Annotated in this window: 185 protein-coding genes, 5 tRNA genes, 3 pseudogenes and 1 riboswitch (1 of these 194 running past the window's edge); of the genes and pseudogenes, 73 read left to right on the forward strand and 120 right to left on the reverse strand. The window is 70.6% G+C overall.

What is annotated here, in order from left to right; translation table 11 throughout:
* Nucleotides 1–203 precede the first annotated feature (203 nt).
* On the forward strand, nt 204–1,652 hold the full coding sequence (locus tag OG698_RS16405) for a cytosine permease (protein ID WP_399972047.1): 1,449 nt from the start codon (nt 204–206) through the stop codon (nt 1,650–1,652).
* A gap of 65 nt (nt 1,653–1,717) precedes the next feature.
* The gene (locus OG698_RS16410; protein ID WP_406103710.1) at nt 1,718–2,698 is read left to right on the forward strand and encodes an LLM class flavin-dependent oxidoreductase; all 981 of its coding nucleotides are present in this window, start codon (nt 1,718–1,720) and stop codon (nt 2,696–2,698) included.
* 40 nt (nt 2,699–2,738) lie between these two features.
* On the opposite strand, the gene OG698_RS16415 is transcribed toward OG698_RS16410, so the two are convergent.
* The 4 genes from OG698_RS16415 to OG698_RS16430 all read right to left on the reverse strand — a co-directional run bounded on the left by OG698_RS16415 (nt 2,739) and on the right by OG698_RS16430 (nt 9,436).
* Complete coding sequence (locus tag OG698_RS16415; RefSeq protein ID WP_406103712.1) at nt 2,739–4,163, reverse strand: sugar porter family MFS transporter; 1,425 nt, start codon at nt 4,161–4,163, stop codon at nt 2,739–2,741.
* A 312-nt stretch (nt 4,164–4,475) separates the two neighbouring features.
* Nucleotides 4,476–8,312: an AAA family ATPase gene (locus OG698_RS16420; protein WP_406103714.1), complete on the reverse strand. Its 3,837-nt coding sequence runs from the start codon at nt 8,310–8,312 to the stop codon at nt 4,476–4,478.
* A gap of 257 nt (nt 8,313–8,569) precedes the next feature.
* Nucleotides 8,570–8,773 carry a hypothetical protein gene (locus OG698_RS16425; RefSeq protein ID WP_116509408.1) on the reverse strand — a complete coding sequence of 68 codons (204 nt, stop codon included), beginning with the start codon at nt 8,771–8,773 and terminating at the stop codon, nt 8,570–8,572.
* 381 nt (nt 8,774–9,154) lie between these two features.
* A complete protein-coding gene (locus OG698_RS16430; protein ID WP_100595047.1) occupies nt 9,155–9,436 on the reverse strand; it encodes an acylphosphatase in 282 nt (93 codons plus the stop codon).
* A 135-nt stretch (nt 9,437–9,571) separates the two neighbouring features.
* Here OG698_RS16430 and OG698_RS16435 point away from each other — a divergent pair, with 135 nt between their 5' ends.
* Both OG698_RS16435 and OG698_RS16440 read left to right on the forward strand, forming a co-directional pair.
* Complete coding sequence (locus tag OG698_RS16435; RefSeq protein ID WP_406111096.1) at nt 9,572–10,657, forward strand: CAP domain-containing protein; 1,086 nt, start codon at nt 9,572–9,574, stop codon at nt 10,655–10,657.
* Nucleotides 10,658–10,742: 85 nt separating this feature from the next.
* Nucleotides 10,743–11,135: a helix-turn-helix domain-containing protein gene (locus tag OG698_RS16440; RefSeq protein ID WP_326773929.1), complete on the forward strand. Its 393-nt coding sequence runs from the start codon at nt 10,743–10,745 to the stop codon at nt 11,133–11,135.
* Here OG698_RS16440 and mutM read toward each other — a convergent pair.
* From mutM to OG698_RS16485, 9 genes are all read right to left on the reverse strand, one after another.
* A complete protein-coding gene (mutM, locus tag OG698_RS16445) occupies nt 11,102–11,968 on the reverse strand; it encodes a bifunctional DNA-formamidopyrimidine glycosylase/DNA-(apurinic or apyrimidinic site) lyase (protein WP_406103717.1) in 867 nt (288 codons plus the stop codon). The genes OG698_RS16440 and mutM overlap by 34 nt on opposite strands.
* Nucleotides 11,969–12,056: 88 nt before the next feature.
* Nucleotides 12,057–12,857 carry a ribonuclease III gene (gene rnc, locus OG698_RS16450; RefSeq protein ID WP_100595043.1) on the reverse strand — a complete coding sequence of 267 codons (801 nt, stop codon included), beginning with the start codon at nt 12,855–12,857 and terminating at the stop codon, nt 12,057–12,059.
* A gap of 19 nt (nt 12,858–12,876) precedes the next feature.
* A complete protein-coding gene (gene rpmF / locus OG698_RS16455) occupies nt 12,877–13,050 on the reverse strand; it encodes a 50S ribosomal protein L32 (protein WP_030361955.1) in 174 nt (57 codons plus the stop codon).
* Nucleotides 13,051–13,052: 2 nt separating this feature from the next.
* On the reverse strand, nt 13,053–13,688 hold the full coding sequence (locus OG698_RS16460) for a DUF177 domain-containing protein (RefSeq protein WP_329581545.1): 636 nt from the start codon (nt 13,686–13,688) through the stop codon (nt 13,053–13,055).
* Between the two features lie 153 nt (nt 13,689–13,841).
* Nucleotides 13,842–14,933, reverse strand: coding sequence for an ATP synthase F0 subunit B (locus OG698_RS16465; RefSeq protein WP_406111098.1), 1,092 nt, complete (start codon nt 14,931–14,933; stop codon nt 13,842–13,844).
* 73 nt (nt 14,934–15,006) lie between these two features.
* The gene (gene coaD / locus OG698_RS16470) at nt 15,007–15,486 is read right to left on the reverse strand and encodes a pantetheine-phosphate adenylyltransferase (RefSeq protein ID WP_199841845.1); all 480 of its coding nucleotides are present in this window, start codon (nt 15,484–15,486) and stop codon (nt 15,007–15,009) included.
* Nucleotides 15,487–15,512: 26 nt separating this feature from the next.
* Complete coding sequence (gene rsmD, locus OG698_RS16475; protein ID WP_326773931.1) at nt 15,513–16,115, reverse strand: 16S rRNA (guanine(966)-N(2))-methyltransferase RsmD; 603 nt, start codon at nt 16,113–16,115, stop codon at nt 15,513–15,515.
* 52 nt (nt 16,116–16,167) lie between these two features.
* Complete coding sequence (gene recG, locus OG698_RS16480) at nt 16,168–18,387, reverse strand: ATP-dependent DNA helicase RecG (protein ID WP_399972033.1); 2,220 nt, start codon at nt 18,385–18,387, stop codon at nt 16,168–16,170.
* Between the two features lie 273 nt (nt 18,388–18,660).
* Nucleotides 18,661–20,331 (reverse strand): DAK2 domain-containing protein, encoded by a 1,671-nt coding sequence (locus OG698_RS16485; protein WP_406103720.1) that lies wholly within the window; start codon nt 20,329–20,331, stop codon nt 18,661–18,663.
* Nucleotides 20,332–20,578: 247 nt separating this feature from the next.
* Between OG698_RS16485 and rpmB the strand changes: the two genes are divergently transcribed.
* From rpmB to OG698_RS16500, 3 genes are all read left to right on the forward strand, one after another.
* Nucleotides 20,579–20,764: a 50S ribosomal protein L28 gene (gene rpmB / locus OG698_RS16490; RefSeq protein ID WP_003951095.1), complete on the forward strand. Its 186-nt coding sequence runs from the start codon at nt 20,579–20,581 to the stop codon at nt 20,762–20,764.
* Between the two features lie 131 nt (nt 20,765–20,895).
* On the forward strand, nt 20,896–23,916 hold the full coding sequence (locus OG698_RS16495) for a BTAD domain-containing putative transcriptional regulator (protein ID WP_406103721.1): 3,021 nt from the start codon (nt 20,896–20,898) through the stop codon (nt 23,914–23,916).
* A 35-nt stretch (nt 23,917–23,951) separates the two neighbouring features.
* On the forward strand, nt 23,952–25,208 hold the full coding sequence (locus tag OG698_RS16500) for an FAD-dependent monooxygenase (protein WP_406103723.1): 1,257 nt from the start codon (nt 23,952–23,954) through the stop codon (nt 25,206–25,208).
* Nucleotides 25,209–25,213: 5 nt separating this feature from the next.
* Here the strand turns inward: OG698_RS16500 and OG698_RS16505 are convergent, their stop codons facing one another.
* Nucleotides 25,214–26,179: a thiamine-phosphate kinase gene (locus OG698_RS16505; RefSeq protein WP_100595034.1), complete on the reverse strand. Its 966-nt coding sequence runs from the start codon at nt 26,177–26,179 to the stop codon at nt 25,214–25,216.
* Nucleotides 26,180–26,403: 224 nt separating this feature from the next.
* Here OG698_RS16505 and OG698_RS16510 point away from each other — a divergent pair, with 224 nt between their 5' ends.
* Entirely contained in the window at nt 26,404–26,637 is a 234-nt protein-coding gene (locus OG698_RS16510) for an Lrp/AsnC family transcriptional regulator (RefSeq protein ID WP_016642988.1), read from the forward strand.
* Nucleotides 26,638–26,657: 20 nt separating this feature from the next.
* Nucleotides 26,658–27,149: a DUF3515 domain-containing protein gene (locus tag OG698_RS16515; protein WP_399972021.1), complete on the forward strand. Its 492-nt coding sequence runs from the start codon at nt 26,658–26,660 to the stop codon at nt 27,147–27,149.
* A gap of 21 nt (nt 27,150–27,170) precedes the next feature.
* Here the strand turns inward: OG698_RS16515 and OG698_RS16520 are convergent, their stop codons facing one another.
* Genes OG698_RS16520 through OG698_RS16530 form a run of 3 tightly spaced genes read right to left on the reverse strand, consistent with a single transcriptional unit; the run spans nt 27,171 to nt 30,192 of the window.
* Complete coding sequence (locus tag OG698_RS16520; protein ID WP_326773938.1) at nt 27,171–28,328, reverse strand: D-alanine--D-alanine ligase family protein; 1,158 nt, start codon at nt 28,326–28,328, stop codon at nt 27,171–27,173.
* A gap of 56 nt (nt 28,329–28,384) precedes the next feature.
* On the reverse strand, nt 28,385–29,395 hold the full coding sequence (locus OG698_RS16525) for an NAD(P)H-dependent glycerol-3-phosphate dehydrogenase (RefSeq protein WP_406103726.1): 1,011 nt from the start codon (nt 29,393–29,395) through the stop codon (nt 28,385–28,387).
* Nucleotides 29,392–30,192, reverse strand: coding sequence for a lysophospholipid acyltransferase family protein (locus OG698_RS16530; protein ID WP_399972015.1), 801 nt, complete (start codon nt 30,190–30,192; stop codon nt 29,392–29,394). The genes OG698_RS16525 and OG698_RS16530 overlap by 4 nt, the downstream gene beginning before the upstream one ends.
* A 165-nt stretch (nt 30,193–30,357) precedes the next feature.
* Between OG698_RS16530 and cofC the strand changes: the two genes are divergently transcribed.
* A complete protein-coding gene (cofC, locus tag OG698_RS16535) occupies nt 30,358–30,993 on the forward strand; it encodes a 2-phospho-L-lactate guanylyltransferase (RefSeq protein WP_406103728.1) in 636 nt (211 codons plus the stop codon).
* Between the two features lie 13 nt (nt 30,994–31,006).
* Nucleotides 31,007–31,210, forward strand: coding sequence for a hypothetical protein (locus OG698_RS16540; protein WP_399972010.1), 204 nt, complete (start codon nt 31,007–31,009; stop codon nt 31,208–31,210).
* A 112-nt stretch (nt 31,211–31,322) separates the two neighbouring features.
* Here the strand turns inward: OG698_RS16540 and OG698_RS16545 are convergent, their stop codons facing one another.
* From OG698_RS16545 to leuC, 4 genes are all read right to left on the reverse strand, one after another.
* Nucleotides 31,323–31,988, reverse strand: coding sequence for an HU family DNA-binding protein (locus OG698_RS16545; protein ID WP_406103730.1), 666 nt, complete (start codon nt 31,986–31,988; stop codon nt 31,323–31,325).
* 138 nt (nt 31,989–32,126) lie between these two features.
* Nucleotides 32,127–32,357 carry a hypothetical protein gene (locus tag OG698_RS16550; protein WP_406103732.1) on the reverse strand — a complete coding sequence of 77 codons (231 nt, stop codon included), beginning with the start codon at nt 32,355–32,357 and terminating at the stop codon, nt 32,127–32,129.
* Nucleotides 32,358–32,626: 269 nt separating this feature from the next.
* Nucleotides 32,627–33,220 (reverse strand): 3-isopropylmalate dehydratase small subunit, encoded by a 594-nt coding sequence (leuD, locus tag OG698_RS16555; RefSeq protein ID WP_100595028.1) that lies wholly within the window; start codon nt 33,218–33,220, stop codon nt 32,627–32,629.
* A 6-nt stretch (nt 33,221–33,226) separates the two neighbouring features.
* Entirely contained in the window at nt 33,227–34,657 is a 1,431-nt protein-coding gene (gene leuC / locus OG698_RS16560) for a 3-isopropylmalate dehydratase large subunit (RefSeq protein WP_406103734.1), read from the reverse strand.
* Nucleotides 34,658–34,842: 185 nt separating this feature from the next.
* Here leuC and ndgR point away from each other — a divergent pair, with 185 nt between their 5' ends.
* Nucleotides 34,843–35,559, forward strand: coding sequence for an IclR family transcriptional regulator NdgR (gene ndgR, locus OG698_RS16565; protein WP_100595026.1), 717 nt, complete (start codon nt 34,843–34,845; stop codon nt 35,557–35,559).
* A gap of 150 nt (nt 35,560–35,709) precedes the next feature.
* Here the strand turns inward: ndgR and OG698_RS16570 are convergent.
* The 9 genes from OG698_RS16570 to OG698_RS16610 form a co-directional block, all read right to left on the reverse strand.
* Nucleotides 35,710–35,782 (reverse strand) — tRNA-Glu (locus tag OG698_RS16570).
* 28 nt (nt 35,783–35,810) lie between these two features.
* Nucleotides 35,811–35,882 (reverse strand) — tRNA-Gln (locus OG698_RS16575).
* Nucleotides 35,883–35,912: 30 nt separating this feature from the next.
* Nucleotides 35,913–35,985, reverse strand: a tRNA-Glu gene (locus tag OG698_RS16580).
* 62 nt (nt 35,986–36,047) lie between these two features.
* A tRNA-Glu gene (locus OG698_RS16585) sits at nt 36,048–36,120 on the reverse strand.
* 41 nt (nt 36,121–36,161) lie between these two features.
* A tRNA-Gln gene (locus OG698_RS16590) sits at nt 36,162–36,233 on the reverse strand.
* A gap of 88 nt (nt 36,234–36,321) precedes the next feature.
* Complete coding sequence (locus tag OG698_RS16595; protein ID WP_406103737.1) at nt 36,322–37,059, reverse strand: HAD family hydrolase; 738 nt, start codon at nt 37,057–37,059, stop codon at nt 36,322–36,324.
* 10 nt (nt 37,060–37,069) lie between these two features.
* Nucleotides 37,070–38,545 carry a glutamate--tRNA ligase gene (gene gltX, locus OG698_RS16600; protein ID WP_406103739.1) on the reverse strand — a complete coding sequence of 492 codons (1,476 nt, stop codon included), beginning with the start codon at nt 38,543–38,545 and terminating at the stop codon, nt 37,070–37,072.
* The gene (locus tag OG698_RS16605; protein WP_100595023.1) at nt 38,538–39,314 is read right to left on the reverse strand and encodes a fumarylacetoacetate hydrolase family protein; all 777 of its coding nucleotides are present in this window, start codon (nt 39,312–39,314) and stop codon (nt 38,538–38,540) included. The genes gltX and OG698_RS16605 overlap by 8 nt, the downstream gene beginning before the upstream one ends.
* Nucleotides 39,315–39,405: 91 nt before the next feature.
* Nucleotides 39,406–39,603, reverse strand: a complete 198-nt coding sequence (locus OG698_RS16610) for a hypothetical protein (protein WP_406103741.1) — start codon at nt 39,601–39,603, stop codon at nt 39,406–39,408.
* A 578-nt stretch (nt 39,604–40,181) separates the two neighbouring features.
* On the opposite strand from OG698_RS16610, the gene OG698_RS16615 reads away from it, so the two are divergent.
* The 8 genes from OG698_RS16615 (at nt 40,182) to OG698_RS16650 (ending at nt 50,843) form a co-directional block, all read left to right on the forward strand.
* Nucleotides 40,182–44,048: a nitrate- and nitrite sensing domain-containing protein gene (locus OG698_RS16615; protein ID WP_406103743.1), complete on the forward strand. Its 3,867-nt coding sequence runs from the start codon at nt 40,182–40,184 to the stop codon at nt 44,046–44,048.
* A gap of 9 nt (nt 44,049–44,057) precedes the next feature.
* Nucleotides 44,058–44,471, forward strand: a complete 414-nt coding sequence (locus tag OG698_RS16620; protein ID WP_067164664.1) for a roadblock/LC7 domain-containing protein — start codon at nt 44,058–44,060, stop codon at nt 44,469–44,471.
* 110 nt (nt 44,472–44,581) lie between these two features.
* On the forward strand, nt 44,582–44,992 hold the full coding sequence (locus OG698_RS16625) for a DUF742 domain-containing protein (protein ID WP_100595020.1): 411 nt from the start codon (nt 44,582–44,584) through the stop codon (nt 44,990–44,992).
* Nucleotides 44,973–45,554: an ATP/GTP-binding protein gene (locus tag OG698_RS16630; RefSeq protein ID WP_100595019.1), complete on the forward strand. Its 582-nt coding sequence runs from the start codon at nt 44,973–44,975 to the stop codon at nt 45,552–45,554. Before OG698_RS16625 ends, OG698_RS16630 begins: the two co-directional genes overlap by 20 nt.
* 367 nt (nt 45,555–45,921) lie before the next feature.
* Nucleotides 45,922–49,167 (forward strand): nitrate- and nitrite sensing domain-containing protein, encoded by a 3,246-nt coding sequence (locus OG698_RS16635; protein WP_406103745.1) that lies wholly within the window; start codon nt 45,922–45,924, stop codon nt 49,165–49,167.
* Between the two features lie 10 nt (nt 49,168–49,177).
* The gene (locus OG698_RS16640) at nt 49,178–49,591 is read left to right on the forward strand and encodes a roadblock/LC7 domain-containing protein (protein WP_100595178.1); all 414 of its coding nucleotides are present in this window, start codon (nt 49,178–49,180) and stop codon (nt 49,589–49,591) included.
* A 93-nt stretch (nt 49,592–49,684) separates the two neighbouring features.
* Complete coding sequence (locus OG698_RS16645; RefSeq protein ID WP_362904747.1) at nt 49,685–50,281, forward strand: DUF742 domain-containing protein; 597 nt, start codon at nt 49,685–49,687, stop codon at nt 50,279–50,281.
* Nucleotides 50,262–50,843: an ATP/GTP-binding protein gene (locus OG698_RS16650; protein WP_054239772.1), complete on the forward strand. Its 582-nt coding sequence runs from the start codon at nt 50,262–50,264 to the stop codon at nt 50,841–50,843. The genes OG698_RS16645 and OG698_RS16650 overlap by 20 nt, the downstream gene beginning before the upstream one ends.
* Nucleotides 50,844–50,954: 111 nt before the next feature.
* Here OG698_RS16650 and OG698_RS16655 read toward each other — a convergent pair whose 3' ends face one another.
* From OG698_RS16655 to OG698_RS16675, 5 genes are all read right to left on the reverse strand, one after another.
* Entirely contained in the window at nt 50,955–51,149 is a 195-nt protein-coding gene (locus OG698_RS16655) for an acyl-CoA carboxylase epsilon subunit (RefSeq protein WP_326773951.1), read from the reverse strand.
* Between the two features lie 22 nt (nt 51,150–51,171).
* Nucleotides 51,172–52,773, reverse strand: a complete 1,602-nt coding sequence (locus OG698_RS16660) for an acyl-CoA carboxylase subunit beta (RefSeq protein ID WP_100595015.1) — start codon at nt 52,771–52,773, stop codon at nt 51,172–51,174.
* A gap of 154 nt (nt 52,774–52,927) precedes the next feature.
* Nucleotides 52,928–55,279 carry a polysaccharide lyase 8 family protein gene (locus tag OG698_RS16665; RefSeq protein WP_406103749.1) on the reverse strand — a complete coding sequence of 784 codons (2,352 nt, stop codon included), beginning with the start codon at nt 55,277–55,279 and terminating at the stop codon, nt 52,928–52,930.
* 92 nt (nt 55,280–55,371) lie between these two features.
* Nucleotides 55,372–59,211 carry an endo-alpha-N-acetylgalactosaminidase family protein gene (locus tag OG698_RS16670; RefSeq protein WP_406103751.1) on the reverse strand — a complete coding sequence of 1,280 codons (3,840 nt, stop codon included), beginning with the start codon at nt 59,209–59,211 and terminating at the stop codon, nt 55,372–55,374.
* A gap of 117 nt (nt 59,212–59,328) precedes the next feature.
* Nucleotides 59,329–59,838 (reverse strand): hypothetical protein, encoded by a 510-nt coding sequence (locus tag OG698_RS16675; RefSeq protein WP_406103753.1) that lies wholly within the window; start codon nt 59,836–59,838, stop codon nt 59,329–59,331.
* A 244-nt stretch (nt 59,839–60,082) separates the two neighbouring features.
* On the opposite strand from OG698_RS16675, the gene OG698_RS16680 reads away from it, so the two are divergent.
* The 4 genes from OG698_RS16680 (at nt 60,083) to OG698_RS16695 (ending at nt 65,276) form a co-directional block, all read left to right on the forward strand.
* Nucleotides 60,083–60,688 (forward strand): YceI family protein, encoded by a 606-nt coding sequence (locus tag OG698_RS16680; protein ID WP_406103755.1) that lies wholly within the window; start codon nt 60,083–60,085, stop codon nt 60,686–60,688.
* Nucleotides 60,689–61,046: 358 nt separating this feature from the next.
* Entirely contained in the window at nt 61,047–62,513 is a 1,467-nt protein-coding gene (locus tag OG698_RS16685; RefSeq protein ID WP_406103757.1) for an APC family permease, read from the forward strand.
* A gap of 76 nt (nt 62,514–62,589) precedes the next feature.
* A complete protein-coding gene (locus tag OG698_RS16690) occupies nt 62,590–63,510 on the forward strand; it encodes a hypothetical protein (RefSeq protein WP_406103759.1) in 921 nt (306 codons plus the stop codon).
* A gap of 122 nt (nt 63,511–63,632) precedes the next feature.
* Nucleotides 63,633–65,276, forward strand: a complete 1,644-nt coding sequence (locus tag OG698_RS16695) for a cytochrome bc complex cytochrome b subunit (RefSeq protein ID WP_406103760.1) — start codon at nt 63,633–63,635, stop codon at nt 65,274–65,276.
* A gap of 15 nt (nt 65,277–65,291) precedes the next feature.
* Here the strand turns inward: OG698_RS16695 and OG698_RS16700 are convergent, their stop codons facing one another.
* The 3 genes from OG698_RS16700 to OG698_RS16710 all read right to left on the reverse strand — a co-directional run bounded on the left by OG698_RS16700 (nt 65,292) and on the right by OG698_RS16710 (nt 70,888).
* Nucleotides 65,292–66,167, reverse strand: a complete 876-nt coding sequence (locus tag OG698_RS16700) for an LLM class flavin-dependent oxidoreductase (protein WP_406103762.1) — start codon at nt 66,165–66,167, stop codon at nt 65,292–65,294.
* A gap of 228 nt (nt 66,168–66,395) precedes the next feature.
* Complete coding sequence (locus tag OG698_RS16705) at nt 66,396–67,769, reverse strand: hypothetical protein (protein ID WP_406103763.1); 1,374 nt, start codon at nt 67,767–67,769, stop codon at nt 66,396–66,398.
* A gap of 92 nt (nt 67,770–67,861) precedes the next feature.
* Nucleotides 67,862–70,888 carry a glycoside hydrolase family 3 protein gene (locus OG698_RS16710; RefSeq protein ID WP_406103765.1) on the reverse strand — a complete coding sequence of 1,009 codons (3,027 nt, stop codon included), beginning with the start codon at nt 70,886–70,888 and terminating at the stop codon, nt 67,862–67,864.
* Nucleotides 70,889–71,167: 279 nt separating this feature from the next.
* Here OG698_RS16710 and OG698_RS16715 point away from each other — a divergent pair.
* Nucleotides 71,168–72,646: pseudogene (locus tag OG698_RS16715) on the forward strand (glycoside hydrolase family 30 protein); the annotation flags it as partial.
* Nucleotides 72,647–72,724: 78 nt separating this feature from the next.
* Here OG698_RS16715 and cimA read toward each other — a convergent pair.
* The 6 genes from cimA to ureA form a co-directional block, all read right to left on the reverse strand.
* Nucleotides 72,725–74,350 carry a citramalate synthase gene (gene cimA, locus OG698_RS16720; RefSeq protein ID WP_100595006.1) on the reverse strand — a complete coding sequence of 542 codons (1,626 nt, stop codon included), beginning with the start codon at nt 74,348–74,350 and terminating at the stop codon, nt 72,725–72,727.
* Between the two features lie 294 nt (nt 74,351–74,644).
* On the reverse strand, nt 74,645–75,961 hold the full coding sequence (locus tag OG698_RS16725) for an MFS transporter (RefSeq protein ID WP_399971977.1): 1,317 nt from the start codon (nt 75,959–75,961) through the stop codon (nt 74,645–74,647).
* Nucleotides 75,962–76,078: 117 nt separating this feature from the next.
* Nucleotides 76,079–76,633, reverse strand: coding sequence for a TetR/AcrR family transcriptional regulator (locus OG698_RS16730; protein WP_100595177.1), 555 nt, complete (start codon nt 76,631–76,633; stop codon nt 76,079–76,081).
* Between the two features lie 76 nt (nt 76,634–76,709).
* Nucleotides 76,710–77,738: an agmatine/peptidylarginine deiminase gene (locus OG698_RS16735; protein WP_406103767.1), complete on the reverse strand. Its 1,029-nt coding sequence runs from the start codon at nt 77,736–77,738 to the stop codon at nt 76,710–76,712.
* Between the two features lie 10 nt (nt 77,739–77,748).
* On the reverse strand, nt 77,749–79,500 hold the full coding sequence (locus OG698_RS16740) for an urease subunit alpha (protein WP_406103769.1): 1,752 nt from the start codon (nt 79,498–79,500) through the stop codon (nt 77,749–77,751).
* A complete protein-coding gene (gene ureA / locus OG698_RS16745; protein ID WP_406103771.1) occupies nt 79,497–80,186 on the reverse strand; it encodes an urease subunit gamma in 690 nt (229 codons plus the stop codon). The genes OG698_RS16740 and ureA overlap by 4 nt, the downstream gene beginning before the upstream one ends.
* Nucleotides 80,187–80,342: 156 nt before the next feature.
* Here ureA and OG698_RS16750 point away from each other — a divergent pair, with 156 nt between their 5' ends.
* Complete coding sequence (locus OG698_RS16750) at nt 80,343–81,794, forward strand: cytosine permease (protein WP_406103773.1); 1,452 nt, start codon at nt 80,343–80,345, stop codon at nt 81,792–81,794.
* A gap of 173 nt (nt 81,795–81,967) precedes the next feature.
* Here the strand turns inward: OG698_RS16750 and OG698_RS16755 are convergent, their stop codons facing one another.
* Together OG698_RS16755 and OG698_RS16760 are read right to left on the reverse strand one after the other, a co-directional pair.
* Entirely contained in the window at nt 81,968–83,056 is a 1,089-nt protein-coding gene (locus OG698_RS16755; RefSeq protein ID WP_406103775.1) for a branched-chain amino acid aminotransferase, read from the reverse strand.
* A gap of 278 nt (nt 83,057–83,334) precedes the next feature.
* Complete coding sequence (locus OG698_RS16760) at nt 83,335–84,384, reverse strand: 3-isopropylmalate dehydrogenase (protein WP_406103776.1); 1,050 nt, start codon at nt 84,382–84,384, stop codon at nt 83,335–83,337.
* Nucleotides 84,385–84,557: 173 nt separating this feature from the next.
* On the opposite strand from OG698_RS16760, the gene OG698_RS16765 reads away from it, so the two are divergent.
* Nucleotides 84,558–86,156 carry a purple acid phosphatase family protein gene (locus OG698_RS16765; protein ID WP_406103778.1) on the forward strand — a complete coding sequence of 533 codons (1,599 nt, stop codon included), beginning with the start codon at nt 84,558–84,560 and terminating at the stop codon, nt 86,154–86,156.
* Between the two features lie 11 nt (nt 86,157–86,167).
* Here the strand turns inward: OG698_RS16765 and OG698_RS16770 are convergent, their stop codons facing one another.
* Together OG698_RS16770 and OG698_RS16775 are read right to left on the reverse strand one after the other, a co-directional pair.
* On the reverse strand, nt 86,168–86,308 hold the full coding sequence (locus OG698_RS16770; RefSeq protein ID WP_399971966.1) for a hypothetical protein: 141 nt from the start codon (nt 86,306–86,308) through the stop codon (nt 86,168–86,170).
* A gap of 253 nt (nt 86,309–86,561) precedes the next feature.
* The gene (locus OG698_RS16775; RefSeq protein ID WP_406103780.1) at nt 86,562–87,098 is read right to left on the reverse strand and encodes a GNAT family N-acetyltransferase; all 537 of its coding nucleotides are present in this window, start codon (nt 87,096–87,098) and stop codon (nt 86,562–86,564) included.
* A gap of 76 nt (nt 87,099–87,174) precedes the next feature.
* On the opposite strand from OG698_RS16775, the gene OG698_RS16780 reads away from it, so the two are divergent.
* From OG698_RS16780 to bla, 4 genes are all read left to right on the forward strand, one after another.
* Nucleotides 87,175–87,996 carry a CDP-alcohol phosphatidyltransferase family protein gene (locus OG698_RS16780; RefSeq protein WP_406103781.1) on the forward strand — a complete coding sequence of 274 codons (822 nt, stop codon included), beginning with the start codon at nt 87,175–87,177 and terminating at the stop codon, nt 87,994–87,996.
* Nucleotides 87,993–88,847 carry a phosphatidate cytidylyltransferase gene (locus tag OG698_RS16785; protein WP_406103783.1) on the forward strand — a complete coding sequence of 285 codons (855 nt, stop codon included), beginning with the start codon at nt 87,993–87,995 and terminating at the stop codon, nt 88,845–88,847. Before OG698_RS16780 ends, OG698_RS16785 begins: the two co-directional genes overlap by 4 nt.
* A complete protein-coding gene (locus OG698_RS16790; RefSeq protein WP_406103785.1) occupies nt 88,844–90,040 on the forward strand; it encodes a lysophospholipid acyltransferase family protein in 1,197 nt (398 codons plus the stop codon). The genes OG698_RS16785 and OG698_RS16790 overlap by 4 nt, the downstream gene beginning before the upstream one ends.
* Before the next feature lie 84 nt (nt 90,041–90,124).
* Nucleotides 90,125–91,027 carry a class A beta-lactamase gene (gene bla / locus OG698_RS16795; RefSeq protein WP_406103787.1) on the forward strand — a complete coding sequence of 301 codons (903 nt, stop codon included), beginning with the start codon at nt 90,125–90,127 and terminating at the stop codon, nt 91,025–91,027.
* An 82-nt stretch (nt 91,028–91,109) separates the two neighbouring features.
* Here the strand turns inward: bla and pruA are convergent, their stop codons facing one another.
* Nucleotides 91,110–92,741, reverse strand: coding sequence for an L-glutamate gamma-semialdehyde dehydrogenase (pruA, locus tag OG698_RS16800; protein WP_100594993.1), 1,632 nt, complete (start codon nt 92,739–92,741; stop codon nt 91,110–91,112).
* A 32-nt stretch (nt 92,742–92,773) separates the two neighbouring features.
* Nucleotides 92,774–93,700 carry a proline dehydrogenase family protein gene (locus tag OG698_RS16805; RefSeq protein WP_399971953.1) on the reverse strand — a complete coding sequence of 309 codons (927 nt, stop codon included), beginning with the start codon at nt 93,698–93,700 and terminating at the stop codon, nt 92,774–92,776.
* Between the two features lie 185 nt (nt 93,701–93,885).
* On the opposite strand from OG698_RS16805, the gene OG698_RS16810 reads away from it, so the two are divergent.
* On the forward strand, nt 93,886–95,103 hold the full coding sequence (locus OG698_RS16810) for a PucR family transcriptional regulator (RefSeq protein ID WP_406103789.1): 1,218 nt from the start codon (nt 93,886–93,888) through the stop codon (nt 95,101–95,103).
* On the opposite strand, the gene OG698_RS16815 is transcribed toward OG698_RS16810, so the two are convergent.
* A complete protein-coding gene (locus OG698_RS16815; protein WP_399971949.1) occupies nt 95,092–95,673 on the reverse strand; it encodes a TetR/AcrR family transcriptional regulator in 582 nt (193 codons plus the stop codon). The genes OG698_RS16810 and OG698_RS16815 overlap by 12 nt on opposite strands.
* A gap of 96 nt (nt 95,674–95,769) precedes the next feature.
* On the opposite strand from OG698_RS16815, the gene OG698_RS16820 reads away from it, so the two are divergent.
* Both OG698_RS16820 and OG698_RS16825 read left to right on the forward strand, forming a co-directional pair.
* On the forward strand, nt 95,770–97,347 hold the full coding sequence (locus OG698_RS16820; protein WP_406103791.1) for an MFS transporter: 1,578 nt from the start codon (nt 95,770–95,772) through the stop codon (nt 97,345–97,347).
* 131 nt (nt 97,348–97,478) lie between these two features.
* The gene (locus tag OG698_RS16825; RefSeq protein ID WP_406103793.1) at nt 97,479–100,484 is read left to right on the forward strand and encodes an AAA family ATPase; all 3,006 of its coding nucleotides are present in this window, start codon (nt 97,479–97,481) and stop codon (nt 100,482–100,484) included.
* A 79-nt stretch (nt 100,485–100,563) separates the two neighbouring features.
* On the opposite strand, the gene serA is transcribed toward OG698_RS16825, so the two are convergent.
* The 6 genes from serA to OG698_RS16855 form a co-directional block, all read right to left on the reverse strand.
* The gene (gene serA / locus OG698_RS16830; RefSeq protein ID WP_406103794.1) at nt 100,564–102,186 is read right to left on the reverse strand and encodes a phosphoglycerate dehydrogenase; all 1,623 of its coding nucleotides are present in this window, start codon (nt 102,184–102,186) and stop codon (nt 100,564–100,566) included.
* Nucleotides 102,187–102,507: 321 nt separating this feature from the next.
* A complete protein-coding gene (gene ilvC, locus OG698_RS16835; protein WP_326773974.1) occupies nt 102,508–103,509 on the reverse strand; it encodes a ketol-acid reductoisomerase in 1,002 nt (333 codons plus the stop codon).
* 110 nt (nt 103,510–103,619) lie between these two features.
* Nucleotides 103,620–104,144, reverse strand: coding sequence for an acetolactate synthase small subunit (ilvN, locus tag OG698_RS16840; protein ID WP_266559769.1), 525 nt, complete (start codon nt 104,142–104,144; stop codon nt 103,620–103,622).
* 29 nt (nt 104,145–104,173) lie between these two features.
* Nucleotides 104,174–106,015, reverse strand: a complete 1,842-nt coding sequence (locus OG698_RS16845) for an acetolactate synthase large subunit (RefSeq protein WP_406103796.1) — start codon at nt 106,013–106,015, stop codon at nt 104,174–104,176.
* A gap of 242 nt (nt 106,016–106,257) precedes the next feature.
* Complete coding sequence (locus OG698_RS16850; protein WP_406111101.1) at nt 106,258–109,011, reverse strand: putative bifunctional diguanylate cyclase/phosphodiesterase; 2,754 nt, start codon at nt 109,009–109,011, stop codon at nt 106,258–106,260.
* 507 nt (nt 109,012–109,518) lie between these two features.
* A complete protein-coding gene (locus OG698_RS16855) occupies nt 109,519–110,469 on the reverse strand; it encodes a 2-hydroxyacid dehydrogenase (RefSeq protein ID WP_399971943.1) in 951 nt (316 codons plus the stop codon).
* Nucleotides 110,470–110,567: 98 nt separating this feature from the next.
* Between OG698_RS16855 and OG698_RS16860 the strand changes: the two genes are divergently transcribed.
* Both OG698_RS16860 and OG698_RS16865 read left to right on the forward strand, forming a co-directional pair.
* The gene (locus OG698_RS16860; protein ID WP_399972391.1) at nt 110,568–111,566 is read left to right on the forward strand and encodes an aldo/keto reductase; all 999 of its coding nucleotides are present in this window, start codon (nt 110,568–110,570) and stop codon (nt 111,564–111,566) included.
* A gap of 182 nt (nt 111,567–111,748) precedes the next feature.
* Entirely contained in the window at nt 111,749–112,927 is a 1,179-nt protein-coding gene (locus OG698_RS16865) for a PQQ-dependent sugar dehydrogenase (protein WP_406103797.1), read from the forward strand.
* 37 nt (nt 112,928–112,964) lie between these two features.
* Here the strand turns inward: OG698_RS16865 and OG698_RS16870 are convergent, their stop codons facing one another.
* From OG698_RS16870 to OG698_RS16885, 4 genes are all read right to left on the reverse strand, one after another.
* Complete coding sequence (locus OG698_RS16870; RefSeq protein ID WP_406111104.1) at nt 112,965–113,291, reverse strand: DUF6191 domain-containing protein; 327 nt, start codon at nt 113,289–113,291, stop codon at nt 112,965–112,967.
* A 73-nt stretch (nt 113,292–113,364) separates the two neighbouring features.
* Complete coding sequence (locus OG698_RS16875) at nt 113,365–116,424, reverse strand: AAA family ATPase (RefSeq protein WP_406103798.1); 3,060 nt, start codon at nt 116,422–116,424, stop codon at nt 113,365–113,367.
* Between the two features lie 158 nt (nt 116,425–116,582).
* Nucleotides 116,583–116,780, reverse strand: a complete 198-nt coding sequence (locus OG698_RS16880; RefSeq protein ID WP_100594979.1) for a hypothetical protein — start codon at nt 116,778–116,780, stop codon at nt 116,583–116,585.
* A 192-nt stretch (nt 116,781–116,972) separates the two neighbouring features.
* The gene (locus tag OG698_RS16885) at nt 116,973–117,587 is read right to left on the reverse strand and encodes a hypothetical protein (protein ID WP_406103800.1); all 615 of its coding nucleotides are present in this window, start codon (nt 117,585–117,587) and stop codon (nt 116,973–116,975) included.
* A 140-nt stretch (nt 117,588–117,727) separates the two neighbouring features.
* On the opposite strand from OG698_RS16885, the gene OG698_RS16890 reads away from it, so the two are divergent.
* From OG698_RS16890 to OG698_RS16900, 3 genes are read left to right on the forward strand one after another with little or no spacing between them, the layout of a single operon-like run.
* Nucleotides 117,728–120,160 carry an FHA domain-containing protein gene (locus tag OG698_RS16890; protein ID WP_406103802.1) on the forward strand — a complete coding sequence of 811 codons (2,433 nt, stop codon included), beginning with the start codon at nt 117,728–117,730 and terminating at the stop codon, nt 120,158–120,160.
* Nucleotides 120,161–120,184: 24 nt separating this feature from the next.
* Nucleotides 120,185–120,985: a hypothetical protein gene (locus tag OG698_RS16895; protein WP_406103804.1), complete on the forward strand. Its 801-nt coding sequence runs from the start codon at nt 120,185–120,187 to the stop codon at nt 120,983–120,985.
* Nucleotides 120,985–122,073 carry a serine/threonine-protein kinase gene (locus OG698_RS16900; RefSeq protein ID WP_406103805.1) on the forward strand — a complete coding sequence of 363 codons (1,089 nt, stop codon included), beginning with the start codon at nt 120,985–120,987 and terminating at the stop codon, nt 122,071–122,073. Before OG698_RS16895 ends, OG698_RS16900 begins: the two co-directional genes overlap by 1 nt.
* Here OG698_RS16900 and OG698_RS16905 read toward each other — a convergent pair.
* Complete coding sequence (locus OG698_RS16905) at nt 121,991–123,286, reverse strand: streptophobe family protein (RefSeq protein ID WP_406103807.1); 1,296 nt, start codon at nt 123,284–123,286, stop codon at nt 121,991–121,993. The two genes, OG698_RS16900 and OG698_RS16905, sit on opposite strands and share 83 nt — an antisense overlap.
* Nucleotides 123,287–123,494: 208 nt before the next feature.
* On the opposite strand from OG698_RS16905, the gene OG698_RS16910 reads away from it, so the two are divergent.
* Nucleotides 123,495–124,745: a DUF6777 domain-containing protein gene (locus OG698_RS16910; RefSeq protein ID WP_406103809.1), complete on the forward strand. Its 1,251-nt coding sequence runs from the start codon at nt 123,495–123,497 to the stop codon at nt 124,743–124,745.
* Here OG698_RS16910 and OG698_RS16915 read toward each other — a convergent pair.
* The 12 genes from OG698_RS16915 to OG698_RS16970 all read right to left on the reverse strand — a co-directional run bounded on the left by OG698_RS16915 (nt 124,742) and on the right by OG698_RS16970 (nt 140,463).
* Nucleotides 124,742–125,314 carry a GNAT family N-acetyltransferase gene (locus OG698_RS16915; protein WP_406103810.1) on the reverse strand — a complete coding sequence of 191 codons (573 nt, stop codon included), beginning with the start codon at nt 125,312–125,314 and terminating at the stop codon, nt 124,742–124,744. The genes OG698_RS16910 and OG698_RS16915 overlap by 4 nt on opposite strands.
* The gene (locus tag OG698_RS16920; protein WP_406103812.1) at nt 125,292–127,565 is read right to left on the reverse strand and encodes an MMPL family transporter; all 2,274 of its coding nucleotides are present in this window, start codon (nt 127,563–127,565) and stop codon (nt 125,292–125,294) included. Before OG698_RS16920 ends, OG698_RS16915 begins: the two co-directional genes overlap by 23 nt.
* A 136-nt stretch (nt 127,566–127,701) precedes the next feature.
* On the reverse strand, nt 127,702–128,955 hold the full coding sequence (locus OG698_RS16925) for an SLC13 family permease (RefSeq protein ID WP_406103814.1): 1,254 nt from the start codon (nt 128,953–128,955) through the stop codon (nt 127,702–127,704).
* A 119-nt stretch (nt 128,956–129,074) separates the two neighbouring features.
* The gene (gatB, locus tag OG698_RS16930) at nt 129,075–130,586 is read right to left on the reverse strand and encodes an Asp-tRNA(Asn)/Glu-tRNA(Gln) amidotransferase subunit GatB (protein ID WP_399971923.1); all 1,512 of its coding nucleotides are present in this window, start codon (nt 130,584–130,586) and stop codon (nt 129,075–129,077) included.
* A 16-nt stretch (nt 130,587–130,602) separates the two neighbouring features.
* A complete protein-coding gene (locus OG698_RS16935) occupies nt 130,603–130,836 on the reverse strand; it encodes a hypothetical protein (protein WP_406111106.1) in 234 nt (77 codons plus the stop codon).
* Nucleotides 130,837–130,841: 5 nt separating this feature from the next.
* Nucleotides 130,842–132,347, reverse strand: coding sequence for an Asp-tRNA(Asn)/Glu-tRNA(Gln) amidotransferase subunit GatA (gene gatA / locus OG698_RS16940; RefSeq protein WP_399972385.1), 1,506 nt, complete (start codon nt 132,345–132,347; stop codon nt 130,842–130,844).
* Complete coding sequence (gatC, locus tag OG698_RS16945; protein WP_016642027.1) at nt 132,347–132,643, reverse strand: Asp-tRNA(Asn)/Glu-tRNA(Gln) amidotransferase subunit GatC; 297 nt, start codon at nt 132,641–132,643, stop codon at nt 132,347–132,349. The genes gatA and gatC overlap by 1 nt, the downstream gene beginning before the upstream one ends.
* A gap of 295 nt (nt 132,644–132,938) precedes the next feature.
* Nucleotides 132,939–135,185 (reverse strand): putative bifunctional diguanylate cyclase/phosphodiesterase, encoded by a 2,247-nt coding sequence (locus OG698_RS16950; RefSeq protein WP_406111109.1) that lies wholly within the window; start codon nt 135,183–135,185, stop codon nt 132,939–132,941.
* A 689-nt stretch (nt 135,186–135,874) separates the two neighbouring features.
* Nucleotides 135,875–138,082: an NAD-dependent DNA ligase LigA gene (ligA, locus tag OG698_RS16955; RefSeq protein ID WP_406103815.1), complete on the reverse strand. Its 2,208-nt coding sequence runs from the start codon at nt 138,080–138,082 to the stop codon at nt 135,875–135,877.
* Nucleotides 138,083–138,123: 41 nt separating this feature from the next.
* A complete protein-coding gene (locus tag OG698_RS16960; protein ID WP_406103816.1) occupies nt 138,124–139,128 on the reverse strand; it encodes a methionine synthase in 1,005 nt (334 codons plus the stop codon).
* A gap of 65 nt (nt 139,129–139,193) precedes the next feature.
* Entirely contained in the window at nt 139,194–139,892 is a 699-nt protein-coding gene (locus tag OG698_RS16965; protein WP_399971918.1) for an SDR family oxidoreductase, read from the reverse strand.
* A gap of 7 nt (nt 139,893–139,899) precedes the next feature.
* On the reverse strand, nt 139,900–140,463 hold the full coding sequence (locus OG698_RS16970; RefSeq protein ID WP_399971916.1) for a TIGR00730 family Rossman fold protein: 564 nt from the start codon (nt 140,461–140,463) through the stop codon (nt 139,900–139,902).
* A 52-nt stretch (nt 140,464–140,515) separates the two neighbouring features.
* Between OG698_RS16970 and OG698_RS16975 the strand changes: the two genes are divergently transcribed.
* Together OG698_RS16975 and OG698_RS16980 are read left to right on the forward strand one after the other, a co-directional pair.
* A complete protein-coding gene (locus OG698_RS16975) occupies nt 140,516–140,839 on the forward strand; it encodes a DUF427 domain-containing protein (protein WP_356285871.1) in 324 nt (107 codons plus the stop codon).
* Between the two features lie 41 nt (nt 140,840–140,880).
* Complete coding sequence (locus tag OG698_RS16980; RefSeq protein WP_406103819.1) at nt 140,881–141,675, forward strand: alpha/beta fold hydrolase; 795 nt, start codon at nt 140,881–140,883, stop codon at nt 141,673–141,675.
* Nucleotides 141,676–141,679: 4 nt separating this feature from the next.
* On the opposite strand, the gene mnmA is transcribed toward OG698_RS16980, so the two are convergent.
* Complete coding sequence (mnmA, locus tag OG698_RS16985) at nt 141,680–142,810, reverse strand: tRNA 2-thiouridine(34) synthase MnmA (RefSeq protein WP_406103821.1); 1,131 nt, start codon at nt 142,808–142,810, stop codon at nt 141,680–141,682.
* Between the two features lie 84 nt (nt 142,811–142,894).
* Here mnmA and OG698_RS16990 point away from each other — a divergent pair, with 84 nt between their 5' ends.
* Nucleotides 142,895–143,599 carry an N-acetylmuramoyl-L-alanine amidase gene (locus tag OG698_RS16990; protein ID WP_406103822.1) on the forward strand — a complete coding sequence of 235 codons (705 nt, stop codon included), beginning with the start codon at nt 142,895–142,897 and terminating at the stop codon, nt 143,597–143,599.
* Nucleotides 143,600–143,636: 37 nt separating this feature from the next.
* Here the strand turns inward: OG698_RS16990 and OG698_RS16995 are convergent, their stop codons facing one another.
* From OG698_RS16995 to OG698_RS17005, 3 genes are all read right to left on the reverse strand, one after another.
* Nucleotides 143,637–144,806: a cysteine desulfurase family protein gene (locus OG698_RS16995; protein WP_406103824.1), complete on the reverse strand. Its 1,170-nt coding sequence runs from the start codon at nt 144,804–144,806 to the stop codon at nt 143,637–143,639.
* A gap of 79 nt (nt 144,807–144,885) precedes the next feature.
* Complete coding sequence (locus OG698_RS17000; RefSeq protein WP_399971909.1) at nt 144,886–145,212, reverse strand: hypothetical protein; 327 nt, start codon at nt 145,210–145,212, stop codon at nt 144,886–144,888.
* A 72-nt stretch (nt 145,213–145,284) separates the two neighbouring features.
* Nucleotides 145,285–145,446, reverse strand: coding sequence for a hypothetical protein (locus OG698_RS17005; RefSeq protein WP_165914619.1), 162 nt, complete (start codon nt 145,444–145,446; stop codon nt 145,285–145,287).
* A 114-nt stretch (nt 145,447–145,560) separates the two neighbouring features.
* Between OG698_RS17005 and OG698_RS17010 the strand changes: the two genes are divergently transcribed.
* Both OG698_RS17010 and OG698_RS17015 read left to right on the forward strand, forming a co-directional pair.
* A complete protein-coding gene (locus OG698_RS17010; RefSeq protein ID WP_326773996.1) occupies nt 145,561–146,178 on the forward strand; it encodes a TetR family transcriptional regulator in 618 nt (205 codons plus the stop codon).
* Nucleotides 146,179–146,257: 79 nt separating this feature from the next.
* Nucleotides 146,258–147,115, forward strand: a complete 858-nt coding sequence (locus OG698_RS17015; protein ID WP_406103827.1) for an alpha/beta fold hydrolase — start codon at nt 146,258–146,260, stop codon at nt 147,113–147,115.
* Nucleotides 147,116–147,192: 77 nt separating this feature from the next.
* On the opposite strand, the pseudogene OG698_RS17020 reads toward OG698_RS17015, so the two are convergent.
* The 12 genes and pseudogenes from OG698_RS17020 to OG698_RS17075 all read right to left on the reverse strand — a co-directional run.
* Nucleotides 147,193–147,453 (reverse strand): annotated as a pseudogene (locus tag OG698_RS17020) (DNA-binding transcriptional regulator); the annotation flags it as partial.
* A 353-nt stretch (nt 147,454–147,806) separates the two neighbouring features.
* On the reverse strand, nt 147,807–148,661 hold the full coding sequence (locus OG698_RS17025; protein ID WP_406103829.1) for a thioesterase family protein: 855 nt from the start codon (nt 148,659–148,661) through the stop codon (nt 147,807–147,809).
* 66 nt (nt 148,662–148,727) lie between these two features.
* On the reverse strand, nt 148,728–149,399 hold the full coding sequence (locus OG698_RS17030) for a trimeric intracellular cation channel family protein (protein WP_399971902.1): 672 nt from the start codon (nt 149,397–149,399) through the stop codon (nt 148,728–148,730).
* 53 nt (nt 149,400–149,452) lie between these two features.
* Nucleotides 149,453–150,898, reverse strand: coding sequence for a M1 family metallopeptidase (locus tag OG698_RS17035; protein WP_406103831.1), 1,446 nt, complete (start codon nt 150,896–150,898; stop codon nt 149,453–149,455).
* A gap of 95 nt (nt 150,899–150,993) precedes the next feature.
* Nucleotides 150,994–152,349: an ABC transporter ATP-binding protein gene (locus OG698_RS17040; RefSeq protein ID WP_406103832.1), complete on the reverse strand. Its 1,356-nt coding sequence runs from the start codon at nt 152,347–152,349 to the stop codon at nt 150,994–150,996.
* Between the two features lie 8 nt (nt 152,350–152,357).
* Nucleotides 152,358–153,458, reverse strand: a complete 1,101-nt coding sequence (locus OG698_RS17045; RefSeq protein WP_406103833.1) for an ABC transporter ATP-binding protein — start codon at nt 153,456–153,458, stop codon at nt 152,358–152,360.
* Nucleotides 153,455–154,462, reverse strand: a complete 1,008-nt coding sequence (locus OG698_RS17050) for an ABC transporter permease (RefSeq protein WP_100598291.1) — start codon at nt 154,460–154,462, stop codon at nt 153,455–153,457. The genes OG698_RS17045 and OG698_RS17050 overlap by 4 nt, the downstream gene beginning before the upstream one ends.
* Nucleotides 154,463–154,534: 72 nt before the next feature.
* Nucleotides 154,535–156,307 (reverse strand): ABC transporter substrate-binding protein, encoded by a 1,773-nt coding sequence (locus tag OG698_RS17055; RefSeq protein ID WP_406103835.1) that lies wholly within the window; start codon nt 156,305–156,307, stop codon nt 154,535–154,537.
* A gap of 36 nt (nt 156,308–156,343) precedes the next feature.
* Nucleotides 156,344–157,342, reverse strand: coding sequence for an ABC transporter permease (locus tag OG698_RS17060; RefSeq protein WP_406103836.1), 999 nt, complete (start codon nt 157,340–157,342; stop codon nt 156,344–156,346).
* Nucleotides 157,343–157,774: 432 nt separating this feature from the next.
* Nucleotides 157,775–158,581, reverse strand: a complete 807-nt coding sequence (locus OG698_RS17065) for an enhanced serine sensitivity protein SseB C-terminal domain-containing protein (protein WP_406103838.1) — start codon at nt 158,579–158,581, stop codon at nt 157,775–157,777.
* A 168-nt stretch (nt 158,582–158,749) separates the two neighbouring features.
* Nucleotides 158,750–159,517 carry an enhanced serine sensitivity protein SseB gene (locus tag OG698_RS17070; protein ID WP_406103840.1) on the reverse strand — a complete coding sequence of 256 codons (768 nt, stop codon included), beginning with the start codon at nt 159,515–159,517 and terminating at the stop codon, nt 158,750–158,752.
* A gap of 106 nt (nt 159,518–159,623) precedes the next feature.
* Nucleotides 159,624–160,241, reverse strand: coding sequence for an AAA family ATPase (locus OG698_RS17075; RefSeq protein ID WP_406111111.1), 618 nt, complete (start codon nt 160,239–160,241; stop codon nt 159,624–159,626).
* 198 nt (nt 160,242–160,439) lie between these two features.
* A riboswitch (glycine riboswitch) is annotated at nt 160,440–160,543 on the forward strand.
* Nucleotides 160,544–160,702: 159 nt separating this feature from the next.
* Between OG698_RS17075 and gcvT the strand changes: the two genes are divergently transcribed.
* The 4 genes from gcvT to OG698_RS17095 all read left to right on the forward strand — a co-directional run bounded on the left by gcvT (nt 160,703) and on the right by OG698_RS17095 (nt 165,113).
* Nucleotides 160,703–161,842: a glycine cleavage system aminomethyltransferase GcvT gene (gcvT, locus tag OG698_RS17080; RefSeq protein ID WP_406103841.1), complete on the forward strand. Its 1,140-nt coding sequence runs from the start codon at nt 160,703–160,705 to the stop codon at nt 161,840–161,842.
* Between the two features lie 92 nt (nt 161,843–161,934).
* Entirely contained in the window at nt 161,935–162,318 is a 384-nt protein-coding gene (gene gcvH, locus OG698_RS17085) for a glycine cleavage system protein GcvH (protein WP_100598297.1), read from the forward strand.
* A gap of 13 nt (nt 162,319–162,331) precedes the next feature.
* Nucleotides 162,332–163,591, forward strand: a complete 1,260-nt coding sequence (glyA, locus tag OG698_RS17090; RefSeq protein WP_399971889.1) for a serine hydroxymethyltransferase — start codon at nt 162,332–162,334, stop codon at nt 163,589–163,591.
* Between the two features lie 151 nt (nt 163,592–163,742).
* A complete protein-coding gene (locus OG698_RS17095) occupies nt 163,743–165,113 on the forward strand; it encodes an L-serine ammonia-lyase (protein WP_326774008.1) in 1,371 nt (456 codons plus the stop codon).
* Between the two features lie 29 nt (nt 165,114–165,142).
* Here the strand turns inward: OG698_RS17095 and OG698_RS17100 are convergent, their stop codons facing one another.
* Nucleotides 165,143–166,132 carry an Ig-like domain-containing protein gene (locus tag OG698_RS17100; RefSeq protein WP_406103843.1) on the reverse strand — a complete coding sequence of 330 codons (990 nt, stop codon included), beginning with the start codon at nt 166,130–166,132 and terminating at the stop codon, nt 165,143–165,145.
* 246 nt (nt 166,133–166,378) lie between these two features.
* Between OG698_RS17100 and OG698_RS17105 the strand changes: the two genes are divergently transcribed.
* Complete coding sequence (locus OG698_RS17105) at nt 166,379–166,930, forward strand: glycoside hydrolase family 25 protein (protein WP_406103845.1); 552 nt, start codon at nt 166,379–166,381, stop codon at nt 166,928–166,930.
* A 22-nt stretch (nt 166,931–166,952) separates the two neighbouring features.
* Here OG698_RS17105 and OG698_RS17110 read toward each other — a convergent pair whose 3' ends face one another.
* Nucleotides 166,953–167,612: an NADPH-dependent F420 reductase gene (locus OG698_RS17110; protein WP_406111113.1), complete on the reverse strand. Its 660-nt coding sequence runs from the start codon at nt 167,610–167,612 to the stop codon at nt 166,953–166,955.
* Nucleotides 167,613–167,727: 115 nt separating this feature from the next.
* Nucleotides 167,728–168,420, reverse strand: coding sequence for a FadR/GntR family transcriptional regulator (locus tag OG698_RS17115; RefSeq protein WP_406111115.1), 693 nt, complete (start codon nt 168,418–168,420; stop codon nt 167,728–167,730).
* Nucleotides 168,421–168,702: 282 nt separating this feature from the next.
* Between OG698_RS17115 and leuA the strand changes: the two genes are divergently transcribed.
* Nucleotides 168,703–170,427, forward strand: a complete 1,725-nt coding sequence (leuA, locus tag OG698_RS17120) for a 2-isopropylmalate synthase (protein WP_406103846.1) — start codon at nt 168,703–168,705, stop codon at nt 170,425–170,427.
* 251 nt (nt 170,428–170,678) lie between these two features.
* On the opposite strand, the gene OG698_RS17125 is transcribed toward leuA, so the two are convergent.
* A complete protein-coding gene (locus OG698_RS17125) occupies nt 170,679–170,894 on the reverse strand; it encodes an EF-hand domain-containing protein (RefSeq protein WP_405478473.1) in 216 nt (71 codons plus the stop codon).
* A 41-nt stretch (nt 170,895–170,935) separates the two neighbouring features.
* A complete protein-coding gene (locus tag OG698_RS17130; RefSeq protein WP_406103848.1) occupies nt 170,936–171,853 on the reverse strand; it encodes a MerR family transcriptional regulator in 918 nt (305 codons plus the stop codon).
* Between the two features lie 58 nt (nt 171,854–171,911).
* Between OG698_RS17130 and OG698_RS17135 the strand changes: the two genes are divergently transcribed.
* Complete coding sequence (locus tag OG698_RS17135; protein ID WP_406103850.1) at nt 171,912–172,562, forward strand: GNAT family N-acetyltransferase; 651 nt, start codon at nt 171,912–171,914, stop codon at nt 172,560–172,562.
* Here OG698_RS17135 and OG698_RS17140 read toward each other — a convergent pair.
* The 6 genes from OG698_RS17140 to OG698_RS17165 all read right to left on the reverse strand — a co-directional run bounded on the left by OG698_RS17140 (nt 172,559) and on the right by OG698_RS17165 (nt 179,172).
* Nucleotides 172,559–173,752, reverse strand: coding sequence for a hypothetical protein (locus OG698_RS17140; RefSeq protein WP_406103851.1), 1,194 nt, complete (start codon nt 173,750–173,752; stop codon nt 172,559–172,561). The two genes, OG698_RS17135 and OG698_RS17140, sit on opposite strands and share 4 nt — an antisense overlap.
* Complete coding sequence (locus OG698_RS17145) at nt 173,749–174,525, reverse strand: polysaccharide deacetylase family protein (RefSeq protein WP_406103853.1); 777 nt, start codon at nt 174,523–174,525, stop codon at nt 173,749–173,751. Before OG698_RS17145 ends, OG698_RS17140 begins: the two co-directional genes overlap by 4 nt.
* A 318-nt stretch (nt 174,526–174,843) precedes the next feature.
* Nucleotides 174,844–175,347, reverse strand: coding sequence for an ATP-binding protein (locus OG698_RS17150; protein ID WP_406103854.1), 504 nt, complete (start codon nt 175,345–175,347; stop codon nt 174,844–174,846).
* 329 nt (nt 175,348–175,676) lie between these two features.
* Nucleotides 175,677–176,444: an enoyl-CoA hydratase-related protein gene (locus OG698_RS17155; protein WP_326774016.1), complete on the reverse strand. Its 768-nt coding sequence runs from the start codon at nt 176,442–176,444 to the stop codon at nt 175,677–175,679.
* A 119-nt stretch (nt 176,445–176,563) separates the two neighbouring features.
* Nucleotides 176,564–177,766, reverse strand: coding sequence for an Ig-like domain-containing protein (locus OG698_RS17160; protein ID WP_399971871.1), 1,203 nt, complete (start codon nt 177,764–177,766; stop codon nt 176,564–176,566).
* A gap of 212 nt (nt 177,767–177,978) precedes the next feature.
* Entirely contained in the window at nt 177,979–179,172 is a 1,194-nt protein-coding gene (locus OG698_RS17165; protein WP_406103855.1) for an Ig-like domain-containing protein, read from the reverse strand.
* 174 nt (nt 179,173–179,346) lie between these two features.
* Here OG698_RS17165 and glgX point away from each other — a divergent pair, with 174 nt between their 5' ends.
* Complete coding sequence (gene glgX / locus OG698_RS17170; RefSeq protein WP_406103856.1) at nt 179,347–181,644, forward strand: glycogen debranching protein GlgX; 2,298 nt, start codon at nt 179,347–179,349, stop codon at nt 181,642–181,644.
* Between the two features lie 4 nt (nt 181,645–181,648).
* On the opposite strand, the gene OG698_RS17175 is transcribed toward glgX, so the two are convergent.
* From OG698_RS17175 to OG698_RS17190, 4 genes are read right to left on the reverse strand one after another with little or no spacing between them, the layout of a single operon-like run.
* Entirely contained in the window at nt 181,649–182,293 is a 645-nt protein-coding gene (locus tag OG698_RS17175; protein WP_329570155.1) for a response regulator transcription factor, read from the reverse strand.
* Entirely contained in the window at nt 182,283–183,569 is a 1,287-nt protein-coding gene (locus OG698_RS17180) for a sensor histidine kinase (RefSeq protein ID WP_406103858.1), read from the reverse strand. Before OG698_RS17180 ends, OG698_RS17175 begins: the two co-directional genes overlap by 11 nt.
* A gap of 37 nt (nt 183,570–183,606) precedes the next feature.
* On the reverse strand, nt 183,607–184,371 hold the full coding sequence (locus OG698_RS17185) for an ABC transporter permease (RefSeq protein WP_406103860.1): 765 nt from the start codon (nt 184,369–184,371) through the stop codon (nt 183,607–183,609).
* Nucleotides 184,368–185,306 carry an ABC transporter ATP-binding protein gene (locus tag OG698_RS17190; RefSeq protein WP_406103862.1) on the reverse strand — a complete coding sequence of 313 codons (939 nt, stop codon included), beginning with the start codon at nt 185,304–185,306 and terminating at the stop codon, nt 184,368–184,370. Before OG698_RS17190 ends, OG698_RS17185 begins: the two co-directional genes overlap by 4 nt.
* A 174-nt stretch (nt 185,307–185,480) precedes the next feature.
* Here OG698_RS17190 and OG698_RS17195 point away from each other — a divergent pair, with 174 nt between their 5' ends.
* From OG698_RS17195 to OG698_RS17210, 4 genes are all read left to right on the forward strand, one after another.
* The gene (locus OG698_RS17195; protein ID WP_406103864.1) at nt 185,481–187,343 is read left to right on the forward strand and encodes an ABC transporter ATP-binding protein; all 1,863 of its coding nucleotides are present in this window, start codon (nt 185,481–185,483) and stop codon (nt 187,341–187,343) included.
* A complete protein-coding gene (locus tag OG698_RS17200) occupies nt 187,340–189,214 on the forward strand; it encodes an ABC transporter ATP-binding protein (protein WP_406103865.1) in 1,875 nt (624 codons plus the stop codon). The genes OG698_RS17195 and OG698_RS17200 overlap by 4 nt, the downstream gene beginning before the upstream one ends.
* Nucleotides 189,215–189,569: 355 nt before the next feature.
* On the forward strand, nt 189,570–191,627 hold the full coding sequence (locus tag OG698_RS17205; RefSeq protein ID WP_406103867.1) for a M4 family metallopeptidase: 2,058 nt from the start codon (nt 189,570–189,572) through the stop codon (nt 191,625–191,627).
* Between the two features lie 292 nt (nt 191,628–191,919).
* Nucleotides 191,920–193,503, forward strand: a complete 1,584-nt coding sequence (locus tag OG698_RS17210; RefSeq protein ID WP_406103869.1) for a M4 family metallopeptidase — start codon at nt 191,920–191,922, stop codon at nt 193,501–193,503.
* 52 nt (nt 193,504–193,555) lie between these two features.
* Here the strand turns inward: OG698_RS17210 and OG698_RS17215 are convergent, their stop codons facing one another.
* From OG698_RS17215 to glgP, 3 genes are all read right to left on the reverse strand, one after another.
* A complete protein-coding gene (locus tag OG698_RS17215) occupies nt 193,556–194,557 on the reverse strand; it encodes a GNAT family N-acetyltransferase (protein WP_406103870.1) in 1,002 nt (333 codons plus the stop codon).
* 67 nt (nt 194,558–194,624) lie between these two features.
* The gene (locus OG698_RS17220) at nt 194,625–195,146 is read right to left on the reverse strand and encodes a GNAT family N-acetyltransferase (protein WP_406103871.1); all 522 of its coding nucleotides are present in this window, start codon (nt 195,144–195,146) and stop codon (nt 194,625–194,627) included.
* 87 nt (nt 195,147–195,233) lie between these two features.
* Nucleotides 195,234–197,852 (reverse strand): alpha-glucan family phosphorylase, encoded by a 2,619-nt coding sequence (gene glgP, locus OG698_RS17225; protein ID WP_406103873.1) that lies wholly within the window; start codon nt 197,850–197,852, stop codon nt 195,234–195,236.
* A gap of 491 nt (nt 197,853–198,343) precedes the next feature.
* Here glgP and OG698_RS17230 point away from each other — a divergent pair, with 491 nt between their 5' ends.
* The 5 genes from OG698_RS17230 to glgB all read left to right on the forward strand — a co-directional run bounded on the left by OG698_RS17230 (nt 198,344) and on the right by glgB (nt 207,393).
* The gene (locus OG698_RS17230) at nt 198,344–199,549 is read left to right on the forward strand and encodes a S8 family peptidase (protein ID WP_406103875.1); all 1,206 of its coding nucleotides are present in this window, start codon (nt 198,344–198,346) and stop codon (nt 199,547–199,549) included.
* A 194-nt stretch (nt 199,550–199,743) separates the two neighbouring features.
* Complete coding sequence (locus tag OG698_RS17235; RefSeq protein ID WP_406103877.1) at nt 199,744–201,870, forward strand: alpha-1,4-glucan--maltose-1-phosphate maltosyltransferase; 2,127 nt, start codon at nt 199,744–199,746, stop codon at nt 201,868–201,870.
* A complete protein-coding gene (gene treS / locus OG698_RS17240) occupies nt 201,867–203,564 on the forward strand; it encodes a maltose alpha-D-glucosyltransferase (protein ID WP_406103879.1) in 1,698 nt (565 codons plus the stop codon). The genes OG698_RS17235 and treS overlap by 4 nt, the downstream gene beginning before the upstream one ends.
* Nucleotides 203,565–203,716: 152 nt before the next feature.
* Complete coding sequence (locus OG698_RS17245; RefSeq protein ID WP_406103880.1) at nt 203,717–205,156, forward strand: maltokinase N-terminal cap-like domain-containing protein; 1,440 nt, start codon at nt 203,717–203,719, stop codon at nt 205,154–205,156.
* On the forward strand, nt 205,153–207,393 hold the full coding sequence (gene glgB / locus OG698_RS17250; protein WP_406103882.1) for a 1,4-alpha-glucan branching enzyme: 2,241 nt from the start codon (nt 205,153–205,155) through the stop codon (nt 207,391–207,393). Before OG698_RS17245 ends, glgB begins: the two co-directional genes overlap by 4 nt.
* A 39-nt stretch (nt 207,394–207,432) precedes the next feature.
* On the opposite strand, the gene OG698_RS17255 is transcribed toward glgB, so the two are convergent.
* The 3 genes from OG698_RS17255 to OG698_RS17265 all read right to left on the reverse strand — a co-directional run bounded on the left by OG698_RS17255 (nt 207,433) and on the right by OG698_RS17265 (nt 210,627).
* Nucleotides 207,433–209,694 (reverse strand): HelD family protein, encoded by a 2,262-nt coding sequence (locus OG698_RS17255; protein ID WP_406103883.1) that lies wholly within the window; start codon nt 209,692–209,694, stop codon nt 207,433–207,435.
* Nucleotides 209,695–209,894: 200 nt separating this feature from the next.
* Nucleotides 209,895–210,221, reverse strand: coding sequence for a thioredoxin (gene trxA / locus OG698_RS17260; RefSeq protein ID WP_383092158.1), 327 nt, complete (start codon nt 210,219–210,221; stop codon nt 209,895–209,897).
* 1 nt (nt 210,222) lies between these two features.
* Nucleotides 210,223–210,627, reverse strand: coding sequence for a MerR family transcriptional regulator (locus OG698_RS17265; protein ID WP_329570189.1), 405 nt, complete (start codon nt 210,625–210,627; stop codon nt 210,223–210,225).
* A gap of 130 nt (nt 210,628–210,757) precedes the next feature.
* On the opposite strand from OG698_RS17265, the gene OG698_RS17270 reads away from it, so the two are divergent.
* Both OG698_RS17270 and OG698_RS17275 read left to right on the forward strand, forming a co-directional pair.
* Nucleotides 210,758–211,252, forward strand: a complete 495-nt coding sequence (locus OG698_RS17270) for a MarR family winged helix-turn-helix transcriptional regulator (protein ID WP_406103884.1) — start codon at nt 210,758–210,760, stop codon at nt 211,250–211,252.
* Nucleotides 211,249–211,707, forward strand: a complete 459-nt coding sequence (locus tag OG698_RS17275; protein WP_406103886.1) for a MarR family transcriptional regulator — start codon at nt 211,249–211,251, stop codon at nt 211,705–211,707. Before OG698_RS17270 ends, OG698_RS17275 begins: the two co-directional genes overlap by 4 nt.
* A 99-nt stretch (nt 211,708–211,806) precedes the next feature.
* On the opposite strand, the pseudogene OG698_RS17280 reads toward OG698_RS17275, so the two are convergent.
* Nucleotides 211,807–212,190 (reverse strand): annotated as a pseudogene (locus OG698_RS17280) (ATP-binding protein); the annotation flags it as partial.
* Nucleotides 212,191–212,341: 151 nt separating this feature from the next.
* Here OG698_RS17280 and OG698_RS17285 point away from each other — a divergent pair.
* The gene (locus OG698_RS17285; RefSeq protein WP_406111117.1) at nt 212,342–213,223 is read left to right on the forward strand and encodes a helix-turn-helix domain-containing protein; all 882 of its coding nucleotides are present in this window, start codon (nt 212,342–212,344) and stop codon (nt 213,221–213,223) included.
* Nucleotides 213,224–213,231: 8 nt separating this feature from the next.
* Nucleotides 213,232–213,441: a DUF397 domain-containing protein gene (locus OG698_RS17290; RefSeq protein ID WP_406103888.1), complete on the forward strand. Its 210-nt coding sequence runs from the start codon at nt 213,232–213,234 to the stop codon at nt 213,439–213,441.
* Nucleotides 213,442–213,553: 112 nt separating this feature from the next.
* Here the strand turns inward: OG698_RS17290 and OG698_RS17295 are convergent, their stop codons facing one another.
* The 6 genes from OG698_RS17295 to OG698_RS17320 all read right to left on the reverse strand — a co-directional run bounded on the left by OG698_RS17295 (nt 213,554) and on the right by OG698_RS17320 (nt 220,967).
* Complete coding sequence (locus OG698_RS17295) at nt 213,554–214,084, reverse strand: hypothetical protein (protein ID WP_406103889.1); 531 nt, start codon at nt 214,082–214,084, stop codon at nt 213,554–213,556.
* A 200-nt stretch (nt 214,085–214,284) separates the two neighbouring features.
* Nucleotides 214,285–214,824, reverse strand: coding sequence for a hypothetical protein (locus OG698_RS17300; protein ID WP_406103890.1), 540 nt, complete (start codon nt 214,822–214,824; stop codon nt 214,285–214,287).
* Nucleotides 214,824–217,088 (reverse strand): hypothetical protein, encoded by a 2,265-nt coding sequence (locus tag OG698_RS17305; RefSeq protein WP_406103892.1) that lies wholly within the window; start codon nt 217,086–217,088, stop codon nt 214,824–214,826. The genes OG698_RS17300 and OG698_RS17305 overlap by 1 nt, the downstream gene beginning before the upstream one ends.
* A gap of 35 nt (nt 217,089–217,123) precedes the next feature.
* Entirely contained in the window at nt 217,124–217,570 is a 447-nt protein-coding gene (locus OG698_RS17310; RefSeq protein WP_406103893.1) for a hypothetical protein, read from the reverse strand.
* A 1-nt stretch (nt 217,571) separates the two neighbouring features.
* A complete protein-coding gene (gene mycP / locus OG698_RS17315) occupies nt 217,572–218,867 on the reverse strand; it encodes a type VII secretion-associated serine protease mycosin (protein WP_406103895.1) in 1,296 nt (431 codons plus the stop codon).
* A gap of 1,836 nt (nt 218,868–220,703) precedes the next feature.
* Nucleotides 220,704–220,967, reverse strand: coding sequence for a hypothetical protein (locus tag OG698_RS17320; protein WP_406103897.1), 264 nt, complete (start codon nt 220,965–220,967; stop codon nt 220,704–220,706).
* A gap of 791 nt (nt 220,968–221,758) precedes the next feature.
* On the opposite strand from OG698_RS17320, the gene OG698_RS17325 reads away from it, so the two are divergent.
* Together OG698_RS17325 and OG698_RS17330 are read left to right on the forward strand one after the other, a co-directional pair.
* Nucleotides 221,759–222,208 carry a DUF5753 domain-containing protein gene (locus OG698_RS17325; RefSeq protein WP_406103899.1) on the forward strand — a complete coding sequence of 150 codons (450 nt, stop codon included), beginning with the start codon at nt 221,759–221,761 and terminating at the stop codon, nt 222,206–222,208.
* A 3-nt stretch (nt 222,209–222,211) separates the two neighbouring features.
* Complete coding sequence (locus OG698_RS17330; RefSeq protein ID WP_406103900.1) at nt 222,212–222,430, forward strand: DUF397 domain-containing protein; 219 nt, start codon at nt 222,212–222,214, stop codon at nt 222,428–222,430.
* On the opposite strand, the gene OG698_RS17335 is transcribed toward OG698_RS17330, so the two are convergent.
* Nucleotides 222,431–224,104: an MFS transporter gene (locus OG698_RS17335; RefSeq protein WP_406103902.1), complete on the reverse strand. Its 1,674-nt coding sequence runs from the start codon at nt 224,102–224,104 to the stop codon at nt 222,431–222,433.
* A 169-nt stretch (nt 224,105–224,273) separates the two neighbouring features.
* Here OG698_RS17335 and OG698_RS17340 point away from each other — a divergent pair, with 169 nt between their 5' ends.
* Complete coding sequence (locus OG698_RS17340) at nt 224,274–224,870, forward strand: TetR/AcrR family transcriptional regulator (RefSeq protein WP_240654269.1); 597 nt, start codon at nt 224,274–224,276, stop codon at nt 224,868–224,870.
* 152 nt (nt 224,871–225,022) lie between these two features.
* On the opposite strand, the gene OG698_RS17345 is transcribed toward OG698_RS17340, so the two are convergent.
* A complete protein-coding gene (locus OG698_RS17345; RefSeq protein WP_406103904.1) occupies nt 225,023–226,396 on the reverse strand; it encodes a cation:dicarboxylate symporter family transporter in 1,374 nt (457 codons plus the stop codon).
* Between the two features lie 214 nt (nt 226,397–226,610).
* Here OG698_RS17345 and OG698_RS17350 point away from each other — a divergent pair, with 214 nt between their 5' ends.
* From OG698_RS17350 to OG698_RS17365, 4 genes are all read left to right on the forward strand, one after another.
* Nucleotides 226,611–228,242, forward strand: coding sequence for an ATP-binding protein (locus OG698_RS17350; RefSeq protein WP_406103906.1), 1,632 nt, complete (start codon nt 226,611–226,613; stop codon nt 228,240–228,242).
* On the forward strand, nt 228,239–228,937 hold the full coding sequence (locus OG698_RS17355; RefSeq protein WP_406103907.1) for a response regulator: 699 nt from the start codon (nt 228,239–228,241) through the stop codon (nt 228,935–228,937). Before OG698_RS17350 ends, OG698_RS17355 begins: the two co-directional genes overlap by 4 nt.
* 120 nt (nt 228,938–229,057) lie before the next feature.
* On the forward strand, nt 229,058–230,431 hold the full coding sequence (locus tag OG698_RS17360) for an extracellular solute-binding protein (RefSeq protein ID WP_398375194.1): 1,374 nt from the start codon (nt 229,058–229,060) through the stop codon (nt 230,429–230,431).
* Nucleotides 230,432–230,478: 47 nt separating this feature from the next.
* Nucleotides 230,479–230,686 carry the start of a carbohydrate ABC transporter permease gene (locus OG698_RS17365; protein WP_406111119.1) on the forward strand. 698 nt of this gene lie beyond the right edge of the window, so only the first 208 of its 906 coding nucleotides appear in the window; it begins with the start codon at nt 230,479–230,481; the stop codon falls past the right edge of the window.

The following is a 230,686-nucleotide window of genomic DNA, read 5'->3' on the forward strand; positions in this document are numbered from 1 at the left end:
GTATCAGCCATGGGCCCCGGGGGCACGCCTCTTGTGACTTCCTCCAAAGAACATAAGCCACTTGAGTGGATTACTCGGACTAAAGTACGATGGAAGAGGATGATGCAACGCGCGTAGAGTCCACAGCGTCCCCTCCCCACACCCCCCACCGGCTCCCCCACCACCACCCACGGAGCCGAGCGAGAGGCACGGAACCCCACCGCATGAGCAAGACCGCCGAATCCGAAGGCGCACTCGAGACCCGCGGCATCGAGCCCGTCCCCGAGTCCGAGCGCACCGCCAGGACCCGTGAGCTGTTCCCCACCTGGGTCGCCGCCAACATCAGTGTGCTGCTGCTCACGATGGGCGCGAGCCTGGTCGTCTCGTACAAGCTCAACTTCTGGCAGGCACTCGTCGTCGCGATCGCCGCCCCCATCGTCTCGTACGGCCTCGTCGGCCTGATCGGCATCGCCGGCAAGCGCGGCGGCGCCCCGGGCATGGCCCTGTCGCGCGCGGTCTTCGGTCAGCGCGGCAACCTGCTGCCGGGCTCGCTCATCTGGGTCGCCCGCTGGGGCTGGGAGACGATCAACGCGGTGACCGGTGCCTATGCCGTGCTCACCGTCCTGGACATCCTCTTCGGCGTGAAGAGCAACAACGTCCTGGTGATCGTCACGCTGCTGCTCTTCGTCGTCACGACGTTCGTGATCTCCGGCCTCGGGATCAGCGCCGTACAGAAGTGCAACAAGTACGCGACGTACCTCTTCGGTCTCTTCTCGGTCCTCGTGCTGGTCTACCTGATCGCCAACACCGACTGGACGCGCGTCTTCGACCAGCCCGCGGGCAAGATGTCGCTGATGGTCGCCGGTATCGGCCTGATCGCCGCGGGCGGCGTCAGCTGGATCCCCTCGTCGCCGGACTTCACGCGCTACCTGCCGCGCACGGCCTCGTCGGTCGCGATCGTGCGCAACTCGGTCGGCGGCGCCGGCATCGTCGTCCTGCCGATGGTCCTGATGGGCGCCGTCATGGCGGTCTCCACGCCCGACCTGGCCTCGGCCGCGGACCCGGTCTCCTTCCTCGGCGAGATCCTGCCGCTGTGGATCGCGGTCCCGTACCTCCTGATCGCCCTGGTCGGCATGCTGCTGATCAACTCGATGTCGATGTACTCGGCGGGCTTCACCGCCCAGACCCTCGGCTTCAAGGTCCCGCGCCACTGGGCCGTCTCGATCAACGCGCTCATCTCGCTGATCTTCGGCGGCATCCTGATGCTCGTCGCGACCAGCTTCATGGGCTCGTTCATCGCCTTCCTCTCGCTGCTCGCGGTGGCGTTCTCGGCCTGGGTCGGCGTCTTCGGCGCCGACATGCTGCGGCGCAAGGAGTACGACGCCGAGGCCCTCGTCGACACCACGCGCACCAGCGCCTACTGGTACACGGGCGGCTTCAGCCTGGCAGCCGTCGCCTCCTGGGCGATCGGCCTGCTCGGGGGCCTGATGTTCACCACGTCCGACTGGTTCACCGGCCCGCTCGCCGCCAACAACCCGATCGGCGAGTACGGCCTCGGCTGGGTCGCCACGATCGTGATCTCCGGCCTGCTGTACGTGGTCCTGCCGAAGCCCGCCGTCGCCGTCACCCCCGAGGTCTCCGCCGAAGAGGAGCGCGAGACCCTGGCCGTCTGACGCTCCGTCAGCTACCGTCCCCCTTCACCAGCGGCCCAACTCCGCCCTGTGAAGGGGGACTTCTCATGCCCGTCACGGTCGTGCGCTTCAACCTCGTGGACCCTGCGGCGACGCCCGAATCGCTGAGCGCCCGCTACAGGGCGGCCGTCGAGATGGCGGCGTACGCCGACGACCGCGGCATCTCCACCGTCCAGACCGAGGAGCACCACGGCGTCGCCAACAACTGGCTGCCGTCGCCCTTCACCTTCGCGGGCGCCGTCTTCGGCGCGACCCGGCGCATCGCCGTCACGGTCTCCGCGATCATCGGCCCGCTGCACGATCCGCTGCGCCTCGCGGAGGACATCGCCGTACTCGATCTGCTCAGCGGCGGCCGGCTCGTCACCGTCGCCGGAATCGGCTACCGGCCCGAGGAGTACGGTCAGTTCGACGTCGAGTGGAAGCGGCGGGGCAAGCTCCAGGACGAGCTCCTCGACACCCTGCTCAAGGCGTGGACGGGCGAGGAGTTCGGCTTCCGCGGCCGCACGGTCCGCGTCACACCGCGCCCGTTCACCCAGCCCCACCCGCTGCTCCTGGTCGGCGGGTCCTCACGGGCGGCGGCGCGGCGCGCGGCCCGCCTCGGCCTGCCGTTCTTCCCGAGCGCGCATCTGCCCGAACTCGAGGCGTACTACAAGGAACAACTCGTCGAGCACGGCACCGAGGGCTGGACCATGATGCCCGCGGCGGTCACCCCGCTGCTGCACGTCGCCGAGGACCCCGACCGTGTCTGGGCCGAGCACGGCGAGCACTTCCTGCACGAGGCGCGGACGTACGCGTCCTGGCAGTCCGGCGACATCAGGTCGGCGGTGAAGTCCGGCGCTACGACAGTCGACGAGCTGCGTGCCGAGGGTGTCTACCGGATCCTCACGCCGGACGAGTGCGTGGAGCAGGCCCTGGACAGCTATGTGCTGCACCCGTTGTCGGGCGGTATGCCGGTCGACGAGGGCTGGCGCAGCCTGCATCTGTTCTGCGAAAACGTACTGCCCCGGCTCGAAGACCGTGTGGTCTGAGCCGGGGCAGTGACGAGGGTGAGGAGATGGCAGCGGGGACTTAACCCATCTCCTCCAACGCCTTGCCCTTGGTCTCCTTCACGAACTTGAGCATGAAGGGGATCGAGAGCGCGGCGAAGATTGTGTAAATGACGTACGTCCCGGAGAGGTTCCAGTCGGCCAGCGACGGGAAGCTCGCGGTGATGGCCCAGTTGGCGATCCACTGCGCGGACGCGGCCACGCCGAGCGCCGCGGCGCGGATCTTGTTCGGGAACATCTCGCCGAGGAAGACCCAGACGACGACACCCCAGGACAGGGCGAAGAACAGGACGAAGAAGTGGGCGGCGATCAGGGCGACCCAGCCCTGCGTGACCGGCAGCTTGCCGTCCACCAGGTCGTACGAGAACGCCCAGGCCTCCAGCGCGAGACCGATGACCATGCCGACGGAACCGACCAGGGCCAGCGGCTTACGGCCGACGCGGTCCACCAGGAGCATCGCGATCACGGTGCCGATGATGTTGATGATCGACGTGGTGAACGAGTAGAGGAACGAGTCCGTCGGGTTCACACCGACCGACTGCCACAGCGTCGAGGAGTAGTAGAACGCGACGTTGATGCCGACGAACTGCTGGAAGACCGAGAGGCCGATACCGATCCAGACGATCGGCTTGAAGTAGAGACCGCCGTTGCCCTTGCCGGAGAGCAGGTCCTTGAACGTGGACTTGTGCTCGCTCTTCATCGCGTGCTCGATCTCGGCGACGCGGGCGTCCAGGTCGATCTTCGTGCCCTCGACCTCGGCGAGGATCTCCTTGGCCTTGGCCTCGCGGCCGACCGAGATGAGGAAGCGCGGCGACTCGGGGATCGCGAAGGACAGCATGCCGTAGAGGACGGCCGGGATGACCATGACGCCGAGCATGACCTGCCAGGCCTCGAGGCCCAGCACCTGACCGCGCTGGTCGCCGCCGGCAGCCTGGAGGATGCCGTAGTTGACGAGCTGTGAGATGGCGATGCCGACGACGATCGCGGCCTGCTGGAAGGAGCCGAGGCGGCCGCGGTACGCGGGCGGCGAAACCTCGGCGATGTAGGCCGGGCCGATGACGGAGGCCATGCCGATGCCGAAGCCGCCGACGATCCGCCAGAAAGCCAGGTCCCAGAGGGCGAAGGGCAGTGCGGAGCCGACGGCGCTGATCGTGAAGAGGACGGCCGCGATCTGCATGCAGCGGATGCGGCCGATGCGGTCCGCGATCCGGCCGGCGGTGGCCGCGCCGATCGCACAGCCGATCAGGGCGATGGCGATGACCTGGGCGAGCGTTCCGGAGCCGATGTCGTACCGGTCACGGATGGCCTCGACGGCTCCGTTGATCACGGAACTGTCGTAGCCGAAGAGAAAGCCGCCCATCGCGGCCGCCGCCGTGATGAAGATGACGTGACCGAGATGGTCGGGGTGGGCCTCTCGGGCGCTTGGCGGCTTCGCTGTGCTGGTCACGTGTACTCCTCGGGCCACCGGCAACGGTGCCGGGGGTGGGGGTGAAAGCCCTTCCAGTGGCGCACAACTTCACGCCGCCCACCACCTGAAGGTAAAAGCAACGTTGCCGAGACTATGCCTTCAAGTTTCGAAGTCAAGAGGGGGGTAACTGTGAACTTCAGACGACCTGGTCACAGTCATCATTCAAGTCTTGAACGATTCCCCGTAAGTGATCTTGCGACTGGTCTCGCGGCCGACGCCGCAGCTGATGCCGCACCGGTGGACGGGGTACGGGCGGGCCGGTGACCGATGTCCGGGCGGCCCGGCGCGCGGTCAGCGCAGCCGCTGGCTGATCACCTTCGACACCCCGTCGCCCTGCATCGACACCCCGTAGAGCGCGTCGGCGACCTCCATCGTGCGCTTCTGGTGCGTGATCACGATGAGCTGGGAGGCCTCCTGGAGCTCCTGCATGATGCGGATGAGGCGCTGGAGGTTGGTGTCGTCGAGGGCGGCCTCGACCTCGTCCATCACGTAGAAGGGACTGGGCCGCGCCTTGAAGATCGAGACGAGCAGCGCCACGGCGGTCAGGGAGCGCTCGCCGCCGGAGAGCAGCGAGAGCCGCTTGACCTTCTTGCCCGGAGGGCGGGCCTCCACGTCGACACCCGTGGTGAGCATGTTGTCGGGATCGGTCAGGATCAGCCGTCCGTCACCGCCGGGGAAGAGCCGGCTGAAGACACCCTCGAACTCTCGGGCCGTGTCCCGGTACGCCTCGGTGAAGACCTGCTCGACGCGCTCGTCGACTTCCTTCACCACCTGAAGGAGATCGCTCCTCGTCTTCTTCAGGTCCTCGAGCTGCTCGCTGAGGAACTTGTGGCGCTCCTCCAGCGCGGCAAACTCTTCCAGAGCCAGCGGATTCACTTTTCCCAGCTGCTGATACGCCCGTTCGGCTGACTTGAGCCGCTTCTCCTGCTCCGCGCGCACGAACGGCCGCGGCTGATTGCGCGGGTGCTCGGGGTCGTCGGGCAGCTCCTCGCCCTCGGCCGGAAGCGAGGGCGGTACGGGCTGCTGCGGCCCGTACTCCGATACGAGTCCCGCCGGTTCGACGCCGAGTTCCTCCAGCGCCTTGGCCTCCAGCTGCTCGATCCGCAGCCGCTTCTCGGCGCCGAGCACCTCGCCCCGGTGCACCGAGTCCGTCAGCTTGTCGAGCTCCGCCTTCAGGTCCCGGCCGCGGGCCCGCTCGGCGACGAGCTCCCGCTCCCGTTCGCCCTTGGCGCTCTCGGCGGACGCCCGCTCCTGCTCGGCCCGTCCTACGGATACCTCGACGTGGGCGAGCAACTGCCGGGCGCCGGAGGCCACCGCCTCGGCCACGGCCGCCTCGTGGCGCAGCCTGGAGCGCTGCCGCTCCGCACGCGCGCGTGCCTCGCGCTCCGCGCGGGCCGCCCGGTCCAGCGAATCGGCGCGTCCGGCAAGGCCCTTCACGCGCTCCTCGTGCGTACGCGCCTGGAGCCGGGCCTCCATCTCGGTCTGGCGGGCGTTGGCCCCGTCGGCGGCAAGCCGGTCGCGTACCGCGGTGTCCGGCTCCTCGTCGGCCGGCATCTCCTCGGCGACGGCGAGCCGTTCGGCCAGCTCCTCGGCGTCCATTACGGCCTTCTCCAGCGCGTCCTGCGCCTTGGCGGCCGCGGCGGCGCTGCGCTCGGCCTCCCCGGCCGCGCCTCGCGCCTGTCCGGACAGGCGGCCGAGCTGCTGTGCCACGGACGACTTCTCGCGGTCGGCAACCCGGCGCCGCTCCCCCAGCTCCTCCACGAGAGCGGCGGCGTCGGCGCGCCGGGCGACCGCGGCGCGCTGCGCCTCGGCCAGCTCCTCGCACCGCACCCCGAGCTCGGCCAGCTCGCCCGCGGCCTCGTCTACGGAGGCCTGCACCTCGAGAAGACTGGGCGCACCGGCGGAACCGCCCTGCGCGAAGTGCGCCCCGAGCAGGTCCCCTTCAGCGGTGACGGCGGTCAGCTCGGGCCGCGCGTAGACAAGATCCTCGGCATCCTCGAGCGTCCCGACGACCACGATCCCCCGCAGCAGCCGCCGCACGGCAGGCATCAACTCGGAGGGCCCGCGCACGAAATCGGCCACGAGCGGCGGCCCGTCCCCACCCCGCGCAGCCCGTCCCGGCTGCGCATGCCCAAAGCCACCGAGCCCCTCACCGACACCGCCCGCCCCGGTCGCCGACACAGCACTCTCCGGATGGGAGCCACCACGGTGCACGTCACCAGTGCCGTCACCACCACCAGGGGAACCCCCGGCCGAGGCAGACATGCCGCCGGCCGCCGCCGCGGAAACGCCACCGTCACCACCGGCCACAGGCCCACCATCCGCAGACCCACCACCGACCGACCCCCCGGCCGACGACGCACCCACGCCCCCGCCCAAAGCGGACGCGCCCCCGGCCCAAGCGGAATCGTCCCCCGCCAGCAGCAGCGCCGCGCGCCCCGCGTCCTGTTTGCGCAGGAGGCGGATCGCTTCCGCGGCGGAGGCGGGGGTGGTCACGGCGATGGCGTCGGCCGCGGCGCCGAACGCCGCGGCGACCGGGACCTCGAAGCCTGGGGTGACGGAGAGCAGTTCGGCCGCGGGGCCGAGGACTCCGGTCAGTCGGTCGCGGGCCCCGAGCAGCGCGCCGGTGCCGTCCTTGCGGCGCAGCCCGAGCGCGAGGGCGTCATGCCTGGCGGAGACAGCGGCCCGCTTGCGTTCCGCGGACGTCAGGGCTTCCCTGGCCGCCGTCAGCGCGGACTCCGCGTCGGCGAGGGCGGCCCTGGCCGCGTCGTGCCGGTCCCCGAGCTCCGCGTCCCCGGCGTCGAGGCCGTCCACCTCGGCCTTGAGCTGCTCGTACTCCTCCTGCGCCGCGACGGCCCGCTCCCGCGCCTCGTCCCGCGCGGCGGCCAGCCGGTCGATCTCGGCCTGCGCCGCGGCGGCCCGCGAACGGGCGGCGTTGACCTGCCCGTTCAGCCGCGCGAGCCCCTCCCGCCGGTCGGCGATGGCCCGGGCGGCGTCCTTGAGCCGGCGCTCCTCAGCCGCCAATTCCCGTTCCAGGTCGGCCCGGTGGGCCACCGTGTCGTCGAGAGCGCGCTCGGCCGCTTCGAGCGCGGCCTCCAGTTCGGCCTCCTGCTCGCGGATCCGGGCGGCCTCGCGCTCCATGTCCTCGGGGTCGCGCCCGCGCCGCTCCTCCGCGGGGGCGGACGTCGCGCTCTTGACCCGCGCGTCGGCCAGCGAGACGGTACCGCGCACCCGCTCGGCCAGTTGCGACAGCTCGTACCAGGTCTGCTGGGCGCGCTGGAGCCGCGGTGTGAGCTGCCTGACCTCGGCCTCCAGGAGCGCCTCACGCTGGAGTGCCTTCTTCAGCTCGGCCTCGGCGGCGTCCTTGCGTTCCTTGAGCGCCGCCTCGTCCTCGATCTCGGCGCGCAGCGCACCCCGCATCCGTACGAGGTCGTCGGCGAGGAGGCGCAGTCGCGCGTCGCGGAGGTCGGCCTGGATGACGGCGGCGCGGCGCGCGACGGCGGCCTGGCGCCCGAGCGGCTTCAACTGCCGCCGCAACTCGTCCGTAAGGTCCTGCACGCGCGCGAGGTTGGCCCGCATCGCGTCCAGCTTCCGCAGCGCCTTCTCCTTGCGCTTGCGGTGCTTGAGGACGCCGGCGGCCTCCTCGATGAACGCCCTGCGCCCCATCGGGTCGGCGTGGAGCACGGAGTCGAGCTGGCCCTGCCCGACGATGACATGCATCTCGCGCCCGATGCCGGAGTCGGACAGCAACTCCTGGATGTCGAGCAGCCTGCACGTGTCGCCGTTGATCTGGTATTCGCTGCCGCCGTTGCGGAACATGATCCGCGTGATGGTGACCTCGGCGTACTCGATGGGCAGCGCGCCGTCGGAGTTGTCGATGGTCAGCGACACCTCGGCGCGGCCGAGCGGCGGGCGCCCGGTCGTGCCAGCGAAGATGACGTCCTCCATCTTGCCGCCGCGCAGCGACTTCGCACCCTGCTCGCCCATGACCCAGCTGAGGGCGTCCACGACATTGGACTTGCCCGAGCCATTGGGGCCGACGACGCAGGTGATGCCCGGCTCGAACCGCAATGTGGTGGCCGAGGCGAACGATTTGAACCCGCGCAGGGTCAGGGCCTTGAGGTGCACGCCGCCGGACTCTACCCGCCGCGCGTGTCTCACTCCATGAACCCGCGGTTTCGCCCAGGAAAGTGCAGGGCACATCAGACGTTAAAGAAAGACGTCGACGCGCGGAGCACCGGCGGGGCATTCGAGGGGGCGCGGTACGGGTGAGCGGAAAGCCAGAAAGAAGGGACGCGAAAAGCGTCCCTTGCAGATCTGAGCAAACTGATCAAGCGGCTTGATGAAAGGGCTGCCTGACCACTGGTGTCGTGTGCGGGATGTGGTCAGGTGAGCGCAGGCTCCGCCTGGGGTACGTCGATGCTCTCGAGGAGCGATTCGTGAGAAGCGGCAGCCGCGAGCGCGTCGTTCTCGGACTGGATCCGAACGAGTTCGGACTCAAGGTCCTGGACGCGCTGCTGGAGCCGTCGCATCTCGGCGAGGAGTCGCGGGTCGGAACCGCCGACGTAACCGAGAAGCGCCTTTGCCATGATGGATGGTCCTCCACAATGAGTGACCGACCGAAGCGGTGTGGGTCGTGAGGGAATCGCACCCGCGGTGCCTGGCACTCGTTGTCTTGCTGCCGTTCATACATGCCAAACAGCTAAGGTGCGCGGGGCTTCCAGAGTCTCACCAAAAAGTTTGACGGTCAACACGATCACACCCCGTATTGACGGGTGAGCCCGGGGGCTCGGCACCGTGAAAACTTCGGCGCGGCCTCACTTCGGGCCCCTGGGGGCGTGGAGATCATCCTTACTTCGCGAGCCTGCCACGACGAGCGCTTATTGGCAACCACCAGGTCATTCACGCCCCGCGCAGTTGCCCTGGGCATGCCATGAACACCTCTTGAGGGCCTGGCCTGCGCATCCTTCTCAGCGAATGGCGAAGTCGGCGTATCCGCCGCGCGGGGCGTCCCAGATCTCGGTGACTCCGTCGACCCTCCCGGGTGTGTCGCCGTCGCGGAGCCAGTCGAGAAGGCCCTGACAGCTCGCGCGTGAGCCCTCCGCGACGACCTGGACCCGGCCGTCGTCCAAATTGAGAGCAAAGCCACTCAGGCCGCCGATCTCAAGAGCCTTCGCCCGCGTGAACCAGCGAAAACCCACACGCTGGACGCGTCCGCGCACCCAGGCGGTGATGCGTACGTCTTCGTTCATAAGGGGCACGCTAACCGGCCAATTGCACTCGGAGCACTTCGCCCCCTTCCGCCTTGCGGTACCGTCCCGGACCAATGCGACTCACTCGAACGGGTGAGTCGCATTACCCACAGCGAGGACGAGGAAGGCCACAAGATGGGACGCCACCGACGCGCCGACGCCGGCCGCGCCGCCACGGGTCGCGCCACGGACAGCACGGCCGGTTCGTATGCCGGGCACGACGGCGCGTACGACGGCGCGTACGCGGAGACGTACACACACGACGGATTCACCTCCCCGTACAACACGGGCCCGCACGCCACGTCGAACGGCGGCCTGGGCCGGGCGTTCGACGACGCCTACTCGGGCGAGCCCGAAGTCGCGTACACGCCCTCCGGGAGCCCGGGCGGCTCGCACCGCCACAAAAAGCGCGTCGCCAGGCCGGTGCGGACGGGGCTCCTCGGAGTCTCCGCCGCCGTGGCGATGGGCGCCGTCGCGGTGGCCTCCGGCGTGGTCCCCGGCATGGACGACTACTCGCTGGGCGGCGGCAACGGCGCCGACAAGGTGCGCGCCGCCGACTCCCCTTCGGGGCTCGAGACCCAGGGCGGAACGGACGGCAGCGCCGACCGCGCCCCGTCCTCCGCGAGCCGCAGCGCCGAGCGCTCGGACTCTCCTTCCGCTTCGCCTTCGCAGTCTTCCTCGAAGCCGTCTTCGACCCCGTCGAAGACGGCTTCGCCGAGCAAGTCCTCCAGTTCCGGTTCCGGCGGTACGGCGACCTCGCCCAAGACCGCGACCCCGTCCAAGACCGCCACCACGAAGCCGAAGCCCCCGGCTGCGGCGCCGAGCCTGAAGGCCCCGTCCGGCGAGGCGTCGGCCGAGGCCCAGGTGCTCGCGCTGGTCAACACGGAGCGGGCCAAGGTCGGCTGCAGGCCGGTGACCGCGGACGGCGGCCTCGCCGCCCTAGCCGGGAACTTCAGCGAGGACATGGCGGCGCGGGGCTTCTTCGACCACACGGATCCGGATGGCGCGACACCCTGGGACCGCGCGAAGAAGGCCGGCATAACGGACCTCGGCGGCGAGAACATAGCCCGGGGCCAGGCCAACGCCCAGTCCGTCATGGACTCCTGGATGAACAGCCCCGGCCACCGCGCGAACATCCTCAACTGCGACTACAAGACGCTGGGTGTCGGCGTGCACTTCGGGGCGGGCGGCCCGTGGTGGACGCAGGACTTCGGCTTCTGACCGCACCGGCCGGCACCGGCTCCCCGCACTAACCAATGGTTAGCGCACCCCAGAGGTTCGCGCTGCGCCGGAGTACGCTTTCCGCATGGAATCGAGCGGCAGCGACCTCGCGTACGACGTGTTCTCCCGGCAGTGCCCGTCCCGCGGCACCCTCGAGCACGTGACGGGCCGCTGGGGAGCGCTCACGCTCGGGGCGCTGCACGAGGGCAGCTTCCGCTTCAACGAGCTGCGGCGCCGCGTGGACGGCGTGAGCGAGAAGATGCTGTCGCAGACCCTGCACGCGCTGGAGCGCGACGGCCTGGTGCACCGCGAGGCGCAGCCGACCAACCCGCCGCGCGTGGACTATGAGCTGACACCGCTCGGGCGCGAGGTCTCCGAACGGCTCCTGGCCCTCATCCAGTTCGTCGAGGGCCGGATGGACGACGTGCTCGCGTCGCGCGCCCGTTACGACGCGGACGGGGCGCGCGGCGGCCGCTGACAGCGCGGGCAGAAGTAGCTGGAGCGGTTCATCCAGGGGCGCCTGCGAATGATCGTGCCGCAGCGCCGGCACGGCTCACCCTCGCGCCCGTAGGCGTCGAGCGAGCGGTCGAAGTAGCCGGACTCGCCGTTCACATTCACGTAGAGGCTGTCGAAGCTGGTGCCGCCGACGGCGAGGGCCGCGTTCATCACGTCCCGTACGTGGCCGAGGAGTTCGGCGGTGCGCGGGCGCGTGAATCCGGTGGTCGGCCGCTCGTAGTGGAGCTTTGAGCGCCACAGCGCCTCGTCCGCGTAGATGTTGCCGACGCCGCTGATCAGCGACTGGTCGAGCAGGGCCCGCTTGATGGTCGTACGGCGCCTGCGCAGCGCCTCGTGGAACGCGGCGTCGTCGAACTTCGGGTCCAGTGGGTCGCGCGCGATGTGCGCGATGACGTCCGGCAGCCCGTCGGGGCCGGTCTCGTGCAGCGAGAGGCCGCCGAAGGTGCGCTGGTCGATGAAGCGCAGCTCCGTACCCAGTTCGTCGGCGAAGCGGACGCGGATGCGTAGATGCTTCTCGTCCGGCGCCTCGGCCGGCTGCACCAGGAGCTGTCCGCTCATCCCGAGGTGCGCGAGGACTGCGCCGCCCGTCGGCTCCAGCGGCAGCCACAGATACTTCCCGCGCCGCTCGGGTACGCCGATGCGCTGGTCCTTCATCCGGTTCGCGAAGTCCTCGCCGCCCCCGATGTGCCGACGCACGGCGCGCGGGTGCAGGACCTCCACGTCGGCGACGGTGCGGTGGGCGACCCAGCGCTCGAGTCCGCGCCGTACGACCTCGACCTCGGGCAGCTCGGGCACGGTGTCTCCTTGTGAGGGCTCAGATGCGAAACGAACGGTGCCGACCGCCCCTCAGGACGGTCGGCACCGGACAGTTCGGATGCGGGCGTCAGGCCGACGCCGAGGAGGAGTCGGCGTTCCCCTCGGCTGCCACGGTGGCCTCGACGGCGTCAGCCGTCTTCGCCGCCTCGGCGCGCTCGTCGGCAGCCGCGCGGATCGCGCGCCATGCCGATTCAGCGGCCTGCTGCTCCGCTTCCTTCTTGCTGCGGCCGGTGCCGGTGCCGTACGAGACGCCTCCGACGCGGGCGGCAGCAGTAAAGGTCTTCTCGTGGTCGGGGCCGGTCTCCGAGACCAGGTACTCGGGAACGCCGAGCCCCTCGGTCGCGGTGAGCTCCTGGAGACTGGTCTTCCAGTCCAGGCCCGCACCCAGATTCGAGGACTTCTCGATCAGGGGGTCGAAGAGACGGTGGACGAGTTCGCCCGCCGCGTCCAGCCCCTGGTCGAGATAGACGGCGCCGATCACCGCTTCGAGCGTGTCGGCGAGGATGGACGCCTTGTCCCGGCCGCCCGTGCCCTCTTCACCCCGGCCGAGCCGGATGAAGGAACCCAGGTCGAGCCCACGGCTGACCTCCGCAAGTGCACGCGAATTGACCACCGCGGCCCGCAACTTGGCCAGCTGGCCTTCGGGCAGGTCGGGGTGGGTGGTGTACAGCGTGTCCGTGACGACGAGGCCGAGCACGGAGTCCCCGAGGAACTCGAGCCGCTCGTTCGTCGGCAGACCGCCGTTCTCGTACGCGTACGAGCGGTGGGTCAGTGCACGCACCAGAAGGGCGGACTCGAGCTTGTACCCGAGCCGCCCTTCCAGAAGCGTGTGGGACGAGGCATTGTCCGTCTTGTTCGACTCAGACATTGCGCCTCTCACCAGCCGCTCAGACCTCGAGGACCTGGCGCTTGTTGTAAGTGCCGCAAGCGGGGCACGCGATGTGCTGCAGCTTGGGCTCCTGGCAACGCTCACACGAAACCAGAGTGGGGACCGCAGCCTTCCACTGCGACCGGCGGTGGCGCGTGTTGCTGCGCGACATCTTCCGCTTCGGAACAGCCACGGCTACTTCTCCTGCTTCTCGTCGACGCCAGGTTCGGCGCCGCTCATCTCGTCCTTCTCGCCGTCCTGGATGGTCCCGGCGAGTCCCTGCAGTGCCGCCCAACGGATGTCGACGGCGTCGTGGTGGTGGTCCGGATCGTCCGCGAGCCGAGCTCCACACTGGGAGCACAGACCCGGGCAGTCGTCCTGGCACACCGGCTGCATCGGCAGTGCGAGCACCACCGCATCACGCAGCACAGGCTCGAGGTCGAACATGCCGTCCTCGAGAAAGAGCCTGTCCTCGTCTTCCTCGGCGTCGTCGGCCGGTTCCGCGGTGCGGCCCCGGTCGTCGGCGTCAGGGTACGAGAACATCTCCTGGAAATCCGCGTCGACCTCGAGGCCGAGCGGCTCCAGACACCTTACGCACTCCCCCTGAGCCGATGCACGGGCGGTGCCTGTGACAAGCACCCCTTCCATGACCGACTCGAGACGCACCTCGAGCTCCATCGGCGCGCCTTCCGGCACTCCGACGACCCCTTCGATACCGAAGTCCTTGGGGGCGTTGACCGTGCGGGTCAACCGCTGCTGCGCACCAGGACGCCGTCCCAGCTCGTGCGTATCGAACACGAGAGGGTTGCGGTGGTCGAGGTGCGTACTCAGGGCTGGTCCTGCCTTCGGTCTTCGATGCTCAAGTTGTTCAAGCTGCTCAAGGGGATCGCTGCCCCGAATGAACCCGGGCAGCTGTGATCGCGGACGTACGCGCGACCGAAGAACCAGGATACTGGACCTTTCGCTCACGGCCCAATCCGTCAGTCAGCGCCCCTGTTCGTACTGCCTCAGCTGCTCCGTGCTGATCATGCTCGTGTCGAAGAGGCTGGTCTCGTCCAGCGCCGCCGGCTCGTGCGCCACCTGCGGCTGCGCGTAGCCGGCCTGACCCTGGTCGTAGCCCTGCTGCTGGTGCTGCTGATAGGCGTACGGGTCCTGCTGCTGGTACGCGTACGGGTCCTGCTGGTACACCGCGTACGGATCCTGCTGGCCGTAGGGCTGCTGCTGGTGCTGCTGGTACCCGTACAGGTCCTGCTGCGGGTCCTGCTGCTGCGTTGCGTACACCGGCTGCTGGGCCGGGATCTGCGGGGTCTGGATCTGCGGGGCCTGGGGGATCTCCCGGTCCGGCTCCGCGGGGGCGTTGCCGATCTCCGCGAGTCCGGCTAGGTAGTCGGCGTCGCTCGTGTGCCGGCCGCCCGTGTCGTCCGCGCCGAGGGTGCCCAGCTCGTCGCTGGCGACCCGGCCCTGGAGCGTGTGCCGGCCACGGCCGACCGCCTCGAGGGTCTTGGCTAGGACCGCCTCGAAGGCGCCGAGCTTCACGTCCACGTACGAGTCGGCGTCGCGGCGCAGGGTCTCGGGGTCGTGGCTGCGCTCGGGGGCGTCCTCGTCCTCGTAGCCCTGGGCGTCGACGCCGGGGCCGGTGCCGAGGAGCTTCTCGCGGCCGCGGCCCACGGAGCCGAGGGTCTTGGTGAGGACGACCTCGAAGTTGGCGAGCTTGGAGTCGACGTAGTCGTCGGCCTCCGCGCGGATCTCCTCGGCCTCTTTGCGGGCCTCGGCGAGGATCCGCTCCCCTTCGTCCTGGGAGCGGCGGGCGACCTCGGTGTCGGAGATCAGCGAACCGCGCTCGGCGTGCGCCGTCTCGATGATCCGGTCAGCCTCCTGACGGGCCTGCTCGACCATCTGCTCGCGCCCGCCGATCAGCTCCTCGGCCTGCGCGAGGGAGCCGGGCAGTGCCTGGCGCACCTCTTCGAGCATCGCGAGCAGGTCGGCGCGGTTGACCACGCACGAGGCCGACATGGGCATGGACCGGGCATTGCCGACCGCGGCGACGATCTCGTCGAGCTTCTTCTGCACGTCCACCGTGTGCTCGCCACTCTCTACAGGGGTGTTGGAGACGGACAAGGCGACTGTACGGCCAACTGGCGCCTGGATGTCACTTCTTGGGGAGGCGCTGGGTGAGCGCCTCGAAGACCACCGGCGGCACCAGGTGGGAGACGTCGCCGCCCCAGGCCGCGACCTCCTTGACCAGGGACGAGGACAGGAAGCTGTACGTCGGGTTGGTGGGGACGAAGAGGGTCTCCACGCCCGTGAGGCCGTTGTTCATCTGGGCCATCTGCAGCTCGTAGTCGAAGTCGCTGACGGCGCGCAGGCCCTTCACGATGGCCGGGATGTCGCGCTGCTTGCAGAAGTCGACGAGCAGTCCGTGGAAGGACTCGACCTCGACGTTGCCGAACTCGGCAGTGACCTCGCGGATCAGCTCGATCCGCTCCTCGATCTCGAAGAGGCCCTTCTTCGACTGATTGATCATCACCGCGACGTGCACGACGTCGTACAGCTTGGAAGCTCGGCCGATGATGTCGAGGTGGCCATTGGTGATGGGGTCGAACGACCCCGGACAGACGGCGCGGCGCAACGTGAGTCCCTCGCTCTCCGGTCCGGTCACGGTGCGTCCTCGCACGTGACGGTGCTCTTCAGGGCGGCGCGACCGTACCAAAACGTTCCCTCGCCGTAGCGACGGGACCTCAGTGCCTCAAATCCGTCCGGCCATGGGAAAACACCGCCCCTGGTGCTTCGCTCCACGGTGACGAGCGCTTCGTCCGCGAGCCAGCCCCCCGAGGCGAGTGTGAGCAGAATCTCCCGAAGATCGTCATCCGGGACGACATAGGGAGGGTCGAGAAAGACCAGGTCGTACGGGGTGGCGGGGGCCGGACCGTGAACGATCTGTTCCGCTTTGCCCGCTCTGACCTCGGCGCCGGGGAGACCGAGGGACTTCACGTTCTCGCGGATCGTGCGGACCGCGCGGGCGTCGGCCTCCACCAGGAGCGCGTGTCCCGCGCCGCGCGACAGCGCCTCCAGGCCCACGGCGCCCGAGCCGCCGTACAGGTCGAGCACGCGCTCGCCGTCCAGGGGGTCGCCGCCGAGCAGCGACTGCCAGGTGGAGAAGAGGGCTTCGCGCGCCCGGTCGGACGTGGGGCGGGTGCCGTTGCCCGGCGGGACGGACAGGCGACGTCCGCCGGCCCGGCCGGCGATCACGCGGGTCATCTGAGTCCTAGTGGAGAAGGGGTTGAGGGGACGTGCGGGGACCTCCAGTTTGTCAGCCCTTGTCGAGGTACTGCTCGCGCTCCTCGTCCAGGAGCGCGTCCAGGGCCGTGCGCAGGCCCGGCAGGTGCTCCAGATCCGGGTCGGCGGCGACGACGGCCGTGGCCTCCTGGCGGGCCTCGGCGATGATCTCCTCGTCCTCGATGACGGCGAGCATGCGCAGGGACGAGCGCACCCCGGACTGGGCCTGGCCGAGGACGTCGCCCTCGCGGCGCTGCTCCAGGTCGATACGGGAGAGCTCGAACCCGTCGAGCGTGGCGGCTACGGCGCCGAGGCGGGCGCGGGCCGGGCTGGCCTCCGGCATCTCGCTGACGAGGAGGCACAGGCCCGCCGCCGAGCCACGGCCGACGCGGCCGCGCAGCTGATGGAGCTGGGAGACGCCGAAGCGGTCGGCGTCCATGATCACCATGGCTGTGGCGTTCGGCACGTTCACCCCGACCTCGATGACCGTGGTCGCGACCAGGACATCCGTCTCGCCCGCGGCGAAGCGGCGCATCACTGCGTCCTTGTCGTCGGGCTGCATCCTGCCGTGCAGAACCTCCACCTTCAGCCCGCGCAGGGCGCCGTGGGCCAGCTCCTCGGCCACGTCCAGGACGGCGAGCGGAGGCCGCTTCTCGGCCGCGTCCTCGGCGGACTCCTTCTTGGCCCCCTTGCCCTTCTTCCCGCCCTGCTCCTCCTCGTCGCCGATGCGGGGGCAGACGACGTACGCCTGATGCCCGTTCTCCACTTCCTCGCGTACGCGCTCCCAGGCGCGCGCGAGGAAGTGCGGCTTGTCGGCGGCGGGCACGACATGGGTGGCGATCGGCGAGCGCCCCGCGGGCAGCTGGTCGAGGACGGACGTCTCCAGGTCGCCGAAGACCGTCATCGCGACCGTACGGGGAATGGGGGTGGCCGTCATGACCAGCAGGTGCGGGGGCTGCTTGCCCTTGCCGCGCAGGGCGTCGCGCTGCTCGACGCCGAAGCGGTGCTGCTCGTCGACGACGACCAGGCCCAGGTCGTGGAACTGGACCTTGTCCTCGATCAGGGCGTGCGTCCCGATGACGATGCCCGCGTCGCCCGTGACGAGGTCGAGAAGGGCCTGGCGGCGGGCCGCGACGCCCATGGAACCGGTGAGCAGGACCACCTTGGTGGAGTGCTCGGCGCCCCCGAGCATCCCGCCCTCGGCGAGCTCGCCCATCATCTCGGTGATGGAGCGGTGGTGCTGCTGGGCGAGGACCTCGGTCGGCGCGAGCATCGCGGCCTGCCCGCCCGCGTCGACGACGGCGAGCATGGCGCGCAGGGCGACCATGGTCTTCCCCGAACCGACCTCTCCCTGGAGCAGGCGGTGCATCGGGTGTTCGGTGGCGAGGCCGTCGAAGATTTCCTTGGAGACCTTCTGTTGGCCGTCGGTGAGGGTGAAGGGGAGCTTCGCGTCGAACGCCGTGAGCAGGCCGTCCGGGCGGGGGACGCGGGCCACGGCGGGCAGCTGCGCGTCGGCGAACCGCCGCCTGGCGAGGGCGACTTGGAGGACGAACGCCTCGTCCCACTTGAGGCGGGCGCGGGCGTCGGCGATGTCCGCCTTCGTGTGGGGCCGGTGGACCTTCAGGAGGGCCTCGGGCAGCGGGACGAGACCGCGGCCCTCGCGCAGGGAGTCCGGCAGGGGGTCGAGGGCCTCCTGGGCGCTGGGCAGCACCATGTCGACGGCCTTGGCGATCTTCCAGGACTCCAGCTTGGCGGTGGCCGGGTAGATCGGGAGGAGGGCGCCGGCCCAGGAGCCGATCGCCTCGTCGGCCTCGCCGGCGTCCAGGGCGTCGGCCCGCAGCAGCTCGTACGCCGGGTGCGCGAGCTGCATCTTGCGGTTGAAGACGGAGGCCTTGCCCGCGAACATCGCGCGCGTGCCGGGCAGGAGGTCCTTGTGCGGCTTGTGGATGCCGCGGCCGAAGAAGACCAGCTGGAGCTGGCCGCTGCCGTCCGTGATGGTCACTTCGAGGCGCTGGCCCGCGCCGCCGTTGAACTTCAGGATGCGGGCGCTCGCCACCTGGGCGACCACGGTGACGTGCTCGTCGAGGGGCAGGTCGGCGAGGCGGGTGAGCTCGCCGCGCTCCGCGTATCTGCGCGGATAGTGGTGGAGCAGGTCACCGACCGTGTGCAGGCCTAGGTGCTCGGCCATCACCTTCGCGGTGGCGGGACCGAGCGCTTTCTTCAGCGGTTCTTCGAGCGCGGGCACGGAATTCATTTCACACCATGGCTCTGACATCGGCGGCTCGCGATCCCGTGATCCGCGACTCCGAGCGTCGGCAGAGCACTGGAGCCGCGGCGTGCCTTTCAGGCACCGGGCAGGGCTTGTCCGTCATGCGTCCGCATCAGCGGACGGGCGAGAAGCCATCGCGTCCACGCCGGCGGAGCCACTGCACACCACGCCACTGCTTCTCAGGCTCGTCGACAAGTGTGCTCAAAGCGTCAGGGAATTGGGGCTCGCGGCTTCGCGGGCTCCCATTCCCGGACGCTCTCACTCGACACCGATGAGCATGAGCGCCGAGTTCCGCCCACCCCGGTAGACCACGGTGTCGACGGCCAGGTACGTCTCGCGTACGTGCCGTTCGAGCTGTTCTGCGACCTCGTCGGGCACGTCGTCGCCGAGGACGAGGGTGACCATCTCGCCGCCCGCGGCCAGCATCCGGTCGAGGGTCGTACGGGCCGTCCGCGTGACGTCTTCGCCGATCACGGCGACGTCCCCGTCGATGAGGCCGAGGAAGTCCCCGGCCTGGCAGATGCCGGCCATCGTCCACGACTGCCGCTCGGCGACGGCCAGTTCGGCGTAGCGGGTCGCGCCGGCCGCCGACGTCATCGCGACGACGTCCTCGTCGAAGCGCCGCTCCTTCTCGTGGACGGCGAGCGCGGCGATGCCCTGGATCGCGGACCGGGTGGGGATCAGGGCGACCCGTACGCCTTCGGTGCGGGCCTGCTCGGCCGCGGCGGCGGCGGTGTGGCGCAGCTCGGCGTCGTTCGGCAGGAGCACCACCTCGCGCGCGTGCGCCCGCCGGATCGCCTCGACCAGTTCCCCGCTGCCGGGCGCCTCGCCGGGCCGCTCGGGTACGACGGTGGCGCCCGCCTCGCTGTACAGGCCGGCGAGCCCCTCTCCCGGGACCACGGCGACGATCGCGCGCTGGGCGGGTTCCCCGGTGGGCGCGGAGCCGGTGGTGGGGTGCGTCATATGGGCGTCGCCGACGGCGAAGTGCGTGATGCGGATGCGGTACGGGCGGCCGGCCTCGACGCCCGCCTCGACGGCGGCGCCCGCGTCGTCGACGTGCACATGGACGTTCCACAGTCCGTCGCCGCCGACGACGACGAGGGAGTCGCCGAGGCCGTCGAGCCGGGTCCGCAGCCGCGCGACGGCCTGGTCGTCGGCCTCCAGGAGGTAGATGACCTCGAAGGCGGGCCCTTCGCCGTCCACGCACTCCCGGGGCTGGTCGGCGGCCACGCGCGCGTGGTGCACGCCCCGGACACCCGGACGTGCCACCGGATCGCCCGACAGCGCCTCGGTCAGCGCACCGAGCACGGCCACGAGCCCGCGCCCGCCCGCGTCCACGACACCTGCGCGCCCCAGGACCGCCAGTTGCCCTGGCGTCGCGTCGAGCGCCGCGCAGGCACCGTCGTACGCGGCACGGGCCACGTCACGGCAGTCGCCGCCCGGCCCGCCGGAGATGTCCGCGGCATCCGCAGCGGCGGCGGCCACCGTCAGGACCGTGCCCTCCACCGGGTGCGCGACCGCCTCCCGGGCGGACTCGGCGGCCCGGCGCAGTGCGCGGCGCAGGCCGTGCCCGTCGGCCCTTTCGCTGTGATCCGCCTCACCGCCGGCGTCGCCCGCGAGCACCTGGGCCATGCCGCGGAGGAGCTGAGCGAGGATCGTTCCGGAGTTTCCGCGGGCCCCGATCAGGGCTCCGTGGGCCATCGCGTGGACGACGTCGGGCAGCGTGGGCGGTGCGGGTTCTAGACCCGTGAAGACGGCTTCCACGGCCTGTACGGCGGACTCGACGGTCAGGTAGAGATTGGTGCCTGTGTCCCCGTCCGCGACGGGATAGACATTGATCGCGTCGATCTCCTCGCGGTCCCGCCCGAGCGCCTCCAGGGCCAGTGCGCACCAGGCGCGCACCGCGTGGACGTCGAGCACCTGCGGCACCTGCGCCTCCTAGAGCAGCCGAACTGGCATCGCAGCGTAGACCCCGGAGGGGGTTCCTCCGGAAGAGGGCCCGGGACGGCAACCGGGTCAACCATGGTAGTTTCGTTCTACCGAAGCAGCCGTTGTATGCTGCTCCGGTTGCCCGATATCCATCGGGCCTTCCCCTGGCACCGCCACTCAGATCCTCCGATCCGATCCCGGCATGCCGGGATCAACCGTAAGTGCATCTGAAGTCTTGGAGTGACCCGTGGCTGCCAACTGCGACGTCTGCGGCAAGGGGCCGAGCTTCGGCAACAACATTTCGCACTCGCACCGCCGTACGTCCCGTCGCTGGAACCCGAACATCCAGCGTGTGCGTGCAGTGGTCGGGCGGACGCCGAAGCGGCTCAACGTCTGCACCTCGTGCATCAAGGCCGGCAAGGTCTCGCGCTGACGTAACGCGTAGCGCGGCCACCTAGCTGGTTGCTTGAAGGACCGGTCCCCTCGGGGACCGGTCCTTTTTTATGCCATGAAGAGTCCCGGCTCTTCATGTCGGGAAGAGTCCCGGCTGCCACAATCTGCCCAATGCGCTTCGGCATCCTCGGCCCCCTCGACGTACGCGCCCCCGACGGCACCCCGCTGGACCCGGGCGGTCCGCGTCCGCGCGCGCTGCTGACGCTGCTGCTCCTGGAGGCGGGCCGGACCGTTTCCGCCGCGCGCCTGATCGACGGCCTGTACGGGGACGAGCCTCCGGCCGGCGCCGCGAACGCGCTCCAGTCCCAGGTCTCACGGCTGCGCAAGCGGCTCTCCCTCGATATCGAGGCGACCCCGGCGGGCTACCGGCTGGCCGTCGGTCCGGACGACGTGGACGTGCACCGCTTCGAGCGGCTGGCCGCCGAGGGCGAGCGGTCGCTCTCGTCCGGGGACCCTTCCCTGGCGTCCGCGCTCCTCGGGGAGGCGCTCGGGCTCTGGCGCGGACCCGCGCTCGCCGATCTCCCCGCCGCCTTCGGCAGCCGTCTCGACGAGGTCAGGCTCACCGCCGCCCAGACCCGTATCGAGGCGGAACTCGCACTCGGCTCGGGTGGCGGTCTCGTCCCTGAGCTGCGGGAACTGATCGCCGCACACCCCCTCGGCGAGCGCCTCTACGGTCAGTTGATGCGCGCCCTCCACGCGGACGGGCGGCCGGCCGAGGCGCTCGCCGTGTACGAGGAGGTGCGCCGCGTCCTCGCCGACGAGCTGGGCGCCGATCCGTCGGCGGAGCTCTCGGCGCTGCATCTGGAACTCCTTCGGGTGCGCGAACCCGCGCGCGGGCGGGGCGTTCCCGCGCAGCTGACCCGATTCGTCGGGCGGACGGACGAACTCTCCCGGATCGACGCGCTGCTCGCGGGGTCCCGGCTCGTGACGCTGACGGGTCCGGGCGGGGCGGGCAAGACCCGGCTCGCGGCCGAGGCCGCGCGGGACAGAGCCGACGTGTGCTGGGCCGAGCTGGCACCCCTCGCCGACGGGGAGCAGATGCCGTACGCGCTGCTCGCGGCGCTTGGGGTGCGTGAGGGGTTCCGGGGGCCTCAGGGGGATCCGGTCGCGCGGCTGATCGACGCGCTGGAGGGGCGCGACGTGCTGCTCGTGCTCGACAACTGCGAGCATCTCGTCGACGACGCGGCCCGCACCGCGGTCGTGCTGCTCGGCGCGTGCCCCGGGCTGCGGATCCTCGCCACGAGCCGGGAGGCGCTCGGCATCACCGGTGAGGCACTGTGCCCGGTGCCGCCGCTCGCGGCCGGTCCCGCCGCGCGCCTTTTCATGGACCGGGCGGCCGCCGTACGGCCCGATGCCGATCTGCACGCGCGCGTGGAGGCCGTTCACGGGATCTGCGAGGCCCTCGACGGGCTGCCGCTGGCGATCGAACTCGCCGCGGCCAGGCTGCGGACGCTCACCGTCGACGAACTCGCGGCCCGCCTCGGTGACCGCTTCCGGCTGCTGTCCCGCGGCGACCGGACCAAGGCGCCCCGGCATCGCACGCTGCGCGCGGTCGTCGAGTGGAGCTGGGAGCTGCTCGACGAGGAGGAGCGGGATCTCGCGCGGCGGATGGCCGTGTTCGCCGGAGGGTCGTCCGGGGGCGCGACGCTCGCCGCGGTCGAGGCCGTGTGCGGGGTGCCCTACCCGGAGGACCTGCTGGCCTCGCTCGCGGAGAAGTCCTTCCTGGAGGCGGCCGGCGGGCGCTACCGGATGCTGCAGACCATCCGGGCGTTCTGCGCGGAGCACCTGGCCGACGAGGGGGAGTCGTCGCGGCTGCGGGACGCGCACGCCGCGTACTTCCAGGGACTGGCGGCGCAGGCGGAGCCGTATCTGCGCGGCGGCGGGCAGCTGCCGCGGCTGGCCGCGCTCGGGGCCGAGCAGGACAACCTGTCGGCGGCCCTGCGCCATCTCGTGCGCGCGGACCCGCGTGCGGCGCTGCGGCTGATGGCGGACCTGTCCTGGTTCTGGCGGCTGCGCGGGCTGCACGGCGCGCATGTCCCGCTGGCGCGCGAGCTGCTCGCGGCGCTCGGGGACGAGCCGCCGGAGGACCTTGCCGAGGAGTACGTCCTGTGCGTGATCAACACAGTCACGGGCGAGGGCAACGACCCGCGTGAACCGGAGCGCCTGGCGCGCGCGGAGGCCGTGCTCGCATCCCGGGACCACGCGTTGCGGCGGCCGTTCGTGGTGGTCCTGTGGTCGGTGGCGTACGGGCCGCAGCACGCCGTGCAGGAGCGGGTGCGCCGACAGGTCGGCGAGGCGCCCTGGGGGCTCGCGCTGCTCGATGTCGGCCTGGGCTTCCAGGAGTGGTTCGCGGGGCGCCCCGTCACGTCGGAGGAGCATTTCGAGCGGGCGCTCGACGGCTTCCGGGCGACCGGGGACCGGTGGGGCATGGCCAACTGCCTTGATCCGCTGGGCATGTTCGCGGACTGGCGCGGCGACCGGGAGCGGGCCCTGGCTCTCCTTGACGAGGGTCTCGCGCACGTGGCCGCGCTCGAAGCCCCTGAGGAGACCGCCGATCTGCTCCACCGGCGCGCGTACGTCCTGCTCCATCAGGGCCAACTCATCGACGCCGCCGACCACTTCACGCGCTCCGCCGCGATGGCGCGTACGGCGGCCGTCCCCGACAAGGTGGCTAGCGCGCGGCGCGGGCTCGGCGACGTGGCGCGGATCGGCGGAGACACGGAGCACGCGCGCGTGCACTACGAGGCGGCTCTCGAACTGTGCGCCGCGAACTGGTTCAGCGTCGGCGAGACCGTGCGGACCCTCATCGGTCTGGGCCGCGCCGCCCTCGCCGCGTCCCGGCCCGACGAGGCCCGCGACTGGTTCGAGCAGGGCCTCGCGCTCTGCGACGGCCCCACGCGTGCACTCGAACTCGCCGATGCGGCCGAGGCGTTGGCCTCCGTGGCGCAGGATCCGCGCGAGGCCGCGGTGCTGCTCGGGGCCGGTGCGGGCCTGCGCGGCCGCGCGCTCGCCGGGGACCCGGACGTCGCCCCCGTAGAGGCGCGGGTCCGTGCGGCGCTCACTACGGAGACGTACGAGAAGGCGTTCGAAGAGGGCCGGGCGATGCGGTCAGCGGCGGTCAGCCGACGGTAAGCGGGCTGTCAGGGGCGCCCGCGACGCTCGGGGACATGAAGACCACAGACACCGCGTACGCATCGACCCGACTGTCCCACCTCGACGTCCTGGTCTCCGGCGCCAGCGTCGCCGGTCCCGCCGTCGCCCTCGCCCTGTCCCTGCACGGAGCCCGCGTCACCGTCGTCGAGAAGGCCCCCGCCCTGCGCGAGGGCGGATTCGCCGTCGACTTCCGTGGCTGGGTGCACCGCACGGTCCTGACCGCGCTCGGCATTCACGACGACATCCACGCGCGCCAGACCCACATGGGCCGCCAGACGGTCGTCGACGCCGACGGCACCCCGCGCCTCGATCTGCCGGCAGAACTGATGAGCGGCGACGTGGAGATCTTCCGCGGCGACCTCTCCCACATCTTGCACGAGCACGGCAAGGACTCTGTGGAGTACGTCTTCGGTGACTCGATCGCCACCCTGACCCAGGACGACAACGGGGTCGACGTCACCTTCGAGCGCGCGGCGCCCCGCCGCTTCGACCTCGTCGTGGCGGCCGACGGACTGCACTCCCCCACCCGCCGCCTCGTGTTCGGCGACGAGTCGCGGTACCTGCGCTTCCTCGACCACTACGTGGCCGGCTTCGGCATCCCCAACCACCTGGGCCTCGACCGCACCGGCCGGTTGTACAGCGACCCGGGCCGGGCGGTCTCCGTCAGCAACTACGACGGTGACCCGGACCGCGCGGGCGCGCTCCTGGTGTTCCGCTCCGAGCCCCTCGACCACGACCGCAGGGACCTGGACCAGCAGAAGCGGATCCTCGCGGAGCGGTTCGCCGGGATGGGCTGGGAGGCACCGCGGGTCCTCGAGGCGCTGGAGGACGCGGACGACCTGTACTTCGACGCCATCGCGCAGATCCACGTCGACCGGCTCACCAAGGGCCGCGTGGTCCTGCTCGGCGACGCCGGGTACGGCGCCACGATGGGCGGCATGGGCACCGGCGTCGCGATCGTCGGCGCGTACGTCCTGGCCGGTGAACTGGCCCTGGCCGGCGGCGATCACCGCACCGCGTTCGCCGCCTACGAGGCGCAGATCGGGGACTTCGCGAAGGGCTGCCAGAAGATCTCGGGCAACGCGGGCCCCTTCTTCGCCCCGCCCACCGAGCGGAAGATCCGCAGCCGCGACCGGATGTACCGGCTGCTCAGCTCCCGCCTGATGGCCGGGTTCTTCAAGCGCCTGACGGAGAAGGCCGCGACCGCGCTCGACCTGAAGGACTACCCGGCCCTGCTGAACGCACCGGCCGCCGTCGTGCGCGGCCGGTGAGCCCGTCAGGCCTCGATGTCCCCGAAGTGGTCCCAGCCGCCCTTGTTCGTCCAGGGCGCGCCGTCGACCGTCACCTGGGGCAGCGCCGACGGGTTGAGGACCTCGCCGATCACCTTCCAGCGGGCCGGCAGCTTCACGTCCGGCGGGAAGGTGGCCACGATCGCGTGGTCCTCTCCCCCGGTGAGCACCCACTGGATGGGGTCGACACCGACGGCCTGCCCGATGTCGTTCATCTGCGAAGGCACGTCGACCTTGCCGGACTTGATGTCGATACGGACCTTGCTGGCCTCCGCGATGTGCCCCAGGTCGGCGATGAGGCCGTCGCTGACGTCGCACATGGCGGTGGCGCCGAGCCCGGCGGCCGCGGGGCCCGCGTGGTACGGCGGTTCGGGCCTGCGGTGGGCCTCGACGAAGGCCCGGGGCGAGCGGAAGCCGCGTGAGAGGACCGCGTGCCCGGCCGCGGACCAGCCGAGCCAGCCGGTCACCGCGACGACGTCGCCGGGCTGTGCGCCGGCGCGCGTGACCGGCTCGTGGTTGCGCATGTCGCCGAGCGCGGTGATCGCGACGGTGATGGTGTCACCACGAACGACATCGCCTCCGACGACGGCGGCCCCCGCGACCTGGCACTCGTCGCGCAGGCCGTCCATCAGCTCGTTCGGCCAGCTGGCGGGGAGTTCGGCGGGGACCACGAGGCCCAGCAGGAGCGCGGTCGGGACGGCGCCCATGGCGGCGATGTCCGCGAGGTTCTGCGCGGCCGCCTTGCGTCCGACGTCGTAGGCCGTGGACCAGTCGCGGCGGAAGTGCCGCCCTTCGAGGAGGATGTCCGTGCTCACGACGACCCTGCGGTCCGGCGCGGCCACCACGGCCGCGTCGTCGCCCGGGCCGAGTCGTACGGCCGGGGTGGTGGTGAGCCGGGAGGTGAGCTCTCGGATGAGCCCGAACTCGCCCAGCTCGCCGACGGTGCCCTTCATGCGCGTACTGCCCCTTCTGCCCCGGTCCGCTTGCGGTCGCGAGCCGTCTCTGTCATCGGTACGGTCATTGTCGTGGGCGGGACCGTCCCGTTGACCGGTGCCCGCCGTCCGTAAGTCGCAGTGTGTACGCCACAGCCACCGCGGGTCTCCCCGCGGCGAGCGGCGACGCGATACCGTGGCGTCTCTTCTCCCCACATGATCCTCGTGGCCGCCCTGGAGGTTCCGTGGTACAGGCGTACATCCTGATTCAGACCGAAGTCGGCAAGGCGTCGACCGTAGCCGAGCTGATCGGCAAGATCCCGGGGGTGATCCAGGCCGAGGACGTGACAGGTCCCTACGACGTCATCGTGCGCGCGCAGGCCGACACAGTCGATGAGCTGGGCCGCATGGTGGTCGCCAAGGTCCAGCAAGTGGACGGCATCACCCGCACCCTGACCTGCCCGGTCGTGCACTTGTAGCCCCCGTCTAACCTTGGCCGGTGAACTTCTTCCGTCACCGGCCCCGTCTTGCCACCGGGCTCCCCGCCCTGGCCCTGCTGCTCGCCGTCTCGGGCTGCTCCTCAGCAGACGACACGGCGCACGCAGCGGTTCCCACCCCTGACGCCAAGGTCACCGACCTGTGCCGCAACCTGCACAAAAGGCTTCCGGACACGGTGGACGGGCACGGAAGGAACGACCCCTCTCCGCGGTCCGAGCTGACCGCGGGGTGGGGAGATCCGGCGATCATACTGCGCTGCGGTGTCGAACGGCCCGCGCTGATGGACGACCCCCAGGCCCTGCCGGTGAAGGTGAACGGCGTGGGCTGGGCGTACGAGAAGCGCGACGACGGCACGCAGGTGCTCACGACGACTCTGCGGGTCGCCTACGTGGAGGTCACCCTGCCCAAGGAGCTGGCCGCCGAGGGGGCCTCGCCCCTGGTCGACTTCGCCGATCCCGTCAAGAAGGCGATCCCCGAAGGGATCGCCGACTGACGTGCGTGCTCCGCTACGGGGCTAGCGCAGTCCCGTGGAGCGGTTCAGCGCCGCCTGGATGAGGCGGTCCACCAGCTCCGGGTAGCTCACGCCGCTCTCCTGCCACATGCGCGGGTACATGGAGATCGGGGTGAAGCCGGGCAGCGTGTTGATCTCGTTGATCACGAACTCGCCGTCCTCGGTGAGGAAGAAGTCGGCGCGCACGAGGCCTTCGCAGGACGCCGCGTCGAACGCCTCGACCGCGAGCCGCTGCACCTCGGCCGTCTGCTCGTCGGTGAGCGGCGCGGGCACGATGCCGGACGCCGAGTCGATGTACTTGGCCTCGAAGTCGTAGAAGTCGTGGGCCTGGACCGGCGGGATCTCGGCCGGCACGCTCGCGCGCGGCCCGTCCTCGAACTCCAGGACTCCGCACTCGATCTCGCGGCCGACGAGCGCCGCCTCCACGATGATCTTCGGGTCGTGGCTGCGGGCCTCCTCGATCGCCTCGTCGAGGCCCTCGAAGGAGTCGACCTTGGTGATGCCGATCGACGAACCGGCGCGCGCGGGCTTGATGAACAGGGGCCAGCCCTGCTCGCCGACGAAGTCGGCGACGCGGCGCCGCGCGCCTTCGCGGTCCTGCTCCCACTCGCGCGGCCGGATCACCAGGTAGGGGCCGACCTTCAGCCCGAACGAGGTGAACACGCGCTTCATGTAGTCCTTGTCCTGGCCGACGGCCGAGGACAGGACGCCACAGCCGACGTACGGCGTCCCGGACAGGTCGAGCAGGCCCTGGATGGTGCCGTCCTCGCCGTACGGGCCGTGCAGGACGGGGAACACGACGTCGACGTCGCCGAGGGCCTTGGGCACGGAGCCGGGCTCCGTGTAGACGACCTCGCGGCTCGACGGGTCGACGGGCAGCACGACCCCGCCCTCGGCGGACTCGGCGAGCTCGGCGACGTCCGGCACCTTGCGGTCGGCGATGGCCATCCGCTCGGGATCGTCGGCGGTCAGCGCCCAACGCCCCTCCCGCGTGATGCCGATCGGCAGCACGTCGTACTTGGTGCGGTCGATGGCCCGCAGTACGGCGCCTGCGGTGACGACGGAAACGCCGTGCTCGGAGCTGCGACCGCCGAAGACGACGGCCACACGGGGCTTCTGGCCCGACGGGCGGCTGCTCTGGGGAAGGTTCTCGCTGCTCATATCGCGTTGAGCGTACCTGCTGGTAGCAGCGGAGTCAGCGTCCGGCGAGACCCGCGTCAGCGCCGTTCGGGCTTGGCGCTGCGCGACATCATCTCCTTCAGGGCGACGACCGGGGACTTCCCCTCGTGCACGATGCCGACGACGGTCTCGGTGATCGGCATGTCGACGCCGTGCCGGCGCGCCAGGTCGAGCACCGACTCGCAGGACTTGACGCCCTCGGCGGTCTGCTTGGTGACCGCGATGGTCTCCTGGAGGGTCATTCCCCTGCCCAGGTTGGTGCCGAAGGTGTGGTTGCGCGACAGGGGCGACGAGCAGGTGGCGACGAGGTCGCCGAGGCCCGCGAGCCCGGAGAAGGTGAGCGGGTCGGCGCCCATGGCGAGGCCGAGCCGGGTGGTCTCGGCGAGGCCGCGCGTGATGAGGGAGCCCTTCGCGTTGTCGCCGAGGCCCATGCCGTCGGCGATGCCGACCGCGAGCCCGATGACGTTCTTCACTGCTCCGCCGAGCTCGCAGCCGATCACGTCGGTGTTCGTGTACGGCCGGAAGTACGGCGTGTGGCAGGCGGTCTGGAGGCGCTGCGCAACCGATTCGTCGCTGCAGGCGACGACGGCGGCGGCGGGCATCCGGGCGGCGATCTCGCGGGCGAGGTTGGGGCCGGTGACGATGGCGATGCGGTCCTCGCCGACCTTGGTGACGTCCTCGATGACCTCACTCATCCGCATGGCGGAGCCGAGTTCGACGCCCTTCATGAGGGAGACGAGGACCGTGCCGGGCGCGAGCAGCGGTGTCCACTCGGCGAGGTTGGCGCGCAGCGTCTGTGAGGGCACGGCGAGCACCGTGAACTCGGCGCCGGCCGCGGCCTCGGCGGCGTCGGTGGTCGCCCTGATGTTGCCGGGGAGTTCGATGCCGGGGAGGTAATCGGGGTTCGTACGCGTGGAGTTGACCGCTTCGGCCAGTTCGGGCCTGCGCGCCCACAGGGTGACGTCGCACCCCGCGTCGGCGAGCACCATGGCGAAGGCCGTACCCCAGGAGCCGGTTCCGAAGACGGCCGCCTTGACGGGTGGGGTCACTTGCTCTCCTCAGGACTTCCGTGCTCGATGGCGGGCGAACCGGCCTGTTCCGTAAGGGTGTTGGCCCCGGCGGCCTTGCGGCGCTGCGCGATGCGCGCCTCACGGGGGTCGTAACGCCGCTGCGGGGGCTGCTCGCCGCGCAGTTCACCGAGCAGTCCGGTGACCGCCGTCATGATGACCTCGGTGGCCTCCTTGAGGAGTTCCGGGGTCATCTCCCTGTCGTAGAACCGCTCCAGGTCGACGGGCGGTCCGGCGAGGACGTGGTGCGTCTTGCGCGGCAGCAGGTCGGGCTTCTTCGCGTACGGCGCGAGCACGAGGTTGGCGCCCCACTGGGCGACGGGAATCACGGGGCACTTGGTCTGCAGTGCCACGCGCGCGACGCCCGTCTTCGCGGTCATGGGCCACAGGTCCGGGTCGCGGGTGAGGGTGCCCTCGGGGTAGAAGGCGACGCACTCCCCGCGCTCGACGGCGTCGATGGCGGCACGGAACGCGCTGAGCGCATTCGTGGTCTCGCGGTATACGGGGATCTGTCCGGTGCCGCGCATGATGGCGCCGATGAACCCCTTCTTGAAGAGGCCGTGCTTGGCGAGGAATCGCGGAACGCGTCCGGTGTTGTACTGGAAGTGCGCGTACGCGAACGGGTCCAGATGCGAATTGTGGTTCACCGCGGTGATAAAGCCGCCGTCGGCCGGAATGTTCTCCATTCCGCGCCAGTCCCGCTTGATCAGAACCACGAGCGGCGGTTTAGCGATGACCGCCGCCAGGCGGTACCAGAAGCCGATTCTGCGGCGGGACACTCGGACACCTTCCTCTATGGACCCTTGAAGGCCCTCTCGGACCTGGTCGGCCGCACAAGTGTCGCCCCAGGCCGCCGGTCTGTCGAGAACACCGTACGCCCGCGCGTTTATGCCCACCTCACGCGCCGGGCCACAATGAGCGCGACCCGAAGGGACGGACCTCACGTGCAGTGGACCCTGGTGATCCCGCTGAAACCCCTGGTGCGGGCCAAGAGCAGGCTGGCGCCCGCGGCGGGGGACGGGGTGCGTCCCGGACTCGCGCTGGCGTTCGCGCAGGACACCGTGGCCGCCGCGACCGCCTCGGCCGGGGTGCGGGATGTGGTGGTAGTCACGGACGACGAGCTCGCCGGGAGGGAGCTGGCCGCCCTGGGCGCCCTGATCGTCCCCGATACCCCTGGAGCGGGCCTGAACGCCGCCCTGGCACACGGTGCGGCTGCGGCGCGGGCCCGGCGCCCGGATGCGGCCGTCGCGGCGCTCAACGCCGATCTGCCGGCTCTGCGGTCGGCGGAATTGTCCCGGGTTCTTGCAGAGGCCGCGCTATTTCCCCGCGCATTTCTCCCCGATACGGCGGGAATCGGGACGACTCTTCTCAGTGCGGGTCCCGGCAATGAATTGCGCCCGGCATTCGGCACCGCGTCCCGAGCCCGCCATGCCGCGTCGGGTGCAATGGAACTCCCGCTGACGGGCGTCGACTCCGTTCGCCAGGACGTGGACACCGGCGAGGACCTGCGGGCGGCGCTGTCGCTCGGCGTCGGCCCGCGCACGGCGGGGGCGGCCGCCGGGCTGCTGATCCCGGACTGAGTACGCTGCCTGCATGCAGGCCACCGCGTACACATACGACTCCGACTCCCGCTGCGGCAGCGTGCTGCTCGACGACGGCACCCCCGTGCCCTTCGACGCCCCGGCGTTCGACGCGGGCGGTCTCCGACTGCTGCGCCCCGGGCAGCGGGTCCGTATCGAGGTCGAGGGTGAGGGAGAGGCGCGGCGCATCACTCTGGTGACGCTGCAGACGCTCTGAGCCCCTGGTGAGCTGGGCTTCCGCATGAACCGGGCTTTCGCGAAACACCGCGGGCCGGGCTCCCCGAGGGGAGCCCGGCCCGGCGCGTGAGGGGCCCTTGAGGCCGTCGCCCTTACTTCTTGCGGGCGGTGGTCTTCTTGGCAGTCGTCTTGCGCGCAGTGGACTTCTTGGCGGGCGCCTTCTTGGCCGTGGCCTTCTTGGCAGGCGCCGTCTTCTTCGCGATGGCCTTCTTCGCAGCGGTCTTCGCCGGAGCGGCCTTCTTGGCGGTGGCCTTCTTCGCCGTGGCGGTGGCCTTCTTGGCGGTGGTCTTCTTCGCCGTCGCCGTGGTCTTCTTCGCCGTCGCCTTCTTGGCGGTGACCTTCTTGGCGGTGACCTTCTTCGCCGCCGCCTTCTTGGCGGTCGTGGCCTTCTTGGCCGCGGCCTTCTTGACCGTCGCCGAAGCACCGCCGGTCAGGCTGCCCTTGGGCGCCTTCTTCACGGCCACGTCGTTCTTCGGGAGCTTCTTCGAGCCCGCGACGAGGTCCTTGAAGCCCTGACCGGCACGGAAACGCGGAACGGAGGTCTTCTTGACCCGTACGCGCTCACCCGTCTGCGGGTTACGGGCGTAGCGGGCCGGGCGGTCGACCTTCTCGAACGAGCCGAAGCCGGTGACCGAGACCCGGTCCCCGCTGACGACGGCACGGACGATGGCGTCCAGGACCGCGTCGACGGCGTCCGCGGCCTGCTGACGGCCGCCGACCTTGTCGGCAATCGCTTCTACGAGCTGCGCCTTGTTCACGTCTTCCCCTTCGGAGACATTGCCGGAACGTATCCGGTCCGGCTTTTTCGCACGTTAGGCAGATATATACCGCAAATCAAACACGAAACGGGCTAATCACCCTTGTGCCGCAACGAACTCGGGCTGTCTCGAAGTTCTTCAGTGGTCCTCTTGTGGGAATCGACCCTCGTCGAGGTCCACCATGAATCGGTCCAGTCGCCTTGCCGCATCGGCGAGATCGTGCTTGGCCGCGGCCGTAATGACCAGCAGCTTCCGGGTCAGCGCCATCCGTACGCCCTCCGGGACTTGCAGTGCGCGCACCCTGGAGTGCGCTTCCTTGAGTTGGTCCGCGACCGCCGCATAGAGCTGGAGTTGGCCGTCGTGTTCCATGCACAGATTGTGCCATCTGGGGCGAGTTGTCGCCTCCGCAGGGGGTAACTGCCGTCCCTGGCGGGGCTCCTGGACCCCTTCGCGGGGCGTACGCGCACGAGCGCCACGAGGCGCGCGCACCTCGTGAACACCCTTGAAAACACGGGGAGTTGAGACCTCCGGAACGGCACTTGGCGAGCGGTCGGAGGCCGGACACAGCTGTACCCCCAACCGTCCACGATTGGGGGTACAGATGCTTGTTGCGATGGCCGGAATCAGCCTTGCAGAGTTCAGATCTGCACGGTCTGCGGCTTGAACGACGGACGCTTGGACTCGTAGTCCGCGATGTCGCCCTCGTTCTGGAGCGTGATGCTGATGTCGTCCAGGCCGTTCAGCAGCCGCCAGCGCGCGTTCTCGTCGAGTTCGAAGGCCGCGGTGACTCCCTCGGCCCGTACTTCACGCGCCTCCAGGTCGACCGTGATCTCGGCCTGGGGGTCGTTCTCCACGAGAACCTGCAGCGCGTCCACGACCTTCTGGTCGAGCACCACCGTGAGCAGGCCGTTCTTGAGCGAGTTGCCGCGGAAGATGTCGGCGAACCGCGAGGAGATGACGGCCTTGAAGCCGTAGTTCTGCAGCGCCCACACCGCGTGCTCGCGGGAGGATCCGGTGCCGAAGTCAGGACCTGCCACCAGGACCGTGGCGCCCTCGCGTTCGGCCTTGTTCAGCACGAACTCGGGGTCCTTGCGCCAGGCCTCGAAGAGCCCGTCCTCAAAACCGTCCCTGGTGACCTTCTTGAGCCAGTGGGCGGGGATGATCTGGTCGGTGTCGACGTTGCTGCGGCGCAGCGGGACGGCCCGGCCGGTGTGCGTGGTGAATGCTTCCATGGCTGATCAGACTCCAGCGGGCGTACGGGCGTCAGTGTCGGACAGGTCGGCCGGAGAGGCCAGGTGGCCGAGCACCGCGGTGGCGGCGGCGACCTGGGGCGAGACCAGGTGGGTACGGCCGCCCTTGCCCTGCCGGCCCTCGAAGTTGCGGTTCGAGGTGGACGCGGAGCGCTCGCCGGGGGCGAGTTGGTCGGGGTTCATGCCCAGGCACATCGAGCAGCCCGCGTGCCGCCATTCGGCGCCGGCCTCCTTGAAGACCTTGTCCAGGCCCTCGGAGACGGCCTGCAGACCCACCCGCGCGGAGCCGGGAACGACCAGCATCCGTACGCCGTCGGCGACCTGGCGGCCCCCGACGATCTCGGCGACGGCGCGCAGGTCCTCGATACGGCCGTTGGTGCACGAACCTACGAAGACGGTGTCGACCTTGATGTCGCGCAGCGGCTGCCCGGCGATCAACCCCATGTATTCCAGGGCCTTTTCGGCGGCGTGGCGCTCCGAAGCGTCCTCGTACGAAGCAGGGTCGGGGACGTGCGCCGACAGGGGCGAGCCCTGGCCGGGGTTGGTGCCCCAGGTGACGAACGGCGACAGCGCGGCGGCGTCGATGACGACCTCGGCGTCGAATTCCGCGTCGTCGTCCGTCTTCAGCGTCTTCCAGTACGCAACCGCTGCGTCCCAGTCCTCGCCCTTGGGGGCGTGCGCACGGCCCTCGAGGTAGGCGAAGGTGGTCTCGTCGGGGGCGATCATGCCCGCGCGGGCACCGGCCTCGATCGACATGTTGCAGATGGTCATGCGGGCTTCCATCGAGAGCTTCTCGATGGCGGAGCCGCGGTACTCCAGGATGTAGCCCTGGCCGCCGCCCGTACCGATCTTCGCGATGATGGCGAGGATCAGGTCCTTGGCGGTGACGCCCTCGGGCAGCTCGCCGTCGACGGTGATGGCCATCGTGCGGGGACGGGCCAGCGGCAGCGTCTGGGTCGCCAGGACGTGCTCGACCTGGGAGGTGCCGATACCGAAGGCCAGCGCGCCGAACGCGCCGTGCGTGGACGTGTGGGAGTCGCCGCAGACGACCGTGGTGCCCGGCTGGGTCAGGCCCAGCTGGGGGCCGACGACGTGCACGACGCCCTGCTCGACGTCACCCAGCGAGTGCAGGCGCACACCGAAGTCGGCACAGTTCTTGCGCAGCGTCTCCAGCTGGGCGCGCGAGACCGGGTCCGCGATCGGCTTGTCGATGTCGAGGGTCGGGGTGTTGTGATCCTCGGTGGCGATGGTGAGGTCGAGGCGCCGCACCTGGCGACCGGTCTGGCGCAGGCCGTCGAAGGCCTGCGGGCTGGTCACCTCGTGCAGCAGGTGCAGATCGATGAAGAGGAGGTCGGGCTCGCCCTCGGCGCGCCGGACGACGTGGTCGTCCCAGACCTTCTCCGCGAGTGTCCTACCCATCGCTTTCCCTCCGGCCGGCATCGTGAGCCGGCCCAACTAGAGATCGTGGTCGCCGACGTCCGTACCCCTCGTACCGAACGTGAACGTCCCGGCCCGTTGGTCTGCGGGCCGCTGTAAGTACAGGGTGTCAAGTTTCACGGGAAATTGAACTTGCGTTTCACAGAGTGAGACGCGAGTATCGACGCATGGACAACTCTAGCGGCGTCGGCGTTCTGGACAAGGCGGCCCTTGTTCTCAGCGCCCTGGAGTCCGGTCCGGCCACCCTCGCGGGGCTGGTCGCGGCGACCGGACTGGCAAGACCCACGGCTCACCGTCTCGCCGTGGCACTGGAACACCACCGCATGGTGGCGCGTGACATGCAGGGCCGTTTCATCCTCGGCCCGCGCATGGCCGAGCTGGCCGCGGCGGCGGGCGAGGACCGCCTGCTCGCGACGGCGGGCCCGGTGCTCACCCACCTACGCGACGTGACGGGCGAGAGCGCGCAGCTCTATCGCCGGCAGGGCGACATGCGTATCTGCGTCGCGGCCGCCGAGCGTCTGTCGGGCCTCAGGGACACCGTCCCGGTGGGCTCCACACTCACGATGAAGGCGGGCTCGTCTGCGCAGATCCTGATGGCATGGGAGGAGCCCGAGCGCCTCCACCGCGGCCTCCAGGGCGCCCGCTTCACGGCGACGGCCCTGTCGGGCGTACGGCGCCGCGGCTGGGCCCAGTCGATCGGCGAGCGGGAGCCGGGCGTCGCGTCCGTCTCCGCGCCGGTGCGCGGCCCCTCGAACCGCGTCGTGGCGGCGGTCTCGGTCTCCGGACCGATCGAGCGCCTGACGCGCCACCCGGGCCGGATGCACGCGCAGGCCGTCATCGACGCGGCGGGCCGCCTCTCCGAGGCCCTGCGCCGCACCGGCTGACTCTCCCCACCACACCGCTCCCCCTCGGGCCGGCCGCTTCAACGCCGCAGCGACCGGCCCGAGTTGAGACTTGGCGGGAGCTCACGGGCACACGCTCCGGACAACACGAAGAGGCCCTCCCCTGCTGGGGAGGGCCTCTTGTTTGCCTTGTACCCCCGACCGGATTCGAACCGGCGCTACCGCCTTGAGAGGGCGGCGTGCTAGGCCGCTACACAACGGGGGCAAGGATCTTGTGCCGTCACGCGATCCAGCTGGGCTACCAGGACTCGAACCTAGAACAACGGAACCAGAAACCGTCGTGTTGCCAATTACACCATAGCCCAATGCGATCCAGGCCTGGATGGCCCGATCAGTACCCCCGACCGGATTCGAACCGGCGCTACCGCCTTGAGAGGGCGGCGTGCTAGGCCGCTACACAACGGGGGCCCTAGCGATCCTGCATGAGAAACAGCGGGTGCGACCCGGACTGTCCCCCTGGGAAGGATCTGTACCCCCGACCGGATTCGAACCGGCGCTACTGCCTTGAGAGGGCAGCGTGCTAGGCCGCTACACAACGGGGGCTTTGCGGATCTGGAATCCGCGATGCAGATAAGCTCTGCGAGCTGGCCTACCAGGACTCGAACCTAGACTAACGGAACCAGAAACCGTCGTGCTGCCAATTACACCATAGGCCATCAAAAAGCAACCCCTTGCGAGGGTTCTGTTTGATTTACGCTTCCGGGTCCGGCCGGTCGGCCCGTTTCCCTTGGCGCAGGAAGAACATTACCCGAAGGTGGACGGCGCTCCAAAACGGGTATCCGGGGCCAGCAGGGCGGGGAGCTGGTCGAGCGCCGTGATGCGCGTGAGTTCGGGACGGCCACCGGTCCGCGCGCGGTCCAGCCAGATGCCGGTGAGCCCCGCCTCCTCGGCGCCGCGGGCGTCGGTGTCGGGCTGGTCGCCGACGTACGCGACCTCGTGCGGGGGCAGTTCCAGGGCCTCGCAGGCGGCGTGGAAGGCGGCGGCCTGCGGTTTGGCCACGCCGAGTTCGGCGGCGCAGACGACGGCCTCGAAGCGGTCCCTGACGCCGAGGACGCGCAGCTTGCGGTCCTGGTTGTGGAGCGAGGAGTTGGACAGGACCGCGTGCCGGTAGCGGTCCGCGAGGAGGTCGAGCACGGGGACGGTGTCGGGGAACAGTGCCCAGGCGGCCTCGTAGTGGACGATGTAGCGCCCGAACCAGGCGTCCGCCTCGGCGTCGTCCATGGTGTCGGCGTCGTCGGCGCCGCGCCCCACGAAGGCCCGTACGCGATCGCGGCGCTGGCCCTCCCAGTCGGTCTCGCCCGACTCGAAGCGCGCCCAGTGCTCCCGGGTGAGGGTGCGCCAACGGGCGAGGGCCTGGCCGACGGAGGTGAATCCGTCGGCCAGGCCCTCGGCCCGAAGGTGTTCCCGCATTCCCGCGCGGTCCGCGTTCGCGTAGTCGAAGATCGTGTCGTCTACGTCCCAGAGGACCGCGCGGATCGGCATGTGACCGAGCTTAGGCCGTGAGCTTGGCCAGGGCTGCGTCGATGCGGGTCAGGGTCTTGTCCTTGCCCAGGATCTCCAGGGACTCGAAGAGGGGCAGGCCGACCGTGCGGCCGGTGACGGCGACGCGGACCGGGGCCTGCGCCTTGCCGAGCTTGAGGCCGTGCTCCTCGCCGGCGGCCAGGACGGCCTCCTTGAGGGCGTCGGCCGACGTCCAGTCGGCGGCCTCGAGCTTCGCGCGGGCCGTGGTCAGGAGGCCGGCCGCGTCGCCCTTCATGGCCTTGGTCCAGGACGCCTCGTCCTCCACCGGCTCCTTGAGGAACAGGAAGTCGACGTTGGCCGTGATGTCGGACAGGACCGTCACGCGGGTCTGCGCGTGGGGGGCGATGGCCTCCCAGGCCGCCTGGTCGAAGTCCTCGGGCGCCCAGTTGGCGAACGGGGCGCGCAGCCAGGGCTCGCAGGCCGCCGCGAACGCCTTCACGTCCAGCATGCGAATGTGGTCGCCGTTGATCGACTCGGCCTTCTTGAGGTCGAAGCGGGCCGGGTTCGCGTTGACGTCCGCGAGGTCGAACTTCGCGACCATGTCCTCGATGGAGAAGACGTCCTGGTCGGCCGAGAAGGACCAGCCGAGCAGGGACAGGTAGTTGAGCAGTCCCTCGGGCAGGAAGCCGCGCTCGCGGTAGAGGTTGAGCGAGGCCTGCGGGTCGCGCTTCGAGAGCTTCTTGTTGCCCTCGCCCATGACGTACGGGAGGTGGCCGAAGGCGGGGGTGAGCTTCGCGATGCCGAGCTCGGTGAGCGCCTTGTAGAGGGCGATCTGGCGGGGCGTGGAGGAGAGCAGGTCCTCGCCGCGCAGGACGTGGGTGATCTCCATCAGGGCGTCGTCGACCGGGTTGACCAGCGTGTACAGCGGGGCGCCGTTCGCGCGGACGATGCCGAAGTCCGGGACGTTCTCCGGCTGGTAGGTGATCTCGCCGCGGACCAGGTCCTCGAAGGTGATCGCCTCGTCGGGCATACGGAAACGGACGATGGGCCGGCGGCCCTCGGCCTCGTACGCGGCGATCTGCTCGGCGCTCAGGTCGCGGCAGTGGCCGTCGTAACCGGAGGGCTTGCCGGCGGCGCGGGCGGCGTCGCGGCGGGCGTCGAGCTCCTCGGTGGAGCAGTAGCAGCGGTACGCGTGGCCGGCGGCCAGGAGCTTCTCGGCGACGTCCTGGTAGATGTCCATGCGCTGCGACTGGCGGTACGGCGCGTGGGGGCCGCCGATCTCGGGGCCCTCGTCCCAGTCGAAGCCCAGCCAGCGCATCGAGTCGAGGAGCTGCTCGTACGACTCCTCGGAGTCGCGGGCCGCGTCGGTGTCCTCGATGCGGAAGACCAGGGAGCCCTGGTTGTGCCGGGCGTAGGCCCAGTTGAACAGCGCCGTGCGGACCAGGCCCACGTGGGGGTTGCCGGTCGGGGACGGACAGAAACGTACGCGGACGTTCGCGTTAGCCACGCTTGATCACCTTGTTGGTGAGAGTGCCGATGCCTTCGATGGTGACGGCGACCTCGTCGCCGACGTTGAGCGGGCCGACCCCTTCCGGGGTGCCCGTGAGGATCACGTCGCCGGGGAGCAGCGTCATGGCCTCGGAGATGTTGACGATCAGGTCCTCGATCGAGTGGATCATCTGGGACGTGCGGCCGAGCTGGCGCTGCTGTCCGTTGACCGTGCACTGGATCGTCAGGTCGCTGGGGTCGAGGTCCGTCTCCACCCAGGGGCCGAGCGGGCAGGAGGTGTCGAAGCCCTTGGCCCTGGCCCACTGCTTCTCGCGCTTCTGGACGTCACGCGCGGTGACGTCGTTCGCGCAGGTGTAGCCGAGGATGACGTCCTTGACGCGCTCGCGCGGGACCTCGCGGCACATGCGGCCGATGACGACGGCGAGCTCGGCCTCGTAGTGCAGTTCCTGCGAGAAGGAGGGGTACGCGATCTGGTCGCCGGGGCCGATCACCGAGGTGGACGGCTTGAAGAACGCGAAGGGGGCGTCCGGGACCTCGTTGCCCAGTTCCTTCGCGTGTTCCGCGTAGTTGCGGCCGAAGGCGACGACCTTGTTCGGGAGCACCGGCGGCAGAAGCCTGACCTTGCTCAGCGGGACCTTCGTGCCGGAGAGTTCGAAGTCCGCGAACGGGATGCCCTTGATGATGTCGAGGACAAGCTCGTCAGGCTTGTCGCCCTCGACCGCGCCGAAGGCGACATTGCCGTCGATGGAGAATCTGGCGATGCGCACGGGTGCCTTGCGCCCCTCTACTTCCGCTGGCTGGAGTCTGACGCCCCAGGCTAACGCGGCTCGGGCACCCGGCCTCGCGGATTGCCGCGCGTCAGGAGGCGACGGGAGTCTGCTCCGGGGCTTCCATCAGGATGGCGCGGCGCGGGTTGGCCGTCTGCGCGGGGAGGTCGACGGAGTACTCCGGCTGCTCCGGTGCCGCCTGCAGCTCGTCGGCGTCCTTGAGGTGCATCAGCGTCGTACGCCGCGGGTTGGCGATGTTGCGGAACATCGCGGACTTCACAGTCTTCATGTGTCGCTCGTGACCTTGTCGGTGCGGGCGCCCGCAGGGCGCCGGTTGTCGGATTCGCCATCCCTGTAAAGCGTCAGGCTAAACATCTGATTCCCGTCGAAAGAGAGGAAGAGACGATGTTCTTCATGTGAGTTTGCTCACCAGAGGGTGGACAAAAGTTTCAATTCAGACCCGAAGTGCGCCGTATCGAAACGGGCATTCCGCCACTGAAGCAACCATTCCGCTCCCGATCATGGCGACTGGGACACCCCCGGGGCGTAGGTGGAACGTCAGTAAAAGTCCGTTATCGACGAGATCACTTTCTACGTCTCGTGACGCACCCCTCACAAGGCGTCACACTGGTACCGCCCTGACGCTCGGCCCTTGTTGGAGATCCTGCACTGTGCTGGAATTCGCGGGACCGCCGCGAGATCGAGCCGGCGCGCACGGGGCGCAACGCAGCGCCGAGTCGCGGCGGGAAGGGGGAGCAGCGCCGGTCACCGACGACCGAAGGGGGCGTGTCCGCTCGCCCCCGAACTACGCCGACACCGTCCCGTCCGCGCACGCGGGGGACGCCTGGTCCAGAGGTTGCGACGCTAGTGCAGGGACGTAAGAACAGGGATGGCAGCGCTGCGGCGGAGCCGGAGCCGCGCGGCGGGACTGGCCCGATGACAGGCAGTTCCTCACCCCAGCACGCCCAGAACCCGGGCCGGACCGCCTCCGTCGAGGGCAGTACCGCCTCCTCGGCCGCGCCCAAGGCCGCCGCGAAGCCGAAGAGCCCGAGCGGCCCCGGCTCGCGAATAGCGCTGCGCAACTGGCGTATCTCCACCCGCCTGGTGTCGCTGCTCGCCCTCCCCGTGGTCGCCGCGACCTCCCTCGGCGCGCTGCGTATCGGCGAGTCGATGAGCGACATCCAGCAGCTCGACAACATGAAGCTGCTGACCGACATGACCAAGCAGGCCACCGAGCTCGCGTCCGCGCTCCAGGAGGAGCGCGACCAGTCGGCCGGCCCGCTGGCCAACGGCGGCAAGGCGACCGAGGACTACACCGTCAGGGGAGCGCGCGAGAAGACCGACCGCGCGCGCAAGGCCTTCATGGAAGGCACGTACGAGATCACCGACGGGACCAGCAACAGCGGTCTCGACGGTGTGCAGGACCACGTCACGCAGATCGCCGGCCAGCTCAACAACCTCAAGGGCATCCGGCAGGACGCGTTCCAGGACCGCAGCACCTCGTCCCAGACGATCGACGCCTACAGCCGCCTCGTCGAGCAGCTCCTGTCGCTGTCCACCGACATGGCGCAGGCGACCAGCAACCCCGAGATGATCAAGCGCACGCGCGCCCTGGCGTCGTTCTCCTCCGCCAAGGAGTACGCGTCCGTGCAGCGCGCCGTCATCGCGGCCGCCCTGCCCCCGAACGACCGTGACTTCGGCAAGCTCTCCGAGACCGACCGCCGCTACGGCGAGTCCGCGCTGGAGAACCAGGAGTCCGACCTCAAGGGCTTCAGCTCCGTCTACGGAAACGTCGCCGCCACCGAGCTGATGAAGCCCATCGACTCGGGCAACGCGACGATCAAGGCCGCCGACCAGTACGCCCGCCGCGCCCTCAGCCAGGAGGGCGGCATCAGGATCCAGGACAAGCGGTCCTACAAGGACTGGGTCGACGCGGACAGCCAGCGTCTGCAGGAAATGTCCAAGATCGAGCTGACGCTGCTCAACCAGATGGAGCAGCAGGCCCGCGAGCTGCGCAACGAGTCCGAGCGCACGGCCATCATCAACGGTGCGCTGATCCTGCTCGTCCTCGGCGTCTCGCTCGTGGGCGCGTTCGTCGTGGCCCGCTCCATGATCCGCTCGCTGCGCCGGCTCCAGGACACCGCGACCAAGGTCGCCCAGGACCGCCTGCCCGAGCTGGTCAAGCAGCTGTCCGAGTCGGACCCGCAGGACGTCGACACCTCCGTCGAGTCCGTCGGTGTGCACTCGCGCGACGAGATCGGCCAGGTGGCCTCGGCCTTCGACGACGTGCACCGCGAGGCGGTCCGTCTGGCCGCCGAGCAGGCCCTCCTGCGAGGCAACGTCAACGCGATGTTCACCAACCTCTCGCGCCGTTCGCAGGGTCTTATCCAGCGCCAGCTCTCGCTCATCTCCGAGCTGGAGTCGCGCGAGGCCGACCCCGACCAGCTGTCCTCGCTGTTCAAGCTCGACCACCTCGCGACCCGCATGCGCCGTAACGGTGAGAACCTCCTCGTTCTCGCCGGTGAGGAGCCCGGCCGTCGCTGGACCCGCCCGGTCCCGCTGGTCGACGTGCTGCGCGCCGCCGCCTCCGAGGTGGAGCAGTACGAGCGCATCGAGCTGGCCTCGGTCCCCACGACCGAGGTCGCCGGACGCGTCGTCAACGACCTCGTGCACCTGCTCGCCGAGCTGCTCGAGAACGCGACCTCGTTCTCCTCGCCGCAGACCAAGGTCAAGGTCACCGGTCACGCGCTGCCCGACGGCCGTGTGCTCATCGAGATCCACGACACCGGTATCGGCCTCTCCCCCGAGGACCTCGCCGCGATCAACGAGCGGCTCGCGTCGCCGCCCACCGTGGACGTGTCGGTCTCGCGCCGCATGGGTCTGTTCGTGGTCGGCCGTCTGTCGCAGCGTCACGGCATCCGTATCCAGCTCCGCCCGTCCGACTCCGGTGGTACGACGGCGCTCGTCATGCTGCCCGTCGACGTCGCCCAGGGTGGCAAGAAGGCTCCCGGCAAGCCCGGTCCCGGCGCCGCCTCCGGTGGCCCCGCCGCCGCGCAGGCCGCCGCCGGTGTGGCCGCCGCACGGCGTGGGGTCGGCGCGGGTGCGGGTCCGCAGGGCGGTCCCGGTGGTGCGGGCCGGCTCGGTCCCGGCGCGGCGCGTCCGCAGGTCGCGGGCTCGGGTCCGCGCGCGGCGCTGCCCGGCCGTGACGGCAACGGGCCGCAGGCCGGTGGTCCGCAGGCCGGTGGTCCGCAGGCGCCTCAGTCTCCTCAGTCCCAGCAGTCCCAGCAGTCCCAGCAGTCCCCTCAGCAGGGTCGTCCGGCTCCGGCCGGCGTGTTCGGCGCGCAGGGCCCGCAGGGCGGTCCCGGCCAGGGCCGGCCGCAGGGTGGTCAGGGCCTCGGTCAGGGCGGCCCGGGCCAGAACGGTCCCGTGCCGCCCCAGCAGCGTACGAACCAGGCGCCCGAGCAGAGCAGCAGGCCGGTCCTGCCGCCGCGTGGCGGTCCCCGTGCCGAGCTGCCCGGGGGCAACCCCCAGCCGCGCGTGCCGAGTTGGGGCAACGACGACGCGCAGCCGCCGGTGCCGCGCGCCTCGCTCGACGCGCCGCGCGGGCACGAGGAGCCGGACTCCACGTCACAGTTCCCGCGGGTGGACGACCGTCAGGGCCCCGGCTCGACGGCCGAGTTCACCCGGCCCGACTTCGATGGGCCGCGTCCCGGCGCGCCCGCCCCGCACGACCACGGTCAGGGCCAGGGTCAGGACACGGGGGCGTTCGTCCGTAACGACGTCTTCGGCGGCCACCAGGGCCAGTCGCAGAACCCGAACCACCTGCAGCCCCAGAACCAGCCGCAGAACCCGAACCACCAGACCGGCCAGTTCGCGGCGCCCGGCTTCGGTGACGGTCAGCGCCCCGGCGCTCAGGACCCGTCCACCACCGGCCAGTTCGCGGCCCCCGGTCAGAACAACGGCGGGCGTCCGCGTCAGGACGGCCAGTTCCCCGGCGGCGACGGCTTCGGGCAGCCGCAGCAGGGACAGGGCCAGGGTCAGTCGCAGGGCCGCCCCGCCGGTCCCGCGCGTGACCTGCCGCAGCTCGGCTCCCGGGACGCGGCGGACTTCTCGATGCCGCGCCCGCCCGTCCAGGGCGGTCAGGACCAGGGCTTCCCGGCGCAGCCGCAGGCCCCCGGCCGGCAGGACGACCTGCCGCCCGCCGGACCCGGCGACGGCCGCACGCCGCTCTTCGACACCCTTGAGACCAACTGGTTCCACGGCCAGCAGGCCCCGCAGCAGCAGGACCGGCCGCAGGCGCCCGCACCCCAGCAGAACAACGGCCGGCCGGGCGGCCTGCCGCAGCGCTCGCCGCAGCAGCCCCAGCCGCCCGCCGCCTCCCCCGCGCCCGCCCGCCCGGCGGCCGCCGCACCCGCGGCGCCCCAGCAGGCTCAGGCGCCCGCCAACTGGCGCCAGTCGCCCAACGACGAGCTCGGCCGCCAGGCCGAGCGGGTCCGCCAGCCCTCGGCCGGCGGAGTCACCGTCTCCGGGCTTCCGCGTCGCGTCCCGCGTGCGAACCTCGTCGCGGGTACGGCTCAGCAGCAACAGCACCAAACCGGTCCGCAGGTCTCGCGTTCGCCTGATGACGTTCGCGGCCGGCTGACCAATCTCCGTCGGGGCATCCAGCAGGGTCGCCAGGCCGGTACGGGCCAGACCGGCAGCTTCCCCAGCCCCACTCACCAGCAGGAGCGTTAGTTGACCCAGATGAGCCAGGCGGCACAGAACCTGAACTGGTTGATCACCAACTTCGTGGACAACACGCCGGGGGTCTCCCACACCGTCGTCGTGTCCGCGGACGGCCTGCTGCTCGCCATGTCGGAGGGGTTCCCCCGGGACCGCGCCGACCAGCTGGCCGCCGTCGCTTCGGGCCTCACCTCGCTGACCGCGGGTGCGTCCCGGATCTTCGAGGGCGGCACGGTGGCCCAGACCGTGGTGGAGATGGAGCGTGGCTTCCTCTTCCTCATGTCGGTCTCGGACGGCTCGTCGCTCGCGGTGCTCGCGCACCCCGAGTGCGACATCGGCCTGGTCGGCTACGAGATGGCGCTGCTCGTGGACCGTGCGGGTTCCGTACTCACCCCCGATCTGCGCGCCGAACTGCAGGGCAGCCTGCTGCACTAGTCACGCCCTCCCCCACACGCACGTACGACCGCACCGTCAGGCCGTCACCATCCCCCCACCGGCCCCGTCAGACGGCACGCAGACCACCTGCTGTCCCGCCCGGAGGATCCATGACCCCGCCCACCGCCTCTCACGACCCGTACGGCGTATCTCCGCACGCCTCGTACGGTCCTGAAGGCGACCAGCCGCTGGTGCGTCCTTATGCGATGACCGGTGGCCGGACACGGCCGCGCTACCAGCTCGCCATCGAGGCGCTCGTCAGCACGACCGCCGACCCGGCCCAGCTGATAGGGCTGCTCCCCGAGCACCAGCGCATCTGCCACCTGTGCCGAGAGGTCAAGTCGGTGGCGGAGGTGTCGGCCCTGCTGTCGATGCCTCTCGGTGTGGCCCGGATCCTCGTCGCGGACCTGGCGGAAGCGGGAATGGTGGCCATCCACCAGCCCGGTGGCGACGAGAACGCAGGCGGCCAGCCCGACGTGACACTGCTCGAAAGGGTGCTCAGTGGACTTCGCAAGCTCTAACGGCGGAGGCGGCCGTTCCACCACGTCCGCGAAGATCGTGGTGGCGGGCGGCTTCGGCGTCGGCAAGACCACGTTCGTGGGCGCCGTCTCCGAGATCAACCCGCTGCGCACCGAGGCCGTCATGACGTCCGCGTCCGCGGGCATCGACGACCTCACCCACACCGGGGACAAGACCACCACCACGGTGGCGATGGACTTCGGCCGCATCACGCTCGACCAGGACCTGATCCTGTACCTCTTCGGTACACCCGGTCAGGACCGCTTCTGGTTCATGTGGGACGACCTGGTCCGCGGCGCGATCGGCGCGATCGTGCTCGTCGACACCCGCCGTCTCGCCGACTGCTTCCCCGCCGTCGACTACTTCGAGAACTCCGGGCTGCCCTTCGTCGTCGCCCTCAACGGCTTCGAGGGTCACCAGCCCTACACGCCCGACGAGGTGCGCGAGGCACTCCAGATCGGCCCGGACACCCCGATCATCACCACGGACGCCCGACACCGTGCGGATGCAAAGAGTGGCCTGATCACGCTGGTCGAGCACGCGCTGATGGCCCGCCTGAAGTAGTTCTGCCGCCGAAAATCCGGCCACCAAGTGGCTAGATCCATACGGCAGTTGTCGTAGTGCGCCCGGAGGCCGCTGTGTCCTTTGACACGGTCGGCCTCCGTGTTCATAACGTTTCGACAGAGAATTCCGGGGCCGCCGACACAGGTCGCGCACACCCGGTTCCACTGCGCGCACAAGAGCCCCGCCTTTTGGCGGGGCTCGCTCTTTATGACCGTTTTATCTGGGGCATGGGTCACTCGGAGGTTCCGGTTCCCAGTGTTTGGAAGAGAACCGCCTGACGTGCTGGAATGCGCTGAACTGCCCAGTAGGTAAGGGCCTGGAGACAGCGGCACAGCGTAGGTGCCGACGCCGAGAGGTTGTTGGTCGAGTGAGGCGAAGCAAGAACAGTCCCGAGCCGTCGTCGGCGCGGGGCAACTTCACCCCGCCGCCGCGTGCAGCGGCGCCGGCCGCGCATGTGCCACGGGACGAGCAGCCCCCGGCGCCGTCCGGCGGCCGGATGTCGCCGCGCAACTGGCGTGTGCCCACCAAGCTGAACGCGATCCTGCTCATACCCGTACTCGTGGGTCTGATCATGGGTGGCTTCCAGGTGAAGGGCTCGATCGACACCTGGAACGAGGCCAGGGACGCGGAGAACACCGCGCGTCTGGTGCAGGCGTCCCTGACGTACGCCAACAGCCTGATCGAGGAGCGCGACATCTCCGCGGCTCCTCTGCTGCTCGGCCACAAGAACGACCCGAAGGTCGTCAAGGCCCGCGAGGCGACGAACGAGGCCGCCGACGCCTTCGACGCCGCCGCGAAGAACATGCCGGCCAAGGAAGGCCTGGAGCGCCGCCTCACGCAGTTCCGTCAGGTCGAGCCCGGCCTGGAGAAGCTGCGGGCCGACGCGTACACGAGCAAGCTCCCCGCCGTGCAGACCGAAGAGCACTACGTCGGCATCCAGCACCCGCTGATGGAGTTCGCCAACGAACTCGGCCTCGGCACCGGAAACATCACGAGCTACGGCCGCACGGTCTACGCGATCTCGCTCTCCAAGGCCGCGCTCTCACTGGAGCGGTCCATCGGTATGCACCTGCTGGTCAAGCCGGGCCCGACGGCCGAGACCTTCGGCAAGCAGAAGATCGCGCTCTCCTCCTACGCGTACCTCGAGGGCATCGCCGTCGAGGAGTACAAGGGCGGCGGCACGCAGGCCGACGTCGACAAGCTCGAAGCCGCCAAGAAGCAGCTGGCGATCGACGGCGAGAAGCAGGCCAAGCAGGCCGCCGCCGAAGCGAAGGCGAAGGGCCAGCCGTTCGTCGCGCCGCCGAGCGACCCCACTGAGATGGTGGCCTACATCTCGACGCTGCCCACCACGCAGCCGAGCGCCCGCCTCGCCATCGCGCAGAAGGGCGTCACCAAGGAGAGCTGGTGGGCGGTCAACACCGCCAAGTTCAACGCGTACCGCACCATCGAGTCCGACCTCGCCGACAAGGCGGTGAACGAGGCCGCCGGCATCGCCGACGACGCCAAGCAGTCCACGTTCGTCACCGGTGCGGTCGTCCTGGTCGCCCTGCTCGCCGCGTTCGCGCTGGCCGGGATGATGGCGCGCCAGATGAGCCGCTCGATGCGCCGACTGCGCACCGCCGCCTTCGACGTCGCCGAGCAGCGCCTGCCGATGCTCGTCGACCAGCTCTCGCGCACCGACCCGGGCCGCGTCGACACCCGTGTCCAGCCCATCCCGATCAACTCCACGGACGAGATCGGCGAAGTCGCCCGTGCCTTCGACCAGGTGCACCGCGAGGCCGTCCGCCTCGCCGCCGAGCAGGCCCTGCTCCGCGGCAACATCAACGCGATCTTCACCAACCTGTCGCGCCGCAACCAGTCCCTGATCGAGGGACAGCTGACCCTCATCACGGACCTGGAGAACAACGAGGCCGAGCCGGACCAGCTGGAGAACCTCTTCCGCCTGGACCACCTCGCGACCCGTATGCGCCGCAACGGCGAGAACCTCCTGGTCCTCGCCGGCGAGGAGCCGGGCCGCCGCTGGGACCAGCCGGTCCCGCTGGTCGACGTCCTGCGCGCCGCCTCCTCCGAGGTGGAGCAGTACGAGCGCATCGAGCTGTCGGGTGTGCCGGAGGCCGAGATCCACGGCCGTTCGGTGACCGACCTCGTGCACCTGCTCGCCGAGCTCCTGGAGAACGCCACCACGTTCTCCTCGCCGCAGACCAAGGTCCGCGTCACCGCGACCCGTCTCCCCGACGGCCGCGTCATGGTCGAGATCCACGACAAGGGCATCGGCCTCACCGCCGAGGACTTCGCGGACATCAACCACAAGCTGGCCAACCCGCCGACGGTGGACGCCGCGATCTCGCAGCGCATGGGCCTGTTCGTGGTCGGCCGCCTGTCCGACCGGCACGGCATCCGCGTCCAGCTGCGCCCCTCGGGCGAGCAGGCCGGCACGACGTCGCTCGTCATGCTGCCCGACGTCATCACCCACGGTGGCAGCGGCGAGCACCTCCCCGAGTCCGAGTTCACCGTCTCGTCGATGATCCCGTCGCAGTCGGCGTACGAGCCGGCCCCGCTGCGCACCGCCGCGGAGCTCGGCTTCGACGACAGCCGCTACGGCGAGGCCCCCGACGACCTGCACGACCTGGACCCGGTCGGCCGTTCGCTGATGCGCGAGGAGCGCCGCGCGGCCCTGGAGGCCCAGGCGCACACCGGTGAGCCGGGCGACGACCGCCCCCTGTTCCGCGACGAGATCGCGGCGGCGCAGGGGCAGGACCCGTACGAGCAGCAGCAGGCCACCTACGCTCCGGCGCAGCCCGCGTACGACAACCGTCAGCAGCAGGCGTACGAGGATCCCTCGTCCGTCTATGCGCAGGGCCAGCAGACGTACGACGAGCAGCCGCAAAACGGCTCCTACAACGACTCGTTCTTCGCGCCGCAGGACGGCTACGCGTCCCAGGACGCCTATACGGAACCCGTCCAGGCGACGTACTCGGCCTTCGGTGATTCGCCGCTGCGCGGCTCGCAGCAGGGCGGCTGGCAGGCGCAGGACGGCTTCCAGGAGTCCTACCGGTCCGAGCACAACGCACAAGCGGAATCCGCGCAGCGCGCTGACGCCGGTCAGCAGGAGCGCGTAGGCTTCGACCCGCACGGTCCCGCGGCGCCGGCCGGGCCCACCCCGTCCGCCGCGCGTTCGCTCACCGACTCCGGTCTTCCGATGCGCGGTTCGGGCGGGCAGCAGCGCCAGGCCCCGGCGGCGACGCCGGCGCCCGACCGTGGCGACAACACCACCCAGGACAACGGCAGCGGCGACGGCAGCGGCCCCGACGACTGGCGTTCGTCCAACGACGAGCGCTGGGTCCGCGCGGAGCAGCTCCGGAAGCCCAAGGCGGGCGGAGTCACCTCCTCCGGTCTGCCGCGCCGGGTGCCCAAGGCCAACCTGGTCGAGGGCACGGCGGAATCGACCCCGCAGGGCGGCCCCCAGGTCTCCCGCGCGCCTGAGGACGTCAGGGGCAGGCTGAGCAACCTGCGCCGTGGCGTGCAGCGGGGACGCGAAGCAGGAAGTGACACGAACGGCCAGGCCACGAATCAGCACAGTGGTCCTGACAGCACCTACAACCAGGAGCGTTAGTGTGAGCCCGATGAGCCAGGCGGCACAGAACCTGAACTGGTTGATCACCAACTTCGTGGACAACACCCCTGGGGTGTCCCACACGGTGGTGGTCTCCGCCGACGGACTCCTTCTGGCGATGTCCGAAGGGTTCCCGCGTGACCGTGCCGACCAGTTGGCGGCCGTCGCGTCGGGACTTACCTCGCTGACCGCGGGCGCGTCCCGCATCTTCGAGGGCGGCAGCGTGAACCAGACAGTTGTGGAGATGGAGCGAGGATTCCTCTTCCTTATGTCCATCTCCGACGGTTCTTCCCTCGCCGTCCTCGCACACCCGGAGGCGGACATTGGCCTCGTCGGGTACGAGATGGCACTTCTTGTCGACCGCGCGGGGACGGTTCTCACTCCCGACCTGCGGGCCGAGCTTCAGGGGAGCCTTCTCAACTGACAGACAGACGGTGCGATTTCGCGTTCCGTAGCCGTAAGGTTTCGGGACGCGGCTCCACGGTGATGGTGCCCGGCACAGTTGGAGGAGGAAAGCGTGGCTGGTTCTGCAACACCCCCGAGCGGTTCATCGGCGAACTGGTCCTACGGGCCTGGCCAGGGTCAGGGTCAGGGGCAGGGTGACGCGCCGAACCGGTACAACTTCCCCTCCGCGCCGAGCCACCGGCGACAGCCGTACGCGCCCCCGCACCCGCCGCAGCCGCGGCAGCCGGGGCCGTACGACCAGCCGTCGGCACCGCGCATCCAGCCCGTGCAGCCGCAGCGGCGCCCCGACAGCCCCGCACCGGCCGCCAACAATCCCCTGGTGCGTCCCTACGCCATGACGGGTGGCCGCACCAGGCCGCGCTACCAGCTCGCCATCGAGGCGCTGGTGCACACCACCGCGCAGCCGCACCAGTTGCAGGGCCAGTTGCCCGAGCACCAGCGGATCTGCACCCTCTGCCGAGAGATCAAGTCAGTGGCCGAAGTCTCGGCCCTGCTCAGCATCCCCCTCGGCGTGGCCAGGATTCTCGTCGCCGACTTGGCGGAGGCGGGCCTGGTCGCCATTCATCAGCCCGGCGGCGAAGAGAACGCCGGCGGCCAGCCAGACGTGACTTTGCTCGAAAGGGTGCTCAGTGGACTTCGCAAGCTCTAGCGGAGGGCCTTCCCGCTCCACCACGTCCGCGAAGATCGTGGTGGCGGGCGGCTTCGGCGTCGGCAAGACGACCTTCGTGGGCGCCGTCTCGGAGATCAACCCTCTGCGCACCGAGGCCGTCATGACGTCCGCGTCCGCGGGCATCGACGACCTCACCCACACCGGGGACAAGACGACGACCACCGTCGCCATGGACTTCGGCCGCATCACCCTGGACCAGGACCTGATCCTGTACCTCTTCGGTACACCCGGTCAGGACCGCTTCTGGTTCATGTGGGACGACCTGGTCCGCGGCGCGATCGGCGCGATCGTGCTCGTCGACACCCGCCGTCTCGCCGACTGCTTCCCCGCCGTCGACTACTTCGAGAACTCCGGGCTGCCCTTCGTCGTCGCCCTCAACGGCTTCGACGGCAGCCAGCCGTACCAGCCGGACGAGGTCCGTGAGGCGCTGCAGATCGGTCCGGACACCCCGATCATCACGACCGACGCCCGTCACCGCGCGGATGCGAAGTCGGCGCTCATCACGCTCGTGGAGCACGCGCTGATGGCCCGCCTCCGGTAGCCTCCGGCGCCTCCAGGCATGGAAAAGCCCCCGGGACCCTTTGGGTCACCGGGGGCTTTTTCGCGCTGTGGGCCCGTCCTGAGAGGCCGGACGGGCCGCGTGCCCGCTGCCCTAGCCCTGCCAGCTGTGCGGGGCGCGGAAGCCGTGCTGGCGCTCCAGGCGGCGCCAGCCGGCCTTGTCGCGGCCGCGCAGGGCGGGGCTGTCGGTCGATGCGGCGGCGGCGCGGGCCAGCAGGATCGCGGTCAGGGCCGCGACCTCCTCGGGCTCGGCGTGGCCCTTCTCAACGCGGATGTCGTGTGCAGACATGTGCAGTGATCTCCTTGTGGGGTTACTGCGGAGGGTTGCCGTGCTTGCGCGAAGGCAGGTCGGCGTGCTTCGTGCGGAGCATCGCGAGGGAGCGGATGAGCACCTCGCGGGTCTCGGCGGGGTCGATGACGTCGTCGACCAGGCCACGCTCTGCCGCGTAGTACGGGTGCATGAGCTCGGCCTTGTACTCCTTGACCATGCGGGTGCGCATGGCCTCGGGGTCCTCGGCCTCGGCGATCTGACGGCGGAAGATGACGTTGGCGGCGCCCTCGGCGCCCATCACGGCGATCTCGTTGGTGGGCCAGGCGTAGGTGAGGTCGGCACCGATCGACTGCGAGTCCATGACGATGTAGGCACCTCCGTACGCCTTGCGCAGGATGAGGGAGATCCGGGGCACGGTGGCGTTGCAGTACGCGTACAGCAGCTTGGCGCCGTGCCGGATGATCCCGCCGTGCTCCTGGTCGACACCGGGCAGGAACCCGGGAACGTCGAGGAGAGTCACGATCGGAATATTGAAAGCGTCGCACATCTGGACGAAGCGGGCAGCTTTTTCACTGGCCTCGATGTCCAGGACGCCCGCGAGGGACGAGGGCTGGTTGGCGACGATGCCGACGACCTGGCCGTCCAGGCGGGCCAGGGCGCAGATGATGTTGCGCGCCCAGCGCTCGTGGATCTCGAGGTAGTCGCCGTCGTCGACGAGCTCCTCGATGACCTTGGCCATGTCGTACGGGCGGTTGCCGTCCGCCGGGACCAGGTCCAGCAGGACTTCCGAGCGGCGCTCGGCGGGGTCCTCCGAGGCCACGGTCGGCGGGTTCTCACGGTTGTTGGAGGGCAGCATCGAGACGAGGTACCGGACCTCTGCGATGCAGGTCTCCTCGTCGTCGTACGCGAAGTGGCAGACGCCCGAGGTCTCGGCGTGCACGTCCGCGCCGCCCAGGCCGTTCTGGGTGATCTCCTCGCCGGTGACCGCCTTGACGACGTCCGGTCCGGTGATGAACATCTGCGAGGTCTCGCGGACCATGAAGACGAAGTCGGTGAGGGCGGGGCTGTAGGCCGCACCGCCCGCGCACGGGCCGAGCATCACGCTGATCTGCGGGATGACGCCGGACGCCTTGGTGTTGCGCTGGAAGATGCCGCCGTAACCGGCGAGGGCGGAGACGCCCTCCTGGATACGGGCGCCCGCGCCGTCGTTGAGGGAGACCAGGGGAGCACCCGCCGCGATGGCCATGTCCATGATCTTGTGGATCTTCGTGGCGTGGGCCTCGCCCAGGGCGCCGCCGAAGATCCGGAAGTCGTGCGCGTAGACGAAGACCGTGCGGCCCTCGACCGTGCCCCAGCCGGTGATGACACCGTCGGTGTAGGGCTTCTTGGCCTCCAGGCCGAAACCCGTCGCCCGGTGCCGGCGCAGCTGCTCGACCTCGTTGAACGATCCCGCATCGAGCAGCAGCTCGATCCGCTCACGCGCGGTCAGCTTGCCCTTCGCGTGCTGGGCCTCGGTCGCCTTGTCGCTGGGCCCGCGCAGCGCCTGCTCACGAATCGCGTGCAACTCGGCCACGCGTCCACGCGCGTCGGTGGGCTCATCCCCGGGGGAACCGGCTGAGGCGGTGTCGTCCAAAACGGTCATGTAGCGACCTTACGAAGGCGACCAAGCAAAACGGGCCGTCGACTCCGTACAGTCTCCGGCCCGTTTTCCTGGTACCCCCGAACAGAACGCCATCGCCATGCAGGCGAAGTGACTGCTCAGGGCCCTGCTGTCTTGTAGGGGTCACACAAATGGGTCAGTTGAGAGTCACCTCACACCGATGGCCCACACATGCCGTCCCCGGAGTGACGCGCAGCCGCAGCCTACGGCCCGTGGCGACCACTTCGACCGAGGGGTCGTGGCTGACGACACTGCGCACGGGCCGGTCCCAGGTGATGTCCACGGGCTCCCCCGTGCGCGGCGGTTCGCTGATGGTCAGCGTCGCGGTGCGCCCCTTCCTGCGCAGGAGGACGCTCGCGGGAGCCGACACCGTGAGCTCGCCCGCGCTTCCCGCCGCCCAGAAGTTCGCCGCGCTCACGCCGAGGGAGGGCACGGTGATCGCCTGGGCGGCCGCCGTGTTGGCGAGGACCGACAGCCAGTGGCGGTCGCCCGCGCGCCGCGCGAGGTCGTGCTTCGAGGCGCCCGGCATCAGCAGATAGGTGTACGCGGCGTCGGTGGGGTCCGTGCCGTGGTCGAGCCAGAGCGTCTGCCAGCGGCGGGTGCGGCGCTCGGTGGAGCTGGTGGTGTTGATGTCGGACCAGGCGCCCGTGCGGTCCTCGCGCAGGTGCCGCAGCGGGGTGCCGCCCGGGAAGACCCAGCCGCCGTGACCCTCCAGGTGGGCCCAGCGGGCGCGGGCGCCGCCGTCGACGGTGAAGGCCTGGGTGCCGCCCTCGCCGAGGTTGCGGTTGTCGACGACGGTCTCCACGGGGACACCGTCGGCCGCCGTGATCCCGGCGCCCAGGCACACCACGGTGTCGGCGAGGCAGAACCACGACTTGCGGGCCTGGAGCGTCGAGCCGAGGCCCTTGACGTGCTGTCCGACGGCGGCGAACTCGCCGTCAGTGGCGCCGCCCACCCACTTCACATCGGGCCGGGCCGCCCCCCACTCGCCGCCGGCCTTGTCGGCGAGGCGCTTGGTGGAGACGGTCGTGCCGGGCAGCCGGTAGAAGTCGACGGTCGGCCAGAACCAGTCCGTGTACTGATCGGACCGGCCGCCGCGCTTCCCGGAGGCCCACCAGGAGAGCATGCCGGCGCCCGTGTGCCAGCCGCGCGGGTTCTCGCCGTTGCCGCACTCGTAGTACGCGATCCGGTCCGAGGACATGGAGATGTTCGCGGCGAAGCCGGGGCGCTTGTGCACCGCGCGGTCCATGCCGGCGAACAACTGGTGGCCGACGGGCTCGGGCGCGGCCGCGACGGCGGAGTCCGCGACGGCGTGCAGCCGCGACAGGTCGGCGACCCCGAACTGCCTGGCGGTCAGCAGGGGCGTGACCGTGTCCCGCTCGATCCAGCCCTTGATCCGCCCGTGCCAGCGCTCGCGCTCGGCCGCGCTCGCGCCGGCGGCGAGCTGCGCCATGGCGGCGATCAGGCCCTGGCCGTGGAAATGGTCACTGCGCATGACCTTGAGGTCGTCGCCGTTGAGGTAACCGCGGCTGATGGCACGGCCGTTGACGCTGTCCATCATCAGGCCGTCGAACAGGAGCGGGGCGTAGGCGTGCTCGACGCTGTCGAGGATGATCTGCCGGTTCGGGTCGGTGACGGCCCACGTGGACCCGGCGAGCAGCGCGAAGAGGCGGCCGAGCCCGTCGAGCATGACCTGTCCGTAGGTGCCCGAGTAGGCGATGTACGTGTGCTGGATGAACGAGCCGTCGGCGTAGAGGCCGTCCCCCTTGGTGACGTAGGGGAAGACGGGCGAGAGGGCGTCGCGGGCCAGGGCCGTCTTGTCGGCGTTCCTGCCGAGGATGCCGCGCAGGGCGACCGAGCGGCACAGGTCGACGCGGTTGGCGCCGGTGGAGGTGCCCGAGTAGTCGCGCAGGACCGCGTCGGGAATGAAGTGGTCGACGGCGGCGAAGGCGGCGTCGCGCCGGTCCTGCGTGAGGTGGTCGTAGAGGACGGCGACGATGTCCATCAGGAGGCGGGGGCTGCCGATCTGCCACTCCCACCAGTTCCCGTATCGCGTGGTGGTCGCGTTGTAGACGGTCGCGGCGAGGTGGTCGAGGCCCTTGACGATGTCCGCGAGCAGGCCCGCGTCGCCGGTCGACCCCGTGCCTTCCTGGGCGTACGCCTGGGTCATCGTCCACAGGCGGTTGTAGCCCTGGGTGATGCCGGCCGGCGGGTCGAAGGGGTAGCCCGGCCAGAGGGAGGTGGCGGTCGGGGCCATCGTCGCTCTGAAGCCGCGGGCGAGTTCCCCGAGTTCCTTCAGGCGCGAGGCGTAGGGCTCGGCGGTGGCGTCGTAGCCGGTGCCGAGGGAGATCTCCAGCCATCGCTCGCGCAGGGTGTCGAACTCGTCGTCGGAAGCGTCCGAGGCGTCGGCGGCATGGGCGGGCGGGGCAAGTGCCGCCCCCGCCAGGAGAGTTGACGCGATGAGGAACGTGCGGCGCGTGGGTGTCATGGGGTTGCACCTAATCAGTCGTAGAAAGCGCTGTCTACGGTGGGCGCGGAAGGGGCCCCGCCGCTGGGAGCGGGGCCCCGGGCGCGGTGGGATCAACTACCGCAGTGGAAGCGGGCGTCGCCCCAGTCGGCGTGGTCGTTGCCCGGGCCGTCGCCGCCGTCGCCCGTGATCAGGTCGACGTACTTGGCGCCGGTCACATCGGCGGTCAGGGACCAGGCGTTGTCGGCGGCCTTGAGGACCGGCGACTGAACCCTCTGGGTGCCGTCCGCCTCGACGGAGAACTGCACGCTGCCGCGCGTCCCCTGCGAGTCGTCCTGGCCCACCTCGGCGGTGAACGAGGTGCAGCGGCCGCCCAGGTAGTAGCGGATCTTCCCGGGGGACGCGGTGCCGAGGCCCTTGGCGTAGACGGTGCCGTTGACGGTCAGCGGCTTGCCGTCGCCGGCGCCGGTCTCGCCGTTCTCCAGGTCCTTCTCGGCCGGGCCCCAGCCGTTCTCCATGGCCGTCCAGTCCAGGTCACTGGCGTACGTGTCCGCGGTGGGCGGCGGCGGAAGCGTGCGCACGGTGGCGCCCGCGGTCAGCGTCCGCGCGCTGTCCCCCACGGTGTACGTCGCCTTCGAACTCAGCTGGTACGGCTGGTACTTGGCGTCGACCGGCGGGGTGACCTGCCAGGTGGCCGTCGCCTTGGCGCCGGGCGCGACCGGGTCGAGCGCCACGGGGCCGGCGGGCTCGGCCCGCCAGCCCTCGGGCAGGTCGAGCGAGAGGGACGCGCCCTTGACCTCGCTCGCCTCGTAGTTGGTGAAGGTGGCCTCGACCTTGTTCTTCTCGCCGGGCTCCAGCGTCTCGTCCGACTTCAGGGCGAGGGTGCCGCAGGCCGCCTTCTCATCGGCCGGGCCGAGGTCGGTGACGGTGAAGTCGTCGAGCACGAAGTCGGCACCGTCCGGGGCCCCTTCGACCTTGCGCAGGCCGGTCCAGGTGTCGCCGCAGCCCGCCGTGACGGTGCCCTCGTAGTGGCCCGTGGTCCGCTGCTGCCCGATCGGGGTGCTCGCGGTCTCGACCTGGTCGGGGGTGCCGTCGGCGGCGATCCGGTCGTAGCCGCTCACCCACTGGTAGGCGCCCGCGTGGCTGGACTGGTAGTCGAACGCGACCTTGTAGGCGTGCCCGTCCGCCATCGGCACGTCGGCCGGGGAGGTGCGGTAGACGACGCCGGTGTTCTCCTCGTGGGACTTCAGGGACTCGCCGCCGCCGATGACGTCGTCGATGAGCTTCCCGTTCCAGCCCGCCTGGGTGTACGGGGCGTTCTTCTGCGCGATGTGCGTGCGCGGGTCCGTGACGCCGCCGGCGTCACCCTTGTCGAAGGGGCCCCAGCCCTGGTCGACGTCCTCGAAGTCCTCGTGCACGACGGTGCCGGGCTTCGTCGCCGGGGCGTTGCCCACCAGGCGTACGTCGTCGATACGGACCTTCGCGGGCGAGCCCTTGGCGGCCTCGATCCGCAGGGTGGTGCGGCCGTTCGCGGGCGCCGTGAAGTTGACCTTCACGCGCTGCATGTAGGTGCCGCCCCAGTCGTTCGACGAGACGCCGTTCTGCAGCGTGGAGCGCTCGACGGCGACGGACCTGCCGCCCGCGGCGAGTGTCGTTCGGCGGGACTTGCCGGGCTCGACCTCGACCCAGGCGGAGGCGGTGTAGCGCTTGCCCGCGTCGAGTCCGCTCACGCGCTGCTCGATCGCGGCGGTGCCGGCACCGCTCAGCGCGGCGCTGTTGCGCCCGTGGTCGTCGGTGTCGCGCCCGACCGTGCCGTCCTTGTCCCAGGCGGCGAGGCGGGCGTCGTTGAAGCCGGGGTCCTTCACGTGCGTGCCCTCACCCCAGACCGGGTCGACGGCCTTGGGCGTCTTGTCCGCCGGGTAGAGCACGTACGGCTGCTTCGCGTCGGCCTTCAGCGTGACCTTGCCACCGGAGGCCCGCACGGTGCCGGTCTTCACACGGCCGTTGTCGGTGAGCTTGTAGACCACGTACGACGCTCCGGGCACGGCCCAGCTCGTCGTGCCACCGTCCTTGTTGTAGTGGTACAGCTTCTTGCCGCCGTCCCACGGGAGCAGGTAGGCCGTCCCGTCGAGGACCTTCCTTCCGTTGTCGTAGAAGGTGCGCCGACCGTCCTCGACCGTGCCGCGCAGCCCCCCGGTGAAGGTGATGTCGTTGCCGTTCCAGCGGGTGATCTGCTGATGCTGGAGGAACTTGGCGGGCAGGTCGCGCTGCCAGACGTTGTCGTAGAAGGCGTTCCAGTCGTTCTCGCCGGTCCAGCCCTCGAACTCGTCGATGGCGCTCTGACCGAGGACCGGGTCGCTGTTCCAGACGTCCTTCTCGCCGTTGCGGATGAAGCGGATGATCTTCGAGTTGAGGCCCTTGTCGGTCTTGGGCCCGTAGTCGAGGTCGTTGGCCCAGTGCGACCACAGGGACTGGCGCTCGAACTTGTCGGCCCACTCGGAGGCCAGGTTCCAGCCCTGGGCGCGGACGGCCTCGGCGGTCTTCTCGGCGATCCAGCCGTGCGTGTAGTACACGTCGAGGTAGATCGTCGTGAGGTTCGGGTCGGTCTCCTCGCGCAGTTGCCTGAACCGGGCGGCGAGGTCTCCGCTGTTGATGTCGCGGCGCTGGTCGATGTAGTAGCTCTGGTCGAGCCAGTTCCAGCCCGGGGCCTTTGGGTCGACGAGGTCGCCGGTGAAGTGCTTGGCGACGGGGTACGCCTCGGTGGCGTTCACGTGCACGGCGAAGCTGGTGCCGAACTTCTTGCCGCCCTTGAGCAGCTTGTTGAGGTCGTTGAGGCCGCCGGCGCGCTTGTTGATGTTGCCGCCGTAGTCGGGGTGCGCGGAGTCGTGGCCCTCGGAGGCGTAGCCCTTGAGCAGGGCGAACTGGCCGAGGTTGTCGGTCGCGAGCGAGATCCGCTTGACGTCGTCGAGCGTGCGCAGGAAGGGGTGCGTGGCCTGGCTGGCGAAGTTGAAGGGAATGTGCGTGATGACCCGGTCGGGGGTGCCGTCGCTGCCCTTCGCCTGCACGCCGATCGAGTGGAAGGCGACCGCACCGTCCTGCCAGTCGACCTTGCCGTCCCCGTTCGCGTCGGGCGTGACGACGACCTTGGCCCACGGCAGGTCCTTGTCCGGCGCCGGGGCCCCTTCGCCGCGGTAGGTCCACTGGCCCGACCAGACGCCGACGCGCGTGGAGCCGTCGGCCGACTTGCGCGCCTGGTGCCAGAAGCGGGCGTGGTCCCCGCCGGTGTTGCCGCTCGGCTTGTCGTACGTGGAGTTGGACTCGACGGCGGCGGCGAGAGAGCCGGTGTTGACGATGGCGTACGAGGCGCCGACGGGCGAGGCGTCGGCCGGGGTGTCCGCCGCGACCTTGCCGAAGACGTCGGCGGTCCGCGTCGAGTCGTTGTCCAGCGTCGTGAACGCGGTCTCGGCGCCGCCCTCCGAACTGCCCACGGAGACGAGGTCGTGCCCGGGGATGTCGATCGTGCCGACCCGGAAGGCCGCGGTGTCGCGCACGGCGGTCACCTTGAAGGTCGTCGCGCGCCCGCTGACGCTCAGCGAGGCGTCGATCTCGACGCCGGCGAGGTCCGGGAAGGTCAGCGTGTACGAGGCTTTGGAGCCGGTGAGGACCGGGGCCCCCTTCGCGGCGACCGCGTACGCCTTGCCGTTCAGGGTGACCTTGTCCACCGGGCTCGTGCTGCCGAGGAGCCCGGCCCCGGAGGCGCGGTCGGTGTACGTCAGGACGCGCGGGAAGTCGTCGGCGACGGCGACGGACAGCTGCGCGGATCCGATGACGGCCTGCGCCACGGCGGGCGCGGGGTCGGCGGCGGCCGGCAGTACAGGGCCCGTGAGGGCCAACACGGCGGACGATGCGGCGGCGACGGCGACTGCGCAGGCGGCGCGAGATCTTCGTGACATAGGGGACTGGGTATCGGCGCGGGGGCGGCCGGTCAACGGACTCGGCGCTTCCGGGCGGCGGCAGTCCAACAACCACCGCCCGGAAGTCCAAGTCAGCGCCTGCGGGCGCCGGTCGGATCAGCAGCCGCCGCAGTTGTAGTAGAGGACGTCCCAGTGGTTGCCCTCGTCGGCATAGATGTTGCCGGAGCCCGACTGGTACTGCGGGGCCCCGTCGCCGCGCAGGCCGATGTACGTGAACGTGTTCTTGATGTAGCTCGTGACGCAGGTGTTCTTGCCGTAGTCGAGCTTGTAGCCGTTCCAGTGCGAGTAGGTGCCGCTCGCGTGGCCGGTCTCGGTGCCGCCGGTGATGTTCAGGGCGCAGCCGGTGGCGCGCTTGAGGGTCTGGGCGCCCTGGGCGGTGGCGAGGTTGAGCTGGTCGAAGGATGTACAGGTGGAGTTGTTGCGGTCGGAACAGCCGCCGGAGGACGACCAGGTGATGCCGACCTGGCGGAACATCGAGGTCGCGGTGGCGTGGCTGATCTTGGTGGCGGCCTGGGCGTCGGTGGCGGAGCTGAACACACCGAAGCCGGGGGCGAAGAGGGCGCCGAGTACGAGCGCGAGGGCGCTCACGACCGAGCGGATTCTCATGGGGAGGAGGTCCTTCCTGCTGGTGACCGTGCTGGCTGTGAGACGGCTGTGCAGGTGGAGCAAGGAGATAGTGCCCGAGTTCTACGCGCGTCCGCCAGAGCGCGTCGGGTGACGACACGGTGTAATCGGGAAGACACGAGTCGTTTGATGTTGAAAGTTGAACAGAACGGCGCTACAGTCATTCTCGTTGAACGTTAAACATTCAACCGACTCCCCCGCCACGCCCCGTCCCCAAGGAGCAGTCATGGGTCTCTTCGGCCGCAAGAACGACGCCACCCCCGCAGCCACCGGCACCGCCGGCCCCGACCTCGCCGCGCTGACCGGCGACTACGCCATCGACCCGGCGCACACCACGATCGGTTTCGTGGCCCGTCACGCCATGGTCACCAACGTCAAGGGCTCTTTCACCCAGTCGTCGGGCACCCTGCACCTCGACGGCGCGGACCCGGCGAAGTCGACCGCGTCGCTCGACGTCACGATGAACAGCATCGACACCGGCTCCGCCGACCGTGACACCCACCTGAAGAGCTCCGACTTCTTCAAGACGGACGAGTTCCCGACGATGACGTTCCGCTCCACCTCCGCCGAGTCCCTGGGCGGCGACGACTACCGGATCACCGGCGACCTGACGATCCTCGGCACCACCAAGCCGATCACGATCGACCTCGAGTTCAACGGCTCGGCGACGGACCCGTTCGGCAACGAGCGCGTCGGCTTCGAGGGCAAGGGCGAGATCCTGCGCTCCGAGTGGGGCCTGACCTGGAACGCGGCCCTTGAGACCGGCGGCGTCCTCGTCTCGGACAAGATCAAGCTGACCTTCGACATCTCGGCGATCAAGAACGCCGCCTGACGCTGCCGCCGCGAGCCGGACCCTCACGGCTCCCCGCACCACGAGCACGCCCGTCCTTTCCGTCCCCCGCGGACGAAGGGCGGGCTCTCGTCGTACATGGGGCCCAACCGGGGCTCAACATGGCCCAAAGCGAAGGAAGTTGAAGACTACCTTCCGGTAATCCCGTCACTTGAGACGACTCATCACTCTCCCTTCACTTGGGCATCACACGGCGCTACGCTGCGTGCGACCGCCGAGCGATCGGCTCCCGCTCGCATCGACTCCGCTCGTCCCCCAGGGGCCTCCCCCATCCCCGTCGCACCCCGGTGACGCCGCAGGGCAGGCCGTCTGCCGCTCCCCGAAAGGCGTCACCGTTCCCATGAGCACGAACAGAGGGCTTCAGGCCAATGCCCTCGGCACCTCCGACAGCATCGTGATGGCAGTGGCGGGCAGCGCGCCCGCCTATTCGATCGCCGCCACCACAGCCGTGCTGATCGGCACGGTGGGCCTCGCCGCACCGGCCGCGCTCCTCTACTGCGCGATACCCATGCTCGGCATCGCCTGGGCCTTCAACTACCTGGGCCGCCTCGACGTGAACGCGGGCGCCAGCTACTCCTGGGTCGGCCGCGCCCTGCACCCCTTCCTCGGCTTCATCAGCGGCTGGTCCCTGGTGATCTCGGCGACCATCTTCATGGTCGCGGGCTCGCTCCCGGCCGGCGCCATGACGCTCGAACTCCTCGCCCCCTCCCACGCCAGCGACACCGCGCTGGCCGCGGCCGTGGGCGCGGTCTGGTTCCTGGCCATGCTGGTCGTCGTGCTGATGGGCGCCAAGCTGACCGTCCACGCCCAGCTCCTGATGTCCGGGATCGAGCTGGTCATCCTGCTCGCGGTGGCCGTCGCCGCGCTGTTCAGCGACAACCGGGTCACCGAATTCTCCTGGTCCTGGCTGGGGTTCGGGCACTTCGACGGGGCGTCCGGGTTCGCCGCGGGCGCGCTGATCGCCGCGTTCTACTACTGGGGCTGGGACGTCACCAGCAACCTCAGCGAGGAGACCCGTAACAGCCGGAAGACCTCGGGGCTCGCCGGGCTGATCGGCGTCGGCATCGTGTTCGTGCTCTTCGAGGTCTTCACGATCACCACGAACATGCTGCTCACGCCCAAGGAGATCGCGACCAGCGACAACATCCTGGGGCTGCTCGGCGAGCGCGTACTGCCGGGCCCTGGCGGCGAGTTGCTGATCGTCGCGGTGATGCTGTCCACCATCGCCACCCTGGAGACCACGCTGATCCAGGTGACGCGCTCCCTCTTCGCGATGGGCCGCGACCGGACGCTGCCCTCCGCCCTCGGCAGGTCGCACCCGCGCCGGCACACGCCATGGGTCGCGATCGTCGTCGTCGGTGTCGTCGCCCTCGCCCTCTTCGTGGCATCGACCGCGCTCGGCTCGGTCTCGGCCGTCCTGGAGGACGCCGTCGCCGCGATCGGACTGCAGATCGCGGTCTACTACGGCCTCGCGGGCCTCGCCGTCGTCGTGGCGTACCGGAAGCTGCTGTTCAGGTCGGCGGCCAACTTCTTCTTCGGCGGTCTGTGGCCGCTGACCGGCGCGCTCTTCATGATCTGGGTGTTCGTCGAGTCGCTGGGCAGCCTGTCGGGCACGGCCGTCGTGATCGGCGTCGGCGGCATCGCCGTGGGCCTGGTCCCGATGCTCTGGTACCGCGCCAAGGGCTCCGACTACTATCGGCCCGCCCGCCTGGACGCGGCACGCTCGGAGCAGGTGCACGCCGAGTACGGGGATCAGGCGCCGGTGTACGCGGCGTCGTCCGGCGACACCCTGTCCACGGACTTCTGAGCGGCACCCCCCCCCGCCTGCGGTCCGGCCATCCGCCCCCAGGACCACCACCGACTACTGACTGGCGAGGACGCCGATGACCGTCCGTTTCGATCCCACGAACGGCGACCGGGCCCTGGCGGAGGCCCGCGCGGACATCACGATCGGTCGCTGGCAGGGACTGCCCGAGCTGTGCGCGGCGGCCGGGTCCGACTGGGACCGGCGGACCTTTCGGATGCGGCTGCTCGCCCAGGCCACCGCGGGCACGTCCGTCGCCGAGTCCTGGCACGAGTCGCAGCCGCGGAACGCCGACGCGCTGGTCCTGCGGGCCGAGACCGAGGTGATGCGGGCGTTCAACCTGGCGATGGCGGCCGGCCCGGGGAACGCGGTCGACCCGGACCAGCTGGAGCGGGCCGTGCGCACCGCGCTGCGAGCGGCGGAGGCGTTTCCCGCGGATCCGGTGCCCTGGGTCTCGCTCCTGACGGTCGCCCGCCTGTTCCCCGGCGGGCACCCGTCCATGGAGCGCTGGTGGAAGGAGCTGCACCAGCGTGACCCGTACAACCGCGAGGGCAACCACCAGGTGCTGCGCCATCTTTCGGCGCGCTGGCACGGCTCGCACGGCGTCATGTACAACTTCGCGCAGGACGTCACGGCGACCCTCGCGCCCGGGTCGCCCCTCGCCGTGCTGCCGCAGGTCGCCCGGATCGAGGAGTACCGCTACCGCGTCGAGCGGGAGGGCTCCCAGGCGATCGGCCTGCTCCAGTTCTGGAACAACGAGAACTCCGCGTCGCAGGCCCGGCGTACCTGGCACCTGTGGATCACGCAGCGGCAGTACACATACGCGCAGGACGTCGCGGACCTCAACACCCTTGCGCACGCGTCCTGTTACGCCGATCTGACCGGCGAGGCCACGCATCTCTTCCGGCTTCTCGACGGGCACGCGACCCGTGTCCCGTGGTCGTGCCACGGCGCCCCGGAGGAGATCTTCACGCGCTGGCAGTCGAAGCTCCTGGGCTGACCCGGCCTACGCAAATGTGACGTGGGCCACAAAGCTCCTCTGTGATGTCACATTCCGGCCCGTCCCTTCCGTCCAAGTGACGAGCACCCATGCGGTGAGTGCCCAGGGGAGGAGCGAGCCTGATGTCCGAGAGGACCGCGCAAGGCAGCACGGGGACCACGCGGGAGAGAGGGCCGGCACCGGCCGGTGAGCACCTCGCGGACTGGGCGGACGGCCGGCTCGGCCTGCACACCCTGTCCAGGAAGTACCTGCGCAAGGTATTCCCGGACCACTGGTCGTTCCTGCTCGGCGAGGTCTGCCTCTACACGTTCGTGATCCTGGTCCTGACCGGGGTCTATCTCACCCTGTTCTTCCACCCGTCGATGAACGAGGTGGAGTACCACGGCAGTTGCGTCCCCCTCAACGGGATCCAGATGTCCGAGGCGTACGCCTCCACGCTCGACATCAGCTTCGACGTGCGGGGCGGACTGCTGATCCGGCAGATCCACCACTGGGCGGCGCTGATCTTCGTCGCCGCGATGCTCCTGCACATGATGCGGCACTTCTTCACGGGCTCGTTCCGCAAACCGCGCGAGCTGAACTGGGTGTTCGGCTGGACACTGCTCCTGCTCGGCCTGTTCGAGGGCCTGTTGGGGTACTCGCTGCCGGACGACCTGCTCTCCGGTACGGGCATGCGCTTCCTCGACGGGGCGATCCTGTCGGTGCCGATCGTGGGGACGTATCTGTCGATGTTCCTGTTCGGCGGTGAGTTCCCGGGACACGACATCGTGGGCCGGTTCTACTCGGTGCACGTGCTGCTGTTCCCCGGCATCATGGCGGCGCTCGTGGTGACCCATCTGATCCTGGTCGTCTACCACAAGCACACGCAGTTCCCGGGTCCGGGAAAGACCGAGCGGAACGTCGTGGGGGCGCCGTTCTTCCCCGTCTACCTCGCCAAGGCCGGCGGCTTCTTCTTCCTGGTGTTCGGCGTCGTCGCGTTCCTCGCGGCCGTCGCGTCCATCAACCCCGTCTGGAACTACGGGCCTTACCGGGTCGACCAGGTGTCCACGGGGGCGCAGCCCGACTGGTATCTGGGGTTCGCGGAGGGGCTGCTGCGGGTGATGCCGGGGTGGGAGATCACGCTGTGGGGGCACACGCTGGCCCTGGGCGTGCTCGTCCCGCTGGTCGTCTTCCCCGCGGTGCTCGTCGTGATCGGCGTGTATCCGTTCGTGGAGGCCTGGGTCACGGGCGACCGGCGCGAGCACCATCTCCTGGACCGGCCGCGCAACCGGCCGGTGCGCACAGGGCTCGGGGTGGCCTGGCTGACGTTCTTCCTGGTGGCCCTGGTGGGCGGCGGCAACGATCTCTGGGCCACCCACTTCCGTGTGTCGCTGAACGCGGTCACCTGGTTCGTGCGCGTCGCCCTCGTCGTAGGCCCGGTGATCACCTTCGTGATCACCCGGCGGATCTGCCTGGGACTGCAGAGCCGCGACCGCGAACTGGTGCTGCACGGAAGGGAGTCGGGCCGCATAAAGCGCCTCCCGCACGGCGAGTACGTGGAGATCCACGAGCCGCTCACCCAGGCCCAGCTGCACACCCTGACCGCCCACGAACAGCCCCCGGCCCTGGAGAGCGGGCCGGAGACGGACGTGAACGGCGTGCGGCGGCGCACACCCCGGGCCGAGCGGCTCCGGGTGCGCCTCTCGCGCGGCCTCCACGGAGAGGGCGCGCAGGTGCCGAAGCCGACCGCGCGGGAGTACGAGGAGGCGCAGCGCGAGCACCGGTGAGGCAGGCGGGTGGCGTCAGAACAAGACGTCGGCCAGGCGGTCGACCTGGTCGGGGTCGGTGCCCCAGCAGTAGAGCATCACCTCGTCCGCGCCGATGTCCGCGAAGCCGGAGACTGCCTCGCGGATCTGCTCGGGAGCGGCGAGCATGCGCTCGGCCGATCCCGCGGCGCGCGGGTCGAAGCCGTAGTACGCGGTGATGGCGTCGCGGGCACGGGCGATCAGGTCGTCCGGGCCGAGCGCCACATTGACCTGGGCGACCAGGCGCGGGCGGCCGGGGCGGCCGTGCTCGTCCCAGAGCCGCTCCACATCGCGGAACATCGCGTCCATCCACTGCGTGGGCAGCGCGGCGCCGAGGAAGCCGTCGCCAAAGCGGGCCACGCGGGCGAGGGCCGCCGGTGCGAAGCCCCCGAAGAGGATCTCGGGGCCGCCGGGGGTGACGGGGGCCGGGCCGATCGGGCCGATGCCCTCGGCGTCGTCGTAAGGATGGCCCGCCCAGGTCCGCCGCAGGGTCTCCATCTGCTGGTCGAGGCGGCGGCCGCGGTGGCGGATGTCGATGCCCGCGGCACGGCAGTCGTCCTCGCGTCCGCCGACGCCGATGCCGAGCGTGAAGCGGCCGCCGGACATCCGGTCGAGGGTCGCGGTCTGCTTGGCGAGCAGGGCGGTGCCGTGGTGCGGGGCGAGCAGGACCTCGGTCTGGAGCCGGATGCGGGAGGTGGCTCCGGCGAGAGTGGCGAGGGTGATCAGGGGCTCGGGGTTGTCGTAGACGAGCCGGTCGAGGAGGCCGAGCGTGGAGAAGGGGGTCGCGTCGGCGCGGCGGGCCCAGTCGAGCAGGACGGCGGGGTCGTCGACGGGCAGGCCGAGGCCGATACGCGGGGTGGCTTCGGTACGCATGGGGTGGAGCTCCTTCGGAAGGGGGCATGCGGAATGTCGCTGCCGCCCCTCCGGGACCGCGCACGGTGTGTACGTGCCGGCTTGCTTCCCGTCTGCGGCGTACTTCTGGGGAAGCGGTTCGTAAGAGTGTGGTCAGGCTAGCGGAGGCACCGGCCCTCGCGCCTCCCCTTTCTTGGACCGGCAGAGCTCTTGGACCGGCAGAGCGCTTCTCTTGGACCGGCAGAGTGCTCAGAAGCCGCCGCCGAAGTCCCCGCCTCCCCCGAAGTCGCCTCCGCCGCCGAAGTCCCCGCCGCCTCCGAAGTCCCCGAAGTCGTTCGAGTTGAAGTCCGCCCCCGAGTAGTCCCCGCCGTCATATCCGGCTCCCGCGCCGAAGTCGCCGTATCCGGAGCCGTAGTCGGCCGCGTAGGCGGGGCTCGCCATCATCGAGCCGAGCACCGTGCCGAGGAGGAGCCCGGGCAGGATGCCGCCGCCGAAGTAGCCGCCCGCCCAGGGACCGTAGGCCGGGCCCGCGTCGTAGTAGGGGCGGCGCTCGCCGTGACCCGTGTCGACCGTGCGGACCATGGGGTCGACGCCGTCCTTGAGCCGGGTCGCGTCGGCCGCGCAGACCGGGACCTCGCGCTCGGCGCCGGACGGGGGCGCCCACAGCGCGTCCGTCACGGACGGCCCGTGCCGCGGGTCGAAGAAGCAGGGCACCCGGCGCTCGGGCAGCGGCCTGCCCTCACGTCGCGCCGCCAGCATGGACAGCGAGAACCGCCCGTCGTCCAGGGCCTCCGTCACCCCGCGCACCTCCTCGGGGCGCTGGGCGGCGGCCATGAACTGTTTCGCCTTCTCGTACGAGTCGAGCGCCCGCTCGTAGTCGGCGCGCATCGCGTCGTCGGCGCCGGGCTCGGCGGGGTGGAAGTCGAGCCGGTCCAGCTCCTCGCCGAACGCCGTGATGTCCTCGTCGACGACCACGCGGAGCTGCTCCAGGGCGGCCCGCTGCTCGTCCTCGCGCTGACGGCGCCGCCTGCGGGACACGGCGTACGCGGCGCCGCCGCCCGCGACGACGACCGCGCCGATGCCGATCAGGGCGCCGACCGGTGCGCCGTTGTCACCGCCGCCGCCCGCGCCCCACGCGGAGGGCGCGGAGCCGCTCGCGTTGCGGACGGCCGTGTCGACGAAGTCGTTGAGCTGCGTGGTGACGTTCTCGCCCTGGACGCTGGTCGTCAGATTCTTGACCGCGTCCTGGGACATGACCCGGCTGTCGGCCCTGGCGTCGAACTGCTGGCCGAGACGGATCGCGTAGACGCCGGTGACACCGGTCTTGGTGCGCAGGTCGGTGAAGAGGTCCTGCTTGGGGAAGTCGGCGGGCAGGACGGCCACCATGACGGGCTTGTCCGCGTCCTTGATCTTCTTGGTGAGGGCGTCGGCGTCCCCGGCGGACAGCTGCGCGGAGGCGGCGGGGTCGACGTACACAGGGCTCTTCTTGAGGGCGTCGGCCACGGTCGAGACGTCGGAGGCAGCCGCCTGGACCCCCGGTGTCACCGCCGTCATGGCCCCCAGGGCGAGGAGTGAACCGGACAGGACGGATATCAGGCGCGATGCCCGACGGGTGGGCCTCATACCTCGACGCTAACCCAGGAGGGGACCGGATGCCGTATGTACCGCAAGGAGGGGCCCACCGCACTCGGTGGTGAGCCCCTCCTTGCGCCGTCTCACGCGGCGCGGTACGCCTCGGTCAGCTTCGCGACCGCGTCCGCGTAGCGCCCGGACAGGAGCAGGTGGTCGGCGTCGGCGAACGGCTTGGCCACCGCCGGCGTGATGTCCTGTCCCACCTTCTGCTGGACGAGCAGCCGCGCCCTGCCCACGACCGCCCGGCCCGCCTCGGCCGACCCGGCCTTCTGCGCCGCGGCGGCCGCCAGGGCGAGGGCCTTGAGGGTGAGCGTGCCGCCGCCCGGCGGGGTGCGCAGCGTCGTCAGGCCCCAGCCGAAGGGGAACTGCGGGTCGTACGCCGTGTCCCCGACGTTGATCGGCAGCTGGGCCTCCGACCTCGGCCAGGTCACAGGCAGCTGCCCGGTGAACGGCTTGGCCCCGTACAGGACGTCCGCGACGCCGTCGCCCTCCGTGCCGGGCAGCCAGGACGCGACGAGCGCGTCGATGTCGCCGAGCCGGTCGCCGATGAGCTGCGGGCGCCCGGAGACGATGAGCACGGCGCACTTCATGGCGCCGCACACCTTGTCCACGGCTGCCTGGTCGGCGGCCGTGAGCTCCAGGTCATTGCCGTTGCCGACGTCGCCGATGCCTTCCGCGTACGGGGTCTCGCCGACCACGACGACACCCACGTCATAGCCGTCCGTGGGCGCGGAGGCGTCCTTGGAGTAGCTGATGGTGGCGCCGGGTGCGGCCTTCTTCATGCCCTCCAGGACGGTCGTCCCGTCGGTGATCTTTCCGGACGAGCCCTGCCAGGTGACGGTCCAGCCGCCGGTCTGGTTGCCGATGTCGTCGGCGTTGGACCCGGCGACGTACACCTTCTGGCTCTTCTTGAGGGGGAGCACGCCGCCCGCGTTCTTCAGGAGGACCTGGGACTCGGCGGCGGCGGTGCGGGCGACGGCGCGGTGTCCGGCCGAGCCGATGGCGGCGGCGCCGCTGGTGTCGGCATACGGCTTCTCGAAGAGGCCCAGCTTGAACTTCTGGGTCAGGATCCGCGAGACCGCGTCGTCGATCCGCTTCTCGCTGATCCGGCCGGCCTTCACCTCGTCGATCAGCGTCGTCCGGAAGTCCTTGTACGCGGACGGGACCATGATCATGTCGAGGCCGGCGTTGACCGACGTACGGACGTCGGACGCGTAGTCGCCGGGGAGCTGGTCGATGGCCTGCCAGTCGCTGATGACGAAGCCGTCGAAGCCCATGCGGTCCTTCAGGACTCCGTTGATCATGGCGGCGTCGGCGTGCATCTTCACCGGGCCCTCGTCGTCGCCGATGATGTCGAGCGACGAGTACGAGGGCATGACCGTGCCGACCCCGCGGTCCACGGCCTCCTGGAACGGCGCGAGGTGCACCGCCTCCAGCTCCTGCCGCGTGACCTTCGTGACGCCCTGGTCGATGGTGTACGAGCCGGTGGTCGACGAGCCGTACTCCGTGCCGCCGTCGCCCACGAAGTGCTTGGCGGTGGCGAGGACCTTGTCGTCCCGGTCGAGATCCTTGCCGCTGCGTGCCCCTTGGAGCCCCTGGACGACGGTCTCCATCTGCTTCACGAGAGCGGGGTCCTCGCCGAAGGACTCGTACGACCTGCCCCAGCGCTCGTCGCGCGTGACGCACAGGCAGGGCGCGAAGTCCCAGGGGATGCCGGTGGCGCGGACCTCGGCGGCCGTGACCGCGCCCGCCTTCTCGGCCGTCCCCGGGTCGCGGGTCGCGCCGATGCCGATGTTGTGCGGCAGGACCGTGGCGCCGACGAGGTTGTTGTGACCGTGCACCGCGTCCACGCCGTAGATCAGCGGGATCTGGAACCGCGTCGCCTGCGCCCGGAGCTGGAAGCCGTCGATCATCTTCGCCCAGGCCGCGGCGGTGTTCGGCGTCGGTGTCGAGCCGCCGCCGGAGAGCAGCGAGCCGAGGTCGTACGCGGCGATGTCGCCGCCCGTGCCGACCGCGTTGCGCTCGGCCTGCGTCATCTGGCCGGCCTTCTCGTCCAGGGACATCCGGGACAGCAGATCTGCGACGCGCCGCTTTACGGGGAGCTTGGTGTCGAGGTAGGGCAGGCCGTGGGCGTCGATCACCACCTGCGGGGTCTCGGCGGGCGCCTTCGCGCCGGTGACCGTCAGCTTCAGGGGGATCGTCTCGGCGGACTCGGCCGCCTTGTCCTTGAGGGTCGGTACGGACACGGTGTGCGCGGCACCCGAAGCGGTACCTGCCGGGAAGGTGAACTCACCCTTGACCGGCGTGTAGTCCGTGCCCGCGCCGGCGCTGCCGCCCGCGCTCTCGTACGCGACCGTGACCGGCTCGGCGAGCGGCGCGGAGCCCGTGGTGGCGACCGAGATCGGCACGCCGGCCGTGCCGCCCTCCTTCACCGGGTAGACGGCGGCGCCCGTCAGCACCTTCGTGGTCAGGGCGGGGTCGGCCTTGCCGTACAGCTCGACGCCGTCCATGGCGAAGGTGCCGGGCGTGCCGGTGGGCAGGGTGAGCGCGTAGCCCCACATCTCGGTGAGGCCGAGGTTCTGGTCGATGCCGCCGACGGGCTGGTAGTCGGTGCGGTACGTGAAGTCGGTGAAGGGGATCTCGACCTGGTGCCAGCCGGTCCACTCGTCGGTGAAGGAGGTCGTCCACAGCTCGGACGCCTCGCCGTTCGAACCGCCGTCCTTGATCTCGAAGTTGACCCGCTTGCCGCTGTTCTTCCCGTCCCACCAGAAGCGGATGCCCTTGTGCGCGGACCAGTCGTGGCCCGGCTCGTTCGCGGCGAAGTCGTGGGTGAAGCCGCCGTAGCCGCTGATGTCGTACGTCCCGGAGAGGACCTTGTCGCCTTCGGGGGCGTCTCCCCGCGCCGCGAGCTCCAGCTTGGGCGGGTCGTCGCTGTCGCCGCCCCACGTAAAGATGCCCTCCGCGGGCTGGGAGGCGAAGGCAACCTCGCCCTCGAAGCGGTCGACGGGCACCGGCGGCGGTTCCTCGGCGCCGGTCGCCGCGCCCGCCGAGGCGAGCGGGAGCAGCCCCGTGAGCAGGGCTGCGGAGACGAGCAGGGCGGTTCTTCGCATGGACTTCCCTTCGGCCGGTTCGGGTACGCACCGCAACCTCTGGGGGTGACGGGAGTCCCTGGTGAAGCTCATGACTTAGCTCACGCCGTGAGTTAACTGGCGCCCCGTGAACCCGTCAAGACTTCACGTCAGAACCGGTGCACAGCCAATTCCCGCTGGGTTACCGGGCAGTTGAGCATTCAGTTTCTGAACGCGCGCCCCCTTGACTCCCGTTCGCAGCCGTCATTTACTCACGCCTCGCACGCCCCATCTCCTCACCCCCACGAAGGGCGGCGCACCATGAGAACCCCCAGAAGAGTCCGTTCGGGGCCGCGCCGGGCGGCCCGTCTGCTCGCCGCAGGGCTGCTCACGACCGCGGGCCTGACCGGGCTCGTAGCCTCCCCCGCCCAGGCCGCGGGCGAGCCGGTCACGGCCTGGCTCACGACCACGGACGACGCCGGCGGACGCCATGTCGTCCGCGGCCTCGAACAGCAGGCCCCGTTCTCCTTCCAGGCGGGCACCGGCGGCGGTGGCGAGAACATCACCGTCGACGACAACACCCGCTACCAGACCTTCACCGGCGGCGGCGCCTCGTTCACGGACACCGCGGCCTGGCTGATGAACAGCAGCGGAGCCCTGTCACCGGCCACGCGCGACGCCACGATGCGCAAGCTGTTCTCCCCCACCGACGGCATCGGCCTGTCGTTCCTGCGCAACCCGATGGGCGGCTCCGACCTGGCCCGTTTCGGCTACACGTTCGACGACGTGCCCGCCGGACAGACCGATCCCGACCTCTCCGAGTTCTCCGTCGCCCACGACCTCGCGGACGTCCTGCCCCTCACGAAGCAGGCCCGTCAGCTCAACCCGAACGTCACCGTGATGGCCTCCCCGTGGACCGCGCCCGCCTGGATGAAGGACAGCGGACAGCTCAACGGCGGCTGGCTGAAAGCGGAGGACTACGGCACCTACGCCTCGTACTTCGTGAAGTATCTCCAGGCGTACCGGGACCAGGGCGTCCCGGTCGACTACGTCAGCGCGCAGAACGAGCCGACGTGCTGCGGTGGTTACCCCTCGATGAGCTGGAACGCCTCGGGGCTCGCCTACTTCACCAAGAGCGAGCTGCTGCCGAAGCTCGCCGCCGCCGGTCTGAACACCAAGGTGCTCGCGCACGACTGGAACTGGGACACGTACGACGGGTACGCGGCACAGACCGTGGACGACGCGGCGGTGCGCTCGCACCCGAACTTCGGCGGGATCGCGTGGCACGGCTACGGCGGCGACGTCGCCAAGCAGAGCGCGATCCACGACCGCTACCCGCAGCTCGACGCCTTCGGGACCGAGCACTCGGGCGGCACATGGATCGCCGACCAGCAGCGCGAGGACATGCTCAACATCGTCGACTACACCCGCAACTGGGCGAAGTCGGTGACCAAGTGGTCGCTCGCCGTGGACCAGGACATGGGTCCGCACAACGGCGGCTGCGGCACCTGCACGGGGCTCGTGACCGTGCACAACGGTGACGGGCGCAGCGGACAGGTCGACTACACCGTCGAGTACTACACGATGGGCCATCTGACGAAGTTCGTCCGGCCCGGCGCCCAGCGCATCGCGTCGACCGGCAGCTCCGCCGTGCCGAACGTCGCCTGGCGCAACCCGGACGGCTCGAAGGCGCTCATCGCGTACAACGGCGGCACGTCCGCGAAGACGGTGACCGTCAACTGGGGCGGCCAGCACGCCACTTACTCGCTGCCCGCGAAGACGTCGGCGACGTTCACCTGGTAGCGAACCGGTAGCCCGGGCAACACAGAGCCGGAGGGGCCGACCACGGCCCCTCCGGCGTCCTCACCTGTGCTGTCTCTACTCGACCGGCTCGACCCCGGCCCGCAGAAGCCCGTACGTGTAGGCGTCCTCGAGAGCGCCCCACGACGCGGCGATGACGTTCTCGGCGACGCCGACGGTGGACCACTCGCCCGCGCCGTCGCTGGTGGAGATCAGCACGCGGGTCGTGGAGGACGTGCCGTGCTTGCCCTCCAGGATGCGGACCTTGTAGTCGACGAGCTCCAGCTTGGCGAGCTGCGGGTAGATCCGCTCCAGGCCGACGCGCAGGGCGCGGTCGAGGGCGTTGACCGGGCCGTTGCCCTCGGCCGTGGCGACGATGCGCTCGCCCTTGGCCCACAGTTTCACGGTCGCCTCGTTGGCGTGGCTGCCGTCGGGGCGGTCCTCGACGATGGCCCGCCACGACTCGACGCGGAAGTAGCGGCGGGCGCGGCCCTCGGCCTCCTCGCGCAGGAGGAGTTCGAAGGAGGCGTCGGCCGCCTCGTACGTGTAGCCCTTGAGCTCGCGCTCCTTGACGCGCTCGACGACGCGGCCGACGAGCTCGCGGTCGTCGGAGATGTCTACGCCGAGCTCCTTGCCCTTGAGCTCGATGGACGCGCGGCCCGCCATGTCGGAGACCAGCATGCGGATGCGGTTGCCGACGAGGTCCGGGTCGATGTGCTGGTAGAGGTCCGGGTCGACCTTGATCGCCGAGGCGTGCAGGCCCGCCTTGTGGGCGAACGCCGAAACTCCCACGTACGGCTGATGCGTGGAGGGCGTGAGGTTGACGACCTCGGCGATGGCGTGGGAGATGCGGGTCATCTCGCGCAGTGCGCCCTCGGGGAGGACCTTCTTGCCGTACTTGAGCTCCAGGGCGGCGACGACCGGGAAGAGGTTGGAGTTGCCGACGCGCTCGCCGTAGCCGTTGGCCGTGCACTGCACGTGGGTCGCGCCCGCGTCGACGGCGGCGAGGGTGTTGGCGACGGCGCAGCCGGTGTCGTCCTGGGCGTGGATGCCGAGGCGGGCCCCCGTGTCGGCGAGGACCGTGGCGGTGATCGCCTGGACCTGCGCGGGCAGCATGCCGCCGTTGGTGTCGCACAGGACGACCACGTCGGCGCCCGCCTCGTGCGCGGCCGTGACGACGGCCTTGGCGTACGTGGGGTTGGCGCGGTAGCCGTCGAAGAAGTGCTCGCAGTCGACGAAGACGCGGCGGCCCTGCTCGCGCAGGTGGGAGACGGTGTCGCGGACCATCTCCAGGTTCTCCTCGAGCGTGGTGCGCAGGGCCAGTTCGACATGGCGGTCGTGCGACTTGGCGACCAGGGTCACGACCGGTGCGCCGGACTCGACGAGCGCCTTGACCTGCGGGTCCTCGGACGCCTTGGCGCCGGCGCGGCGGGTGGCCCCGAACGCGACGAGCTCCGCGTGCTTGAAGTCGATCTCCTGCCGGGCGCGGGCGAAGAACTCGGTGTCGCGGGGGTTGGCGCCGGGCCAGCCGCCCTCGATGAAACCCACGCCGAAGTCGTCCAGGTGCCGGGCGATGGTCAGCTTGTCCGCGACGGTCAGATTGATGCCCTCACGCTGCGCGCCGTCGCGCAGCGTGGTGTCGAAGACGTGGAAGTCGTCGTCGACGCGGGAAGCGGGGAAATGGTCGTCGGTTGCGTCCGTCATGCTGATCTGGCTCCTGTGTCGGATCTCGGTCTACCGGAATGACCGGCTCCACCGTCCCCCTATGATCCCTCGCGCTCCGGTCCTGGCGTGTGGTGGTCCAGGAAACGAAAAAACCCCTCGCGGGTGCGAGAGGTCTGCGCGCGGGTCGAGACGACGATGTCCGCCCGTACGTGGTCGTACGTGGCGGTCACTGCGGACCGGCGCGCCTGCTGCCAATAATCATGGCGAACGAGAGCACGTCGGCAGTCTGCCACAGCCCGGGCGTGGCCCGGACCGTGGTCTCACGATGTGGGCTCAGACGGCTTCGGCCGCGCGCTGCTCGGCCTCGGGCACGGCGGCCTCGACCCGGTTCAGGTCGATGTCCCTCGTCTCGCGCATCGTCAGGTAGACGATCAGCGACACGGCGGCGCACCCGGCGACGTACCAGTAGAAGCCCGACTCCAGGCCCGCGTCCTTGAACCACAGGGCCACGTACTCCGCGGTGCCGCCGAAGAGCGCGTTGGCGATGGCGTACGGGAGGGCGACGCCGAGGGCGCGGATGCCGGTCGGGAACAGCTCGGCCTTCACGCACGCGTTGATCGACGTGTAGCCGGTGACGACGACGAGGGCGAGCAGGGCGAGGCCGAGGGCCGGCCAGAAGGAGCCCGCGTGCTTGAGCATCGTCATGATCGGCACGGTCAGGAAGGTGGAGCCGACCGCGAAGGTGATCAGGAGCGGGCGGCGGCCGATCCGGTCGGACAGCTTGCCGGCGAGCGGCTGGATGCAGGCGAAGACGATCAGCGCGCAGAACGAGACGAGCGTCGCGGTCTGCTTGCTCAGCCCGGCGGAGTTGGAGAGGTACTTGGTGAGGTACGTCGTGTACGTGTAGTACGCGACGGTGCCGCCCATCGTCAGGGCCATCACGAGGAACGCCTCGCGCTTGTGCGCCCACAGCGCCGTGAGGGTGCCCTTGCTGTCGGCGCCCGCGTCGTCGGCGGACTCCTCGTAGACGTCGGACTCCAGCATGTTGCGCCGCAGATAGAAGATGATCGCGGCGCCGAGCGCGCCGATGATGAACGGGATGCGCCAGCCCCAGCTGTGCAGTGCGTCGTCGGACAGGGTGCGCTGGAGGACGATCTGGAGGCCGAGGCCCACGATCTGCCCCGCGGTCATGGAGACGTACTGGAAGCTGGACGCGAAGCCGCGCCGGCTCGGGTCGGACGCCTCGGTGAGGTAGGTGGCGCTGGCCGCGTACTCGCCGCCGACCGAGAGGCCCTGCAGGAGGCGGGCGATGAGCAGGACGACGGCGCCGCCGTACCCGGCGACCGCGTAGGTGGGCGCGATCGCGATGAGGACGGCGGACGCCGACATCAGCGTGACGGTCAGGGTGAGCGCCGCTTTACGGCCCTTGCGGTCACCCACCCTGCCCAGCAGCCAGCCGCCCACGGGCCGCATGAAGAAGCCGACGGCGAAGATGCCGGCCGTGTTCATCAGCTGTGCCGTGGGGTTCCCGTCGGGGAAGAATGCTCCCGCGAAGTACGTGGCGAAGCTCGCGTACACGAACCAGTCGAACCACTCGACCATGTTCCCGGCCGACCCGACCAGGATCTTCTTCCATTGCTCTCGTCCCATGGGCGGCCACGGTGCCGGAATGCTTCGCTCCATGACAAGGGTGTACGGCGCAACGATCACGCTTACTTGTGTTCATAGTGTTCATGGAACATCAGCGGGTGCGGCGCGCACGAAGGGCTACGCGGGGTTCTTGACCAGTGCCTCGTCCAGGAACTCCCGTACATGGGAAAGGATTTGGGCCCGGTCCGTGCCGCGCAGGCCGATCGCGACATGGATGGAGAAGCCGTCGAGCAGCGCCCGCAGCCGGGACGCGAAACGGTCGGGGTCGAGCGGCGGGAGCTCGCCGCGCGAGGTGCCCTCGGCGAGCAGCGCGACGAGGTCGCGGTGCCAGGCCAGCTCGATCGCGGCCTGCCGCTCGCGCGCGTCGCCGTCGGCCTCGGCGTTCTGCGAGCGGTTCCAGACCTCCAGCCAGAGCGTCCAGTGCGGGTCGCCCTGCGCGTCGGGGACATACAGGTCGACGTACGCGTCGAGACGCTCGCGGACCGTGCCGCCACCCGACAGGAGCCGCGCCCGCTCCGCGCCGAGGCGGCCCTCGCTCCACTCCAGGGTGCGCAGGAGCAGCTCGTCCTTCGAACCGAAGTAGTAGAGGAGGTGGCCGCTGCTCATGCCGACCTCGCGGCCGAGCGCGGCCATGGTGAGCTTCTCCAGGCCGCGCTCGGCGATCATCTCCATGGCTGCGGCGAGGACCTCTTCGCGCGGAGGGGCGTTCTTCCGGCGGGCCTGGGCCACGGGGACTCCTGCGGGTCTTTCAGTGTGCGGGCGTGATCTCGGGTTGCTGCTGGGTGATGCAGTGGATGCCACCGCCCCCGGCGAAGATCGTACGGGCGTCCACGAGCTGGACGGTCCTGCCCGGGAAAAGACGGCGGAAGATCCCGGCCGCGACCTCGTCGTTCGGGTCGTCGAAGGAGCACAGGACGACGCCGTCGTTGCACAGGTAGTGGTTGATGTAGGAGTAGTCGACCCAGCCCTCGTCGTCCTTGAGGACGGTCGGCGCGGGGACCTCGACGACCTCCAGGGGCCGGCCCTTGGCGTCCGTCTCGCCCTTGAGCTGCGCGATGAGCTGCTTGCTCAGCTCGTGGTCGGGGTGGGCGGGGTCCTGCTGCGAGTGGACCAGGACGACGCCGGGCGCGGCGAACGCGGCGACGATGTCGACGTGGCCTCGGGTGCCGTAGACGCCGTAGTCGCCGGTGAGACCGCGCGGCAGCCAGATGGCCTTGGTGGTGCCGATCCGGGCGTGGATCTCCTGCTCGACCTCGGCCTTGGTGCGACCCGGGTTGCGGTCGGGGTCGAGCTGCACGGTCTCGGTGAGGAGCACGGTGCCCTCGCCGTCGACGTGGATGCCGCCGCCCTCGTTGACGAGGGAGGAGGAGTGGACAGGGACGCCGGCGAGGTCCGCGATGTGGCGGGCTATCTTCGCGTCGTGCTCCCAGACGGCCCAGTCCTGGGCGCCCCAGCCGTTGAACGTCCAGTCCACGGCGGCTAGTTGGCCGTCGCCGACGACGAACGTGGGGCCGATGTCGCGCATCCACGCGTCGTCGAGGTCGCGCTCGACGAGCTCGATGTCGTCGCCGAGGAGCGCGCGGGCCGAGTCGCTCTGGCCGGGGGCGACGATCACGGTCACCGGCTCGAAGCGGCGTACGGCGCGGGCGACGGACGCCCAGGCCTCGCGCGCCCCGGCCAGCTCCTCGTCGTTGGTGAACGTCGGGTTGGGGCTCGGCCAGGCCATCCAGGTGCGCTCGTGCGGGGCCCACTCGGGGGGCATGTGGAAGCGGCTCATGAGCGGGTCCTCACAGAAAGTAGAGACGGTTCAGGGAGACGGAGTCGGCCGGTTCGGAGCGGACCGGGTCGCCGTCGAGCGTGACGAGTCCGGTGGCCTGGTCGACGTCGATGGAGCCGGTGCGCGAGTTGAGCCGCAGGTCGGCGGGGCCGATGCCGCGGGTGCCGCGGACGGCGACGCGGCGGCGGCGGGTGGGCATCTTGTCGTTGCCCTGGTCGAGGGCGGCCTGGGCGACGAAGGCGACGGAGATGTCCGCCGCGGTCGCGCCGTGCGCCCCGAACTGCGGCCCCAGGACGAGGGGTTCGCAGGTGTCGGTGGCCGCGTTCGGGTCGCCGACGACGCCGTACGCGGGGAAGCCGGACTTGAGGACGAGCTGCGGCTTCGCGCCGAAGAACTCGGGGCGCCACAGCACGATGTCGGCGAGCTTGCCGGCCTCGATGGAGCCGACCTCGTGGGAGAGGCCGTGCGCGATGGCGGGGTTGATGGTCAGCTTCGCCATGTAGCGCAGGACGCGCGCGTTGTCGTCGCACTCGCCGTCGCCGGCCTCCCCGTTCCGGGGAAGCAGGGGCCCGAGTTCGGCCTTCATCTTCCCGGCCATGGCGAAGGTCCTGCGCACGGTCTCGCCGGCGCGGCCCATGCCCTGCGCGTCCGACGACGTGATGCCGATGGCGCCCAGGTCGTGCAGGACGTCCTCGGCGCCCATCGTCCCGGCGCGGATCCGGTCGCGGGCCATGGCGGCGTCGCCCGGCAGGTCGGTCTTCAGGTCGTGGACCGAGACGATCATGCCGTAGTGCTCGGCGACGGCGTCGCGGCCGAAGGGCAGCGTGGGGTTGGTGGACGACCCGATGACGTTCGGGACGCCCGCCATCTTCAGGACGTTCGGTACGTGTCCGCCGCCGCAGCCCTCGATGTGGAAGGCGTGGATGGTGCGGCCCTCGAGGACCCTGAGGGTGTCCTCGACGGACAGGCACTCGTTCAGGCCGTCGCTGTGCAGGGCGACCTGGACGTCGTGCTCCTCGGCGACGCGCAGCGCGGTGTCGAGGGCGCGGGTGTGGGCGCCCATGTCCTCGTGCACCTTGAAGCCGGACGCGCCGCCCTCGGCCAGCGCCTCGATCAGCGGGGCGTCGTGCGAGGACGAACCCCGGCCGAGGAAGCCGATGTTGACGGGCCAGGCGTCGAACGCGTTGAACGCGTGGCGCAGCGCCCAGGGCGAGTTGACGCCGACGCCCCACACGGGCCCGAACTCCTGGCCGATGATCGTCGTCACACCGGAGGCGAGCGAGGCCTCCATGATGCGCGGCGACAGCAGGTGTACGTGGGTGTCGACGGCGCCCGCGGTGGCGATGAGGCCCTCGCCCGACACGATGGACGTACCTGTGCCGACGACGACGTCGACCCCGTCGAGGGTGTCGGGGTTACCGGCGCGCCCAACGGCGTGGATCCGGCCCTCGCGGATGCCGATGGAGACCTTCCTGATCCCCTGCGCGGCGTCGATCACGAGGACGTTGCTGATCACGACGTCACACGTCTCGCGGACGGCCGCGGCCTTGAGGTGGAGTCCGTCGCGGGCGGTCTTGCCGAAGCCGGCGAGGAACTCGTCGCCGTACGCCTGCGCGTCGGACTCGACGCGGACGGTCAGGCCCGAGTCGCCGAGGCGGACGCGGTCACCGGCGCGCGGGCCGTGTGTGGCGGCGTACGCGTGGGGGTCGATGTGCCGGCTGCCCGGCGCGCAGTGGTCGCTGTGCTTGGTGGGCCTGCTCATGCGCCCGTTCCCTTCACTCCGAGATATCCGCAGGCGGCTGCCCTGCGCAGGGCCTCCTCCTTGGCGCCGGGCGCGTCCAGCGGGCCGTCGACGAGCCCGGCGAAGCCGATCGCGACGCGCGCGCCGCCGATGGGCACGAGGCCCACCTCGGCGCTCTCCCCCGGCCCGAACCGCACCGAGGAGCCGGCGGGGACGGCGAGCCGCATGCCGTACGCGGCGGCGCGGTCGAAGTCGAGCCGCGGGTTGGCCTCGAAGAAGTGGAAGTGGGAGGTGACGGAGACGGGGACGCTCGACGTGTTGGTCGCCGTGAGCGTCACCGTGGCCGGCGGATCGCTGTGCTCGGGGCCCGGGAGCAGCGCGCCCGGCGCCTCGTCGCCCAGCGACGAGCCGATCGGGTCGCTGACCACGGCGAGCCGGGACCCGTCGTCGAAGACGGCCTCGACGTGTACCTCCGTCACGACGTCGGAGACGCCGGGGAGCACATCGTCGGGGCCGAGGACGCGGCGCGCCGCCTCGATGGCCTCGGCGAGCCGCCGGCCGTCCCTGGCCGCCTCGCACACCGTGTCCGCGATCAGGGCCGTCGCCTCGGGGACATTGAGCCGCAGGCCCCGGTTCTTCCGGGCCCTGGCCAGCTCGGCGGCCCCGAACAGCAGCAGCCGATCACGTTCCGTGGGGGTCAGACGCACGCCACCACACCTCCCGTACAGGTTTAGAACTTCACTCTAACCATACGATTCACAACTCGGAAACATTGACGTGCCAGCTTGCGATGGGTCACATTGAACGCTGCTCTAAATCACCCGATGTGGCCGATGCAACGACGCAAAGATCAGGGGTCCCCCATGGCGATAGAACAGCGCGGTGTAGACACCATCCCCGACGAGGAACGCACGAGCGGCCCCCGGGACATCGTCTCGATCCTCCTCGGCTCGAACCTCTGTCTCGGGGTGATCGTCTTCGGCTGGCTGCCCGTGTCGTTCGGACTCGGCTGGTGGGCCTCGGTCACCTCAGTGATCGCGGGCACGCTCCTCGGCACGGCACTCACCGCCCCGCTCGCCCTGGTCTCCCTGCGCACCGGCACGAACCTGTCGACGTCGTCGGGCGCCCAGTTCGGCGTCCGCGGGCGGCTCGTCGGCTCGGTCGTCGGCCTGCTCCTGTCGCTCGGTTACACCGCGCTGACCGTGTGGATCGGCGGCGACGCGATGACGGGCGTCCTGCACCGCCTGTTCGGCGTGCCCGAGTCGGGCCTCACCTACGGCATCGTCTACGCGCTCCTGGCCGCCGCCACCGTGATCGGCGCGGTCTACGGCTACCGCGTCCTGCTGCGCCTGTCCCGCGTCCTGGCCGTGGGCATGACCGCGCTCCTGGCGCTCGGCGTCGTCGCGTACGCCCCGCACTTCACCACGGCACCGCTGCCGGACGCGGGCGGCTACCTCCTCGGCTCGTTCTGGCCGACCTGGCTGCTCGCTCTCGTCGCCGCCGGCCTGTCGGGCCCCATCGCCTTCATCACGCTCCTCGGCGACTACACGCGCTACGTGTCCCCGACCCGCCACTCGCAGCGCAGCGTCCTGCGCGCCACCTGGCTCGGCCTGATCGTCGGCCTGCTCACGCCCCAGCTGTTCGGCACGTTCACCGCGTACGCGGCCCGCGCCGCCCTCGACTACGCGGGCTCGCTCGTCTCCGCCTCGCCCACCTGGTACCTGATCCCGCTGCTGCTCGCCGCCTCCGCGGGATCGGTCGGCAACGCGGGCCTGATGCTCTACTCCATGGGCCTCGACCTGGACGCGATCCTGCCCCGCGCCTCCCGCACGGCGGCGACCTACACGGTCGCGGCCGTCGCCACGGTCTGCGTCTTCGTCGGCCACTTCGCGTGGGCGGCGCAGGACGCCATGACGTCGTTCGTCCTGCTCCTCACCGCGATCGGCACCCCCTGGGCCGTGATCACCCTGATCGGCTTCGTCCGCTGCCGCGGCGTCTACGACGCGGACGCGCTCCAGGTCTTCAACCGGCGCTCGCGCGGCGGCGTCTACTGGTACCGCTCCGGCTGGAACCCGCGCGCCACCGTCTCCTGGGCCCTGGGCGCGTTCGTCGGCCTGCTCTCGGTGTCCCTGCCGTCGTACGAGGGCCCGCTGCTCTCGCTGACGGGCGGCGTGGACTGCAGCTTCCTGCTGTCGGGCCTGGTCGGCGGGGCGGCCTACCTGGCGCTGACGGCCCGTGAGGTGCGCTCGGTACGCGTCAGGGCCGCCGCGGACAAGAAGTCCGAGGCGGCCCTGGTCACGAGCGGTGAAGGCTGAGCGCGAGCCGGTCCTGGGGTCTTCGGTCTGGATCAGGCAGGATCAGGGATCGGGGTCATGGGGGTCCCCCTGCTCGAGCGCAGCCGAGAGCTTGGGGGAGTCGGCAACTGACGACAACGCCGCGAGGTGCGGCACCAGACCCCGCGGGCCCGGCATGATCCAAACAAGAGGCCCTAGCCGAGCTGGTGCATCCAGCCGTGCTTGTCCACGCTCGTGCCGCGCTGGATGTCGAGCAGCGCCTCGCGCAGCTTCCGCGTGACCTCGCCGGGCTCTCCGCCCGACTGGGTCCACTCGGCGCCGGCGCGCTTGACGGTGCCGACGGGGGTGATGACCGCCGCGGTGCCGCAGGCGAAGACCTCGGTGAGCGTGCCGTTCTCGGAGTCGGCCTGCCACTGGTCGATGGAGACGCGGCCCTCGACGGACTCGTAACCCAGGTCGCGGGCGACCGACAGGAGCGAGTCACGGGTGACGCCCGCGAGGAGCGAGCCGGTCAGCTCGGGGGTGACGATCTTGTCTCCGTACACGAAGTACAGGTTCATGCCGCCGAGTTCCTCGACCCACTTGTGCTCGACCGCGTCGAGGTAGGCGACCTGGTCGCAGCCCTGGGCCGCGGCCTCGGCCTGGGCGAGCAGGGACGCCGCGTAGTTGCCGCCGGTCTTGGCGTCGCCCATGCCGCCGGGGACGGCGCGCACGCGGTCCTCGGACAGCCAGATCGACACCGGCTTGACGCCACCGGCGAAGTAGGCGCCCGCGGGCGAGGCGATCACGATGAAGAGGTACTCGTTGGCGGGCTTCACGCCCAGGCCGACCTCGGTCGCGATCATGAAGGGGCGGAGGTAGAGGGACTCCTCGCCGCCGTGCGCCGGAACCCACGCGACGTCCTGCTTGACCAGCGCGTCGCACGCCTCGATGAACGTCTCGACCGGCAGCTCGGGCATGGCCAGGCGGCGCGCCGAGGCCTGGAAGCGCTTGGCGTTCATCTCGGGGCGGAAGGTGGCGACGGTGCCGTCGGGCTGGCGGTAGGCCTTGAGACCCTCGAAGATCTCCTGCGCGTAGTGCAGGACGTTCGTCGCCGGGTCGAGCGAGAGCGGTCCGTAGGGCACGAGCTGCCCGTCGTGCCAGCCGCGGCCCTCGGTCCACCGGATCGTCACCATGTGGTCGGTGAAGTGGCGGCCGAATCCCGGGTTGGCCAGGATCGCCTCGCGCTCCGCGCCGGACAGCGGGGTCGAGGAGGGCTTGAGCTCGATCGTGGGCGTCGTCATGGTTGCGTGTCCTTCACCGGTTGTGTGTGACGGACCGCTCTTCACGCACGCGCAGCTGGAAGATCGAACTCCAACTACTCGGTCGTCCGAGTTTTCGCGTTCACCGCGGCCCCACGTCCGATTATCGCTCGTGGGGTCCGATGGGCGAAAACGGCCGGTACGGGTACGGCGTGAGGTGCGGCCCAGGGGTTGATGGTGGCACCCGGGGACCGCAAAGGTGAAGCCGCCGGGTGCGGATGCGACCCGGCGGCTTCTTAAGTGCATTTAAGAGCGGCGGGTCAGCCGGCTACTCGTCCGGCGAGCGCGTCGCCGATCTCGTCGGTCGACCGCGCGGTGGTGCCGCGCTCGGCCAGGTCGACGGAGACGGCGTCCTCGATGCGGGCGGCCTCGGCCTCGTAGCCGAGGTGACGCAGCAGGAGCGCCACGGACAGGACCGTGGCCGTGGGGTCGGCCTTGGCCTGGCCGGCGATGTCGGGGGCCGAGCCGTGGACCGGCTCGAACATCGACGGGAACTCGCGGGACGGGTTGATGTTCCCGGAGGCCGCGACGCCGATGCCGCCGGAGACGGCAGCGGCGAGGTCGGTGATGATGTCGCCGAAGAGGTTGTCGGTGACGATCACGTCGAAGCGCTCGGGGTCGGTGACGAGGAAGATCGTCGCCGCGTCCACGTGCAGGTAGTCGGTGGTGACCTCGGGAAACTCCGCGGCCACCTTGTTGAAGATGTTCGTCCAGAGGTGCCCCGCGAAGGACAGCACGTTGTTCTTGTGGACCAGCGTGAGCTTCTTGCGGGGGCGGGCCTGGGCCCGGGCGAAGGCGTCACGGACCACACGCTCGACACCGAACGCCGTGTTGACGGAGACCTCGGTGGCGACCTCCTGCGGGGTGCCGGTGCGGATCGAGCCGCCGTTGCCCGTGTACGGGCCCTCGGTGCCCTCGCGGACCACGATGAAGTCGATCTCCGGCTGGCCCTTGAGGGGCGTCGCCACACCCGGGAGCAGCTTGCTCGGGCGGAGGTTGACGTGGTGGTCGAAGAGGAAGCGGAGCTTGAGCAGGAAGCCGCGCTCGAGGACGCCGGACGGGACCGAGGGGTCACCGATCGCGCCGAGCAGGATGGCGTCGTGCTGCTTGAGCGCCGCGACATCGGCGTCGGTGAGGGTCTCACCGGTCGCGTGGTAGCGCCTGGCGCCGAAGTCGTATTCCTTGGTCTCCAGCTTCACATCCTGCGGGAGGACGGCGCCGAGGACCTTGAGCCCCTGGGCCACGACCTCCTGGCCGATGCCGTCACCGGGGATCACTGCGAGATTGAGGATGCGAGAGCTAGCCGACATACGGGCACCCTACTTCGGCGTCCCATGGGATGACACTCGATGTCCGCCATTCGGACATGTGCCATGCGCCGTGCGGTCCGTCGGACACTCCGCCGTACGGGCCGCCGCGGGGTCGATTTCTGTTCACCCGCAGGTATGGCCCTTGTTGGTTGTTACGGGGAAGTTTGCTTCCCATGGACACACCGAACGTCGGCATTCCCGAGCAGCTGGCCCGCCGCCTGAGCATGCCCGAGCAGCACGAGTACCTGCGGGCCCGGTTCAGCAGGCGGCGCGCGCTGACCGGGACCGCGGGGAGCGTGGGCGGCCTGACCCTGCTGGGCGGCTCGGCCTCCTCGGCGTACGCGGCGCCTTCCGCTCCCGCCTCGCCCGCCGCTCCCGTCCGCTCGGCGGCCGTACAGGTCGACGGTTCCCTCGTCGCGCCCTTCGCCCGCCATCTCGCCTTCGGCGCCGACCCGAAGACGCAGATGCGGATCTCCTGGCAGGTGCCGTTCGCGGTGCGCAAGCCGTTCGTACGGGTGGGCCTGAAGCCCTGGGATCTCAGCCGGAAGATCGAGGCGGAGGTGCGCGCGCTGCACACGCCGAGCCTGTCGAAGAAGCTCCCGGCGGTCGAGCAGCACTATCTGCACGCGGCCCTGGACGGCCTGACCCCCGGGACGACGTACTACTACGGCGTGGGCCACGACGGCTTCGACCCGGCGTCCGCGGAGCGCATCGCGACGATCGGCTCCTTCCGCACGGCTCCGGCGAAGGCGGAGAAGTTCGTCTTCACGGCCTTCGGCGACCAGGGCGTCAGCTATGACGCGCTCGCCAACGACCAGCTGATCCTGGGCCAGAACCCCTCGTTCCATCTGCACGCGGGCGACATCTGCTACGCCGACAGCACCGGGCACGGCAAGGAGTCGGACGCGTACGACGCGCGCGTGTGGGACCAGTTCCTCGCGCAGACGGAGTCGGTCGCGAAGTCGGTGCCGTGGATGGTGACGACCGGCAACCACGACATGGAGGCCTGGTACTCCCCCAACGGGTACGGCGGCCAGTCGGCCCGCTGGACCCTGCCGGACAACGGCCCGGACCCGCGGAACGCGCCGGGCGTCTACTCCTTCGTGTACGGGAACGTGGGCGTCGTCGCGCTCGACGCGAACGACGTCTCGTACGAGATCCCCGCGAACAAGGGCTACACGGACGGGAAGCAGACCGCCTGGCTGGCCGAGCGGCTCGGTGAGCTGCGCGCGCGCAAGGACATCGACTTCGTGGTGGTCTTCTTCCACCACTGCGCGTACTCGACGTCGACGCATGCCTCCGACGGCGGGGTGCGCGCCGCGTGGCTGCCGCTGTTCGCCGAGCACCAGGTGGACCTGGTGATCAACGGGCACAACCACGTGTACGAGCGCACGGACGCCATCAAGGACGGAGAGGTGGGCAAGCCGGTGCCGGTCGGCGCGTCGACCGATCCGACGCGCGACGGCATCGTGTACGTCACCGCGGGCGGCGCCGGCAAGGACCTCTACGGGTTCGGCCTCGGGGTCGAGGACAGCTACGAGGGGCATGTCCAGGACCGCGAGTCGATCGTGACGTTCCACTGGACGAAGTCACGCCTGCCGGACCCGGACACCGTTCAGTGGTCGCGGGTGCGGTACACCGGCTTCTCGTTCCTCGCGGTGGAGGCGGAGACCGGTGGGGCGGGCGTGACCCCGAGGCTGAAGGTCTCCGCGCTGGCCGAGAGCGGCGAGCGCATCGACTACTTCGAGATCAGGCGGGGCGCACAGCCGTAGGGCGCGGGGCCCTAACGGGTCTCGTGCCCCGTCTCGCCGCCGTTGTCCCTGCGGTCGAGGGCTCGCTGCAGGGCGGCGGCGGCGTTCTTGCGGTCTGAATCGGACGGCGATGCGTGACGGACTCGGCGGCGGACGGGCGTCGCTGTGGCCATGAGAGATCGACTCCTTGAGATCACGGGGGATTTCGAGGCGCCGGAAGAGGCGGGGAGCCCGGAGCGGCAGGGGTTGCCTGCCTTCTGCTCAGCTCACGACCGCCATTCGCTGGATCGAGCGAGACGTTCGGCTCCTACAAAGCTAAGCGAGGAGCCTGCTTCTGTCTCCACAATTACTCGGACTTCCTACTATCTGAGACGGGAGTCACGGCGACGTATCGCTTCGCGCGGGGCCGGCCGGCGCTCCCCTCGGTCAGAGAATGTCGCCGCCGCGCCACTCGAAGAGGAGCGTGTGGGCCGGGTCGAGTGCGGCGGTGACGCGCCGCAGGTACGGCGCGCTCTCGTCGTCCGGCAGCCGCACCGGCCCCTCAGGGCCGTACGCGGCGAAGGCGCCCTGCCACTGTTCCCAGCCACGCGCCCGGTAGAGCCCGGCCCCGTCGGGCGACGCCGACAGCGCGCCCAGGTCGTAGGCGGCGTCGATCACCCGCTCCAGGGCCGCCATGACCTGCCCGCCCAGACCGCCCCTGCGCGCATCGGCGCGGACGGCGACGCCCTCGACGTAGCCGGTGCGCAGCGAGCGGCCCGCCTGCGCGACCCTGCGCTGCACCACGGAGCCGTGCGCGACGAGGTCGCCGGAGCTGTCGCGCACGAGGGCGTGCACGCCGCCAAGGGTGTGGTCCCAGTCGTCGTCGCTGAAGCCGCCGCCGAAGGCATCGTCCAACAGGGCGCGCACGGACCGGAGTTCAGCTCGGGTGAGGTCGGCGGTGTGTGCGGTGCTCAGCGTGGTCACCGTGACACCGTACTCACGCGCTATTTGAGTACGCGCGCCGATTTCACGCCGCGTGCGCGACGGCACAGTCGTCCTCATGAACGGCCTCTACGCTCTCAAGCCCTGGTACGCGGACCGGCTCTCCGGCCTGCGCCGCGCGCTCGCCGCCCGGCAGGTCTCGCCCGACACCCTGACGGCGGCCGGTGTCGTGTGCGCCGCGGGCGCGGCGGCCGCGCTCGCCTGGCTGCCGGCACCGCCGGCCGCGCTGCCGGTGGCCCTGCTGCTCGCGGCGCGGCTCGCGTTCGCGAACCTGGACGGCGCGCTCGCCCGCGACACCGGCCGCACGACGCGTCGCGGCGCCCTCCTCAACGAGCTGAGTGACCGCGTGGCCGACCTGCTCGTCATCGCGGGTTTCCTGCCGCTGGCCCCGCTGTGGCTGGTGGCCGCGGCGGCCTTCGCGGCCACGCTCCCTTCGTGGGTCTCCCTGGCGGGCGCGGCGGCGGGTGCGCCCCGGCGCAACGGCGGCCCGGTCGGCAAGACGGAGCGCTGCCTCCTCGCGGTCGTGGCCGCGGCCTCGGGCTGGGCGGTCCCTGTGCTCGCGGTTGTCGCGGCGGGGTCCGCGGTGACGGCGGTGGTGCGGGGAGTGTGGGTGTGGAGGGCGCTTGGGCAGCCCGATACGGCTGTGGCGATGGAGAAGCCTGTGGTGCCGGTGCCGGTGCCAGTGCCCGTGGCGGAGCCCCCGGTCCCGGCCACCACCCGTCGCCGCCCGTCCCCCTCCCCCACCCCCATCCTCAACTCCCCTCCCCCGAAGCCCGATCGAGGCCTCCCCCTCGACCCCGGCGAAGTGTCCGGCGGCATCACCCACACTCGCCCGCAGTCCCCCGCGGACCGCGGTACGCAGCTTCGGGGCACCCGATGAGCGCCGTGTTCGTCGCCGGTGAGGTGGCCGGGCGGGCCGTGCCGGTCGTGGCCGGGGTCCTCGGGGCCGGTGGCGTCGCCGTCGCCTCGTTGCCGTCCCGGGTACGGATACGGGCCGAGCTGCGCAGGCGCTGGCGGACCTGGGCGCTGTCCGCACCGCTGTTCATCGGCGCCTTCTTCGTGGGCCGCGCGGGCGCGTTCGTGCTCGCGGCCGGGCTCGGTGCGGTCGCGGTGGGCGAGTACGCGCGGATGGCGGGCCTGCCCCGCGCCGAGCGGGCCGTACTGGTGGCCGCGGCAATTGCCGTGCCTGGCACGGCACTTGCGGGGCCCGACCCCCGTACGACCGGGGCACTTCTCGTACTCGCCGTGCTCGCGGCGGTCTGCGCGGGTGACGCCGAACAGGGCTTCACGCGCGCGTCCCGCACGCTCTTCGGTCTCCTGTGGATCCCGGTGTCCCTGAGCGGCCTGGTGCTGCTCGGCGACACGGCGCTCGCGGTCGGGGTCGCGGTGGCGTTCGGTGACGTGGGCGCGTGGTGCGGCGGTACCGCGCTCGGCCGGCGGGGGCCGCTCTCGCGCCGCCTCTCGCCGCTGTCCCCCAACAAGACATGGGCCGGCGTGGTGGGCGCCGCCGCCGCAACTGCCGCCGCACTCGCGGCAGTCGGCGCGTTCACGCCGGTCCTGTGGGCCGCCGTGCTGGCCGGCTGCGTCCTCGGCGATCTCGTCGAGTCGATGGTGAAGCGCGAGGCGGGCGTGAAGGACGCGGGCAGTTGGCTGCCGGGGTTCGGCGGGCTCCTCGACCGTATCGACTCGCTCCTCGTCGCCCTGCTCCTCGTGATGGTGGTGACCCTGTGACGACGACCGTGACCGCTCCGGCCCGTGTGCGCCCGGCCCGTGCGGCCGCCCGGCTTCGCCATGCCCTGTGGTGGCTCGTCCTCACCCTCACCGGCGGTGTGGAGCGCCGGGGCCGGCTTCCGCGCGGCGGCTGTGTCGTGGTCGCCAACCACAGTTCGCACGCCGACAACGCCGCGCTGCTCGCCGCGCTCGACGCCTCCCACGCGCCGGCGATCGGCGCGGCGGCCGACTACTGGTTCGCCTCGCCCTGGCGCAGCCGGATCTGCAGCCGCCTCGCCGCCGGGTTCCCGGTGCGGCGCTCGGGCGGGGGCATGGACGACCTGCTCGGCATGGCGGACGCGCTGCGCGCGGGCCACGCCGTCGTCCTCTTCCCCGAGGGCACGCGCGCGCGTGCGGGCGAGCTGGGGTCGTTCCACCGGGGCGCGCTGGTCCTGGCGGAGCACGCGCGCGTGCCGGTGGTGCCGGTCGGTATCGCGGGCACGGACCGGCTCCTGCCCAAGCACGGCAGGCTGCGCCCGTCCCTGGTCCGGGTGCGGATCGGCGAACCGCTCCCGTACACGGCGACACCGGAGCAGGCCCGTATTGCGGTGGCCGCCCTTCATGCCCGTACGGTCGCGGAGCCGCTGCGGGACTCCCGCGTCCGCAAGGTCCTGGCCCGCGTGATCAGCACACGGCTCGGGCTGCTCCTGGCCTTCGCGTGGGCGTTCGCGGAGGCGCTGAGCTGGCCGCTGATGCCGGAGCTGTTCCTCGCGGTGGCGTGCGTGGCGGTGCCGCGCCGGGCCCTGAAGCTGTCCGTCACGGCGCTCGCGGGCAGCCTCGCGGGCGGCCTGCTCGCGCTCCAACTTGCCTCCGCGGGCGTCTCGTTGCCCGCACCCCTGACGACGGACCGGATGCGGGCGGAGGTCCGTCACGAACTGTCCGTCGAGGGCGCGTCGGCGGTACGCCACCAGCCCTGGAACGGCATCCCGTTCAAGGTCTACGCGAAGGAGGCGGGCCGCGCGGACGTCCCCGTCACGCACTGGCTGACCGAGTCGGCACGCGCGCGCGGCGCCCGCACACTCACGGTGGGCCTTGCGTTCGGCGCCTTCGGCTTCCTGGTGCACCGGCTCCGCAGGCTCTACGGGCTCTACCTGGGCCTGCTGTGCGGAGGCTTCGCGGCCGGTCTCTCGCTCATCGTGGCGGGCTGGAGCTGACGCGGGCCGGCACAGAGGGGCGCGGGCCTTCGGACCGGGCGATCCTCGCCGCGTCCCCGACCCCGTTCACGTACCTTCGAGATCATGAATTTACCTCCCTCCCGCAGGACCCTCCTCGGCGCCGCGGCCCTGGCGCCCGTCCTTCTCTCCGTGCCCGGCACCGCGAGCGCCGCGCCCTCCTCCGATGCCGGCGGCGACGCCCGGCGGCGGCTGCGCGAGCTGGAGGCGGGCTACCCCGGCCGCATCGGGGTGCACGCCCTGCACACCGGCACCGGCGCCTCCCTCGCCCACCGCGCGCACGAACGCTTCGCGATCGCCTCGACGTTCAAGGTGCTCGCCGCCTCGGCGATCCTGCGCAGGGCGCGCGAGCAGGAGCCCGGACTGCTCGACGTACTGATCCGCTACGGCCGCGACGACCTCGTGGCCGCCTCACCCCGCACCGAAATGCACCTCGAGACCGGCATGACGGTACGGGAGTTGTGCGACGCCGCCATCACGTACAGCGACAACACCGCGGCCAATCTGCTGATGCGCCGGATCGGCGGCCCCGCCGGCGTCACCGCGTTCGCCCGCTCGCTCGGCGACTCCGTGACCCGGCTCGACCGGTGGGAGACCGACCTCAACACGAACATCCCCGGCGACCGGCGGGACACCACGACGCCCGCCGCCATGACCGCGGACCTGCGCGCGCTGGTCCTCGGTGACGCCCTCCACCCGCTCGACCGCGGCCAGTTGACACGGTGGCTGGTGGAGAACACCACCGGCGACAAGCGGATCCGCGCGGGGCTCCCCCCGGGCTGGCGGGTCGGGGACAAGACCGGGTCGCCCGCCTACGGCGGGGTCAACGACGTGGCCGTGGCCTGGCCGCCGGGCGGCGGGGCTCCCCTGGTCGTCTCCGTGTACACGACCCGGCTCGACGCGGACACCCCGGGCGAGGACCGGATCGCCGCCGACATCACGCGCATCGCCGTGGACACACTGATCTGACCCCGGACACGACACCGCCTCCGACCGGGGTGGGGCCCTGGTCGGAGGCGGGGTTCAGGGGGCGTCGAAACGCCGGTGGGCGTCAGCCCATGTGCGGGTAGCCGTACTCGGTCGGCGGGACCAGCGTCTCCTTGATGGCGCGGGTCAGGGTCCAGCGCTGGAGGTTCTGCGGGGCGCCGGCCTTGTCGTTGGTGCCGGAGGCGCGGCCGCCGCCGAAGGGCTGCTGGCCGACGACGGCGCCGGTCGACTTGTCGTTGATGTAGAAGTTGCCCGCGGCGTAGCGGAGCTTGTCCATCGTGTGCGCGGCGGCGGCGCGGTCGTTCGAGATGACCGCACCCGTCAGGGCGTAGTCCGAGGCGGACTCCATCTGGTCCAGCATCTCGTCGTACTTGGCGTCGTCGTAGACGTGCACCGCGAGGATCGGGCCGAAGTACTCGGTCGTGAAGACCTCGTTCGCCGGGTCGCTGCACACGATGACGGTCGGGCGGACGAAGTAGCCGACCGAGTCGTCGTACTCGCCGCCGGCGATGACCGTGCAGGTCGGGTCCGACTTGGCGCGGTCGATGGCCGCCTTGTTCTTGGCGAAGGAGCGCTCGTCGATGACGGCACCGATGAAGTTCGTCAGGTCGGTGACGTCACCCATCTTGATGCCGTCGACCTCGGCCGCGAACTCTTCCTTGAAGCCGTCGTTCCAGATGGAGGCCGGAACGTAGGCGCGCGAGGACGCGGAGCACTTCTGGCCCTGGTACTCGAAGGAACCGCGGGTCAGGGCCGTCTTGAGGACGGCGCGGTCGGCGCTCGGGTGGGCGACGACGAAGTCCTTGCCACCGGTCTCACCGACGAGCCGCGGGTAGGTGCGGTACTTGTCGATGTTCGTGCCGACCGTCTTCCACAGGTGCTGGAAGGTCTTGGTCGAGCCGGTGAAGTGGATGCCGGCCAGGTCGCGGTGGTTCAGGGCGACCTCGGAGACCGCGATGCCGTCACCGGTGACGAGGTTGATGACGCCCTTGGGCAGACCGGCCTCCTCCAGGAGCTGCATGAGCAGCACGGCGGCGTGGGTCTGCGTCGGGGACGGCTTCCAGACCACCACGTTGCCCATGAGGGCGGGAGCGGTGGGGAGGTTGCCGGCGATGGCGGTGAAGTTGAACGGCGTGATCGCGTAGACGAAGCCCTCGAGCGGGCGGTGGTCCATGCGGTTCCACACGCCGGTGGAGTTCGCCGGGGGCTGCTCGGCGAGGATGTTGCGGGCGTAGTGCACGTTGAAGCGCCAGAAGTCGACGAGCTCGCACGGGGTGTCGATCTCGGCCTGCTGCGCGGTCTTCGACTGGCCTAGCATCGTGGACGCGGCGAGCGTCTCGCGCCACGTCGTGGAGAGCAGCTCGGCGGCGCGCAGGATGATCGCGGCGCGGTCGTCGAAGGACATCGCGCGCCAGGCCGGGGCGGCGGCGAGCGCGGCGTCGATCGCGTCCTGCGCGTCCGCCTGCGTGGCGCCGCGGCCCGTACCGATGACGGCCTGGTGGTTGTGCGGCTGGACGACGGTGAATTCGTCGCCGCCACCGAGGCGCTTGACGCCGCCGATGGTCATCGACAGCTCGATCGGGTTCTCGGCCAGCTCCTTGAGCTTGACCTCGAGGCGCGCCCGCTCCGGGGAGCCGGGGGCGTAGCCGTGCACCGGCTCGTTGACGGGAGCGGGGACCTGGGTTACAGCGTCCATGAGTCTCTGAACTCCTTTGAGAGGGGTGGGGCTCAGCCCTTGGTGAGGATGGAGCGGGCGAAGAACAGCAGGTTGGCGGGCTTCTCCGCGAGGCGGCGCATGAAGTAGCCGTACCAGTCGGTGCCGTACGCGGTGTAGACGCGCATCCGGTGGCCCTCGGCGGCGAGGCGTACGTGCTCGTCGCTGCGGATCCCGTACAGCATCTGGAACTCGTACTCGTCCAGCTTGCGCCCGGCGCGGCGGGCGAGCTCCTGGCTGATGGAGATGAGGCGCGGGTCGTGGGACCCGATCATCGGGTACCCGTCGCCCTCCATCAGAATCTTCAGGATGCGGACGTACGCCTTGTCGATCTCGGCCTTGTCCTGGTACGCGACGGAGGCGGGCTCCTTGTAGGCGCCCTTCACGATGCGTACGCGGCTGCCGGCGGCGGCGAGGCGGGTGGCGTCGTCCTCGGTGCGGAAGAGGTAGGCCTGGATGACGCATCCGGTCTGCGGGAAGTCCTTCCGCAGCTCCTCGTGGATGGCGAACATCGAGTCGAGGGTGGTGTGGTCCTCGGCGTCCAGGGTGACCGTGGTGCCGATCGCGGCGGCGGCCTCGACGACCGGGCGGACGTTGGCGAGGGCCAGCTCGTGGCCGCCGTCCAGCGCTTGGCCGAACATCGACAGCTTGACGGACATCTCGGCCTTGGTGCCGAGGCCCAGGTCCTTGAGGTGCGCGATCAGCTCGAGGTAGGCGTCGCGCGCGGCGGCGGCCTGCTCGGGGGTCGTGATGTCCTCGCCGACCACGTCGAGGGTGACCTCGAGGCCCTTGCCGCAGGCGTCCACGACGATCGGCACGACGTCGTCGACGTTCTCACCGGCGATGAACCGGTCGACGACCTGCTTCGTGCCGGGGGCTGCCGAGATGAAACGGCGCATCTTGTCGCTGCGTGACGCGGCGAGAATCACGGGACCCAGCACGGGCCACCTCCACGGGGAGAGTACGAACGAGTGGCCGTTTCGGCGTAAACGAACTGAATCGCAACAGACCGGTACGGCACGGAGAACCACCGTGAAATCTAAGGATCCCTCCGAGCGTGTGCCATCGACAGCTGTCACGCATCTGTGGCCACCACCTCAGACATTTGTCTGAAGAGTGCGGTGGGGTGCGCGAGAATGGCGGGGTGAAGGGCGACTACCAGGAACTGGTCGACGAGATCTCTGCGCTGCTCAGCGCCCCCGCGACGCTGGAGAACCGGGATTTCGGGCTGATCGCGTTCGGCGCGCACGACAGCGACAGCGCATTCGACGAATCGACGCTGGACCCCGTACGCACCCGCTCGATCCTGACCCGCCGCTCCACCGCGGCGGTGCGCACCTGGTTCGAGGGCTTCGGCATCGCCCGCGCCACCGGCCCCGTCCGCATCCCGCCGACCCCGGAGGCCGGGGTCTACCGGGGCCGCATCTGCCTTCCCGTACGCCATCGGGGTGTCGTCCTCGGCTATGTGTGGCTGCTAGACGACGACCCGGGGCCGACCGAGCAGCAGCTGACCGCCGCGATGGAGGTGGCGGGCCGCATCGGCGCGCTGCTCGCGGACGAGGCACAGGCGGGCGCCGACCTGACCCGTGAGTTCCGCGAGGTCCTCACAGCCGAGCGCGGCTGGCAGCGGGACATGGCGGTGGCGGCCCTGCGCACGGCGCTCGGGTCGCGCGCGGACGGGCTGCACATGGTGGTGTGCGTCGCGCCGTGGCCTTCCCCGGGCTCTCGGCCTCACTCGAGCAGGGGATACCCCGATGGGGACCCGGACGACGCGCCTTCTTTCCGTACGATCCCCGCGGCCGACGCCCTGTGCATGGTGCCGTGGGGTGCGGCCGGGCAGGCCCTGGCCCTCCTGGTGCGGCTGCGGTCGGCGGACGCGCTCGGGCCGGCCTTGGCGGCGGCGGCGAAGCTGCGGGAGCGCGCCGGTACGGCGGTCGTCGCGGCGGGGTTCGCGGGGGCGCGGCATGAGCTGGGCGACCTGGGCGCCGCCTGGCAGGAGGCGACGGCCGCGGCGCGCGCGGCACTCGCCGAGCCGCGTCTCGGCCCGGACGCGCACTGGGCGGCGATCGGCCCGTACCGCCTGCTCACCGCGCTGCCCCCGGACACGGCGCACGACCCGGTCCTGAACCCGCTCCTGCTGCCCGCAAACCGCCAACTGGCCCGCACCGCCGAGGTGTTCCTCGACTGTGCGGGCCAGGCCGGCCGCACGGCGGCGGAGCTGGGCATCCACCGCCAGACCCTCTACTACCGCCTGTCCCGCGTGGAGCAGCTCACCGGCCTCGACCTGGACGACGGTGAGGACCGGCTGCTGTTGCACATGGGGCTGAAGGCGTCACGCCTGTGACTTCTGGGCGGCCGCCATCAACTGCCGTACGCCCTCGGTGAGTTCGTCGGCGCTGGGCGAGTAGTCCGCGTCGAAGGTGTGCTGGGCGACGAGCCCGAGGACCAGCACCGAGAAGAGCTTCCCGAGCGTGTGCACGCTCGGATCGTCGGCCGACGGCTCCTCCCCCATGACCATGCCGATGAAGCCGCGCCCCGCCTCGTGCTGGGCTTGTGCCAGTTGCTCGCGCACGACCGGCATCTTGTCGCCCATCGTCACGAGCTCGATGCTCAGGTGCCAGATCGACCCGGGCTTTCCGAGGCTGTCGGTGATCCCGGCCATCACGGCCCGGAACCGCTCCAACGAGCCTGGCGCACCCGGCAGTTCGCCCACCGCGCTCCAGTCGTCCGAGGCCCCTTCGGCCAGCGCCACGTACGCCTGCGCGAGCAGCGCGTCCTTCGACCCGTAGTGGTAGCCGATGGACGCCAGGTTGGCGCCCGACTCCTTGACGATGTCGCGCGCCGTCGTGCGCACGAACCCCTTCTCCAGAAGGCAGCGTTTGGCGCCTTCGAGCAGATCCTCGCGATGTCCCATGGCGCCACCGTACCCCTGATTCATACAGCCGTCCCATACGGTCGTTCTATACATGCGTACTAGACAAGCGTTTAAGACGCCCGTACAGTCCTCCTCATGACGAACTCACCGAGCACCAACTCCCGTGCGGGGCGCCGTGAATGGACGGCACTCGCGGTCCTGATGCTTCCGCTGCTCCTCGTCTCGATGGACGTCTCCGTCCTCTACTTCGCGATCCCCTCCATCAGCTCGGACCTCGAGCCGACCGGCACCCAGCAGCTGTGGATCTTCGACATCTACGCGTTCGTGCTCGCCGGCCTGCTGATGACGATGGGCTCCCTCGGCGACCGCATCGGCCGCCGCAAGCTCCTGATGATCGGCGCCACCGCCTTCGGCGCCGCCTCCGTCTGCGCGGCCTACGCGAACAGCGCGGAGATGCTCATCGCGGCCCGCGCGCTCCTCGGCATCGGCGGCGCGACCCTGATGCCCACGACGATGGCGCTGGTCCGCAACATGTTCCGCGACGACAAGCAGCGCGCGACGGCCATCGGTATCTGGTCCGGCGTCATGACCGGCGGCGTCGCGCTCGGCTCGGTGATGAGCGGCATCCTCGTCGAGCACTTCTGGTGGGGCTCGGTCTTCCTCGTCAACCTGCCAGCGATGGCCCTGCTCCTGCTGCTCGCCCCGGTCCTGCTCCCCGAGTTCAAGGACCCGAAGCCGGGCCGCTTCGACTTCCTGAGCGTCCCGCTGTCGATGGCCGCGGTGCTCCCCCTCGTCTACGGCATCAAGGAGATCCCCTCCGAGGGCTTCGAGCCGCTCTACGTCGCCTCGATCGTGGTGGGCCTCGTCTTCGCCGCCCTGTTCGTACGCCGCCAGCGCACCGTCGAGTCACCGATGATCTCGCCGGCCCTCTTCCGGGGCCGCGGCTTCGGCCCCGCCGTCACCCTCAACCTCATCTCGGCCTTCGCGATGATGGGTTCGGCGTACTTCACCACGCAGTACCTCCAGGCCGTCCTCGGCAAGAGCGCGCTCGAAGCGGCGCTGTGGGCGCTCGCGCCGACCGTCTTCATCGGCTTCGCCGCCCCCGTCGCGACGGTCCTCGTGCAGCGGGGCGTGCACCGCGGGTCCGTCGTCACCGTCGGCTTCCTGACCAGCGCCTGCGGCTACGGCCTCCTGACGCTGACCGGCACGGACTCCCTGTGGAGCGCCCTGGCCGGCGCGGGTGTACTCGCCTCCGGCGCGGTCATCGTGGGCTCCCAGCTCACGGACCTGGCGCTCGGCGCGGCCCCGGCGGAGAAGGCGGGCGCGGCGTCGTCCCTCCTCGAGACGGGCCAGGAGTTCGGCGGCGCCCTCGGCATGGCCGTCCTGGGCTCGATCGGTACGGCGGTCTACCGCCACGACATCCCGTCGGGCGCCCCGGCGGCCGCCCACGAGACGCTGGGCGGCGCGCTGGCCGTGGCGGGACAGCTCCCCGGCGAGGCGGGCCGGGCCCTGACCGCCGCCGCACGAGAGGCCTTCACCCACGGCATGCAGGCCGCGTCGATCGCGGGAGCGGTCCTGCTGCTCGCCGCCGCGGCCCTCGCCATGAAGACCCTGCGCACGGTCTCGGTGTGCGACGCCGCGCCGGCATCCGCGGCGACGGCCCACGAACCCGGGGCCCCCGCCGCGGTGACGGTCCAGCCGGCGACGGACTGACCGCCACCCGCCGGACACGATGCCGGGCGGGCCGGACCACTCCGGCCCGCCCGGCATCGCCGCGCCCGCGCCCCCTCTCTCGCCGGTGAGCAGGCCCCGGCGACGGAGGGGGGCCGTGCCAGGATGGGGCCGTGGCACAGAAATTCGATACGCCGTTCATCGGCCGGGCGGACGAACTCGCCCGGCTCACCGGCGTGCTGGAGCGGGCCGCGGCCGGCGACCCGCGCGCCGTCCTCGTGGCCGGGGACGCCGGCGTCGGCAAGACCCGCACCCTGACGGTGGCGGCGGCCCACGCCGCCACCACCGGCATGACCGTCCTGACCGGCCACTGTGTGGACCTCGGGGACGTGGGCCTGCCGTACCTCCCGTTCACGGAGATCCTCGGCGCGGCGGCCGCCGACGAACGGCTCGCCCCGGCCTTCGCCGCGTACCCCGCGGTGGACCGCCTGACCGGCGCCGCCCCGGGGACCGGGCCCGCGCCCGACCCCGGCAGCCGCCTCCAGCTCTTCGAGGGCGTCGCGGGCCTCCTCTCCGAGCTGGCCGGCCTGACCCCGCTCCTCCTGGTCATCGAGGACCTCCACTGGGCGGACCAGTCCTCCCGCGACCTGCTCCGCTTCCTACTCAGCCGGGGCGTCCTCCAGCGGCCCGCACCCGGCGGCCCGCCCCACCGCCTCGCGGTCTTCGCCTCGTACCGCTCGGACGACCTGCACCGCCGCCACCCCCTGCGGCCCCTGCTCGCCGAGCTGATCAGGCTGCCCGCCGTCGACCGGCTCGAGCTGCGCCCGATGGCCGACGCGGACGTGGCCCGGCTCGTGCGCGCGCGGCGCACCGGTCCCGTCGCCGACAGCACGGTCCGCCGCATCGTCGACCGTGCCGAGGGAAACGCCTTCTACGCCGAGGAGTTGCTCGCCGCGCTGCCCGGCGACGACGAGGGAGCCGGCTCCGCCAACCTGCCGGGCGGTCCGGGCGATCTGGGCGGTCTGGGCGGTCTGGCGGATGTCTTGCTCATCCGGATCGAGCAGCTGACCGAGACCGCCCAGCAGGTGCTGCGCACGGCGGCCGTGGCGGGGCGCCGGGTCGGGCACGACCTGCTGCGGAACGCCGTACAACTGCCCGAGGAGGAGCTGGAGTCGGCGCTGCGCGAGGCGGTCGGGCACCAGCTCCTGCTGCCCGGCGACGACGCCACGTACTCGTTCCGGCACGCCCTCACCCGCGAGGCCGTGTACGTGGATCTGCTGCCCGGCGAGCGGGTCCGGCTGCACGGAGTCTTCGCCGCGCTCCTCGCGGGCGAGGGCCGTTCGGCGAAGAACGCCGCCGAGCGCGCCCATCACTCGCGCGAGAGCCACGACCTGGCCGACGCGCTGGCGGCCTCCCTCGAAGCCGCCGACCACGCCCAGCTCGTCCGCGCACCCGCCGAGGAGTTGCGCCACCTGGAGACCGCGCTCGAACTGTGGGCGGTGGTGGACGCCTCCGCCCACCCCGAGCACAGCGACCCCATCACCCTCACCCTGCGCGCCTCGGCCGCCGCGGCGCACGCCGGCGAGCCCCACCGCGCGGTCCAGCTCACCCGTTCCGCGCTCGAACGGGCCGGTTCGGACGCGGGCTCCGAACTCGCCGCGCGGGTGCGCTACACCCTCGCGGGCAACCTGATGCGGATCGATAATCTGGAGGCCGCGTTCACGTACAGCAGCGAGGCCCTCGCGCTGATCCCGGCCGAGCCGCCCTCGCGCACCTGGGTGTGGGCGGCCGCGACCCACGTCATGGCCGCCCGGTACGTGGGCCGTGACGAGGACGCCGAACGCGTCGCCCGGCAGGCGCTGGGCATCGCCGAGCGGCTCCGACTGGTCGATGCCCAGGCGGATCTGATGATCTCGCTGGTCGGTCTGGGGGCGGACAACCGGCGCACCCCGAAAGGCCGGGCGCAGCTCCTCGAGGCACGCGAGCTGGCCCGCGCCGCCGGGAACCTCCCGGTGGAGATGCGAGCGCTGTACAGCCTCGCGATCGGTTGTTACGAGAGCGGCGAACTGGACCCGTGTCTGGCCTGGATCGGCGACGGACTCGACCGCGCCCGCCGCGCTGGCCTGCTCTCCTCGCCGTACGCGGTGGAACTGCGCTATCTGCAGTCCCTGCTCCTCTACACGCTGGGACGCTGGGACGAGTGCACGCGAGCTGCCGCGGCCGACGTCGAACTCCTCACGGCCACGTCCGGGTTCGTGACCGCGCCCGCACTGTACGTCGCGCTGGCGCGCGGTGAGTTCGACGCGGCTGCCGCCGGCGCCCGCGCGCTGCTCGACGGCCCCCCGGACTGGATGGCGTCGCTCGTCGCGTGCATCGTGCTGATCGACGCCTCGGCGTTGCGCGGCGACACCGAGGAGTGCGTACGGCAACTGCGCGCCTCGGTCGGGGAGCTCACCGAGGCGTCGGGCTCCGACCGGCTGCCCGACGCCATGGTCCGGCTCGCCGCGCTCACCTTGTCGGCGGTCGCGGACGCGGCGGAGGAGTCCCGCCTGTGCGGCGACGCGGCGCGCGCCGGGCGCTGGGCAGGGACCGCTGCCGAGCTGGTGGAACTGGCCCGGAGCACGGCGGGCCACGGCGAGGACGGCGCCGGGCCGGGACCCGAGGGCCTGGCCTGGCTGGCCCGCGCCGAGGCCGACGGGGTACGCGCCACCACCGGCCCGGACGTCGCCTCCTGGGAACGGGCCGTGACGGCGTTCGGCTACGGCGATCCGTACGAACTGGCCCGGTGCAGGCGGCGGCTCGCGGAGGCCCTGCTCACCGCCGGCCGCCGCGAGGAGGCCGCCGAGCAGGCCCGCGCGGCCCGCGACACTGCCGTGCGGCTCGGCGCCGTGCCGCTGCGCGAGGCGCTCGACGAGCTGGTCCGGCGGGGCCGCCTCACCGACTCGCGGGCCACCGGGGAGCGGATCGCCGCCCTGACCGCCCGGGAGAGCGAGGTGCTGCGGCTGCTCGGCCGGGGGCGCACCAACCGCCAGATCGGCGAAGAGCTGTTCATCAGCGGCAAGACGGCAAGCGTCCACGTCTCGAACATCCTCGCCAAGCTGGGCGCCGCGAGCCGCACCGCGGCCGTGGGCATCGCCTACCGCGAGGGGCTGATCGAGCCGGAGACCAGCCCCGGCTGAGGTGCCGCGACGCACGAGGCCGGGCCACCCGTGGGTGGCCCGGCCTCGTGCGTCGGGAATCCGTCGTGGTCGCCTGAGGTCAGACGAGGTTCACGGAGCGCGCCGACTTCGCGCCGATCTCCTCGGCCAGCTCACTGAGCACCCCGGCGGGAACCGTGTCGTCGACGGTCAGGACGGCCAGCGCCTCGCCGCCCAGGCCCGCACGGGCGACCTGCATACCGGCGATGTTGATGCCCGCCTCGCCGAGCACGCGGCCCACGGTGCCGACGACACCGGGACGGTCCTCGTAGCGCAGGACGACCATGTGGTCGGCCAGGGCGAGGTCCACGTCGTACTCGCCGACGGCGACGATCTTCTGGAGGTGCTTGGGGCCGGCCAGCGTGCCGGAGACCGAGATCTCCTCGCCGCCGGTCAGCGTGCCGCGCACGGTGACGACGTTGCGGTGGTCCGGGGACTCGGAGCTCGTGGTGAGGCGGACCTCGACGCCGCGCTCCTGTGCGAACAGCGGAGCGTTCACGTACGACACCGTCTCGTCGACGACGTCCTCGAACACGCCCTTCAGAGCGGAGAGTTCGAGCACCTTCACGTCGTGCTGCGTGATCTCGCCGTAGACCTCGACGTCGAGGCGGGCCGCGACCTCGCCCGCGAGCGCGGTGAAGATCCGGCCGAGCTTCTCGGCGAGCGGCAGGCCCGGCTTGACGTCCTCGGCGATGACGCCGCCCTGGACGTTCACCGCGTCCGGGACGAGCTCACCGGCGAGCGCGAGCCGCACGGAGCGGGCGACGGCGATACCGGCCTTCTCCTGCGCCTCGTCCGTGGAGGCACCGAGGTGCGGGGTGGCCACGACCTGGTCGAACTCGAACAGCGGGGAGTCCGTGCAGGGCTCCTTCGCGTACACGTCGAGGCCGGCGCCGGCGACGCGGCCCTCCTTGAGCGCCGAGTACAGCGCCGCCTCGTCGACGATCCCGCCGCGCGCGGCGTTGACGATGCGGACGGTCGGCTTGACCTTGCGCAGCGCGTCGTCGCCGATGAGGCCGACCGTCTCGGGGGTCTTGGGGAGGTGCACGGTGATGAAGTCGGAGACCTCGAGCAGCTCGTCGAGGGTGAGGACCTTGACGCCCATCTGGGCGGCGCGCGCGGGCTGCACATACGGGTCGTACGCGACGACCTTCATGCCGAAGGCGGACATGCGCTGCGCGACGAGCGCGCCGATGCGGCCGAGGCCGACGACGCCGAGGGTCTTCTCGGCCAGCTCGACGCCCGTGTACTTGGAGCGCTTCCACTCGCCGGCCTTGAGGGCCTGGCTGCCCTGCGGGATGTTGCGCGCGGTGGCGATGAGCAGGCCGCAGGCGAGCTCGGCGGCGGTCACGATGTTGGAGGTCGGGGCGTTGACGACCATCACGCCGGCCTTGGTGGCGGCGGAGACGTCGACGTTGTCGAGGCCGACGCCGGCTCGTGCGACGACCTTCAGCTTCTTCGCGGCGGCGATCGCCTCGGCGTCGACCTTGGTGGCCGAGCGGATCAGGATCGCGTCGACATCGGCGATGGCCGGGAGCAGCTCGGCCCGGTCTCCGCCGTTGCACTGGCGGATCTCGAAGTCAGGGCCAAGCGCGTCGACGGTCGCGGGAGACAGCTCTTCCGCGATGAGTACGACAGGTTTGCCGGTTGCAGCAGTGCTCACGTGAGTCCTCACAAGTCCCATTGCGGACGGCCGTCCCGACGGCCGCAGGCGGTGGAGGGGTGTCAGCGGCGCCGGGGAAGTGCGGGTGCGGTCCCGCGTCGTTCGCAGACGTCGGGGCGTGAATGCACTTCTTCGATGTCGCTGTGCCGCGTGGTAGACGCACGACGCTGTGGGCCCGACGCGAATGTGTTCTGCAGTCTAGTGGCGCTTCGGAGGTGGTCTTGCGCCTCCGCGGAAGGATCACCCGTCCGTGGCTGGACGCGGTGGACAACCAAGTTGACGCGGGCCGTCCACCTCGACGAGGGGGCCGGGGCATTCGCCCCGGCCCCCTCGTCGCAAGGCTTACGCCTCGTCGTTGTCCACCCAGCTCATGAGCTTGCGGAGCTCCTTGCCGGTGGTCTCCAGGAGGTGGTTCTCGTCCTGGGTCTTGTACTCGTTGTACTTCTTCAGGCCCGAGTGGTACTCGTCCATCCAGTTCTTGGCGAACGTGCCGTCCTGGATCTCGGCGAGGACCTTCTTCATCTCGGCCTTGGTGGCGTCCGTGATGATGCGCGGGCCGGTGACGTAGTCGCCCCACTCGGCGGTCTCGGAGATCGACCAGCGCATCTTCTCCAGGCCGCCCTCGTACATGAGGTCGACGATGAGCTTCAGCTCGTGGAGGCACTCGAAGTACGCGATCTCCGGCTGGTAGCCGGCCTCGGTCAGCGTCTCGAAGCCCGCCTTGACCAGCGCGGCGGTGCCACCGCAGAGAACGGCCTGCTCACCGAACAGGTCGGTCTCGGTCTCCTCGGTGAAGGTCGTCTTGATGACGCCGGCGCGGGTGCCGCCGATGCCCTTCGCGTAGGAGAGGGCCAGCTCGAAGCCGTTGCCCGTGGCGTCCTGCTCGACGGCCGCGATGCACGGAACGCCGCGGCCCTCTTCGTACTGACGGCGCACCAGGTGACCCGGGCCCTTGGGCGCGACCATCGCCACGTCCACGTTGGCCGGGGGCTTGATGAAGCCGTAGCGGATGTTGAGGCCGTGGCCGAAGAACAGCGCGTCGCCGTCCTTCAGGTTGTCCTTGATGGACTCCTCGTAGACCTGGGCCTGGATCGGGTCCGGGACCAGGATCATGATGACGTCGGCCTCGGCGGCGGCCTCGGACGGCGTCACGACGCGCAGGCCCTGCTCCTCGGCCTTGGCCTTGGACTTGGAGCCCTCGTGCAGACCGACGCGGACGTCGACACCGGAGTCACGGAGCGACAGCGCGTGGGCGTGGCCCTGGCTGCCGTAACCGATCACCGCGACCTTGCGGCCCTGGATGATGGACAGGTCGGCATCGTCGTCGTAGAACAGCTCGGCCACTGGATTTTCTCCTTGGTGTGCAGGTGTTGCGTCCCACCGTACGGCGGGATTGCGGAGGGAAGTTTTCGGGTCTCGGTATACGAGAGGGTGCTCGGAAGCACCTGGGAGGCTCAGGCCGTGCGGTCGAGCGCCCGCAGGCTCCGGTCGGTGATGGAGCGCGAGCCGCGGCCGACCGCGATGGTGCCCGACTGGACGAGCTCCTTGATGCCGAAGGGTTCCAGCATCTTGAGCATGGCTTCCAGCTTGTCGCTGGAGCCGGTGGCCTCGATGGTGACGGCCTCCGGGGAGACGTCCACGGTCTTGGCGCGGAACAGCTGGACGATCTCGACGATCTGCGAGCGCGTCTCGTTGTCGGCGCGGATCTTGGCGAGGACGAGCTCACGCTGGACGGCGTGGCCCTGCTCCAGTTCGACGATCTTCAGGACGTTGACCAGCTTGTTGAGCTGCTTCGTGACCTGTTCGAGCGGCAGGTCCTCGACATTCACCACGATGGTGATGCGGGAGATGTCGGGGTGCTCGGTGACGCCGACCGCCAGGGAGTCGATGTTGAACCCGCGGCGGGAGAACAGTGCGGTGATCCGGGCGAGGACACCTGGCTTGTTCTCGACCAGGACGGAGAGCGTGTGCTTGGACATGGCTCTTGGTCTCTCTTTCGCTCTCGGTCTCAGTCGTCTTCGTTGTCGCCGAAGTCGGGGCGGACCCCGCGGGCGGCCATGACTTCGTCGTTGGAGGTGCCTGCGGCGACCATCGGCCACACCATGGCGTCCTCGTGGACGATGAAGTCCACGACGACGGGGCGGTCGTTGATGGAGTTGGCCTCTGCGATGACCTTGTCCAGGTCCTCGGGGCGCTCACACCGGATGGCGTAACAGCCCATGGCCTCCGACAGCTTGACGAAGTCGGGGACGCGGGTGCCCTTGTTGTCCTTGACGTCGCCGGGGCCGCTGTGGAGCACGGTGTTGGAGTAGCGCTGGTTGTAGAACAGCGTCTGCCACTGGCGGACCATGCCGAGGGCGCCGTTGTTGATGATGGCGACCTTGATCGGGATGTTGTTGAGCGCGCAGGTGGTCAGTTCCTGATTGGTCATCTGGAAGCAGCCGTCGCCGTCGATCGCCCAGACGGTCCGGTCCGGCATGCCGGCCTTCGCGCCCATCGCGGCGGGCACCGAATAGCCCATCGTTCCGGCGCCGCCGGAGTTGAGCCAAGTGGCGGGCTTCTCGTACTGGATGAAGTGCGCGGCCCACATCTGGTGCTGGCCGACGCCCGCGGCGAAGATCGTGCCCTCGGGCGCGAGCTGGCCGATCCGCTCGATGACGTTCTGCGGCGAGAGCGAGCCGTCCTCGGGCTGGTCGTAGCCCAGCGGGTAGGTGTCGCGCCAGCGGCTGAGGTCCTTCCACCAGGCGCTGTAGTCACCCTTGTGGCCCTCGCTGTGCTCCTTCTGCACGGCCTGGACCAGGTCGGCGATGACCTCGCGGGCGTCACCGACGATCGGCACGTCGGCGACGCGGTTCTTGCCGATCTCGGCCGGGTCGATGTCGGCGTGGACGATCTTCGCGAACGGGGCGAAGCTGTCCAGCTTGCCGGTGACGCGGTCGTCGAAGCGGGCTCCGAGGGCGACGATCAGGTCGGCCTTCTGCAGCGCGGTGACGGCGGTGACCGCACCGTGCATGCCCGGCATTCCCACGTGCAGCGGGTGGCTGTCGGGGAACGCGCCGAGCGCCATCAGGGTGGTGGTGACGGGCGCTTCGGTGAGCTCGGCGAGGACCTTCAGCTCGGCCGTGGCGTGCGCCTTGAGCACACCGCCGCCGACGTAGAGGACCGGCCGCTTCGCGGCGGTGATCAGCTTCGCGGCCTCGCGGATCTGCTTGGCGTGCGGCTTGGTCACCGGGCGGTAGCCGGGCAGGTCGGTCTGCGGCGGCCAGCTGAAGGTGGTCTGCGCCTGGAGGGCGTCCTTGGCGATGTCGACGAGGACGGGTCCGGGACGGCCGGTGGAGGCGATGTGGAACGCCTCGGCGATCGTCTTCGGGATGTCCTCGGCCTTGGTCACCAGGAAGTTGTGCTTGGTGATCGGCATGGTGATGCCGACGATGTCCGCCTCCTGGAAGGCGTCCGTGCCGATGGCCTTGGAGGCGACCTGGCCGGTGATCGCGACGAGCGGCACGGAGTCCATGTGCGCGTCGGCGATCGGAGTGACGAGGTTGGTGGCGCCGGGGCCGGAAGTGGCCATGCACACCCCGACCTTGCCGGTGGCCTGCGCGTAGCCGGTCGCCGCGTGGCCGGCGCCCTGCTCGTGCCGGACGAGCACGTGACGGACGCGGGTGGAGTCCATCATCGGGTCGTACGCGGGAAGGATCGCACCGCCAGGAATGCCGAATACCGTGTCGGCCCCGACCTCCTCGAGCGAACGGATGAGGGACTTCGCACCCGTGACGTGCTCGACGGGGGCGGACTGCTGTCCTCGGGGCCGCGGCTGCGGATGGTGGGCCCCGGTGGCCTGCTCGGTCATCGGCATTCTCTTCTCGATGCTGAGGGTTTTTGCGAGGTTTGTGCGGTGTTCGGTTACTGGATTACACGCGCTTGTGCAACAAAAAACCCCTCGTGCCGTGAGGCAAGCGAGGGGAGCGCGCCGGTGCGGTTGCTGGGATCCGGTGTTCGGACCGGTGGGCCCCAGCTTCAGCCGACGCGCTTTCCAAGTACGAGAATTCGGGTGCGCATGGCATTGACCCTCTCTCCGGCGCACTATGCGTGTCAAGTAGGTGGGACGGGGGTCTCATTATGTGAACGGAGCAGGGCCGTCCGGCCGGACGGCAACGGTGCGCCCGCGAACACCGGCTCGGCCGGACCGCTCGGCACCGGGTAGTTCCCCGAGGCCAGCGCGCGGCGCAGCCGGTACTCGTCGAGCGGCCCGGAGAAGGCCATCCCCTGTCCATGTGTGCATCCCATGGCGCGCAGGGCGACGACCTGCTCGGGCAGGTCGACGCCGTCGGCCACGGAACTCAGGCCGAGGTCGCCCGCGATGCGCAGCAGACCACTGGTGATCTTGTGCAGACGGGCGGACTCCACCACCCCTTCCACGAGGCTGCGGTCGAGTTTCAGCACATCGACAGGGAGCCTGCGCAGCGCCGTGATGGCCGCGTATCCGCTGCCGAAGCCGTCGAGGGCGATCCGGACACCGAGTCGGCGCAGCGCGGTGAGACGGCGTTCAAGCTCGTCCAGGGGCACCCTGGGGTCGCTGTCGGCCAGCTCGATGACCAGCGCGCCCGAGGGCAGCCCGTGCCGGGTCAGGAGCGCCTCGATGGAGCCGAGAGGCAGCGACCGGTCGAGGAGCCTGCGGGCGCTGATCCGGACGGCCACGGGTACGGCATGGCCTCGGCGCCCGCGCTCGGCGGCCTGCTCGACGGCCTCCTCCAGCATCCAGCGGCCGAGCTCGGCGGTGCGCTCGCCCTCCTCGGCGGTGCGCAGGAACTCGGCGGGCGTGAACAGGATGCCCTGGGTCGAGCGCCAGCGGGCCTGCGCGGCGACCGACGCGATCCGGCCCGTGTCGAGGGAGACCACCGGCTGGTGCAGCAGGGCGAACTCGCCCTCGTGCAGGGCGGTGCGCAGCCGCGTGGCGAGCTCCGCCTTGCGCACGACGTCGGCCTGCATCTGGGGCGCGTACAGCTCCACCCGACCCTTTCCGGCGGCCTTCGCCCGGTACATCGCCAGGTCCGCGTTGCGCAGCAACTCGCCTGCGGATACGTCGAGTTCGGCGAAGGCGACACCGATGGAGGCTGCCACCCGGACATCGTTGCCGTCGATGGTGTACGGCTGGGAGAGGGTGATCCTGAGGCGGTCCGCGAGCTCGTAGATGTGCTGCTCACGTGCGGTGTCGTCGCGGCTTCCGTCGCCGACGATCAGCGCCGCGAACTCGTCGCCTCCCAGGCGGGCGGCAGTGTCTCCCGAGCGCACGGATTCGGCCAGCCGCCGGGCGGCCTGGACGAGGAGTTCGTCGCCCGCCTGGTGGCCGATGGTGTCGTTGACCTGTTTGAAGCCGTCGAGGTCGATGAAGAGGACGGCCGTGCCGCGGTCGGTGGCGCGGCGGCCTCCCAGCGCGCGGCCGACCCGCTTGGTGAACAGGGCGCGGTTGGGCAGGTCGGTGAGCGGGTCGTGCTCGGCGTTGTGCTGCAACTGTGCCTGCAGACGCACCCGTTCGGTGACGTCCCGGCTGTTGAGGATGAGGCCGCCGTGGTGGCGGTTCACCGTCGACTCCACGTTCAGCCAGCCTCCGGCGCCGGAGCGGAAGCGGCACTCGATACGGGTCGTGGGCTCCTCGATCTGGCTCGCCGCGAGGAAGCGGCGCAGTTCGTGGACCACGCGCCCGAGGTCCTCGGGATGGATGATCGAGGCGAGCTCGGACCCGACGAGTTCCTCGGCGTCGCGCCCGTAGACCCCGGCGGCGGCCGGGCTGACGTATCTGAGGATGCCGTTCGGAGCGGCGATCATGATGACGTCGCTGGAGCCCTGCACCAGGGAGCGGAAGTGGTTCTCCTTCTGCGCCAGCTCCTGGGTGAGGGTGATGTTGTCGAGGAGCATGATGCCCTGGCGCACGACGAGGGCCAGGACGACGGTGCATGCCGTGAAGAGGACCACGCGGTCCACACTGTGGCCGTTCAGGACGTTGTAGAGAATCCCCAACGTGCAGACGGCGGCGGCCAGGTAGGGCGTGAGCGCCGCGAGCGATCCGGAGATGGGGCGGGTGACCTGGTACCGCGCGAACGCGGGCCCTCCGTCGTGCTCCCCGCGCCGCGGCCCCACCCAGGGCGCGTACGCGAGCAGCAGCGACCCGGCGAACCAGCCGGCGTCGAGGATCTCCCCCGAGTGGTAACTCGCGTGCAGCAGGGGCGAGGTGAACAAGGCATCGCACATCACGGTCAGGGCGAGCGCGCCGATCGCGGTGTTCACCGCCGAGCGGTTGCCGGGCGAACGGCGGAAGTGCAGCGCGAGCACCATGCTGACCAGCACGATGTCGAGGAGCGGGTATGCGAGGGAGAGCGCGGTACGGGTGACGCTCTGTCCCTCGAACCGCGCGGTGTGCGCGAGGGCGAGGCTCCAGGACAGCGTGATCAGCGAGCCGGCGATGAGCCACGAGTCGAGCGCGAGACAGACCCAACCGGCCTTGGTGAAGGGTCGCTTGGCGAGGACGAGCAGTCCGACGACGGCAGGCGGCGCGAAGCACAGGAAGAAGAGGTCGGCGAGGCTCGGGGTCGGCACCGGGCGCTGGAGGACGACCTCGTACCAGCCCCACACCCCGTTCCCCAGGGACGCCATGGCGGAGGAGACCGCGAACAGGATCCAGGCCGGTCGAAAGCGGCTGCGCCGGCTGCGTGCGTACGCGAAGTTCGACACGGCGGCGACCGCGGCGGCGGCGCTGAGTCCGAAGTCGCCCATGAACAGGGCGAGTCGGTCGGATCCCCAGCCGAGCACGGACCCCGTGGCGTACCCGGCGCACAGGAGCGCGAGCATGAGCTGTGAGCCGAGGCTGGCCCCTCCGCCCTGGAACAGGCGGCGGCTGGTGATCACGGCTCCGGGGGCGCTCACGGGGACACTCCGGTCCGTGCCGCCCCCGTGTCCCGGTGTCCGTGCTCTGCTTGCTGAGGCCTCCGGCGTCCGCCACTCCTGTGGCGTCCGCCCCTGCGGCTGTCGTGGCAGCTGGGCCGGCTTGTGCGGACCGGTGCGCGCGCGGGTCCGCGCCGGCGGCCCCGCCGCGTCGGATCGTTCGCCCATAGGCCGTGCATCGCCCGTCGCCCCCCTCGCAGTCCCGGTCGTCCGTCCCCGGCGCCGAACTCGCCACGGCGCTACCCCAGTCGGGACGATACACCAGACTCGTCACTCAGGGACATAGTCTCTCTACTCTCCGTGACGACCAGCGGCGATGCGCGCACGGGGCGCATCCGGTCGGGCGCGGAGCGTGTGCGGGGACATGTGAGGTCGGGCCGGGAGGCGGCGGATGGGCCTCTCCGGAGCCCGCCCTCAGTCCGTCGTCAGGACGACGTTCTCGAGCGGTTCTCCCGCCGCGAACCGGGTCAGCTGTGCGGCGAGCAGGCGCTTGGCCCGCGGCCAGAAGGCGGATGTGGAGCCGCCGACGTGCGGGCTGACGAGTACCCCCGGAGCGTGCCACAACGGGTGCCCCTGGGGCAGGGGTTCGGGATCGGTGACGTCGAGGGCGGCGGTGATCCGGCCGCTCTCCAGTTCGACGAGGAGCGCCTCGGTGTCGACGACGGCCCCGCGCGCGACGTTCACGAGCAGGGCACCGTCCTTGAGTCGTGCCAGGAAGCCGGCGTCGGCGAGACCCCGCGTCGCCTCGTTGAGCGGCGTCGAAAGGATCACCACGTCCGCGTCGGGGAGCAGGGCGGGCAGTTCGGTGAGCGGGTGCACGGGGCCGCGCGCGGTCGTGCGGGCAGAGCGTGCGACGCGCACGACCCGCGCGCACTCGAAGGGAGCGAGCCGGTCCTCGATGGCGGAGCCGATCGACCCGTACCCGATGATCAGTACGATCTTGTCGGCGAGCGCCGGATAGAAACCGGACCGCCACTCCTCGCTCTCCTGTCCCCGCACGAAGCCGGGGATGCCCCTCAGGGACGCCAGGATCAGGGCGAGGGTGAGCTCGGCGGTGCTCGCCTCGTGCACACCGCGCGCGTTGCACAGCCGCACGCCCGACGGGAGCGACTTGAGGCCTCCCTGTACGTGGTCGATGCCGGCGGAGAGCGTCTGTACGGCCCGTACGGACGTCATCTCGGCCATGGGCCGTACGCCGACGTCCGCGCCCTTCATGTAGGGGACCACGTAGAAGGCGCAGTCGGCCGGGTCGGCGGGGAAGTCGGGGCCGCCGTCCCAGAAGCAGTAGTTGAGCCCCTCGGGAAGCCCGGGGACCTCGTCCTCACGGAACGGGAGCCATACGTCGGCGGATACCTCAGCACTCATGGTCAGGAGGCTAATGGGAGGTGGGCTGTGCGCGGCGGACCGGGTCCCAGAGGTTAGTTTGGGTGCCTCTCGAACACGCAGGGGGAGGCTACTTCCAGGTGGAGCGCAGGACGATCGGGGCGGCAGCGCTCGAGGTGGGCGCGATCGGGCTCGGGTGCATGCCGATGAGCTGGGCCTATACCGGCTCGCGGCAGCGGGGGGACGAGTCCGTACGCACTGTGCATGCCGCGCTGGACCGGGGGTCGACCCTGCTGGACACGGCGGACATGTACGGGCCGTTCACGAACGAGTTGCTGCTCGGACGGGTCCTGAAGGAGCGCCGCGGCGACGCCTTCGTGTCGACCAAGTGCGGGCTGCTCGTCGGTGAGCAGCACATCGTCGCCAACGGCCGGCCCGGGTATGTGAAGCGGGCCTGCGACGCGTCGCTGCGGCGGCTCCAGACGGACACGATCGATCTGTACCAGTTGCACCGCGCCGACCCCGAGGTGCCCGTCGAGGAGACGTGGGGCGCCATGGCGGAGCTCGTGGGCGCGGGAAAGGTGCGGGCGCTCGGGCTGTGCGCGGTGGGGGCGCGGGCGACGCGGCGGGGCAGGGCCGGGCTGCATGCGGGAACGATCCGGCAGCTGGAGCGGGTGCAGCAGGTGTTCCCGGTCAGCGCGGTGGAGGCCGAGCTCTCGGTGTGGTCGCCGGAGGCCCTGGAGACACTGCTGCCGTGGTGCGAGACACGCGGCGTGGGGTTCCTCGCCGCGATGCCTCTGGGCAACGGCTTCCTCACGGGCACGCTGACGCCCGGGCAGGGCTTCGAGCCGGACGATCTGCGGGCCCGGCATCCCCGGTTCACCGCGGAGATGATGGCGGCCAACCAGCCGATCGTGGCGGGCCTGCGCCGGATCGCCGCGCGGCACGGGGAAGCGGTGACTCCGGCGCAGGTGGCGCTGGCGTGGGTGCTGGGGCGCGGGCGGCACGTGGTGCCGGTGCCGGGTGCCAAGCGGGAGCGCTGGGCGGCGCAGAACGCGGAGGCTGCGGAGCTGCGGCTCACTGACCGTGACCTGGCGGAGATCGGGGAGCTGCCGCGGGCTCGGGGGTCTTGGGACTGAGGCTCGGGGTGCCTGTTTTTTTGGGGGCTGTGCGAGCGGCGGGCGGGAGCAGGTTGATCCGAACGCGTCGGGGTTGATCGGGAACCTGCGGGGTGGCTGCGGTGTATGAACAGGAGAACCGCAGCGCAGAACAGCAGACCAGTCCGCAGCGTCGAGGGGATCCGATCGTGCAACGTCCAGGTGTGCAGCCCGTGTTGGCCGTGTTGGCCTGCGCCTCGATCCTGTTCACGGCGGGGTGTTCCTCGGGTGGCGACGGCCCGTCGGACAGCCGGCGCAGTGTCTCCCCCGGCTCGTCCGAACCGGGCACGTCCGCTTCCGGGGGCGCAGGGGGCGGCAACGCTCCGGCGGAGGGCTCGGTGAAGGTGGTGCGCACGGTCGCCGAGGGCCTGAATTCCCCGTGGGGCCTGGCCCCGCTGCCGGGCGGCGGTGGCCTGCTGGTCTCCTCGCGGGACGAAGCGACGATCACGCGGGTCGATACGCAGACCGGCAAGAAGACCGAGGTCGGCACCGTGCCCGGGGTGGTCCCCGGCGGCGAGGGCGGACTGCTCGGCCTGGCCCTCTCCCCGTCGTTCGCCTCCGACCACTGGCTCTACGCGTACTTCACCGCGAAGTCCGACAACCGCATCGTGCGGATGAGGTACGACGCGAAGAAGCCGCCCGGCGATCAACTGGGCGCGCCCGAGACGGTGTTCACGGGCATCCCGAAGGGCTCGAACCACAACGGCGGGCGCATCGCGTTCGGCCCGGACAAGCTGCTCTACGTGGGCACGGGCGAGACGTACGTGAAGAAGTACGCCCAGGACAAGAAGTCCCCGGGCGGCAAGATCCTCCGGATGACCCCGGACGGCAGACCGGCGCCAGGAAACCCCTTCGGTGACTCCGTGGTCTACACGTACGGTCACCGCAACGTGCAGGGGCTCGCCTGGGACAAGGACAAGCGGCTGTGGGCGTCGGAGTTCGGCCAGGACACGTGGGACGAGCTCAATCTGATCGTGCCGGGTGACAACTACGGCTGGCCCGACGTGGAGGGCAAGAGCGGCAATTCCCGGTTCCACGATCCGGTGGCCGTGTGGCACACGTCCGAGGCTTCTCCGAGCGGCGTCGCCTACGCGGAGGGCTCGGTCTGGATGGCGGGCCTGAGAGGCGAGCGGCTGTGGCGGATCCCCCTGAAGGGGGCGCAGGTGGCGGCCGAGCCACAGTCCTTCCTCATCGACGACGCGACCGAGCAGGGCAAGTACGGGAGGCTGCGGACGGTGGTCGCCGCGGGCGGGAACAAACTGTGGCTGACGACGAGCAACACGGACTCGAGAGGCACGCCACGGAAGGGCGACGACCGGATTCTGGAGCTGGAGGTGTCCTGAGGGGGGCCGGTCCCTGGCAGGGCGGGAGCGACAGCGCTCAGGTCTCGTCGTCGGAGGGGGCGGTGGGGTCGGGCGCCGAGTCGTGACTCGGGTCGCGGCCGGGGTCGGTCGTTGGGGCCGCGCTCGCCTCGGGGGCCGACTCGAGCGACTCGGCCGGCTCGGGCGGCTCCGTCGCCGCTGTCTCCGGTCCCTTCGTCGGGTCCGGTGGGGTCTGGTCGGGGACGCGGACCACCACCTTGCCGGAGGTGAGGTCTATGGGGCCGCGGCCCGGGTCGCCGTCGTTGAGGTCGACGCGCGTCAGCTCCAGCCGCTTGCGCTCCTCGTTGGTGTGCTTGCGGCCGGGCGAGAACAGCTCATCGAACATGTTGAACACGGCGCCTCCGGGTGGCCGAAACCTCATTCCAGCGTACGACAGCGCGAATTTTCACCCTTCGTGATCAGCCCGTCGGCGCGAACAGCCTCAGGCGGTGGGCCATGGCGGCTGCCTCGCCGCGGCCGGCTACGCCGAGCTTGGCGAGGATGTTGGAGACATGAACGCTCGCCGTCTTCGGGGAGATGAAGAGCTCCTCGGCGATCTGGCGGTTGCTGCGTCCGGCGGCGACGAGGCGCAGGACGTCGCGTTCTCGGCTGGTCAGGCCGAGTTCCTCGGCGGGGTCGGCAGGGATCTGGGGGCGTGGTGCGGCGGGGTTCAGGGTGAGGCGGGCACGCTGCGCGAGCAGGGCGACCGATTCGGTGAGCGGGCGCGCTCCGAGGTGGTCGGCGACGGCTCCGGCGAGCCGCAGCAGTTCCGTGGCCCGCTCCCGCTCGTCGTCGAACGTGGCGGCGGCCGCGAGGAGGGATTCCGCGGCGCGGAAGCGGACGCGGGCGAGGTCGTAGGGGCGGTCGAGCGACTCGAAGGTGGTGAGGGGATGGGACCAGTCGTCAGGGGTGTCGCGGCCTTCGGCGCGCAGGAGTTCGGCGCGGAGCCACTGTTCGTGGGCGAGCCACACGGGCATGGGGGTGGCCAGGTGCTTGGCGGCCGTGCGGATGCGGTCGACGGCTGCGGTGCGGCCGGGCTCCGCGGCGGGCAGGCCCCGCGCGTCGGCCTCGGCGACGGCGGCCGCGACGAGGAGCGTCCAGGCGTAGCGCTGGTTGCTCGGCGGGACGCCCTCGGCGACGACGCGGGCGAGTTCGGCGCGGGCGTCGAGGAGTCCCTGGGTGCCGCCGGCGGCCGCCGCGATGCCCACGGCGAGGGCGGACAGGGGCAGGGTGTACTGGGGCATCGTGTCGTGGGTGCCGTAATGGGCGCGGGCGGCGGCGAGCTGGGCGGCCGCCTCGGCGTGGTCGCCGCGGGCGAGAGCGACGGCCGCGAGGCGGGTGGCCGCCGTGCCGCGTGGCTTGGCGCTCAGGGCGGAGGACCGCAGTGCCGTGTCGACGGCGGCTTCGGCCTCGGTCCAGCGGCCCAGGGAGGTGAGGGACTCGGCCATGTTGGTCAGGACCCAGCCCTCCGTGTCGAGGAGCCCGTACCGCCGGCACAGGTCCATGCCCGACTCGGCAACGGTCACGGACTCGAGGGAGCGGCCCGCGCCCTCCAGGACGGAGGCGAGATTGATGTGGACGCGGCCGACCTGCGGGACGAGGCCGATCTCGACGACCCGGTCGCGGACGGCGTACATCTCGGCGAAGCCGCGGTCGATCTCGCCCGCGTCGACGAGGAGGCCGCCGAGAGTGAGTCTGGCGTTCAGCTCGATGTCCTCGGCCTTGACCATGCGGGCGTATTCGACGGCCCGTTCGGCGGCGGCCAGGGTCTCCTCGCCGGGGTTGTGGAGCATGCCCCAGGAGGCGACGTTGGTGAGGACCTCGGCGTGCACCTCGGACGGCGGCAGTCCGCGTACGAGTTCCTGGGCGGTGGCGATCTCGGCCCAGCCGTCGCCGCGGCCGAGGGACGGGACGAGACGGGAGCGCTGGATCCAGAACCAGGCGGCGCGCAGGGGGTCCTGCTCGGCGTCGGAGTCGTCGATGAGGCGCAGGGCGCGTTTGATGATTTTCAGGGCGCGTTCGCGTTCGCCGCACAGGCGGCCCGCGACTGCGGCCTCGGCCATCAGGTCGAGATAGCGCAGGGGCGTGGTGGCGGGGTCGCAGCCGCAGGGCGGATAGACCTCGGTGTAGTCGACGGGGCGCAGTGCGGCGCGAATGCCCTCGGGGGCCTCGTCCCAGAGGTTCATCGCCCGTTCCAGGAGCCGCAGTTGCTCGGAGTAGGCGTGCCGGCGGCGGGCCTCGACGGACGCGTCGAGGACGGCGGGCAGTGCCTTGGCCGGGTCGTGGGCGTGGTACCAGTAGCTCGCGAGGCGCGTGACGCGTTCGTCGGCGCGGACGAGCGAGGGGTCGGCCTCGAGCGCCTCGGCGTAGCGGCGGCTGAGGCGGGAGCGTTCGCCGGGCAGCAGGTCGTCGCCGACGGCCTCGCGGACCAGGGAGTGGCGGAAGCGGTAGCCGTCCCCGTCGGGGGTGGCGAGCAGGATGTTGGCGCCGACGGCGGCGCGCAGGGCCTCGATCAGTTCGTCCTCGCCGAGCCGGGCGACGGCGGCGAGCAGCGCGTACTCGACGGTGGAGCCGCCCTCGGCGACGATCCTGGCCACGCGCTGGGCGTCGTCGGGAAGGCTCTCGACGCGGACGAGGAGCACGTCGCGCAGCGTCTCGGACAGGCCGGTGCAGCTGCCCTCGCTGGTGGCGACGGCCAGTTCCTCGACGAAGAACGCGTTGCCGTCGGAGCGCTCGAAGATGTCGTCGACCTGGGCCTGTTCGGGCTCGGCCGCGAAGATCCCGGCGATCTGGCGGGACACCTCGTCGCGGCTGAAGCGGTCGAGTTCGAGGCGGGTGACGGTGCGCAGGCGGTCGAGTTCGGCGAGGAGCGGGCGCAGGGGGTGACGGCGGTGGATGTCGTCGGCGCGGTAGGTGGCCACGATGACGAGGCGGCCGCTGCGCAACGTACGGAAGAGATAGGAGAGGAGGTGGCGGGTGGAGGCGTCGGCCCAGTGGAGGTCCTCCAGGATGACGAGGACGGTGCGGTCAGCGGCGACGCGCTCCAGGAGACGGGCCGTCAGCTCGAAGAGCCGGGCCATGCTCTCCTCGTCGTGGCGTCCGTCGCGTCCGGTCTGCGCCGGGGAGAGTTCGGGCAGGAGCCGCGCGAGTTCGGTCTCCTGTCCGGCGGCCGCCGCGCCGAACTCCTCGGGCAGCAGCCGGCGCAGGGCCCGCAGAGCGGTCGAGAAGGGGGCGAACGGAAGCCCGTCCGCACCGATCTCGACGCAGCCGCCGAGCGCGACGACGGCGCCCGCGCGGCGTGCGGCGAGCGCGAACTCCTCGACGAGACGGGTCTTGCCGACCCCCGCCTCCCCGCCGAGCAGCATGGCCTGCGGCTCCCCCGTGGTGGCACGGGCGAGCGCCTTGTTGAGTACGCCCAGTTCGCCGGCGCGGCCGACGAACACCGGGCTGACGCACCTGGTCTCCACGGGGGGGAGCATCGCACAGGGGTCCGACGCAGCGGCACCCGTTATCGCCGAGGGCAGAGTCGGGCGCGGGTCGACGACCTCGATATGCCTGTCGGCCGCGTTGAAGGTGGAGCTGAAGTTGAAAGGGAGGACCACACCCGTGTGGCCCTCCCTCTGCTCTGCCGTCATCGTCAGGCCGCGCGTGCGAAACGGGACCGGCGTGAGCGCGGACTGTTCACCCGCCCCTCCGTGTCCTGGCCGGCAGAGGCGGCGCGGCGCTCCGCGCGCCGGTTGCGCCGGGCTTCGCGGGCCTCGCGGACCAGGCGGTTGTGCTCGGCCTGGCGGACCAGTTCGGCGGCGCGGATCTGGTGGATCTCGTACTCGTACATCTGGTGCTCCCTGGTGGCGAGTGGGTTTCGGCTTCGCTTTCTGCGATGCCTCAACACTCGTCTCCCAGGGGGGTCCGCCACATCGGGAGAGTGCCGCATGTTCCGGGTACGGGGGGCCTTAGACGTGACTCAGAGGTCCTCAGAGGTCCTCAGACCGGCCTGAGGCGCCCTGAGGTACCCCCGAGGAACGACTCAGGAAGAGGCCGAGGGAAGCGCCATCAGGATGTCGGTGTACTTCGCCACGGCGAGAAGGAGACCGAGGATGCCGAGGGAGACGCCCGCCCAGGCGACCGACTTGATCCACACGGCCTGCGGCTTGCCCGGGGCGCCGAACGCGGGCCTGGCCAGGACGACCGCGCCGATGATCAGCGCGAGGAGGGCGAAGATTCCGCCGACCAGGGCGGTGGCGTGCCACGAGTCGCCGTAGACCTCGGAGACCTGCTTGGCGACGCTCGCGCCCTGCGAGGTCTGGAGCTGGCCGATCAGGGACTCGCGGGCCGAGGCGACGGTCGCGACCCAGCTGCCGCTGAGCGCGACGACGCCGAGTGCGGCGGAGACGACGGCGCCGGCGCCCTGTCCCGCACCGGAGGAGTCCTCCACGGGCGCGGCGGGCGCGAACGGCTCGTCGTCGAGATCCGCGTCCGCGTCCCCGTCCGTGCCCTCGGCCGCCTCGACGGCATCGGTGGCTTCAGCCTCCTTGGTGACCTCAGGGGTCTCGGAAGCGGCCTCAGTGGCCTCGGCGGTGGTGGCCTCGGCGGTGGTGGCCTCAGCGGTCTCGGCCGTCTCGTCATCAGTCTTCGTAACCATGCCCCGCACCGTACGGACGGAGTCTGAGAGCTCTCTTAACGAGCTGAGTCCGGGCTGAGACCGGCCTGTGCCGGGCCTGTGTGCGGCGGGGGCACTCGTCCGATCAGGCGCATAACAGCACAGATCGATAGAATCCGAACATGGCAGAGCGGCCAGTCTCGCCGACCGCGCCCGAGCTCGTGCTCGAAACCGAAGCCGGACCCACGGTGATGAGCCCGAGCCGGGACTACCACGTCGGCCGCGATCCCCTGAGCGACATCGTCATCGACGACGTCCGCGTCTCGTGGCACCACGCGGTCCTCCGACCCGTCGCCGACCACTGGTCTCTGGAGGACGAGGACAGCACGAACGGGACGTACACCGGGGGCAGGCGCATCCACCGGTCGGGGGTGGGACCCGGCACGGTCATCCGGTTCGGTCACCCCGCGGACGGGCCGCGCGCCGTGCTGGTCGGCCATGAGCCACCGCCGCCACCCAAGCCCGTGACGGAACACTTGGCGGATCAAGTACCGGACCACATCCCGGACCACATACTTGATTCGGTGGCAGCGGCGCCCCGCGCCGCCGAACGGCCCTCGTCCGTGTCCATGCCGGGCGCGACCGGCACGTTCCGGCAGCCGACGACCGTACGGCCGCTGCCCGCCCGCACCGTGCGCATCGGCCGCAACGCCGACAACGACCTCGTCGTGGACGACCTGATCGTCTCCCGACGCCACGCGGAGCTGCGGGCCCGGCCCGACGGCACGTACGAGATCGTGGACCTCGGCTCGCACAACGGCACCTACCTCAACGGCGCGCCGGTCTCCCGCGCCCGGGTCTCGCCCGGGGACATCGTGGGCATCGGCCACTCCGCGTTCTGCCTGGTCGGCGACACGCTGCAGGAGTTCGTCGACACCGGCGAGGTCTCGCTCGACGTCCAGGGCCTTGCGGTCACCGTGGACGCGGGCCGCAAGACGCTGCTGGATCACGTCTCGTTCCCGGTCGGCGAGAAGTGCCTGCTCGCCGTCGTGGGCCCGAGCGGCGCGGGCAAGTCCACACTGCTCAACGCGCTGACCGGGCTGCGCCCCGCCGACCAGGGCACGGTCCTCTACGACGGCCGCGATCTGTACCGCGACTACGCCGAGCTGCGCCAGCGCATCGGGCTCGTACCGCAGGACGACATCCTGCACTCCCAGCTGACCGTGCACCGGGCCCTCGGTTACGCGGCAGAACTCCGCTTCCCGCAGGACACCGAACGGTCCGAGCGGCGCGACCGCGTCGACGAGGTCGTCCGCGAACTGGGCCTCGAAGAGCGGGCGGCGCAGCCCATCCACAGCCTCTCCGGCGGTCAGCGCAAGCGCGTGAGCGTCGCCCTCGAACTGCTCACGAAGCCGTCGCTGCTCTTCCTGGACGAGCCGACGTCCGGTCTGGACCCGGGCATGGACCGCTCGGTGATGAACATGCTGCGCGGCCTCGCCGACGACGGGCGGACCGTCATCGTGGTCACCCACAGCGTCCTCAGCCTGGAGGTGTGCGACCGGCTGCTGGTCCTCGCCCCCGGAGGGAAGATCGCGTTCTACGGGCCGCCGGGGGACGCGCTCGGGTTCTTCGGTTTCGAGGAGTGGCCGGAGGCGTTCGAGGCCTTCGAGAACGACCGGGACCGCGGCTGGGCGGAGGACTACAACTCGTCCCCGTTCCACCGTCAGTACATCGTGAACTCAACGGCGCAGCCCCGGCTGCCGAACGCTCCGTCGGCGGAGGTGGCCCCGCCGCCGAGGACGCGGAGCTGGGGCGCGCAACTGCGGACGCTCGTACGCCGGTACGCGGCCGCGCTCGGCGCCGACCGGACGTTCCTCGCCATCATGATCGCGCTGCCGTTCGTGATGGGTGCGATGGTGCGTGCGCTGGCCGGCAGCCGCCTCACCCAGGAGTCCGCGATGAACGCGCTGCTCCTCCTGTGTGTGGGCGGTGTGCTCACGGGCGCCGCCAACGCCGTGCGCGAACTGGTGAAGGAGCGGGTGATCTACCAGCGGGAACGTGCCGTCGGGCTGTCCAGATCCGCGTATCTGATGTCCAAGGTCGTCGTCCTCGGCACCATCACGGTGCTCCAGGCCGTCGTCCTGACGCTGGTCGGGCTCGTCGGTGTCGACCTCAACGCGCCGGGCGGCGAGGGGGTGTTGATGCCTCCGCTGGTGGAGATCACGCTGACCGTGGCGCTCCTGTCGTTCACGGCGATGATGCTCGGGCTGCTCGTGTCCGCCCTGGTGCGCAAGGAGGAGGTCACCATGCCGCTCCTGGTGCTCATCGCGATCATCCAGGTCGTGTTCTGCGGTGCGCTGCTCAAGCTGCACGGGGTGCCCGGAATCGAGCAGTTGTCGTGGCTGGTCCCGTCGCGCTGGGCGATGGGCGCGATGGCGGGCACGGTCGGTCTGTCCCGGATCGTGCCGGGGAAGCTGACCAGCGACCCCCTGTTCGAACACTCCACCGGGGTGTGGCTGCTCAACATGGGGATGCTGGTCGTGCTCTCGGTCGTCTTCGGCATCGCCGTCGCACGGCTGCTGCGCCGGCACGAGCCCGCGATCATGCGGAAGTAGCGGAAAGACAGCGGAGAGGCGCCCATGGCGACACCGGAGTTCCGCCCCACCCATGTCGTGCCCCCGGACGGGATGCCCGCCTGGGAGGAGCCGGACGTCTCCCGGCCCACACAGCCGCTCGACCCGCTGCTCCCGGTCGAACTGGTCGACCGGCGCGCGGACTGGGGCCGGATCGTGTGCGCCAACGGCTGGTCGGCCTGGGTCGACGGGCGCCTGCTCGTCGCCGTGCCGCGTGACCCGCCGGAGGCCGGGAAGCCCATGGCCCGCACGGCGGATCCGCGGCCGCTGATGGCGCGCGTCGAGGAGGCGGCGGGCCAGTACCGGCGCGCCGCACAGGAACTGGCCGAGGAGCGCATCGACGGAGAGACATTCCAGCGCCGGACGCAGGGGCTGCGGGTCGGGATGGTCGTCGACGGCGAGGCGGTGTGGCTGTACGACGCCGAGCACGAGCGTTGGATGTACTGCGACGGCACGCAGTTGAGCACGTACGCGGCGGGGGCGGGACCGGGGCGGCCGAGCGGGGCGACACCGGCGCCCGCGCGGGCCGCGGACCCGGAACCCACGCGCGTCGTGGACCCGGCAGAGATCGCCGGCTCGGGGCCGGCCGAGGACGTCGCCGACACCGGCCCGGACGGCAACAGGGCCGGCTCCGGCCCGCACGAGAACGCCGCCGAAGCACCGCCGGCCCCGAGCCGGACCCCCACCCCGACCCCGACCCCACCCCCGAACGCCGCCGAGCCGACCCGGATCGTGGACCCGAAAGAGATGAACGGCCACGACCCCGCCGACCGCAAGCACAGTGCCCGCGCGCCAGGTGAGCTGTGATGGCGGACGATCCGCAGCTGCCCGTCGGCCGGCCGTCCGATCTGCTCGGGCGGCAGATCGCCGGATACCGCGTGGAGAGCGAGATCGGCCGGGGCGGCATGGCGGTCGTCTATCGGGCCAAGGATCTACGCCTCGACCGCACCGTCGCGCTCAAACTGCTCGCCCCCGAACTCGCCCGTAACGACACCTTCCGCCAACGGTTCACGCACGAGTCGCGCGTCGCCGCCGCGATCGACCATCCGCACATCGTGCCGGTCTTCGAGGCCGGCGAGACCGAGGGCATCCTCTACATCGCCATGCGCTTCGTGGCGGGCCAGGACCTGCGCGCGCTCATCGACCGCGAGGGGCCGCTGCCCGTGGGGACGGCGGTACGGATCGCCTCGCAGGTCGCGTCCGCGCTCGACGCCGCCCATGACCACGACCTGGTGCACCGGGACGTGAAGCCCGGCAACATCCTGGTCGCGGCGGGAACGGACAGCGATCACCCCGAGCACGTCTACCTCACCGACTTCGGCCTGACGAAGAAGTCGCTTTCGCTGACCGGGTTCACGTCCGTGGGCCAGTTCGTCGGCACGCTCGACTATGTGGCGCCCGAGCAGATCTCCGGCCGCCCGGTCGACGGCAGGTGCGACGTCTACAGCCTCGCCTGCGTCGTCCAGGAGACCCTGACCGGTCTGCCGCCGTTCCAGCGCGACGACGACATGGCGCTGCTGTGGGCCCACCAGTTCGACCCGCCCCCGCCCCTGACCGGGCTGCGCCCCGGACTCCCGGCGGCGATGAACGACGTACTGGCCAAGGCGCTGGCCAAGAGCCCGGACGACCGCTACGACTCATGCCTCCAGTTCGTGGCGGCCCTGCGCGCGGCGGCGCGCGGCGGCGTCCGGGACAACCACCCTCCGACGCAGGTGGACCGCCGCGTCAGCACGTGGTCCCCCACGGCCGAAGCCCCGCCCGCCCCGCCGCGGTGGGCGCTGCCGGTCTTCACGGGCCTCGTGCGCCGGCCGCTCAACTCCGGTCCGGCTTCGCCGAATCCACCTCCCCACGCCGGTGGAGGCGGGACGCGAGGAGGCCGCCGAGGAATCCGGTGACGAGCCCCCACAGGACCGCGAGGCCGAGCGCGGTCCACAGTTTCGGGCGCAGCGCCACCTCGCCGCCGAGCCCGCCGCCGATGTCGCCGATGCCGAGGAGCGACAGGCCGTAGTGCGCAGAGATGCGGGCGAGGAGGCAGATGGCGAGCACGGTCAGGACGAGGGCCACCGCCATGTGGAGGGCGTGCTGCCAGGCCCGCATCCGGGCGGGTGACCGCAGCGCCATGCCGAACGCGGCCGCCAGCGTCAGGATCGCGGCCACCGCGACCGACCACCAGATCCGGCCGTCCTGTTCGGCGAGCGTGCTGACGTTGACGGTGGAGATGTCGGGCGTACGGAGTACGACGTCGAGGATGTGCGGCATGGGCAGGCCGAACGGACCGTCGACCTTGCCGTCCCAGGACGCGCCGAGGCCGATGGTGTAGACGAACCAGACGAGGTTGGGCAGACCGAGGAGGATCACGGCGAATGTCTCGGCCGCGTGGCCACGGGTCGCGGCGACCACCAGCCCGACGACGACGCCCAGGGCCACGTACACGAGCAGCAGCGCGACCATCGCGTACGCGGCGGGGCGCACCGACTCCTGGAAGCGGACGAAGCGGGCGGGGAGCGGGGCGCCGCGCGACACGAGGACGGCGAGGATCATGACGCCCGCGAGCCACAGCAGGCCGAAGAGCAGGGTGAGCGCCATGTTCGTCCGGAATCCGACCTTGGGTGCGCCGTCCAGGACGCCCTCGATGATGCCGCCGGTCGGGTCCGTGACGGGGATGGCGAAGTCCTGCCTGGCCAGGAGCGAGAGGACGATGAGCGCCACCGCCCACGGCACGGCCACCCGCCCGGCCCAGCCGAGGAGTTCGCCGCTGCTCGCGATGGCCCGGTGGCGCAGCGGCCGCAGGAAGCCCGCGGCGATCACCAGCGCTCCGGCGAGGGTCACGGAGAGGGGCAGGACCGAGATGTCGGCGTGCGTCCGGGCGATTTCTCCGGCGTTTCCGGCCAGGTCGACGGAGCCGCCGGCCGCCATCACCACGACGGCGGCGACCACTCGGGGGAAGGCGCTGCCGGGAAGGCCGGTCGCGCCCGCCGCCCACAGGCCGAGGGCGGCCGTGACCACCATGGCCACGAGCCCGGCGAGCACGGCCACGAGGGCCGCGGCCCAGCCGTGTCTCGCGCTGCGCCTGGTGCCGGACCGGCCGTCGGATGCCTGTTCACTCACGGGGCCACGCTAGGCAGGCGCCCGGCGGTCCGCCCCTCGGGAGGGCCGACCGCGTCGCCTCGCGGACCGTACGGGTTCGGCTTGCGAGCCGTACGAGTACGGAGCACACAATGTGGAGGTGACAGGACAAAGGGGACCGGACCGCCGGACCGAGAGGCGGGCCCTCCCCCAGTCCGCCCCATGTCTCCTACGGTGAGAAGAAGCGCCCGTGAGTGACCGACCGACGGAGCCCGGCCGCCCCACCGGCCCCCCATCCGGCCCGCTCTCGGGCCCGACCCAGCCCGCGGCGCCCGTACCCCCGCCGCCCGAACACCCCTCGGAACCGCCGTCCGGCGAAGGCACGGGCTCCGGCGCCGGTTCCGGTTCTGGCTCTGACTCTGGCTCTGGCAGCACGGGCAGCGGCCCCGGCGGCCCGCCGCCGCCGAGCGACACCCCGCCCCCGCACGGCCCGCACCCCGACCGCCCCTGGTGGCGGTTCACACCCAAGAAACTCGCGGGGATCGGCGCCCTGATCGTCGCCGCTGTGGTCCTCATCGTCGTCCTCACCAGCTCCGGCGGCGACGGTGGCAGCGGCGGAACCGCGGCCGGTGACGAACTCTTCCTCCAGAGCGCCGACTCGTCCGGCCCCGACCCGTACACCGAGTCGAGCACCCGGAAGGGCGCCACCGCGACGACGCCCACCACGCTGCCGAGCGCGTCCGGGGAGAGCTCTTCGGAGAACGCGAACGTGGTCCGGGGCGTCGAGGGCTCCGCCCCCGGCCTGTACGGCGGCACCCGCAACGTCTCCAGCTGCGACGTGGAGAAGCAGATCCGCGCGCTGGGCGCGGAGCCGGACAGGAACAAGGCGTTCGCCTCGGTACTCAGCATCGATCCGTCGAGTGTCCCCGCGTATCTGCGGTCGCTGACGCCGGTTCAGCTCCGCCTCGACACCCGGGTCACGAATCACGGCTTCCGCAGCGGCGCCCCGACGAAGTTCCAGTCCGTGCTCCAGTCCGGCACGGCCGTGCTCGTGAACGACCGCGGCGAGCCGCGGGTGCGGTGCTCGTGCGGGAATCCGCTGCTCGCGCCGGTGCCTCTGCAGGGCTCGGTGAAGCGTCAGGGCAAGGCCTGGTCCGGTTACAAGTCGTCGGACGCGGTGGTCGTCTCGCCCGCGCCGCAGCCGGTGAACAGTTTCGTGATGTACGACCCGGAGACCAGGGGCTGGTTCAGCCGAACCGCGGGCAGCACGGGCGGCAGCGACCGGAAGACGACGGCGCACACCCCACCCGGGGTCTCCTCCTCGGACGCCTCGACCTCCTCGACAACCCCGTCGTCCGAGACCTCTCGGTCCTCCGAGTCGTCCCAGTCGTCCGAGTCTTCGCAGCCACCGTCGTCACAGGCCCCCGGAGCGTCGTCGGCCCCACCGTCGAGCGCGGAGTCCGCCGCCCCCGAGTCCCCCGCCTCACAACCGGCGGGCTAGGGCGTTTCTGGACAGACGGCCTGACGCGCGCGCCACTCCGGCGCGAGCGCCGACCACACCTCAAGATCCTGCTTGACGCCCTTGTGCGAGCCCGCCTCGCGCAGCACCCCGTCGCGCCGCATGCCGAGCCGCCGCGCCACGTTCAGGCTGGGCTCGTTCGCGGAGGAGGCGACCCACTCCACGCGGTGGATGCCGCGTTCGAGGACCGCCCAGTCGATGAGGACGCGCGCGCCGCGCGTGACGAGGCCGCGTCCGGCGGCGGCGGGCTCGAGCCAGCAGCCGATCTCGCAGTTGCCGCCCTCCGCGTCGAAGATCCGGAAGAGCAGGCCGCCGACGAGCGTCCCGTCCAGCCAGAGTCCGTGCAGGCTCCCGCTGTCGGCGGCGCGCTTGTCGGCGTAGGACTTGAGCAGGTCCCGGGCGGAGCCGACGTCCTTGACGTTCGAGCCGAACCCTATGTGCTGCCCGATGAACTCACGCCCGCGTTCCAGATGGGCGAGGAACTGATCGGCGTGCCACGTCTCAAGTGGCCGCAGCTCGGCGCCGTCGTCACCCAGGGAGATCGTGTACATCGCGTTTCCGCTCCTCGGCTTCGGCCTTCACCAGTACGTCCAGCAGCGCCTCGTCCTCGGTCGGGCGCTGTCCAGGCATACTCGCATGCGCCTCGCCGCACTCGGGCGGCTCGATGCTGATGCGGGGAAGCCGGCGGTCGAGCCACTTCGGCAGCCACCAGTTGGCGCCGCCGAGCATGTGCATGAGGGCGGGCACGAGGAGCGTGCGCAGGACGAACGCGTCGAGGGCGACGGCGGCGGCCAGGGCGATGCCGAACATCGCGATGACGCGGTCACCGCTGAGGACGAAGGCCAGGAAGACCGAAATCATGATCACGGCCGCGGAGTTGATGACGCGGCTGGTCTCGGCGAGCCCGACGCGGACGGCCCGCCGGTTGTCGCGGGTCTCCAGCCACTCCTCGTACATGCGGCTGACCAGGAACACCTGGTAGTCCATGGAGAGTCCGAACAGGACCGACACCATGATCACGGGGAGGAAGGGCTCGATCGGGCCCGCTCTGCCGAGGCCGAGCATCTCGCTGCCCCAGCCCCACTGGAAGATGGCGACGACGACGCCGAAGGCGGAGGCGACGGCCGCGACGTTCATCGCGGCGGCCTTGAGGGGGATGCCGATGGAACGGAAAGCCAGAAGCAGCAGGACGCAGCCGAGTCCGATGACGACGCCCACGAACAGCGGCAGTTTGCCGACGATGACGTCGGCGAAGTCGTCGTAGCTGGCGGTGACTCCGCCGAGCTGCACGTCGAGGGACGTGCCCTTCTCGGCCGCGGGGATGACGTCACTGCGCAGTCGGTCGACGAGCTCGCTGGTCCTCTGTGACTGCGGTGCGGACTTCGGCACGACGGTCAGAAAGGCGGCGGTGCCGCTGCCGTTGTACGTCGCCGGGGTCACCGAGGAGACGCCCTCGGCCGAGTCGATCAGGGACTCCAGACGGCTCACGGCGACCTGGTCGCCGGCGCCGTCTATGGGTGTGACCAGGGTCAGCGGCCCGTTCACGCCGGGCCCGAATCCGTCGGCCAGGAGGTCGTAGGCCTGCCTGGTCGTGGACGACGACGCGTTGTTGCCCTGGTCGGACGTGCCCAGGTGCAGGAAGAACGTGGGCACCGAGAGCACCGCGATCACGCCGAGTGCGAGGCCGCCGAGGAGCCGGGGGTGGCGCTCCACGAAGGCGGCCCAGCGGGCGGCGAACCCGGTCGGCCGCTCCGGCTCGGGCCCGTGTTCGGCGAGTCTGCGCCGCTGGCGCCTGCTGAGCGCGCGCATGCCGATGAACGACAGGAGCGCGGGCAGTAGCGTGACGGACGCGGCGACGGTGAGGAGCACGGTCAGGGACGCGGCGATCGCGACACCGTTGAGGAAGCTGAGGCGCAGGATCAGCATGCCGAGGAGCGCGATGCAGACGGTGGCGCCGGCGAAGACGACCGCGCGCCCGGTGGTGGCGACGGCCCGCTCCGCGGCCTCGTTCACGGGCAGGCCCTGTTTCAGGCCGCGCCGGTGCCGGGTCACGATGAAGAGGGCGTAGTCGATGCCGACGCCGAGGCCGACGAGCATCCCGAGCATCGGGGCGAAGTCGGCGACGGTCATCACATGGCCGAGGAGCACGATGCCGGAGGCGGCGGTGCCCACGCTGACCAGGGCCGTGGCGATGGGCAGGGCGCTGGCCGCGAGGGAGCCGAAGGCGAGCAGGAGGACGACTGCGGCGACCACGACGCCGACGATCTCGGCGGCATGTCCCTGGACGGACTCGGTCAGGGCGACGGCGCTGCCGCCGAGTTCGACCCGCAGTCCGTCGGGGGCGTTCTTCTCGGCGGCCTTGGCCGTGTCGACGAGGCGCTGGGCGTCCGCCTTGGCGATGTCGCCGGACTGCTGCTCGAAGGTGACCGTGGCGTAGGCGGTGCGTCCGTCGGCGCTTATCCGACTCGTGCTCTGCTGCTCGTACGGGCCGGTGACTGCGGCGATGCCGGGCAGGTGCTCGATCCTGTCGAGCGTGCGGGTCATGCGCTCCTTCACGTCGGCGGCGCGGACCATGCTGCCGTCCGTGTGCCAGACGACGGTGTCGCTGTCGCCGCCGAGGCCGGGGAAACCGTCGTTGAGGAGCTGGGTGGCGCGCCCCGACTCGGTACCCGGTGCCTCGTAGTCGTTCGAGTACGAGGAGCCCGCGACGGCCGCCGCGGCGCTCGTGGCGCCGAGGGCGAGGAGCCACAGCAGGACGACTACGAGGCGGTGCCGTACACACCATCGTGCGAGAGCTGCCACGGACGTGCTCCCAGGGTTTGTGGATCTTCACCGGGAACAGCCCGCAAAGAACACATGAGCAATAGCAAGCCACTCTTACAGCAAGAAGTGATCCTTTGTCGCTTTCGTGGCCTTAGTCACAAGGGCGCGCGGCCGTTCAGCCCAGGAACTGAAGTCCCGCCCAGAGCACGACCGTTGAGACGACCAGCGTCGCCGGGACCGTGAGCACGCCGAGCCGTGTGAAGTCACCGAGCCTGGGATGCACATCGTGGGCGTGGACGATGCGGCGCCACAGGAGCGTCGCGAGCGAGCCCACATACGTGAGGTTGGGGCCGAGATTGACGCCGATGAGGACGGCGAGGACCGGTCCCGGACCCGCGGGCCCCGCCACGGGGAGCAGCGCGAGAACGGCCGGCAGGTTGTTGATCAGGTTGGCGAGCAGGGCCGCGACCCCGGCGACGGCGAGCAGCGCGGGCAGCGACGAGCCCTCGGGCAGCAGCCGGTCGATGCCGTCCCCGAGCCCGTTGTCGACGACCGCCTTGACCACGATCCCGAGCGCGAGGACGAAGAGACAGAAGTACGGGTGGGCCGACTTCACCAGCGCGAGCGGGGTCGTGCGCCGCTGCCCGAGCGCCCGCGCCGCGAGGACGGCCGTGCCGACGATCGCCGCCCACAGCGGGTCGATCCCGGCGAACGAGGTGACGACGAAGCCCACGAGCGTCAGGGCGAGGACGGTGAGGGTGAACACCGGGACGCCCGGCGGCTCCTCCGCGTCCGGCTCATGGGCGGGCGCCGCCAGATCGTCGGCGAAGTACCGACGGAACACCGCGTACTCGACGGCGATCGCGCCCAGCCACGGCAGGGCCATGAGCCCCGCGAACCGGGCGAAGGTGAGTCCGCTCGCGGTGAAGGCGAGCAGGTTGGTGAGGTTCGAGACCGGAAGGAGCAGCGAGGCGGAGTTGGCGAGGTGGGCGCTCGCGTAGACGTGCGGGCGCGGCCTCGCGCCGATCCGGCGGGCCGTGGCGAGGACGACCGGCGTGAGCAGCACGACGGTGGCGTCGAGGCTCAGTACGGCCGTGATCACGGCGGCCGCGGCGAAGACCCCGCCGAGCATGCGGCGTGGACTGCCCTTGCAGGCCCGCGCGATCGCGTCGCCCGCGGCCTTGAAGAGGCCCTCGTCGGCGCACAGCTGTGCCAGGACCAGGACGGCGGCGAGGAATCCGACGACCGGCAGCAGCTCCCGCGTCTCGGCCCACGCGTGCGCGGGCGACACGGCGCCGACCGCCACGACGATCGCCGCCGCGGGCACGGCGACGACGGCCTCCGGCAGCTGCCGGGGACGCACCACGGCGAAGCCGAGGATGAGCAGGAGGAGGGTGACGGAGAGGAGTTCGGCGGGGATGGTGCTCAACGTGCGACTCCAAGAATTCGTACCCCCCATGGCAAACGCCGGCCGGGCATCTCAGCCCGGCCGGCGTTTGAGGCTCAGAGGGACGCGGGGTGCGGGGGCGGACCCCCGCAAGAACCGCCTCAGCCCTCGGAGACGCCCAGCTTCTCCAGGATCAGTTCCTTGACGCGCGCCGCGTCGGCCTGACCCCGGGTCGCCTTCATGACGGCACCCACGAGCGCGCCGACGGCGGCGACCTTGCCGCCACGGATCTTGTCGGCGATCCCGGCGTTGCCCGCGATGGCCTCGTCGACGGCCGCGCCGAGCGCGCCCTCGTCCGAGACGACCTTCAGGCCGCGCTTCTCGACGACCGTGTCCGGGTCGCCCTCGCCCGCGAGGACACCCTCGATGACCTGGCGCGCCAGCTTGTCATTGAGGTCACCGGCGGAGACGAGCGCCGCCACCCGGGCCACCTGGGCCGGGGTGATGGGCAGCTCGTCGAGCGCCGTGCCCGACTCGTTGGCGTTACGGGCGAGTTCGCCCATCCACCACTTGCGGGCCGAGACGGAGTCGGCGCCGGCCTCGATCGTCGCGACGATCGGGTCGACCGCGCCCGCGTTGAGGATCGACTGCATGTCGTGCTCGGAGACGCCCCACTCCTCGCGCAGCCGGTTGCGGCGCACGCGCGGCATCTCGGGCAGCTCCGAGCGCAGCTCCTCCACCCAGGCGCGGGCGGGCGCCACCGGCACCAGGTCCGGCTCGGGGAAGTAGCGGTAGTCCTCGGCGTTGTCCTTGATGCGGCCCGACGTGGTGGAGCCGTCCTCCTCGTGGAAGTGACGGGTCTCCTGCACGATCGTGCCGCCGGACGACAGGACAGCGGCGTGCCGCTGGATCTCGTAACGGGCGGCGCGCTCGACGGAACGCAGCGAGTTGACGTTCTTCGTCTCCGAGCGGGTGCCGAAGGGCGCCTCGGGGCTGGTGCGCAGCGACAGGTTCACGTCGCAGCGCATCTGGCCCTTGTCCATCCGGGCCTCGGAGACGTCGAGCGCCTTGATGACCTCGCGCAGCTCGGCGACGTACGCCTTCGCGACCTCCGGCGCGCGCTCCCCGGCGCCCTCGATCGGCTTGGTGACGATCTCGATGAGCGGGATGCCGGCGCGGTTGTAGTCGAGCAGGGAGTGCGAGGCGCCGTGGATACGGCCCGTCGCGCCACCGACGTGCAGCGACTTGCCGGTGTCCTCCTCCATGTGGGCGCGCTCGATCTCCACGCGGAAGATCTCGCCGTCCTCCAGCTGTACGTCGAGGTAGCCGTTGAAGGCGATGGGCTCGTCGTACTGGGAGGTCTGGAAGTTCTTCGGCATGTCCGGATAGAAGTAGTTCTTCCGGGCGAAGCGGCACCAGTCGGCGATCTCGCAGTTGAGCGCGAGGCCGATCTTGATGGCCGACTCGATGCCGATCTCGTTGACCACCGGCAGGGCGCCGGGCAGGCCGAGACAGGTCGGGCAGGTCTGCGAGTTCGGCTCGGCGCCCAGCTCGGTGGAGCACCCGCAGAACATCTTCGTCTTCGTACCCAGCTCGACATGGACCTCGAGGCCCATGACGGGGTCGTACGTCGCGAGTGCCGCGTCGTACGACAGCAGTTCAGTGACGGTCACGGTGAGACTTTCCCTCTCAGCCCAGCAGGACGTCGTCGTCGCCCAGGCGCTTCAGCTCCCGGTAGAGGATCGCCAGGCCGGTAGCGATGGCGGCGGCGGACACCGCGGCGTCGATCAGCCGCAGGGTGTCGTGGTCGTTACGGGCCAGCCTGGCCTGCTTCGCGACGCTGATCGCGCCGAAAGCGGTGCTCGCCAGCGACACGTACACGCCGGTCTTGGACTTCTTGAAGTTCTTGGCCTTCTTTGCCATGGCACTCACAGCGACGGAGCCTCCTCGAGCAGCGGGTGGCCCCACTTTTCCACGAAGGCGGCCTCGACGGCAGCGCCGACCTTGTACAGGCGGTCGTCCTTCATGGCGGGGGCGATGATCTGCAGCCCGACCGGCAGGCCGTCCTCCGGCGCGAGGCCGCACGGCAGGGACATGGCGGCGTTGCCCGCCATGTTGGTCGGGATCGTGCACACGTCGGCCAGGTACATCGCCATCGGGTCGTCGGCGCGCTCACCGATCGGGAAGGCGGTGGTCGGCGTCGTCGGCGAGACGATCACGTCGACCTGCTCGAAGGCCCGCTCGAACTCCTGGGTGATCAGGGTGCGGACCTTCTGGGCGCTGCCGTAGTACGCGTCGTAGTAGCCGGAGCTGAGCGCGTACGTGCCGAGGATGATGCGGCGCTTGACCTCGTCGCCGAAGCCGGCCTCACGGGTGAGGGCGGTGACGTCCTCGGCCGACTTCGTGCCGTCGTCGCCGACCCGCAGGCCGTAGCGCATGGCGTCGAAGCGGGCCAGGTTGGACGAGCACTCGGACGGCGCGATCAGGTAGTACGCCGACAGGGCCAGGTCGAAGGTCGGGCAGTCCAGCTCGACGATCTCGGCGCCGAGCGACGTGAGCAGCTCGACCGACTCGTTGAAGCGCTGGACGACGCCGGCCTGGTAGCCCTCGCCGGAGAACTGCTTGACGACGCCGATGCGCATGCCCCGGACCGAGCCGTTGCGAGCGGCCTCGACGACCGGCGGGACCGGCGCGTCGATGGACGTCGAGTCGAGCGGGTCGTGGCCGGCGATGACCTCGTGCAGGAGCGCCGCGTCCAGGACCGTACGGGCGCAGGGGCCGCCCTGGTCGAGGGAGCTGGAGAACGCCACCATGCCGTAGCGCGAGACGCCGCCGTAGGTCGGCTTGACGCCGACGGTGCCGGTGACGGCCGCGGGCTGGCGGATCGAACCGCCGGTGTCCGTGCCGATGGCGAGCGGGGCCTCGTAGGCGGCGAGGGCCGCGGAGGAGCCGCCGCCGGAGCCGCCGGGGATGCGGGTGAGGTCCCACGGGTTGCCGGTCGGGCCGTACGCGCTGTTCTCGGTGGAGGACCCCATGGCGAACTCGTCCATGTTGGTCTTGCCGAGGATGACGACGTCGGCGTCCTTGAGCTTGCGCGTCAGGGTGGCGTCGTACGGCGGGATCCAGCCTTCGAGGATCTTCGAACCGACTGTGGTCGGGATGCCCTCGGTGGTGAAGATGTCCTTCAGCGCGAGCGGTACGCCGGCCAGCGGGCCGAGCTTCTCGCCCGCGGCGCGCTTGGCGTCGACGGCGCGGGCCTGCGCGAGCGCGCCCTCACGGTCGACGTGCAGGAAGGCGTGCACCTTCTCGTCGACGGCCCCGATCCGGGCCAGGTGGGCCTCGGTGACCTCGACGGCCGTGAGCTCGCCGGCGGCGATCTTCGAGGCGATCTCGGCGGCGGTGAGCTTGATGATGTTGCTGTCCGTCATGGTGATTAGTCCTCCCCCAGGATCTGCGGCACCTTGAAACGCTGCTGCTCCTGGGCCGGGGCGCCGGAGAGCGCCTGCTCGGGGGTGAGCGACGGACGAACCTCGTCCGCCCGCATGACGTTCGTCAGCGGGAGCGGGTGGGAGGTCGGCGGTACGTCTTGGTCGGCGACCTCCGAGACGCGGGCGACCGCGCCGATGATGTCGTCGAGCTGTCCGGCGAAGTGGTCGAGCTCTTCGTCCTTCAGCTCCAGACGCGCCAGCCGTGCGAGGTGTGCGACCTCCTCGCGCGTGATGCCAGGCATGCAGCGATCCTCTGGGGTGAGTGAGTGTGGTTCGGGCCGGGGCCAGTCGTCCCATACCCGTCGTCCGCCCGAAGGGCGGGTCGTGCGTCGTCTGGTGCGTGCGATCGCAAGGCGCCGGAGCGTCCTCGTGGCGGAGCCACGTGGACGATTCGGCAACGCGGCGAGCGTGCGTGCCGGGCGTCGCACGACAGACGGGAAGGGTACGACCGGCCCCAATCCTATGGGGCGCGGTGCCGTGCCTGTTAAACGGTTTCCCGTTCGGAGGTCCGCGAAGCCCCGGTCACCCCTGTACGGCTCAGTTGACCGTCTGTCCCGATGACTGGTCCTCGGCCTCTGCGGCGAGGACGGAGGGCCGCTGCCATCCGCGGGAGCCGCGCGCCCGCAGCCATGCCGTCGTCTCGTCCGGCGGCATCGCGGCGGCGACGAGCCAGCCCTGGACGGCGTCGCACCCGAGGTCGCGCAGGCGCTCCCAGGTCTCGTCGTCCTCGACTCCCTCGGCGACGACGAGCAGTCCGAGCGAGTGCGCCAGGTCGACGGTGCAGCGGACGATCTCCGCGTCCTCGTTGTCCACGGCGAGGCGGGCCACGAACGAGCGGTCGATCTTCAGCTCGCTGACCGGGAGGCGACGCAGGTGGACGAGGGAGGAGTAGCCGGTGCCGAAGTCGTCGAGGGACATCTTCACGCCGTGCCCGGTGAGCCCGGCGAGGGTGTCGGCGGCGCGCTGGGGGTCCTCCAGCAACACGTGCTCGGTTATCTCCAGCTGCAGGGCGCCCGGGGGGACGCCGTGCCGGGCGAGCCGCGCGGCGACCGCGCCGGCGAATCCCGGGGTGTGCACGTCCCTCGGCGACACGTTCACCGCGACCGGGACGCGCAGGCCCTGCGCCCGCCACCGGGCGACCTGCGCGAGCGCCGTCTCCAGGACGTACTCGGTCAGATGGGGCATGAGTCCGGACGACTCGGCGATGGCGATGAACTCGTCCGGCGGAACCTTGCCCCGCTCGGGGTGCACCCAGCGCACCAGCGCCTCGAGGCCGGCGACCTGTCCGTCGAAGCGGACCTTCGGCTGGTAGTGCACCTCCACGTCGCCCGCGTCGAGCGCGCGGCGCAGATCGCCGAGCAGGCCGAGGCGGTCGGGGGTGTTGGAATCCCGCTTCGACTCGTAGACCTCGACGCCCGTACGGTCGCGCTTCGCCTGGTACATGGCGACGTCCGCGCGGCGCAGCAGCCCTTCGGCGTCGAGCGCGTGGTCGGGGAAGACGGCGAGTCCGGCGCTGGCCTCCAGGACCAGCGTGAGCCCGTCCAGGTCGAGCGGGGAGCCGAGGGCGGCGACCAGGGTGCGCGCCACCCGGGTGGCGGATGTCGTGGAGTCGACCACGGGCAGGAGGACGGCGAACTCGTCGCCGCCGAGGCGTGCGGCCTCCGCCCCTCGGGGCAGGGCCATCCGGAGCCGGTCGGCTATCTGGAGCAGGAGCCGGTCTCCCGCGAGGTGTCCGAGGGTGTCGTTGACGGACCGGAAGCGGTCCAGGTCGATGAGCAGGAGGGCGCTGCGCGCGCCGATCCGCTCGGCGTCGTCGAGCGCGGTCCACGTCCGCTCCAGCAGCCACTGCCGGTTGGGCAGCCCTGTGAGCGGGTCGCGCAGCTGCTCCTCGGCGCGGGCCCGGGCGATCCACAGCGTCGAGTCGAGCGCGATGAGCGGGACGGCGAACAGCGGCAGCAGCACGGGCAGCGCGATAGCGACCACGCAGATCAGCGGGGCGATGCCGAGCAGCGCGACGCCGACGAGGCCCTGCCGGAGAAGGGCGGTGCGGGCGACGGTGGGCAGCCCGGAGGCACGGGGCGCGTGGACGTACCAGAGCAGGCTGCGGGTGACCGCGAGGTAGGCGGCCGCGACGAGCGCCACCTCGGGGGCGTTGAGAACCGTCCAGGTCTCCGGCTTCCAGGGGGACTCCACAGACGGGACCTGGCCGAACACGGCGAGCACGAGGGCGCCCGCACCGATGCCGATGATGTCGACCGCGCCGTGCAGGATGCCCTGGCGCCAGCGGTGCCGGCGGGCGATGCCGACGAGGACGACGACGGTGAGGCTGACCATGCCGGCGGGCACCCAGCCGTAGAGCAGCAGGACCGCGAGCGTTAAGGCCGCGCCCGAGCCGGTGCCGCCCCACCAGCGGTCGCGGCCGAGCGCGGCGAGGTGGCCGACGATGATGCCGGTCAGTACGGCGAGGGACCAGCCGGCGGCGCCGGACGGGAAGAGCGCGTGGCTGCCGGTGAAGGCGCGGTAGAAGCCGGTGCCGAGCACGGCGGAGGCGAGGGCGACGATCGCGAGGGGCAGCATGGGCAGCGCGCCGAGCCAGGAGCGCTCCCGGCCGTCCCCTTCCTCACCGAAGGCTCCGCCGAAGGTCCCGTACCCGCGGTTCGGCCAGCCGCCCGCGTCTCCCGCGCCGGCGCCCGTCCACCCGGAACCACCGTCAGCGGCGGCCCCGGTCCAGCCGGTCCCGCCGCTCACCGCCGCTCCGGAGCCGGTCCCGCCGATGGCACCGATGCCCGCCCCGCCGTTCGAACCCGGGGCGGGCCAACCGGACGCCACCGCACCGGATGCGGGGACGCCGTAGGCGCCGATCCCGGCCCCGCCGTTCGAACCGGACGCGGGCCAGCCGGGTGTGGGCGCCCCGGATCCGGCCGACGCGCCGACGGAGCCACTTCGTCCGCTCTCGCCCCGGGCACCGGAGCCCGCGCGACGGCGTGTACGCCCCGCGCCGCGGTCCCCGAGGGCCGCGCGCCACCCACCGCGCCTGGGGCGCCCGTCGCCCTGGTCCGTCTCGCCGGTGTCGTTGTCCGTCTCACCGGACTGGTCCGTCTCGTCCGGTCGCGGCACGCTGCGCGCGGCCGGCGCCGGGCTCGCGGTACCTCGCCACACGCGCCAGCGCGTGCGCAGCCGTGAGTCCGGAGCGGCGCTCTCGGTCGGTTCCATTCCCGTCCCTCTCACAGCCGGCGGTGCCCACGCCACGCGATCCGATGCGGACGACTTCCGTCAGCGGTACCGCGTCCTCGTTCTCCGCCCCGTGCCCGTCGTGGGCACGGGATGCCCCATCCGCGGCCGGGCACGGCAGGCGCACCCCTCAACAGTAGGCCGCAGAAGGCTTCCTGGGGCAGCGGTCGACCACGGTTGCCCGAATGCGCCCCAGCCACCCGTATGCATCTGGTATGCGCTGAACGGGTGGCCTTCAACCGCTACTCCTCGGTCGGAAGCGCAGCGTCCGCCGCCGCCTCCGGCCCCTGTTCGAGCAGGACGGCGAACCCGTCCTCGTTCAGAACCGGAACCTTCAGCTGCATCGCCTTGTCGTACTTGGAGCCCGGGTTGTCCCCCACTACGACGAAGGAGGTCTTCTTGGAAACGGAGCCCGTCACCTTGGCCCCTCTGCTCTGCAGGGCCTCTTTCGCGCCATCTCGGGTGTGGTGCTCGAGTGTGCCGGTGACGACAACCGTGAGGCCTTCGAGCGGGCGGGGGCCCTGGTCCTCGCCGGCGCCCTCCTCCTCCATCCGGACCCCGGCGGCCCGCCACTTGCGCAGGATCTCGCGGTGCCAGTCCTCCGCGAACCACTGCTTGAGCGAGGCGGCGATGATCGGCCCGACGCCGTCGGTGGCGGCGAGCTCCTCCTCGGTGGCCTGCTCGATGCGGTCGATGGAGCGGAACTCGCGGGCCAGGGCCTCGGCGGCGACGGGGCCCACATGGCGCACCGACAGGCCGGTGATGATGCGGGCGAGGGGCCGCTCCTTGGCCGCCGCGATGTTCTCCAGCATGGACAGGGCGTTCTTGCGGGGCTCGCCCTGCTGGTTGGCGAAGACCGTGGCGATCTTCTCCTCGCCGGTCTTCGGGTCCCGCTTCGGCAGTCCGCTGTCCTGGTCGAGGACGTACGCCCTGATCGGCAGCAGCCGCTCGATGGTGAGGTCGAACAGGTCGCCCTCGTCGGAGAGCGCCGGCTCGGACGGCTCCAGGGGCTTGGTGAGGGCGGCGGCCGCCACGTAGCCGAAGTTCTCGATGTCGAGGGACTTGCGGCCCGCGAGGTAGAAGAGGCGCTCGCGCAACTGGGCCGGGCAGGACCGGGCGTTCGGGCAGCGGAGGTCGATGTCGCCCTCCTTCATGGCCCGCAGCGGGGTGCCGCACTCGGGGCACTCGGCGGGCATCACGAACTCCCGCTCGCTGCCGTCGCGCAGGTCGGCGACCGGGCCGAGGATCTCGGGGATGACGTCGCCCGCCTTCCGCAGGACGACGGTGTCGCCGATGAGGACGCCCTTCTTCTTGACGACGTCCTGGTTGTGCAGGGTCGCGAACTCGACCTCCGAGCCGGCCACGGTGACCGGTTCGACCTGCGCGTACGGCGTGACACGGCCGGTGCGGCCCACGCCCACGCGGATGTTGACCAGCTTGGTGTTGACCTCCTCCGGCGGGTACTTCCAGGCGATGGCCCAGCGCGGCGCGCGCGAGGTGGAGCCGAGGCGGCCCTGGAGGGGGATCTCGTCGAGCTTGACGACGGCGCCGTCGATCTCGTGCTCGACGATGGAGTGGCGGTTCTCCCCGTAGTGGGCGATGAACTCCCGTACGTCCTCGATGCTGTCGACCACCCTGTTGTGCCGGGCGGTGGGCAGTCCCCATTCGTGCAGCAGCTCGTAGGCCTGGGAGAGGCGGTCGATGTCGAAGCCCTCGCGGGCGCCGATGCCGTGCACGACCATGTGGAGCGGCCGGGTCGCGGTGACGCGGGGGTCCTTCTGGCGGAGCGAACCCGCCGCCGCGTTGCGCGGGTTGGCGAAGGGCTTGTCCCCGGCCTCGACCAGGCGCGCGTTGAGCTCCTCGAACCCCTCCATGGGGAAGAAGACTTCGCCGCGGATCTCCACGAGCGCCGGGACGCGGTCGCCCTTGAGGCGGTGGGGGATCTCGGCGATCGTGCGCACGTTGGGCGTGATGTCCTCGCCGGTGCGGCCGTCGCCGCGGGTGGCGGCGCGGGTGAGCTTGCCGTCCTCGTACGTGAGGTTGACCGCGAGGCCGTCGATCTTGAGTTCGCACAGGAAGTGGTAGTCGGACGTGCCGACGTCCCGGGCGATGCGGTCCGCCCAGGCGGCCAACTCGGCGTCGTCGAAGGCATTGTCGAGGGAGAGCATGCGTTCGCGGTGCTCGACGGCCGTGAACGACGTGGACACCGGCGCGTACGAGCCCGCGACCTTCTGGGTCGGCGAGTCCGGGGTGCGCAGCTCGGGATACTGCTCCTCCAGCGCCTCCAGGGAGCGCAGGAGTTTGTCGAACTCGCCGTCGCTGACGACCGGCTGGTCCTTCACGTAGTACCTGAAGCGGTGCTCCTCGATCTGCTCGGCGAGCTGCGCGTGCTGCTCCCGTGCCGTCGTGGGCACCTCTGCGGGCTGTGCGTGCTGCTGTTCGCCGGCCACCGTCTCGTCCTCCCGTTTGTCCCTGTGCGGATCCCGAGCCGTCACTCTGGGTTGTCCGCGAGTGATCTCGCCGCCCGGACGCAGTGGGCGAGCGCGGCGCGCGCGTACGCGGGAGAGGCCCCCGCGAGACCGCACGACGGTGTGACCGTGACCGACTCCGCGAGGGAGCCGGGATTCAGCCCCAGCCTGCGCCACAGCGTCCTGACTCCCATGACGCTACCGGCAGGGTCTGACAATGGGCTGTCCGTGCCCGGCACGACACCGGCGAAGAGCCGCGTACCGGCCTCGACGGCCTCACCGATCGCGTCGTCGTCACGTTCGGTGAGCAGCGAGAAGTCGAAGGAGATCGCGTCGGCGCCCGCACGTCGCAGCAGGGCGAACGGGACGTCGGGGGCGCAGGAGTGCACGACGACGGGCCCGTCGTGGACCGAGACGACCTCGCGGAGCGTGCTCTCCACGAGCTGGCGGTCGACGGCGCGGTGGGTGCGGTATCCGCTGGCGCTCTTGACCTGGCCGCGCAGTACGGCGATGAGGGACGGCTCGTCGAGCTGGAGCACGATCTCGGCCCCGGGGACGCGGCGGCGCACGTCGTCGAGGTGGAGGCGCAGGCCCTCGGCGAGCGAGCCGGCGAGGTCCCGGCAGGCGCCCTCGTCGGACAGGGCGACCTCGCCGTTACGCAGTTCCAGGGCGGCGGCGAGCGTCCAGGGACCGACCGCCTGCACCTTCAACGGCCCCTGGTAGCCCTGCAGGAACTCCTCGAGCGCGTCCAGGTCCTCGCCCATCCAGGACCGGGCCCGCCGGGTGTCGCGGCCCGGCCGGTCCCCGAGCCGCCAGCCGCTGGGCTCCACGCGCGCGTACAGCTCGACGAGCAGTCCGGCGGTCCGGCCGATCATGTCGGCGCCGGGTCCGCGTGCGGGCAGTTCCGCCAGATACGGGAACTCCTCGACACTGCCGGTGACCGTCTTGGCCGCCTCGCGCGCGTCGCCACCGGGCATCGATCCGACACCGGTGGCGGGCCCCGGCCTGAACTTGCTGTTTTCGCTCACCCGCGAAGCGTACGTAACGGGGCCGGGGCCGGCTCAGGCGCAGGTGGACCGAGGCTCAGAAGGCGCTATCGGCCCGGGCGCACCGTGAGGTCGTTGACCTCGGCGTCGCGCGGCAGGTCGAGCGCCATGACGATCGTCGTGGCGACCGACTCGGGGTCGATCCAGCGGGCGGCGTCGTACGGCTTGCCCTCCTGCTGGTGCACCTTGACCTGCATCGCGCTGGCCGTGCGGCCCGGGTAGACCGACGTGACCCGCACGCCGTTGCCGTGCTCCTCCTGGCGCAGGGCGTCGGCGAGCGCCTTCAGGCCGTGCTTGGAGGCGGCGTACGCGGACCAGTCGGCGTGCGCGCTGAGGCCCGCACCCGAGTTGACGAAGATCACGTGGCCGTGGGCGACGCGGAGCTGGGGCAGGAGATGGCGGGTCAGTTCGGCGGGGGCGACCAGGTTCACGTTCAGCTGGTGGCGCCACGACTTGGGGGTGAGCTCGCCGACCGGGCCGAGGTCGACGACGCCCGCGATGTGCAGCAGCGAGTCCACCCGGTCCGGCAGCGACTGGTGCGAGAACGCCCAGGAGAGCTTGTCCGGGTCGGCCAGGTCGCCGACGAGGGTGGCCGCGCCGGGGAACTGGGCCGCGAGTTCCTTCGCGCGGGCCGCGTCGCGCGCGTGGAGGACGAGTTGGTCCCCGCGTGCGTGCAGACGGCGCGCCACGGCCGCGCCGATACCTGATCCGGCCCCGGTGATCACATGTGTTGCCATACGGGCCATGCTCGCATTAGAGCGTGCCGACTTCCGAGGCGGCAGCCGCTGACGGGTGCGTCTCCAGGTAGGCCAGCGCGCCGACGGGCTCCTCGGCGAAGAAGACGAGTTCGGTGAGCGGCACCGGCAGGAACCCCTCGTCGTCCATGCGCCGGAACTGCTCCTTGAGGCCGTCGTAGAAACCTGCCGAGTTCAGCAGGACGACCGGCTTGTCGTGCTTGCCGTGCTTCTTCAGCTCCAGGATCTCGGTGGCCTCGTCGAGCGTGCCCGCGCCGCCCACCATGATCACGACGGCGTCGGCCTTCTCCAGGAGCAGCGCCTTGCGTTCCGCGAGGTCGCGGGCGATGACCATCTCGTCGGCGTTCGCCCGCGCCAGGTCGGCGAGGAAGTCCACGGAGACGCCCACGAGGCGCCCTCCGGCCTCCTGCACACCGTCCGCGACGACCTTCATGAGACCACTCTCCGAACCGCCCCACACGAGCGTGTGGCCGCCCTTGCCGAGCAGTTCGGCGAACTCACGGGCGGGCCGGGTGTAGCGGTCGGCGAGGTCGGCGGCGGAGAGGAAGACGCAAATGTTCATGTCTCCTACCGTACGGGGGAAGAACGGCGGCCTCGCCGGTGCTGTCCCAGGTATGGCTGATGGACACACGATCACGATCGAGCAGGGCACCGGTTCCGTACGCGTGGTCCACGGCGGGGTGGTGCTCGCGCAGAGCGCCCGCCCGCTGCTGCTGCGCGAGACGGGCTGTCCGGTGCGTTACTACATCCCGCCGGCGGACGTCCGCACGGACCTGCTGACCCCGTCCGACACACAGACGTACTGCCCCTTCAAGGGAACGGCGTCCTACTGGTCGCTGCCGGACGCCCCCGACCTGGTGTGGGCATACCCGGACCCGAAGCCGGACGTGGCCGAGATCAAGGACCACCTGTGCTTCTACGAGGTGGAAAGCGTCTGACCGCGTGATGAGTTCCGCCGGGCGAGGGAGTCCTCACAGACGTGGACAAGAAGACGAACTCTCCCGACGGCACCGCCATCGCGTACGAGCGCACCGGCGCGGGCCCGGCGGTCATCCTGGTGAGCGGCGCCCTGTCGGCGGGCTCGTCGATGGAGCCGCTGGCGGCCCGGCTGAGCGGCGGACTCGGCGCCGTCCCGTACGACCGCAGGGGCCGCGGCGCGAGCGGTGACACGGCCCCGTACGCCGTCGCCCGCGAGGTGGAGGACATCGCCGCGCTCATCGACGCCGTGGGCGGCAGCGCGGCGCTCTACGGCATGTCTTCGGGCGCGGCGCTGGCCCTGGAGGCGGCGGCGAGCGGGCTGCCGGTGACCCGAGTCGCCGTGTACGAACCCCCGTTCGCGGTCGACGAAGGGGGCGGCAAGGAGCGCACGGAGTACACGCAGCAGCTGTCCGCACTCCTCGCCGAGGGCCGCAACGGGGACGCGGTGGAGCTGTTCATGTCGCTCACCGGCGCGCCCGCCGAGATGATCGCGGGCGCCCGGCGCTCGCCCTGGTGGCCGGACATGGAGGCGGTCGCGCCGACCCTGGCCTACGACAATGCCGCGATGGGTGACGGTCTGGTGCCGCGGGAGCGGCTGGCCTCGATCACCGTGCCGGTGCTCGCCGTCGCGGGCGGCGCGAGCCCCTCGTGGATGCGCGAGGCGGCGCGGACGGTGGCCGGGGCGGTGCCCGACGGGACGTACCGCACGCTGGACGGCCAGACCCACGCGGTGGATCCGGACGCGCTCGGTCCGCTGCTCAGCGACTTCTTCTCGGCGGGCCCGCGCACCCCGTAAGCGGCTAGGCAGCCGTCTTCGCGCGCGTGGTCGTCGCGATCGTCGCCGAGCCGACCACGCGCGTGCCGTCGTAGAGCACGATGGCCTGGCCGGGGGCGACACCGCGTACGGGTTCGTCGAAGGTGACGGTCAGGGTGCCGTCGATCAGCTCCGCCGTCACCGGCGTCTCGTCGCCGTGGGCGCGCAGCTGCGCGGTGTACGTGCCCGGTCCCGTGGGAGCCGTGCCGCACCAACGGGGCTTGATGGCGGTGAGGGCGGTGACATCGAGAGAGCCGACGGGGCCGACCGTCACCGTGTTGTTCACCGGCGAGATGTCCAGGACGTAGCGCGGCTTGCCGTCGGGGGCCGGGGTGCCGATCCGCAGGCCCTTGCGCTGGCCGATCGTGAAGCCGTACGCGCCCTCGTGCGTGCCGACCTTGCTCCCCGTCTCGTCGACGATGTCGCCCTCTGCCTTGCCCAGGCGCGACGCGAGGAAGCCCTGGGTGTCGCCGTCCGCGATGAAACAGATGTCGTGCGAGTCGGGCTTCTTGGCGACCGCGAGGCCGCGCCGCTCGGCCTCCGCGCGGATCTCGTCCTTCGTCGTGACCGTGTCGCCGAGCGGGAACAGGGCGTGCGCGAGCTGGCGGTCGTCGAGCACTCCGAGGACGTACGACTGGTCCTTGGCCATGTCGGAGGCGCGGTGCAGCTCGCGGGTGCCGTCCGCGTGCTCGACCACCTTCGCGTAGTGGCCCGTGGCGACCGCGTCGAAGCCCAGGGCGAGCGCCTTGTCGAGGAGCGCGGCGAACTTGATCTTCTCGTTGCAGCGCAGGCACGGGTTCGGGGTGCGCCCGGCCTCGTACTCGGCGACGAAGTCGTCGACGACGTCCTCGCGGAAGCGCTCGGCGAGGTCCCAGACGTAGAAGGGGATGCCGATGACGTCGGCGGCCCTGCGGGCGTCACGGGAGTCCTCCACGGTGCAACAGCCGCGGGCTCCGGTGCGGAACGACTGCGGGTTCGCGGAGAGGGCGAGGTGGACGCCCGTCACGTCGTGGCCCGCTTCCGCCGCGCGGGCGGCGGCGACAGCGGAGTCCACGCCGCCCGACATGGCGGCGAGGACGCGAAGGGGGCGGGTGCTCTGCGGGGTCTGCGAAGTCATAGCTCTAACAGGGTACGGGGCCGCGGGAACCGAATCCCGCGAGTATCCGTTGTGGATCTCGTACGACGTGAACGGGGGCGGGTCGTGGGAGCACAGGGGAAGTCGCGGCAGAAGTCCGGGGGCCGCGCGAAGCGCGACGGTGACCGGGGGGTCAGCCGGCGGACGCTGCTGATCGGAGGCGCGGCGACAGCCGTCGGTGTGGGCCTGCTCGCCCGCAGCGACCTGGCGCACATGTGGTGGCAGATGCCCGGCATGGACAAGCCGCGCAAGGCCGGCGAGGTCGACTTCAGGGGCGCGGAGTGGGTGGCCGCGGCGGCGGCGAACTGGCGGCGGGCGGACCGCCCCGCCGACTACACGATCGACCGCGTGATCATCCATGTCACACAGGGCAGCTATCAGGGGACGCTGAAGGTCTTCAAGGATCCGTGGCACGGGGCTGCGGCGCACTACGTGGTGCGCAAGGACGGCCACATAGCGCAGATGATCCGCGAGCTGGACGTGGCGTTCCACGCGGGGAACAAGGAATTCAACGAGCGCAGTGTGGGGATCGAGCACGAGGGGTTCGTGGACCGCCCGGCCGACTTCACGGACGCCATGTACGCGTCCTCCGCGCGGCTCACCGCCGGGATATGCAGGCGCTACGGGATACCCGTCGACCGGCAGCACATCATCGGGCATGTCGAGGTGCCGGGCACGGACCACACCGATCCGGGCCCGCACTGGGACTGGGACCGGTACATGGGCCTGGTGAAGCGCGCCCATGAAGAGGGGCGCACGGCCAAGGCGTAAGGCGTCCTGGCTCAGCCGCGTCAGCCGAGCCCGGCCGTCAGCTCAGCCCGGCCGTCCTGGCCCGCTCCACCGCCGGTCCGATCGCGTCCGCCACCGCTGCCACGTCCGCCTCGGTCGACGTGTGGCCGAGGGAGAAGCGCAGGGTGCCGCGGGCCAGGTCCGGGTCCGTGCCGGTGGCCAGCAGTACGTGGCTGGGCTGCGCCACACCGGCCGTGCACGCGGAGCCGGTGGAGCACTCGATGCCCTGCGCGTCCAGGAGCAGCAGCAGGGAGTCGCCCTCGCATCCGGGGAAGGTGAAGTGGGCGTTGGCGGGCAGCCGGCCGCCGGGGGCCGGGTCGCCGCCGAGGATCGCCTCGGGGACGGCCGCGCGCACGGCGTCGACCAGGTCGTCGCGCAGTCCGCCGATCTCGCGGGCGAACCACTCACGCTGTTCGGCGGCGAGCCGTCCGGCGACGGCGAAGGCGGAGACGGCCGGCACGTCGAGCGTCCCGGAGCGCACATGCCGCTCCTGGCCGCCGCCGTGGAGCACGGGTACGGGGGTGTACTCGCGGCCCAGGAGGAGCGCCCCGATGCCGTACGGGCCGCCGATCTTGTGGCCCGAGACGGTCATCGCGGCGAGGCCGGACGCGGCGAAGTCGACGGGGATCTGACCGAAGGCCTGGACGGCATCGGCGTGCAGCGGGACGCCGAACCCGGCGGCCACGTCGGCGAGTTCACGTACGGGCTGGATCGTGCCGATCTCGTTGTTCGCCCACATGACGGTGGCGAGGGCCACGTCGTCGGGGTTGCGGGCGATCGCCTCGCGCAGGGCGTCCGGGTGCACGCGCCCGTACGCGTCGACGGGCAGGTATTCGACGGTGGCGCCCTCGTGTTCGCCGAGCCAGTGCACGGCGTCGAGGACGGCGTGGTGTTCGACGGGGCTGGCGAGGACGCGGGTGCGGGCGGGGTCCGCGTCGCGGCGGGACCAGTACAGGCCCTTCACCGCGAGGTTGTCGGCCTCGGTGCCGCCCGAGGTGAAAACGACCTCACTGGGGCGGGCGCCGAGGGATTCGGCGAGGGTCTCGCGGGACTCCTCGACGGTGCGTCGGGCGCGCCGGCCTGCTGCGTGCAGCGAGGACGCGTTGCCGGTGAGGGCGAGCTGGGCGGTCATCACCTCGACGGCCTCCGGGAGCATCGGAGTGGTCGCGGCGTGGTCGAGGTAAGCCATGGTGGGCTCGATTCTACGAGCCCCTGTCCCGGTGCTCCGCGCCGCGTGGGGTCCCGTCCCACGCAGAGCGTCGAAGGGGTCAGCCCGTGAGGCTCCAGGACAGCGTGTGGTCGGTCGCGACGAACGCCGCGAGGACCGCCAGGTCGGCGATTCCGAGCCCGAGTCCGAGCAGCGCACGGCCACGGCGGGCGGTGCCGCGCAGGAGGGCGAGGCCGGCGAGCACGATGGCGATCGGGCCCAGGAAGAGGTTGAGGACGAGCAGTCCGAGCAGCCCGAGGACGAACGAGGCGACGGCCATTCCGTCGGCGTCGCGCGCACCGGTGCGGGGCTGCTCCGCAGGGGCCGTCCCGGCCACGGCGTCGGTGTGGGTGCTGGTGCCGGTAGTGGTGTCAGCGGTGATGTTCATGGTGGTACCCCCTCTTGGTTCAGGCGTGATCAGGCGAGATCAGGCGTGATCAGGCGTGATCAGGCTGATGGATCAGTGCTGGTGGCGTCGCCGGGCGGTCCGCTCGCGCACGGCGAAGACAACCAGCCAGATGCCGATGACGGCGGCGGCGACGAGGGTGACGGGAAGAGGCGCGTGGGCCACGGAGCCCAGCGCGACGCCCAGCAGAAGCAGGGCGGCTACGAGGAACAGCATGAGTGCCTCTCATGGTCGGGTCGGTGACAGTTGGGATTACAACCGTTCACTGACTCATGAGTCTAGCGCGCACGCGGCTTCCGAATTACAGAGAACAAGTGTTAACTGCATGGCATGAGTCACACCCTCGGCATCCGGCAGGCCCAGAAGCAGAAGACCCGACAGGCGCTGCTCGACGCGGCGTTGGAGCTGCTCGAGGACCAGAGCCTGTCGAGCCTGGGGCTGCGCGAGGTCACCCGGGCCGTCGGGGTCGCGCCGACCGCGTTCTACCGGCACTTCGACTCGACGGCCGAGCTCGGCGTCGCGCTCGTCGAGGAGGCCCTCGGCAGCCTGCACGAGACGATCACCACGATGCTGACCACGACGGGCAGCAACGAGGAACGTCTGGGGCGGACAGTCGAGTTGATCGCCCGTCTGGTCCGCACGCACCCCTCCCACGTGCGCTTCATCGCGCGTGAGCGGCACGGCGGCGTCCAGCGCGTGCGGGACGCCATCGGCGGGCAGCTCGCGCGGTTCGCCGAGGAGGTGGCCGAGGGTCTTGCCGCGGACCCGGTGTCCGCCGGCTGGAGCCAGGACGACCTGCGGATGCTGGCGTGGCACTACGTCGAGCACATGGTGATGACCGCGTCCGTCTTCCTGGAGACCCCGCCGGAGCGCATGGACGCGGCGATCGACGTCGCCACACGGCAGTTGCGCCTCGTCAACCTCGGCCGGGCGCACTGGCTGGACTGAACGCCGCCGGCCGCAGGCCACCACCACCGGCGCCCAAGTCCCCGCACCCCCGGCCGGGACACGCTCTAGCCTGAAGAGCATGACCGCCGACTGGAATCTCGACCGCTCCTGTGCCAGTTCGTCCGGCGACGTCGCCTGGGCCGCGCTCGGCCCGGCGGACGCGCCGCCGGTCGTCCTCGTCCACGGCACGCCCTTCTCCTCGTACGTCTGGCGCGGCCCGGCCCGCGCGCTCGCCGCCCGGCATCGCGTCTACGTATGGGATCTGCCCGGGTACGGCGCCTCGGCGAAGCACGACGGTCAGGACGTCACCCTCGCCGCCCACGCCCGTGTCCTGACCGAGCTGCTCGGGCACTGGGGCCTGGACCGGCCCGGCGCCGAACCCGCCGTCGTCGCCCACGACTTCGGCGGCTGTGTCGCCCTGCGCGCCCGGCTGCTGCACGGCGCGCGCTACGAGCGGCTCGCGCTCGTCGACCCGGTGGCGCTCGCTCCATGGGGCTCCCCCACGTACCGCCATCTCGGCGCGCACGCCGACGTGTTCGCCCAGCTCCCGCCGGCCCTGCACGAGGCGCTCGCGCGCGAGTACATCAGGTCGGCGAGCCACCAGGGCCTGCACCCGGCCACCCTCGACCGGCTGGTCGCCCCCTGGTGCACGCCGGAGGGACAGCCCGCGTTCTATCGTCAGATCGAGCAGAACGACCAGCGCTTCACCGACGAGATCCAGGGCCGGTACGGGGAGTTGGACCTGCCTGTGCTGATCTGCTGGGGCACGGAGGACACCTGGATCCCGGTCGCGCGCGGGCACGAGCTGGCGAAGCTGATCCCCGGCGCCGAACTGCGGCTGATCGAGGGCGCGGGGCATCTCGTACAGGAAGACGCGCCGGCCGAACTGACCGGCGCTGTCACGGAGTTCCTGTGGGCGGACCGTACACGGCCGTGATCGTGGCGCCCGCAGCGGGAGAGTTCCGCACGGATCTCGGGCGGGTCGACGACCTGCACGTTGTCGGCGAAGGAGAGGAGCAAGCGGGCCTCGCGCACCTCCCCGTAGCCGAGGTGCACGGTGATCCACTCGCTGCGGCCGTCGCCGTCGGGCGGCGCGGTCAGCGCGTTGCCGCACAGCCGCAGGAACAGGTCGAGGTGAGTGCGCCGCACGCGCGCGGTGACCTCGACGGCCTCCGGCCTGTCCTCGACCTGGCGTTTCAAAACGGCCCAGGCATCGGCCAGTTGGACCCCGGGGCGCCGCCGGACGGACGCGTCGGTGAGGGTCGCCTCGCGCACCCGGCCCGGGCGGAACAGCTGGGGCCTGGCGCGCAGTCGGCGACGAGGTACCAGACCCGGCCGACGCGCGGCACGCTGCGCCGCCGGGCTCGCCTCGACCGGGACGCCCGCCGCTCTACGACAACGGGCTCACCTCGACCCGGAGCGCGCCGCTACGGCCTTTCGTTTGGATCGGGCCGGATCAGGGAGCGGGGTCATGGAGTCCCCCCTGCTTGAGCGCAGCCGAGAGCTTGGGAGAGTCGGCGACTGACGACAACGCCGCGAGGTGCGGCACCAGGCCCCGCGAGCCCGGCATGATCCAAGCGAAGGGCCCCAGGGCTCCGGGCTCGGCCCACCCGGACCCGCCGCCCCGTTCAGCTCAGCTTTGCGCGCGCGAGCTGCCGGGACTGGGCCACCAGGCGGTCCTCGCTGTCCCAGACCTCGGCGTCCTCCTCCAGGAAACCCCCCGCGAGATTACGGGTGGTGATGGAGACGCGCAGGGGGCCGGGGGCGGGGCGGCAGCGGACGTGGACGGTCAGTTCGACCGTCGGGACCCAGCCGGTCAGGCCCATCTCGAACGCGGTCGGCGGCAGCGCGTCCACCGCGAGGAGCAGGGAGAGCGGGTCCGCGTCACGCCCGTCCGCGAGGCCGAACCAGGCCCGCATCTCGCCCTTGCCGGAGGGCGAACCGATCGCCCAGCCGAGCGTGGCCGGGTCGAGCTTGAGGGCGAGCCGCTCGGTGATGGCGGAGCTGCCCTTGATCGGCGTGGGGCCGTCCTGCGCGCCGAAGCACTGCTCGACCGGCGGGAGGTGCGGGGGCTTCGCGGTGGTACGGACGTCGTCCGGGAGCGCGTCGAGGTCACCGTAGGAGGCGAGGACACGGATCCGCTCGACCTCGGCGCCCTCGTCGTCGTACTGGAAGAGGGAAGCCTGGCCGGTGGAGAGAGTGCGGCCGGTGCGTACGACGTCGGTCCTGATCACGGCGGGACCGGGCCGGGACGCGGTCAGGTAGTGCGCGGAGATGGTGAACGGGTCGCTGTGCGGCAGCGCGTCGCCGAGGGCGCGGCCGAGCACGGCGAGCAGGTAGCCGCCGTTGACGGCGCTGATGATCGTCCAGCCGGCCGAGAGGTCGATGTCGTACACACCGGGCTCGCGCCGGGTGACCGCGGTGTCGCGGTCGAACTCGCTGTCGCCGATGACCGCCTGCGCGGCGGGCGATACCTGTGCCATGCAGGTACGGTACAACAGGAAACTACTAAGCGGTAGCTTTTGCGTCGAAGTACATAACAGCCCAGGTCAGGGCGTCTCCTCCGGCACCTCCGTCGCCGACGACCTGCGGTGCCAGGCCCGTGGCGCCCGCCAGTGGTAGCGCATCGCGAGCAGCCGCAGCACGAACGCCGTGATGACCGCGGCGCCGCTGCTGAACGCGGACAGCGCGTCGAAGCGGATGCACAGGACGATGATCGTCGAGCCGACGATCGCCGGCACCGCGTACAGGTCGCGGTCCCAGCGGACCAGGGACGGGACCTCGTTGGCGATGATGTCGCGCAGCACACCGCCGCCCACGGCGGTCGTGAGGCCGAGCGCCGCGGAGGCCGTGAGCCCGAGCCCGTAGTCGTACGCCTTGACCGTGCCGGTGACGCAGAACAGGCCGAGGCCGGCCGCGTCGAAGATGTTCACCGCCACCTGGGTGCGCTCCACCTCGGGGTGCAGGAAGAACACGAGGCCGGCGGCGACCAGCGGGGTCAGGAAGTAACCGAGGTCGGTGAACGCGGCCGGCGGGACGGCGCCGATGATCACGTCGCGGAACAGCCCCCCGCCCAGCGCGGTGACCTCGGCGAGCACGGCGATGCCGAAGACATCGAAGTTCTTGCGGACCGCGAGGAGAGCGCCGGAGATCGCAAAGACGAAGATCCCGATGAGGTCCAGCCAATGCTGGACGGAGGGGGTGAAGAGTTCCAGAAGCACCCGACATTCTTACGCACCGCCCGGTGCCCCCCGAGCCAGGTGTGACGGGTGGCCTACAGCGCGGGCTTGCCCTTCGTGTAGAGCCACGTCCGGAAGAGGCCGCCGAGGTCCTGCCCGGAGACCTTCTCGGCGAGGCGGATGAAGTCGGCGGTCTGCGCGTTGCCGTAGCGGTGCGTGGAGGTCCAGGTGCGAAGGAGCTTGAAGAAGTCCTTGTCGCCGATGCGCTCGCGAAGGACCTGGAGTGTCATCGCGCCGCGGTTGTAGACGGCGCTGTTGAACATGGTGTCGCGCTGCGGGTCGGCGATGACGCTCTGCCAGAAGGACGAGGTGGCGGGGACGGAGTTGTATGCGGCGAGGAAGGAATCGTGGGCCGTGGTACGCCCCTTGTGCTCGTTCCACAGCCAGGGCCCGTAGCTCGCGAAGCCCTCGTTGAGCCAGATGTCCTTCCACTGGCGCACCGAGACGGAGTCGCCGAACCACTGATGGGCCAGCTCGTGCACGATCGTGCCCTCGGAGCGGACGGCGGAGTAGCTCGGCTTGGACTGGGTCTCCAGGGAGAAGCCGGCCTGCGGCATGTCGTCGACGACGGCGCCGGTCTCCTCGAACGGGTAAGGGCCGAACACCTGCGACCAGTAGTCGGTGACCTCGGCCGTGACGCCGTACACGTCGACGTTGTTGCTGTCCTTCAGGACCGGGTCGATGGCGACGTAGATCGGGATGCCCGAGGGGGTCCTGCCGGTCTTGACGTCGAACTTCCCTATGGAGGCGGTGGCGAGGTAGGTCGCCATCGGCCGGGACTCGCGCCAGTGGTGCACGGTCTGCCCGCCCCGGACGTCGTACGTGTCGACGAGCCGGCCGTTGGAGACACCCGTCAGACCCTTGGGCGCCTTGATGCGGATGTCGTACGTCGCCTTGTCGGAGGGGTGGTCGCTCGAGGGGAACCAGGTGGAGGCGGCGTTGGGTTCGCAGGCGACGAAGACGCCGTCGTCGGTCTTCATCCAGCCGTAGTCGGAGCCGAAGACGATGGGGCCGTTGAGCGCCTCCGGGACGCCGCCGTAGGTGACCGTGACGGAGAAGGTGCGGTGGTCGCGGATCGCGTCGCGCGGGGTGACGCGTATCTCGTCGCCGGAGCGCGTGAAGTGGGCGCGTCTGCCGTTCACTTCGACCGAGGCGACGGTCAGCTTCTGGAGGTCCAGGTCGAAGGAGGAGAGGTTCTGGGTGGCCCGCGCGGTGACGGTGGTGACGCCGTCGAGGCGGTCGGTCGCGGGGTCGTAGGCCACGTTCAGGTCATAGTGGGTGGCGTCGAAGCCGCCGTTGCCGAGCTGCGGGAAGTACGGGTCGCCGATGCCGTCCGAGCCGGGGGTGGGGGCCGGGGCCGCGGCGATCAGACAGAACGAGGCGGCCGCTGTCACAACCAGGGAGCCGCGCATGGCGCGTCGCTTGAGGGTGGTGGGAGACGGGCGGGACGCCGCCAGACGTGCCGAACGGGAGAGTGCCATGAGTCGTCCCTTCGCGCGTGTTCCGATGTAACGGACACGCAGACTCTGCACTCTCCCGTCAGGGCATGTACATGACCTGCTCGGTCAAATCCCCGCTATGTGTCCGACGACCCCTGTGCCTCGTCCGTCCCGTCCGCGTCACCCGCGTCGTCCGACGGCTGTACGTCACTGTCGTCACCGGCGTCGGAAGCCGCCTCGGGAGCATCGGCAGGCTCCTCGGCCGGCTCCTCAACCGAATCCGCAGCCGACTTCTCGGCCGCCGCCTCGGCCGGCACCTCGGACACGTCGTCGGCGTCATCCGCCTCGGTCCGCGCCAGCGTCACCACCTCGATCGCCTCCTTGGCGACCGCGAGCAGCTTGGTGTCGTCCGGGGCCTGGTCCTCGGCGTTCTCCGGGTGGTGGCAGGCCACTTGGCGCCCGGGGGCGAGCTGGATCAGCGGCGGTTCGGCCGTCTTGCAGATCTCCGTCGCCTTCCAGCACCGCGTGTGGAAGCGGCAGCCGCTCGGCGGCGAGATCGGCGAGGGCACGTCGCCCTTGAGCAGGATCCGCTCGCTCTTGGCACCCCGGCGCTTGGGGTCCGGGACGGGCACCGCCGACATCAGGGCCTTGGTGTACGGGTGCATCGGCGCCTCGTACAGCGAGGTGCGGTCGGCGAGTTCGACGATCTTGCCGAGGTACATCACCGCGATGCGGTCCGAGACATGGCGGACGACGGAGAGGTCGTGCGCGATGATCACGTACGTCAGGCCCAGCTCGGACTGCAGGTCGTCCATGAGGTTGACGACCTGAGCCTGGATCGACACGTCGAGCGCGGAGACCGGCTCGTCCGCCACGACCAGCTTCGGCTTGAGCGCGAGCGCGCGGGCGATGCCGATGCGCTGGCGCTGGCCGCCGGAGAACTCGTGCGGGTAGCGGTTGAAGTGCTCGGGGCTGAGGCCCACCAGCTCCAGGAGGCGCTGGACCTCCTTCTTCACCCCGCCCTCGGGCTCCACGCCCTGGAGCCGGAACGGCGCCGAGACGATCGAGCCGATGGTGTGCCGGGGGTTCAGGGAGCCGTACGGGTCCTGAAAGATCATCTGGATGTCCCGGCGCAGCGGGCGCATGCCCCGCGTGCCGAGGCGCGTGATGTCCTGGCCCTCGAACTCGATCTTGCCGCCGGTGGGTTCGATCAGCTTCGTGATGACCCGGCCCATGGTCGACTTGCCGCAGCCGGACTCGCCGACGACGCCCAGGGTCTCGCCCTTGCGGACCTCGAAGTCGATCCCGTCGACGGCCTTCACCGCGGCGACCTGCCGCTGGAGGAGCCCCTTCTTGATCGGGAAGTGCTTGACCAGGCCCTCGACCTTGAGCAGCACCTCGCGGTCCTCGGGGGACGCCGCCTGCGCGGGAACCGTGGCCGCCTTGGTGGCCGCCGCTGTGTCCCCTGCGTCTGCCTTCTTCGTCTCGCTCACGGGCTCACTCACAGCTTCGGCGCAATCTCTTCGGTCCAGATCCGCGTACGGTCCTCCGGGCTGAGGTGGCAGGCGGAGAAGTGGTCGCTGCCGACCTCGTGCAGCTCGGGCCGCTGGGTGCGGGTGATGCCGCCCTTGGGCAGGTCCGCGTACGGGCAGCGCGGGTGGAAGGCGCAGCCCGAGGGGACGTTGATGAGGGACGGCGGCTGGCCCTTGACGGGGATGAGCCGCTCGGTCTGCTCACGGTCGATGCGCGGCATCGATCCGAGCAGGCCCCAGGTGTACGGGTGCTGCGGCTCGGCGAAGATCTTGTCGACGGGACCGCGCTCGACGCAGCGACCGCCGTACATGACCAGGACCTGGTCGGCGATCTCGGCGACGACACCCAGGTCGTGGGTGATGAGGACGACCGCGGACTCGAACTCCTTCTGCAGATCCCTGATCAGGTCGAGGATCTGCGCCTGGACGGTGACGTCGAGGGCGGTGGTCGGCTCGTCCGCGATGAGCAGCTGGGGGTTGTTCGCCAGCGACATCGCGATCATCGCGCGCTGGCGCATACCGCCGGAGAACTCGTGCGGGTAGCTGTCGACGCGCTTGGCCGGCTCGGGGATGCCCACGCGGTCGAGCAGTTCGACGGCCCGCTTGCGCGCGGTCTTCTTGTTCACGTCGTTGTGGACGCGGTACGCCTCCACGATCTGGTTGCCGACCGTGTAGTACGGGTGCATCGCGGACAGCGGATCCTGGAAGATCATCGCCATCTCGCGGCCGCGGAGCCGTCGGACGTCGTCCGGGGCGGCCCCGATCAGCTCCTTGCCGTCGAGCCAGATCTCGCCGGACATCTTCACGTTCTTGCCGCGCGCGCCGAGCCGGTGCAGGCCCATGATCGCCAGCGAGGTCACGGACTTGCCGGACCCCGACTCGCCCACGATGGACAGGGTCTGGCCCTTCTCCAGCTTGAAGCTGAGCCCGTCGACGGACTTGACCAGGCCGTCGTCGGTCGGGAAGTGCACCTTGAGATCGCGCACTTCGAGGAAGGCGGTCGGGGGCTTGGCCGGGCCCGCGGCCACCGGCTCGCCCACGGCGGCACCGGTTTTGGACAGTTCGGTCACGAGAGCCTCACCCGCGGGTCGGCGGCGGCGTAGAGAAGGTCCACCAGGAGATTGCAGAACACGACGAAGAACGCGGCGAGCAGCGTCACGCCGAGGACCTTGGGCAGGTCGTTGTCGGTGATGCCCTGGACGGCGTACTCACCGATGCCGTGCAGGGAGAACACGTTCTCGGTGATCACGGCGCCGCCGAGCAGCAGACCGACGTCCATACCGAACACGGTGATGATCGGGGTCAGTGCGGCACGCAGGCCGTGCCGGCCCACCACGGTGCGCTCGCGCAGACCCTTGGCACGCGCGGTGCGGATGTAGTCCTCGTTCATCGTCTCCAGCATGCCCGAGCGGGTCAGCCGGGCGTAGATCGCGGAGTACAGCAGAGCGAGTGAACACCAGGCAGGGAAGAGGGTGTTGGCCCACTGTGCCGGGTTCTCCGTGAGCGGTACGTAGGTACGACCGAAGATGGGGATCTGGTAGGTGAAGACCAGGAGCGCAAGCTGGCCCGTGAAGAAGATCGGCAGCGAGACACCGGCGAGGGCGACGCCCATGAACGCGCGGTCGAAGAACGAGCCGGGCTTGAGCGCCGAGATCACACCCACCGTGACACCGGACAGCAGCCAGATGACCGCGGCACCGGCGGCCAGGGACAAGGTGATGGGCAGCCGGTCGGTCAGCTCGGGCCACACCGCGACGTGGTTCTTGAAGGAGTAGCCGAAGCACGGCGCGTTGCAGTGGACCGTGGTGGGGCCGAGGTCGTAGGTGGACCCCGCGAAGATCCCCTTGATGAAGTGCCAGTACTGGAGGTAAACGGGCTCGTCCAGGCCGAGGTTGTGCTTGACCGCTGCGATGTCCGCGGCCGAGGGACTCTTGCCGATGTACTGCTGCGCGAGCTGGTCGGCGGTCTGGCCGGCCATTCTCGGCAGCAGGAAAAAGATGCCAAAGGTGACCGCGGTGACGACCAGCAACAGGATCACTGCCGCGATCAACCGGCGGATGATGTACGAGATCACGGGGACCGGCGCTGGTGCCCGCGGACCGTGCGGCCCGCGGGCACCAATGCCTTCACCTGCCTTCCGGGGCTGCTACTTCTTCGTGGTGCCGATGTTGAGGTAGTCGTACTGCCCGCTGAAGGCGGCCGTGGACACCAGGTTGGTGGCGTACGGCGAGCGGTACAGCAGGACCTTGAAGTAGGTCAGCGGGACGAGCGCCGCGTCCTCCATGGCCTGCTTGTCGATCTGCGCGTACAGCTTGTTGCGCGTGGCCTCGTCGGGCGACCCGATGGCCTCGGCCAGCAGCGAGTCGACCTTCTTGTCGTCGAGCTCCGACAGGGCGGTGTTACCGGAGGCACCGACCGCCTTGCTGTTCAGGATCTGCTGCAGGAAGCCGTAGCCGGAAGGCCAGTCGGCACCCCACTGCATCATCATGATGCCGACGTTGTTCTTCTGGTTGAACTTCGGGACGCCCGCGTAGTCGGTGAAGTACTTGCCCGACGGGTACTGCTTCAGGCTGGCGTTGATGCCGACCTTCTTCAGCGACTCGATCAGCGCCTGGGCGCCGGAGACCTCTTCGTCACGGTCGCTGCGCGCCGTGATCGTGGTGTTGATCTTCTTCTCGCCGCAGGCCTTCAGGGCGTCCTTGGCCTTGGCCACGTCACCCTTGTTGCCGCTGGTGGCGTAGACGTCTTCCTTGGCGTAGCCCGTGATGTCCGGGGGCAGCACCGTCGTGGCGACGTCACCGCGGATGGGACCGCCCTGGGCGGTCTGCACCGAGACCTTGTCGATGGCGTACTCGACGGCCTTGCGGCACTCGACGTTCGTGAACGGCTTCAGCTTGGTGTTGATCGCCGCGTAGACGAGACGGCCGCCGAAGGCGTTGTCCGTGTTCGCCATCTTCGACTTGTCGTTGACCAGCTGCGCCTGCGTCTGGGTGTCGACACCCTTGCCCTGCAGGTCGATCAGGGTGTCGCCGGACTGCAGGTCCTTGTCGATCGTCTGCTGGTTGACCTTCAGGTTGACGACGATCTTGTTCGGGTACTGCTTGCGCAGCGGGTCGGACTTCGGGTCGAAGTTCTTGTTGCGGACCAGGACGGCCTGCTTGCCCTCCTGGTAGCTCTGGAACTGGTACGAGCCCGAGGACACGATGTGCTTGACGTAGTCGATGCCGTCGTCCTTGGCCTTCGGCACCGGCGCGGTCTGCGGGGTGGCGACCAGGTAGTCGAACTCCTGGAAGGCCTGCTTGAGATGGAAGACGATCGTGGTGTCGTCCGGCGTCTCGATGGACTTCAGGCCCTTGTCGCTCTTGTCCTTGTAGGGGCCCTTGTACTTGTCACCGCCCGCGAGGAACTGCTGGAAGTAGTTCGGGCCGAGGGAGAGCACGTCACGCGCGAAGTTCGAGCGCTCGACCGCGTACTTGACGTCCTTCGACGTGATCGGCGAGCCGTCCTGGTACTTCAGACCCTTGCGGATCGTGTACGTCCAGGTCTTGCCGCCGTCCGACTGCTTGCCGGGCGCCGAGGCGAGGTCGGGGACGAGCGTGTTGCCCTTCTCCCCCGCGTCGGGCTTGAACGTCATCAGCGGGCGGGCGTACAGCCGGCTGAAGTTGTACATGTAGGCGTAGTACGTGTTGCCCGGGTCGAACGAGTCGGGGACGTCCGACATCGCGTAGGTGACCGTGCCGCCCTTCTTCGTCGAGGCGTTGACGAAATCCTTCGTGGCGGCGTTCGCACCGGCCGACTTGTTGTTGTCGCCCGAGCCGTCGTCGGCCTTGCTGCAGCCGGCGAGCAGCAGGCTCACGCTGCCGATGGCCGCGACCGCGGCGATAGATGACCTTCGCATGATGGTCGGAATCCCCTCCATTGTCGGAAACTTGTGGAGCTCTCGATGCGGCCTGAGTCAGCGGCTGCGCGGGTCGAGGGCGTCGCGGAGACCGTCACCGAGCAGGTTGAACGCGAGCACGGTGACGAAGATGGCGAGGCCCGGAACGATCATGTATTGCGGATCGACCTGGAAGTAGTCGACGGCCTGGTTGAGCATGCCGCCCCAGGAGGCCTGCGGCGGCTGGATGCCCACGCCCAGGAAGCTGAGCGACGCCTCGAAGATGATGTTCGTCGGGATCAGCAGCGTCGAGTAGACGATGATCGGGCCGACCAGGTTGGGCATCAGTTCCCGGAACAGGATGTACGGGCCGCGTGCCCCCATCCCGCGGGACGCGTCCACGAATTCCCGCTCGCGCAGCGCCAGCGTCTGGCCGCGCACGATCCGGCCCAGATACGGCCAGTTGAAGAATCCGATCACGAAGATCAGCACGCAGATGTGCAGCGGAAGCCCGTTCAGGCCGAACGCGCCGCCCTGCAGGGTCGCGGAGATGGAGATCGCGAACAGCAGCAGCGGGAACGCCAGGAACGTGTCCATCATGCGGCTGATGATCGAGTCGACCCGGCCGCCGTAGTACCCGGCGACGACACCGAGGACCGCCCCGATCACGTTCGACAGGACGGTCGCGCCGAAGGCGACGACGAGCGAGACCCACGAGCCTTCGAGGATGCGCGCGAGGATGTCGCGGCCGAACTTCGGTTCCACACCGAGGGGATGGTCACCGCCCATACCGCCCATTCCGCCCTTGGGGAGCGAGGTGGTGGGGTCGATGAGGTCCTGGTGAAACGTGTTCGGGTCGAGGCCGAAGAGGTGCTGCAGGGGGCGCGCGCAGGCGGCGATGAGGATGAGCAGGATGACGATGACGCCGCCGGCGACGGCGACCTTGTCCCTCTTGAAGCGGTTCCAGGCGATACGCCCGAGGGAACGCCCCTCGATCTGCTGCCCCTTGGTGCCGGCGAGCACAGCCTCGGGCTGCACCTCGGCCTGGGCCCCAGTGGTCTCGATCGGTGCGGTCACGGTGTGGTTGACCCCTCTCGGCCGACTGTGGCCGGCCCACGCCCGCCGCTGTAGCGGCTTGATCCTGTTTCACACGCTGGACAGTCCGGGACATGGCCCCGTAGTCGACCGTTCAGCTCGTACACAGAGTCGAAACCCCGTGTCTGCAGGGAGTCTTCAATGCGCCTGTGATCAGCCGCCAGCCCTCACCGAGAAAGGTTGCGCAACCGTGATGAGGCGGCAGGCGTGCATTATGCGGACGCGGGAACCGGCTGAGCGGACAATTCACTCCGGCCCGGCAGAGCTCCATCGGGTCCGGAATGCGACATGGTGACCGATGTGGTGAGAATGCCCGGGCGGTGCGCCAACTCCCCCTAAAACGGGGCGGAATGGGGCCAGGTCAACCCGGAGGTTTCCGGCGGCAGTTGGAGCGAGGGCCCGCGGCGAACGGTTTCAGTACGTCCCGTGCGGCGGCGGGTACCCGTACCCCGCGACGGGGGCGGGCGCGGGGGCGGCCGGGGCCGCGTGCGCCTCGCGGTCGTAGAACGGGCGGGCGTTGGCGCGCAGCCACATGGCGACGGGGTCGTGCTCGTCGGACATCGCGACCGTGGAGACGGGCAGTCCGTCGGGCACGGCGACGACCGACTGCTGCATCATCGCGCGCACCGCGTCCACGGACACCGGCGACGTGTCGTACACATCGAGGCCGATCGCCAGATAGGGCGCGCCGAGCGTCGGCTGGACCCAGGCGCGGCGCAGCGAGCGGATCGCGGTGGTGCGGTGCGCGTTCTGCGTGAGCAGGGCGTAGAACTGCGGGATCTCGATGGCGGGGTCGCTCAGGCGCAGCGGCCCGGCGGGCTGGCGGTCGAGGCCGCCCGCGATGCGGCGCAGGTCGAGCCACGGGATGCCGACGCCTCCGCCGGGCGCGTGCGGGTTGAGCCAGAGGCCGTAGTGGTCGGGGTAGAGCGTGCGGGCCGCGTCGACCCCGCCGACGACCTCGTACGCGCGGCTCCAGCCGGAGGCGGACAGCTCCTGAGCGGAGGTGACGCAGGGGGCGTACGAGGAGCCGTCGACCTCCATGTTCCCGTACTGCGCGTCGGGGGAACCGGCCTGGCCGTGCCAGAGCAGCATCCACACCTGACCGGCGCCCGGGTCCGCGAGCGCGTTGAGCAGCGCCTCGTAGGCGTCGTAACGCCCCGGCGTCACCTGGCGCAGCATGTGCTCGACCTGACCGGCCGCGGCCGTGCCCGACGCACTCACCCGTAACCGCCCCTTCGTGACGTACCCGACGATTTCGACCCGCTCCCCGCGGCGGGACCGCCCAGACAGGTCATGAAACCAGCTTAAGCGGCGATCCTGGCACCGACTTGACGTACGCGCGGTCGAGCACTTTCCCGTCTTTCCCGAACGGGGACCGGCGCCGGGCTTTCAGTGACCCTGCGTGTAGAACGGCCGCAGCGTGGCACGCATCCAGTCACCGACCGGGTCCTGGGTGATGTCGAGCAGGACGAGGTTCACCGGCCAGGGCGCGGGAGCCCGGCCGAGGGCGCGGCCCAGGGCGTCCATGGGCAGGTTGCGCGCGGGGCCCTCCCACTGCGACAGCTCGACGCCGACGAAGAGGAGAGGGTCGCCGCCCTCGACGCTGGCGAGGCAGCGGCGGGCGGTCAGGACGACGCCGGACGCCTCGAACTCCTCGCGCACGGCGGCCAGGAAGTCGACCGGGTCGTCCTGCCAGTCGGGCTCGTAGAGGCTGACCCGGCCGCCCGTGGCGGGCCCGTCCAGCGGCGTACGGCCGGACTTGCACAGCTCGGCGACGGCGGGCGGGGGCAGCGGGACGCCGACGGCGCCGTCCGGATTCACCGCGATGCCGACCTGCGGGGGCAGCCCGCGCGCGAACTCGACGGCCGGCGCGACCGTGCAGCCCATCCGGTCGCCGACGACCGCGAGGAACTGCTCCTCGGAGCTGAAGACGGGCACATATGCCTGGCCCTCGATCTCCAGCGTCGGCAGGTCGAGGGTCGGGCTGCCGGGTCCGCCGCCCTGGGGCAGCGGTATCCACACCGGGCTGCGCCCGAGGACCTCGACGATCCGGCCGCCCGCCGAGTCGACCCCGAGGGAGGCGGCGAGCACCTCCTCGAGCTCGTTGGCCGGCCACCCGCCGTACGGATGTGCGTGAGCCTGCGCCGGAATGTCCATGTGCCTACCACCCGCTCTGGAACCGCTCTGTCTGCGGCCGAACCCTAGCGCGTACGGGTGACAGAGCACCCTCCGCGTCCGTACGCGCACAGAGGGTCACGGCCGGTCAACTCCCCTCGAACCCGATCCCGTTCAGCACATCCGTCGCGTCCCGGTCGAGCAGCACCGCGGACGCGCAGCCCCACGGCAGGTCACCGCGCTCGGCGGACTCCACCAGGCCCGCGACCGCGCGGCGGTGCCGGGCGAACGCGTAGCGCGAGACCCCGCGGCCGCGGTCCCGCTGGCCCGCGAGCGCCGTGTCCGCGTCGACGTCGAGCAGCATCAGATGCAGGTCCGCGCCGCGCCGCCCGGCCTCCTTGGCCAGCCAGCGCCGCACCCAGCGTTGCGTGCCGCAGTCGTGCAGGACGACGCTGCCTCCCGAGCGCAGGGCCCGCCGCAGCCCGGCGAAGTGCGCCAGCCGCACGAGCGGGCGGTACACGGCGTACGGGAGCAGCCGCGGCAGCCGGGCCGCCCAGCGGTCACGCGTGTCCTGCGAGTCGATGCGCACGGCTCCCCCGGCACCGACCACGCGGCGCATCAGCGTGGACTTGCCGCTGCCCGGGAGCCCCGAGACCACGATCAGGTCACCCCGCGCGAAGCCCAGGCGCCTCGGCGTGCGGCCGCCTCTGCCGCGCAGATCCCTGACGACCGGACCGCGCCCTGTCACCGCCCCGGGGCGCGGCACAGCACGCTGCCCGGCCCCTGCCGCCGCGTACGCACCCGCCACTGCCTTGTGCACCGTGATCGTCCTCCCCGTTCCGGTCACGTCACCCTTGCCCGTCAAGTGTAAAGAGACGGTAATGCCCTACAAGTGGTTTCCCCGTACGGTCGGCATGCAATGATGTGCGCGCCAAGAGGCACGACCAACTGCATACCGGCCGCTTGAATCCGCGCGGGAGAGCTCCCCGGACGCCTACGCGTCCCCGGGGGCGCCGAAGGAGCAAGTTCCTCCCTTGAATCTCTCAGGCCCCGTACCGCGCGGGCGAGGCATATCTGAAAAGCGGGCGGCCCTCGGCCGCTCCACCCAAGGTGCAAGCCGCGACCACCTGTACGTGTGGCGCCGGCGAACCTCTCAGGTTCCGATGACAGATGGGGAGGAAGACCATCGCCCTCGTCTGTCATGCCTGGGATCCTGGAGCACCACTCATGAACAACGTCCCCCGTAAGACCGCCCTCGACGCCCTGCACCGCTCGCTGGGCGCGACGATGACCGACTTCGCGGGCTGGGACATGCCCCTGCGGTACGGCAGCGAGCGCGACGAGCACATCGCGGTCCGCACCAAGGCGGGCCTCTTCGACCTCTCGCACATGGGCGAGATCACCGTCACCGGGCCGCAGGCCGTCGATCTCCTCGACTACGCCCTCGTCGGCAACATGTCCACGATCGGCCCCGGCCGCGCCCGCTACACCATGATCTGCCAGGAGGACGGCGGGATCGTCGACGACCTGATCGTCTACCGCCTGGGCGAGCAGGAGGACGGTCTTCCTCACTACATGGTCGTCGCCAACGCCGGCAACGCGCAGATCGTCCTCGACGCGATCACAGGGCGCGCCGCCGGCTTCGACGCCGAGGTCCGCGACGACCGCGACGCCTACGCGCTGATCGCCGTCCAGGGTCCCGAGTCCCCCGGCATCCTGAAGTCCCTCACGGACGCCGACCTGGACGGCCTCAAGTACTACGCGGGCCTGCCCGGCACCGTCGCCGGCGTCCCGGCCCTCATCGCCCGCACCGGCTACACCGGCGAGGACGGCTTCGAGCTGTTCGTCGCCCCGGAGCACGCCGAGAAGCTGTGGCAGGCGCTGACCGACGCGGGCGCGCCGGTCGGGCTCGTCCCCGCCGGCCTCTCCTGCCGCGACACGCTGCGCCTGGAGGCCGGCATGCCGCTGTACGGGCACGAGCTGACGACGGCGCTGACCCCCTTCGACGCCGGTCTCGGCCGCGTCGTGAAGTTCGAGAAGACGGGCAACGAGGGCCGCTTCGTGGGCCGCGAGGCGCTCGAGGCCGCCGCCGAGCGCGCCGAGACCGCGCCGCCGCGCAAGCTCGTCGGCCTGATCGCCGAGGGCCGCCGGGTGCCGCGCGCCGGGATGTCCGTGGTCGCCGCCGGCCAGGTGATCGGCGAGGTCACCTCCGGGGCCCCCTCCCCCACGCTCGGCAAGCCGATCGCCATCGCCTACGTGGACGCGGCGCACGCCGCCCCCGGCACCGAGGGCGTGGGCGTGGACATCCGCGGCGCCCACGAGCCGTACGAGGTCGTGGCGCTGCCGTTCTACAAGCGCCAGAAGTAGTCCGACCAGTCCTCACGGGGGCCGCCGGAAGTAACCCAGCGCACACCCCTCTCGTTCCGCAGCACCCACCCGCGTACAGGAGAATTCAGATCATGAGCAACCCCCAGCAGCTGCGCTACAGCAAGGAGCACGAGTGGCTGTCGGGCGCCGAGGACGGCGTCTCGACGGTCGGCATCACCGAGTTCGCGGCCAACGCGCTCGGCGATGTCGTCTACGCCCAGCTCCCCGAGGTCGGTGACACGGTGACCGCGGGCGAGACCTGCGGCGAGCTCGAGTCGACCAAGTCCGTCAGCGACCTGTACTCCCCGGTCACCGGCGAGGTCGTCGAGGCGAACCAGGACGTCGTGGACGACCCGTCGCTGGTGAACTCCGCCCCGTTCGAGGGCGGCTGGCTGTTCAAGGTCCGCACCTCGGAAGAGCCGAAGGACCTGCTCTCCGCGGACGAGTACGACGCGTTCTCCGGCTCCGGCAACTAGGGACACCACGACCATGTCGCTCATGAACACCCCGCTGCACGAGCTCGACCCGGACGTCGCCGCCGCGGTCGACGCCGAGTTGCTCCGCCAGCAGTCCACCCTCGAGATGATCGCGTCGGAGAACTTCGCTCCGGTCGCCGTCATGGAGGCCCAGGGCTCGGTCCTGACCAACAAGTACGCCGAGGGCTACCCCGGCCGGCGCTACTACGGCGGCTGCGAGCACGTCGACGTCACCGAGCAGATCGCCATCGACCGGGTCAAGGACCTCTTCGGTGCCGAGTACGCCAACGTCCAGCCCCACTCCGGCGCCTCCGCCAACCAGGCCGCCCTCTTCGCGCTCGCCAAGCCCGGCGACACGATCCTCGGCCTGGACCTCGCCCACGGCGGCCACCTCACCCACGGCATGCGCCTGAACTTCTCCGGCAAGCAGTTCGACGTGGTCGCCTACCACGTCGACGAGGCCGGTCTCGTGGACATGGCCGAGGTCGAGCGCCTCGCCAAGGAGCACCGCCCCAAGGTGATCATCGCTGGCTGGTCCGCCTACCCGCGCCAGCTCGACTTCGCCGCGTTCCGCCGCATCGCGGACGAGACCGGCGCCTACCTGTGGGTCGACATGGCCCACTTCGCCGGACTCGTCGCGGCCGGGCTGCACCCCAACCCGGTCGAGTACGCGGACGTGGTCACCTCCACCACGCACAAGACGCTCGGCGGGCCGCGCGGCGGGATCATCCTCGCGAAGAAGGACTTCGCGAAGAAGCTGAACTCGTCCGTCTTCCCCGGCTTCCAGGGCGGCCCCCTGGAGCACGTGATCGCCGCCAAGGCCGTCTCCTTCAAGGTCGCCGCGAGCGAGGACTTCAAGGAGCGCCAGCAGCGCACCATCGAGGGCGCCCAGATCCTCGCCGCCCGTCTGACCTCGGACGACGCCCGCGCCACCGGCGTGAACGTGCTGTCCGGCGGCACCGACGTGCACCTGGTCCTGGTCGACCTGCGCGAGTCCGAGCTGGACGGCCAGCAGGCCGAGGACCGGCTCCACGAGGTCGGCATCACGGTCAACCGCAACGCCGTCCCGAACGACCCGCGTCCCCCGATGGTCACCTCGGGCCTGCGGATCGGCACCCCGGCCCTGGCCACCCGCGGCTTCCAGGCCGAGGACTTCACCGAGGTCGCCGACATCATCGCCGAAGCGCTGAAGCCGGAATACGACGCGGCGTCCCTCAAGGCCCGCGTCACCGCTCTCGCCGACAAGTACCCCCTGTACCCCGGCCTGAAGTAGTTTCGTACGCATTTGTACGTATGAAATTTCGGGGCACCGCGCACACTGGACAGTGAGAGCGGTGCCCCGTCCCATGCACCGCCCTCCGTATCGCCTTGCGCACCACCCGGCGGACAACGGCGTCCGCCGAAACCCCACCTAGGAGTTCCCCGTGGCCATCTCGGTCTTCGACCTGTTCTCGATCGGCATCGGCCCGTCCAGCTCCCACACGGTCGGCCCCATGCGGGCGGCCCGCATGTTCGCGCGCCGCCTGAAGAACGAGGGCCTGCTCGCCCACACCGCCGCGATACGCGCCGAGCTCTACGGCTCCCTCGGCGCCACCGGACACGGCCACGGCACCCCCAAGGCGGTCCTGCTCGGCCTGGAGGGCGACTCCCCCCGCACCGTCGACGTGGAGAAGGCCGACGACCGCGTCGAGGCGATCAAGGCTTCCGGGAAGCTCAGCCTGCTCGGCGTCCACGAGATCCCGTTCAGCTTCGACGACGACCTGGTCCTGCACCGCCGCAAGGCACTCCCGTACCACGCCAACGGCATGACGATCTTCGCCTACGACCACGAGGGCGCCCTCGTCCTGGAGAAGACGTACTACTCGGTGGGCGGCGGCTTCGTCGTCGACGAAGATGCCGTGGCCGGCGAGAACCCGATCGTGCCCGACGACACGGTCCTCAAGTACCCCTTCCGCACCGGCGACGAGCTGCTCCGCCTCGCCGAGGAGACCGGCCTGTCCATCTCCGCGCTGATGCTGGAGAACGAGAAGGCCTGGCGCACCGAGGACGAGATCCGCTCCGGACTCCTCGACATCTGGCGCGTCATGCAGGCCTGCGTCTCGCGCGGCATGTCCCGCGAGGGCATCCTGCCCGGCGGCCTCAAGGTCCGCCGCCGCGCCGCGAACTCGGCCCGCCAGCTGCGCGCCGAAGGCGACCCGATGGCCCGCGCCATGGAGTGGATCACCCTCTACGCGATGGCCGTCAACGAGGAGAACGCCGCGGGCGGCCGCGTCGTGACCGCGCCCACCAACGGCGCCGCGGGCATCATCCCCGCGGTTCTGCACTACTACATCAACTTCGTGCCCGGCGCGGACGAGGAGGGCGTCGTCCGCTTCATGCTCTCCGCGGGCGCCATCGGCATGCTCTTCAAGGAGAACGCCTCCATCTCCGGCGCCGAGGTCGGCTGCCAGGGCGAGGTCGGCTCCGCCTGCTCGATGGCCGCGGGCGCCCTCGCCGAGGTCCTCGGCGGCACCCCCGAGCAGGTCGAGAACGCCGCCGAGATCGGCATGGAGCACAACCTCGGCCTGACCTGCGACCCCGTCGGCGGCCTCGTCCAGATCCCCTGCATCGAGCGCAACGGCATGGCCGCCGTGAAGGCCGTCACCGCGGCCCGCATGGCCATGCGCGGCGACGGCAGCCACAAGGTCTCCCTCGACAAGGTCATCAAGACCATGAAGGAGACCGGCGCCGACATGTCCGTCAAGTACAAGGAGACGGCGCGGGGCGGCCTCGCCGTCAACATCATCGAGTGCTGACGATCAGCAGGGGCTGAGGGCGGCGGCGGTCACAGGGTCGCCGTCGTGCCCTCCCCCGCCCCGCTTCCCGCGAGCCACTGGTCCCAGCTCAGGTTGAACGCCGCGTAGCCGTTGTCGGCCGGAGCCTTGGCGCGCGGCGAGCCCGTGATCGTGACGGGGTCGCCCTGCTTGACCTGGCCGTAGAACCACTTGGCGTCGGACAGCGACAGGTGGACGCAGCCGTGCGAGCCACGGGCCGAGCCGCTGCCCGGGTTCGGGTCACCGGTCGAGTAGTGGACGTACGTGCCGGACTGGGTGAGGTGGACGTCCCAGGGCAGCGTCAGGTCGTAGTAGTTGGCGCTGCCCTTGTCGCAGCTGATGCCGACGCTGCAGGAGGTCATGTGGACCTTCTCCTGCTTGTCGATGACGGCCATCGTGCCGTTCCACGTCGGGTACTCGGCGCTGCCCGCGTTGATCGACAGCGTCCGCACGGCCTGGCCGTTCTTGGTGACCTTCATGGTGTGACCGGTGACGGAGACGTCGGCCCGGACGTCGTCGCCGACCGTGAAGGAGTGCGTGTAACCGTGCACGCCGTAGCGGCCGTTGCCGTTGCTGACGCCCTTCATGTCGGCGTCGACCTTCACCTTGGTACCGGAGGGCCAGTACGTCTTGGGGCGCCAGTCGGCGCGCTTGTCGCCGAACCAGTGCCAGGCGCCGGCCACCGGCTGCGACGTGCTGACCTTCATGTGCTTCTCGACGGAGGCGCGCGCCTTGGCGGCCACGGGGTTGGTGAAGACCACCGAAATCGGCATCGCCACACCGACCTTGGCGTCGCTCAGCGGAGTGATCGTCTCCAGGAGCATCGGCGGACCCTTGGGCTTCGCCGGCGAGGGCGAGGAGCTCTTGCCCGGCTTCTCCTCCGCCTTCCCGTCGTTCCCGCCCGATGCCTTGCCGCCACTGCCGCCGCCGCAGGCGCTCGCGCCCACCAGCACCGCGACCGTCACGAGCGCGATCCCTATTCCGTCCTTGCGCCGTCCCACGACCTGCCCCACTCTCCGATTCACCCCGTGCCCCCCAACGGGCCCAACTCACTGTCAGACAGCGACAGGGCTCCGGCAGTTGCACGGACCCATGTAAAGCGTGTTCCAAGACTGCGGCCACCGAAACGTCCTGGCAGCGCGCCTCACCGCACAGGCGGATCAACGTGGGGAAAGGGGTGCCCCGACGGGATCGGATCGGGGACGATGGTTTTTCGACCTCGTCGCCCCACCGACCAGGAGGCCAGCATGCTACGCGGCATCGACGTCAGCTCGTACCAGTCCACGTTCGACACGGAAGGCCTGTCGTTCGTCTTCATCAAAGCCACGGAGGGGCGCTCGTACGTCAATCCACGGCTCACCGCCCAGACGAAGCTGGCCCGTGACGGCGGCTGCGTCGTCGGCTTCTACCACTTCCTGTGGCCGGGCAACCTCACGGCGCAGGCCGAGTACTTCGTCGGCAAGGCCCCCGAAAAGGCGGGCGACGTGCTGGCCGTGGACTGGGAGACGACCGGGGACGGCACCCGCGCGAGCAACTCGGAGAAGGACCGCTTCATCCGCGAGGTGAAGCGCCTGCGCCCCCATCACCGGGTGGTGCTCTACACGAACCGCGATTTCTGGCTGAATGTGGATACGACGTCCTACGCCGGTGACGGGCTCTGGATCGCCGACTACACGACGGCCGGCAAGCCGCGTATCAAGGCGGCCTGGAAGTTTCATCAGTACACGGACCGACCGCTCGACAAGGACGTCGCGAATTTCACCAGCAAGGGCGCGCTGCGGGACTGGGCCACCCCATGACGTGCCCCCCGCACCCGGCGACTCAGGCGCGCCACTCCGCCGTGCGTTCCGGGGACGCCTCGGCCAGGGCCTTGCGGACGGTGTTCGTGTCCGCCGCGAGGCCGTAGACGGGGGTGCCGGGCTGCTGGCGCCAGGACTCGTCGAGGCTGCCCGTGTCCACGGAGTCGAAGCCGATCCCGTCGAGCAGGCCGCGTACGACCGACTTGGCCGCCTCGTCGTCGCCGGCGACGGGCAGGGCGATGCGCCCGGGGTCGCCCTTGGGGCGCGGCTTGTCGAGGAGTTCGTGGGCGTAGGTGCCGTTGAAGACCTTGACCACGGGGTGGCCGATCTGGAGCTCGGTCCAGCGGCTCTCGGGCATGCCCTCCTCGATGGCGGCGATGCGGCCGTCGCGCTGCTGCGGGTAGTAGTTGCCGGTGTCGATGACGGTGACGCCTTCCGGCGCGTCGTCGAGGAGGTCGTCGGGCAGGCCGGGGACGGCCTTCATGGGGACGGTCACCACGACGACGTCGGCGCCGCGAGCGGCCTCGGCGACGGTCACGGGTGTGGCACCGGTCTCCTCGGCGAGGTCGCGCAGGGTCTCGGGGCCTCGCGAGTTGGCCACGGACACGTCGTGGCCGGCCGCGGTGAAACGGCGGGTGAGGTTGCCGCCGATGTTGCCGGCGCCGATGATGCCGATCTTCATGTCGAGCCCTTCCCGAGGAGCGTGCGGTACGCGCATGGTCACGTACCTCCTGGTCGGCCAGGCTATGCGCGAGTGCCGTACGAACAGGTCCGCACACGCCCTACCCGCACACCCCCTAGTCCGTGCGCGCCAGCTTCCCCCGCATCACGGCCAGTTCCTCCCGCGCCTCGCGTTCCGCGGCGTCCTCGTCGCCCGACGCGACGGCGTCCACGAGCGCGGTGTGCGCCGCGTCGCCGTGACCGGCCTCGGCGGCGCGGACGTCGACGAGGTCGAGCAGATCGATGAGGCCCTGGCGCAGGGCGGGCGCGAACTCGGCGAAGAGGTCGGTGAGTACGGGGTTGTGGGCGGCGGCCACGACCGCCGCGTGGAGCGCGATGTCGGCGTCCACGAACGCGGCACCGCCCTCCTCCGCCGTCGCTCTGCGCGCGTCGAGGGCGGCGCGCATCGCCGTGACGTCCTCGGGGGTGCGGCGGCGTGCGGCGAGGCGTGCGGCCTGGACCTCCATCAGGACGCGGACCTCGTAGACGTCGGCGACGGCCGCGGCGCGCAGCCGCGCGGGCCACTCGTCGACGGGCCGGTCGGCGGTCACGAAGACACCGGCTCCCTGCCGGGCCCGGACGAGTCCGGCGCCGGCGAGGGCGCGCAGGGCCTCGCGGACGGTGGAGCGGCCGACGCCGAGTTCCTTGGCGAGGGTCGTCTCGCCGGGCAGCTTGGTGCCGACCGGCCAGTGCCCCGACGCGATCTGCTCGCGCAGCCGCTCGGCGGCCTGTTCGACCAGAGGGCTGGGACGGAGCGCGCCGAGCGCCACGGGAATCACCTGCTCTTCTTGAACACCGCTGTCGAACACGGCTGCTCGTCCTGTCGTCCTGAACAGCGCGTGAACGCGGAGACTTTATCCCCCGGCCGACCGGACCTTTCCTTTCCCCAAACAACTTGTCTGAGGACCTGAGCTGTGACTAGCCTACTGCTCGTGATCTTCCGCGGTCTCCTTCTTCTCGGCTGCCGCGGCGGGGCCTGACGCGACCGGCACCCCGCCGCGGGATGCCGTGCTGCCGGTCGTCGTCCGACCGAGCCGAAGGACACGTCACCCATGACCACCGCCCACGACTGGAACCCGCAGCAGCCGGGCCCCATGCCGCACCACCGCTACCGCCCGCACCACGACCGCGTCGACGTCCCCGTGCGGGAGCGGAGCTGGCCGGGGGCCCGGATCGAGCGGGCGCCCCTGTGGGTCCCCGTCGACCTGCGCGACGGCAACCAGGCGCTCGCCGAGCCGATGGACACCGGCCGCAAGCGCCGCTTCTTCGACCTGCTCGTGCGCACCGGGTTCAAGGAGATCGAGGTCGGCTACCCGTCGGCGAGCCGCACCGACTTCGACTTCGTACGCCACCTGGTGACGTCGGGGGCGGTCCCCGACGACGTCACGCCCGTCGTCTTCACGCCCGCGCGGCGCGATCTGATCGAGCGCACCTTCGCGTCGATCGAGGGCCTGCCGCGCGCGGTCGTCCATCTATACATCCCGACCTCCCGCGTCTGGCGCGACGTCGTGCTCGGCCGCGACCGCGCGCAGGTGTGGGAGACCGTGCGGGACGCCGCGGCACACATGGCACGCCTCGCGGACGCCCGGCCCGGCACGCGCATCCGCTTCCAGTTCGCCCCGGAGACCTTCAACGTCACCGAGCCGGACTTCGTCCTGGAGATCTGCGACGGCCTGACCGAGCTGTGGGACGCGAGCCCCGACCGGCCGGTCACGCACAATCTCCCGGCGACGGTCGAGATCGCGACACCGAACGTGTACGCCGACCAGATCGAGTACATGCACAAGAACCTGTCCCGCCGCGACTCGGTGATCCTGTCCGTGCATCCGCACAACGACCGCGGCACGGCCGTCGCCTGTGCCGAACTCGCGGTCCTCGCGGGCGCCCAGCGCGTCGAGGGCTGCCTCTTCGGCAACGGCGAGCGCACGGGCAACGTCGACCTGGTCACCCTGGCCATGAACCTGTACGCACAGGGCGTCGACCCGATGGTCGACTTCTCCGACATCGACGCCGTACGGGAGGTGGTCGAGCACTGCAACCGGCTGCCCGTGCACCCCCGCCACCCCTACGGCGGCGACCTCGTCTACACGGCTTTCTCCGGGACGCACCAGGACGCGATCAGCAAGGGCCTCGCGCATCACGCGGCGGCGGCAGCGGCGGCCGGGGTCCCGGCGCAGGAGGCCCGCTGGGACGTGCCGTACCTGCCGATCGACCCGGCGGACGTGGGCCGCAGCTACGAGGCCGTGATCCGCGTCAACTCGCAGTCGGGCAAGGGCGGGATGGCGTTTCTGCTCGCCACGCACCACGGCGTCGACCTGCCGGCGCGGATGCGGCCCGACTTCGCGCGGGTGGTCCAGGAGGCCACGGACGACAGCGGGCACGAGGCGACCCCGAAGGACCTGTACGAACTGTTCCGCTCGACGTACCTGGAGCCGGGGCGCGGCGCCGGCCACGTGTCCCTGACGGCGTGGTCGACGGACGGCGAGGGGCAGGCGCACCGGTTCGTGTGCACCCTCCAAGTGGGCGACCGCACGGGCGACTTCGAGGGGCGGGGCGGCGGGACCCTGTCCGCGTTCGTGGACGCGCTCGCCGCGGCCGGGGTCGGCGTCGACATCGTCGACTTCACCGAGGACGCGCACGGCGAGGAGGCGACGGCGTACGCGCAGTGCCGGGTCGACGGCGTGACGGCGTGGGGCGCGGGCCGTGACCCCTCGCCGCTGGTGGCGTCGGTCCAGGCGGTCCTGGCGGCGGTGAACCGGGCGGTGGCGGCGCGGTAGCGGACCGTGCCGTCGCGGTGTTCGGCGCCGGCGAGGCCGCGTTCCACGAGGAGGCCGAGGGCGCGGACGATGTCGTCCGGCGCGGCCCCCGGGCCGGTCAGGGCGGCCGGGTCGCTGTCCGGCCGGTCCACCAGAAGCCGGTAGACGGCGTCCTCCTCGGGGCCGAGTCCGAGGAGGGTGAGCAGCGAAGCGTCCGCGAGTCCCGGCACCTCGGGCGCCGGGACTCGCGGACGTGGCTGGGGTCTCAGCGCTCAGGCCTTGTTCAGGTTCGCCCAGAACTCGTCGAACGAGAGGACCTTGTCCCCGTTGGCGTCCTGCCGGGCGATGAGCGCCTCGGCGACCGACTCGGTGACGTTGAAGTCGCCCATCTGAGCCATCGCGCTCTTGTACTCGGCCGCCGTGATGAAGCCGTCGCCGTCCACGTCGAACCGCTGGAACGCCTTGCGTGCTTCCTCGATGTCCGCCACCGGGTCCACCCCTTCTTGCTGTAACACTGACGGAGGTCAGATTAACCGGCTGTACGAGCGCGCAGTGCGGCGACCACCCACGCGAACTCCTCGTTGTGCCGGGGCAGCGTCTCCAGGCCCCGCACCAGGGACACCAGGTCACGGAAGCGGGCCACGTCGTTGTTGGCCGCGGCCTCCATGCGCTCCAGTACGGCGGCCAGGTCGGCGCCGGCGCCGAGCAGCCCCCGCAGCACCTCCTCCGCCTCGGGCGACTCGGGCGCGACGCCGCGCTCCCGTGCCTCCCCGGCGAGCTGCACCAGGCGGCTCATGAACCACAGCGAACTGCCCGGCGGTACGTCGGGCCCCCGGTCGGCGGCGTTGAACTCGATCATGCTGCGCATGTGCGCCCGGAAGTCCGGGTCCTGCATCAGCTCGGCCAGCTCCACCCACGCGTCGACCTGCTCGGTCGTCGGGTCGTCCGGCAGGTCGGGGACCATGACCCGCATCCGGGTGCGGATGTCCGGGTCGGCGGCGTCCAGGCCGCCGAAGGTCTGCTCCATGAAGTCGTCGATGATGTGCTTGCGCTCGGCGGCGCTCAGCCGTGCCAGCTTGTTCATCAGGGCCATCTCCTCTGCGCTCGAGTTCCTCTTCGCGACGGTCGACAGGACGGCCCGGTTCAGCCGCAGCGAGCGGATCTGCGCGTCCAGCGCCGCCACGTGCGCGGCGGCCACGGACGCGATGTCCGCCTCCCCGTCCACCACCCGCCGTACGTCGTCCAGGCCGAGGCCCAACTCCCTTAGAGTGCGAATGAGTTCGAGCCGGGCGAGGGACTGCGCGTCGTACAGGCGGTAGCCGCCCTGGCTGCGTCCGACGGGCGGCAGGGCGCCCACGTCGGACCAGTAGCGGATGGTGCGCACCGACAGGCCGGTGCGCCGGGACAGCTGCCCGATGGTGAGCAGCCGCGGGCCGTCGTCGATCATGTTGAGGAGTCTGGGCCTTCCAGTGGGTGGAGACTCAAGAGAGCCGAGGGGGAACGTCATGCCGGGCACTGTGCGGGACATTCTGGATGCCGCGGCGCGAGGGGCCTTCCCCCCGCCGGACGGGGGCACGACGGTGGTGCCGCAGGCGGATCACCGGGACGCGGGGGTGCTGTCCTTCACCGCCCACTCGGTGGTGTTCACGGACGAAGACCCGCAGTGGGTGCACGAGACGCTGCGCGGCCTGGACTGCGATCCGCTGGCGGCGACGATGAATCCGCGGTTTCTCGGCGCGCTCATGGAGCGGACGGGGCGCCGTCATGACACGACGGACCTGCTCACCGTGGCCCCGGCGCTGCCGGGCGAGCCGCCGGTGGCCCTGAAGGAGATCGCGGACCCGGACCATCCGCGGGTGGTGCGGGCGCGGGCGCGCCGCGACGACGTGCGGATGTGGGCGGCGGACGGAGGGGTGCTCGTCCTGGGGCGCGGCGTCGCGGGCCGCTGGGAGACGGCGATCGAGGTCGACGAGGAGGCGCGCCACCGGGGCCTCGGCCGCCTCCTCGCGGTGGCCGCCCGGCATCTGGTCCCGGACGGCGGGCCGGTGTGGTCCCAGCAGTCACCCGGGAACGCCCGCAGTGTGCGGGCGTTCCAGGCGGCCGGTTACCGTCCCGTCGGCGCGGAGGCGCTGTTCATCGCGCCCGGCCGCCGCTAGCGGAAGATGCCGGTGTGGCCGAGGGAGTACCGGCCGGGCTGCGGGTACACGGCCAGGCCGTGCGGGCCGTCACCGACGGGGATGCGGGCGATCTGCTTCCCCGTACGCGTGTCGATGGCATACACCTCGGAGTCGTAACGGCCGGAAAGCCACAGGATCTTGCCGTCGGAGGAGACGCCGCCCATGTCGGGGCTGCCACCGTCGGGCAGCGTCCACTTCTTGGTCAGCTTGTTCTTCGCGAAGTCGAAGACGGAGATGGTGCCCTCGCCGCGGTTGGAGATGTACATCTCGCGGGAGTCACGGCTGACGTAGAGGCCGTGGGCGCCCTTGCCGGTGGGCAGGAGCTTGGGGGTGGTGAACTTCTTGCCGTCCAGGACCCACATGCCGTTGGCCACCATGTCGGCGATGTAGAACGTCTTGCCGTCCGGGGAGATCTTGACGTCCTGCGGCATCGCGCCCTTGAAGGGCAGCCGCTCCTGGCGGACGACCTTCATCTTCGCGGTGTCGACCTTGAGGAGTTCGCCGCTGAACTCGCAGGAGACGATGAAGTAGCGGCCGTCGGCCGAGAAGTCGGCGTGGTTGACGCCGTAGCAGCTGACGGGCACGGTCTTGAGCGCCTTCATGGTGTGCGCGTCGCGGAAGACCAGCTCACGGTCGAGCGAGGCCATCACGATGGAGTACTTGCCGTCGGGCGTGAAGTAGAGGTTGTACGGGTCGTGCACGTCCACCGCCTTGCCGGCCCTGCCGGTCATCGGGTCGATGGGCGTGAGCGTGTTGCCCTTGTCGTTGTTGACCCAGAGCGTCTTCATGTCCCAGGACGGCACGACGTGCTGCGGCTGGCTGCCGACGTTGATCGTCTCGATGACCTTGTACGTCTCGGGGTCGATGACGGAGACGGTGTCGGACTCGGTGTTGGGCACGTAGATCCGGGACGGGAAGTCCTTGACGACCGGCGACAGCTTGTCGGGGCGGTCGGCGGCGTAGATGTCCTTGGGGTCGAGGACGGGCGGCATGCCGGGCAGGCCCTGCGCGACCGGCTTCGGCTTCGGCCTGACGGCCTTGACGCCGTGCGTGCCGAGCGCCTCGGTGGCCCGGTGCTCCTTGGCGTCGGTGCCGCAGCCCGCGAGGGCCGCGAGGACCGTGGCGGCGGCGATCAGTACGGCGGTGGTGCGGGTGCGGCGGGGTGTCATGTCAGCAGCTCCGTGGTGGTCACCGCGGCCAGACCGCGGCGGTCGAGGTCTTCCAGGAGGGCGGGGAGCGCAGCGACCGTGTCCACGTAACCGAAGTGCAGGCTCACGACCGAGCCTTCGCGGATCTCCGAGCTGACCTTCCGGGTCACCTCGGCGGCGCCCGGCGAGGTGTAGTCGAGGGAGTCGACGTCGTACGACAGGACGTGCGGGTAGCCGGCCGTGCGGGCCAGGCTCTCGACGAGCGGGGTCGCCCGCTGGGTGCGCGAGGGCCGGAACCAGGTGCCGATGGAGCCGGTGAGGCGGCGGATGCGGTCGGCGCAGCCGGTGATCTCCGCGCGTGCCTCGGCCTCGGACATCGTGTTGATGCCGCGGTGGTTCAGCGTGTGGTTGCCCAGGTCATGGCCGCCGTCGAGGATGCGCCGGGCCACGGCGGGGTGCTCGTCGAGCCAGGTGCCGACGGCCAGGACGGTCACCCTGGCGTGGGCCCGCTCGGCCTCCTTGAGGAGCGCGTACGCGATGGCCGGGTCGCCCTGGCCGTGGAAGGTGAGGGCGACGCGGGGGCGGTCGCGGGGGCCGTGGTCGATCTGGGCGGGCTGCCCGGGGAAGCGGCGGGGGGCCGGGGCCTGCGGGGCGGCGCGGGCGGGGTGGGCCGGGCTCGCGGAGTGCCCGGCGGCCACCTGGTCGCGGGCGGTGGTGGAGCAGCCGGTGGTGAAGGCGGCGGCGGTGAGTCCGGCGCCGAAGCGGAGGGCTCCGCGGCGGTCGGTCGTGGTCACCGCCCTATTTAAGGCCAATAGGGGACAAGTGGGACTTACCGACCCGAGGGTCTTAATGAATACTGGATGGCGTCGTTAATAAATCTTCATTTGCCAGGCTCGTGGCCCAGGTCACCGAGGATTCATTTGGCCTCATGAGCCGGGGTCTGCCATAGTCGGGAACACGACCCCCATTGACCCGGGCTCGGTCGTCGACAGAGGCCGTGGATCACACCCCAACCATCCACGGCGCTCCACGAAAGCCCCCGCGGCGCCCCACAAGGCGAAAACGGGGGCTTTCGCGTACCCCCGACGCCCCCGCCGCCCCGGCACCCCCACTCAGCGGTCGGTGACCCGCATCTCGAACCAGGTGGTCTTTCCGCGCGGCAGCAGATCCACGCCCCAGCGGTCGGAGAGCTTGTCGACCAGACAGAGTCCGCGCCCGCTGATGTCGAGCTCATGGACGGGCATCAGACAGGGGAGCCCGCGCGAGGGATCACGCACCTCGACCCTGATCCAGCCGCGCCTGCGGACCATCCGTAACCCGAAGATCCTGGCCCCCGTGTGCCGCACCGCGTTGCCGACGAGCTCGGAGACGAGCAGCACGACGTCCTCGGTCATCTTCGGGGAGAGTCCCCAGTGCCTCAGGACGACCACCTGGGCGAGCCTGCGCGCGGTCGCCGCCGACTCGGGCCGCGACGGCAGCGGCACCTCCGCCTCGGCCGGATTCCCGAACAACTCCAGTGCTTTCAGAGCCCGTTCGTCCTCGACCGCAGGCGACCAGCGCGCCGCGGTCGCACTCCCGTGCCTCCGCGGCTGTTCGATACCCTCCAGCCCCGCCATGCCCCCCATCATGGCTGCCCAGAGCGGGTTCCGGGGCCGTTCCTGCCGAATAAGCCCCCCGGAACCTTCCATTCCGGGGGGCTGGTTTGGCATATGACACTGGCAAATAGACCCTTGCCGCACACCTGCTGAGCTGCGACGATCGCGCGATTCGGCCCGATCAACGACCTCGGCGGCCCGAACGCCCTTAAGGTTCTCTTAAGGCTGCGATAAACCGCTCCAACGAGGGACAGCGGTGAGACACCCCGTCAACTGCAAGTGGATCAGGGGAAGTTGGTACAGGTGTCTGCGCGCGGTCCGCGTGCCGGCGGACCGGCGAACGGGGCCGCCTAGAGGAACTTGGCCTTGCCCGGGCCCTCTTCGACGAAGCTCCGCATCCCGCGCTCGCGGTCCTCGGTGGCGAACAGGCCCGCGAACCAGTTCCGCTCGACCGCGAGACCGGTGTCGATGTCCGTCTCCAGGCCCACGTCGATGGACTCCTTCGCGGCGCGCAGCGCGAGCGCCGGACCCTGCGCCAGCTTCGCGGCCCAGGCGTGCGCCTGCTCGTAGACCTCGGCGGCGGGCACGACGCGGTCCACCAGGCCGATGGCGAGGGCCTCTTCGGCCTTCACATGGCGGCCGGTGAAGATGAGATCCTTCGCCTTGGAGGGGCCGACCAGGCGCGCGAGGCGCTGCGTGCCGCCCGCGCCGGGGATCAGGCCGAGCAGGATCTCGGGCTGGCCGAGCTTCGCGTTGTCCGCGGCGATGCGGAAGTCGGCGCACAGCGCGAGTTCGCAGCCGCCGCCGAGCGCGTAGCCGGTGACCGCGGCGACGACCGGCTTGGGGATGCGCGCGACGGCCGTGAACGAGTCCTGCAGGGCGCGGGAGCGCACGATCATGGCCGCGTGGTCCATGGCCTGCATCTCTTTGATGTCCGCACCCGCGGCGAACGCCTTGTCGCTGCCGCGGACGACCACGGCGCGCACGTCGTCGCGGCGCGAGGCCTCCTCGGCGAGCTCCTTGATGCGGTCCTGGGTGGCGATGTCCAGAGCGTTCATCGGCGGCCGGTCGAGCCGGATCGTGCCGACGCCTTCGGCGACTTCGAGGTAGGCAGTCATGGACAGCAGGTTAGTGCGCGTTAACGGGAGAGGCCCGGTGCACTTGGTCACAGTGCGCCGGGCCTCTTCACGCAGAGACAGAAAACGTAGAGACAAAAGCAGTCAGGGACGGAAGGGCGTCAGGCCTTCCACTTGTCCCAGGACATGTTCCAGCCGTTGAAGCCGTTGTCCGGGGCCACCGTCCGGTCCTGCGAGTTCTTCACCTCGACGACGTCACCGATCATCGAGCTGTTGAAGAACCAGGCCGCCGGCACCTTGCTGTCGTAGCCGCCGCGCACGTCGCGCAGGCCCACACAGCCGTGGCTGGCGTTGTAGTTGCCGAAGGCGCCGCCGCCCCAGTAGTTGCCGTGGATGAACGTCCCGGACGTCGTCAGGCGCATGGCGTGCGGCACGTCCTTGATGTCGTACTCGCCGCCGTAGCCCACCGTTTCGCCGTTCATACGGGTCACCGTGAGCTTCTCGCTGATGACCATCTGGCCGTTCCACGTGGAGTAGCCCGGCTTGCCCGTGGTGACCGGGACCTTCTTGATGGTCTTGCCGTCGCGCTTCACGGTCATCATGTGCGTCTTGGCGTCGACCGTGGAGACCTGGCTGCGGCCGACCGTGAACTTCACGGTCTTGACCTGCTTGCCGTAGACGCCCGGCCGGCCCTCGACGCCGTCGAGGTTGAGTTTGACGGTCACCTCGGTGCCCGCGGCCCAGTACTTCTCGGGGCGGAAGTCGAGGCGGTCGTTGCCGAACCAGTGGCCCTCGACGGGCACGGACGGCTCCGTCTTGATCTCGATGGCCTTCTCCACGTCCTCCGGGTGCGTGATGCCCCGCGTGAAGTGGACCGAGAACGGCATGCCGACGCCGACCTTCGAACCGTCCTCCGGCGTGAACTGGCCGATGAACGTGTTCTTCGGGACCAGCGTCGTGAACGCCACGTCCTTCGCGGACGCGCGGCCCTCGGAGTCCTTGGCGACCGCGTGGACCTTGTACTTGGTGGAGGCGGCCAGGTGATGCGCGGGCGTCCAGCTGGCGCCGCCGTCCACGATCTTGCCCTCGACCGGGTTGCCCTTGGTGTCGGCGACCTTCACCTCGGTCAACTTGCCCTTGTCGGCGGTGATCCGGAGGTCTCCGCTGGTGGCCACGCCGTCCGCGCCGTCCTTCGGGGCGATGGCGACGACGGCCTGGGACGGCTTGTTGGTGTCCGCCTTGCCCGAGTCGCCGCCCTTGCCGTCACTCCCCGAACCGGAGCCGCCGCCCCCTCCGCCGCAAGCCGTGGCCAGCAGCAGAGCGGCCCCCAGCAGAGCCCCCGATATCGGTCGTCGCCCGTTCACGATCTTGTCTCCCCTCGCGCAAGGCCGGTCAGGCCCCCACCCCAGCGCGTCCTAGCGCGCACTGCGACAGATAACCACACGACCTGCAGTTATGGATCCCCAGCTATGTCACCGTTCAGTCCCAACTGGCCCGGCTTTGACGGAGCGTGGGGCGGGGCGTGGGGTGAGGCGTGGGGCAGGGCGCGGGGCCTGACCGGCCGGCCGCGTGGGGCTCAGTGTGCGGCCGTGCCCGCCGTCCAGTTCTTCCAGGTCATGTTCCAGCCACTGAGGCCGTTGTCGGGAGCGACCACCTTGTCCTTGCTGTTGACCACCTCGATGACGTCGCCGACGAGGCTGTGGTCGAAGAACCACCCCGCGGGCGAATCCGAGCTGCCGCCCCTCTCATCGGCCAGCCCGATGCAGCCGTGGCTGATGTTGCGGTTGCCGAAGGCGTCCGATGTCCAGTAGTTGCCGTGCAGGAACGTTCCGGATGACGTGAGCCGGATGGCGTGCGGCACGTCGGGGACGTTGTACTCGCCGCCGAACCCGACGGTGCGGCTGTCCATCCGGGTCATCTCGAGCATCTCGCTGATGACCATCTTCCCGTTGTACGTGGGAGTCTTGGCCGCCCCGGCGGTGATGGGGATGGTCTCGGCGGGTTCGCCTTCGCGGCGCACCTCCATGGTGTCCTCGTCCGCGTCCACCAGGCTGACCTGGCTGCGACCGATGGTGAAGGCCATCTTCTTGTGCTGCACGCCGTACACACCGGGGGCCGACTGCACGTCGCGCAGCCCCAGGTCGACGGTGACCTCCGTGCCCGGCTTCCAGTAGTCGCGCGGCCGGAAGTCGAGGCGGGACTTGCCGAACCAGTGCGGGGCGACCTCCACGGCGGGCTTCGTCGTGATGTGGATGGCGCGTTCGACGGCGGCCCGGTTCTGGATGTCCCTGTTGAACTCGAGCGAAACGATCATGCCGGTGCCGACGGTGGACCGGTCCTCCGGCGTGACGTAGCCGACGAACCGCTTGGCGGGGACGGACGTCATGAAGGTGGTGTGGCGGGCGGTGCGGTGACCGTCCTCGTCGCGCGCGACCACGTCCACGGTGTACTTGGCGGCGAGGGAGAGCCGCCGTTCGCCGGTCGGCCGCCATCGCGTGCCGTGTTCGTCGATCCGGCCCTGGACCGGGACCTCCTCTCCGTCCTGGAGCTTCACGACCTTGACCGATTGCAGGCGCCCGTCCGGCACCTTCACCTCGATCGGCCGGTCGGCCGGTACGTTCTTGGTCCCGTTGGCCGGGACGACCTCGATCGCATCTTCGGGGGACCGCGACTTGCCGAGCAGATCTTCCGCGGCGGTGCATCCGGTGACTCCGGTCAGCACCACAGCCCAGGTCAGTACGGCGGCCAGCGTGGCCCCTGCGTTTCTCACAGCTGTTCTCACACCCGATCAACGACCGTCACCCCGCCGGGGAAACGTGAGTGCGACCCAAGCTCTGGGCAGAACACTGGGGAGGACGACGCGACGGGGAGCCGCGGCCGGGACGCCGCACGCCCTTCCCCTGCCGATGGCGCCGGCCCGACCGAGCCGCGGGAGGCATGACAGGTGGCGAGCGCACCCGAGCAGGAGGCACCACAGGATGCCCTGGTGGAACGGCCCGCGGGGCTTCCGCAGGCGCGCTCCGCACCCGGAAGGAAGGGCCGCCGCACGAGAGAGCGGCCGCCGCCCGTCGAACCGGTCTGGCCGGGCGCCCCGACCCCGCTGGGCGCGCGCTTCCGGGTCGGGCCCGACGGCACGGCGGGCACCAACTTCGCGCTCTGGGCGGGCGGTGCGGAGTCGGTCGACCTCTGTCTCTTCGACGAGGCGGGCCGCGAGCGGCGCGCCCCGCTGACCGAGCTGACGCACGAGATCTGGCACGGCTTCGTACCGGACGTGCTGCCGGGGCAGCGGTACGGGTTCCGGGTGCACGGCCGCTGGGACCCGTGGACCGGCGCCCGCTGGAACCCGGCGAAGCTGCTCCTCGACCCGTACGCGCGCGCCGTGGACGGCGACTTCGGGCTGCCGCCGGAGGTCTACGGCCATGTGCGCGACTGGCCCGAGCAGCATGTGGCCGACACCGTTCGCGACGACCGGGACTCGGCGCCGTACGTCCCCAAGGGGGTGGTCGTCCACGACGACGCGCCCGACGACGAGTGGGCGGACGACCGCCGTCCGAAGACGCCGTGGGCGGACTCGGTGATCTACGAGTTGCATGTGAAGGGGTTCACCGCGCTGCATCCGGGGATCCCGGAGGAGCTGCGGGGGACGTACGCGGGGCTGGCGCATCCCGCGGCGGTGGAGCACCTGGTGAAGCTGGGGGTGACGGCGGTCGAGCTGCTTCCCGTGCACCAGTTCGCCCACGAGGACCACCTGCTGCGACGGGGGCTGCGCAACTACTGGGGCTACAACTCGATCGGCTACTTCGCCCCGCACGCGGCGTACGCGGCGTCCGGGACGGGCGGGCAGCAGGTCGGCGAGTTCAAGCGGATGGTGCGGGCGCTGCACGAGGCCGGTATCGAGGTCATCCTCGACGTGGTCTACAACCACACGGCGGAGGCAGGCGAGCTCGGCCCGACGCTGTCCCTGAAGGGCATCGACAACCGCGGCTACTACCGCCTCCAGGGCGACGCGCGCCGGTACGCGGACTACACGGGCTGCGGCAACACCCTGCACGTCGTGCAGCCGCACGTGCTGCGTCTGCTCACCGACTCCCTGCGCTACTGGGTGACGGAGATGGGTGTGGACGGCTTCCGCTTCGACCTGGCGGCGGCGCTCGCCCGCTCGATGCACGACGTGGACATGCTGTCGCCGTTCCTCGCGGTGATCGCGCAGGACCCGGTCCTGCGGCGGGTGAAGCTGATCGCGGAGCCGTGGGACGTGGGCTCGGGCGGCTACCAGGTCGGCGCCTTCCCGCCCCTGTGGACGGAGTGGAACGACCGCTACCGCAATGCCGTACGGGACTTCTGGCGCGGTGCCCTGCCCGATGTGCGTGACCTGGGCTACCGGCTGTCCGGGTCGAGCGACCTGTACGCGTGGGGCGGACGGCGCCCGTACGCGTCGGTCAACTTCGTCACCGCCCACGACGGGTTCACGCTGCGCGACCTGGTCTCGTACGGCCGCAAGCACAACGAGGCCAACGGCGAGGGCAATCGCGACGGCACCGATGACAACCGTGCCTGGAACTGCGGCGCGGAGGGTGAGACATCGGACGAGGACGTACTCGCCCTGCGCAGGCGGCAGTTGAGGAATCTGCTGACGACGCTGCTGCTGTCCACCGGGGTGCCGATGCTCGTCGCCGGTGATGAGCTGGGGCGCACGCAGCGCGGCAACAACAACGCGTACTGCCAGGACAACGAGATCAGCTGGGTGGACTGGTCGCTCCTCGAGGAGCCGGGCTGGCGGGCCCTGTTCGACCTCACCTCGCGGCTCATCGCGCTGCGGCACGCGCATCCGGTGCTGCGGCGGCGCGCGTTCTTCTCCGGGCGCGCGCACTCGGCGGACGGGCTGCGGGACCTCGCGTGGTTCACGGCCCGCGGCACGGAGATGACGGAGCGGGACTGGTACGCGCCGGCGGCGACGCTCGGGATGTACCTCTCCGGGCGCGACATCCCGGGCCGCGACGCGCTGGGCGCACCCGTGACGGACGACAGTTTCCTCGCGGTCCTGCACGCCGGGGACCGCCCGGCGAGCTATGTCCTGCCCGGCGGGCCGTGGGCGCGTACGTACGAGGTCGTGGTGGACACGTCGCTGGAGGGGCAGGAGGACGCGCCGGCGGTGACGCACGCGGCGGGGGCCGTGATCACCGTGCCGGGGCGGACGGTGCTGCTGCTGCGGGTGCTCCCCTCGGACAACGGGGAGGTGTAGAGCCCTAGCCGAGGATCTTCCGGTCGTACGCCACGGCGACCGCCGCCGCGCGGTCCTTCACGCCCAACTTGCCGTAGACGTGGGTGAGGTGGGTCTTCACGGTCGCCTCGCTGATGAACAGGACGCGGGCGATCTCCTTGTTCGAGGTGCCCTTGGCGACCAGGGCGAGGACCTCGCGCTCGCGGGCCGAGAGGGGTTCGTCGGCCGGGGCGGCCGGGGTGCGCACCGCGGTGACCAGGCGGGAGGCGACCGCCGGGGACAGCACGGTGCGGCCGTCGGCGGCGGCGCGTACGGCCGTGAACAGCTCCTCGCGCGGGGCGTCCTTGAGGAGGTAGCCGGTGGCGCCCGCCTCGATCGCGGGCAGCGTGTCCGAGTCCGTGTCGTACGTGGTGAGGACGAGGACGCGGGAGCGGGCGCCCCGGCGGGTGAGTTCCTTGATGGCGTCCACGCCGTTCCCGCCGGGCATGCGCAGGTCCATGAGGACGACGTCCGGGTCGAGGCGGGCGGCGAGTTCGACGGCCTCGACGCCGTTCGACGCCTCGCCGAGGACCGTGAAGTCGTCGGCCGACTCGAACATGCCGCGCAGGCCGTCCCGTACGACGGGGTGGTCGTCGACGATCAGCAGAGAGATGACGGAGTCACTGGTCATGGCGCACCAACGGTACGCGAGCCGAGACGGCCGTGCCGCCGCCCGGCTCGGACTCCACCGTCAGTGCGCCCGCGATGCGTTCGGCGCGGGCCCGCATCCCGTCGAGGCCGAAGCCGCCGGTGCCGGTGCGGGCTGGCAGCTCCAGGGGATCGAAGCCACGGCCGTCGTCGCGTACGTCGAGGGTGACCTCGCCCGCCATGTAGGAGAGCGTGACGCCGAGCCGTCCGGCGTGCGCGTGCCGGGCCGCGTTCGACAGGGCCTCCTCGGCGATGCGCAGGAGGGTCGCCTCGATCTCGTCGTGCAGCTGCTCCGTGGTGCCGGTGACGGTGAACTCGGCGCGTACGCCGGTGCGCCGGGACCACTCGGTGACGGTCTTCTTCAGCGCCTCGGACAGGGAGGCGTTCTCCAGGGCCGCCGGGGAGAGGTTGTGCACGGAGCGGCGGGCCTCGCCGAGGCTGTGCCGGGCGAGGTCGGCGGCGCGGTCGAGGTGCTGGCGGGCCTGTTCCGGGTCGGTGGTGCCCGCGACGACCTGGAGCTGGGCGATGATGCCGGTCAGGCCCTGCGCGATGGTGTCGTGGATCTCGGCGGCGAGCCGGCCTCGCTCGTCGGCGACGCCCGCTTCCCTTGCCTGGACGAGGAGTTGGGTGTGCAGGGCGGCGTTCTCGCCCATGGCCTCCTGGAGGGCCTTGTTCGTGCGCTCCAGTTCGGCGATGGTCTCGACCTGGACGCGGGCCCGCTCGCTCTCCTTGGCGTTCAGGTGGCCCATGACCCCGGCCAGGCCCACGTTGACGGCCACGAGCCCGCCGAAGACGACCCAGCCGAGCGAGCCCTTCGGCGGCAGGCCACCGGACTGCGAACCCGCCACGACGACGACCGCCGCGATCAGTCCCGGCCTGACCATGCGACGCGGGAGCAGCCGCTCCACGTCGAAGTAGCCGCAGGCACCGTAGAACGCGAAGAACGGGTTGATCCAGGCGACGACGAAGCTGATCGCCCAGCGGACCCAGTAGTTGAGGATGCCGGCGCCGGAGGGGCCCGGCCGGGTGCGCATCGCCCGGACCCACCACAGCTGGAGGAGGAACGCGGCGAAGGACAGCGACCCGACCACGTACCAGTCGGTCCGGTCCATGCCGACGACGTCGGACGTGGCGACGGACATCACGAGGCCGATGACGAGCAGGCCGAAGGGGCCGTAGCGGTGGAAGTTCGCCCAGCGCTCCTCGACCGTCAGGGCCGCCTGCGCGGCGACGCTGCTCCGGTCCGTCTCCGTCGTCATGCACCCAGTCTGCACGGCTGTGGCCACGCTCATCGCGTCACTCCCAGCGGAACCAGCGCGAGGCGCCGGCCGACAGGAGCACGGTCCACGCGGCGAGGACGCCCAGGTGGGACCAGGCCGGCCAGTCGCCCGAAGCGGCCTGGCCGAGGGCCTGCGCGGCGGCGCCGAAAGGCGTGTACTCGACGATGTGCGCGAGGGCGTCGGGCATCGCCTGGACGGGCAGCCACACACCCGCGCAGAACATCATCGGGAAGAAGACGACCGAGCCGATCGCGTTGGAGATCTTCGTCGTGCGCGACAGAGCCGACACGAGCGCGCCGAGCGCCAGCGCGACGAGCACCGCGAGCACCAGGGCCAGCAGATAGCCGGCGGGCTGCTTCGGCAGCGGTACGTCGAAGGCGATGCGGCCCACCGCGAGGGAGAGGACCGCCGAGCAGAGCGCCGCGACCCCGTGGATGCCCATCTGCGCGCCGAGCAGCGCCGCGGGACGCACCGGCGTCGTCGACATGCGCCGCAGGATGCCGCGCTCGCGGTAGCCGGTGATGACGGGCGGCATGGACTGCAGGCCCGACATGATCATGGAGAGCAGCACGGTCACGGGGACGTACGCGTCGACGAGGCGGATGCCGCCGAGGGACTTGTCGACCTCGCGGAAGGAGGGGATGGAGCCGAGGATGACGAGCAGGACCGCCGGGAAGGCGACGATCCAGAAGAGGCCGGCGGGCTCGCGCCGGAAGAGCCGGGCCTCGGTCCGCAGGACGGCGCGGTTGGGCGACGTACGGGTCAGGGTCGCGGTGCTCATGACTGGGTGGCTCCCGTCAGGTCCAGGAACGCGTCGTCCAACGTGGCGTCGGACACGCGGAGTTGGTGGGCCGTGATGTGGTGGCGGGCGAGCAGCGTGATGACGGCGTTGACCGTCTCGTCGGTGCCGCCCAGGGTGACGCGGCCGTCCCGGTGCTCCACGGACACGAGCGCGGGCAGGCCCCGCAGCGCCTCCTCGTCGAGGGGCGAGGACGGGGTGAACGACATGACGGTGGACGCCGAGGACCTGCTGATGAGACCCGCCGGGGTGTCGAGCGCGGCGATCCGGCCCTTGTCGATCACGGCGATCCGGTCGCAGAGGCGCTGGGCCTCCTCCATGAAGTGCGTGACGAGCAGGACGGTGACGCCGCTGTCGCGGACGTCCTCGATGAGCTGCCAGGTGTCGCGGCGGGCGCGCGGGTCGAGGCCGGTGGTCAGCTCGTCGAGGACGACGACCCGAGGGTTCCCGATCAGCGCGAGCGCGATGAACAGGCGCTGTTTCTGGCCGCCGCTGAGCTTCGCGAACCGGGTGCCGAGCTTGTCCGTGAGGCGCAGGCGCTCGGCCAGGGGCCGCCAGTCGGCCGGGTTCGGGTAGAACGCCGCGTACAGTTCGAGCGCCTCGCGGACGGTGAGTTTCGCCTGGAGTTCGCTCTCCTGGAGCTGGGCGCCGAGGATTTCGGTGACGCGGTCGTGGTCGGCGACGGGGTCGAGGCCCGCGACGCGGACGCGGCCGGCGTCGGGGACGCGCAGCCCCTCGATGCACTCGACCGCGGTCGTCTTGCCGGCGCCGTTCGGGCCGAGGATGCCGAAGATCTCGCCCTCCCCGACGGTGAACGAGAGGTCGTCGACGACGGCCCGCCCGGCGTAGACCTTGCGGAGCCCGGCGACCTCGATCAGGGGCCTGTCGCCCCGTGCTGCGCTGTGTGTCGTCGTCATGCTCCGAGAATCCCGGAGCGGGGCACTCGCGGGCATCGCCCATCGCGCTCGAACGGGCATCAGCCGATCGGTTGATACGGCGCTACGACCTCTGCGGGGCGAGCCGTGGCGCGAGGGCGGGATCGCCGGAAACCCGGTGGGCGTTGTCAGTGCCGATCCGTAGTCTCACTCCCGATGCCCACTACACATGCACCGGCCACGGACCCCGACCGACTCACCCCGGCGGCGGAGCAGTCCGCCGTGCGCACGCTGCTGCGCCTGTGGCCGTACGTACGGCCGGTGCGGGGGCGCTGGGGCGGGGCGGCGGCGGTCGCCGTGGTCGCCTCCTGTCTGTCACTCGTCTTCCCCATCGTCCTGAAGTGGATCGTGGACGGGCCGGTCACGGACCACGACCCGGGCGGGGTGTGGCTGGGCGCCGGCATGCTGCTGGCGCTCGGGGTCGCCGAGGCGCTGCTCTTCGGGCTGAGACGGTGGCTGGTGGCGCGCCCGCTGGCGAGCGTCGAGGCGGCCATGCGGGCGGATCTGTACCGGCATCTGCAGCGGCTGCCCGTCGCGTTCCACGACCGGTGGGCCTCGGGGCAGTTGCTGTCCCGCGGGACGACCGACCTCATGGTCGTACGGATGTTCCTGGCCTTTCCGCTGACCTTCCTGATCGTCAACGGCGTGACGATCACCGCCGGGTTCGTGCTGCTCGTCGCGCAGGACTGGGGGCTCGGACTCGTCCTGCTCGCGCCCGCGCTGCCGCTGATGGTGCTCTGCTACCGCTTCGAGTCGAAGTACGCGTCGGCCGCGCGCCGCGCCCAGGACCAGGTCGGGGATCTGACCACCGTGGTCGAGGAGTCCGTGCTCGGGATCCGGATCATCAAGGGGTTCGGGCGGCACCGCAGCCAGGCGCGGGCCTTCCGTGAGCTGTCGCGCACGCTGCGCGGGACCGAGCTGGCCAAGGCGCGGCTGCTCGCGGGGATCCTCGGGGTGATCACACTGCTGCCGGAGGTGGCGCTCGGGGCAGCACTGGTGCTCGGCTCCGTGCAGGTCGCGGACGGGAAGCTGTCCGCGGGGACGCTCGTGGCCTTCCTGTCGACGGCGCTCGCCCTGCGCTGGCCGATCGACTCGATCGGGTTCCTGCTCGCCATGAGCCAGGAGGCGGCGACGGCGACCCGGCGGTTCTTCGAGGTGATGGACGAGCCGGAGGAGAGCGAAGACGTGTCGGCTGCGCGCGGCCCCGTCGAGGACGGGGCGGGCGATGCGGGCGGGCTGCGGTTCGAGGGGGTCCGCTTCCGCTACCCGGACGCCCCCGACGCGTCCGAGCCCGTCCTGGAGCGCATCGATCTGCAGGTGCGGTCCGGGGAGACCATGGCGCTCGTCGGGGCGACCGGCAGCGGCAAGACGACCCTTACCGCGCTGGTGCCCCGCCTGCACGAGCTCACCGGCGGGCGGATCACGCTCGACGGGCGGGACATCGCGTCGATGGAGCGCGAGGAGCTGCGCACCCTCGTCTCGGTGGCCTTCGAGGAACCCACCCTGTTCTCGGCGTCCGTCGCGGAGAACGTGTTGATGGGCGCGGGCGAAGCGGACGCCTCGAAGCTCGACCGGGCGCTCGGCGTCGCGCAGGCCGGATTCGTGAAGTCGCTGCCGGACGGGGCCGGTACGCAGGTCGGCGAGCAGGGGCTCAGCCTCTCGGGCGGGCAGCGGCAGCGGCTCGCGCTCGCCCGCGCGGTCGTGGGGAGCCCGCGCTTCCTCGTGCTCGACGATCCACTGTCCGCGCTCGACGTACACACGGAGGCGCTGGTGGAGGCGGCCCTGCGGGAGGTGCTCGCCGCGAGCACGGCGCTCGTCGTCGCGCACCGGCCGTCCACGGTGCTGCTCGCCGACCGCGTCGCGCTCCTGTCGGGCGGCCGGATCACCGCCGTCGGCACGCACCAGGAGCTGCTGCGCGCGAACGCCGAGTACCGGCACCTCATGTCGGGAGCGGACCTGGAGACCGAAGAGGACCTGGAGATCGACGAGGACGGGCCAGAGGGGAAGGGCACGCGATGACCACGACGACCAAGCCGGACCGCACGCCGCAGGATCCGGCCGCCGAGGACGGCGAGGAACTGCGCCTCCCCTCCCCCGGGGACCCGTTCGACCAGGACGACCTGCCCACCCCCAAGGGCGCGACCGGCGCGCTCCTGCGCTCCCTGCTCGCGCCGAGCCGGCGCACGGTGTGGCTGGCCGTGCTGTGTCTGCTGGTCCAGCAGGCCGCCGTGCAGGCGGGGCCGCTCCTCGTCGCGTACGCCATCGACAGCGCGGTGCCCGCCTTCCGCGCGAGCGACCACGGCCCGCTGATCGCGGTGGCGGTCGGCTATCTCCTGGCGGCGTGCTGCTCCAGCCTCTTCCAGTTCGCGTTCGTGCAGGTGTCGGCGCGGGTGAACCAGAACGTGCTGCTCGACCTGCGCGGTCGCATCTTCCGGCACGCGCAGGCCCTCAGCGTCGACTTCCACGACCGCTACACGTCCGGGCGGCTCATCTCCCGGGCGACGACGGACGTCGAGTCCCTGCGCGAGCTGCTCTCCGAAGGACTCCAGGAACTCATCAACATCATCCTGGCGTCCGTGTACATCACGGCCATGCTGCTCTGGCTCGACGTCGGCATCGGCGCCGTCGCCGCCCTGTCCTTCCTGCCGCTCGCCGTACTGATCCAGCTGTACCGGCGGCGCGCGGCCCGGGTGTACGCGGAGCGGTCCTCCGCGATCGCGCGCGTCATCGTGAAGTTCGCCGAGACGATGAACGGGATCAGGCCGGTGCGCGCCTTCCGCCGCGAGCGCGCCAACGACGCGGACTTCGCCGGGCTGAACCACCGCCACGAGCGGGTCAACGGTGACGCGCTGCTCGAAATGGCGCGCTACGTTGTCGGCTCCCGCCTCCTCGCGAACACCGCGGTGGCCGGAATGGTCCTGTGGGGCGCCTACCGCGTCGCCGACGGCACGCTCGAACTGGGTGTCCTGGCGGCCGCCGTGCTGTTCATCCGCCGTCTGTACGACCCCATCGACCGGCTCGCGATGTTCCTCAACTCCTATGAGTCCGCGGCCGCTTCACTCCGCAAGATCGCCGGTCTGCTGCACCAGACGCCGACCGTGCCGGAGCCGTCGTCGCCGCGCGGGCTGCCCGAGCTCGCCGGCGACCGCCCGGGCCGCGAGGTCGTCTTCGACCAGGTCTCGTTCGGCTACCGCACCGGCGGCGAGGTGCTTCCCTCCTTCGATCTCACACTGCCCGCGGGACAGACGGTCGCCGTCGTCGGCTCGACGGGCGCCGGGAAGTCGACGCTCGCCAAGCTCCTGGCCCGCTTCTACGACCCCTCGGCGGGCCGGGTCCTGCTCGACGGCGTCGACCTGCGCGACCTCGGCACGGCCGAGCTGCGGCGGGGTGTCGTGATGGTGACGCAGGAGGCGTTCCTGTTCTCCGGCACGGTCGCCGAGAACATCGCGATCGGGCGGCCCGAGGCGAGCCGCGAGGAGATCGAGCGCGCGGCGAAGGCGATCGGCGCGCACGACTTCATCACGGCGCTCCCGGACGGCTACGACACGGATGTGCGCAAACGCGGGGGTCGAATTTCGGCCGGGCAGCGGCAGTTGGTGGCATTCGCACGCGCGCTGCTCGCCGACCCGGCGGTCCTGATCCTCGACGAGGCGACGAGCTCCCTTGACATCCCCGGCGAGCGGGCGGTGCAGCGCGCAATGCTCACAGTGCTGCGCGGCCGTACCGCGGTCGTCATCGCTCACCGGCTGTCGACGGTGGAGATCGCCGACCGCGTTCTGGTCATGGAACTCGGGCGGATCGCCGAGGACGGCACACCGGACCAACTGATCTGCGGTACAGGAGCGTTCGCGGATCTGCATCGTGCCTGGCGGGAGAGCGTGGTCGGCTGAGCCGCGGCCCGGACGCGGCCCCTCCGCACCCGGGCGACAGCTCCGTATATCGAACGTGAACATCCGGGCAACGAACCATTTCCGGCCAACCTAATGACGCGCTCCTGACAGACAACGCTCTCTGCTGCCACTCTTCCCTCGGCCTCGCACAGCTGTCCCACAGCCGAACTGGCGCGGCCCGTTCGTGAACTGCAGCACGACCTGTTGTGCCCAGATGTGCCCAGTTGTGCCCGGCTTCGCAGTTCCACCTCGTACCGCCCTGCTCTGCCTTGTTCTGCCTTGTTCTGCCCGGACGGTCATTCGCCGTCCGGTCTTCCCCGGCCGCGCGATCCGCGGCCCGCAGAAGGAGTCAGCCTTGAGATCGTCCGACACCTCCCACAGATCCGCCTCCCGCAAGCGAGCGACCGCCTACGGCGCGCTCGCTGCAGCCACCGCCCTGCTCGCCGGCGCCGTCCAGGCGGGCGCCGCGGCCTCGGCGGACGTCCAGCCGGCCGCGGCGGCCGCCAAGGCCGTCGCGAAGGGCGCCGACCCCGGCGCCCTCCCCGCGAAGCTCTCCCCCGCCAAGCGCGCGGAGCTGCTGCGCGAGGCCAACTCCACCAAGGCGGACACCGCCAAGGACCTCGGCCTCGGCGCCAAGGAGAAGCTCGTCGTCCGCGACGTCCTCCAGGACCGTGACGGCACGACGCACACCCGCTACGAGCGCACCTACGACGGGCTGCCCGTCCTCGGCGGCGACCTGGTCGTCGACGCGGCCAAGTCGGGGAAGACCGAGGGCGTGACGCGCGCCTCGAAGTCGGCCCTCAAGGGCGTGGCCACCACCGCGGCGGTCAAGCCGGCCACGGCGGAGCGGCAGGCGGTCAAGGCCGCGGCGGCCGACGGATCGAAGAAGACAGCGGCCGACCGCGCGCCGCGCAAGGTCGTGTGGATGGCGCAGGGCAAGCCGACCCTCGCGTACGAGACCGTGGTCGGCGGTCTCCAGGACGACGGCACCCCGAACCAGCTGCACGTCGTCACGGACGCGGCGACCGGCAAGAAGCTGTACGAGTGGCAGGGCATCGAGAACGGCACGGGCAACACGCAGTACAGCGGCACCGTGACGCTCGGCACGGCCCAGTCCGGATCGTCGTACACGCTCAACGACACCGGGCGCGGCGGGCACAAGACGTACAACCTGAACCACGGCTCGTCCGGGACCGGGACGCTCTACTCGGGCGCGGACGACGTGTGGGGCAACGGCAGCGCCTCGAACACCGAGACCGCGGCCGCGGACGCGCACTACGGCGCGGCCGAGACCTGGGACTACTACAAGAACGTGCAGGGCCGCACCGGTATCCGCGGTGACGGTGTCGCCGCGTACTCGCGGGTCCACTACGGCAACGCGTACGTCAACGCGTTCTGGGACGACAGCTGCTTCTGCATGACGTACGGCGACGGCTCGGGCAACCTCAAGCCCCTCACCTCGATCGACGTGGCGGGCCACGAGATGACCCACGGCGTCACCGCCGCGACGGCCGGTCTCAACTACAGCGGTGAGTCCGGCGGTCTGAACGAGGCCACGTCCGACATCTTCGGCACCGCGGTCGAGTTCTACGCCAACAACGCCAGTGACGTCGGCGACTACCTCATCGGCGAGAAGATCGACATCAACGGCGACGGCACCCCGCTGCGCTACCAGGACAAGCCCAGCAGGGACGGCACGTCCCCGGACAGCTGGTACTCCGGGCTCGGCAACCTCGACGTGCACTACTCGTCGGGTCCCGCCAACCACTTCTTCTACCTGCTCAGCGAGGGCAGCGGCGCCAAGGTCATCAACGGCGTCAGCTACAACTCGCCGACGGCGGACGGTCTTCCGGTCACCGGCATAGGCCGCGCCAAGGCCGAGCTGATCTGGTTCAAGGCGCTCACCACGAAGTTCACCTCGACCACGAACTACGCGGCCGCGCGCACCGGCACGCTCGCGGTCGCCGGTGAGCTCTACGGCACCACGAGCACCGAGTACAAGGCCGTGCAGGACGCCTGGGCCAGCATAGCCGTCGGCTCGCGCTCCGGTGGCGGCGGCGGTGGTACGTCGTTCGAGAACACGGCCGACGTCGCGATACCGGACGCCGGCGCCGCGGTCACCTCGTCGATCGCCGTGACCGGCCGTACGGGCAACGCGCCGAGCAACCTCTCGGTCGCCGTGGACATCGTGCACACCTGGCGCGGTGACCTGGTCATCGACCTGGTGGCCCCGGACGGGTCCACGTACCGCCTGAAGAACTCCAGCGGCAGCGACTCGGCGGACAACGTCAACGCGACCTACACGGTCAACGCGTCCACCGAGGTGGCCAACGGCACCTGGAAGCTGAAGGTCCAGGACGTGGCCGCGCAGGACACCGGCTACATCAACAGCTGGAAGCTCACCTTCCCGTAAACCGCACGCGGAGGTAACCCAAGGCCGATCGAGAGCTGTTCGGCCCGCACGGTCTGGGCGCGTCGCCCCGGGTGAGTGAACTCCCCGGGACGGCGCGCCCGTTCATGTTCCGTTCGCAATACGTACAAGAGACATCGCTCAACGGACGATTTCCGGCCAACCTGCGATCGCCCTCCTGACATGTACAAGCCTCAACTGGCACGCTTCCCCCACGCACCACACGCAACACACAGCTAAGCACCACTCAGCTCAGCACCACACAGCTCTCTTACCCCACACACAAGGAGCTTGCGTGACCCCCCACATAGCGCGCTTCACCAAGAAGCGTTCGACTCTGGCCATAGCCACCGCCGTTGCCGCCGGAGCCCTGCTGACCGCCGGAATGACCACCGGCGCGTCCGCGCAGCCCGTGGCCGACGCGACGCCGGGCGCCGCGCCGATGAAGCTCTCGGGCGCCGCCCGCGCCGGCCTCCTCCAGGACGCCGACGCGAAGAAGGCCGAGACGGCCAAGGAGCTGAAGCTCGACTCCAAGGAGAAGCTCGTCGTCCGCGACGTGGTCAAGGACCGCGACGGCACGACGCACACCCGCTACGAGCGCACCTACGACGGGCTGCCCGTCCTCGGCGGCGACCTGGTCGTCCACGAGTCCAAGGCCGGCAAGTCCGAGGGCGTCACCCGCGCGACCTCGAAGAGAATCGCCGTGTCGACGGCCTCCGCCTCCCTCAAGGCCGCCCCCGAGGGCGCCCGCAAGGTGGTCTGGGCGGCGTCGGGCACCCCGCGCCTCGCCTACGAGAAGGTCGTCACCGGCACCCAGAAGGACGGCACGCCGCGCAAGCTGCACGTCGTCACGGACGCCGCGACCGGCAAGAAGATCTTCGAGTGGGACGCGATCCACACCGGCGCCGGCGAGAGCCAGTACAGCGGCAGCGTGACGGTCGGCTCCACCAAGTCCGGCTCCTCGTACGCCCTCACGGACGCGGAGCGCGGCGGCCACAGCACGTACGACCTCAAGCACGGGTCGTCCGGCAAGGGCACGCTGTTCACCGACGCGGACGACAAGTGGGGCGACGGCACCACCAACGACGCGGCCACGGCCGCGGTCGACGCCGCCTACGGCGCCCAGGTCACGTGGGACTACTACAAGGACGTCCACGGCCGCAGCGGCATCAACGGCGACGGCAAGGGCGCGTACTCGCGGGTCCACTACGGCAACGCGTACGTCAACGCGTTCTGGGACGACAGCTGCTTCTGCATGACGTACGGCGACGGCGAGGGCGACAAGAAGCCCCTGACGTCGATCGACGTGGCGGGCCACGAGATGTCGCACGGCGTCACGGCGGCGACCGCGGGCCTGATCTACAGCGGTGAGTCCGGCGGCCTGAACGAGGCCACGTCCGACATCTTCGGCACCTCGGTCGAGTTCCACGCGAACAACCCCAAGGACGTCGGCGACTACCTCATCGGCGAGAAGATCGACATCAACGGCGACGGCTCCCCGCTGCGCTACATGGACAAGCCGAGCAAGGACGGCGCGTCCCTCGACAACTGGAAGACCGGCGCCGGCAACGTCGACGTCCACTACTCGTCGGGCATCGCCAACCACTTCTTCTACCTGCTGTCGGAGGGCAGCGGGAAGAAGGAGATCAACGGGGTCTCGTACGACTCCCCGACCGCGGACGGCCAGCCGGCCGCGGGCATCGGCCGCGACAAGGCCGAGAAGATCTGGTTCAAGGCCCTGACGTCGTACTTCACGACGAACACGGACTACGCCAACGCGCGCAAGGGCACGCTGAGCGCGGCGTCCGACCTGTACGGCGCCGACTCGGCGGAGTACAAGGCGGTCGACCGGGCGTGGGCCGCGGTCAACGTCAAGTAACGCCTGAAAAACCGTAGTTGTGGGGTGGCGCCTCGGGGTGCCGCCCCACTTCTCAGTTCACGATCAGTACGCCGATCATCGCCGCCCAGCACAGGGCGACAAGGACCGGAAGCAGCATCATGATGAGTCCGGTCGGCGACTGCTTCAGCCAGGCATTGCCGTCGGCCTGGGTCTCGCGGCCCACTATCCGCTGCCCGCCGTGCCAGGCCATGTACTCCTCCAGCTCCATCGCGGCGCGCTTACGGGCACCGAGGTAGCGGCGGCCGTAGCGCAGCATCTGCGAGAAAGCGAGCGCGGAGCCGAGCCCGATGACGCAGATGACCAGCGCGAGGCTCTGCGAGATCTCCTCCATGGACCGGGTCGGCTCGCCCTCCTTGCCGAGGGTGAAGCCGAGCGCCGCCGCCAGGCCCGCGGTGATGTAGAAGAAGTTGTTCAGCTTGTGCCAGTTGGTGGTGTCCTCGTGCTTGTAGAGGTCGATGGCCACCGCGTACTGGGCCTGCAGCATCGCCTCGCGCGGCTTTCGCCACACCCAGACCATCCGCTGCTTGCCGTCGGGCGGCGTGAGCCGGGTCAGCTCCTCGAAGCCGAGCTTGCGGTGGAAGAGGGTGGACGCCTCGTTGTACGGCTCGCTGACGACGGCCGCGATCACCGGACTGTTCGACCACTGCTCCAGCACGTGGTGATACAGCCGGGACGCCACCCCGCTGCGGGCGGCCCCGCGCGAGACGCAGATCTGCTTGATGACGAGGAACGCGCCGAGCGTCGACTTGATGCGGTGGTTGAGCCATTCGTCGGGCTCGATCTGCGCGTCGCTGTACGCCATCAGATAGCCGAGCACCTCGGTGCCTTTGACCGCAACCCAGAAGTGCTCGGCCGTGGTGAGCCGCGCCCGGTAGTCGGCCAGGGTGTAGTTCGACACCAGGAATCCGTCGCGGCCGGCCCGCTGCGGATCGGTGACGTCGAGCCGCCGGTCCGCGGCGAGTTCGACGATGCTCTGGAGGTGGGCCTCGCCGGCCCGGACGATCTCGATGGTGGCGGGTACCGCCGTGGACATGCCTGACCCCCGTTGCTGGACGTCAGGTCAACTTACCTTCCGCACACGGAAGTTGTCCGCGCGTGGATCAGCCCTCGTACTCCGTGAGGTCGATCTCGTGCACCTGGAGCGCGAAGCCGTGCTTCGGGTGCGCGAGCTCGTGTCCCTCCGTCATGCCCAGCTTGCGGGCGACGTTCTCCGAGCCCGTGTCGCCCGGACGGATCAGGGCGACGACCCGGTCGACGCCGCGGTCCTGGAGGGCGAACTCCAGGGTGGCCTGGGCGGCCTCGGAGGCGTAACCCTGGCCCCAGAACTGGCGGCCGAGCCACCAGTTGATCTCGATGCCGGGCTGGAGCTCGGACACCGAGAGGCCGACGACACCGGCCAGCTCGCCGGAGGCGAGGAGCTCGACGGCGAACGGGCCGAAGCCCTCCTCGTCCCACTCCTCCTCCCAGCGCTCGATGTCCTCGGCCGTCCGCTCCAGGTCGCGCGGGCCGCCGTCACCGACCCGGCGCATGACGTCCGGGTCCGCCTGGATCTCGGAGAGGGGCACGAGGTCGTCGTCGGACCAGCGGCGGAGCAGGAGGCGGGGCGTCTGGATCTCGGTCATGGGTCCATCTTCGCCGAGACCCGCGACGCCGCCGACCATCCGGCCGTCCTCAGCACATCCTCAGCGCACTCAGCGCCCTCGGCGCACTCAGCGCAAGAGCACCCCCGCCGCCTCCGCGGCAGTCTCCGAGGGGACGGTCACCAGTCCCGTCTCCGCCGGCGAGGCGAGCAGCCGGTGGGCGGGCAGGATGCGGACCGTGTAGCCGTAGGGGCCCGTGCGGTCGAGGGAGAGCGGGCCCTCGTACGCCCAGCGGCCGTCCAGGTCCGGGCCGCCGGCCGGCTTGAGGGCCACCTTCGTCGCGTCGGTGATGCGGTCGTCGGAGCCGACGCGGCCGGCCACCGCCTGGACCTCGACGTCCTCGGGGCCGAGTTCGTCGAGCGCCACCCGCACGCGCAGCACCAGCGTCGCGCCGAGCTCGGCCGTGGCCGTGGACGCCTCCACATGGTCGACGGCCACCCGGGGCCAGGACGCGCGGACCCGGGACTTCCACTGGGCGAGCTCGCGCGCCGCGTCGGGGGTGAGGGCACGGCCCGAGCGGGCCGCGGGGGCGTACAGCTTCTCGACGTACTCGCGGACCATGCGCCCGGCGAGGACCTTCGGGCCCAGGTGGGTGAGAGTGCGGCGGACCATCTCGATCCAGCGGTCGGGCAGCCCTTCGGGTCCGCGCTCGTAGAAGCGGGGAGCGACCCTGCGCTCGACGAGGTCGTAGAGGGCCGCGGCCTCCAGGTCGTCGCGCCGCTGCTCGTCGGTCGCCGTGCCGTCCGCGGTGGGGATCGCCCAGCCGAAGTCGGGCGAGAACCACTCGTCCCACCAGCCGTCGAGGACGGAGAGGTTGAGACAGCCGTTCAGGGCGGCCTTCATACCGGACGTCCCGCAGGCCTCCAGGGGGCGCAGCGGGTTGTTGAGCCAGATGTCGCAGCCCGGGTAGAGCTTCTGCGCCATGGCCATGCCGTAGTCCGGCAGGAACACGATGCGGTGGCGCACGCGCGGGTCGTCGGTGAAGCGCACCAGCTCCTGCACGAGGCGCTTGCCGCCGTCGTCCGCCGGGTGTGCCTTGCCCGCCACGACGATCTGGACGGGCCGGTCCGGGTCGAGGAGGAGGCGCATCAGGCGGTCCGGGTCGCGCAGCATCAGGGTGAGCCGCTTGTAGGAGGGGACGCGGCGGGCGAAGCCGATGGTGAGGATGCCGGGGTCGAGCACCCCGTCGATCCAGCCCAGTTCCGCCGCGCCCGCGCCGCGCTGCCGCCAGGACGCGGCGAGGCGTTCGCGGACCTCGTCCACCAGGCGGCCGCGCAGCTCGCGGCGCAGCTCCCAGATGTCCCGGTCGGCGATGTCGGCGACGGCGTCCCAGCGGTCGGATCCTCCGGCAGCGAGCGCGTCCAGGGTGCGCTGTTCGCCGACGTGGCGGGCGCCGAGCCGCAGGACCTCGGGAGCCACCCAGGTCGGGGCGTGCACGCCGTTCGTGACGGAGGTGATGGGGACCTCCTCCGGGTCGAAGCCCGGCCACAGGCCCGAGAACATCTCGCGGCTGACCCTGCCGTGCAGGGTGGAGACGCCGTTGGCCCGCTGGGCGAGGCGCAGGCCCATCACAGCCATGTTGAAGACGTTCGGGTTGCCTCCCGCGTACGTCTCCGTGCCGAGGCCGAGGATGCGTGCGGCGTCGATGCCGGGGAGTTCGGCGCCGGGGCCGAAGTGGCGGGCGACGAGTTCCCGGTCGAAGCGGTCGATGCCCGCGGGGACAGGGGTGTGCGTGGTGAAGACGGTCCCGGCGCGTACGGCTTCGATGGCGGCGTCGAAGTCCACCCCGAGTCCGGCGAGCTCGTGGATCCGCTCGACGCCGAGGAAGCCGGCGTGCCCCTCGTTCGTGTGGAACACCTCGGGCTCGGGATGGCCGGTGAGGCGGCAGTACGCGCGCACGGCCCGCACCCCGCCGATGCCGAGCAGCATCTCCTGGAGGAGCCGGTGCTCGCTGCCGCCGCCGTAGAGCCGGTCGGTGACGTTGCGTTCGCCGGGGCCGTTCTCCTCGACGTCCGAGTCGAGCAGCAGGAGCGGCACGCGGCCGACCTGCGCCTGCCAGACGCGGGCGAGCAGCCGGCCGCCGCCCGGCAGGGCGAGTGCGACACGGCAGTCGGTGCCGTCGGGTTCGCGGAGCGGGGTCAGCGGCAGTTCGTGCGGGTCGAGGACGGGATAGTGCTCCTGCTGCCAGCCGTCCCTGGACAGGGACTGCCGGAAGTAGCCGTGCCGGTAGAGAAGTCCTACGCCGATCAGCGGCACCCCGAGGTCGCTGGCCGCCTTGAGGTGGTCGCCGGCGAGGATGCCGAGGCCGCCCGAGTACTGGGGCAGGGCGGCGGTGATGCCGAACTCGGGCGAGAAGTATCCGATGGCGGCGGGCAGACCGCCGCTCTGCCTCTGCGTCTGGTACCAGCGGTCGCCCTCCACATAGGACCTGAGGTCGTCCGCGGCCTCGCCGAGCAGGCGCAGGAATCCCTCGTCGGCCGCGAGTTCGGCGAGCCGCGCGTGCGGCACGGCGCCGAGCAGTCTCACCGGGTCCCCGTCGGACGCGGCCCAGCGCCCGGGGTCCACGGCCTGGAAGAGGTCGCGCGTCCCGGTGTGCCAGGACCAGCGCAGGTTGCGGGCCAGCTCGTGGAGGGGGGCGAGGGGCTCGGGCAGGACGGGACGGACGGTGAATCGACGGATGGCCTTCACGTTCTCACCTCTGTAGGGGGACGCGGCGGGCATACGCGCACACGTGCGAGGAGGACGCGCTCCGTCGCGCGGCCTCCGGCTGTCACCTTTGACGGTACGGCCACCGGGCTCCGGCTACCACGGCGCACGGGGTCGCGTCGGCACCTGTTTCACGGGCATCTCGCCGCATCGCGGGGGTCCTTGCCGAGGAACCGGCCGGTGCGCCGGTCGTACGCCATGAGGATGACCCGGTACGTCGCGCCGCTCCTGGTCGCGCTGCGCCGCCGCCCGCGTACCGGCCGGAGGAAGTCCGGTTTTCGCCGCAACCTTCGCCGCATCCGCCACCGGTCCTCCACGGGCGATTTGGCCGATTCCGCCCCCTCATGCGGTCTTGTAGGGCCTGACAGCGCACGAGAGGCTGCCAAGCGGTGTGCGCGGATCCCGGCCGTCAGGACCGGCGGCCGTGCAACTCCGGTCTTCGCGCGCCGAGTCGAGGGAGGGGAACTCACGACATGACACCGACGCGCAAAAGGCGTCTGCGCCGGGTGGGCGCGCTCACGGCCGTGACCACGGCGGCGGCGCTCTCGGCCGTCACGCTGCCCGCGCATGCCGCGCCCCGGCTGGGGCGCATACTCGGCGCCGGTGAGCCCGGCGCCGTCGCAGACAGCTACATCGTGACGCTCAAGGGGGGAACGAAGGCACCGTCCGACACGGGCAAGGGTCTCGCCGAGAAGTACGGGGCGAAAATACGCCACACCTACAGCACGGCGCTGAACGGGTACGCGGTGCGCGCGGGCGAGACGCAGGCCAGAAGGCTCGCGGCCGATCCGTCGGTCGCCGCGGTCGTCCAGGACTCACGGGTCTCGCTCGACCACACCCGGAAGAACCCGCCGTCCTGGGGGCTGGACCGCATCGACCAGGGCGATCTGCCGCTCGACAAGTCCTACACGTGGCCCGAGTCGGCGGGCTCGGGCGTGACGGCCTACGTCATCGACACCGGCATCCGGATCTCGCACCGGGACTTCGGCGGCCGGGCGCGCTACGGCTGGGACTTCGTCGACGGCGACGCCACCGCCCAGGACGGCAACGGCCACGGCACGCATGTGGCCGGAACCCTCGCCGGCACGGGCCACGGCGTCGCGAAGAAGGCCGACGTGGTCGCGGTCCGCGTGCTCGACGACGCGGGCTCCGGGACGACCGCCCAGGTCATCGCGGGCATCGACTGGGTGACGAAGAACGCGCGCAAACCGGCCGTCGCCAATCTGAGCCTCGGCGGCCACGCCAACGCCCAGCTGGACGCGGCGGTGCGGGGCTCCATCGCCTCCGGTGTCACGTACACGGTCGCGGCCGGCAACGACGGCCTCCCGGCGCGCCTGTACTCGCCGGCCCGCGTGAAGGAGGCCATCACGGTCGGCGCGACCGACCGCACGGACCGGCGCGCCGACTTCTCGAACTGGGGCACCCGGCTCGACCTGTTCGCCCCAGGCGTCGACATCACCTCGGCGGGGTACGCGAGCGACACGGGGAAGGCGACCTTCTCCGGTACGTCGATGGCGTCGCCGCACGTGGCGGGCGCCGCCGCGCTGTATCTGGCCGACCACGCCTCGGCCACCCCGGCCGAGGTGAGCCGGGCGCTGACCGGGCGCGCGGCGACGGGCCGGATCACGGACCCGCTGCCCGGCTCGCCGAACAAGCTGCTCCAGGTCAACAACCCCTGAACGAAAGGTGAGTTCATGGTCCGGTCCCGTCGTTCGCGGCGGGGCCGGACTTGTCTGTGTGCTTACGCGCGAGTAGTTAACAAAGCACCGGATTGCCCGCCCTGCGACCGTGGAAGGCTCCCCCGGTACACACTGCGCGACCCTCTTCATCACCCCCGTTTCCGCAAGCCGAACCCCCGCGGTCAGGAGCGGTCATGCCCGCACAGAGTCCCTCGCCGAAGCCGCACACGGACCCGGCGAAGCAGTCGGCCAGAAGCGCGAAATCGCAGAAACCACCGGACCGGCGGCGCCCACCGGCCACCTCCGCCACCACGCTCGGACGGATCCCCGTCCTGGACGTCCAGCCCCTCGTGGACCACGGCCGCAGGCCCGCCAAGGCCGTGGCGGGCGAGTCCTTCCAGGTCAGCGCGACGGTCTTCCGCGAGGGCCACGACGCGGTCGCCGCGAACGTGGTGCTGCGCTCGCCGCGCGGCCGCACGGGCCCGTGGACCCCGATGCGCGAGCTGGCCCCCGGCACCGACCGCTGGGGCGCGCAGGTCACGCCCACTTCGGAGGGCCGCTGGACCTACTTCGTCGAGGCGTGGGGCGACCCGGTCACCACCTGGCGTCGCCACGCGCAGATCAAGGTCCCGGCGGGCATCGACACCGAACTCGTCCTGGAGGAAGGGGCGTTGCTGTACGAGCGCGCCGCCGAGGGCGTGCCGCAGCGCAAGGGGCAGCGCGAGACGGTGCTGCGCGCCGCCGCCGCGCTCCGGGACACCGCACGCCCCGCCGCGGCCCGCCTGGCCGCCGCGCTCACCCCGCAGGTCGACGAGGTCCTGGCCCGCCACCCGCTGCGCGAGCTGGTGACCAGCTCCGACCCGCTGCCGCTCCACGTGGAGCGCGAGCGGGCGCTGTACGGGGCGTGGTACGAGTTCTTCCCGCGCTCGGAGGGCGCGATCGTGCGCGAGGGGGAACCGCCGGTCTCCGGCACGTTCCACACCGCCGCGAAGCGTCTTCCGGCCATCGCGGCGATGGGCTTCGACGTCCTCTATCTGCCACCGATCCACCCCATCGGCACCACGTACCGCAAGGGCCCCGACAACTCGCTCTCCCCGGGGCCGCACGACGTGGGTGTCCCGTGGGCGATCGGCTCTCCGGAGGGCGGTCACGACGCGGTCCACCCGGATCTCGGCACGCTCGACGACTTCGACGCGTTCGTGAGCCGGGCCGCGGACCTGGGCCTGGAGATCGCGCTGGACTTCGCGCTCCAGTGCTCGCCCGACCACCCATGGGTGGACAAGCACCCCGAGTGGTTCCACCACCGGCCGGACGGCACGATCGCGTACGCCGAGAACCCGCCGAAGAAGTACCAGGACATCTACCCGATCGCCTTCGACAAGGACATGCCGGGACTGATCGCGGAGACGACCCGCGTCCTGCGCTTCTGGATGGACCACGGCGTGCGCATCTTCCGCGTCGACAACCCGCACACCAAGCCCGTCGTCTTCTGGGAGCGGGTCATCAAGGGGATCAACCGCACCGACCCCGACGTGATCTTCCTGGCCGAGGCGTTCACGCGCCCCGCGATGATGCGCACCCTCGCGCAGGCCGGCTTCCAGCAGTCGTACACCTACTTCACCTGGCGCAACTCGAAGCAGGAACTGACCGAATACGCCATGGAGTTGGCCAGGGACACGGCCGCGTACATGCGTCCCAACTTCTTCGTGAACACCCCGGACATCCTGCACGCCTACCTCCAGGACGGCGGGCGGCCCGCGTTCGAGGCGCGCGCGGTCCTGGCCGCCACGCTCTCCCCCACCTGGGGCGTCTACAGCGGCTACGAACTGTGCGAAAACGCACCGCTACGCCCCGGTAGCGAGGAGTATCTGCATTCGGAGAAGTACGAACTGCGGCCGCGCGACTGGGAGTCGGCCGAGCACGAGGGGCGTTCGATCGCGCCCCTCATCACCCGGCTCAACGACATCAGGCGCCGCAGCCCCGCCCTGCGCCGGCTGCGTGACGTGCACTTCCACCACACCGACAAGGACACGGTGATCGCGTACTCCAAGTCGGTCGCAGGCGCGCACGGCTCGAACACGGTTCTGGTGGTCGCCAACCTCGACCCTCACCACACCCAGGAGGCGACGGTGTCGTTGGACATGCCGCAACTGGGACTCGGCTGGCACGAGTCCGCACCGATGCGCGACGAGCTCACCGGTGAGACCTACCACTGGGGCAGGGCCAACTATGTGCGCCTCGAGCCGGGCCGTACGCCCGCGCACATCCTCACCGTCCTGCGACCGTCCTCACCGTTGATCGGAGGGTCACCCACACCATGACCGTCAATGAACCCGTCCCGGACACCTTCGAGGACACCCCCACCAAGGACCGGGATCCAGACTGGTTCAAACGTGCCGTCTTCTACGAGGTCCTCGTCCGCTCCTTCCAGGACAGCAACGGCGACGGAGTCGGCGACCTCAAGGGCATCACCGCGAAACTGGACTATCTCCAGTGGCTCGGCGTGGACTGCCTGTGGCTGCCACCGTTCTTCAAGTCCCCATTGAGGGACGGCGGTTACGACGTATCCGACTACACGGCGGTCCTGCCCGAGTTCGGTGACCTGGCCGACTTCGTGGAGTTCGTCGACGCCGCGCACCAGCGCGGGATGCGCGTGATCATCGACTTCGTCATGAACCACACGAGCGATCAGCACGAGTGGTTCCAGGAGTCCCGCAAGGACCCCGACGGGCCGTACGGCGACTACTACGTCTGGGCCGACGACGACAAGCAGTACGAGGACGCACGGATCATCTTCGTCGACACCGAGGCGTCGAACTGGACCTTCGACCCGGTGCGCAAGCAGTACTACTGGCACCGCTTCTTCTCGCACCAGCCGGATCTCAACTACGAGAACCCGCGCGTGCAGGAGGAGATCATCTCGGCCCTGCGTTTCTGGCTGGATCTCGGCATCGACGGCTTCCGGCTCGACGCGGTGCCCTACCTCTACGCGGAGGAGGGGACCAACTGCGAGAACCTGCCGCCCACGCACGAGCTCCTCAAGCGGGTCCGCAAGGAGATCGACGCGCACTACCCGGACACGGTCCTGCTCGCCGAGGCCAACCAGTGGCCCGAGGACGTGGTCGACTACTTCGGCGACTACGCCTCCGGCGGCGACGAGTGCCACATGGCGTTCCACTTCCCCGTCATGCCACGGATCTTCATGGCCGTGCGCAGGGAGTCGCGCTACCCCGTCTCGGAAATTCTCGCCAAAACCCCTGCCATTCCATCGAGTTGCCAGTGGGGCATCTTCCTGCGCAACCACGACGAGCTCACGCTCGAAATGGTCACCGACGAAGAGCGCGACTACATGTACGCGGAGTACGCCAAGGACCCGCGCATGCGGGCCAACATCGGCATCCGCCGCCGCCTCGCGCCCCTCCTCGACAACGACCGCAACCAGATCGAACTCTTCACCGCCCTGCTGCTCTCCCTGCCGGGCTCGCCGATCCTCTACTACGGCGACGAGATCGGCATGGGCGACAACATCTGGCTCGGCGACCGCGACGCGGTGCGCACGCCGATGCAGTGGACCCCCGATCGCAACGCGGGCTTCTCGTCCTGCGACCCGGGCCGCCTCTCGCTCCCCACGATCATGGACCCGGTCTACGGCTACCAGGTCACGAACGTCGAGGCGTCCATGTCGTCCCCGTCCTCGCTGCTGCACTGGACGCGGCGCATGATCGAGATCCGCAAGCAGAACGAGGCGTTCGGCCTCGGCTCGTACACGGAACTCCCGTCGTCCAACCCGGCCGTGATCGCGTTCCTGCGCGAACACAAGGACGACCTCGTCCTGTGCGTGCACAACTTCTCGCGCTTCGCCCAGCCCACCGAACTCGACCTCCAGGCCTTCAGCGGCCGCCACCCGGTCGAGCTCATCGGCGGGGTGCGCTTTCCGGCCATCGGTGAACTGCCCTATCTCCTCACCCTCGCAGGTCACGGGTTCTACTGGTTCCGGCTGCGCAAGGACGCCTGAACGCCGCCCGGGGAGGGCCGGTTTCCGCCGCCCCTCCCTGGGCACCCATCACCACACACCCCGACACGTCCCGCTCGTACTGCCTCTGCCGCATTTCCGGGACGCCGCCCCGCACCCAGTCGCGGCCCGCCCCGGGGAAAGGACGTGACGCCATGCCGGATGCCGTCACCCGAACCGGCCCGACCGCGCGACCCGAACTGCTCGCCTCGCTCGACCCGCTCCTGCGCGCGTGGCTGCCCCGGCAACGCTGGTTCGCGGGCAGAACAGCACCCGCCCTCACCCTGCTCGCCGCGACGGACCTGCTGCCGGTCACGCCACGCCAGCCGGGCCTGATCCACGCCCTTCTGCGCGTCGAGCCCACCCAGGACACGTACCAACTCCTGATGGGCGTAAGGGAGTCACTGCCCCCGTACCTGGCGCCGGCCCTCATCGGCCATGTCACGCAGGGCCCCCTCGCCGGACGCACCGTCTACGAGGCCCTGCGCGACCCCCGCCTGACGGACCTCCTCCTGGAGCGGCTGCGCCACCCGGGCCGCCTGGGCGGACTGCGCTTCGCGCACGACGGCGCCACCCCGATCCCGCCGGACCTCGCCCCACGCCCCCTCGACGCGGAGCAGTCCAACTCGTCGATCATTTACGGAGATACGTTCATTCTCAAGGTGTTCCGCCGTGTGACGCCGGGTCTCAATCCGGATCTGGAACTCCAGCGCGCGCTGGCCGACGAGGGCTGCCGTCGCGCGCTCGCTCCGGTGGCGTGGTTCGAGACGACCGACGACGATCCGCTCTCGCTCGGCCTGCTCCAGCCCTACCTCACGGGCGCGACGGACGGCTGGGACCTCGCGCTCGGCGAGCTGTCCAAGGGGCAGGACTTCCGCCACGAGGCCCGCGAACTGGGCCGCGCGACAGCGGAGATCCACCTCGCCCTGGCGCACGCCCTGCCGACGGTCACCCTGGGCCGCGCCCACACGGTGCAGCTGGCCCGGTCGATGAAGGACCGTCTGGACAAGGCGGTCCAGGCCGTGCCCGCCCTCCATCCCTACGCGCCCGCGCTGCACACCGCCTTCGACGCCCTCGCGGCCGACACGACCCCCCGCACCGCCCAGCGCGTGCACGGGGACCTGCACCTGGGCCAGTGCCTGCGCTCGCCCGCCGGGGCCTGGTCGGTCATCGACTTCGAGGGCGAGCCGTCCCGCCCCCTGCCCGAACGCCGGCTGCCGCACCCGCCCGCCCGTGACGTGGCCGGCATGCTGCGCTCCTTCGACTACGCGGCCCGCACCAGCCGGCCCTGGGCGCCGGACTGGGCGCGCGGGTGCCGGGACGCCTACTGCGCGGGCTACGCGCAGGCCGCAGGCGACGATCCGCGGACGGACCCGGTCCTGCTGCGCGCCTACGAGACGGACAAGGCGGTCTACGAAGCCGTCTACGAGGCCCACCACCGCCCGGACTGGCTGTCGATCCCCCTGTCTGCGATCGACCGCCTCGCCACGGAGGCCTCCGGCATGCCGCGCCCCCGCACCGGACACGCAGACGCGGACGCGGACGCGGCACCGCAGCACCCCATGTCGACCCCGAGCCAGGAGGCCACCCCGTGACGCACGACCCCTCCCGCTCCACACCGTCCACACCCGTCACCGCCGCCCCTTCCCCCACCTCCGCCGCCGACCGCGACCGCCTCCTCGCCGGCACCCACCACGACCCGCACTCCACCCTCGGCGCGCACACCACGCCCTCCGGGACGGCGTTCCGGGCGCTACGCCCCTACGCCCGCGCGGTCACGGTCGTCGCGGACGGCCTCCGGGTCGTGCTGCACGACGACGGCGACGGCTTCTTCTCGGGCCTCGCCGACCTGCCCGCACCCCCGGCCGACTACCGCCTCCTGGTCACCTACGAGGGCGCGGCCGAGCACGAGACCCCGGACCCGTACGGGCTGCTGCCCGCGCTCTCCGAGTTCGACCTGCACCTGATCGGCGAGGGCCGGCACGAGCAGCTGTGGCAGGCGCTCGGCGCGCACCCCATGACGCACCAGGGCATCACCGGCACCCGCTTCACCGTCTGGGCACCCAACGCCCAAGGGGTGCGCGTCGTGGGCGACTTCAACTACTGGAACGGCACGGGCTTCCCGATGCGCTCGCTCGGCTCCACGGGGATCTGGGAGCTCTTCGTCCCGGCCCTCGGCGAGGGTGAGCTGTACAAGTTCGAGATCACCCGCCCGGACGGCTCGAAGACGATGCGCGCGGACCCGCTGGCCCGCCGCACGGAGGTCCCGCCCGCCAACTCCTCGATCATCGACGCGTCGCACCACACCTGGCACGACGACGAGTGGATGACCCGCCGCGGCACTCCGCCCGTGCACGAGGCCCCGTTCTCGGTCTACGAGATCCACCTCGCGTCCTGGCGACCCGGCCTCACGTACCGCCAGCTGGCCGATCAACTCCCGGCGTACGTCGCCGACCTGGGGTTCACGCACGTAGAGCTGATGCCTGTGGCCGAGCACCCCTTCGGCGGGTCGTGGGGCTACCAGGTCACCGGCTTCTACGCCCCGACGGCCCGCATGGGCACGCCCGACGACTTCCGGCATCTGGTCGACGCGCTGCACCAGGCCGGCATCGGCGTCCTCATGGACTGGGTGCCGGCCCACTTCCCGCGTGACGACTGGGCGCTCGCCGAGTTCGACGGCCGCACCCTGTACGAGCACGAGGACCCGCTGCGCGCCGAGCACCCGGACTGGGGCACCCTCGAGTTCGACTACGGCCGCAAGGAGGTCCGCAACTTCCTGGTCGCCAACGCCGTGTACTGGTGCGAGGAGTTCCACATCGACGGCCTGCGCGTCGACGCCGTCGCCTCCATGCTGTACCTCGACTACTCGCGCGAGCACGGCCGGTGGACCCCGAACCAGTACGGCGGACGGGAGAACCTGGACGCGGTCGAGTTCCTCCAGGAGATGAACGCGACGCTGTACCGCAGGGTCCCCGGCGTCGTCACGATCGCCGAGGAGTCGACCGCGTGGGACGGCGTGACCCGGGCGACCCACCACATCGGACCGGGCGGCTTCGGGGGTCTCGGCTTCGGCCTGAAGTGGAACATGGGCTGGATGCACGACTCGCTCGGCTACGTGTCCCACGACCCGGTCCACCGCAGCTACCACCACGACGAGATGACGTTCTCGATGGTGTACGCCTACAGCGAGAACTACGTCCTGCCGATCTCGCACGACGAAGTGGTCCACGGCAAAAAGGCCCTGGTCTCCAAGATGCCCGGCGACTGGTGGCAGCAGCGGGCGACCCACCGCGCCTACCTGGGCTTCATGTGGTCCCACCCGGGCAAGCAACTCCTCTTCATGGGGCAGGAGTTCGCGCAGGGCGCCGAGTGGTCGGAGGCGCACGGCCCGGACTGGTGGCTGCTCGACCCGTCGTACCCGGCGGAGCCCGACCACCGCGGTGTCCGCGACCTCACCCGCGACCTGAACGCCGTCTACCGGAACGAACCGGCGCTCTGGCAGCGCGACATGGACCCGTCGGGCTTCGAGTGGATCGTCGGTGACGCGGCGCAGGACAACGTCTTCGCGTTCCTGCGCCGCGCCGCCGACGGCAGCCCGCTCATGTCGGTGTCCAACTTCTCGCCGCTGGTGCGCCACGCGTACCGGCTCGGCGCCCCCGACGACGTACCGGCCTGGCACGAGGTCCTCAACACCGACGCGGCCCGCTACGGCGGTGGTGACGTCGGCAACCCGGACCCGGTCAAGCCGGACGCCCAGGGTGCCCACGGGCGTCCGGCCAGTGTCCGGCTCACGCTCCCGCCGCTCGCGACGGTGTGGCTCAGGCCCGCGTGATCAGGGCCTGTCCCGTGCGGCGAGCGTGCGTGCCGGGCGTCACGTCGCAGGCGGGGAACTCGGGACATGCCTCAGCACGCCGCGCAGCGACTCGGGCAGCCCCCCGCCGTGCACGACGCCGAGCGTCTGGGTGGCCCGGGTCAGCGCGACGTAGAGATCACTGACGCCGTACTCGCCCGGCTCCACGACCAGCACCCGGTCGAACTCGAGCCCCTTGGCCTGGCGGGGGTCGAGCAGCACCAGGTGTTTGGTGAGGTCGGGCTCGCCGCCCGCCACGACGTCCGGCAGCGCAGCGGCGAGCGCCGCGTGCAGCCGACGGGGGGCGATCACGGCGAGCCGCCCCTCCTCGGGAGTGGCGGCGACGGCCTCCTCGGCCACGGCCTTCACGACGTCGCCGGCCTCGCGCGCCCAGGGGCGCACGCCCGTCGAGCGGACCGAGGACGGCGGCTCGAAGCCGGGGTGCTCGGCGCGCAGCACGGCCGCCGCCACGTCCATGATCTCGGACGGCGTGCGGTAGTTGACGCCGAGCCGGGTGTGCTCCCAGCGGTCCGCGACGTACGGCGCGAGGATCTTCTCCCACGATCCGACGCCGGCCTCCTCGGCGGTCTGCGCGGGGTCGCCGACCAGCGTCATCGACCGCGTCGGCGAGCGGCGCATCAGCAACCGCCACGCCATCGGCGACAGCTCCTGCGCCTCGTCGACGATGATGTGCCCGAACGCCCAGGTCCGGTCGGCCGCCGCGCGCTCGGCGGCGCTGCGGTGGTCCTCCTCCTCGTACCAGTCGGCGACCCGCTCGGCATCGACGATGTCGTGCGCGGCGAGGACCTCGGAGTCCTCCTCGTCCTCGAACTCGTATGTCTCGGAGCCGCGCGAGAGTTCGAGGACGCCCTGCGCGTAGGCGATCCGCTCCTGGCGAGCCGCCTCGGCCAGGGCGCGTTCGGCGCTGTCGTCGACGCCGATCAGCTCGGCGGCCTCGTCGAGAAGCGGAACGTCGGCAGGGGTCCAGTCCGCCGGCCCCGTCACGTCGCGCCGGATCGCCTTCGCGTCCTCGCCGGCCATGTGCACGGGTGCGGCCAGGAAGTCCGCGACCAGGCCCGGCGGGGTGAGTCGCGGCCACAACTCCTCGATGGCGGCGTGCACTTCGGAGCTGGCGGCGACGCCCTTGCCGAGCTGGGCGAGGTCGTCGGGGCCGAGGAAGTTGGGGCCGCCGTACGGGTCGGCGCCGATGCGCTCCGCGAGCTGGGCGGTGAGCGCGTCGATGATCCGGAAGGCGAAGTGGGGGCGGGCGAGGTTGTGCGGCAGGAGCGTGTCGCGGGCGGCCTGCCGGGCTTCGTAGGCGATCTCCCAGTCGAGGACGAGGTCACCGTCGTCGTGCCGGACGATCAACGGGGCGCCGGGCTCGGGGAGCTGCTGCCGGTCGCGGACGGCGAGCGCGAGGGCGTCCACCATGGCCTCGGCGCCCTTGACGGCGGCGGCGTGCGGGGTGTCCTCGGCGGTGGCGTGCACGCCGGGGAACAGCTCACCGAGCGAGGCGAGCAGCACGCCGGTCTCGCCGAGCGCGGGCAGGACCTCGCCGATGTAGGCGAGGAAGGCGGGGTTCGGGCCGACGATGAGCACGGCCCGCTTGGCGAGGAGCTCCCGCTGCTCGTACAGGAGGAACGCCGCGCGGTGCAGCGCCACCGCGGTCTTGCCGGTGCCGGGGCCGCCCTCCACCACGAGCACGCCGCGGTGCGAGTGGCGGATGATCCGGTCCTGCTCGGCCTGGATGGTCTGCACGATGTCGCCCATGCGGCCGGTGCGGGCCGAGTTCAGGGCGGCGAGCAGTACGGCGTCGCCCGTCGGGTCCTCGAACCCGGTGCGCTCCTCGTCACCCAGGTCGAGGATCTCGTCGTGCAGCTCGGTGACGGTGCGGCCCTCGGTGGTGAGGTGGCGCCGCCGCCTGATGTCCATGGGCGTGTGCCCGGTGGCGAGATAGAAGGGGCGGGCGACCGGCGCGCGCCAGTCGATCAGAATCGGGGTGTGCTCGCTGTCGTCCTCGCGAATTCCGATGCGCCCGATGTGATGTGCGGTGCCGCCCGCCTTTTCGGTGAGATCGATCCGGCCGAAGCACAGCGAACCGTCGACCGCGTTCAGCGCGGCGAGCAGGCCGGAACGCTCGACGACGAGGAGATCCCTTTCGAGCCGCGCCTGCTGCCCGGTGCCGACCGGTGTCAGGGCGTCCGAGACCGACTCCGCGGCGTCGCCGCGCAGCACATCGACGCGCGCGTAAAGCCGGTCGATGAATTCCTGCTCTTTCTGCAATTCAGCGATTTCACGCGCTTCACGGGTTGACAAAGCGGCTCCCTGCCAGGTACAATGTGTTTATTCGGCCCCTCGTGAGGGGCCTTTTCTGTGGGCACACAGAAACACCGAATATACCCCCTGGCAGGGTCCAATTGCACCCCGGGGGATTTCACCGCCGCTATTCGGCCCGGTCAACGGCCTCCGTCGGACCGGCGTGATCAGACGACCTCCGCCAGTTCCTCCAGCAGTCGCCGCTTCGGGCGTGCCCCGACCCGCGTCCACACCGGCTCGCCGTCCTTGAAGACCATGAGCGTCGGCATCGACAGCACCCCGTAACGCACCGCGGTCTCCGGGTTGTGATCCACGTCGATCACCACGACGTCGAGCCGCTCCCGCTCCTCGTCCGCGATGGAGCGCAGCACCGGCGCGAGCTGCCGGCACGGCCCGCACCACTCGGCGGTGAACTCCACCAGGACCGGCCGCCCGGCCCCCAGCACCTCTGTGTCGAAGTCCGCGTCCGTGACGTCCCTCAGATCCGTACTCACTTCACCCTCCCAGTTCGCAGCGCGGCGACGGGTCCTCGCCCGCCAGCGCGTCCATGGCCTCCTCGGCGCGCTCCAGCTGCGCGCCGACCTTCTCCCGAACGGCGGTCAACTCGCCGATCAGCGCATCGAGTTCGCCGAGCTTGCGGCGGTACACCGCGAGCGAGGCGGGGCACGAGTCGCCCTCCGGATGCCCGGCCCGCAAGCACTCCACGAACGGGCGGGTCTCCTCCAGCTCGAACCCGAAGTCCTGGAGCGTCCGGATCTGCCGCAGGGCCCGCAGATCCGCCTCGTCGTACGTGCGGTAGCCGTTGCCTCCGCGCCGCGCGGGCAGCAGCCCGCGCGACTCGTAGTACCTCAGCGTCCGCGTGGTCGTCCCCGCCCGCTCAGCCAGCTCTCCGATGCGCATGTCTTCGACCGTAAACGTTGACGCCGACGTAAAGGCCAGCCCTGAGGCACGCGTCAGTCCGCTTTCGGCTGGGTGCGCCGGGCGCAAGAAATAGTAGCCATGGACATAGTAGCCATGTACCGTATCCACCATGAGCAAGGCTTCACCGGGCCCCACGCCCGGTTTCCTGGTATGGCGGCTCGCCAACAAGTGGCGCGTCGTGGTCGATCGTGCGCTGGCTCCGCTGGGTCTCACCCACGCGCAGTACTCACTGGTCGCGTCGCTGCACGGCATGCAGCGCGCCGGTGAGCGGCCCAGTCAGCGCCAACTCGCTGACCACACCGGCCTGGAGGCGCTGTACGTCTCGAAGCTGGCGCGTGCCCTGGAGTCGGCCGGCCTGATCGAGCGCACCCGCGACCCCCGCGACCCCCGCGCCGTACAGCTCGCCCTCACCGAGCAGGGCCAGGCCGTCACACGGCGGGCCATCACGGTGATCCAGGGACTGCTTCAGCAGTTGCTGGAGCCGCTGGGCGGCCTCGACGCCCCTCGGACGCGCGCGTTCACCGACGAGCTGACAACCCTGCTCGACGCACCTTTCGCTCCATCCGTATGGAACGACGAGAGCACTCAGGGGGCAACACCATGACCACCACCGCATCCAGCACCACCGCACCCGTCGCCAATGCCCGCACCCTCGGCCTGGCCCACTACGCCGCCCGCGGCGTCCTGGAGCACGTCCTGGCCCGGCACGGCGCCACGTTCCAGCAGCAGGTCGCCCTGCGCGCCGCCGTCACCGCCGACGCCCCGCAGACGCCGGACGATCTCGCCACCCAGGTCCAGGGCTCCCTCAAGGCCGATCCGGCCGACATCCGCGCCACCCTCGACGAGCTGCTTGCCAGGCAGCTGCTCGTCGCGGACGGCGCGCACCTTCGCCCCACGGACGCGGGGCGCGAGCTGCTCGCCACCATCGGCGCGGAGACCGCCCCCATCACCGCCCGCATCTGGGGCGGGATACCCGCCGATGACCTGGCCGCCGCCGGCCGCGTCCTCGCCCTGGTCACCGAGCTCGCCAACGGGGAGCTTGTCGCGCTGACCGCCTGACCACACCCCGAGTTCCGCCCGCCGCCCATGAGGAACCAGCCGCGCCCGGACCGTCTTGCCGAGGTCCGGACGCAGGAACCAGTCCAGTTCCAGGGCCAGTTGGCGTACGACCATCAGGCCTCGGCCGCGCTCGCCCTCCGGGCGGAGCTCCGTCACCGGGAAGACGGGTGACGGGTCCGACACATCGACCAGCAGCCCACCGCCCTCCGTCGCGGCCAGCCGCACCCACACCTGACGCCCCGGCACCCGGGCGTGCGTCACGGCGTTCGCCGTCAGCTCGGACACGACGAGGACGGCGTCCTCGACCTCACCCGGCCACTGCCAGAAGGTGAGCCGCCGTCGCGTGTGCATACGGGCGAGGGGGACGCTCCGCGGCGTCATGGGGTAGCCGGTGGAGCGGTCGAGGGTGGGGAGGGCGGTGGACATGGGGGGGCCTCTCGGAGCGGGCTTGCGCTGCCCAACTACCGTGACGGGACTATCCATTCGGATTCAATCGAAAGCTCGCTGATTAATCAGCGCACAGCAAAATGGACTATGCCGAGTTCAGCGCACACGGCTGCGCTCCGCACACATGGGGTGGCACACTCGGCACACCGCAGCGAGCGGCACGCACGGCAACACGGAGGCGGCGCAGATGGCAGCCAAACGCGGACGCACGGCCCAGCGTCTCGAACTCGGCCTCCAACTCCGGCAGTTACGAGAGAACTGCGGCCTCGGCGAGCGTGGCGGCGGCTTGACACGAAGGCAGGCGGTTCAGGGGCTACGCATCTCCGAGGCGTCGCTGCAGCGCATCGAGGCGGGCGCCCTGAACTTCCGGAACGCGGGGGACCTACGAAAGCTGCTCGAGAAGTACGACGTCACGGACGAGGACGTGATGGAGTCCCTGATCAACCTCAACCGGGAGTCCAACCACCAGGACTGGCTGACGCAATACCGAGGGCTGATGCCCGCGGGCATGCCCGGCTTCGTCGGCCTGGAGCCGGAGGCCAGGGCGATGAAGGCTTACCACCCCACCGTGGTCTACGGCCTACTGCAGACGGAAGGGTACGCACGCGCAACTCACGTACTGCACAAGCCGATCGAGGAGTACACCTCGGAGTTCATCCGCAACAGCGTCGAACTGCGGATGAAACGCCAGGAGGTACTTACCGGGGACGACCCTGTCAGGTTACATGTCATCCTCGGTGAAGCAGCACTCCGCTACCCCGTGGGCGGCAGTGAGGTCATGCACGACCAATACGCACGGCTCAAGGAGTGGTCCGGATGGGACCACATCACCATCCAGGTGCTCCCGTTCCGCCGCAGCTACCGTTCCACGAACGATTTCGCCATCCTCGACTTCGGCGACGCTCTGCCGCAGCGCGTACAGGCCGACAGCGCCTGGGGTTCCGTCTCCACGTCGGACAAGCCGCGCGAAGTCGACCGTTTTCAAAGGCGGTTCGACGCCATGGCCGCGTCGGCACTGCCGCCCGAGGACACTCCGGATTTCCTGCACCGACTAGAACGAGAGCTGTAGGCCCGTCTATGCCCACCCACCGCACCTCCTCCGATGTCGCTCCCGAGCACGCCTGGTTCAAGTCGACGTACAGCGACCCCGGTCAGAACTGCGTAGAAGTCGCGGAGACCCCCACCGGAATAGGTCTCCGCGACTCAAAGAACCCGACGGGCCCCGCCCTCCTCCTCACCCCCGCCACCTGGACCCGCTTCCTCACCCACGTCCGCGTCCGCGGGTAACTAGCCCTGGCTGCACACCAGTTCGGCGGAGCCGGTGAGCTCCGGCTCCGCCGCACCCCGCGCGGCAGCAGCACCTCTGCCAGGAGTGTTCTCTTCGTCTACTGCGTCGGACTCATGCGGTGCAATCGAACTTCTTGGTTTCTTGAGGCACGAACTCGTCGACGAAGCGCTGAAGCTTCTTGTAGCCCTTGGCGGAGTTCTCAACGCGATCGCCGCTGAAGATGACATCGAACGACATGTACGCGGATTTGGACTTGCAGTTCGCCTGAACCACGGCGTGATCACTACCGATGACCGCATCGCCCGGGAATCCGACGTCTCTTACCGCCGCATTCTTGTGAGCCGCCGCGACGGATGTCCAGTTCACCGGATCCGACTTTCGGTCGTACTTCTGGACCGTGGCAAAGAGGATCTGATGCCCGTCCACGGACATCTTGCAAAATGCGCCAGGCCGCGCGCTCGCCTCCTCGTACTTCTGGGTCAGGCTGTTGCCTTCTGGTACGAGCGGGGAGAGGGTCCCCTGCTTCATTGGCGTTCGGCAGAACTCGTCCGGGATTGAGAGGTTCTTGCTATTGCAGCCCGAAATCGCCACCACTGCAGAGGCGAGTACGAGAGCCGGCGCACCTCGCTTCAAGGATTTCACTAATGGTCTCCTGCAATGCCATCGGCGCGCGCGTTGCCATCGTTGGCAGCGCCGGCTATCTGCTTGTAGATCCCGTCATCGTACGAGTAGCCAGGGTGATCGAGAGCCCAGTCCGAGTTGGTCGAGTACCGCTGTCCGGCAATTTCGTTGAGCTGCCCTTGACGGTAACCGTAGATCTTTCGGCGTCGGCCGAGCTTCCTCTAAGTGGTGCAGTCAAGGTACTTCGTCATCGCGGGTACGTAATTCTCCAGGAACCCCTGAAGTTTCTTCACCCCGGATTGAGAGTTGTCGATCTGGTCGCCCTGCAGGTCAATGTTGAAGATCAGGAATGCGGAGCTGGCATCAGGCTGGCACTTGGCTGTTGCGCGTGCGCCATTGGCACCGATGACCGCGGCACCGGCAAAGGAGACTTCCCGCTTCTTAGCCTTGCTGTACTTGGCCAACGCGGTGTTCCAGTCCTCGGGAGGAAGGGGCTGGTCAGTGGTACGGATCGTCGAGGTGAGGACCTGTACGCCGTCGACGTGCAAGGAGCACAGGATCTCTGTGGCTTCTGATCCACTCTGCTGGGCCTCCAGATCCTTACCCTCAGGAAGAAGCGGCGAGAGCACCGACTTCTTGACGGGAGCGCCACAGAACTTCCCTGGCACATCAAGGCCCTCGTTGCTGCTGGTGCATGCAGTCGCGCTCGCTGTGATGACGACCGAGGCAAGAAGCGCAGCGCCTTGCCGGACTACGTTCACTACTGATCCCCTGCAAGTCCGTCGGCGCGCTTGTTACCGTCGTTCGCGGCCGCAGCGATCTGGTCGTGCACTCCTTGGTCGAGTGAGTATCCGTCGCGCCTACCCGCCCAATCCGAGTTGACGGCGTACCACTGCCCAGCAATCTCGTCGAGCTGGTTCTGTCTTGTCGTATAGGTCGCCTGATTGTTGGCGGTGAGCTGGTCGGCCTGATGCTGCTGCTCATCCATGATCCACTTGCTGGTGACCACGTCGGCGCCCCGCTGCGCGAGGTCGCCGACGCCAGGGATGAAGTTGAGCACGGCGCCGGAGGAGTGATAGCTCCATGCCTTGTCCCAGGTGTAGTCGTGCTGATCTCCCTTGAGGGCGTTGTAGCGCGCCTCCTCCATGAAACCGATCGCGTGGCCCGCCGAGTGCAACGTGTCCTCGGGGCTCCGACTGGAGTCGTGGATGTCCTTGGTGATGGCATAGTTCATGCCTTCGTGGAGCATTCCGTACGACTCCTGACTTCGGGAAATCTGCTTGGCGACTTCCATGACCTGGTGCTGGTCCAGCGAGGTGAGTGGATCGTTCGACTGGCCGCCGATCCTGCTCATGGACTGATAGACCTCGTCCCCGTGATTGACCATGATCTTCGCCATACTCTCGCGCAGCGAGGCGGGCATGTCGTCACCCTGGTCGGAGAAGCTCTCCAAAGTGGCATGGAAGACCCGGTTGTTGGCTGCCGTGTGGCGAGTGGGAGCGTCGGCAGAACCTGATGGGTCGTGCCCTGTCGCCGCGGCGGCGAGGGCGTCACCCAATCCGCGGCGGTTATCGGCGTCCATCTTGTCCGCTCCGGCGATCTGCGCCTTGCCGGTGTCTTCCGTGGTGTCGATGACGTTCCAGTCGCGGCTGTCGTCACGGTTGCCCACCAGGTAGTCGTAGCGGGCCTTGCCGTCGGGCGTCCCGGGATCGAGATAGCCCGCTGCGCCCTCGGGAGTATGTGCCATGACCTGCAACGCACCGTCCACGGGGTCGTTGGCGAGCCAGCCACCGCCGTCGCCCTTGCCGCTGAACTTGCCGTGCAGGTCCCAGATGTCCGGGTTCTTCTTCTCGGCCTCGATCGCCTGGTCGGTCACGTCGGCGACGAACTGCGGGGAGTAGTCGTGGCCCTGCTTCATGAGCGTGACCAGGCTCTGGAACCCGTCGATGTCCTGCTTGGCTCCTGGTCCCACCGCGACCCGCTCGCCGGCGAACTTCGACTCGTACTTCTTGTCGCCCAGCTTCCAGACATCGTCCTGCCACTGCTTGTAGAAGGACCCCTGTGGGCTCATGTACCAGCCGGAGAAGGCGCTCTTGTACGCCTCCGTGCCGTAGCGGAGCCGCTTTCCCTTGTCGTCGTAGAAGTCGGGGACACGGGTGGCGGTGGCCAGGGAGTCGGATATGCCTCCATTGATGTCGAGGTAGGCGTCCCGCTGTTTGGTGTCGGTGACGTACGCCAGGTCGTCGATCTTGTTGGACAGCTTCAGCGTCTTGTCCAGGCCGAGGGAGTCGAGGAAGGTCTGGCTGAACACCTTGTTGTCGGAGTTGTCGCGCATCAGGCGCCGCCACTCCGCCGGGTCGCTCGGCTTCTTGCCGTCCAGGATCTCGTCGGCGTACGCCTTGGCTTCCAGCGCCTCGTAGTACTCGATGTCGCCCTTGGCTCTGCCGTTGAATCCATGGCCCTGGCCCAGAGCCTCGTCCGCCATACGCTCGAACAGGCTCTTGATACCTGCCGCGTCGCGTAGGGCGAGTTTGACGCCTTGGTCGGCGTCGTCGACCGCCTGCACGGCGTCCTTGATCTTCTTGGTCCAGGCGTCTTCGGACTTCGTCACCTGCGCCAGGTACTTCTCGTAGTCCGGGTCATGCTGGTGCGGGGTGAGCTTGCTCCGGTCGTAGACAGCCTGACCCTGGCTGTTGACGGACAGGTCCTGCTTCTCCGCTGATGCGACGATGCGCTTCACCTCACCGACAAGACGGGTGAACTGGCCGTGGGCGTCGCGCAGGAGCGAGGCGATGGCTCGTGCTTCGGTCTGCGCGTCCACGTACTGCCGGCTGGTCGCGGCGAACTGACCAGCCGCCGCCCCGGCCGCAATGCCGGTCCACCCGCCGCCCTCGGGAACCTTCTTCACCTTGGCGTTGTAGACGCCCTCCATCTTGCCCAGGTCCTCGGCCATGTGGTCCCAGGCCGTGGCCGCGTTGGTCAGCGCCCCGAGCTTGATGGTCATCACGTCTTGGTAGGTGAGCATGCCCGCCCCGAATCCCCGTTTCCGCTGCTACTGGTTCAGATCTCGCGACGCGGCGCGCGTCCCGGATCAACCTGGGCTATCTGACCCTCCACGCCGTGGTCGACGTTCAGGAACTCGCCCTGCGTCTTCGTCAACGCCGTCTGGTCGCTGTCCAGACGGCCCTTGAGGTTGGCGACCTGCAGTTCCCACTCCTTGTGCGCGTCCGCCAGTCCCTCGCTGGTCGCCCAGCCGGAGAACGTCTGCGCCGCCGTGGCGGACGCGTTCCGCGCGCCGTCTCCGGCCTTGTCCGTGCCTGGGCGGATCTCCTCCTCGAGGGCCTTCACCGCGGCCTTCTTGCCGGTCGGGTCCGTCTTCAGGTCTTGGTCCCCGCCGCCGCCAGGGCGCCTGCCAGACGGAGCGCTGTTCAACTGCATACGCGGATCTTGCTGTTGGCGCTGCGCCAGCGCGTCCGCCTTCAGCTGCTCCCACTCGTCCCACGCCATGTCATGGCCTCCCCGTGTGGTTGGTGTCTTGGTGGTAAGGCCACTGCTGCCCCTGTTGCGGACCGGGCTGTAGGGCTTGCGGGTTCCAGTCGGTCGCGTACGGCTGCGCGGGTGGCATCGGCGGCTGCGCGGCCATCGCCTCTCGGCGACGTTTGCGGCTGCGGAACGCCAGGGTCCCGCCAGCGGCACCGACGAGTACCAGGCCGCCGAAACCCGCCAGAATCCACGGCATCGCACTGGAGTCGTCGCCGCCGGATGCCACAGCCGGCTCCGTGGCGCTCGCCGAGGGGTTCGCCGTCGCACCCCCGAGGACTTCTGCCGCCCCGTCCTTGAAGTCGGGCAGCGGGTATGCGTCGGCTGGCCCCGGATTGTCTGGGTCCGTCAGCGCGATGCGGGGACGGACGGCACCGTAGCCGATCTCGTCGGTGCGCTCCTTGCCACTCACCGGGCCACTCGCCGTGTTCAGCATGACTCTCAGGACCTGATTGTTCGTCCAGTCTGGATGCTTCGACCAGATCAACGCGGCCGAAGCCGACGCGAGCGCCGTGGCGTCACTGGTGCCGTGTGACTCGCACAGACTGGTCTTCCCGTTGCAGGCGTGGACCATTTCTTCACCGGGCGCGACCAGGTCTACCTGCGGACCGTGCTGGGACTCCTTCGTCTTCTTGAGGTCCTTGCCGATCGCTCCGACACCCACCACTCCCGGTGTCGCGCCCGGGAATTCCAGTCTGTTGGACCCGGCACCGGTGTTTCCCACGGCTGCGAAGACCAGTTTGTTCTTGGACAACGCGTAGGCGACCGCGTCGTCGAGCTTCTTCGAGTGCTCTTCACTGCCCAGTGAGATGTTGATGATCCGGGCATCTGTGTCTGCGGCATAGCGGATGGCTTTGGACACGTACGTGGGATAGTCGTCCGGATTCCCGTCGCCGTCAGCCCGGCTCCGCTCGATGAAGTCCGGCACCCGGACCGGAAGGATCTTCGCTCCCGGAGCCAGCCCGTACGTACCCGTCGTGCTTCCCTTCGCGCCGGTCCCGGCGATGAGCACGGCCATGTCGGTTCCGTGACCGTCGTAATCCGTGTGCTCGTCCCCGGGGTGCCACGAGTAATCCTTACCCGACAGCACCTGCCCGCGCAGGTCGGGAAGATCAGGGTCGACTCCGGAGTCGAGAACCGCGACCGTAACCCCCTTGCCCGTGCTCGTCTTCCACATTTGCTCGGCCCGCGTGGCATCCAGGTACCACTGCTGACTGCGGACGCTCTCAGCCTGTGCAGGAGTCACCACCAGGCCCGCGAGCACGACACCGGACAGGACCGCCCCCAGCCGAAGCCGTCGCACCTGCTTGATACCGGACCCCATGGTCATCCTTCGTGTCGCTGCTACTCGTCGGGCAGGCCCGGCAGACGAGGCGGAGACAACGGCCTCGTTGTCTGCTCTGCCTCTGCTTCCTCTCCCACTGGCCGCTCAGAACGCGGGTGCTCTGAAGGCGCAGGCCGGGCACCATCTTTGCGTGAGGTGGTCGAGGAGGCCCGGGCGGGTCCACTGCCGCGCTGCGCCTGGGCCACGTCGCCCTCGGTACTGCGTACGAGGCCCGTCCCACGGGCCGCTGGCGACGGACTCCGGCGTGTCTTTGACGGCTGGGGCTGTCCGCCGGCGACTCCATCCGAGTGCGCTGGCAGTCGTGCTCCCGTCGAACCGCTGCCACGGCCTGCGGCAGAACCGGCGCCGGGGCCAGGCACTGCTCCAGTACGGGCCCCGTTTACAGGGCCGCCGCGCGCTCCGGGTGTCGGCTGGGCCGGGGTGCCACCGATCACCGTGCCTCGCGAAGGCGCGCTCGCCGGACGACCTGCCTCCGGCGCCATCGGGCGACCACCGACAATTCCATTGGAGGGACGTCCGGGGTTCACATTGCCCGGCCCCCGCCTCGGTGCTGCGGAGCCACTGGGTGTCCCTGATCCCGGCATACCAGGAACTCCGCGTCCCGGTGTCATCCCGCGCGACGCGCCGGGAGTGCCTGGAGTACCGGGGGCCGTCGGAGTGCCAAACGGTCCCCGAGCACCGTAGGCCGAGGGGAGACGACCTGCCCCAGAAGCGCGCGGAGGCGCAGCTGGACGTCCAGTTCCTCCGAACACCGGCGGCGGCGTTCCCGGGCCCGGCGGCACGATCCCGGACGGAGATGGCGATGGCGGGGACAGCGGAGCAGCCGACGCAGGCGAAGACGGAAGTGTGCTGGCGCGGTCGAGGGACGTTCCCGTCCCGCCCATAGGCAAATCCGGAATCGACTTTGGGGGACTGGCAGTGGGGCCATGGCCTCCGGTTGCCAAGGCAGCGCCGCGCGCCGCCTCCCGGACCACCGCGGTACCCGCCGCGGCAACACCGGCTCCGCTCGCCACGGCTGCCGCCTCCGTGTTCGAAGGCGCTTCGGAGGACGATCCCGACTTGTCGTCTCGGCCGTCGCGCTTGTCAGGCACGAACTGCTTCGGCAGCTCCGGGAACTCCGGCTCCTTCAGCGCCCCGATCTGCTCGTTCGAGGCCGTGTACGACTGCGCCAGCTTCATCATCAGCATGGCCGCCTCGGCGCGGTCGTTGTCGTACTGCGACTTGGCCGACGTAACAGCCGACTCAGACGGCCCACCGTCATGGTTGCCGACATCCGCCGCCTTAGCCGCGTGCGCGTCCAGCACCGAGCGCGCCGCGACGCTCGAGTTCTTCAAGCTCTCCAGCTGCGGCTTGACCTCATGCAGCGTGTCCGCCGCGTTGGCCATCCACTTTCCCGCGGTCTCGCTGTAGTCGCCCAGACCCAGTGTCGCGAGCGCGGCTTGGTGGACCCACTTCCGGAACGCGTCGCCGCCCTCACCGTCCCACTCGACAGCCGTGCTGTGGGTCTTGAGGTCATCACCGATACTCGTGATCGTCTTCGCTGCCGAGGTCAGCAGCGCGCCGAGGTCCGCGGGGGTCGTACCGTCCGCGGACTCGACCATCGCCCAGAGTTGCTCCGGGGTGTGCACAGCGAAGCGGTACTCGTTGACCATCCCCCACATCTGGGAACCCAAGTCACTCATGCCGCTGCACCCCCGTCTTCGCGCCCTCGGGCCTTGGCCCTTACGACAGTTCCCACATCCAACAAGGGCCGCATCACAGCCCGCCGGCTTCGCTGTCCGTCGCCTTGGGCGTCGGCTCACTGTGATCGGCGCCGGCCGAACTGTCCGGGCCTGCAGACGACTTCGCGTTCGGGCCGCGCTCCAAGAGAGCGTCGGCCTCGCTGCGAATGCGGCTCAACCGGGCGCGCACGTCATCATCTAGGTTGTTGTAGCCGGTCTTCGACGCGTCGACCGTGACCACCAGTGCTTCGATCTGGAGCGCCAGCATCTTCGACAGGCTCTCCAACTGGCCGTGCACGTGTGTGTAGGTAGGAGGTGTGCAACGCATTCGCCTCGTCGAACGTCCCCAACCGCCCTGTAGGTATCGTCCCGTTCGCAATCGTCTTCGGCGCGGCATGGGACTTCTCCAGGTCCGTCAGAAGCGCGTCGACCCTGCGCTTGAAGGCCGTGAGCGTCTCGCCCTCGACCCGCATGGCCTGCACCGCAGCCGCGCCACCACCAGCCATGAGCGACGCGGCGACACCACCTGCCACCGCTCCGATCCCGCCAGAAGGTGCCTGCGACGAGCCCCCCGAACCGTCGGCCACAGCTTCGCCCTCCCCCGTACTGCCTGTCCCTCAGCGCTCTCTCCCGGCTGCTGAGTCCGATCCTGCAGTTCTCATCTGTAACAGAAGCAACCCAGGCAAGGTAGTCGGTGCCTCACAGTCCGTGCAGAACCCTAACGAGCACGTACATGCGTTGTGGCCGGAACCTGATCTACGTGGGGGACCCGAAGATCCCCCGCGATCGCTCTGGTGAGAGTGGGGCCACCGAGGCAAAGGCTCTGGCCAGAGGGGCGAATGCGGATCTTGCCGCACCAGGGTGCCGGCGTTGTTACGGAGGCGCCGTCATGGAAGGAGCGGCCCCGAGCACCCTTGATTGGCGCTTTCCTGCCGTCCACGAGCAGGCGAGGAGGCCGACCGGATTGAGCTCCGCCGATGACGACGGGCGCCGAACTGGTCGCCGCCTTCACCGACGCCAGGCTGCTGGACCACCCGACAGTGGTGCACAGACTGCTCCAGACGGAGAGATGCCCGGGGCATCTTCGAAGTGCAGAGGCCGGTCGAGGAAACCACGTCGGAGTTCATCCGCAACGGCGTGGAACTGCGCATGGCCCGGCAGGAGGTCCTGACGCGGGACACCCCCGTCCGGCTCCACGCGATCCTCGGCGAAGCCGCGCTGCGCTACGTCGTGGGAGACGCCGACGTCATGCGCGAACAGTTCGGGCAGCTCACGAAGTGGGCGGCGCACGACCACATCACGATCCAGGTGCTGTCGTTCGGGCGGGGCTACCGCTCGACCAACGACTTCGCGATCCTCTACCTCGGAGACCGGCTGCCGCCCCGGGTGCAGACCGACACGGCCTGGGGCGCCGTCTCCACCTCCGACAAGCCCCGCGAAGTCGACCGGTTCGCCCGCCGGTTCGACGCCATGGTCGCTTCGGCACTTCCGCCGGAGGAGACACCGGAATTTCTGCGACGACTGGAACGAGAGCTCTGACACATGAACACTCACCCCCGATTCACCGACCTCGACATCGCGCCGCACTCCGCCTGGCGCAAGTCGTCGTACAGCGGTGGCACGGGCAACAGCTGCGTAGAAGTCGCGGAGACCCCCGCCGGAATAGGCCTCCGCGACTCAAAGAACCCGACGGGCCCGGCCCTCCTCCTCGCCCCCGCCACATGGACCCGCTTCCTCACCCACGTCCGCGTCCGCGGGTAACTAGCCCTCGCTGCCCACCAGTTCGGCGGAGCCGGTGAGCTCCCGCTCCGCCGCACCCCGCGCACGCCGCGGCAGCAGTACCGCCACCAGCACCGTCCCGACGCCCAGGATCACCGCGCCGACCAGGCTCGTGTGCGCCACCGCGCCCGAGAACGCCGAGCCCACCGCGTCGGCCATCCCGTGTGCGCCCTGCGCGAGCTGCTCGGCCTGCCCCTTGAGCTGGGCCGCCTGCTCCGGGCTGGTCGCGCTCGCCGCCTTCTCGGCGGCCTTGTGGGCCTGCGCCCCGATGCCCTGCGCCACCGCGTAGCCCGCGCCCACCGAGTCCTGGGCCGTCGACAGCGCGTCGCCCGGCAGCTTCGAACCGGCCGTGTTGTCCGCCAGCTGCGACGAGTACGAGCCGGCCAGGACCGAGCCGAGGATCGCGATGCCGAGCGAGCCGCCGAGTTCGAGCGACGTGTCGTTGACCGCGCCGCCCACGCCCAGCTCCGACTCGGGGAACGACCCCATGATCGCGTCGGTGCACGGCGAGAGGGCGAGGCCGATCGCGAGGCCGAGGATGACCAGGGGCAGCACGAAGTCCCCGTACGCCGACGAGGCGTCGATGCGCGTGAGGAGCGCGAGGGCCGCGGTGCCGCCGACCATGCCGGCCGTCACCGTGATCTTCATGCCGATGCGCGGGGTGAGGTACCCCGTGAGCGCCGAGCCCACGAAGACCGCTCCGGCGAGCGGCAGCATGCGGACGCCGGTGGCCAGCGCGTCGTAGCCGAGGACGAACTGGAGGTGCTGCGTGAGGTAGTAGAAGGCGCCGAAGACCGCGAGGAAGAAGAGGGCGACCGCGAGGTTCGAGCCGGAGAAGCGGCGGTCCGTGAAGCGGCGGACGTCCAGGACCGGGCGCGGGTGGCGCAGCTCCCACAGGACGAAGGCCACCAGGGCCAGGCCCGCGACGACCGCGGCGCCGATCGCCTTGGCCCCCCAGCCGAAGTGCGGCCCCTCGATGATCATGTAGACGAGGGCGCCGACCCAGACGACGGAGAGCAGTCCGCCGACGTAGTCGATCCGGTGCTGGTGCGCCGCCTTGGACGGCGGTACGAGGGCGAGGGCGCCGACGAGGGCGACGGCGGCCACGGGCACGTTGATCAGGAACGTGGACGACCAGCCGTGGTTGCGCAGGAGCGCGCCGGCGACCAGGGGTCCGGCGGCGATGGCGAGTCCCGCGGTGGCGGTCCACAGCACGATGGCCTTGGCGCGCTCGGCGCGCGGGAAGGTGGCCGCGAGCAGCGACAGCGTGGCGGGCATGATCATGGCCGCGCCGACGCCCATGACCGCGCGGGCCGCGATGACCCCGGTGGAGCTGTCGACGAGCGAGCCCGCGACGGCGCCGCCGCCGAAGACGACGAGGCCGAGGATGAGTGCCCCGCGCCGGCTGTACTTGTCGCCGATCGCCCCGAGCAGCAGCATCAGGGCCGCGTACGGGACGGTGTAGCCGTCGATGACCCACTGGAGGTCGGCGCTGGTCAGGCCGAGGTCCTTGGTCATGTCGGGCGCCGCGACGGTGAGCGCGGTGTTCGCCATCACGATGATCAGCAGGCTCAGGCAGAGCACGAGCAGAGCCCACCAGCGGCGGGCGTACGGCCGGTCCGTCCCCTCGACCGGTTCCTTCATGACGAGGCGCATTCCCCTGCCACCCTCCGGGGCCCTCGGCCCCCACAGTCCACGAGTCCATGTGTCCACGGACATTGCACAGCACTGTGCAATTACACAACGCTGTGCAATTTACGTCATTGCACAGCGCTGTGCAAAACCACACGTGAACGGGGTCGGGACCGGGGTGCAGAATGGGCGCGTGACTTCAGGACGAGCCGACACCAACCGCCGCCGCATCCTCGACGTCGCCCTCGCCGAGCTGCTGCGCGACCCGGACGCGTCCATGGACCAGATCGCCAGGGCCGCGGGCGTCGTGAGGCGCACGGTCTACGGGCACTTCCCCAGCCGCGAGGCGCTCGTCGCCGCGCTCGTCGACGACGCCGTCGTCGCGGTCGAGGCCGCGCAGACCGAGGGGCGCGCGGGCGTGAGCGACCCGGCCGAGGCCGTGGCCCGCTCGCTGCTCGCCGTGTGGGAGGTCGCCGACCGCTACCGCCTGCTGGTCGCGCTCGCGCAGCGCGCCGTGACCGTCGAGGGCATCCGCGCCAGGCTCAGCCCGGTCCGCGACAGCTGCACCGAACTGCTCCAACAGGGCCTGGAATCGGGAGAGTTCACCTCTCCCCTGCCACCGCCGGCCCTCGCGTACGTCCATGAGCAGGTGCTGTTCGGACTGCTCGAAGCGGTCAACGACGGGCTGATCCCAGCAGAAGAGGCGGGCCGCTCCGCCGCGGTCACCGTACTGACCGCGGCGGGCGTACCCGCCTCACGCGCCACCGAACTGGTGGCAGGACTCACCTAGGGCGCCCCGTCAGGGGCGCGGGGAACTGCGCGACCAGCCCCCGCCGACCCGCGGCTTCATACAGGCCCACGCCACCCCACCCCCAGGGGCGCGGGGAACTGCGCAACAAGCCCCCACCGACCCGCAGATTCCAAGCGAACCCAGCGGAGCGCTCAGGCCTTCGCCAGCTCCTTGTCGCCCTCACCCCGCTGGCCAGGAACAGCGGCAGCGCCCCCGCTCGCGTCGTCCACGAGCGTGCGCTCGTCGAAGGGCAGGTCACCTGCGAGCACGCGCGCGACGCGGTCCTTGTCGACCTCACCCGTCCACGTACCGATGAGGAGCGTCGCCACCGCGTTGCCCGCGAAGTTGGTCAGGGCGCGGGCCTCGCTCATGAAGCGGTCGATGCCGATGATCAGGCCGACGCCGTCGACGAGGGCGGGCTTGTGCGACTGGAGTCCGCTGGCGAGCACCGCGATGCCGGAGCCCGAGACGCCCGCGGCACCCTTCGACGCGACCATCATGAACAGCAGCAGGCCGATCTGCTGGCCGATGGCGAGGGGCTGGTCCATGGCGTCCGCGATGAACAGCGAGGCCATGGTCAGGTAGATCATCGTGCCGTCGAGGTTGAACGAGTACCCGGTCGGCACGGTGATGCCGACGACGGGCCGGCTGACGCCCAGGTGCTCCATCTTCGCGATGAGCCGCGGCAGCGCGGACTCGGAGGACGAGGTGGACAGGATCAGCAGGAACTCGCGGCCCAGGTACTTCAGGAGCGCGAACAGGTTGTAGCCGGTGGCCAGGCGCAGCACGGTCCCGAGGACCACGACGACGAACAGGATGCAGGTCACGTAGAAGCCGAGCATGATCGTGGCCAGGGCCTTCAGGGCGTCCACGCCGGTCTCGCCGATGACGGCCGCCATCGCGCCGAACGCGCCGACGGGCGCGGCCCACATGATCATGCCGAGGACGCGGAAGACCAGCTTCTGGATGTGCTCGACACCCTTGAGTACCGGCTCACCGGCGCGCCCCATGGCCTGGAGCCCGAAACCGACGAGCAGCGCGACCAGCAGCGTCTGGAGCACCTCGCCCTCGGTGAACGCCGACACGAGGGTCGTCGGAATGATCCCGAGGACGAAGTCGACCGGGCCCTCGGCGGCGTCCTTGGCCGCGGTGTGTCCGACGTCCTTCACGGCCTGCGTGAGGTGCATGCCGTCGCCCGGGTGCAGGATGTTGCCGACGACCAGGCCGATGGCGAGCGCGACCACGGACATCACCAGGAAGTAGCCGAGCGCGAGCCCGCCGACCTTGCCGATCTTGGCGGCCTTGCGCACGGAACCGACGCCGAGCACGATCGTGCAGAAGATGATCGGCGAGATCATCATCTTGATCAGGGCCACGAAGCCGGTGCCGACCGGCTTGAGCTCCTTGGCGAAGTCCGGCCAGATGAAGCCGACCGCGATGCCGAGAAGGACGGCACCGATGACGGCGATGTACAGATAGTGGGTGCGGTCTCTCTTGGTGGCGGCTGCCACCTGGGTCTCGGCCACGGGTGCCTCCTGACGGCTGTGTGTGACGTACGGCGTACTGCGTACGGGAAACCTGCACGTACGCGCCATGCGTGCGGCTCACGTCTGGCGAATCACGGTGACTATCTCCCGCCTTGTGAGGGCCGTCACCCTTCCGTTCATTTAGTTCGCGCTTATACGTTCAAGTAGTTCACGCTTGAACGTCCGCGCCTGTACCGAGAGGCAGACTGGGCCCATGCGCTTCCCCCTCCTGCCACGCGCCCGCAGCCTGGCCGGCCAGCTCTTCGCGATGCAGGTCGTCCTGGTCTTCGTCGTGGTCGCGGGGTGCGCGCTGTTCACGTACATCAGCGACGGCAACCAGGCCGAGCAGGCCGCCACACGCCAGGCGACGGCGGCGGCCCGCGCGGTCGCGGACGCGCCCTCCGTCCGCGGGGCGATCACGGGGGACGGCGACCCGACCCGCACGCTCCAGCCGTACGCGAGCGACGTCCAGCGCCACACCGGCGTGGACTTCGTCACGATCATGGATCCGCACGGCATCCGCTGGACGCACCCCGACGAGCGCCGCATCGGCGAGCGCTTCCTCGGCCACATCGGGCCCGCCCTGCGGGGCCGGACCTTCTCGGAGACGTACACGGGCACGCTCGGCCCGTCCGTGCGCGTGGTGACCCCGATCATGTCGGGGCAACGGATCGTCGGCCTGGTCAGCGCCGGCATCACGGTCGAGGAGATCAGCGCGCAGGCGCGCGGCCAGGTGCTGGCGGTGGCCGGCGTCGCGGCCGGCGCTCTCGTCCTCGGCGGGATCGGCACGTACGTCATCAACGCCCGGCTGCGGCGGCACACCCACGGCATGAACGCGACCGAGCTGAGCCGCATGCACGCCTATCACCAGGCGGCCCTGCACGCGGTGCGCGAGGGTCTGGTGATGCTCGACGGGCAGCGCAGGATCGCGCTCATCAACGACGGGGCGCGCGAGCTGCTCGGTGTCGGCGACGAGACGGTCGGGCGCAACGTCGCGGAGCTGGGCCTGCCAGCCCCGCTCACGGGCGCGCTCCTCGCGGCGGAGCCCCGCGTCGACGAGGTGCACCTGACCACCGACCGCGTGGTCGTCGTCAACACCTCCCCCGTCTCCAGCGGCGACCGGCGCGGCACCGTGGTGACCCTGCGCGACCACACCGAACTCCAGGCGGTCATGGGCGAGTTGGACTCCGAGCGGGGCTTCACGCAGGCGCTGCGTTCGCAGGCCCACGAGGCCGCGAACCGGCTGCACACCGTCGTCTCGCTGATCGAGCTGGACCGCGCCGGCGAGGCGGTCGACTTCGCGACGGCCGAACTGGAGCTGGCACAGACCCTCACCGACCAGGTAGTCGCCGCCGTGAGCGAACCGGTGCTCGCCGCGCTCCTGCTCGGCAAGACGGCGCAGGCCAACGAGCACGGCGTGGAGCTGGAGATATCCGAGGACAGCCGCATCGACGACGGCCTGGTGCCGCCCAGCCTGCCGGCCCGCGACCTGGTGACGATCCTCGGCAACCTGCTGGACAACGCGGTCGACGCCGCCCAGGGCTCCCCGCACGCGAAGGTGACGGTCACGGCCCGCGCACAGGACGACACCCTGCTGCTGCGGGTCACGGACACGGGCCCGGGTGTCGCCGACGGCCACGCGGACGCGGTCTTCGAGCGGGGCTGGTCCACCAAGCCGGCCGGTCCCGGCGGGCGCGGCCTCGGTCTCGCGCTCGTCCAGCAGTCCGTCGCCCGCAACTCCGGCACCCTGACCCTGGCCGAGTCCCCCACGGGCGGCGCACAGTTCACTGTCGTCCTGCCCCTCCAGCGCACGAGCGCGACCACGCCCACGGGAGGCACCGCGTGACAGATCCCGACACCACCAGCGGCGCCATTCGCGTATTGGTCGTCGAGGACGACCCGGTCGCCGCCGACGCCCACGTCCTGTACGTGAACCGGGTCCCCGGCTTCACCGCGATCGGCAAGGCGCACACGGCCGCCGAGGCCCACCGGGCGCTTGAGCGCACCCAGGTCGACCTGCTCCTTCTCGACCTGCACCTCCCCGACGGCCACGGTCTCCAGCTGGCGCGCGCACTGCGGGCGGCCGGCCATCACACGGACGTGATCGCGGTGACCTCGGCCCGCGATCTCACGGTGGTCCGCGAAGGGGTCTCGCTCGGCGTGGTGCAGTACGTACTGAAGCCCTTCACGTTCCCGACGCTGCGCGACCGGCTCGTGCGCTACGCGGAGTTCCGGGCGGCGGCGGGCGAGGCGGGCGGCCAGGACGAGGTCGACCGCGCCCTGGCCACGCTGCGCGCACCGAGTCCGGCCGCCCTGCCCAAGGGGCTGAGCGCACCGACCCTGGAGCGCGTCACGCGAACGCTGCGCGCCGCTCCCGAGGGTCTGACCGCCGCGGCGGCCGCCGAGTCCGTGGGCATCTCACGCATCACGGCCCGCCGCTACCTGGAGCATCTCGTCGAGTCGGGCCGCGCCGCCCGCAGCCCCCAGTACGGCCAGGTGGGCCGACCTGAGCTGCACTACCGCTGGCTCACGACGGTCTAGACCATTGGTCAACCGCCCACTCCTGCACGGGGATTGACCTTGGTCCGACCCCGCCCGTACGTTCACCGGGCAGCCCCGCTCGGCAAGCCGGCCGGCGGCGGCCCGTAGGAGGTCGTGCCCGTGCGCCCCACCGCTCCAGTGCTCCTCAGCGCCACTCTGCTCATCGCCGCGACCGGCCTGACGGCCTGCAGCAGCGGCTCCGGGGACGACCCGGACACCGTCAGGATCTCCTTCAAGCAGTCGACCGACAACCAGATACGCGTCATGGACAAGTACCTGGCATCGATGAAGACGCAGTTCGAGAAGGATCATCCGGGCAAGAAGGTGAAGCTGGTGCCGATCAAGGCGCCGGACTCCGAGTACTACACCAAGCTCCAGCAGATGCTGCGCTCCCCGAAGACGGCACCCGACCTGGTCTACGAGGACACGTTCCTCATCAACTCGGACATCACCAGCGGCTACCTCAAGCCCCTCGACTCCTATCTCGCCAAGTGGCCCGACTGGAACCAGTTCATCGACACGGCGAAGAACGCGGCCAAGGCCCAGGACGGCAAGACGTACGGCGTCCCGGACGGCACGGACACCCGCGGACTCTGGTACGACAAGGGCATCTTCGCGAAGGCCGGCATCAAGACGCCCTGGCAGCCGAAGAGTTGGGACGAGGTCCTCGACACGGCCCGCACGATCAAGAAGAAGGTCCCCTCCGTCACCCCGCTCAACGTCTACACGGGCAAGCCCGGCGGCGAGCAGTCGGCGATGCAGGGCTTCGAGATGCTCCTGTACGGGACGGGCACCGGGCCGGGCACCGCGGACCCGCTGTACGACAGGTCGTCCAACAAGTGGATCACCGCGGGCAAGCCGTTCAAGGACGCGCTGAACTTCGTGAAGACGGTCTACGGCGAGAAGCTCGGCCCCGACGTCTCCGACGCCCTCGACCCGAACATCGGCACCCGGGTCCGCGGCGAGCTGCTCCCCAAGAGCAAGCTGGCGATCAACCTCGACGGCTCCTGGCTCCCGCAGGACTGGCTGAAGGGCAGCGGCCACGAGTGGCCCGAGTGGTCGCAGAAGCTGGGCCTCGCGCACATGCCGACGCAGAACGGCCAGGCGCCGGGCAAGGTCAGCATGTCGGGCGGCTGGACCTGGTCGATCCCGTCGAAGGCGTCCAACCCCGACCTGGCCTTCGAGTTCATCAAGACGATGCAGACCAAGGCCAACGCCCAGAAGTGGTACATCGCCAACTCGGGCATCGCGGTCCGCAAGGACGTCGCGGCCGACCCGGCGTACGTGAAGGCGCAGCCCGGCATCAAGTTCTTCACGGACCTGGTGGCGTCGACCCACTACCGCCCCGCATACCCCGCGTACCCGAAGGTCTCCACGGCGATCCAGGAGGCGATGGAGTCGGTCACGACGGGCGACAGCTCGGTCGAGAAGGCGGCGAGCACGTATGACGAACAACTGAAGACGGCGACGGATGGCAAGGTGATCACCAAGTGAAGGTGGGGCCGAGCGGTGTCCGCCACCCCGTGACACAGCCCCTGCCCCTGCCCCCTTCACGAGGTGATCACCAGGTGAAGCCGGGGCGGGGCGGGGCGCGCCGCCCCCTGACACGCGCCCTGCCCCTGGCCCCCTCCCTGGTCCTGCTGCTGCTCTTCCTGGCCGGCCCGATCGCGTACTGCGCGTACATCGCCTTCACGGACCTGCAGTTGACGGGTCAGGCCCACTCCTCCTTCGTGGGCTTCGACAACTTCA

Origin of the sequence: Streptomyces sp. NBC_01003 (assembly GCF_045162695.1) — a bacterium.
Lineage (GTDB): Bacteria > Actinomycetota > Actinomycetes > Streptomycetales > Streptomycetaceae > Streptomyces.

Coding starts and splice junctions, on each gene's coding strand:
- OG698_RS16885 (WP_406103800.1), bottom strand. CDS start 117,587: ATGGTTACGAAGACTGATGACGAGACGGCCGAGACCGCTGAGGCCACC.
- OG698_RS16625 (WP_100595020.1), top strand. CDS start 44,582: ATGACCCCGCCCACCGCCTCTCACGACCCGTACGGCGTATCTCCGCAC.
- OG698_RS17130 (WP_406103848.1), bottom strand. CDS start 171,853: ATGATCGACGACGGCCCGCGGCTGCTCACCATCGGGCAGCTGTCCCGG.
- OG698_RS16655 (WP_326773951.1), bottom strand. CDS start 51,149: ATGTCTGCACACGACATCCGCGTTGAGAAGGGCCACGCCGAGCCCGAG.
- OG698_RS17055 (WP_406103835.1), bottom strand. CDS start 156,307: ATGGAGGGGATTCCGACCATCATGCGAAGGTCATCTATCGCCGCGGTC.
- OG698_RS16870 (WP_406111104.1), bottom strand. CDS start 113,291: ATGTTCGATGAGCTGTTCTCGCCCGGCCGCAAGCACACCAACGAGGAG.
- OG698_RS16900 (WP_406103805.1), top strand. CDS start 120,985: ATGGCGGACGATCCGCAGCTGCCCGTCGGCCGGCCGTCCGATCTGCTC.
- OG698_RS16765 (WP_406103778.1), top strand. CDS start 84,558: ATGGACACACCGAACGTCGGCATTCCCGAGCAGCTGGCCCGCCGCCTG.
- OG698_RS17185 (WP_406103860.1), bottom strand. CDS start 184,371: ATGAGCACCGCGACCCTGACCCGTACGTCGCCCAACCGCGCCGTCCTG.
- OG698_RS17310 (WP_406103893.1), bottom strand. CDS start 217,570: ATGGCGTGGGACGAGTGGGAGCAGCTGAAGGCGGACGCGCTGGCGCAG.
- OG698_RS16755 (WP_406103775.1), bottom strand. CDS start 83,056: ATGACGACGCCCACGATCGAGCTCAAGCCCTCCTCGACCCCGCTGTCC.
- OG698_RS16500 (WP_406103723.1), top strand. CDS start 23,952: ATGAAGACCACAGACACCGCGTACGCATCGACCCGACTGTCCCACCTC.
- OG698_RS16675 (WP_406103753.1), bottom strand. CDS start 59,838: ATGAGAATCCGCTCGGTCGTGAGCGCCCTCGCGCTCGTACTCGGCGCC.
- OG698_RS16965 (WP_399971918.1), bottom strand. CDS start 139,892: ATGGCCCGTATGGCAACACATGTGATCACCGGGGCCGGATCAGGTATC.
- OG698_RS16995 (WP_406103824.1), bottom strand. CDS start 144,806: ATGGCTTACCTCGACCACGCCGCGACCACTCCGATGCTCCCGGAGGCC.
- OG698_RS16785 (WP_406103783.1), top strand. CDS start 87,993: ATGAGCGCCGTGTTCGTCGCCGGTGAGGTGGCCGGGCGGGCCGTGCCG.
- OG698_RS16770 (WP_399971966.1), bottom strand. CDS start 86,308: ATGGCCACAGCGACGCCCGTCCGCCGCCGAGTCCGTCACGCATCGCCG.
- OG698_RS17290 (WP_406103888.1), top strand. CDS start 213,232: ATGCCCACCCACCGCACCTCCTCCGATGTCGCTCCCGAGCACGCCTGG.
- OG698_RS16640 (WP_100595178.1), top strand. CDS start 49,178: ATGAGCCAGGCGGCACAGAACCTGAACTGGTTGATCACCAACTTCGTG.
- glyA (WP_399971889.1), top strand. CDS start 162,332: ATGTCGCTCATGAACACCCCGCTGCACGAGCTCGACCCGGACGTCGCC.
- OG698_RS16730 (WP_100595177.1), bottom strand. CDS start 76,633: ATGGAGATGATCGCCGAGCGCGGCCTGGAGAAGCTCACCATGGCCGCG.
- OG698_RS16875 (WP_406103798.1), bottom strand. CDS start 116,424: ATGCTCCCCCCCGTGGAGACCAGGTGCGTCAGCCCGGTGTTCGTCGGC.
- cimA (WP_100595006.1), bottom strand. CDS start 74,350: ATGACGGACGCAACCGACGACCATTTCCCCGCTTCCCGCGTCGACGAC.
- rnc (WP_100595043.1), bottom strand. CDS start 12,857: ATGTCTGAGTCGAACAAGACGGACAATGCCTCGTCCCACACGCTTCTG.
- OG698_RS17015 (WP_406103827.1), top strand. CDS start 146,258: ATGACCGCCGACTGGAATCTCGACCGCTCCTGTGCCAGTTCGTCCGGC.
- OG698_RS17275 (WP_406103886.1), top strand. CDS start 211,249: ATGACCACCACCGCATCCAGCACCACCGCACCCGTCGCCAATGCCCGC.
- mnmA (WP_406103821.1), bottom strand. CDS start 142,810: ATGACTTCGCAGACCCCGCAGAGCACCCGCCCCCTTCGCGTCCTCGCC.
- OG698_RS17215 (WP_406103870.1), bottom strand. CDS start 194,557: ATGTCCACGGCGGTACCCGCCACCATCGAGATCGTCCGGGCCGGCGAG.
- OG698_RS16610 (WP_406103741.1), bottom strand. CDS start 39,603: ATGAAGACTGTGAAGTCCGCGATGTTCCGCAACATCGCCAACCCGCGG.
- OG698_RS17105 (WP_406103845.1), top strand. CDS start 166,379: ATGCTACGCGGCATCGACGTCAGCTCGTACCAGTCCACGTTCGACACG.
- OG698_RS17265 (WP_329570189.1), bottom strand. CDS start 210,627: ATGCGCATCGGAGAGCTGGCTGAGCGGGCGGGGACGACCACGCGGACG.
- OG698_RS17150 (WP_406103854.1), bottom strand. CDS start 175,347: ATGGCGGGGCTGGAGGGTATCGAACAGCCGCGGAGGCACGGGAGTGCG.
- OG698_RS17035 (WP_406103831.1), bottom strand. CDS start 150,898: ATGGCACTCTCCCGTTCGGCACGTCTGGCGGCGTCCCGCCCGTCTCCC.
- OG698_RS17070 (WP_406103840.1), bottom strand. CDS start 159,517: ATGGACATTCCGGCGCAGGCTCACGCACATCCGTACGGCGGGTGGCCG.
- OG698_RS17110 (WP_406111113.1), bottom strand. CDS start 167,612: ATGAAGATCGGCATCATCGGCGCCGGCAACATCGGCGGCAACCTCACC.
- OG698_RS16970 (WP_399971916.1), bottom strand. CDS start 140,463: ATGAACATTTGCGTCTTCCTCTCCGCCGCCGACCTCGCCGACCGCTAC.
- ndgR (WP_100595026.1), top strand. CDS start 34,843: ATGGACAACTCTAGCGGCGTCGGCGTTCTGGACAAGGCGGCCCTTGTT.
- OG698_RS17000 (WP_399971909.1), bottom strand. CDS start 145,212: ATGAACATCACCGCTGACACCACTACCGGCACCAGCACCCACACCGAC.
- OG698_RS17010 (WP_326773996.1), top strand. CDS start 145,561: ATGAGTCACACCCTCGGCATCCGGCAGGCCCAGAAGCAGAAGACCCGA.
- OG698_RS16595 (WP_406103737.1), bottom strand. CDS start 37,059: ATGCCGATCCGCGCGGTCCTCTGGGACGTAGACGACACGATCTTCGAC.
- OG698_RS16440 (WP_326773929.1), top strand. CDS start 10,743: ATGGAATCGAGCGGCAGCGACCTCGCGTACGACGTGTTCTCCCGGCAG.
- OG698_RS16540 (WP_399972010.1), top strand. CDS start 31,007: ATGCAGGCCACCGCGTACACATACGACTCCGACTCCCGCTGCGGCAGC.
- recG (WP_399972033.1), bottom strand. CDS start 18,387: ATGAATTCCGTGCCCGCGCTCGAAGAACCGCTGAAGAAAGCGCTCGGT.
- OG698_RS17155 (WP_326774016.1), bottom strand. CDS start 176,444: ATGACTGCCTACCTCGAAGTCGCCGAAGGCGTCGGCACGATCCGGCTC.
- OG698_RS17330 (WP_406103900.1), top strand. CDS start 222,212: ATGAACACTCACCCCCGATTCACCGACCTCGACATCGCGCCGCACTCC.
- OG698_RS16405 (WP_399972047.1), top strand. CDS start 204: ATGAGCAAGACCGCCGAATCCGAAGGCGCACTCGAGACCCGCGGCATC.
- OG698_RS16505 (WP_100595034.1), bottom strand. CDS start 26,179: ATGAAGGGCACCGTCGGCGAGCTGGGCGAGTTCGGGCTCATCCGAGAG.
- OG698_RS17270 (WP_406103884.1), top strand. CDS start 210,758: ATGAGCAAGGCTTCACCGGGCCCCACGCCCGGTTTCCTGGTATGGCGG.
- OG698_RS17285 (WP_406111117.1), top strand. CDS start 212,342: ATGGCAGCCAAACGCGGACGCACGGCCCAGCGTCTCGAACTCGGCCTC.
- OG698_RS16750 (WP_406103773.1), top strand. CDS start 80,343: ATGGCGATAGAACAGCGCGGTGTAGACACCATCCCCGACGAGGAACGC.
- ilvN (WP_266559769.1), bottom strand. CDS start 104,144: ATGTCCAAGCACACGCTCTCCGTCCTGGTCGAGAACAAGCCAGGTGTC.
- bla (WP_406103787.1), top strand. CDS start 90,125: ATGAATTTACCTCCCTCCCGCAGGACCCTCCTCGGCGCCGCGGCCCTG.
- OG698_RS17335 (WP_406103902.1), bottom strand. CDS start 224,104: ATGCGCCTCGTCATGAAGGAACCGGTCGAGGGGACGGACCGGCCGTAC.
- OG698_RS16520 (WP_326773938.1), bottom strand. CDS start 28,328: ATGAGCAGCGAGAACCTTCCCCAGAGCAGCCGCCCGTCGGGCCAGAAG.
- OG698_RS17230 (WP_406103875.1), top strand. CDS start 198,344: ATGACACCGACGCGCAAAAGGCGTCTGCGCCGGGTGGGCGCGCTCACG.
- OG698_RS17305 (WP_406103892.1), bottom strand. CDS start 217,088: ATGCTCACCTACCAAGACGTGATGACCATCAAGCTCGGGGCGCTGACC.
- OG698_RS16695 (WP_406103760.1), top strand. CDS start 63,633: ATGTCCGAGAGGACCGCGCAAGGCAGCACGGGGACCACGCGGGAGAGA.
- OG698_RS16550 (WP_406103732.1), bottom strand. CDS start 32,357: ATGGAACACGACGGCCAACTCCAGCTCTATGCGGCGGTCGCGGACCAA.
- OG698_RS16670 (WP_406103751.1), bottom strand. CDS start 59,211: ATGTCACGAAGATCTCGCGCCGCCTGCGCAGTCGCCGTCGCCGCCGCA.
- OG698_RS16680 (WP_406103755.1), top strand. CDS start 60,083: ATGGGTCTCTTCGGCCGCAAGAACGACGCCACCCCCGCAGCCACCGGC.
- OG698_RS17190 (WP_406103862.1), bottom strand. CDS start 185,306: ATGACGACGACACACAGCGCAGCACGGGGCGACAGGCCCCTGATCGAG.
- leuA (WP_406103846.1), top strand. CDS start 168,703: ATGACCACCGCCCACGACTGGAACCCGCAGCAGCCGGGCCCCATGCCG.
- OG698_RS16890 (WP_406103802.1), top strand. CDS start 117,728: ATGGCAGAGCGGCCAGTCTCGCCGACCGCGCCCGAGCTCGTGCTCGAA.
- OG698_RS16435 (WP_406111096.1), top strand. CDS start 9,572: ATGGGACGCCACCGACGCGCCGACGCCGGCCGCGCCGCCACGGGTCGC.
- OG698_RS16660 (WP_100595015.1), bottom strand. CDS start 52,773: ATGACCGTTTTGGACGACACCGCCTCAGCCGGTTCCCCCGGGGATGAG.
- OG698_RS17220 (WP_406103871.1), bottom strand. CDS start 195,146: ATGACCGAGATCCAGACGCCCCGCCTCCTGCTCCGCCGCTGGTCCGAC.
- OG698_RS17200 (WP_406103865.1), top strand. CDS start 187,340: ATGACCACGACGACCAAGCCGGACCGCACGCCGCAGGATCCGGCCGCC.
- OG698_RS16935 (WP_406111106.1), bottom strand. CDS start 130,836: ATGGCAAAGAAGGCCAAGAACTTCAAGAAGTCCAAGACCGGCGTGTAC.
- OG698_RS16735 (WP_406103767.1), bottom strand. CDS start 77,738: ATGAGCCGCTTCCACATGCCCCCCGAGTGGGCCCCGCACGAGCGCACC.
- leuD (WP_100595028.1), bottom strand. CDS start 33,220: ATGGAAGCATTCACCACGCACACCGGCCGGGCCGTCCCGCTGCGCCGC.
- gatC (WP_016642027.1), bottom strand. CDS start 132,643: ATGCCTGGCATCACGCGCGAGGAGGTCGCACACCTCGCACGGCTGGCG.
- OG698_RS16880 (WP_100594979.1), bottom strand. CDS start 116,780: ATGTACGAGTACGAGATCCACCAGATCCGCGCCGCCGAACTGGTCCGC.
- OG698_RS16425 (WP_116509408.1), bottom strand. CDS start 8,773: ATGGCAAAGGCGCTTCTCGGTTACGTCGGCGGTTCCGACCCGCGACTC.
- pruA (WP_100594993.1), bottom strand. CDS start 92,741: ATGGACGCTGTAACCCAGGTCCCCGCTCCCGTCAACGAGCCGGTGCAC.
- OG698_RS16760 (WP_406103776.1), bottom strand. CDS start 84,384: ATGTCGGCTAGCTCTCGCATCCTCAATCTCGCAGTGATCCCCGGTGAC.
- OG698_RS16850 (WP_406111101.1), bottom strand. CDS start 109,011: ATGCTCGCGCTCCTGTGCGCCGGGTACGCCACGGGGTCCGTGCTCGGC.
- OG698_RS16495 (WP_406103721.1), top strand. CDS start 20,896: ATGCGCTTCGGCATCCTCGGCCCCCTCGACGTACGCGCCCCCGACGGC.
- OG698_RS16710 (WP_406103765.1), bottom strand. CDS start 70,888: ATGCGAAGAACCGCCCTGCTCGTCTCCGCAGCCCTGCTCACGGGGCTG.
- OG698_RS17005 (WP_165914619.1), bottom strand. CDS start 145,446: ATGCTGTTCCTCGTAGCCGCCCTGCTTCTGCTGGGCGTCGCGCTGGGC.
- OG698_RS16780 (WP_406103781.1), top strand. CDS start 87,175: ATGAACGGCCTCTACGCTCTCAAGCCCTGGTACGCGGACCGGCTCTCC.
- OG698_RS16700 (WP_406103762.1), bottom strand. CDS start 66,167: ATGCGTACCGAAGCCACCCCGCGTATCGGCCTCGGCCTGCCCGTCGAC.
- OG698_RS16915 (WP_406103810.1), bottom strand. CDS start 125,314: ATGTACACGATCTCCCTGGGTGACGACGGCGCCGAGCTGCGGCCACTT.
- OG698_RS17175 (WP_329570155.1), bottom strand. CDS start 182,293: ATGACCAGTGACTCCGTCATCTCTCTGCTGATCGTCGACGACCACCCC.
- OG698_RS16815 (WP_399971949.1), bottom strand. CDS start 95,673: ATGGGACATCGCGAGGATCTGCTCGAAGGCGCCAAACGCTGCCTTCTG.
- OG698_RS16820 (WP_406103791.1), top strand. CDS start 95,770: ATGACGAACTCACCGAGCACCAACTCCCGTGCGGGGCGCCGTGAATGG.
- OG698_RS16705 (WP_406103763.1), bottom strand. CDS start 67,769: ATGAGGCCCACCCGTCGGGCATCGCGCCTGATATCCGTCCTGTCCGGT.
- OG698_RS17245 (WP_406103880.1), top strand. CDS start 203,717: ATGCCGGATGCCGTCACCCGAACCGGCCCGACCGCGCGACCCGAACTG.
- OG698_RS16430 (WP_100595047.1), bottom strand. CDS start 9,436: ATGAACGAAGACGTACGCATCACCGCCTGGGTGCGCGGACGCGTCCAG.
- OG698_RS17235 (WP_406103877.1), top strand. CDS start 199,744: ATGCCCGCACAGAGTCCCTCGCCGAAGCCGCACACGGACCCGGCGAAG.
- OG698_RS17025 (WP_406103829.1), bottom strand. CDS start 148,661: ATGGCACAGGTATCGCCCGCCGCGCAGGCGGTCATCGGCGACAGCGAG.
- OG698_RS16685 (WP_406103757.1), top strand. CDS start 61,047: ATGAGCACGAACAGAGGGCTTCAGGCCAATGCCCTCGGCACCTCCGAC.
- OG698_RS16845 (WP_406103796.1), bottom strand. CDS start 106,015: ATGACCGAGCAGGCCACCGGGGCCCACCATCCGCAGCCGCGGCCCCGA.
- OG698_RS16725 (WP_399971977.1), bottom strand. CDS start 75,961: ATGGGACGAGAGCAATGGAAGAAGATCCTGGTCGGGTCGGCCGGGAAC.
- gcvT (WP_406103841.1), top strand. CDS start 160,703: ATGAACAACGTCCCCCGTAAGACCGCCCTCGACGCCCTGCACCGCTCG.
- rsmD (WP_326773931.1), bottom strand. CDS start 16,115: ATGACCCGCGTGATCGCCGGCCGGGCCGGCGGACGTCGCCTGTCCGTC.
- OG698_RS16895 (WP_406103804.1), top strand. CDS start 120,185: ATGGCGACACCGGAGTTCCGCCCCACCCATGTCGTGCCCCCGGACGGG.
- serA (WP_406103794.1), bottom strand. CDS start 102,186: ATGGGACTTGTGAGGACTCACGTGAGCACTGCTGCAACCGGCAAACCT.
- leuC (WP_406103734.1), bottom strand. CDS start 34,657: ATGGGTAGGACACTCGCGGAGAAGGTCTGGGACGACCACGTCGTCCGG.
- OG698_RS17350 (WP_406103906.1), top strand. CDS start 226,611: ATGCGCTTCCCCCTCCTGCCACGCGCCCGCAGCCTGGCCGGCCAGCTC.
- OG698_RS16740 (WP_406103769.1), bottom strand. CDS start 79,500: ATGAGCAGGCCCACCAAGCACAGCGACCACTGCGCGCCGGGCAGCCGG.
- OG698_RS16410 (WP_406103710.1), top strand. CDS start 1,718: ATGCCCGTCACGGTCGTGCGCTTCAACCTCGTGGACCCTGCGGCGACG.
- OG698_RS16620 (WP_067164664.1), top strand. CDS start 44,058: ATGAGCCAGGCGGCACAGAACCTGAACTGGTTGATCACCAACTTCGTG.
- OG698_RS16665 (WP_406103749.1), bottom strand. CDS start 55,279: ATGACACCCACGCGCCGCACGTTCCTCATCGCGTCAACTCTCCTGGCG.
- OG698_RS17180 (WP_406103858.1), bottom strand. CDS start 183,569: ATGACGACGGAGACGGACCGGAGCAGCGTCGCCGCGCAGGCGGCCCTG.
- OG698_RS17140 (WP_406103851.1), bottom strand. CDS start 173,752: ATGACACCCCGCCGCACCCGCACCACCGCCGTACTGATCGCCGCCGCC.
- gcvH (WP_100598297.1), top strand. CDS start 161,935: ATGAGCAACCCCCAGCAGCTGCGCTACAGCAAGGAGCACGAGTGGCTG.
- treS (WP_406103879.1), top strand. CDS start 201,867: ATGACCGTCAATGAACCCGTCCCGGACACCTTCGAGGACACCCCCACC.
- OG698_RS16690 (WP_406103759.1), top strand. CDS start 62,590: ATGACCGTCCGTTTCGATCCCACGAACGGCGACCGGGCCCTGGCGGAG.
- OG698_RS16855 (WP_399971943.1), bottom strand. CDS start 110,469: ATGAGTGCTGAGGTATCCGCCGACGTATGGCTCCCGTTCCGTGAGGAC.
- OG698_RS17135 (WP_406103850.1), top strand. CDS start 171,912: ATGCCGGGCACTGTGCGGGACATTCTGGATGCCGCGGCGCGAGGGGCC.
- OG698_RS16975 (WP_356285871.1), top strand. CDS start 140,516: ATGGCTGATGGACACACGATCACGATCGAGCAGGGCACCGGTTCCGTA.
- OG698_RS17195 (WP_406103864.1), top strand. CDS start 185,481: ATGCCCACTACACATGCACCGGCCACGGACCCCGACCGACTCACCCCG.